We start from the raw sequence: 230,686 nt of genomic DNA on the forward strand, positions 1-230,686 counted from the left end.
AACTATCTACGTCCAATTCTTTTGATTGAAGTAATGTGTTGGTTGTTTTATCCCATCCCTCAGCTAAAAAATTCCGAAGATCTTCTTTTACAATTGGGTTTTGTCCTAACATCAGGTAAACTTGATCTGCTGTAAAATAATCTCTTGTATTGGGAACATTTCTTACCCGATAACTTTCAAGATGGATAGGTCTTAACGAAGATATTTTTTCTTTTTCAGAATTCCCACGGTTTACCATATTGACAAGATTGGTACGTAACCAAAGCTCTACCGCTTCGGGATTTTCTTTAAAACCTTCCAATTCATTACTTTCTTCCAGTTTTTGGAAAATGTTTTTTAGTTTATCAAGTTCAATAAAAACACTGTCACCCCTTCTTGTTCGTTGTTTAGGACGAATGCCTTCATGCTTTAAAAGCATAAAAAGATTGACCAAGGTATTATCTATTCTAATCGTTTTGGCATCAGCCGTAAAAAGGAGTTCATTTCTAAATGTACTTTCCTGTTTGTTTAGTTTGATTGCCATAGTTAATAGGTTAATTTTTTAATAGCGATTTTGTTATGATTCTTTTTGATCGAATAAAATAGAAGATTATCTGGTGTTACTACAATCTCATCGTAATTCAGATTCTCTAATAGGTTTTTAAACACAATCAATTCAATGAATTTACCTCGCAAATCATTCAACGAAGGGCTAAAACCTTTCTTAATAAAGTAAAGCATTTCATACAAATCTAATGAAATAGCTAACTCAATATGTTTATTTATTTTATGCCTAAAAATTAAGCTATCCGGTTCGTATTCCAGATATTTAATCAAATGGTCTGTGCGATTTACTATCAGTTCAAAATCGCCTAAGGGAAACATTTTAAAAGATTTTCCTCGAACATCTTTTACATCGGTCGAAGCAAGAATTAGATTTTCTTTATCCAACGAATCATTATCACATCCCTCGTTTAAAGAGACCGCTCTTGAAATTACCTGTTTTGTTGTTTCTTCGATTGTAGATTGGGACAATATAGAAACGAAGTCAAAAATAGATTTGTAAGGTAAACGTAATAAATACGAAGGCTTTAAACCTTTATTAGTCAGTTTTTCAGTAGTTTCTTCTGTAGAGATATCTTCCTTAAACCAACTTGTTTTTCCTTCAAAATAATGATGCCTAACAAACGCTTTATGCTTTTCCCTTATCGTTTGAATCAATTCTGGAGTCTGCTCATGTGCTGGAATAAAGTTTTTTTGTTCGTTAAAACTATCTAATAAATTAGATTCTCTTTCCGCAAATACAACATAGTCTTTTGGATTATGATTACTAAAAAACAACTCTCTGTCCAAATGTGGAATCGCAACTTCGCCAACCTCTGTTTCTCTTAAAAGCTTTATTAGGCGATCCTTATTTCCATTATCTTCCAAAATAGGATTGGTGATATTGAAATAATAATATTGCCAATATTTTTCAGGGTTTGAACCTTTTAACAATTCTATCTGCGATATTTCTTCACAAGAAACATCACGAGTAAGCATAAAGGCTATAAAAGAGCGTATATCACGCATTGTGATATGCAATTCGCGTTTTAAACTAACGGTTCTGATCAACCATTCTAAACGATTGATGACTGTTTCTCCAGAAGCCGAATCGTTTAAGGTATCAACATTGTACTTAATAAAACAATCTTTTGCTAATTCACAAGTTTCACATTTTGCCCACAGTGATTTTTGTGTCAATGCTTTTACTTGATTTTTAAATAAACTACCTTCCCCCGAATCATCCGCAACCACAGAACGAAGATTCAAATTGACAATCATTATACCTTCTGGAAGTTCTGTATGACCTTCTTCGTAAAAGTAATCTTCGATTAACTTAGCCAATTTATGATGCTTATTAGAAGTCTTTAAAAACTCGACTAAGCGTCCCTCATTTATCGCAATGATACGCCCTTCTGCTACTTGAGTGTACTGCTTAATATCTTCAAAAGGTTGAAAGAATTTTTCTAAAACGTCATTATTTATTTTGTTTTCTTCATCTTGAGAACCGTCATAGTTACTTTCATAACTTATGCCATTTATTTTAAATCTCGCTCCATTATGATGCGCAAAATGTTCAACATCTTTTACGGAAGGGTGTTGTTCGATCTTCTTAATAAATGCAGTCTTACCGTCTCCTGCATTTCCCGTAATAATAAGCAGTTTGTACTGTCCATCTACAATAGCCGGAATAAGACTTTTATCCAGCTTGGTAGGTGTGTACGTCTGTTCATCCAATTGATGCGCATTGCTGTTTACTCTTGTTCCAAAATTTCCATATTTCGATTGGCTATACAATGAGTTGATATATTGAATAATATCAACATCGGTTGTTATAGTCGTCGTATCTTTTGATTTCGTTTCCGGTGCAATATCTTCTAAAATCTGATCTTCAATGGCAATCAATGCATCGAACATTTCCCGTGCACTTTGAAAGCGTTGTGAAGCATCGGTAGCAATAGCTTTCAATAAAAAGGAAGCAAACTTATCCGATATTCGATGTTCAATTTCTTTAGGATTATTCGGCTGCCTACTTGCCATAGGTGTTTTTGAAGGATGCCACGGATATTGTTTACAAAGCAACTCATACAAAGTTACGCCGAGTGCAAAAGTATCTGTAGATAAATCCCAATTTACCTTATAGTTATCAATGATTTGATCGGGCGCTAAATAGGGAATTGTTCCAACAAATTCACTATTTTTCAAAGTAGAAGAAGCTACATTAAAATCTACTAAGACAAAGCGTTCTCCCTTATCCCAAATGATATTTTGCGGTTTGATATCTCGGTGTATAACAGGTTTTTCTTTAGATTGCATATCTACCAAAGCAGAAAGAATCTCTTTACCCACTTGATATATCTTATGAATAGGAAGTTTGGCATCTGTACGAGCATAATCACTTAGATTCTCCCCATCCAAATATTCCATTACAGTAAAAAACTGCCCCGAAGCGGCTTCATCATTCCATTTGAATTTTACTATATTGGGATGATTCAATTTCACCAATGCCTCGTATTCATCTTTTACAGAACTGAAGTTTACACTTTCATTAAAGAGTTTCAAAGCATAATAAACGTCTTGAATACGATGTTTAACTTTAAATACTTTAGAATAACCTCCTTTACCCAATACTTTGTGAATTGAATAACTGCCAATAGAATCACCTTCTTTTAACTCCTCAAAAGTTGATGGTTTTACAACAGTAGCAATCACAGGTGATGCATCTGCAATAGATTTGCTTTCTATGGCATTGGCGATAATATCTTGTAAGGTTTCTACACTTTCAATTCGTTTTAAGTCATCTGTTAAAATGGTTTGTGAGCAGATTTCATCAATCCATTTAGGCAAGTTGGGATTGATGTATGTTGGGAGTAAATCTGCTTTCAGTTTACCACCCATTTTATCCAAATCGTAAGGCGTTTTGAATGGTTCTTTGTCCGTAAACAACCAATAGATCAAAACCCCTAATGAATAAATATCCGAAACCGCACTGGCATCATTCACAGTCAGTTCCAAAGGATGATAAGCTGTTGCGTTATTTTGATTGATGGTTGGCATAACGGTATATCCTTCTTCACTGTGATCAATGAAATAAGATTTACCAAAATTACCCAGATAAGCATAACCACTACTCAAATAAATATTATCCGGATTGATATCTCTATGAAAAATACTCTCTTTATGGGCTTCTTTTAATGCCACAATTACATTGTTAATGATATCAATCTTTTCTTTGAATGTAAAGGTTTTGACACGAGCTTCTGAACGTAAGGAGTTTTCTTCCAAAAAATCAGAAATTTCATAGAAGAGATGATTGACCTCGTCGATGCGAAACTCTACATTCAGGATAAATGGTTTCGCTTTTAACTTATTGAGTGCGTGATATTGGTTCTTGATTTTATCTTCCCGTTTCTTCAGTTCTTCGGCAGATAAACCGCTTACCTGCAAAGCATATTCTTTAATTCTACGACGTACCGAAGTAACACCTTTTGGTTTTACCAAATATTCCGTAAAATTTGGTTCCTGCTGAATGATTTCCAACACTTCATAACCTTCAATTTCTCTTTTTTGTTCTGGAGATTTCTTGGATTGCTGACCGATTAAGAATTGCATTATTTCTTGTTGAATGTCAGCAATATCATCTTCTGATTTGCCAATGCTGTACGGATCGGTAATAAAATGAGTCAATTTCTTGTTTAATCCAAAGGTAAGCTTTTGTGCTTCGTGGGAAATAATAGGAGGATAAGTATTGTCAAAAGAAAAGGTAAGCATATTTTGAATCCACGCTTTTCCCCAAGCAAAGTTGGCTTCTTTAAGTTTGGATGCTAATATCGCTGTTTTTTGCCTACCTGTTTTTAGCGGATTAGGCATTTGTCTATCATTCAGATACCAATAATGGTCATCTCCTTCAATACGCCCTTTCCAATCTTTGTTTTCAATATTGTAAATACCATGCGGAGCTACCACAAGTAAATCGTATTCCCAGTATTGGATACGATTATTTTTGGGATTGGTAGAAGCAATCTCCACATTTGGGATTAAATAGTAATTATCCGGAAGATGTATCTCCAGATAATCTAGCAATCTCTTTTCCCCGGCATTAACGACCGATTCGAAATAAGGCGGTTTTATGATACTTGCCATAGGTCAATTTCTTTTTCTATTAAAGCAATGGCTTGGTTTTCTTTGACAATAGCTTCGTAAAAGTCTGTGTGAGCTTTACGAACATTCTTGTCTATATAATTCATTTGATCTATATCCATTAGCGGGACAGGTATTTTTGCCAATAGGTTTGGGATTGGTCTGCAAAGTTTTGTGCCAGTTTGCGTTGATCTAATCAATCGGAAGCCGTAATCAGAATTAAGCCAAGCAAACAAGTATCCTGAAGGAATTTCTTCATTAGTTTTCATTCTTATAAATTCTCCTGAAATTAATTGGCTCTCTAATTCTTCGTTTGCAAAAATTGCTCTACAAAAAGTCTCTCCTTCTCCCAAAGTTCCAACTCCTGCTATTAGAACTTCTCCATATTCAACCAACTTGACATTTCCCACAAAATGGCGAGATAATACTTTCCCTTTCTTGTGAATATCAAAAATATCAGACTGATTAAGTAGTTTGATCCCATTTATGGAGTTTGTTTCTAAACGCCTAAATGAACCTGTGGAAAAGAATTTATTTTGATTTAAGCAATTCTCTAAATTCAAATATTTCTTTTTTTGAATTGTATTAATAATTTTCTCAATTCTCTTTGAATAGTTAAATGCATTGATAGAAATAGAAGTAATTTCTTTGGCCTTTCTAACAAAAGTTGAAACATCTCTTCCAATAGCATGATTACCGAAATACTCGTAATCCTCTTTTTCTAAATTCGGCAAATCAAGGCTTTTCTTTAAAAAGGCTTCAACTTTATTCAACAATCTATTCGCTTCAACTCTTAATTCAGATGCCTCCACTATAAGCTGATGAATTTGCTGTTGTTTTTCTTCTGATAAGATAGGAATAGGTAACCTAGATAATGTATTAGGCTCAATTCGGGGAACAACGGAACCGTAAATATATGATTGCATATAATTGTAGGCTGTTTTTGAAGCTAAATAAGCATATAGATAGCCATAAGGTAATTTTGTATCATCTGGATTTACTCGAATAATATCTTGAGAACCTATTACGCCTTCTAAATCTTTTGTTATAAGTCTCACATTACCTACTGTTCCAGCACAACTCACCAAAATCTGACCTTCTTTCAGACTCATTTCTTCCTGTCTTGGTGTATATTTCTTAGAAATTATCTTCGCTACATCAAGAGGGTTTGTATTCATCATATGTTGCGCAGAAATATATGGATATCCATATTTTGTATCATCAACAAACATTCTTTTGAATATACCTCCCGTAAAAACAGAAGCAGACACATTTCCTAAACTATCAAAAGGAAATTCATTATAGATTGCTTTCTCTATTCTTATCTTACCATAATTCATATGATAGCTTGGTTTAAGAATATGAGAGTTACCTATAATTATTCTGGATTTTACCTGACTTACTTCCATTTTATCTATTTTAAAAATTCTAAATATGCTTTTGAAATTTTAGGCAAATCATCATCCAACAGCCGTTGTTTTTCAACACGAGTTTTTACAATTGGCTTCCCATCTTCCGGTCGATAGGCTACATATTTATTCTCCACCGGGAAAATAATTTCAGCTCCATCTTCATCTCGTAAATAGATTGGATTACCTCTTCGGTCTTTTCCTAACTTTTCGGCTATTGCCATAAATACGTCATAATCTTCTTCTCCTTCGTGGGCAATATTTCTTTCATTGGCAGATTTCTTTTGTAAGAACAAAAGAGAGGCTTGTACGCCAACTTGTGGGAGAAATGCCTCCACAGCTAAATCTACCGAAGCTAATATTTTGAACTTATCTAATATCCATTCTCTAACAGGCAAGGTATTGGGATTACCTAAAATACCATCTGGCAATACGATAGCCATTTTTCCGTCTTCTTTCAAAAAATTGTAACAGGCTTCTATAAACAACACTTCTGGGGCATTAGAATATTTGGATAATTCATAATGAATCGCAATATCTTCATCGACCTTTACTTTTGCTCCAAATGGAGGATTGGTAAATATGATGTCAAATTTCCCTCTGGCACTATTACCGTAAATACCCTCATTATCTTTCATTGCCTTTAAACTCCGATTGATTGCTTTTTCAATTTTCTCAATTTCTGTAGGATGCTCCCAGTTAGGATAAGCCAAAGAATTGACGTGAAAAATATTAGCGTGTCCGTCACCTGCCATTACCATATTCATTCGAGCCGCTTTCTTTAAATCCGGATCAAAATCAAAACCGAATATGCTGTTTTCTGCATATTCGCGAACTCTTTCGTTTACTTCGTAGGTGTTATATTTTGCAGCAAGTAATACTTCATCCGTAATTTCTGGATATAGTTTTTCTGCTATTTGTTTGCGAACATGATCCAATACCATGACCAAAAAACCTCCCGAACCGCAGGCAGGATCCAACACTCGTGTATTTTCATTTGGATTCATCATTTCTACCATCGCTTTGATGATGTTGCGAGGTGTGAAAAACTGACCAGCTTCTTGTTTCAGGGTATTACTTACAATGGTTTCATAAGCTAAACCTTTTACATCTACAGAAGCATCAAGGAAGGAGTATTTTGCCAATTCCCCTGCAATAAATGCAATTCCTTTGTCGGTTAATTCTATTGCTTCATTCCCATCAAATACATCCGAAAAAGTGCCTTCTGTTTTTAATTCTTCAAAAATTTTCTTAATTCTTTCTGCAACGGCTTTTCTACCTTCAACAGTATTTTGTTCTTTTACACCCACCCAAAAATAACGACGATAAGAAATACCGTCTGGCTGAGGCATAAAACGTCTTTTCTCATCATACAATTTACAGAAAATAAGATAGAGCAATTGCCAAAACGCATCTTTCTTCCGACCTTCATTTCCATAAATATAATCGTGCGAACGCTTAAAAACTTTGATTAACGAATCGTTTGCAGGCTTACGGCTATGCGAACGGTCTCCACGGTTTAAATCATCTAGGGTTTCGCCCAATCCCGGGAAATCAGATAAATCGGTAAAAGTATAATCAAAACCTATCTCGTCATCTTCTTTTTGTAAATACTTGATATCCGTGCCGTTTGTCCATAATCCGAATTCACAATTATCAGCGGCAGCCAAAGCATTCTCCAACGTAATAGTTACGCCTTTTTTCTTGTCGTTTTCCTTTATCTTTTCGTCCTGTACAATAGCAATTCGGATAATTTGATCTTGTTCGTGTGATTTCCCTTTTTCAAAAATAACGAGTTCAATCTTTTGTTTTTTATTTTTTCCGGTATCCGGATCGGTATAAATAATATTAAAATCCCGTTCCATATCGGTCAGATCAAAACCATACTCTTCGTTAAGCATACGGATTATGGACTGTAGGTTATTTTCCTGTGATGTTGCTTTTCTCGGTTTTTCCGTAAGAATACACATCACTTGATTGTCTTCTAATATTTGTTCTATTGTATTATTGATTCCCATTATTTTATTTTCTGGTTAAGAATTTGAAAGCAACATAGTATGTCTTCAAATTTGATATGATTTGTTTCTAGTATTTGATTGAATAAAATACTGTCTTCTTTTGCATTTATTTCTTTCTCCATAATCGCTTTTAATTTTGCTTTGTTATCTTCATTGTCAGATAAGAGCATATTGATATCTATACCTAATAGAGCTGCTCCAGCTTTTGTTATAGTAAAATTTTTTATATCATACACTTCTTCGTAATACTCCGCTGCGGCTCTTTCTTCGTGAATATTGAGATAGTTCAATAGAATAAATCCCATATCATCCGCGTCTTTATTACCTTTATGATGCCTGTCTTTCCAAGCAACCAATTTCAAAATAAAAATTCCTGCCAATGAAACAATATCAATCTCCAATGTGTCATCTATCTTAACCCTGACCAAATCCTTTTCTGCTTCTTCAAAACCCAATACGGTCATTGCAAAAGACTGGTCAGGCGGCCAGAATATTTTGTCTTCAGCAGTTGTAATCCCACCATACGGAACTATATCTAATTGAAAATCATTTAGATATAAAAACCGTTGTTGCTGTTTTGGATCTTTTTTAAAATCAGGCAGTTGCGTTATTTCGTATTCAATAGTTTTGAATTCCTCCCATTTATCCACAGCTATGGCAATATCTATGTCTTGAGTTCTTCTACCAGATCTTTCTCCGTGAAGTTCCATAATGATATCCCTTGCAGTTGCTCCGATGACGAAAAATTTGATTTCCAATTTTTGAAATACAGGGATTAATTCTGTCAACAATTTTTTTAATAATGGATGCTCCAGTTTTTCACTTGATATGTTATAATCCATTCTCTAGAATAATTTTAGCCGTTTCTATATTTCTATTATTACCGGTTCCTAATAAATCTGCATATACAACCAAAGGAGGAGCAGCATTTTCATTTTTTAAATAAAGACTATCTGTCCAGAATCTGCTATACAATTCAATGTTTCCTGCTTCGTCCGGAACAAGTTTCAAATCTTTTGCAACTTTGCTTATCTCTTCGTCTGTATATATAATATAATCCTTTGGTTTTAAATGTCCGGTTAAAAGTTCACCACCAGGCTCGCCTCCGCAATAGAGTTTCATATTATTATTTATAATATTATTTGTATTAAACTCATTTCCTAAAGCCCGCATTTTTCTTTTAAAAGTGCGAGGCTTTAAAAGCTCATTATATGCTATTACCCATCGCTCAATTATTTCATCCTGATTTTTTAGAACTCTTTTGTTTCTTGTTTTTAACAAGTAGTGGCTTTCTTCTAATTCTTTTAAAATATTACTTACAGATCCTAAAGCAATCCCTGTTTTTTCTGCCAATTCTCTATAGGAAAATTGTAGTGTTTCAGGATTAGAGACAAGTAGTAGTAGTAGTTTTAATCCCGCTTCTTGAAATGCTCGGGTTTGATTAGTTTTTTTATTTATTTTTCCTTTCTTACCTTCTATATATATAAAGAAGTTGTTAGCTTTTAAAAAAGCATTTCCGGAAGCATCTAAGTAATTGATGTTATTTTCTTTAAGCTCTAATGCTGTTTTTTTAGTTAAGTAGTCAGCAATGACTACATTGCTTTTTGCATGATTAATTTCTTTCAAACTAGACATAATGATTCCATAATTTGCATTTTTTGCATTTTTCTTTGCAATACAATAAAATGTTTGTTCATTGATTTGAAGCACTACATCATAGCCTTCCCTAAAACTTTCAATGGCAATAGGAAGGCCTGTTATTTCTTCTAATGAAGCAACAGCTTCATAAACAAAATCATTATCTCTATACATTTTCTTGTTCAATAAAATTAAGCGTTCAGCAGGAATGAACATTCAAAAATAGTGAACAAAAATAGATTAAACAAACTTTTAGAGAGAAAAGTACTTTAAATTTTTCTACCGCCTTTCTTCTTTTTTTTCATCCAATTAGCAAACAACTATTCCTCCTAATTCACACCTGTGCCTCGGGTAAAAAGCTGAATAAACTAATATCAGAATTAGAAATGCTATTGTGAAAGAAACTCCAAAAGGTCGTTAGCTGGTAAATTGTTTTATATTGATTTTGGAAACAAGGAAACTTAATTACCTGAAAAAAGATGAAGTGAAAGAATCTCTACATATTTAACACTATCTTTTTCTTCCCACAGTCGATACATTTTCCAGATTTATGCTTTCTCTCGGTAATAGTATTACGTCGACAGAATTTTTAATCGCCATATAATCAGCAGTATTTACTTTCAGTAAAGCATTATGCAGAATTAAATTTTCATCTGCTCTTTCTTTTACATAATTTATAAGCTCATTCATTTTGAGTTGCTTTGCTTTTTCCTCCGTATATTGAGTAATTAAATTATCTTTTATCTCCGGAAGCTCTTCCAGTTTTTTATCCAGCTCCGCTATTTTATCCTCTGTAGCCCTTGTTTGCTTCTCAATTTCTGTAACATTCACTCCTTTTTCAGCTAAATTCTGGATTGCTTTTTGAACCTCATCTTTTGCGAGATCAATCGTTTTTTGATACGACGGAAGCTGGTTTTTCCAATATTCTGAGTCCTCTCCTTCTTCTTTAGAATACCCTAAAATCCTGTTATAACTATACTCTGCTTTGGTCACTCCCTCCTGAACTTTGATAAAATCCTCGTATTTCCTTAATACAAAGGCACTATCCGCAAGGTGTTTGTTTTTCTCACTTTCAATCCGTTTTTTCATCAGTTCAATCTCAATATTAGTCCTTGTTTCCGGATTGGTAATGATTGATGTCTTGAGCTCCTGGGTACTGATATCCGAAACATCCAATACATCCGCCCCTTTTTTCATGGCTTCTAAATATCGTGCCTGTTTAGCCTGCAATTTTTGAAGCATAAAGACATCAATACTGTCATTGGTTAGCATAAAATTGACTCGCACATTTTCATTTTTATTCCCTTGTCTCCATATTCTTCCTTCCACCTGTCGTAAAGAAGTAAAATTATACGGTAAAGAAAGCAGATAAAGATCGGTTGTGTTTTCCTGAAGGTTCATTCCTTCCTGAATGGCTTCGCTGCCTATAATAATTTTAATCTTCCCAGAATTAAAATCATCCTGGATTTTTAACCTGTTAGGTTTACTTGTTGCTCCGGTAATGATTCCAATCTCTTCAGGTTTATAACCAATTTTCTGTACAAGATATTCTTTCAATTTAGGAAATTCTGCAACTGCTAGTTCTGAATAAATAATCTGTCCTGAATCCGGAATGTCTTTTTTATTCTGCCGGATCAGCTCCATCATCTGCCTTAGCTTCGGAGAGTTCTCTATAAATTCCTGCAGAGAAGGCTCTTCTCCATCATAATAAGGTGACAAATACGGAGAAATGGCAATCAACCTTGCATTAAGGATATGGGTAAGAATCGCTCCTTTCTCCGTTTCACTAAAGCTTTCATTAAGCAAATCATATTGCTCTTTCGTCAGGTCATTCTGTTCAATCTTGTATTCTTTATTGATTTTGTTGGGACGCTTCAATTCTGGGTTGTCTTCTTCTCCTTTGATGTCAATGAATTCAGAAAGCAGCTGCTGAAACAAAGAATTATTCTTAAACCTACGGACATTCGCTTTGAATTTCACATCACCTTTAGCATCAATTTCCATATCATTATCTGCCTCCATAAAGGTTTCAAAAAATGTATTGACATTGAAGTAACCGGACTCTTCCAAGCGTTTATTAGCGATCAGGGATAAAATGGAATAATACTCCAAAGGCTTGTTTGTAAAAGGGGTAGCAGAAAGCAGTGTAACATTCCTGCCATCATTCTTATCCTGAATGTATTGCGCCGCCATCCAGGTATTGATTCCCAGTTTTGAGGTCTGCTGGTTTTGGCTCCTGAAATCCGAAGCAAATCTACGGTCTTCTACTCTAACCTTCCCTACGATATGATTGGCATTATGGACTTCATCATAAGTAAGATGGTCAAAGCCAAAATCTTCCCAATCATAGATTTTACCACGTTTCATTTTTCCCTCCAGTTCTTTTTCTTTCTCCAGTTCTTTCTGAAAATCCCTTTCGCTAATGGAATTAACACTTTTTAGTTCACTTTCTGAAATGTAAGAAAATCGGGAAGCCAGCTCCTGGGTAATATTTTCAGAAAAACCGATATTATTAAAGCCTTCATAGGTAACTATGGTAATCTCTCCGTCCTTATTATCAAACTTTGAGAGATCATAGTCTTTACCCAGGTTTCCCAGTATATTCACTTTCGCATGAGGAATGGTTTCAAAAATTGTTTCCACCCATTGTTTGAGAATACTCTCGTTGGGAATAACAATTAAAGGTCTTTTTGCATTTCCACGCTCCATAGCTTCGTGCATAGATAAGATTCCGGATAAAGTTTTCCCAAAACCAACCTCGTGAGCTAATAATCCAACTCCTTTTGTGGTTTGTCTTCCGATTCCAGCTTTCTGAACTTCCGTTAGTTTTAGTTCTCTTCCTTTGAAATTAAGATGAATTTTAGAGAACAGCGGAAACTTGGAATAATCAGGAACATGGATATTATTATAGTTTCTGTTAAAGTCATTTACGAAACGCTGTCTTAGTTCATCCGATAACTCTTCTCTCAAAAATTTATAAAACAAATCGTTAGCAGCAGCTTTTCTCCTTTCACGGACGAGAGCATTTCTTTCTTTATCGCTTCCCGTAACGGTTTCATTATCCACAAAGCCTCGGACTTCCCATGACGATGACCCCGCAAAGGCATCGCTGGGTAAACTGCTTACAAAATCCTTAAATTTCTCTGCTAGTGTATAATTTTCAATGACCGGCTCTGTGCTTTTTGTAATTGAATTATATCGTAACCTTTCAATAGTCCCTAAATTAAACTGATGAATGAATTCATGGTTAGGGCTGATATAAATTTCATCAAGGGATTTAGGCTTGGGTAAAACGCTTTCTAATAAGAATTTTTGCTTTTCGTATTGATTTTCCGTTCCCCCAATAGCATATTTATCTGCAAAGTCTCTTTCCAATTGTTCCAACTTTGCACAAATATTCCCTTCGGCATAGTAAAAATCATGTACCCATTTTCCGTCTATATAGTTGGCAAATTGATAGTGCTTTCCTCGATTATGTAAAGTTCCGTCATATGAGGTCTCCCTGAAAGCTTCGACCTGTTCGTTTGAAAGCTCAGAGCTGTTTTGAAGTGATGTATTTACAATATCATCGGATTTGAGGAATTGATACTTTAGAACTCCTTTTTTAAGCTCCGGTTTGGTCTGAATTCTATACTCTGTAGTTTTTTCATTTTGAGACTGAATAATTTTCTTCGCTTTTTGGAGGATTTCATCAATTAGGCTTTGATCGAATTTCTTTGGCTCGCTGGCAATTTGGGATTGAATCTTAGCATACTTCTCAATCTCCTTTATAACGGCCGGAGATTTGAATTTTACAGAATTAAGTGATGAAAGTACCTGTTCAACCTTTTCCTGGACTTCAGTAAGATTTATCTCACCAGGCTCAGAATCTACAATACCCTCCTGGTGGGTCTCCGTTTCATTATTTTTTAAGATGATTTTAGGTTCTTCTTCAGCTTCCAGGAATAAATCTTCAAAAAGATTCCCGATTCTTTCGGTTTCTTTTTTGCCTCTCAGCTGGTCAATTCTTATTAAAGCATCCTCTAAATTTCCGTGAATATAGTTTTCCTGACGTCCAAACCGATTGGTTTTCTGCCGGGTTTCACCCAGAATTTTTTCCGGATTAATTTCAAAATAGCTGGAAATATCTGTGGAAATTTTCTGAGGGTCTTTTCTTAGAATAATAATATCCGTACCAATGGCAGTTCCGGCAAAAGCACCGCTGGGCAAGCGGTATCCCTTCATTAATTCGGCATTGTTCAATTGGTTTTGACGGTTGAGCCAGCCCGAAGGCAGTACCATCGCCAAAATGCCACCGGGTTTTAAGGAATCTAAAGAACGTTTGACAAAATAATCTTCATATTTTGAGATTTTCGGCTCTTCACCCAAACCTTTATATAATCCCCGATGTTCTCCGTAAGGTGGGTTACCAATAACCAGATCATATTTTTCGGAAAATCCTTTTTTGCCACCTTTCTCATCAATAAATTCCGTTTCAAAGGAACGAAGATGGATATCAGCTTCGGGATGAAGGATTTTTGCTATTCTGGCTGTGGTTTCGTTGATTTCAAAAGCCGTAATACTGGTTTTTATACCCAAATCTTTTGCAGCATGGAGAAAGTTTCCTGTTCCTACACTGGGTTCCAATATTGAAATTTCCTGACGGCTTTTAAATCGGTCTTTGATTAAATTGCGGACGGCATCCACAATCCTTGAATCGGTGTAGTATTCATCTAAAATCCCTCTGCCTTCTTTCGCTGTTCCACCGCTTTTGAACTGCCTACAAATATCTTTCAGTTCATCAGTAGGGCTAAGATTTTCATTTAGAGAAATTTTGTGATTCCCCGAAACAAAGCAAGCTGCGGAAACCACTTCTGCAACTTGCTCGTTGGTCAGCTTCTGACCTCTATACTTTGAAATGAGAATATCTAAATCCTCATTATTTTTATTGGATAAATCTAATCCTGATCTATTGGATAAAGTTCTCCCGGATACGATTCCGCCCACGGAATGTTTTCTTCCTTCATTTTCTTCATCATTCTGCGGTTGTGCTCTGTCATTGGATCTTTCTCTTGTTCCTCTGTTTCCAGAATCGCTCCGCTTTGTGCCTTCAAATCCATTTCCAGCATGGTGGCTGCCCATAGCTTGTCCTCCCGGGTGATTTCCGTTTTGCTCGGATTGGCTGCTTTGGAGAGGCTTTCCAGAATTTCGTTCAGAAAGTTCGGATCCCACGTACTGAGTGTTGGGAATTCCGTTTCGTTTATTATTAAGGTTTGCATCTTCTGAATTTTTTGGTTCGACTAAAATAGTATTTTTATTTTGAAGATCTAGTTTGTTTTCTAAATACTCACTTAGGCTTTGATTACCGTTTTCTGAGATTCCATATAAGGGACGAATGTCCTTTATATTTTTCCCGTTTAATTCATTAAGGATTTTCAGGGTCATCATATTTCCTGTCCGATCTCCATCCAGGCAAAGGAATATTTTCCCCTCATAGTTCTGATACCTGTTAATAAACTTTTTGGTATTTGCACCGGAATGAATGGCAACAAGGGTTCTGTTATTATTCTGATTATTTAATTTCAGCAGTTCCAGGAATGAATGCCTGTCCTTACTGCTGTTAAAAACAATCAGTTCATTTTTATTCCCTTCTATTACGGAAATATCATCGATATTATATGCTAGCTGATTTTCATTCACTTTCCCGTTTTTTTTCAAAATGATTAAATTCAAAAAGTTCTTTCGCAGTATCATCCCAGTTTTTTCTGGGCAGTAATTGAAGCGTTACAAAAACGTCCTCTTTTTTATTGTAAGAATCAATACGTTCCAACCGTCCATGATAATCCTTTTCGGCATGTCTGTACAGCGAATAAGGTAAAATAGTGTCTGTCGGATAGATATAAAATCTTGTGTACGTCCAGGGAGAATTAATCTCAAAACGTTTGTATTTCTTATGGAATAAAACCGTGTCTGGCAGATTTCTTCTGTTCCTGTAGTTGGGAATCCATTCTTTTGAAAACACAGCTCCTTCTTTCTTTTTCCAAACCAGAAAAGGCTGTTGTTTCCTGGAAAGATCAGAAAAGATGAGATTACGCTCCATGAGGTCAATGGGATAACAGAGTGAATCCCTGATATAATACACCTGTCTGTTAATTTCAGGAAATGAAAGGTCAGGAACATATTCTATAAGCTGATCCTGAGAATAATTTATTTTCGATACATGAAAACTCTGCATGTTGTCCAGCCCCTTGGACGCATTAAAATAGACATTGGAAATCAAATCAATTCCGCCTTTCTCGGATTTGATTTCTTTGTGACAGGAACTGATAGTGAAAAGAAAAAGCAAGTATGGCAGTATTAAACTTATTTTCATATGGGTAGATTTTAAAAAAGCGGCAAATCATCATCAGACTTACCGCTTTCAGATAATAGGTAGGAAATTTTATCGTTTGATGCTTTGCTCTCTTACATTGGCTTTATCATGTTCTCTCTCATCTTCCAAACCCTGTAAAGGCTTGTTGGTATTGATCCTGTTCATATCCTGATCATACAGGTTCAGATTTTTGTACTGGGGATTAAGAACCGCTTTTCCCTCTATAACCCCTTCATCCAATTCAAACTTCACCTTAACCACGTTGCCTTTTTCCAAAGATTTTATCGTATTCTCCTTATATTCAGGCTTATCAAAGACCAGATTGGACTTTTCTACAATTTCAGCGGTATCAATACCATAGTTTTTATAAAAATTCTGGAAATTATAATTTCCTTTTTCTGTTTTAGGCTCTTTAAAGTCGAGCTTGACAAAAGCAGGCTCCAACTGGTCTGTTTTCGGATTGTGAAATTCTATTTTCACAGAACGTCCTTCCAGAAGATTAACAGCCTCTTTAGCAGTAAAGGTGCTTTCTTTACTCACATAAAAATTGTGGGAAAAGCTTTCATTTTTTTCATTTTTCAACGTTGCCTGGTAGGAATTAAAGAAAACACCTCCTTTTTCGCTTTTGTTGAATTTTAAAATAAAATCTACGGTATTTCCGGGCAATGCTTTGTCGGAGTATGTCTTGATTTCAAACTGCTGTTTGCTAGACTCAATACCTTTTTCCAGGTCTTTGTGAAGTTCTTCTGCTTCTCCAAAACCAAGGTATTTTAACTGGTCTTTTAGGTATTGAACCTGATCGAATTCTTTTGTTGTTTCCATAATGTTGGGATTTTGATTGTTATTAATTGATTTATGATGAATCAGGGCCAGAAGTCTTTTTATTTCACTATCAATAAAAGACATAGCAATGATATCATCGTTCACTTGTTCTATTTTATACTGGTCTTTCTTTAGCTTTAATAGATTTTCTAATTCGCCATCTGACAGATTCATTAATTCACTGCTGCTATACCCTTCGATGGTAGTTTCCACATGGGGATTATTTTTTTCCATTTGAAGGGACGATGTTATTTCATACATTTTCCTATCATTATTAGCATGAATTACTGACTGATCTGTATTAATGGCTTTAATTGTTGCTTTAGTTTCAGCAGAAAACCGATTAGAAAGGTCATACAGTAAGGCTTTGAATGCATCCGGTCTTCTTTCGACATTGGAATCATGGATCATATGAATATCAAAATTGTACCTGTCAAAAACTAAATATGCATTTTCTAAAAAAAGATTATATTTTTCTATCTTTAGCTTATAGGATTCCTTTGCTTTCTCATAAGAAGATTCTCCCCTATCATAAGACTCATCTCTGAAGTCGTAAAAATCAGGCTGTAGTGGTGGTTCTGTAAAAATGTATGTCAGAACTTCCTTTCTTAACTGTTCATCTGCATTTTGAAGAAATAATGCCAGCTCCAACGTCTTAATAGATTTCGGATGGGTAAAATCAAACATACTTTCCTGCTCATTTTCATAATATTGAGTAAGCATATCCTTGAGTTCATCAAGCTTCGATTCTCTGTTCTCTACACTACCTAAATTCTCTTGTATAACATTTCGAGTACCGGGATAAAAACTCAGATTATCTTTAACAAGTTCATTCCTGATATTTTTTATTTTTTCTTCACTGGGTACTGATTCTCTACTTTCAGGATAAGAAACATTCATGTCATTTTTAGAATTTTTATACCCAAGAATCTCTAAAAACTTGATTTCTCTCACCGTAAAGACTCTCTCACCATCCTGAAAAAAATGTTCAGGTGATGTATTTTCTTTTTCTTTTACAAAATCTTTATAAGCCCGGGTTAGAGGAGTAATATTCTTATCATACCAGCTTAGATCATTTGTTGTTCGCATAATGCCTGGATTTTGATTGTTCGTAATATGGTCTTGTAATTGTTGCCCTAAATTGATGGGTCGCAAATCAAATGGTTCTGCATCCAGTCCGTAATCAAACGTATAGCCAATAGCTTCGCATTCTTTCTGAAAAATCTCACAATCATTATAATCAAGCCCCCAGTATGCTGATTTTTGCTGCCATTTATCACAGACTGCTTTCAATTCTTCCGGAAGAAGCTCATAATCTTCAAATAAATCCATTTTAAAATTTTATTTTGAGATTTTATATATTCTGAAATAGTTTATCAGAGGCATCCATAGGACTATCTTCTAAACCTTCGCTTTTCTTCTTGCTCCTGCTCCTCTTCTTCTCTCATCTGGTTGACATCTTGATAAAGATCCGGGTCGTTTACATTCAACCTGATATCAGATTTCTCTTGTTTTTGAGAATCATTATGCTGCCTGGCAAGAACTCCATCAACTGTACTTATCTCTTTGGAGATAATATTCAGATCATTGGTAATTTCTTTAGCGATCTCGGGATATTGGTCAATTTTATCCTGAAGGAAATTTTTCAGTTTTTGCAATTCTATTTTATATCGCCCGGTTTCAGTTGCATCTCTTAGATCAGCAATAATAGCAGTCAACTCCGTGGTATGCCTGATGAAATCAAACTCGGCTACTTTGCCGGTGTCCTGATCGAAAATAAAAGCTTTCTTTTCTATCGCCGAAACCTCCGGTGGCAATTTATTTGAGAATTTCTTTATATCGGAGTATTCGATTCTCGTTTCACTGTTTTTAAGAATTTCCGAGATGCTTTTGTCTCTTTCCAGGAAGATAACCTTCAGCCTGGTATTATTATCCGTGAGCTGAAAGGTTGCCCTGTTCTTATCGTTGTCAGCGACAATGGTGTATCCCTGTAGGAATCTCTGAATATCTTCTGCGCTTAGTTTTTTGGAAAATGTATGGTCTTCACCAATAATTCCATATTTTTTCAGTTCGTCTGTGGGTAAATTGCTGTTTTTCATTGTTAATGTATTTAGTAGGGGTTGTATGTTGCTGTCTCAGTATTATGATAGGTTGCCATGAGATGAGTGGCTTTTATTAAATCATTTAAAAAATGAGTAGGGTTAATGCTTTGTCCGAATTCTTTCACCGAAAAATGCAGGTGAGGCCCTGTAGAATTCCCGGTATTCCCGCTTCTTCCCAAGATAAATCCGGCTTTCACGAACTCTCCGGTCCGATAATAAATCTCTGAAAGATGCAGGTAGCTTGTCTCAAATCGGCCATAGTGGAGGATCTTGATATAATTGCCTCCGGTCGCTGACCGCCCCACTGCCGTTACGACTCCGTCCATGACTGCATATACATTTTCATAATATGCTTTCAGGTCAATACCATTGTGCATTTTCCGGTTTCCGGAAATGGGATGAACCCGTGTCCCGTAAGAAGAAGTGATCGCCATCTTACCCGCCAAAGGCATTACAACTTTTGATAAAGATTCTTTAGGCTCCTCCACAAAGTCATATAAAGCCGGGGAACTTTGATTTTCTAAAAGATCCATTTGTTGTTCGGCTCTACGCTTGGTGGCCAATAGCAAAGAATCTTTAATTTTTTGAAAGCTCTCTTTTCCAGAATTATTGGTATGCTTGTACTTTTTTAACAGTATTTTTAAAGAATCCAATTCATTTTTTAAATCCGACCTTGTTGTCGTATTGAATATTTTTTTCCAGAAATTTTTCCCATTTTTGGGATCAATAGGTTTCTCTTCTTTTGTAAATTCAACATGGGATTGACTTTGGGGCTTTTGAGGCTGTGCAGGCATTATGGTATTGAATTGGGCAAACGTAAAACTGTTTACCAACAGAAGCATGAAGACCACCATCTTGTAAATTCGGTTGCTAATTATTTTACTCTTCATATGATTATGCTTTTACTGATTCTCTGACAATTAATTCAACTTCCTTATTGATTTTCCTGAAGTTGGTCATTAGGACTTCTTCTTTGCGGTTAACTCCTGCCCTATCCACAAAGGAGTAATAGGAAGGCATGGACGGAAGTTCTGCTTCCTCTTTTTTAATACTTTTCATATCCAGGTTTATTTTACCGTTCACAGCAGAGGTTTTGTATTCTTCGGTATCATTTTCTTCTCCCTGGGCGATCATCCCCACCATTTCTCCGGTTTTAAGTGCTGCAATTTTTCCGGCTGGAATCATATGGTCCATTTTCTCATTGATACTGGTGGTCGTACCTTGCTGGGAGATGGATTGGGAATACGACTTCTGCTTTATTTTTCCAAATAATTTTTCGAGCCAATCCAAGGTATTCTTATCCCTTGCAGAGCCGGACAGGATATTTCCGACAATGGCAGAAATGGTATCTGCAACTTCTTTCTTATAAAACTGGCGAAGCTGTGGAAGCTCCTGAAGCCCTAGCATTACAGCAACCCTGTTGCTTCTTGCCGTAGCAACGACATTATCAATTTTATGGATGTAAATCGTAGGAAATTCATCAGCAATAATACCTCCCGGAAGATTACCTTTGGAGTTGATCAGTCTTAAAGTCCTGTTAAGCACCGAAGAATACAAAGCAGAGTTGATGTCCTGAGTTCCCGGGTCTGACGCTAAAATAACAATGGAAGGATTGTTCCTGTCTGTTATTTTGAGTTCCACTTCATCTCCCGAAAACACCCAAAAGCTTTCTTTGGTAGCCAGTCTGGAAAGGAATATTTTCAATGTTCCTACCTGCCCTTCCAATTGGTCAAAAGCTTTGTTATCATAGGCGGATTTAAAAGGCGATAATAAAGAATACAATTCTTCGTGTCCAAAAAGGGTATCAAAAATTTCCTTGTAGCTTCGGTTCATAAAGGAAAGGATGTGAGGCAGATCCGAGTACTTTCCGTTTTCGTGGGTTGCAAAAAAATAAATGCAGGATGAAAGGAAATTGATCGCTGATTGGGTGAAGAACTGGTCAGCCCCACCTCCGGAACTGGTACTGCCTTTTTGTAAAGAAGACACCATAGCCTCAGCCATTTCCTGTGCTTCTGCTAATGTCTGCACATATTTTTTGGCGAACGGGTTCACCCTTTTGGATTTCTCAACTTCATTGAGGTTAATAACATAAAAATTGTAATTATAACCTGATTCCTTACTTTTTTTGAATAAATAGTGGTAATAAGCGATCTGCGCCAGGTCGGGAAACTTAAAATCGTAAATTATCAGACAAAATCCTTTAGCTATCATCTGCCTGATCGCGGGATTGATCACTCCAAAAGATTTACCGGAACCTGGCACACCAATCACCATCGTCCCCCGGAAAGGATTAATATTCATCCAGCCTTTATTGCTTTTCCCTTTATACCGGAATAAATAAGGAATATTAATCATCATGTCGGATTCTACTAATTCCTGGTTCTGGTCAAAAGATTCTTCCTCGACATTCCATCGGTCTTTTCCCATTTTCTGCTGCATCAGCTTAGAGATGCTGTCAGCTCCCATTTGAAGAACAACCGCTCCCAAAAACGATAAAAAAGCATACACCACCTGGTAAAGACTCATTCCGGGAAATATTTTAGGAAGTGAAGGATTTCCGGCTTCACGCTCCCAAACCAGAGAGGAAAACATCATCAGGAGTCCCAATACCATAGGAACTACTATTTCCATAGCGATATGAAGGTCTTTCTTTTTCTTAGCTTTTGTTCCTACAGCCACTAATCCTATCAATAGTAGTGTCGCCAGTTTAGCATTGACAGGAGGATAAATGAAGCTCATTCTGGAAAAATTCTTCAATAAGTTGGAAACCACCGGAATATTGGCATGCAGATAAAATAGTGAAGCACAATCCAACGCCACAACGGCATATACCGCCTTCTGAAGGAAGCCGTAAATCCTGATCTGATGTTGTTGTTCTTGCATTAGGAATAGTGTTCAAAAAAATTGTCCAGTGATGGCTCCTTCTCAGCCTGGTTATCATGCTGCTTCTGCCGTTGCAATTTTTCATGATGTTCCAGTATTTTAACAAGATCAGCCTTCAACACATTCAATTGGTCAATAACTTCATATCCTCTTTTTTTAACCCTATCGATCATACAGGAGTAACTTTCCTCTTCAGACATTTTCTCAAACTCATTTTTAAGGATTAATAATTGCTCATAATCCTTTGCATATTGGTTCCATTTTTTTCCAAAAATGATGAGACCAACACAGCAGTATACAGTTGCAATTAGCATTAGTCCATATACTATAATTGCGATAGTTATAAAATTGTCCATAGTATCAATTATTTAAAATGTATCGGCTTTAAGGATATCAGAGTAGTTGATCTTCATTTCGATGGTTCTTCCTGAGAGCTGTTCTTCGATCAGGCGGATCATCATCACCTTAGAATTCGGGAAAGTGAATTTTTTGAACACATAAATATTCCTGAAATTCTTCCTGAAATGCTTTTGAGGGTTCAGCTGAAACACTGGAGTTATTTCAACACTCTGATTGTTGGTCGCCTTATGGATCTTTTTATCTTCTACGGAGAATTTCAAAGCTTCTATATCATAACTTAAGTTGGAATTGTTTTTAAAGGTCATATCCAGGAATATATAGTCACTGATGACATAGACATTATTGAGCTGAACACTGAGCCCCAGGTTTTTCTCTTCCCGAATCGGATTTTTTTCTGATTTTTTCTGAATAATGTCCATCGCAAATTTTCTCAGCTCAAGATTGGAGAAAGCCATTTTATCAAATTCTATGGGCTGCATTTCCTCCGGCTGAATATGAATATTAGTAATGGTATTCAGGTTTTCAGAATTTCTGTAAACAGCTTTGTACTGTGCAATAAAAGACTGCCCCACCACCGTGATAATGCCGAGGTTCGGCTTCCATTTTTCTTGGGGTCCATATCCTGATTCTTGTGTCTTGGTTACCGAATCTCTTTCTACAATTTTAATCCGTGCAATCTGGCTTGAAGGTAAGTCTCCCGTGAGTTGCTTAGTGGACAGATCCACATACTGGATAGGTTCCGGAGAAATAATATGAAGGCTGATTCCTTCAGTAATTTCTAGTTCCGGTAAATCCGAAATGAGCTGTTCTTTGGTTGCTGTTTGCGCCGTAAAAAGCTGTGTTATGAAAATCAGTAATGTGTACAATATGGCTTTCATTTTTTTATTTTTTTTGTTGGTTTTGTGAATCTTTCAGTTGTTTTTCGTCAATCAGAAATACATAAGAGTTGTATTTCAATTTGGCTTTGTTGGTTTTAATCAGGTTAGCAATGGACTTGGAAGTGGATGTAAACAGTTTAGAGCCAATACTGGTAAAAAATCCCTGTCCGCCCATATCCATCTGTGTTCCCTGTACGGAATTGCTTCCCATTTCCCGGATCATATCCCGGAAAATACTCTCCGGAACATAGAGCCCTTTGCTTCCATCGACATCGTAAACCGATAAGTTGACCGGATAAATTTCTCCTTTAGTGAATACGGATACGATACTGAGATTAACCCTTTGCATCGCAAATCCTGAAATCTGCCCATAGAGTAAAGACCCTTTACTGAGCTTTTTGTTCCCCACATATATGTCTTCCAGTAACCTGAACCGAATCCGGCTTCCCAAATACCCTTTGTTGTTTTCATCAATGACCGCTTTGATAAAGCTGTTTTCCTTTTCTTTGTAGAAAGCATTGAACTCGCTATTGATACCGGATTTACTGACATTGAAGGTAGAATTCAGAAATTCTTCCATTTTTTCCTTACTCATTTTCAGCTTTTCCTCAGCTGCCAGTTTACTTTGGTATTCCGGGTCTCTTGCTTTTTCCAAAGAATCCATCACCAGCATCTGCTGTTTCAGGTATTTGACCGGATCAGGGTTTTGTTGAGGAGTGTGAGGAGTTGCTTTTGAAGGCTCTGAAGCATAGTCACTTTCCGGTTTGCCATAAGATTTATCGTTCAGCATCCGGATAATTTCTGAAGACCGTTTGTAATCCCGGTCGTCATTTTGTTGTTGTTTCGGATTATAGTAAGAAGATAAATTTCCTTTCGACTGATACCCGTTTTGTCTTCCGGACACCGCTTTGAGCGAATCTATTTTTCTTTTCTGCGCTAATGACAGCTGGTCTTCGTAGCTGAGCAGGCTGTCCTTTTCTTTGCCCAGCCCCTCGAGCATCGTTCTGTTATCTTCTTTTTTGAAAAATGCGTCATAGGCATCATTCTTACTCATAATCGAATCCTGCGACTCACCAAGGGAAATGGAGAGTTCTTTGGGCTTCTCTTTGGGCTGTTTTTCTTTGGCGAACTGGGTTCCTACATAGATAAAAAGCAGCAGAAACGGCAGTGCCAAAAGGGGCAGGATGTATTTCTTCTGTTTGAAATCGAGTTTTTTCATTGAGTTTTTAATTTTTGAAATTGGTTAAACAAATATTCAATCCTCAGGCTGTCCCCTTTCTGTAATTGTTTTCGGTCTCTTTTCACTTTTAAAATTTTAAGCTCTTCCACAATCTTTTTCATCTCTTTTTCGTTGTTTACAGTAGGGGTCTGTTCCTTCTGGCTTTTGGAATAAAGGACAGGTGGTTTAATGGTAAATACTGTCTCGCTGGGAAAGAAAATTCCCTGGATCAGAGAACCTATGAATGACACTGACAAAAAAATCATCGAATAGGCAAAAAACTTTTTAGGGTGATGGACAATCCATTGCAGGCATTTCTGTCCGACTTGTTTGAATGAAGTATTCATTGTTAGTACGAATTTTTGGTTTGGTTTGAAATTTCTTCATTATCAAGGATGCGCCAGTTTTTAAGGATCACTCCATGCGGGTTATTGGGACTTCGGATAATATCCTCAAAGAAACCTTCAGTGATAAGCTTTCTGGTAATTACGGATGATTTTCTTGTAATCATCTGTTTTCCGAAAAAGGCGAATTTCTTTTGTTCCATATCAAGCTTAACCGAATCGGTATGAATGCTTACCATCGAACTTGAAGCAATGATCTGGTTATAAAAGCCTTTTTCCCTAAGGTTGGTATATTCTTTCTTTCCGCTGTCATCGATGAGATACAATGATTTCTGGATATTATCCTTGATATAGGTATCGTCAGGCGCCAATGTGAAAAATAACCGATGAAAGAGTTCAATCTGGGCTTTGTATTCAACGGGCCTGTTGAGTAAAACATCCATCTGCTTGGCCAAAACCGGGACACCATTATCCAGGATATAAATGGATTTTCTGGAATCTTCAATCATTTTATAGGCGAAGAAAAATCCCGCAATGACAATAAAAACGGCAAAGGCAATGGCTGAAAGTGAAACTATCTTATTCACCTTGATTCTTTGTTCTATATTTTTGATAAGCATTTTTATTAAGATTTTGAATTAAAATGGCAGGAAATCCTATTTCCCGTTTTTCATTGCCTGCTGAACTCTCCCCGATGCAGAACCTGCCGCAGCAGACTTGGCAGCTGTTGCAGCCACAGAAGCACCTCCGGTTTTAACAGCCAGAACAGCAGTTTTAGCACTGCCCGCCATTTTGCCTATGGCACTTTTCATTTTGGTCATGGCTCCGGCTCCTCCTGCTGACACAATGGTATCTGCAATCGTAGGGGTCATCAAAACCCCGATTCCGGTGACGATATAAGCTACGCACGTAAAAAGTTGGTTATAAATCATTCCCGAATTACTGACATAGACCAGTAGGGCATCCAAATTGGTAACTGTTCCATTCGTTAAAAGGGTATCATATCTTTCTATTTCCATCATATAGCCGGAAGCGATCAGCTGCTGCCCAATGTTGATGATGGTATAAGCCACAAAGGTGTAGAGATTGATGTTAATAAATTTGGAAACCCAGTTGTACAGGGAACTTTCAAATCCCGGAACAAGAGCCATACCCACCGCAATCGGGCCTAATATAATAAGGATGTACGCCCAGATCTTCTGAATAAAGAAAATCAGGTAGACACAAATTCTCAAAATGGAAAGGCAGATAAACTCAATCACTTCAGCCACTAATTTTTGCATCTGGAACTGCATCCTGATCTGCCACTCCTTGATGGGCTGGATGAGTTTATCCAGTCCCTCGCTGATATCAAACCACGAATCATCGGCATCTTTTCCGGTATTCTCAATGACCTCCTGCTTGGCATCTTCATCTGCTTTGAGCTTGATGATGGCATCGAGCAATTGCTGTTGTTTTTTAAAGCGCTGCACCCGAAGATCATTTACCTCAGACTCTATATCACTGAAAATGCTGATTCCCGGCTCTGCGATAGCTTCAAAGGGAGCCTGTATCAGATTGACAAATCCCGTCCAGTAGATCAGCGTGAATCCGATCAGAATTGGTTTCAACATCGGGGTAATCTCCCACTCCCGGTCTCCGGCAGCCATCTGCCATCCCATGTATCCGAGGTACATCAAAGCCCCTAATCCGCCAATGGCTTTTCCCACCAATGCGGCATCACTGGCATTATCCTGAATACTGGTGTCCAGCTTGGTAAATACCTCCATGAACCATTTCTCAAAAGCTCCGTCGCCTTTCAGGAACTGAAGTAAATTGCTGTAATCACCATCGGTCTGGGCAAAGCCCATTACCGGCAATAAAAGAGCCAGAAGGCAACAGCATAAGGTTACTGCTTTATTCATTTTAATATCGGTGTTTGTATTGATTCATAATATTTTGAACGACCTGCCCGTCCGACGACGGACTCCAGGCTGTAGGCAAAGCATATGAAGAATGATTTTTCAGGATATTTTTATAATCCAGAAGAAGGGTCGTTTTGTTATTATGTTTCCTTAATTCCTGAGCAAATTTTCTCCAACGCAAAAGGGTTTCATGGTACATCAGAAAGCGCTTTCCCCTTGGCATATCCATAGACCGGGACATCGAATATTTTTCCTTGATCATATCCAGCTCCTGCTGAAGCCTTTTTAGGGTCCCTATACTATTAAGTGTTTCATAGGTCTCCTGGTCTTTGAGCCTCCATTCCATAAAATTCTGCGGGGTATCAGGAAATTCAGTAATGGGTTTGAGCATCCGTTTGTAATACAAAAGCCAAAGCGGATCGGCATCTACGGTAGCAGAAGTCCAATGGGCGAAGTCCTGGACACTCCTTTTATAGATGGTATCGGAAGCAGCCTTTATTTTTTCGGCTTCTTCCTCTTCATATTTCACTTCTGCAAATCGCTGGTTCTGTACTCCTGTAGGTTTCAGGGGCCTAATGTCGTCTCCGTCTTTATAATCCCTATTGATTTTGGGTGCCCACATTCCCCATACCGTGGCATAGGCGAAATTGGTCTGAACGCCCAGAAAATATTTGGGGTAAGGTCGCCAGTCTCCCCAGCTTTCAAAAACCATCCGCTTGTGCTGCGCGACAATAGCAGGGTCATTGAGCCGTTTTACACTTAATTGTGCGGATACGGCGGTGACTACAAGCAATAAGTGCAGCCTGATTAATTTTATAAGTAAATTTTCCATTGTTTTAATTAAAAATGTATTTGTATTTCTGAATAATGTCACTGACAATGGCTCTGTCGATATTGATGTAATTCCTAAGTACAGGGACCTGATAGAGATAGGGGATCTTCTTGGCGTTCTGTAGCCGTAAAATGATATAGAGAATATTGCCGTTGATATTCCTGACCCTTGTCAGTACCTTTTCAATGAGCATTTCCCGATCCATAGCATCCATCAGAAAATCTTTGTTTTCATTCAGGATATCCTGCGTGACCTCCTGTTGGAGCTTTATTGCCTGCTGTCCTATGGCCGTATAATACTTTGAAACCAGTACGGCATATTCCGGATGTTGCATGGATAAATCCAGCATGGTTTGGGAGTTGCTTACGATTTTTCCTAAATACTGATAGAGGTAGATAAGCTTTTTACCTTGCGTAAGGGCCGAATTAACATTTTTAAGCTGCTGGTAGATATATTCCTGAATGGCAATCACCTGGGCCGTTTTATTTTTGATCTCGTTATACAGCTCATTTTGCTTTTCATAAGAGTCTAAAAAAGCCTGCTCACTCCCTAATCGAACGCCATGATTAACGGTAATCTGGGACAGCAGCTTGTCATTGATCACGATCTGCTGGCTTTTTATGCAAATCGTAGAAAGCAGTACAATTCCGAGGGTTAGTATTTTTTTGTTCATATCCTTATTTTTTTTATTATGGTATATGTGAAATGTATTGGCTATGCAGAATCTTCGATTTCATTTTTAAAATGATTTAATGTTCTTCATAATATTCTCCACCACTTGTTTATCCCTGTTGACGTAATACTGGAAAGCTCTTTTATTACGCAGTACTTTGGCTTTAATGTCCCGTATCTTGAGCAGCATATGGGTTGAATTCCTGCTCAGGGTTTTGACTTCACCCAGTGCATAGTCCAATAAAATCTTGCGTTCCGATTTTTCCATTTGATTGATCGCTCCGTAAGAGAGGATAATTCCGGTGATTAAGCGGAGTACCATTTGTAAATCATCTACATACTGTACTCCGGAAGGCAGGACCGCTGCAATGGAGTAAGGTGCGGTGCTGATTTCATCAATAATGGCAGCCTGGTTTTGAGTGATCTTACCAATCTCCCTGCTCATCGCCACTCCTGTTGGAACCGCCTGCAAGGCAAATGAAACAATCCTTAATCTGTCCTGTATTTTAACAACCTTATCCTTAAAGCTGTTCCATTCGTTTTTATTGACCGTTTCAATACCGGCATTCAGCGTCTGGTTTTGCCGCATTTCCTTTTGCCTGTCATGTTCTTTCATCGTAGCATTTATTTCCAGGTCCATCATCGGAAAGGAAACATTTTCTTTCTGCCAGGCGGGCGTAGAGCTGCCTCCGGAAGAAGTGATTATGATGTAAACCATCGGAATGAATACGCTTAAAAAAAATTTCTTTTTCATTATTTGATTTTAAAAATTCCGTTTGTACCGGTTCATAATGTCTTCAACAATGGCTTTGTCGGTATTGATGTAGCCCGCAAAGGGATTAATAGAGTTCCAGAATCCCAGTCTGTTGGCTTTTTCCAATCGCAGCTTAATAGCCAACAGCCACAGCTTTAGATTTTTTACGTTTCCCGAGATATTATGCAGTATCTTATAGCGGTCTCCTGCCGTAGCGAGGTTCAGCTCTCCTGAGGCCAGGATATCTGATAGATCCGTTACGATTTTCAGGCTTTGCTCATAGGTTTTTTGCGAGGCTTTAACCCCGAAAATGGCATATTGGGGATGAGCAGAAGCTAACTGAGCGACATCAGAAGAATACCCGTAGCATTTATTGAGTTCCGTATAAATTTCCTTTACCTGAATTCCGTTTTGCAGGGTTCCTGAAACTTCTTTCAAACCTTTGAGTATTTTATTCTGGATATCATTGGCGGCTACCATCTGGGTTCCTACCCAGGTCTGCGCATCTTTCAGCTTGGAAGTTTCATCGATGACTTCATTCTGCTTGGCTTTCAGGTTTTCCGAATACAGGATCATTGCTGCCGTTACGGTAGGGTCTATGTAGGTATTTTGGGCATATACTAAACTTCCAAATCCTAAAAAAAATAAACTAAACGTTTTCATATGCATGGGTTTGTCTGTTAATTAATTCCGAAAGGCTGATGTTATAATCTTCCAATTCCTGGGTAATGATTTTGAAAATATTTTTACCCTGGTTTGCCTTCCGGTTCTTAAATCCGTGGTAGAATGCAAGGACTTTTGAATCCAAAGGCTTCTGATAGAGGTTCACTAAGGAAACCATGCTTCCCATATCATCCCCGAAGCTTTTCACCTGTTCTACAAAAATTTCTAAGGCTTTATCGTAGTTTCCGTACTGCTCAACGTAGTATTCAATGGCCGACTTTTCAGGCTTTTCTGTGGTATAGGTCAGATATTGCTCAAGGGCCACTTCGTTGCCGTATACTTCTCCTTTAGAACCTCGTTTGAGATAAAACTCCTTAAAGCGGCTTCGCCCGAATTTATTGTTGAGATTGTTGATCGTGAAAATCTTGTTCTGTTCTACTTTATTCAGAGATAATAGAGACGCTATCCGATCAAAATTGTCTTTGAATTTGGTCTGATCCAGCAGAATAAACGTATCGGAATTGTTAATGATGCTGTCTTTTACGACGGCATTTCCGATGATATCATCCAGTTCCTGGGTAACTACCACCGCCTCGCCCCAGAATTTCCGTACCGTTTTGTACAGATACAATAGGTATCCACCCATCAGCTTACTCGCAATCGCCTTCCACGCCTCTTCCACAATTAGGGCTTTTCGACGATCTTTCCTCAGTCTCATCTTCTGGATGAACGTATCCATAATGATAAGTGTTACAATGGGGAAAAGTTTTGGATTATCTTTCACATTATCAATCTCGAAGACGATAAAAGGTTCGCTAAACAGCGTATTGTCTGCACTTTCATTGAGGGTGGTCCCGTATCTTCCGCCTTTGTAAAAATCCTTCAGTACGAACAGGAATGTTCTTAGGTTAAATTCCCTTTCCGTGATTTTATGCTTTTTATTACCCAGATAAATAGGGAGGAATTTGTCACAGTACTCATAGAACCCGTTGAAGGAAAGTTCTTTTATAACAAGCTTTTCTTCCAGCTCCTTAATTTTTTTGATGATGACTTTCCTGAACGACTCATTCCATTCTTCAGCATTTTTGGGCTGCTGCATGATTTCATTAGCCTGAATGAGAATCAGCTGAGTCTCATTATAGGCTTTGCGTTTTTCCTGATCACTCAGGGTTTCATAAGCCTCATAGATTGTATAGAATTTCTCGCTGTCATAATCAGGATTATTCAGATTTTTATCCGGATGGTATTCAATAGCGAGTTTTCTAAAGGCTTCTTTCACTTCATCAAAGCCGGCATCGAAAGCAATTCCCAGAATATCATAATAGGTATGTTGTCCTCTGGACTGTTCTTCGTATGCTGCATAGACGTCTTCTTCATGAATATTATATTTGCTTAAATAAAGAATGAGCTCTTCCGAGGTTTTATTTTCGTACCACTTCGTTCCAGAATTAAAATACCCGTGATAATACGACATCAGGACATTATCCAATATGGATTTTTGTGCTGAGGACATCGTCGCATCAGGACCTTGCCAGATCAAAAAGATCAGGTTGGTCAAAAACTCTATTTTTTCAATATTAAATTCTTTTTTATCCATCAGGAAAGGATTCATCGTAATGGGTTTTTCTTCCGTATACTGGATGTATCTTCCACCTTTATACTGGCAGGTTCCCGAGTAGGAATCTCCGGTATCCACGATAACCACGTCGTAATTGTAGGTGAGGTACTGTTCCACGATATTATTCATTAAAAAGCTCTTGCCTGAACCGCTGGGACCCAGCACAAACTTGTTACGGTTATTAATTCTTCCGGTTTTCATCGGTAAATCCGAGGGGTCAACTTTTAGGGGAACGCCCTGCCGGTCGGTAAATCTGAGGTAGAAACTACTTTCTTCATTCACGGGGTAGCTTTCTTTAAAAAAAAAACAAAGCGCCGCTTCGCTTGTGGTCATAAATAAATCATACTCCCTGAGTTCCGTGGCATTGCCCGGTAAAGCAGCCCGGAAAAGCTCCAGCTGGTTGTAGGCATTCCTGGAGACAATAATCCCCTTGGTAAACAGCTTATTTTCAATCAGGGACTGTGTCCCTTCCATTTCTTCCAGCGTATTTGTTGAAAATAGTAGGGAAAAATGGGCATTAACAATAAGCTGGCCTTCTATGGCAATATGATGGAGAAGGCTCTGGATTTCTTCGGCAATAATGGCATTGGAAGGCGAATTGTTCGCTGCTCCTTCGTGCTTTTTCTTCTTTTTATCCAGTTCCCTTTGCTGCTGTGCCTGATGGGGAATGGTAATGACCTGGTTGTAGATAATGGTTTCATAATCTTCCAGTTCATTAATAAAGGTAAAATTATCCACTGCCGTTTCTGCGGCAGCTCCGTTTCCTCCCAGTATGGAATAAGGTTCTATTTCAGAGGGCAGGTCAATGTTTTCCACATCGACATAGGAAATATTTTTAACGAATCGGTTTCCGATTTGCAGGTATTCATTGGTACTTCTGATATTGTCAAAAACCGGGGTACCCGAAAACTGCATGGATAATGCTCCGGAAATATAATACTCAAAATCTTTCTCAAATAAGAACTCCGGTTCACAGTCACTTTGCCTCAACAGCATAAACACCTTCTGGCATTTGTCCCGGAGTTCTTTATAACTTTTTTCTGTTATATTGCCACCGGTCGCTGACCGGCCTGTTTTTTTATTTTTATCATGAATAATATCCGTAAACAGCAAGACGGTTTCAATGGTCTTAAAAAGCCTGCCGTCAAAATGCTCGGAATATTTCTGTTGGAGGAACTCCTTGGAAGGTTCGGCTGAATATTTCTTTTTTGAGAAAATATCAAGCTTCTGAACAACTCTCCCTTCTCCGATGATAGATACGACCTGGTTCAACACCGTATGGAAGTTCAGATAATTGTCCGGATCTGCCGAATATTGTTCCACCATATTCCTGATTCTGATGCCAATGATGGGGTTTCCATACTGCCCGAAAAGAACATCAAAATCCCAATGGTGATCTTTTCCATAATCATACCCGATGAAAGGAATGTTAAATGCTTGTTTTTTTGTTGTTGCCATGCTGTAAAAATTTTTTATTGTCCAACCTTTTAGGAAATATGAAAATCTGACCGAAGTTTTTAGTCTTATCATAAAGGCCACGGGTATCCTGTCTTTTGAAAATGAGGTAAACACCGCCTCCGGTGGCTACAAGGCCCAGTAAGGAACCCAGTAATCCGAACCTGGATAAGATGAGTGCGGCTACGACTCCGGCTCCGATAACACCCACTGCATAGAAAATATATTTTCCCTTGAGTCCGAAGAATACAAGGGGTTTTTTGAGCCCCTTGTAGAGGTAGAATCCCATAGCTTACGCAAAGAATGAGGTTACGAATTCCGGAACGACAATCAGAAAGATCATGGCTCCTCCATAGCCCAGGATTTCTTTGTTAACATCCTGATCTCCATTAGTCCATTTGTTATACACTCGAAGACCTCCGATAAAGCCGACCAATCCGCCCACGGCTTTCAGAATCAGCTTGATGGGATCCCAGTAGTCCTTAATGTCATTGGCTGCATTAGAGATGGCTGTTGCTCCGCCCTGGGCAAATATGGGAGTGACAGCAAGGAGAATCATACAGGCAGTCAATATCTTTTTTACTGCCACATGGCGTTTTACATTGTTGTTCATAATGATTAATTATTGGTTTAGAATTAAATTTTGTGCTTAGAAATTGGCATAAGGGGTATGCTATCCGTATCAGTTGATAGGATGATATTTGGTCAATTTGAAGGGTTTCTTACTGCTTAGATGACGGAGTGGTAGACCTTTTGGCCATCGTAGTTAGCCACCATCTGCACGGTGGTCTCCGATAAATTCAGGAGTTCTTTCCAATGGGATTTTTTAGGCTTAGTCTTTTCCCATTTGGAATGCTCTTCTGCTTTGTTGGGCATATCCTGAAGATGACTTGTGTTATCGGATGGGCTCTTTTCTGCTGGTGCTGTTTTGGTATCGTTCACTGGTGCGGGCATATCGTCAATATCCTGCTCCGCTTCAAATCGCTTTCTCATCTCTTCCAGATCCGGCTGCTGGTCGGTAGAAGATGGTTTTTGGAATTCAAGATCCTTTTTTAAAAAGGATTTGGGGGTACTGAGGTTTTCAACATCTTCAATACCAATCCGGCTTGGAGGTTCAGCATCAGTTTGTGCAAAACCGCCTATTGAAAATTCTTCAGTCAGATCGACGTGAGTGATCTTTTCTTTTTTTAAAAAAAGGTCGTACAGGATATTTCCGGCATAATACAGGAAATAAGCTGCTAACAGGATGAGTGAATACTTTATCATATTTTTTATTTTGTTTTTTCTTTGGAATCAGCCTTACAGGGTGATTTGTAATGCTTCACTGATTTGTTCAATGATTTCATTGAATGGCTTTTTTATAGCGTATCGCTGCTCGTAGGTAAGCTTCCTCGTATTAATGCTTTGTAAACAATTCCTTTTGTATACAGGGCTTACAATCAGGGTTCCGTATTTTGAGATCTCGATATCCATCTCCCTTTGATTGAGATATTTATAGCCTTTGTCATATTTGGAACGGATGAAGATCCGCTCTGCTTCACTTTCGAGTAGGCCCAGCAGGTTTTTGAATACCAGGGTCGATTTTACCGATACATCGGAGTATTCGAAAGGGATGATGATAAAATCACTGTAAATGAGTAGGTCACTGTATTTTTGGTCCAGCGTGCCTGCCAAATCAAACAGGTATATATCTTCGCTTTCCTTAAGGCCTATAATTTTTTCCAGATCGGCAAAAGGCTGTTCTTCTTCATCGTCTCCAATGAGCTCCACTTCATAAAGCCTAGGCAGCTCTGAATTTTCGTCCTCTTTCCATTTGTTGAAAAAAGATTTCTGAAAGTCAAAATCATACGCCTTGATTTTCCTCTCGGAAACCTCACAAAGGTAATTGGCAAAGGCAATGGCAAGAGTGGTCTTTCCCGCTCCGCCCTTCTGGGTGGCAAAAGTGATAATCATAGTTTGATTGTTAGCTGTTGGTTAATGCTTATCGGTTTTAAAGGTGTTGGTTGATTTTTATGGGCGATCAACTGATAACCACTGCCTCTATTTTCTCTTTTTTCTTCTTTTCTTACGCTCCTCTTCTCCGGGGTCTTTTCCTGATCCTCCTGAGGATCTGCTGAATTGAAAAATCAAATCATTGATGCTTCTGTTCAGCTCTTTTGAAAGCTTTTCACTCTGGTTTACTGAAACCTGCTGTTGGTTGTCACCCGGATTCAGGAATCTTTGATAATCTTTTTCGCCGATCAGCTGCTCAAGTTCCCCTACGTAGTGTAATTTTGAGTGGATCACATAAAATTTACCGTCTTCGGGCTTTATAATGTGAACATCTTTTGCGTTATGTGTTCTGAGATATTGCTTTACCTCATTCCTCACTAAGCCAAATATTTCTTTATTCTTCCTTTTTTTAGTTTCAAAAAGCATAAAATCTTTTGGCACATGGTCAGGATTCTGGCGTTTCAAATGATCTTGTAAAACCTGCTTAGCAGCCTCATCTGCTATGTTATAATCTTTTAAGCTTTCAAAAAGCCTTTTGTCTATGGTATCGTAAGTGAACTCAAACAATTCATTCATTTTCATAATCTCACTTCCTTTATACACTGATCCTGTCTTATGGTCAATCAAGGTATATCCGAAAGGTTTGAGTTCTACAGCAGTTTTTACTTTGTCAGAAGTATGGAATACAACATCAATCCCGAAAACATCCCTCAATTTTTTCTGAAGCTCACTCTCAAATTCAATTTTCGGCTTCCAGTTCTCGTTGTGCTTTTCTTCAGGTAATACACCTTCCTGAGCCCTGTGGTCTTCGATCCTGAATACCTTGCAAGAGTGCAGTTCTTTGTATTTTAAGAGAATCGCCCTTAACTGCCATGCCCTGGAATCTTTTTTTTGACTGCTGAAGTTGAGCTCGGCGGCGTTAATGGTTTTTTCCCAGACTCCGTTTTTTAGTATATCTAAAGCACCCTCATCATTCCTATTGGGAGAAAGCCGGAATCCGTCTCTTTCTAAAAGCAGTTCAAGTTGTTTAATAGAATTGTATCGGTAACCCAGTAATTTTTCTATTTGCTCCTGTATACTTAGTCCATACAGCTTTTCCATGGTACGGCTTAATGCCTGCTGTGCCTTAAGCTTTTCATAACTGTCATTAATTTTCTTTCCGGTCTGTTTACTGACACGGGTTGAAACAATGTGTGTATGGTTATTTTCCGTATCATTATGGAACACCACAATAAAAGGCTGCTTTCCGTACCCCAGCTCATCCATAAAATTTTCTGCGATATTGGTAAGCTCTTCTTTGGTATGTTCCCGGAACTTCGTGGAAATCGCGGCGTGGAACTGCGGCTTTTTTACCCTTTCAATATTTGAGATGGATCTTAAATATTCCCGGACCTCCTGCTGACTGCTGTTTTCATTAACGATGGAAGGAAAATTTTTCATCAGCATCAGTTCTCCACTCCCCTTCTCTACCTTTTTATCATTATACTGTACTCCGGGAAAGCCGGAACCCGCAGGTTCCATAATTTTTACGATCAATTTTATGGTTATATTAGCCGCCTACTTACGGATTATACTTTAAGGTTTCTTCCACTTATTTTATATGCCTAAAATTTGCTTGATCTGTATTTTTTGTGCCGGGGTTGCTGTCTCGAGAATGGATATGAAGGCAGCCACATTGTCGTTAATTAATCCCAGTTTTCCGTCCGGTTTTGCAACGACTTTCAGGATATAAGAAGTATCTGATTGCGGTACCATATGATAGGTGGGATTAAGATTCAGTGTCCCATTGAATTTTAGCCATCGTTCGGCAAAGTCCCCGATGATCAAGCCATTGGTCCAGGAAGCGCTCAGGTCAACGGCGTTCTCTGTTCCGATAGCTTCGGACGGAACCAGGCTTGCATTGCTGTGTATGACCAGCCTGTTGTTTACTGTTTCTACACTATTTACCGTATTGCTGTGCCCGGCTCCTGTTCCGATAAATACATTGTTTTCTCCCCGGACATAGCCTCCGGCCTGCGCCCCGAGCATTACATTTTTGCTTTCCGTCGTAATAAACTGCCCCGAAGACTGACCTATAATGGTATTATAGCTTCCGGTATTCAAACTGTTCAGGGCCGACTGGCCTATTGCTATATTCTTATATCCGGAAGTCAGTTTTGCCAGGGTTGCATTTCCAAGTCCTACGTTCACATTTCCCGTAATAATTTTTCCGGCATTGGAAAGATCATATCCTGAAATATGGCCGACAAAGGTATTGTATGCTCCGGTTGTTACTCCATTCAAACTGTAGCTTCCAAAGGCGACATTCCCTGAAGCAGTGGAGAGCTTCTGCAGGGCTCCGTATCCGTAAGAAAGATTATACGTTCCCGTGTGCATCTGGTTCATATTTCCAAAATACATCGAATAGGTCTGCGGATTCATTCCTAAGGCAGCATCTGTTGTACCTTGCTTTGTGATGGAGCTTCCAGTAAACGAAATATATCTCGGGGCAAAGTTTCCTCTTTCAACTACATCATATAAGCTCCCATAAAGCGGCTCCCATGCCGAACCGTCGAAATAGTAATAGGTATTAGGACTTTTGATATGGGCAACCTGACCAGAAAGTACCGGTGCTGCTTCGGTCACATAGACCAATGCCCCTTTTTGCAAAGCTGTGTACGTATAGGAAGCCAACTCACTTCCTTTCACTCTTGGAGCAATAATGCCATCCAACGCTTTGCTTTTATCCGTATTGCCGATAACATCAAGGGTTGCTGCGGGGCTGGTGGTATTAACACCGACCTGACCCTGAATATTTCCAGCTGCAAGAAGGAAAAATAATCCTGCGAGACTGCATATTAATTTCTGCATATCATTAAATTTGCTGTTTGTTTTATTTTCCAATCATGGAATAGATCTTTTTAAAAATGCTATTCTGTTCTTTTTTTAACTCAATAATTTGACTTAACTGCCTGTTGAAATAGCCTACTTCCGAAGAGGTTATGGCTTTCATTGTATTGACATACCGGGCTACCTGATTGATGTTCGTTTCTATCTTTACAAAAATGTTGTCCTGCTCTTCAATGAAATTCAAAACTTTCCGCCTCTCATCATCCAAAATCCTGTTTTCTACCGAATGGATAATTAGACTCGTCAGGGAGATTTGCTTTTCTGAGCAGATTTTCTTCCAGTTGTCTTTTCTGGATTTTTGAATTCTTATAATAATCAAGTCTTCTTTTCCTCTTTCCATTTTCAATTTATCCTATGGTAAAATAACTTTAGTGAAGCTTTATCCGATTTAAACAGCTCTGCGCTTCTTGGCAAGTAAGGGTTAATATTTCCTCTCTGATAAATAACAGAAAAATAAATCTGTGTTTTCATTTTGCTTTCTGATTAAAATTTCTTCTGCAAAATTGGGGCATAAAAATCGTGAAAACAATAGTATTCATAGGGCGTGGGCTAAATAAGAACGTGCTGGGCTTATCTGGAATATGTGAGGATTAAAAAAGAATATACTGGGCTATTTTGGAATATTGCTCCTGATTTTCCCCAAAACAAAAAAACAAGTTCCGCTGTTTTTTCTCCTTTTTGCAAAAAAAGGCAAGATCGTCTTTGGAGATACAACTTGAAAAGTTTGTATATACAAAGACACATCTTGCTCTATTAAGTCGCTCACTTTTTTCAGAACTCTGAAAAGCATCCACACAAAATCATAAAACATTAGTAATCAAATATTGATCTCATTTATATGTTTTTTGCTGTTGAAAGAAAAAAATATTGCAAATATTGAAATAGGGAGAATACACTGACCTGTATCCATTTTACTCAGGATAATAATATAACCTGATACATTTTTACACAGGTTCTGTAATAGGGTGGGTAAAATTTACTCAGGTTAGAATAAAACATGGGTAATTTTTTCGCAGGTTGCAGCTTTGACAATTAATATTCAAGATCAGAATATACCTGATACTTTTTTATGCAGGTCTTATAATAAGGTGGGTAAAATTTACTCAGGTTAGGAAAAAACATGGGTAATTTTTACGCAGGTTGTAGCTTTGACAAATTAATATTCAAGATCAGAATATACCTGATACTTTTTTATGCAGGTCTTATAATAAGGTGGGTGAAAATTACTCAGGTTAGAATAAAACATGGGTAATTTTTACGCAGGTTCAGCTTTAACCTGTTACTATTTTACTCCTTTAAGGAATGATATCATATGATTTGTGCAAGCAGTACTTGCACTATTGGAAAACTTCGGATGTCAAAAATTTTTCATAAAGTCTAAAAAAGTCCATTAATTAATATGGAATTGAAAAAACAAGTTTTGTATCTTTGAAAAATGGCAGAAAAACCTCAAAACTCCGGTACTTTATACAATTCGATTGCACAAATTATTATTGATGCAAAGTCTGCGGTTTACAGAAATACTAATGCAATAGTATTAAAAATGTACTGGGAAATAGGTAAGCTTATTATTGAAGAGGAACAAAATGGACAAAGCCGTGCCCAATATGGAAAATCTACACTGAAAAACCTTGCCAATCAGCTGACTTTGGAATTTGGAAAAGGATTTAACGATCGAAACCTTAATAATATGAGGGCTTTTTTCAATTCATTCCCAATTTGGAACGCAGTGCGTACCGAATTGAGCTGGACTCATTACAGAATAATCAGCCGGATTGAAAGCCCTGAACACAGATTACAGTATATGCTCCATTCTATCGAAGGGAACTGGAATACACGCACTCTGCAACGAAATATTGATAGTCAATATCTGGGAAGATTGCTAAAATTTCCGGAAAATGACAGTAGAGAAACCTCACACTTTATTAAAGATCCCTACATTTTTGAGTTTTTAGGACTGCCGTCTGATACCTCTCAAACGGAAACCCAAATAGAATCTGCCCTTATTACCCATCTCCAGCAATTTTTAATGGAGCTTGGAAAAGGATTTGCTTTTGTAGCAAGACAGCAGCATATTGTAACGGATACTTCTGATTTTTTCATCGATCTTGTATTTTATAATTATTATCTCAAATGCTTTATTCTTGTGGATCTGAAAACACACAAACTTACGCATGAAGCTATTGGTCAGATGGATATGTATGTAAGAATGTACAATGACCTGAAAAAGAATGCTGATGATAATCCTACTATCGGAATAATTCTGTGTACCGAAAAAGATGAAACGGTTGTAAAATATTCAGTACTGTCAGAAAATAAAAAGCTTTTTGCAAGTAAATACAGGACATACCTGCCCGATGAAAATGAGCTAAAACAGCTTATTGAGGCAGATAGAGTAAAACTTGAACTGGATAATATTGATTAATTATTGACATCCTTACTTTGCCACCATGCATCTTCCAACTTCCATGTATGGCTTCTTATTTCGTGGACTAAATCAGCCAAATCTTCTGAGTAATCTGTTATTCCAAGCTTCATTTCAACTTCAGTTTGGATTGCCCATAAACTTCTGCTTAAATAATTGATTTGTTTTCTTAATTCCTGGATTCTGTCTTCTGAAAAGCCTATGGTCTTTTGAAAATCAGTATTATAGGTTGAATATCCTTCTTTTGACAGAAAATATTCAGTATCGTTTTTTGGCGAGAAACCAAGGTTTAATGCCACTTTCTCTGAAGCATTAAAATTAAAATCGATCTGTCCTGCATCAATAGTAATTCGCTGTTCTTGTCTGCTTAAAAATAGGTGCGGGAGAATTGTATCTTTCATTGCATTTGTAAGATGTCCCTTTCCTCTGTATTCCGGTAATACAAACCAGTGCAGATCTTTCTTCATATCATAAACAGCAGCTACATATGAATTTTCATTATTCTTTATAAAATAAAATGTATCCGGTCCGTCAGAAGATGTTATGCTATCAGTAGGTTTGGGCCTATTTCCCCAGACTTTAGCAAGGTCTACAGTAGTGCTTAAGGATTTTCGATAAATGAGACTTTCTGATTCATCATTTTTATTCAAATTCTCTATTAACGATTGTAAAGATATATTAGTCATAGTTATTTTGGGTGTTAATATTGGGAAATGAATGCCTTACCATTCAATCTCATATATAGCATCATCATCACTTAATTCCAATTCTTCAATAGCACAATTATGTTTTTTAGCTTCAGACTTCAGAAAGTTCAGAAAATTTTCATACTCTTTTGATAAAAAAGTGGATGTTTTCATCAATTCAGCTAATCTTCTGAATGAAATTTTTCCCCCTTTCATTTCAAAAAAGCTGGCATTTATATGCCTCATATATAAATAAAGGTATTCGTTTCCTGCATAAATTCCATCTTCAAGAAAAGGGAGCAGTTTTTTTGCTCCAACCGGATCATAACTGTTCATTGAATGCTCAATCCAATATTCAAGATGTAGAAACATGGAAACATCCTGTTTTGTTGTGTCAACCATTTTCATATTGTACCTGAGAGCAGATATACAAAATAAAATATGTGCCCAGGAAATTTCAAAGCCTAAATATGGAATTTCTTCAAAAGTGAAATGTCCATGAGTTCTTTGCAGCCTGCTCCCATAAGAAGCCTTTCGGATTTCATAGGAAAAACTACTTATAAGCTTATTTTTATCTTCATAGCCTTTAAAATGAAAAAAAGATTCATTTCCCCAAAATTTTGAAATAATATCATATAAATATTCGAGGTCATCACGGGTCCCCCATATTTCAATGCCTAAGCCTTTTTTGGTTGGTACACTGTAAATCATATGTAGTGCTATTATCAGTTACCGGCAAATCTACTAAAATTGTAAAACAACAATGAGCATTGGGATTAATTCTTTAAATAAATTTTTTATGTCCAATTCTCAAATATTCAGCTCGCAACCTTTTTTCAAAAACATACTCTGCTAAAATGCGGCAATGTTTTAGAAATGAGGTTGCCCGCCCGAATTTTCTCAGGCGGCAGAGATTATGCGGGTTTTATCGGTTGAGAATGAAAATTTTTCAAATTCAGAAAAAATCCCCTGTTTTCTGTCAATCCTTTACGAAATAAGCTCCATAGCAAAGAGCTTCCCATATATGCCAATGTTGAATTAATAAACAAATCCTGCTTTTCCAGTGCTTCTGCCAGTGAACAACTAGGCGTATCATCGGACTCTTGGATTCCCTTTAGCAACTTTCCAAATTAATTGGTGATAAAAGGTAAATGATCCGCCATGTCATTTTTTTAAGATTTTTTTTAATTGTAATATATTTTCTTTAACCAAAAACTAGCTCTTACCAATAGTATCAATACTGGAACTTCCACCAGTGGCCCGATAACACCAACGAACGCCTGCGGGGAGTGAATGCCAAAAACTGCTATGGCTACCGCGATTGCCAGTTCAAAATTGTTTCCTGTGGCTGTAAATGCGATAGATGCGTTTTTGTCGTATGGAACCTTCATTGATTTGTTTACAAAGAAGCTCACGAAAAACATCAGTACAAAGTACACGATCAGTGGTATTGCTACTTTCACCACATCCATTGGCAGTTCCACGATTTTTTCACCTTTAAGACTAAACATTAAAATAATCGTGAATAATAAAGCGTACAGTGTTATCGGCGATATTCTAGGGACAAATTTTCTATTATACCATTCTATACTTTTTGATTTAACTAAGATATATCGGCTCAGGAATCCGGCCAGAAAAGGAATACCCAAATAGATGAGTACACTTTCGGTGACGTCCTTCATCGAAACACTGACGTTGAAATTAGCAAGACCTAATTTACCGGGCAATATGTTAATGAATAACCAAACCAAGAAGCTGTAAGTAAACACCTGAAAAATACTGTTCAATGCGACTAATAATGCAGCATATTCCCTGTTTCCTTTAGCGAGATCATTCCAAACAACCACCATGGCAATACATCGGGCCAAACCAATAAGTATTAAGCCAATCATATAATCAGGCTCATTCCTTAAAAAAAGAATAGCCAGTATAAACATCAATATGGGACCGATGATCCAGTTCTGCAGTAGTGATATGCCAATTACCTTTTTATCCCTGAGTGATATTGGGAGCAAAGAATAATCAACCTTAGCTAATGGAGGATACATCATTAAAATTAAACCTATTGCCAATGGAATATTGGTCGTACCCACGGATAAAGCATTGGTAACTTTTGAAATATTCGGAAAAAAATATCCCAGTCCTATACCGAGTCCCATAGCAAGAAATATCCACAGGGTAAGGTATCTGTCAAGAAATTTTAATTTTGGCTGCATACTATTTTAATTTATTCCTATTGTTTTACTTCTTCTTTCCATAATAATCGTGTCGCGCCAGATGTCTCCCAGTTTTCCTATTTTCTCACGGAAACCGACTATTCTAAAACCCAAGCGTTGATGAAGCACTATCGTTGCTTCATTCTCCGGGAACATCCCACTTTGCAGTGTCCATATCCCATTCACTTCACTTTCTTCGACCAGTTTTGACATTAACGCTCTTCCGATACCTTTTCCCTTATGATCGTTGGAAATATAGATACTCACTTCTGCAACACCACCATAAACACATCTGTCACTTACCGCAGAAAGTGCTACCCAGCCAACAACAACGCCATCAATGACAGCAGCTAGGCGGCTGTGCTTTAATTTTCCCTTATCCCATTTTTCCCATAAAGGAACCGAGGTTTCAAAAGTCGCATTGCCTGTTTCAAGCCCCTGTCTGTATATTTCTGCTATTTCAGGAAAATGCTCTTTTTTTATTTCTTTTATTTCCATTCTATTTAATATATCTGTGAAAAAACATAAAACATTTCTGTGCCGATCTGCAAGCTTCTTTCAGTATACACCTGTGCCTGTTGTGGAGTATTATCCGAAACTTTAGGATCAGTATATTTAACGGGGAATCTTGCTTCTGCTCCGATGACCAGCGGGCAGCCTTCATCGGCATTGTCACAGGTCATAATCGCAGCAAATCTGTTTTTGGGATTAAATTTATGGTTGTATTCTTTAGAAAAGCAGATAACAGGGGCTTCGTTGGGTGCATATTTTACTGCATAAACAGGGTTTTCGGTTTCGCTCAGTTTCTGGATATCAAAACCCTGACTACTCAATATCTCTGCCACTTTCGGAAACATAGCAGTGGCTTCTGTTCCGCCTGAATAGCAAAACACGTTTTTTATGCCAAAATGATAGGCCATAGCCTGTGCCCAAATCTGGGATAGATGGCTTCTTCGGCTGTTATGGGTGCAGATGAAGTTTAAATAAATCGCTTGATCAGCTTCTATTTTGCTTTTTATGAAATCTGCCAACGGCTGTAAAAATGTTTTTCTTTCTTCAGAAATGTTATCTGTTGAGAACAACTGAATTGTCTTTAAAATATTTTCATTCATATCTGATGCCTATAATTAATATCCTCTTCTTAAATTTTCTCCGTACTCATTGGGCAAGGGGCTTTCTTCCACACCTTTTGCCGCTTTTTCAATATCATAATCGAAACGGATAAATTCTACCTTAATGCTGTCTTTGTCTAGGACGGAACTTTTTTCATTGATGGTAAGCATTACATAACCGCCTCTGACATCATTGTCTTTTGGCTTACCTACCGAACCTATATTAACGGCATGGCGGAAATGGTCTTTCCCATCAGTTCCCGAATTTAAAATACGGTGATAGGGTTTATGCGTATGCCCAAAGCATAAAATGTCCGCATCGGCCTGTTCCATAATTCGGAGCATACTCTTCTCTTCACGATCCTCAAAAAGATATTCGTTAATCTTTCGTGGGCTTCCGTGTACCAGAAGCAGATTGAGCTTATCTTCATTGAGCTGGAACTCTACTTTGATATGGGCAGGAAGTGTACGCAGGTAAGCCCTTTCCTCATCATTCATTATGGAATTAGTAAAAGAAATAGAAATACTTCCATTGTCTTTCTCGCTATCGGTCTTATAGGCACATCCGCAATCATTGCTCATCCGCCCGATACCAAAATCATAGTTTCCGGCAATGGTAGGGATTTTCCTTTTGCGGATTTCGCTCACCACTTCGTTTGGCCAAATGTTATAGCCGACCAAATCTCCAAGACAATACATACTGTCGGGATTTCTTTTCTCTACATCTCCAAAGAAGGCTTCCAGAGCAGGAAGGTTGGCATGAATATCACTGAATAATGCAATTCTCATTGTATATTATTTTTTCCAGTTTTTTGCTTTTTTCGGTTCCTAGCAGCAGCCACTTCCCGGAGTGCATGATGTATTTTGGTTTACTGCAAGTTCCGAAAGATTTTTCTTCTGTTTTTCGGACGGTATGCCGCAGGCATCTTGAGCAAGGCAGGCCGTAGTCTTACTTTTCAACACGAATGTTTTCCCATTAAACTCCAGATTATATTTACCTATAGTATCACTTTGATATTCTACTTCAATTTCGGTATCCTCTATTCCTAATTTGTCTTCAGAAAGCCTGATGATGTTCAACAGTTTTCCTGGTTTCAAACGATGTTCATAATCATCAGCATTCCATAGCTGAAAGTTCACGGTCTTTTCATTACGGATCACACCTCCACAGTCAATAAACTTTTTATTGATCTGCCCTACCTCTGTAACATGGAAATGTTCAGGCACAAATGTTCCGTTCTCTAATTGAAATTCAACATTTTCTAATGTTGGCAGAATTTCTTTGATTTCTGATAGTTTCATTGTTTTAAATTTTATAGTTATAATGCAATATTGCGATATTATTGAGTAAAAAAACGCCTTAACAGCATTTCTGATTTGTCACTGTAAAAATGATTTTTGAAAAATATTCTTTTAGGATATCAAAAGTATTTTCATCAATGCAATAACATACTGAGTTACCTTCTATAGTACCTTTAATGAGACCCGCGTTTTTCAATTCTTTTAAATGCTGTGAAACTGTAGGCTGTGCCAATGGTAGTTCATTGACTATATCTCCAGTAATACAGGTGTTAACTTTTAATAAATACTCTATGATGGCAATTCTTGCGGGATGTCCTAATGCTTTTGCAATTACTGCAATTTGATTTTGATGATCTGTAAAGTGATCTGTTTTGGTTGCACCCATAATAAATTATTATATTGCAATATTACGATTTTATTTTTGAATACAATATAAAATTTAAATTACCTTTAAATAAATGGAAAAAACACCCTTATTCCTGATCCCGATATTCACCAGATAAAGAAAAGTCTTTCGAAATCTACAACAATATCCGTATGACATTGCGCAAACTTTATCACTCTTACGTTCAACTTTATTATAATGATTGCATATATTTGAATTTATGAACAAAGATCTATCCGCAATTTTAGAATTCTACCATCTGTATGAAAGCAGAAACATTGATGAAATTAAAAAAGATTATTCAATATATCTGATGTTTTAATATACCTGCACGAAATTTTAGCTGAACAAGACATAAAGCTCGATGAAAAAGATGTCTATTCTGAGCAGCTGGTTATCAAATTTCATCTTCAGAATTTAAGTCTCCTTGATTTAGCCAAAGGACACTCGGTTCATTCAAGCTTTTATGATAATAAAGCTCCTCATATCAAATTTCTGGATATTTCATCTATTATGACCATTGTCCGATCTCAATATGAGTCTTTATTAATGTATCAGCATTTATATGTAAATCCAGAATCTGATGAGGAACAAAAATTAAGGTTTGAGGCATGGATTATGTCATCCTTGATGCAACGGTCAACCGTATTTTCCAACTCAGAACCGCTTGATAAGGAAAAAATTGAAAATGAACAAAAATCCATTAATGAATTCAAGAAAAGTATCCAAGACAATAAGTATTTTAAAAATTTAACAGAAAAGGAACAAAAAGGCTTGTTAAATAAGGGTACCGGGAAGCTATTTAAAAGCTGGGATACTATTTTCAAGGAATCAAAATTTAGTGAAGAAGGAGCGTTTACAAATCTTTATTTTATGGCATCTGTTTACGCTCATTCCGAAGGAATTTTAGCACTTCAATTAAAAGAGACCAAACATCTTATGGATCATGAGCATATGAAAGAAACCCTTTATTTAATGTTATTTTATTCTTATTTGATGACCAGCATCATGATTAAAAACATTACCAATAAATTCCCACTGATAAAAAAAAGATATGATAATTTGGATGAAAAAACAAAACTTGAAATTGACTTCAATTATCAGCTTTCATTTAAATAAAATTAACGGCTCGCAAACTTTTTCGAAAACAACCGATGGAAAAGAACAAGATGTTTTTGAATGGGGTTGCTCCATTTTCTCACAAAAATGCGTTTCCGACCAAAAGAAGGAATTGCGTTTTTGCTACATGATTTTTCCTTAACTAAATTTTAGGTAATCTTCAATAGTTTTTCATTATTTTTCACTAAATTGGGATAGTCTTATTTTAAGAAAAGCTTTGACCATGAAAGACTTACTTACTGATTTTAAAACTTCAGCCGAATCTGTGAATTATGAAGCCAGAGTTCACTGGATTTCTTATGTTATTCCTGTTTTCTTTATAGTAATCGGTTCTGTGGGAGTTCTCTATTTTCTATTGCTCGGATACAAATTTATGTTGGGATTTATCGGCATGATTTCCCTGTTTCTTATTTTTCTTTTTATCAAAGGGATCATCGCTGTTATTCGGAATAAGAATACCAAAATCTACGTTACGGATAATCATCTTTCGTTTACCACGGGGATATTAGGAAAAACACGTTCCGATCTTTCGTTAAATAAGCTTGAAGGAATGCAATTACACCAAAGCTTTTTAGGTAAAACATTAAATTTTGGAAGCTTAATTGTTACTACTGGGGGAATGACTCACTCATATTTCATTGCAAATCCGATGGTGCTAAGGAATGTTTTGCTTCATTCTCAAAAACTGTCCGATTAAAAAATAATTTATTAATTTGAAATTAATTGCTATAAATCAATCTCGCAACCTTTTTTCAAAAACATACTCTGCTAAAATGCGGCAATGTTTTAGAAATAGGGTTGCACCGCTTTCCGCAAAAATGCGTTTCCGACCAAAGGGAGGAAATGCATTTTTGCCGCCCAAATTTTGATTTGACTGGTGAATAAAAAGAAGACGTATCACAACTAAATGATATAGGTTGAGAATCGTTTAAACGAAAACCCTTCTCGTATAGGGATACAGGAAAATTTCATAAAAAAGGCCGTTTTCACGAGTTGTAAGACGGCCCCCAAAACAGATTTTATAAATGTATGTTACAAATCCTGTCTGAGTAATCTCTCAAGGTTTTTCGATTTTCTGACATGGATATACTTTTTAAACTCGGGTGTTATCGAAAATTCTTGCAGGGCTTTGATTGTTTCTATATCCTTTTCGGATATACAGGAGATTTTAATACAGGCTGTTCCTATATCTCCGAAACAATTTTTAGGCCCGAATAGAAGCGAATAATAAGTTTCTCTGCTAATCGGGCGCTGATAATGTGGAAGATTAGCCCTGCCTTCCTGATCTTCATTCATAAACCTAAGATCTTCGTCAAACATTTCCTGCGAGTAGAAAATCCCGTAATCTACTCAGTTGTAATGTTCGTATGTTAGATTATATTTTTCTTTCAAAAGTATATTGACTTCTTTTGCCATTTCAGCTTTTTTCAAATAGGTGATTGTGTAGGTTCCCATAGTTGAATATTTTAAAGGTCTTATGATGAAAACTGCTTGTCTTATTATAAATTCAGAAACTATTTTTATAGTCTAATTGGCTGTGAATGAAAATTTTTCAAATTCAGAAAAAATCCCCTGTTTTCGGTTAATCCGTTACGGAACAGATTCCAAAGCAGAGAGCTTCCCATCTGTGCCAGTGTTGAATTGATAAATAAGTCCTGCTTTTCCAGTGCTTCTGCCAGTGAACAGCTTGGTGTATCGTCCGACTCTTCGGACTGCTTTAACAAGTCCCCGAACTCATCGGTGATAAAAGGTAAATGATCCACTGTTTCATATTTCTGTGAATTAGGCTGTTTGATTGTTCCAATGGTTGTCAATATTGTTTGACCTGTATTTTTGCTGTTTCCAAAATCTAAGGAATATAACGGACGGTTAGCATAATACCTGCCATTATTCAAACTTTTTAATATATCCGCAATTTCAAACCTTGCACTCACATTGTCAACACAGGAAATATAAATATTTGAAAGAATATTTTCAGAAAATTTTTCTGATTCACTCTTTTTAAATTTTTGTGTTTCTGCTTTCCAGTTTGTTCCCATCCAGCGGTTAGCACGGTTGATTAAGGCAACGGACTTGTATAATCCTGCTTCCGATTCTGCAAAACGCTGTCTCCCTAAATTAGCATCGGTAATAAGATCATCATCCCAAAGTCGCACTTGTAACCCTGCATGTCCCAATTGAATCAGGCTGTGATTCATTTCCATTAATGCTGTCAATACTTTTGAGCCTGTTCCCCCTGCACCGATCAGGTTAATGGTTACAGGGTTGGTCGGATTAATCAGGTAATTGTCTGTAAAATGAACTTTTGTTTTTTCGCTTGTCATGGTAGTATGTTTTTAAGGGTTTTATTGGTCTTTTTTAATATTTCTTTCGGGAAGGTTTTATCAGTATCAATAAGATCTTTCCAAATGCTTACACAGTTGCCATTGGTAGGATTATGGTTTAAATGGCTGAATCTGCTGTTAAAAAAATAGCTTTCCCAAGCCTTAATAAATTCTTCAACCGAAGCCGAGTTTTTAATATCCACATTGACTGTTCCCATACAGACACTTCCGTTTTCATAGACATTGAAAAAAGGAGCATGGTGTAAAACTGTTTTTTCTGTGGGTCTTCTGTCGGAAGTAAGGGCAAATACGGTAAGATTTTGCTTTGATGCCACCCACAGCATAGCAGGAATATTTGCTGTACCATTGGGAATTCCAAGTGATTCTGTGAAAAAGAGCTTTGTTTTTTTGGCTTTGGTGTACCATATTACCGAGCCTTTTTCAGTCGGGTTGATGTATAAAACATTGGTGGGCAGAATACTTTCAGGTTTCAGGAATGCTTTGCTTTTTTCTTTTTCCGCAGTAAGGGACTTTGCCAATATTTTAGCTTCCCTTTCGCTTAAAGGATGAGCATTAATGGGATTTCCGTCTTTATCCATATCAAAATGCTCCACGTAGGTGTCACCGTTATGATCGTCATTAGTCTGATAAATGACCAGTGCTGAAACAGGATGATACAGTGTTCCGAAGTGATCGGTTATATCTTTCATAATATATTTTTTTTAAATACTGTTTAATAGGTCAATTAATTGTTCAATTAAGGGGAAAATGCTGTTTTCAAAATCAAGGTTATCATTACTGATATTTGTTCCGTCAAATCTTTTTTGGGTGGATGGTTCTTCTATTTCAGCACATTCCTGAAATTCTGCATTAACGGAATCAAATAAAGCCTGAAACAATATTCCTTTATCCTCTGCACAGAATGAAATATATTTTTCCATTGTGATGGTTCTTTCATGATAGTCCTCGTTATCTGTATTTCTTTTGTCCTGTTGAATATTTCCGTAAATAGTGGCATTAGGAAACATTTCATAGAGGGCAAGGGTATCACAGGCTAAAAGGAGGCAATCGGTTTCAAAGGAATCTTTGTTCTCAAAACGATTAATCCGTTCTTTAAATCGGGCTAAATTCTCATGATTGAATATTTTTTGCTCCATATAGTTACCAATCCATTCACTTTGTTTTATTTCACGTAAATATTCAGGAGTATCTTCATTATCATCATAAATAATCCACTCCGAGATCATTTCATACATCCAGCACAGGTAGCTTTCCTGCTGTCTATAATAAGGGACATTTGCGATGTGATACAGGTATGAGCAAACGGACTGCAAAAGTTGCGTAGCCTGTTTATAATTGGGATTTTTAGATAATCGGTACAATGGAACGATTGGAATGTAGTATAATGTAGCTCCGGTATTATATCTTTCCTCACTCAACAAATACGTTTTCTTTTTGTCCTGCACTAAACGGATTTTCTCCCAATTCTTTATTTTAATTTTTAACTGCTTCTTGATATCCTCTAAAGCAAAAGCAATATTGTAAGGAAAACCTAAGTGTTTTGACGGTGCAGGTATGATTCCGTAATGTTCAGCCAATTGGGAAAGGGAATGATAAAAGTCCCTTTCCATTTTGGCTGTTTTCTTTTCATCCAGTATGGATGGTGTGTCTTTCAGCTTAGGCAGAAATGAACATTTTAGAAAAGCATGGGTAGCATGACTATCGGTACTGCTTTCATTTTGTCTTTCTCTATTTCTCCTGCATCCTTTGGTCTTTGCATCCAGTGGGCAAACTCGCCCAACTGTTTGTGCAGTTGCTTTTGTTTTTGTTGTTCGGGAAGCTGTATTTTTCCCGATATGATTTTTTGTTGCATTCATCATAATTTAGTGATTGATATTTAGTAAATAGTGGTTGGGTTTACAACTGATTTACTGAAAACCCAACCATAATAATGTATCAGCCTTTCGTTCCCATTACACTTTCAAAACGGTATTCTACCGTATCATTCCTGATTTGTGGTGCAGATATTTTTGCAGTCGTTAAAATCGGATACGTATTGGCGTAAAAATTCATGACCGCTTCTACGCTCCATTTAGGTTCTGGGTCTGTCAATCGGATTTCCTGTCCGTTATCTTTCAGTATAAAAACTCTTTCTAATTGGGTGGCGAGTAACATAATTGTTGATTTTTAAGGTTGAAAATTTTGTTCCTGTTCTTGTTCCTCTTCATGCTCTTGTTCCTGCTTTTGTTCGATATTTTCTACACTTTCGGTATTAAACAGGCTTGGGGCAAAGTGTCTTTCATATTCATCCTGTTTTTTGCGGATAGTTTCTGCATAGTCGGGATATTCCGAAGCCTTTGGAAGTGCTGACCATGCCCCTTTGTAGTTTCCTTCCTTTTCGAGTTCTTCGGCTTTCTCAAAAGCATCTTTGTACTTTTTCTCTTTGGCTTCTTTCTCTTTTTTCTCTTTGTCGGATTTTTCCTTTTCCATTGCCGACTGTTTTTTGGCTTCCTCTAATTGCTTCATAAAGCTTTCCATACCGACCATCAGTCCCGAAGCGGTTTTTAATGGTGCTTTAATGTGTTCAAAAAATTCGGCATCAAGTTCGTCTGCCGTTCCTTTGAGGTTAAGAGGAGGAATGATATTTTTTGCTTTATCTCCACATCCATCATTTTGTACTAATATGGAAGCCACTATTTGGCTTTCGTTTGCTTTGGCAATGGTTAGTATCAATTTACTATTAATATCCATTTTGGCTATCTGATTGAAAAAATTGGTTTGCATAATTTGTTGGGTTATGGATTAATTACTAAATGAGTATTGAAGCCTATAAGTTCCCATAATGAAAACTCCACCGTCCTAAATTCTTCTTCCGTATGCTTTCCATAGGCTTTATAAATGGCATTTCCATCCTTAGATATCTGCATCTGGTAATGACACAGACTATTTTTAGGCTGTTTCAGTTCTTTTAAATCCTCTTTCTCCAATTCAATGAAAACTCTGTTTCTCTCAGAGAGCCACTCTTCAACCACAGGATAATATACTTTCGAAAATCTAAAGAATTCCACATGGGTATCGAAATAGTTTAGCGACTTTATATCTTCATCATTTTCAATGACTTTTATAACTTCAAGGCGCTTCTTTTGGGTTTGTTTCCACTCCCCTGTAATATTGATAATAGCAAAGTCGCAAGCATCCCATTCACTATTCGTACTCGATTTTATGAGTAAATATGAAGTTGGTTTATCTGATTGTTTCATTTTTTTTATATTAAATTGTTACGAATTGTTACGAATTATTTTTTTTCGGAGGTAAAAACTCCATTGATATAGTAGCCGATAAGTCTTTCCCAAGACCGTATTAAGCTGTTCGTTTCTACATAATATTTTTCTGTTCGGCTACAATAAATAACATATACAGGTACATCTGCGTAATCTTTGTTGTAGCTATATGCTTTTGCCAGTTTTTTGGCTTCGCTTTTTGATTTTGTTTTCATAGTCAGGGATTTTCATAAATATATGTTCCACTTGTTTTCAAGGGGTCTGCACCCTGTGTCAATCGGATTTCCTTGCAAAATTTCAATGACAAGCTTCTTGCATAGTGTATTGCTGTTGTCCTGTCACAATGGATTTTGAAGTATATTGCTACCTGCTCCCATTCTGTTCGGTCATTTCGGGACTTCATCTGAAAATTATATTGTGATTCCATACGTTTTTTTAAGATAATCTTGGTTTAATTATTAAAATGGTAAATCATCATCCGTATCCCCTGCAAAAGGATTGTTTGATTCTTGCGTTGCATTTTGCTTCGGTTCACTTTCAACATTTCTTCCACCTCCATAAACCTGAATGTATGAAGTATGAAAATTCAATCCTGAACGGATTTCACCATCTTTACCTATCCATGCGCTTGAGCTTGCCCTGCCTGTTAGTTCTACCACCGTTCCTTTGGTAAGAATTTTGGCAACATTCGGGCTTATCCAGTACGAACAATTGTAATAGGTGGTCAGCTCCCTGCGCTCCCCCTGCTTGGTCTTGTAGCTGTCATTAATGGCTACTGAAAAGTTCACGACCTGTCTGTCGTTTTTCAATGTGTTGATTTCTGCGTTTCTGGTAATTCTACCGATAATTGTGTTCATAATATTTTGTTTTAATTGTTAATCATTACTTTTTTCAGTTGTAAATTTTCGAGTGATTTGATTCGGTATCGAGGACACTCGGCTTCTTTCTTTTCACCTTTTCCAATGGGAAAAGCATTATTTATTTTTTTTTGTTTGATTATTCTTATGTTAAAGAGCGACTGTTTGATTCGTATAACTGAGGTTCCGACTTTTTCTTTGCTAAATGACCATAGTACAGGATCAGGCACTTAAAACCGAAATGGAACAAAGTGAAATGAAGGCTCCGAAATCTTTTTGTCCGAAGGATTCAGGAGTGTCTGGAAAAATTGTTGGAGCGAAGCGGAGAGAATTTTTGTAGAAACCCAAAAAGATTTTTTTGAGTGAATGACCTGTACTACATTTGCTACAGTAAAAAGTGAAAAACCACAGTTATATATATGAATTGAATAGGTGATATTTAACCCGATAATGATCTAAAACAACAATGAATAATTGGATTTTTCCTTGTGTTGATGTGATTTTGAAGTTTATTTTCTTAAGACCATCATCAACATTCAAGACTGGAATTTTAAAAATTAACAGGTTTTATTGAAGGTTTTATATTTTTGTTAGTTGAAGAAGCTGAAAAATCAGGTATATAAATCTGAATAATAAAGAACTTGTGGTATCCAATAAAATGAGGTTACATAAATTATTTGACACTAAAAACATCTTTATAACCTTCACAATCAGCAAAAAAGCCTCCTCGTAAAGGAGACTTAAAAAATGATGATTGTTGGAAAAGTTTTCATTTCAAATATAGTGATTCTAAATAAACTCACTTACAAAAATGACCATTCAGAGAACCTGTCACTCAATATATCCTTGGCAAAACCACTCATTAAGATCCTTAAAATCTCGATAAATTAGAGAACAATCCTCTACATGTTTATATTTCGATAATATTTTGTTTTTAGTGATATTTCCATTAGAATCATTATCAAGAAAAAGGTAAATTTTATCATATTCATTAAGCCTTTTCATTGCTTTGAAAAGCATTACCGTAGAATTAAGGATCAGATAATCAGAATTTTTAGTTTTTTCTATATTTTTGAAAGTCAGGTAATCTAAAAACCCCTCAAATACCGTGATTTCTTTATTATTTTGTTCGCCCTGAATCAAAGTCACATCTTTTTTACCTAAACAGATTTTAGAATACGGATTGCGGATTTCAAAACCACCTGAATTATTTTCAAAAGCAATTCCGAAATAATTTTCCCGTTTAATTCGTAATGCAGTTCTCTAACCATATCTATCTGCTGATAAACTTTCCTTAATTTCAGGTATTGAATTAACACAGGATGCCCAATTCTTTTTACTTCCAATATCCTGTAATGAGGCCCTGTTGTAATCTCTTCCTTTTGTTGTTGATCCTGTATTGAAAAATCAAATTTTCTAAGGTATTTCAAAGCTTCCGAAACAGAACATTTGTTCACCTGCTGAACAATAGAAATGATATCATAACTCTTTCCTGTTCCAAAATCAAATGCTTTATTTTTAATAAAATCGACAGAAAGACTGGGAATCTTTTCGTCCCTGTCCAGCGCAAAATAAAAGGCTGTTTTCCCGTTTTCTTTCACAGGAAAAAGATTGAAGGATTCTAAAACCGTCCGGATTCCGACTTTTTGCTTGATTTTTTCGCAATTCATTTTTTTTCTTTTTAAAGCAATTTTTTACCCTGGATTTTCCTTTTAATAAAAAAAAGACTTTTATTATCTTTTAAATAAACTTTTAATAGTTCGTGGTATCTGCCTGTCGCAAAGCGTTTGCAATGATTTTCAAATGAGCGCAATTCCGAATTTAGAATGAGTGCAATTCCGAAATACAGATGAGTGCAATTCCGAAAAGATGCCCTTTACCGCATGAGTGCAATTCCGAATTAAACTTTGTTCTCACCACTTATTTTTACTGTATCTACCATTTTCATCGGCTTTGCCATCCCTCAATGAGTGCAATTCCGAAATCAGCATCATAAAAATCTAAATTTTAACATTTTCTTAACTTCAGCGAGTGCAATTCCGAATTCCGAATGAGTACAAATCCGAAATACGAATGAGCGCAATTCCGAAATCAGAGAATCACAGGATAACCATTGGGCAGTATTTCCCCCATTTTTGTTTCCCTGTAGAATTGTATAATAAGCGCCTGCATTTTGTTTAAAAAAGCCGTTCCCTGATAATTCGTGGATTTCATTCCTTCCAGCCTGTTCATCCTTATAAATTCGCCAAAAGCCTTTTCTATAAGTTGACGAGTTTGCGGAATAGTTTTGTATTGGTAGGAAAACTGGAGTATTTCGCGTTGTCCCAGACCATACCTTTTCTGAAAATAATAGAGTCTCTTTGCAATTCTTGATTTCTCCGCTGTGTGCTCCGACATATTGGTACCGCTTACCATTTTATTGTAAAAAGGATGAATGAAAATAGAATCGCCTTTGTAATGATAATTGAATGAAAGGGTATTGTACTTGTTGAAATTTATTTTTGCAGTTTTGAGGAACTTGAAACAAAAATCATTCGCGGTTTTATAGTTCAGTCCAAACTTTTTGTTCAGTGACGAAAGTTTTATCATGGTTCCATCTTCAGGAAGTTTTGAAAGCCAGATGGCAAAAATAATGTGCTTGTTGTTTCTGATATTATACACCAGATTGTAAAGGATGTAGTTATATTCAGGTATAATCATCAGCTTTTTCAGCCAGTAGCTGCTGATAAGAAAGGAAGTATATCCCCTTTGGTCATAACTTGGTGTGGAAATAAGCCCACCGAATGTTCTAATCTCTTTTCCTTTTGAGTTTACGGATTTATACCAGCCCATTTTGAACCGGGCAAGAAACTCATAGGCTTCTACAACCTGTTTGGTTGAGCCACTCGGAGAGATTTTGCTGTTCCGGATTTTAATAGAGGCAAAAATATTATTTTCAGTTTCAAATTCTTCATCAAATAAAGAGAGCTGCTTTGGACGGTCTTCAGGGCGGAACTGCTCACTACTGATAATCGAGATAATATTAAAAATAACACGAAGCGCATTGATGGGAATATCAGCCGCCTCCTGATCTTCAAAAATAAAATCGTCCACAAAATGATTGCCCAAGCGTATTCTTTCGGGAATTCTCTCATCTTTATCTTCAAATATTCTCCTGACAAGCCTTACATCTTTTTCCGGAATAGCCATACTTTATATTTTAAGTGCTTTTAACTTTGTTATTCTAACAGAACTCTATTCTTTGCAAGACCTACAGCAATTTAATTTTCTCACTTTTTAATGTTTTTGAACCATCGATAAGATTATAATACAGGTAATCTCCTGTTTCATCAGCTCTGAAAACTCTTTTCTCCACTTTCCCGAAATTGGGTATTCTAACTTTTTGAATTCCTTGATACTCGGCGATAATGCCATTGAGGCTTACTTTTTGTCCTGGCTTTATATCTGATAGTTTCATTTTTTATCGTTTTAAAATTTTAAATAGATAAACATCAATACTTATGTTCATTAAAGGATCATTTTGGAGGTTTAATAACAGGGATTGAATCTAAAGACAATTGTCCGTTATCATTCCTGTTTTTTATATAGGGCAAAAGATTTTTCAGTGAGGATTTCCAGTTGGTTATCGGTTTTCCTAAATTATTGCACCAGTTACTATTTGCCCATAAAGCGTACCTCTCCTTAATAGCGGAATGCATAGATTCTTCATAGCCGCTCAGCGTTTTAGCATAGTCTATAAATTCTTCCAAAGAAGGGATGTTGGCTATTATTTTAAAAGGATGCCTATTATCAAAGGATGCCTTCTCTTTCTGTTCTGTAGTTTCGGGAGTATTGATGACGGGTAAACCATCCAATGGCAAATTTTCATTTTTTTCTATTACCGGAATCCGAAGGTTATTTTTTCTTTTTGCCTTTTGGTCTTTTTCATCCTTTTGGATTGATAAAGAATAATCTGGCACTATTCTGTAAGAACAGGAGTACCCATTTTTACTTTCGTACCGGACCAGCCCTGAGTTGAGCAGCGCTTCTTTTGCAGATTTTACCGTTTTTCTTGTTAGTCCTAGTGTATTACCAATCGCTACGTCGGAAACAGTAACATCATATCTGTTATTATCGTTCGCTAATTTCAGCAAATACAGGTATATTGCAATAGCAGTGGTACCCAGTTGCGCTTTTGGGCCAGATTCCCAAAACTTTTGTATAAGTTCCTGATAATACATCGCTACTTCCGGGCAAAAAGCTCTAATACTTTTTGCTTATCAATGATGATAATTTTGCCCTTTTGTATAATGGCTTCATCCAACATTCCGGAGGATTTGATTTCCGAAGCTTTTGAAACAGAACAGCCCAGAACTTTGGCTAATCCTTTCAGTCCGTATTCATGCCTGTTTTCCGAACCAAAGTTTTTGATAATTTCCAAAAATTCCTCAACCGTCAGTTTCCAAAGGGGTGTTTGCGGATCTATCTTTTTCATTTTCTTTCTCTTATTAATTTTAGCTACCTTTTTTTTCCTTAGAAATCCAATTCCTTGCAGCAGCCTGCCAGCAGTTCATTAATTTCCCGTCACTTAATTTCCAACCCTGAGAATCATAAAAGGAATAAAACCCATATGCCTGAGCAGAAGGTAGATCACGTTCATTAAAATATAATTCTACTTCATGAAATTCAGGTGCAGAAAAGTTGTTTTCTTTTGGTAGTAATAATTCTTGCTCCGGGAATGCTTTATGTACAGAAATTCCAGATTCCTCAAAGTCAACAATATCAACCAGGCTTCCAATATAAGGGTCGTAACTGGGGGAATACATAATGAATCCTGCCAGATGTAGTTCTTTAATACACTTATGATAGGTTCCAAGGGATTTTACCTTACCCAATCTCATGACCTCACCACGATAAATACGAAAGGGGCTTTGAAACCGGTTCATGCTCCAGCACTGAAAAAGCGCAACATAAATACTGATATGGGATGGATGTAACCGGTTATCTTTAATCACATGCGCAAAAAAATTGATGATATCTTTGGTCTGATTCATGATTTCCTGTTTTCTGTGATTATTTAGAATCTGTAAGCAACTTCTCAATGTCTTTGTAATTATAATACAAGATCCCCCCTATCTTCGTATAAGAAAGGGTTCCGTTGATTCTAAGATTCTGTAAGGTCCCGGAAGAAATATTCAGAAGTTTTTTGACCTCCGAAGTACGAAGCCATAATTTTTGTTCTGTCGTTCTTACCTGAAGCAGGGCTTTAATATCATCCAGCAGCTCAATCTTAAATTGCTGGAGGTCTTCTTTTGTGATAATGGATACTGTCATGATTTCAAAAATTATTTTATTTGACAAATTTTGGGAATCATGCGGGATTTCTTTCGGTAGGTCTTCGGTACTACCGAAAGATTTTTATATACCCCTTATCAATAAAGAAATTGTGGGAAAAGTACTAATAATATGATTTATTGTGTACAAACAGGGAAAAATGGCTATTGATCACCATCTTGGAATGATTGATTCAAATGATCACTAAGCAGCTGAAGGAATTTAGTAGGGTTGGTTTTTCTGCTTTTTATCTCATGAAGTGTCTTATAAAAGTTTCCCAGGTTAATATTGAGTGACTTTTCAGTAAATTTAATAATCTCACTAAACTCAATATTGCCACCATTAAATGAACGGGTATTGTGGAGCGCATATAGAAGTTCCACCAAAGCAGATTTTGACGCAGACCATTGCAGCGGGGATTTATCGGTTATCTTTTCGTATACATACACATTAATTTCTGCAATGGATTTCAAAAGATATTTTTCCAATCGATCATTAGCCATAATTTGGGAAATAAGGTGGTCATGTGAGGTGGCAAATTTTTCATCATAATCATAAAGACCGGCTTCTATTTTCGTTTTCAGATCAAACTGATTCCGGACGAAATATTTTTGATCAAGATAGGTGGCTCTACGTCTATAGTACTCATAAAAATCGATGTGGTTTTCATAAAAATTTTTCAACACTTCCAATTCGCATTCAAAATATTCTTTCAGGCTTAATTCTCCTGCATTTGGTTTGGCCGCCTCAATTGATAAAAGCTTTGAAAAATAAATAAACTGCGAGATGAAAACGGGCTTGATGTCCTTGAAGAAATAAACTTCGTCGGCAACCGTTGAAAACTGATATAAGCTTACCTCCTGTTTAATGATTCTTATTACAGAATCAATTTCCATCAATGATCTCTCATATAAATCAATAGGATTATTTTTTTGAGCAAAACTAATCTGTTCAAGCTTTTTCCCTAAACTAGTCTCTAATCGCTTACACTTTTTAAAAAACGAATTGGCATGCATATTTTAAATAATAAGTATGAATTTTAAAGAATTATAACAAATGTTTAATGATAAATTACACAGCATGAAACCCAATAAAATTATGAATCACCAAACTCATCATTGATTTTTTGAATATATTCTGAAGGCGTTAAAGCTGTTAATTCAATAAAAAATGTAGAAAATTTGGGTCTTGTGGAAAATCCGCATTCATCGGCTATCGTATCAATGGAATACTTCCTCCATTGCACATTGGTTCTTAGCATTTCTTTAGCATAGTCGATCCGTAACCTATTGATGTACGTATTAAAATTAGCTCCTTTATATTCATTTATAACCGCCGATAAATAAGCAGTATTCGTTTTTAGCCTTTTCGCGAGCTGATTTTGAGTAAGCCTTTTTTCTAAATAAAATTTGTTTCGCTCCATAATTTCGAGCTTTTCCAATATTTCGTTTGTCAGATTCTCAGGCAACTTGGAATGTTTTATTGAAACTGTGTCTTCATGGACTTCTTTTTCTAAAATCGGGTCGTTAACAATTTGGTACTTTTTAGCACCTTTTCTTACCTTATAATACCTTGCGGATATTACGAGCAAAGCACCGAAAGAAATTCCTGCAATAACATATCCGTAAAAAGCTGAAGATTCCAGTCTTTTTTTGGATGTAAGCAAGTCATTGGTATCATATTCTTTAATGATTTTTCCTGAAAGGTATTTAAAATCATTATGCATCATCCGGTCAAACCGCAGTAATTGTTTGGTATAATACAATTCTTTCTTGTTATCATTTTTATCTTTGTAATGTGTGATAAGCAGCTCAAACGCTTCCCTTACTGAAGGATGTGCAAAATTTCGTCCCAGAAATATACTATCTACTTTTTCTAAATAATTAATACCTTCATTTTCATTGTGATTTCTTAATAGAATTTTACCTTTTAAAAAATAGATCAGCGATGCATTGGTAAAATCACTTTTCTTTTCAATGCCTGCCAAAGCAATATTAAAATTCGACAATGCCTCTCGGTCATTTTCTCTTAGGTAGTCTAGAATCCCACTCAGCTTATAAAAATAGCTTCTTTCTATATAAAAATTTTTATCCTCGGCCGAAGCCTCCAATCCTTCATTAATAAGATCGGAAACCTCATTTATTTTTGATTGATAAAACAGACAGATACCCATCTGATGAAGGCTGTTCAAATATCCCTTCTTCATATTGTATCGAAGATTGGGAAAATCTGTGGGAACGCTTGTATCTCTATAATAAGATCGGCACTTTGAAAAAAGTGTAAAGGCTTCTTCATAATATCCTAGATAACTTTTGACAACTCCTATATGGTACATATTCTTATGATACAAATAGGGATCTTTACTTTTGTCTAAATATTGCCAAGCCTGCAGATACTGATCAAGAGCCTTCTGATATTTTCTGTAGGTAAAGTAGTAAACACTTCCTTTTGTTAGATAGGAATTTCCGATAAGATCGGGGTCATTTGTTTGGGAAGCAGCCCATACAGCACTATCTGCATATTCTATTTTTTTATTTCTCGAAAAGCTCACGGCGTCCCGATATGCCTGGGTCAGTTCCTTATAATTTTTAAATGCTTTCGCCTCTTTAATATAGATATTGACAAACTCAAGAGCACGTTCATCGTTTTCTTCAAAATTATCATAACGTACCCTGTAATCAGAATATCTCTGACCATTAACCAAAAAGCAAAATAAAACACAAAAACAGAATATTATTTTCAAAATAAAAATAATTTAACAGAATAATGTTAATTATATTATAAATATGATTCAAAATTAAGCAAAATGAATCAAGCAAAAAATTATTTCTACACTTTAGGAATCATGCATTACGAATACAATCAAACTATCTGACTTACAATCAATTAACTCGTTAATAAACGAGGATCCGATTTATAAATCGGATCCTGAAAATTTATAAATCGAATCCATCACCCTTTTTTTTCGAAAAATTCATGCTCTAAATTCGCTTTCAGAATTCTAAAAAACTACCGGCCGGGATTGTTAATTATTTAATCCCAAAATCATGAAAACCAAAATATTAATACTGCATATTGTTGCAGGAATTTTACTTTCATTTGTTATTTCATCCTGTCGTGAAGAAAGCCTTCCGCAGATTCCTTATCCGGAGATGCCTGTTCTTACGACTGAAAGAATGGTCTTAAAAGCAGACAGTACTCAACTTGAAAATGAATTGGAAACCAGTGAAAAAGATCCGCCAAAGGACCGGGACAACTGGAAAACCAGTAAGTAACCAAATTTTGAACCAACATGGAGACTCAGGTGCAACTCATCATTGAATCGGGAATGGCCTGTCCCGTTAGTGGAATATGGAAAACCATAGGACCTCTTACTACTACCATCCCGGTAAATGAAAAATCTGCTATGCCTACCTATTGTGGCGTAAAAGTATTCTGGATATTATTATACCATTGTTAAAATCTTATTATGAAAAAGAAACTAACACAATTTCCGATATGGATTGCTTATTTTTTTATCCTGTTGTTTTGCTACGCAGCCATCAGCAAAATATTTGATTTTGAAAATTTTCAGGTGCAGATTGCCCAGTCTCCATTGTTAAGTGCTTACGCTATAATAATTACCTATGGAATACTTTTCCTTGAACTATTGGTCTGTTTCTTTTTGATATTTGATAAAACGAGATTTATTGGATTGTACAGTTCCTACATACTGATGGTTCTCTTTAGTATCTATATTTATCTTATCCTCAATTATAGTGAGTTTATTCCCTGTTCCTGCGGTGGGATTCTTGAAAAAATGGATTGGCAAACACATCTCATTTTTAACATAATATGCGTTGTGGTTGTCATAGTTGCTCTTAGTATAGACACCTATGTAAACCACAAAAAACAGGGGAAGCTCTTCTTCAGCCTTCTGATCACAGCAGGGCTCTGTATTACCGGAATGCTCATCATGTATCAAAAGTCAGAATATATTCTTAAGAAAGATAATGGTTTTCAAAGAAGATTTTTACAGCATCCTATCCTTAAAAATGGGACTTATGATTTAAAACTGAACTCCTATTATTTTGCCGGCTTTTCAGGCGACACCCTATATCTTGGGAATTACACAGCGCCGTTCTCACTCACAAAGATTACCAATTTTACGGGAATGGAACGAAGAAATCTGCAACTCGGCCGCACAGACATTAATTTCAGGTCTCCCCTGCTTGAAGTTACAGACAGTCTTATCACATTGTATGACGGAACAATCCCGATCATTTTTGAAGGAACAACCGGGAGCAATAAGCTCACTGAACAAAATATTGGAAAAACTTATTTCAGGAAAATCGAACGAATTGATTATAATCACTTTCTCATAGGTGCTTTCCACCGCAAAAAGCAGATTCAGAGTCTGGGGATTATCAGTAAAGGGAGCAAGGATTCTGTAAGGTTTAATCCACAGCTTTTGGAAAAGCATAAAGAAGGTTTTTTTGAGCCCGATGGACAATTAAATTATGATCCTTTTACAGGTAAGGTTGTTTATGTTTACCATTATAAAAACATGTTTGTAGTTACTGATCGAAATATTAAATCAAAACATGTATTCAGGACTATTGATACCGTCAGCATTCCACGGCTAGGTCTTTCCCACTTAGCCGATGGCAGCAGAAAACTTAACAATCCTTTGGTGGTTAACAAAAGGTCAATTGCCTATAAAGGGGTTCTGTTTGTGGAGTCGGACCGCAAAGGAAAGCTGGAAAAAGACAGGGGTAATAAAGCAATTATACTTGATCTTTATTCTATTCAAGAGCAAAAATACCTTGGCAGTATCAGTATTCCCAACAGAAATAAGGAGCAACGTGTACAATTTACTATACAGGGAAACCAATTGTATGTAATGATAGAAAATGAACTGATCAGATATCGTTTTGCGCAAAACATCACTCAACATTTCATTTCAGGGGAAGCCGAAAACCTGTACAAAGAGTAGGCACCAATAATAAATTTATAACAATGAAAAAAATGAGAAAAATCGCATTGCCATTGGCTATCCTGTTAATCGGAGCAGGCAGTGCGTATGCTACCAATGTAGCATCAGAGACTAAAAAAGCTGATATTCCTGGATGGAAAATTGATCTTGAAAATCCGGAACAGCCTTGTGTCATGACAAGTCAGCTTTGTACGACAGATAATACTGGTATTGTCTGTACAGTAAGTGACGCTTCTGGTGTCCATGACCTGTATGAATCCAGTTGCGAAACAGAATTATTCAGAATTCCTTAACTGTTAGTTATTACTAACTACTAAAAGAAGGGTGCGCTTTATTGAGCACCCTTTGTGTATTTCTGTATCCAGGGGATATTTTTTTCATTCTTCAAATGATAATTAAACCAATCCAGAATTTTCAGGGTCAGGTCTTTCTGTCCTTCTGCCCTGCTTAAACTGTGGCCTTCTTTATCATAAAACAAGGCAATAACCGGCTTCCGGTATTTTCTCAAGGCAATAAACATGGATTTGGTTCCTTCAGGGCTGACATTTCCATCATCTGTTCCTGTCCAGAGCAGCATGGGTGCGCTGACATTCTGGGCAGACATTATCGGGTTATTTTTAATGTATTTTTCCGGATTTTCCGCAAGGGTAGCTTTAAACCAGTATTGGCGCCCTTCATACCTGTAATAGTCGGGAGCATTAAAATGATAATTATACGCATAGTAGGTTCTTACCACATCAGAAACTGCTGATCCGGAGACATACGCTGCAAAACGGTTCGAATGCCCTGCAATAAAGTTGGTTTCATACCCGCCAAAAGACTGCCCCATAAGTCCAATCCTAGCCATATCCACATTCCTGATTTTCTGTAATTCGTCTAAGGCATTATTAATGCTTTCCAGTGCTGAAATTCCTGCTCCTTTGTCAGATTGCGAGATATCTGCAAGCAGTACGGCGAAGCCTTCCTCCATCAACAGTGGGATATTCAGCCCTGTGGGATTCGAGAAGGAAGGTCGCAGAAATCTTTTGGTCATATAATCCTGCTTCTCATACACATGGATAACAATGGGGTATTTTTTTGAGTGGTCATAACCGAGCGGCATATACAAAGCACCGCTTATGGTTTCTCCATCCGAGCCTTTGTAAGAAATTTGAATCAACTCTGCCTGTTCAAATTTCTGATTATTCTGATCTGAAACATAGAGAGCTTTGGGACTTTCCTTCTCTTTCTTTACTACAAGCCTTGGCCGTTTATTATAGTTTTCTTCGATCCAGTAGTAATTTTCACCCTGATTCATTCTTTTAAATTGCGTGATCTCATCAGAAGTTTGTGGTTGGATCATATGCAGCCTTCTGTTTCTTAAACCGGCATAGGCAGTATGGTTGGTCTTCGGATTGCTGATTTTTAACAGCAAGCTCTTTTTGATATCTGTTGTCCTGAAGTCTCTACCGTATCCTAATTCCGTACTGATTCTTGTAAAATCCACCAGCTCGATTTTTGAATCATCACTTGCAGTAAATCCTTCTTTCACTTTCTTAGTGACCAGATTATATTCAGAGATCCTGTTTCCTCCTACCCATAGAACTTCTTTCTCCGAAGTAAAGTAAGGAATCATGGCAGCGGGAATCTTAACATCTTCCATCCTCAAAGTTACCGTATTATACAGCTGCCAGTTGTTTTCCTTCTGAATTAACAGGTACTGACCGGATGGTGAGATTACCATCTGTTTCCGCAGGTCCGTAATCAGGGTATATGTATCGGTTATCGCATTCCAGAGATACAGTCTGTCAAAGCTATTTCCGCCAGCTTTATCCATTTTATCAACCTGCTGTTTATCGGTTTCATACATCAGGTAACGTGAATTGCCGATAGCAGTTTCTCCGAAATACCCGGGGCGAGTCATTAGAGCCTGCTTTCCGCTCACCGGCTCCCAGTTCACCTGGATGTATTCAGTTACCGCTTTTGCATGTTTCTTAAGGTCGAAGTCCGCTGCGTACCAGATATCAACCATTCCTTTTGAAGGGGGGATTTTCTTTCCTAATTTAAGGACAATACTATTATCAGAACGGGAAGGATTCAACATCATCTGATCATAGCCATCATACCCGCTTCCATCAAACATATATTGTTTTTTATCCTGAGAAATATAGCATAATTTGGTTTTTCCTTTCTTTCCGGCTTGAATAATGAAGCCTTTCTGTTTCATGCCGGAAGGCAAAATATTGCTCAGCTCATCATGGGTTGAAAAGATCCCTTCAAAGATCCCTTTATTCAAAATCAAAGCTTCATTCAGATCACCTGTTCTCTTTTTAGCGATGGTCTCATCACCTTCGGAATAGATATGCTGAATACCGGAAATGGTTTGCCTCAGGTTCGTATCAAGATCATAAACTTCCAGCTTGTTTCCTTCTTTTTCGGTATACAGTACCATAAGAGTATTCTGCTGTTTATTGTAGATGCATTTTTTTACATGATAAAAAAAACGGAATTTTCCTGTTTCGGGATTAAGATACTCTAGAGTATCTTTTGCCTGTATCGCGAGATGACTCTCCACAAACATAATAAAATCAATATTTTTTCTTTCTTGTCTATAGTCTTTATCCACTGTACTTCGCAGCATCATTTTCTTTGTCCCGTCAGAAGCGAAAATGTACCATGCCAGCCATTTGCCGTTATCAGAAGCCTGAGGAAATTTCATTTCTTCGGTATCCTTAACCAGCTTTTCCAAATGCTCATACCGCTGGGCTGAAAGGTTTTGCGGCATGATAATAAGAAGAAATATCCATAATATCCATAATATCCATAAGACCGCATAGGAATTTCGTCTTCGGAAAGATTTGAAAGTGATACAATCAATATGTGACGCCTTAATATCCATCATTTTGCGGTGTTAAGTGATTGTTTAAAAGCATTTCTTTTTGTGGGAGTGGTAAATATTGATTGGTCGTTTTCCAGTTAGGCTTTACCGTTTGTAAAAGATCCAGCTGTCCCCATCTTTTAAGGTCAATAAACCGGCTTCCGTGTTCTGCAAAAAATTCTTTTCTTCTTTCATTTTTTATTTCTTCCATCGCCTGAACCTGTGAAATAGAGGTATTGAGAGGTGTTAGCCCCGCCCTTTGTCTTGTCTGATTGATCAAAGGAACTGCCTCTGCTGTTTTGTTCTGCATGGTTAAAGTTTCTGCCAGCATCAGGTACACATCCTCCAGCCTGTAGATGATAGAATATTCTGTTGTATTGGTAGCAGTAGTCACCTTATATTTGGTCTGCTTATAATTAGTTTGTGAGCCAAATACCACCGGGGTGAAATAGTTTTGTCTTCGAAGATCGGTACTTGAAAAAGAAGCGATTAGGTCAGGGTTCAAAACAAATGAGGTGGGCGCACCCACAAAGTTATACAGTACGGCTTCGCTTGTCGGATCAGTATTGTTCTTGGGCTTTAGCTGCCAGATAATATGCTTTCCTGCTTTCTGAAATACTTTGGAAAGGTCATTTTGAAAAACATAGTCAGTATTCTGGATGACCGTTTGGCAAATGGCTTCTGTTTCCTGCCATTTCCCCAGCATCATTTTCATTTTAGCCTGTAAAACCAAGCCTGTCGCTTTGTTCACATAAATCCTTTCTGCATTTCGGTATGCTAGAGGCAAAAGGTTCACCGCTTCCGAAATATCGGCCTCCAGCCTTGACAGGAATTCAGCCTTAGGCATCCTGCTTAAAGTTGAGTTATACACATAATCTGTCGTAGCAGTATATGGAATCTCCCCGTACATCTGGTACAGGTAATAGTAGATAAGGGAGCGGATGAGCATTGCTTCTCCCTTTATCCTGCTTTTTGCTGCTAAGGAAAGGCTTTTGGATTTTTCCACGCCTTCTATGATGCTGTTGGCCATATACACCTGCTGATAAGCCGTCGTCCATACCTGGCTCACGGTAGCATTGGTAGCCAGCGGCTGATTATGGTAGATATCCAGGATTCCGTTTCCGGCACTGGTAAAAACACAGGTAATATCATCGGTATAATTTCCCAGTAAAGCACCGGAGCCGTCTGTGGTGCCACTGATCACGGAACCTGTCCATAGTCCTGCGTACAGTCCCGCAAGCGCGGCATCTGCGGTTTTTTCATCTTCAAATACCTGTTCTGTGGCCAGTTGGTTATTCGGAAAATCTGTTTCTATAAATTTCTCACACGATACTGCGCTTAAAGCGGCATAAAGCATCAAAAGAAACGCTATTATAGGGTTTATAAAATTTTTCATTGTTGTTAGTTGCTAGGAGTTATTACACATAAAATCATCAATCTTATCGCTAAAAAGTCACCTGGAATCCTAATGAGTAGGTCTTGAGGGGTGGCAGGTAACCTACCAGATAAAACTCGGGATCCATTCCAAAATAATTGGTGATGGTTAGAAGGTTTTGTCCCTGCACATAGATCATAGCTTCTTTGATGCCCATCTTTTGCATGGGAATGCGGTAGTTCAGCTGTACATTCTTCAGCCTGATATAGGAAGCATCACTGACTGCTGCCGTGGAGTTCTGGAAGAACCCGTGCAGGGAAAGCTTCTGGGGGTTGTACCCTGCTGAATATTCCATATAGCTGCCTCCCGGGTTAGATGGAGACCATGCGTCCAATACTTCTACAGGCTGATTACTGAGTGCTCCGGGCAGAAGCATCTGGCGGTTGTAATTCCAGTTTCTCTGTTTTACAAACTGCCATAAAAAAGAAGCAGACCAATTGCCGAACCTCAGATTATTCGACCATCCGCCAAAAAAGCGGACACCCAGCTTTTCCACTGCTTTATTATCATCAGGGGAGGTAATCTTTCCGTCACCATTGAAATCTGTAAACTTGTAGAGTCCGGTTGCAGGGTCTATGCCTTCATACTGGTAGACTTTGGCAATAGTCGTAGGGTATCCGATCATATACTGATTGGAATAGGTAGAACCTTCGAGATTCGGAAATTCTACAAGCGTATTCTTCGGAATGCTCAGGTTAAAAGAGGTCTCGTACCTGAATTTTCCTTTTCTTAAAACCTGAACCGAGGTATCAAATTCCCAGCCTGTATTCCTGATCTTTGCCGGAAGATTGGATTGTACGGAAGGAAAGCCCGTGGTGGCTGGAAGGGGAATTCCTACCAGCTGATTGGAAGAGGTGTTTTCATAGTAGGCACCTGAAAAATTAAAGCGTCCGTTCCAGAGTCCTACTTCCAGGGTCAATTCTTTTTTCAGAGTCTTCTCCCAGCTGAAATCAGGGTTATACAGCCGCGCCGGATTTAAACCGGTCTGCCCGTTATAGATACCCGATGAAATAATATAGGTATTGAGATATTGGTAATCTCCTATCTTATCGTTTCCTGTAGTTCCCATGCTTCCTCTGAGTTTACCCATGCTCAGCCATTTTACCTCTTTCAGAAAGGGCTCTTCCGAGAAAAGCCATGCCGCGCCTATTGCTCCAAAGTTCCCGAAACGGTTATTGGCACCAAATCGGCTAGAACCGTCACGCCTTCCGGTAAGGTTCACAATATATCTTTTCTTCAGTTGATAATTAAAACGGGCAAAAACTGCCGTATAGTTATACTGGCTCCGAACCTGATCAGAAATGGTCTTTACGCTGGCGGCTCCAATATTATCAATCAAAGCATTGCTCTCAAAGCCTTTTCCCTGAATAGCTCCCTGCTCTGATTGTGTTTTTTGCAGAGTTGCTCCCAGCAAGAATTCAAACTGGTGATTTCCGGTTTTGTAAGCGCCCACCAGTTGGGGTTCGAGGATATAGGAAAAGTTCACCTGGTTATTCCGGGAAGAGGTGGAATTCATGCTGGTCTGTCCAAAAGAAGGATTATTAATCGTATGGGGCTTTATCGAACGTTCTTCGAAATTCTGATAGCTGATTCCGGCGTTCATTTTTAATGAAAGGAAAGGAAACAGCTTATAGGACACATTAAGGCCGTTATTAAAAAAGGCGGTCTTATTGGAGTACTCGCTCAGAAGCGAAGCCACCGGATTGTTAAATGTTCCGTTCTCCCAGTTGATGCTCCCATCTGCAGTATAAAGTGCCGGAGCATTGGGACTCAGCATAATGCTTTTCAAGGTAAGGTCATCATTCTGCACATTGTTCTGCTGAAAAGAAAAGGTATTTACCATGCTAAATTCCATTCTCCTGTCGGGAGTAAGATAACTGAAATTGGCATTGATGTTATTGGTTTTATATTTGAAGTCAGCCGGCAAAACAGTGGTCTGCTCATTATGGCCATAGCTGATCTGGTAAGAAAAGTTTTCAGAGCCGCCACTCATGGACAACTGAACGCCGTAGGCATCTGCCATGCTTCCGATCAGTTCTTTCTGCCAGTCGGTGTATCGGGATTGATCCCAGGTTCCATTGATGTCATACATGGTAGCAGGATAGGCTACATTATCATTCTGGAATGCCTGACGACGCATACTGATGTACTGCTCCGTGTTCATCATTTCCATAGGCCTAGTAATCCTGCTTAAGGAATACGAGGTATTAAGCTTGAGCTCAGATCGTCCTTTCTTTCCTCTTTTAGTGGTTACAATGATCACCCCGTTGGCTCCTCTTGATCCGTAAATGGCTGTTGCATCAGCATCTTTTAAAATCTCAAAGCTCTCAATATCATTCGGATTGATGGCATTCAGGGGATTGATAGAGGACCACGGAAGGATTTTAGTGGAATACAGCGAAGGGGTCTCGGAAGCCTGGGGAACTCCGTCGATAATATATAAGGGTTCATTCCCTTCACGGCGGATACTGTTCTTTCCCCTGATCTGGATATCGAATCCGCCTCCCGGGGTTCCGGTATTCTGGGTAATGCTTACTCCTGACATTCTTCCCTGAGCTGCGGATAGCACATTGGTGACAGGCTGGTTTTCGATATCCTTAGCTGAAACTTTGGCAATGCTTCCCGTGCGTTCCTTATCTTTGACCTTATAATACCCTGCATTCAGTACCACTTCTTCAATATGGCTCACTTTTTCTGATGCGGGCTTACCTGAAGGGGATAAGGTATCGGTCTTTTTCCTGAGTACGGAAGCTTCAGGGGTATTCTTTCGGGAAATAGTATCAGAATTGCTCTGTACCTGTGCATGAAAAGAGACGCCTGCTACCGTCAGCATAAGGACACATGAAACGTGCCCTATGCTGGTATAGGATTTTTTCATAAATTTGAAAAGTTTAATTCGTTAAACGACAGCTCTTTCTCTACGGTCTGCAAACTTTAAAGGAAAGGGCTTTTTTATTTCTTATTGTTCTGTAACAAAAAGATAACTAAGTATCATTATAATAGGTGCTGCTTATTTTCATTTGATGGTCTTTTATGGTTTCATTGTGTTTTTAAATATTGTCTAGGAGGAGGTTTTGGGAGATTACAAAACCTCCAACCTAAACACATCATAAAGAATTAATATGAATGAAATTAACCTCGAGTGTGAACTGTAAAGCTCCAATGGATGCACTGCCATTGTATCCTATCTAATCTTTATAGTAAAAGCAGCTTAGAGAAATGTAGAGAAGGCGGACATCATTGAAAAAAACAGCGTGGAACTCTACCTACCGTATCAGAGGTACTGGCATACCCTTTACCACGAATAAGAGAGCCCACGCTTAGAACGTGAGCAATCTGCTTATTGTCTTGTGGTAAAATGAAAAGTGCCAGTTTTCTGATACAAGATTCTAAGCGAATAGCTTCTAATATTTTTTGAAGTTTCGCAAAATTACAATTAAGTAACTTCTTTCACAAAGATAAGAAAAAATATCTTGGTATACAAAACTATACCAAAATATTTTTCATTATGTGCTTAATTGCATTTATGATTAAAGAAAGTGAAAAAATTATAATTATAAAAACTGCAATTACTTTGCGTAAAATGCTAAGTAACAATAAGAGTTCCTCAGCGAAATCGAATGGTAGTGTGGACATAGTCAATAGTTATGATAAAATAGCTGCAAACTCTAATTCAGAACTGACCAAAGCTACAGTAAATGGTGCTTTTAGCGGAAAGAAAAGGTCAACGATGGCAACTATTGTTCTTATTGTTGAGTCAATGGGTTATACAATGATTGATTTTGCTGAAATTTATGATAAGCTTTCGGAAAGAGATGTTAGTAAATTCAGAGAAGAAATGCTTAAAAAAAGTTAGTAAATTCCATAATTACATTTCAACCATTTTGTTATTTGTTAATAGACTGCAAGCATTTTATGGGAATAATGATAAAAGAATTAGAGAGTAAATTGCTCTCTAATTCTTCTAAAATATAAAATTGTACAATCTGTTAAAATTGACCAGTGTTCAGTTGATTTTGGATGAATATAAATCGCCTTTTTCAATACCCTTTCTTAAAGGTCAGCTAAATCTTGCTGATAATACTGCATGTATCGCCATCGTAAAAAATCCACTCTTGGCCGTTATCATCGGTAAAATGAATTTCTTTATTATCAGGATAATAAATCCCTACAAACCTTTCACCTATTTGTATTGTAGAGCCTTGTTCTAATTCCCGTTCAATTTTTAGAACTTCAAAAATAACATGATATTCAGTCATTATATGTTTAATAAATTTTCATCGAACCATACATCTTCATAGCCTTTATTATCTATCAGAAAACGATTTCCTGCCGGAAGTCCTAAATATGATATAACAAAAGAAGCATTTTCCAATAAATGATGTGCGTGTGAAGGCTGAAAAAAATCAAATGCATCTGAATATTCTCCTGACCAAATATACCAACCATTTAATGTTTCTGTTCGAGGATGTCTTAATCCATTTATTTGAATGTTGGGATTAAAATTTCTGCCCAATGCAATTAGCGTATCTAATTCAACCAAATCTGATATTTGAGAATATTTCATGCAAATTTTTAGTTGTTTTTCTAAATAGTCTTTATTCATCATTCAAAAAGATTTAATACTTTCCAATCCCCGTCTTTAGATCGCCATACCCATAATTTATTGAATGTAAAGTTTCCGTTTTGATAGATAACTTTTTCTTCAATTAATCGCTGATTCTGTTTTTCTTCCACAAGAGTAAAACACCTTTCTATATTTTCGAAATTTGGAAATTCGTTTGATTGAAAAGTTTCAACCAAAGATGATTTTAGAGCTTCTGCTATTTTATTTTTTGTCTCTGCGGTAATTATTGCGCCTTTTTCCTTCAATAAATTTTCTGCTTCCATTTGAAAATCTTTACAAGAAATGACACCTTTTAAATCTTTATTTGAGTAATAATTTTCAATTTTAATTATAGCTCCTTCAGGTGTAGTCAAATCCAGTTTAAAAAAGTCATTTCCATCATCAATTTTTACTCCAAAATCAATATCAAAGTTCATTTTTGATTCATCATCAAGAGTATCTCTATAATGTCTTATGGTATAACCTCCTATTAGTCTTCCCTTTTCAATAATCATCCAATCTATTACATCATTTATTAAAATCTTCTGAGAATTTCCATTTTCAGCCAAGTTACCCGAATAATAGTTACCTTCAATTTTAACATTTTCTAACCATACATAAACATCTTCATTATTTTTAAACTTAACAGAATTATATCCTGAAAACCCAATTTTAATAAGTTCGTTAAAATACCATAAAGTATATTTTGCCTTATATAAATTGTATTGATAAGCCCAATTTTCTTCGATTTTTGCACTATTATTCATTACAAAATATCTTTTATCCACTGTGCAGATTTTAAAAATCGTTTTGCTGTATCATCACCCCATTGCGCTCCATAATCAAATTCATAAATTCTACAGTTTCCATTTTTCAAAACGGCATGTACAATTTCTAAAGACTTTTTTTTATCAATAATTGCGGATAGTTCTTGAAATTTATTATTCCAACTGGAGGTAGGATTAGCACCTCTGGCAGTATCGAAAAAACTAATTAACTGAATTTTTATCTCAAAGTCATTCCAATTATTTTTAAACAAATCCAAATTCAAAATATCGTTAATAATCTTATAGCAACCTTGTTTATTTTCTACTTGGAAGTTCTTTAAATAGCCAATTAATTCGGAATCGGTTTCTGATACTAATTTCAAAATCTTTTTAAAACAGATAATATCATGATGATAGGTTTTCTGGTATATAATGTGTAATATATTTTTTAAAGTTTCAAACTTAACTTTGGTAGTAGCTTGTTTAAAAATACCACGAACATTTTCTATTTTCAGTATATCTTCTAAAAAGTTGCTGTTGGGAGAAACAAAATAATTATCTTTGAGATAAATGGTAACATTGAAAAAATCTTCTGGTGAATAAACTAATTTCTTATCATTAACAAGTTTGGGTATCAAATTCTCTCTAAGTAAAAATCCCAACCTTGCAACATAAAGTGATCTTAAAAAAGCACCGTTGAATTCATTATTGTAATTCAATAATTTTGGAAGAATATATTTATAACTTTTCCTTTCGATTTCTGATGAAATAAGCTCGTTAAATTTGGCTTCTAATTCTTTTTCTGTCATTAATTGCTCTTCATGGTTGCTCGTTGCTTCTTCATGTTTCAATAGTAATAAGTCAAACCAAAATTGTATATTAATAAAATCAGTTTCAGAAATATTTAGTTCTTTGGCTAAAATTTTTGATTTTGCCAGTTCATCATTTTTAAAAGTCAAATAAGGATTATTGGTCATAGTTTTTTCGCATTATTGGGGACTTTACCTGCTAAAAATTCTTTTCTCTGTATTTCATCGCCTAAATCCATTGTAAAGTTAGTCCATCCTCCAAAAAAGTTTTTAACTGCCATATTCCATTCTCCTGTGACATCTTCTGAGAATTGCCAAAGAATATGATAACCATTCTCATTTGAAAATCCTTCATTATCTGCCTGAAAAATTCCACCAACTTTACTCCAAATAACAGATTTGATAGTTTCAACAATAGAAAAATTTTCTTCTTTCATTGATGCATTAAGAAGCTGAAAAGCATAAATAACTTTTACTTTGTCTAAATATTTGTAGAGCCATTTAGAGGCGGAAACTGGCTTATATTCTAAAATCTCTTCTCTAAATTCTTCAATTTCTTCTTTGCCAACCCCTTCATTAGTGTATTACGCTCAATTTGCATTAGATACTCGTCATTCAAATTCGATACGTCAATAACAGTCCAATTATCTGGAGTCTCATTTTTATAAATACTAAATTTAGCGGATAAACCATGATCTTTCAATAGACTAATAATTTCATCAAGATGAATTTTATGGTCTGATTTACCTAATATTCTAATGTAATATGGCATACTTTATACTCAAGTAATATTTTTAATTCCAAAAGTGTTCAAATAATTGAGGACAAAGTTTTTTCATACTTTCAGGGTTTTCTTCTTTCCAATCAAATTCAAACTGAGGATAATTTTCTTCGGTTGTTTTAAAATTTTCATAGTCAATAAAATCATATAAGTTTTTCCCTGTCTTTTTATTAAATGCTTCTAATGCAACATACCAAAAACTTTCAAAGTCAAACATTTCATCCTCACCATTTTCTTTTTGACTTATAAGGGTGTCTGGATTTTCTTTCGCTTTATAATAGACATCTTTTCCTCTTGAAATAACCCAATTTCTAAAATATTCAAATCCATCATCCGAACATCCACCATTCATAATATATCCTGCACACCACATTTTTGAATTATAAGTGTCATACAGCAATTTGTCTGTTCTTAAACGAAAGCCAATAATTTCTTTAGGGGTTAATTTCTCAATTTCCTTTATTAAAAAAGCCTCTTGATTTTTTTGACCATTGCTTTTTTTTAATGAATTATCAACTATACTCCAAAAAATATTTTCATCTAACATTTCAGCCGTCTTTTCAATATTGCTAAAATTAGATTGACTGGATATTTCTTTGTCTGATTGTGATTTTCCAAAAAATTTCCGAATATTCCCATAGAATTATTGTTTTCAGTATTTGAACAACTCAAAAGTATTATTGAAATTATGGCTAATAATAGTTTTTTTTGCATTTTTTAATTAGATTTTCTCATAGGCGGTGGAGGTAATTGTTTTTGTGGCAGATAATTATCTATTTCATTTTGCTTTAGAATATCATTTTTTATTGCTTCAAAATCAATTTTAAATCCTGATGTTATTGCTGTTTCGTCTTGTTTGTATATTTTTTCAGTCAGTAAATCCATAATTTCGCTAAATTCAGAACTCATGAAAGGCTGAATAAAACATAGTCTTTCATCCTTATTTTTAATTTTGAAATTGATGAAATTTCTGCTTCCGGCATAATAACTACTATTTTCTAACTGCTTTTGGTTTACGAAATTTTGCAATTTGCTGGAAGATAACTTATTTACTTTTTCAATCTCCTCTTTAGTGAGCTGGTATTTATAAAAAATAGTGTCATTATATTTTTTTAAGTATACCCTAAGTATTCCGTTTTTATCTAATGTTGAATATGAAGATATTGAGATAGTTTTGTTTTCAATATCATAAACAACAAATTTAAAATTAGATAATTTGATTTTTTGAGAATTTATTGTAACACTCAATATAAATAAAATGCTTAGGATTAAAGCACCAATAAATAATAATTTCTTCATTTTAATAAATTTATTCTGTGTTTGATGATTTTAATTTCAGTTTTCATTTCTCCACTCACTTAATACCATTTGAGCAGTAAAGGATTTATACAATTATTTTAAAATGATTTTTTACAGATGACGGAATCATATTAAGTTGTGCCTGGGCAAAATTCTCTATCATTTTTTTTAAATCATCTTCTGAACTTATACTATTCATCTTATCAACAAGTTTAATTTTGAGAATATTATTTAGTTCCTCAATTCTTACTGAATCAGAAATATCAATATCCAAATTAAGTAATTGCACAATTCTATTTTTCTCTTTTTCTTCCAATGATGAAACTTGCTGAAAAACGTGCATGGTCAAACCATCCAATGGAATAGAATTAATAATATAACCATAATTTATATAAAATGAATTGCTAAATTGAGACTTTTGCAAATGAACAACCTTTGTTAATTCATTTCCATCAATAACCCAATAATTGCCTTTTTTCTTAAATCCATTAAGTATTAATAATTCGGATAAAATGTTTGCTAAAATTTTAATTTTCATAAACATGTATATTCTCAGCTTTTTTTATCACACTATATGGATCATGAATAAGTTCATAAACTATTCCTTTTTTATCTACAGCCAAATAGTTTCCATCCTTTAAATTTTTTATTGTATAAAAATCTCCTTCAGGCAGTTCTATTTTGAAAGTATCTTCAATATCAAATTTTGCTTCTTTCTGTTTGTCTAGTTTTCCTATAATCTCCAAAAGTTCTACCTTATCATTATCATTTTTAAAGTGCTTTTCTCTTAAATTAGATGTATCATATTCATTTAATATATAATTCTCAAATTTTATATCTTCAAGGAAAAAACCAATAAATAGCCCTTCAAGAAAAGAAAGCACAATTTTCTCTTTCTTTCCACTTTTCTTATTGAATATTAAAATATTCTGTAACTGAAAATATCCTAACTTAGATTTATTATATTCTTTTTCTAAATTAGCATTTAGCTGGACACTGTACCAATCTTTAAAATTTAAATCATTAGGCTTAAAACTTATTAGAAATTCTGTATTGATTTGCTTAAGAATATAATGATATCTGATTGGTAGAAATTTAATAATTTCTCTAAAAAAGAATACCTCTTTTTCTGTAAAGAAATTAATCTTATTATTTTTTTTAAATAATCCAAACATATTATTTCCATTTTAAGTTGTATGTTTCTTTTACCCATTTAGGCGCAAATCTAGCTCTATAAGGGTCTGCTATAGCATGTTCTAAACTATTTACTGGCTGGAGGTTAACTTTATTGTTTAAAAGCCAATTAGGAGCCCATTTTGCCCTTTGCGGGATAAACCTATGGTGTAATTCCATTGTTTGTTTCCAAGTCTGTCCAGTCAATGGATTTTCAAGTGCCTCTAAAACTGGTTTAGTGTTATTTGCCCAATAGGCTGCTCTATATTCTGCAAAAGTAGGGCCTCCTTTAGTTAAATAATTAAATGCCTGTCCAATTTTTGCAACTGCAATTTCTCCTCCGATAGCTAATGGAGCTTCTTGCATGGCTGTTAACATTGTGGATGCTAACTGAGCTGAAGGATTTGCAAATGCCCCTTCTTGCGTATTTAATGAAGGGGTTTCTCTTATATAAGAACCATCACTAGGAAGTCCAAAAGCTGCTACGCTCATCATAGGTGCAAGATCCCCTCCATGAATTAAAGGATCTAAATTAGGCGCAATTCCCAAACTTCCAATTAAAGAGTTATTAGTGTAACCATAACTATCACCATTAGAGTATAGATATGTAGTACTACCATTCTCTGTTGTATAAGTTCCTGACTTCCCTAAATAAGTTTCATTAGCTCCAGCAGAAGCCTGACTTGTAGCATTAGGATTCCAATAGACACTATTTGTTTCTCGATTATGTACCCAATCAAATGCTGCTCTTCCATCAGGATCAATATTTTTAATGGGATTATTAAAAGCAAAATTGTAAGGTGTCCAGCTTGAAAACTCTTCACTCAGAGGATCAGGTGAAAACCAACGCCCTGCGGTATCGAGATACGGCTGAGCATCCGGATCGCTCAGGTCAATTTCCTTAAACTCAATAATATCTCTCGTTTTTCGGTTAAAGCGTACAGAACCGATACTAATAATGCTATCAATATCGTGTACCTCTAAATATTTTCCTTTGCTTAAAGTCGCAATTTTAGGATAAAAACCGTACTTTTTAAAAGGGTTAGCCAGCTCAATATTTTTTCTTCTTCTTTCGGCTTCCTGTGGAGTGAGTGAATCTCTGGACTTCAGAACCTCGCTCATATATGGGCGTGACCTCTCTTCCTTAGTGAGCTTTACAGGATTTACATAAGGCTTTTCGGGCTTTTGAGTAGTCTTACTTTTTACCTGAGCATGGGAAAATCCTATCAGCAGGAAAAAGATAAAGTAAAATAATTTTTTCATGATTGTGATTATTTGCTAAAGTTATTTAATAATTTTTTATTCTCATATTTATTTCTCTCTGTTTTTAACGATACAAGCCATTCCAGATACATTTCTTCGGGCATTTGCCTGTAACCAAGATCATAAATGTGACCGTATTCTTTTTTCATGAGTTCCATCAGCTCCAAAGCTTTTGGATCTTTCTGAGCAATTTTAATGTTTTCTGGAACATCTTTGCTCAGGTTCATTTTAAACATAATATTTTCAAATTGTTTTTTATGGGTTTCGGCTCTTAAAATTAGAGCCTTAGCAAAATTGGGATAAACTTCTACCGCTCTGTTTACCGCCTTTAAAACAAACTCTCCATCGTTTTGGGGATAGCTTCTGTTATATGCCTGAGCGAGATCAAAAAGACATAAGGCAAGGCTTTCCTTGTTATTAAGAGCTTTCATAAACACCCCATTTTTAATGGCATCCAAATGAATATACCCAGAGGCCATTAGCCAACCGTCTTCTGGAAAAATACCGCTTGTAAGCTCGGTATTAAACCATCCGATAGATTTAATTTGATGTTTGATATACACATGATTGGGAGCTAATGCTAAATTGGCATCTACGCCCAATTCTTCTGCTAAAATTTTGTATAGATACGGCATAGAATTACAATTACCTTTATGTGTAGCCAATAATTTAGATACAAACAGGTTAGGGAGGTCGTTATGCCCGAAAACATCTGTAAAATCATATTCAAAAGGCTTGTACTGAATAACTGTATCTTTTACCGCTACCGGAAGAGAACGGCACATAATAAAGTAAACCGCAGAATACTTGCTAACCTTTTCCTTGTCAACTTCTTTATATTCCAAATCCCTGCTTTTTAAAATACTCTGTGCAAAACTCTTTAAAAATTTAATTTCTTTATTGAGTGCCGTAGTATCAAGTTTCCCCTGATAATAGGCTTCTTCCACGCTGAAAACAGCATCTTTAAAGCTGTATTTCTGCCTGTCTTCGAGCATATTGTCAATGGTCTGGTAGGCATCATTATAAAATTGGTTGCTTTGAGCTTTGGTTGTTCCAGAACAGAGCAACCAAATAAATATTGTGAATGGTAATAAATTTTTCATAGATATTAATTCATTATGTTTTAAGATAAAATAGTCTTCGTCTTTCTTCCTCTTCTTTCTTTTTCTTCTCTTCAATCCGTCTTTTTTCTTCCTGTGCTTTTTTCAGTTCCTCTTGTTTTTTTCTCTGCTTTTCAGCATTCATTTGCTTTATTTTTTCCGCAATTTCTTCGCTCTGCTGTCTGTTGGCTTCCCTTCCCATATTGCCGAGCCATTCCGAATAAGCAGAGCTTGACATGAATTTGAATCCTAAATTATCAATCCTGTCGAATTGTGCTTTAGTTTCCTGAAGAAGTTCCACCGCTTTAGGGAAATAACGTATGCTTTGGAGTTCTTCCGGATTTTCTGCGTTTTTAATCCCTAAATTATCGGTAACGTGCTTAAATCTTGCTTGTTGATACATGGATTTAAGCAGATTGGCGTACATATTATTCGGGGAGTATTCCAGAGATTTATCTAATGTTTTGCCTACAAATTCATCCATTCCGTATTTATGAATGTAGCCGTTCGCCAGATCAGCATAAAATTGTGACATGAGTTCCTTTTTACTCAGACTGTTCATGTACAAGTTATTTTGCAAGGCTTCTGAGCCGATATATCCGGACTCCAAAATCATGGAATTTGTTGTAAAAATTCCGTTCGTCAGCTCGATGTTCTGCCACTGATCCTCACTATCTAAAAATTTAATATAGGTGTGGTTCGGGGCAGTAGCGAGAGAAGCCTGTGCGCCCATTTGCTCAGCGATCATCAGATACAATAAGGGCATTGAGTGGCATTGCCCCTTTCCTGTTTTCATGAGCTTTGTAGTAAACATTTTAGTCCAGTCTTTCGCTCCGAAATAATCGTCAAAATCATATTTATAATTTTTAGAAAAGTGCTTAAACAGGGCAATGTTTTTCATGGTGTTGTCTTCAGTATCGAGCTTGTCAGCTCTCATTTTCTGAAGTACCTGCTTTGCAGTCTGTTCTATTCCGGCTTTAAACTGCTTAAAATTTTGTTTACCCCCATAAAAAGCATTCTCTACGATAAAATTAGCTTCAGTTGTTGAATAGTTCTCAGAATCAAGAGCTGAAAGTTTATCAAAGGCATCATAATAGGCATTTGTTCCTGCCTTTCCTGAAAGTGAGGGCAGATTATATCCGGAATCTTCCAACGCCTTTACCCTGCTGTAAAATACAGCTCTTTCGGCTTCTGCCTGTTCCTGTTCAAACCGCCTGATATCTTCCTGCGCCCTTTTTACATCCTGTTGATATGCTTGGGGAGTTCTTATATTATTATTGTAGTTCTGGGGAACTACGGGAGTTGTACTGTTCCTTTTGGGATTTATAAAGCTCTGGTCAGAATAATTCTGAAATGTAGAGGGATTGGGATTTTCCATAGTTGGTAACTTAGGAATCTGAGCGAATCCTAAGGAGCTTAAACAGAGGAAAAAGGATTTTAAATAAAAATTTTTCATTGTATATTGTGATAACTGCAAAAATAAGTCTTTTTAAAATCACCCAATAGTGATCACTCAATATTCTACTTTACAAAACTAAATCAGATTAACGTCAAAACTTGACGTAAAATCTTTTATTTTCATTATTTGTAATTCTAAGAAAATTAGAAGAAATACATATAGGTATTTACACTCTTTTTCTTCCCGTATTTTTACGGATATTTTTCTTAACAATAAAAAGAGCGTGAATTGACATCACCCTCCGTTCAGGCTACTGGAATAGCCTACTAAAGAAATGAGCAAAACACGCCCCGAGAGGGCGCATCTTACAGTCATAATTCTTTAGTGATAATATTTCCAGTATTTGAACGAAGAAAATGAACTGCTTAACGCAATATTTTTATATGTATTTTCAGGCTACTCTTATAATTTTCTAATTTTAGATTTAAAACAAATATATTAAGAAAAGGTGGATCAAAAAAAATAAATGTAATTTCTAATAATATCTCTTTAAAATTGTTTAACTTAGAAGATGTGTAATAACATAGAAAAAATAGTATTTGATGCACTGTTTTAAGTAGACTTTATATATAAATGAATCGGAACTAATTCCAAAGAGACATTTAACAATTCTCATTGGGAAAACTAGGCAAACCACAGATAACAATAAAACCCTTTTGTAATTTTCGATTTTTTCACGATACTTACCATATTAGTGCTTGAAGATATTTCAAATCTTCCATAAAACTTTAATATATATGCATTAAAATACAATGGAAGTTATTATATTTGACATACAAAACGAATCAAAAACCTACATTTTCAAAGTGAGTAATTCGGTGAGTAGCAGAAGCCTCATCTTTTAAAAAGGTTGATAAATAAAGAGATTTAAAGAGATAGTTCGGAACCCTCCAACTCCACAAAACAAAACCTTAAATTATTCAACATAAATAATTTAAGGTTTTTTTGTTTTCACTTACTGTATAAAAAGTTTTTAACGGCGCTAATCGTCTACTTCCCCTACTCGTCAAATAGTCTGAAATAGATTGATTTTTTGACAATATAATGAGGATAAGCAATGACTTACTATCTGATTTTATGAAAGAATCTTTCAATTAATCTGACATCTTTTGTTATAATTTCAGCATCTCCCTTCAGTTCCTGATCAAAGTGAAAGTTTTTGTCATTAGAAATTGTTAAGCCTTTAGGTAGCATAACATTTACATAATACTTTCCAGTTTTACCAGAAGCCTCAGTTATCTTTTGCACCTTTCCCTCTACTACTCCATATTCCTGCTGGGGATAATTGTCAAATTTTATCAAAACTTTTTGACCCGATGTAACCTTAAGAGAATCTTCTATTGGGATATCCATCTTCCCTACAAACCTCTCTTCTTTTGGTAAAGTAGGTACTGCAGTGTCTCCTTCCATTATTTTTTCAGGACGATTTTGTGAGGTAACAATAATAGGCGCCCGGATATATTCCGGATATTTGATAAAATAACTCATCAATATAATAAGGAGTAAAACAATAAAAACTATAGTATTTCCCCATCGAATCATCCAATGAGGCGATGTAGAAAGTATCTTTTGTACACTTTCTGAATGAAGTTTAAGCTTGTCTGATATATTTTTTTTAGCTTCCAAGTTCTAATTGGTTTTTTACAAGTCTATAATATTCGCCTCTCTTAGCAACTAATTCAGCATGATTCCCTTCTTCTACCACACATCCTTTATCCAAAACAATAATTTTGTCAGCATTTTTTACTGTAGAAAGCCGATGTGCAATAACGATTGCTGTCCTACCCTTGAAAAACTGTTCCAGATTTCTCATTATTATCCTTTCATTATTGGCATCCAGTGCTGAAGTAGCTTCATCAAAGAAAATATATTCGGGAGATTTATAAATAGCTCTTGCAATAAAGAGTCTTTGCTTTTGCCCCCCGCTTATTCCTATTCCTTCATTGCCTATTCGAGTATTATAGCCGAGAGGTAGTTCATCAATAAAATCTTTAATATTAGCAATCTCTACTGCTTTCAACAATTTTTTCTGATCTATATTTTCTTCTCCTACAGCAATATTTTCTTCAATTGAATCGTTAAAAACATATCCATCTTGCATAACAACTCCACAATGCTCCCGCCAAAATCTGGGCGAAATGTTTTTCAAATCGGTATTATCAATTTTTATTTCTCCTGTTTCTGGTTCATAAAATTTCATAATCAGTTTCAAAAGAGTAGTTTTCCCGCTCCCACTAGCCCCAACGATTGCAGTTGTTTTTTGATAAGGGATAACCAGATTTAAATTTTTGAAAACATATTGTTTCGTGCCAACATATCTAAAAGATATGTCTTTAATTTCAATGTCCTTTTTCGGAATTTCTGTGACATATTTCTCGTCGGCAACTTCCTCATCTTCTTTTTCATGTATTTCCCCTAATCTCTCTAAAGAAATCTTAGCATCCTGACTTTGTTTAATAAAATCGATTAGCTGCAATAACGGACTATTTAACTGTCCTACAATATACTGTACTGACAGCATCATACCCAAAGTAAGACTGCCATCCAAAACCAATTTTGCAGATAAAAAACTTACTAAAATATCTTTCATTTGATTGATGAAATTCCCACCAACAGATTGCCATTGTTCCAATGAAAGAGACTCAATTCTTATATCGAATAATTTGGCCTGCAAACCTTCCCAATCCCAACGCTTTTTCTTTTCGGCATTGTGCATTTTTATTTCCTGCATGCCATTAATGAGTTCAATTACTTTGCTTTGTTCATGAGAAATCTGGGAAAATCTTTTATAATCCAGCTTTTCTCTTTTATTAAGGAAAAAAGTGATCCAGGTAACATATAAGATGGCACCTATCAGATACACGATAAAAAGTCTGTAATCGTAATACAGTAAAACAATACTGAAAATTATCAGATTGACTAATGAAAACAATGTATTTAATGAAGAAGTTGTGAGAAGCTGTTCTATTCTGTGGTGATCATTAATCCTCTGCATAATATCTCCTGTCATCCTTGTATCAAAGAAACTGATAGGCAGCTTCATCAGCTTAATGAAGAATTCGGAAATTATAGAAATATTGATTCGTGTAGAAAGATGGAGGAGAATCCAACTGCGGGTAATTTCTATTCCCGTTTTCCCTAAAAAAAGCATAATCTGCGCAAGCAAAACGATATAAATAAAGTTTAAATCGCGGTTTTGTATCCCCACATCTACAATGCTTTGGGTAAGAAACGGAAAAATAAGTGAAAGCAAACTTCCTGCTAAAAGTCCTATAACTAATTGCCCTACCAGCAGTTTGTATTCAAACAGATATTGAGACAGAAACTTAAGACTGGCTTTATTTTCTTGTTTATCGAGATGTTTTTTTAAAAAATCAGGCGTGGTTTCTAAAAATAAGACAACCCCTTCCTCAGTTTTTTCAGTGGCGTCTTCATCAATCCAACGCTTGAGAAATTCTGCTTGTTCATATTTAAGAATGCCAAATCCCGGGTCCGAGATATGGAAATAATATTTTTTATTCTTTTCTTCTATTTTGTATAAAACAACAAAATGATTTTTATCCCAATGGAGAATGCATGGTAATGGAGGATCATCAACCAACATATCGCAGCTGATTTTCACTGCCATAGTTTTAAAACCAATCTGTTCTGCAGCTGTACTTATTCCCTTGAGGCTGCTTCCTTCCCGGGTCGTCTCTGAAAGAAGACGTATCTGTTCTATGGAGAGTGTTTTGCCGAAGTATTTGGCTATTATCCGCAAACAAGTAGGGCCACAGTCTTTTGCATCAGGCTGCCTGTAGAAGGGAAAGGTAGTTTTAAACATTTTTCTAATCTACTTTTTCATTTCCAGCAAATGTTTTTTAATAAAATTTACCAGAAGATTGTTATTACTAATTTTCTTTTCATCCTTAATTAACTCAAGAAGTTTAATTATTTTTTTTTCTCTATCAGCATTGTTTGCAATAGTAATATAAATATCTAAAAATTTATCATAATATACTATCATTGGATATGTATAGTTATACTCATCAGTTTCTTTAGTTATATATTTTTTTGCCAGAGTTATATTTTCTTTGGCTTTTGAGATATCTTCAATTTCAAAATAATATAAAGCTCTGTTCTAATAAATCTTATAATAATCAGAATCTTTTGGCGAGGTACCAGCCAGAGCCTCATCAGTCACCGATATAGCTTTACTAAAATCTTCGATACCATAATACAGATTGGCTATATACACATATTCATTGGGAGATATTTCGTGGCTTACATTTGTGATATGTTCTAATATATGATACTTTGTTTTTAAATTTTTTAAAATATCGTACTTATTATTTACCATAAACTCAGTTTCCAAACTGCTTATAATCCACGGATCAAAAGCGTAATTTATTGAATTATAAATAGACATAGGAATTATTGTATTATGATTTGCCGTTGGAAAATAATCATATTTCAACTTAAACTTAGAGCTATTGATGCTATCAATCTTCCCTTTATAGGCAACAGTTTCCTCTTTAAACGAATTTTCATATTGTCCGATACCACCATGTGATAAATATAAGTTTACATCTTGTGATGGGATATTTAATTTATCAACAGTTTTAGATGGAGAATACGCAATATACACCTGAAACAACTTGCTCAAATTGATATCGTTTGCAAGGTCTAAAACAAATGATGCGGAATTAGAATGACCTAGAATTACATTATAATTCAATGCATTATATTTGTTAAGATGAATAATCGTTTTTTGGAGCATCTCTGCTAGCTCGTTTACCCCTTCACCAAAATACAACTTAGACCGATCATATATCTCCACTCTTACGAATATGACTTCAGGTATTTCTTTACCAAAGTTCTGCAAATAAGATATATTTGATTTCACTATATCAACAATGTTCTTTTCCTGAGAATCTAAAATGAAAAACACCGGATATTTTTTATTCTTTGCCGAAGAATTTTTAGGAACAGGCAGATCAACAATTATTTTAGCATTCTTTGTATTTACTAAAGTATCACTTAACACAGATCCATTTTGCGAAGACAAAAGATTAGACATCATAGCCGTAATAATTAAAAAGCATTTAAAAAAAATTTCATTTAGTATTTATTACAAATTAATAATTTGGCTAACAATAAATCATGGAAATGAAATGCGGACTGCTTGATCAGCATGACTTATTGGGTCCAATTTGTCTATTATATTTTGAAAAATTAATTTCACATTGAAGAATGGCTTTACTGCCCAATAAATCTTTATTGCATTGTCTGGAATTTTACTGAAATAAAGTAAATAGCTAGTAACACAATTCCCTTTAGACAGGACATAAATTCTTTATGCCTGAATTATTTTTTAGAGTAATGAATGACTTTGTTAACTTCAATAGGGTTATTTTCTTTCATCATTGTTTCTTGCGCTTGCTTCTCAAATGTTTTCAACTGGTCTTTACTTGTAATTTGTGTACCTCTGTAAAAATACTGTGCATCGGGCTGCTTATCAAACTGTAACATAAAATCCTTGAAAGGCTCATTAAATCTTTCTAATTTTTTTTTCTGAACCATTTCCTCACTTACTTCTAAAGGTTTAGTACCTGCATAGCCCTCTATAAACCCTGTTGTATCATAGGTCACATCTAATGACTTCGACTGCAGCATGTTATACTTGAACTGACTTTTTGAATCATAAATTTGAAATATTAATCCTGGCAATCCTCTAAATTTATAAGGTCCTTCATTGTAAGGAATCTCTTTACAAAACCATGCCGTCCACAGTCTTCCTCCAAAAAATGTCGTGGCTTTTTGTAGAAGATATTTATCCGCCATTTTGGTTTCATTGCTTAAATTCCACTTCATTGAATCATCTGTTTGATACACAAACAAGTCATCCAGATTTTCGAAATTTTTGTTTTTGAAGGAATTTCGTTCCCTCGTAATAATATTTTGAAAACCCCAGGTTCGAAAGCGGTAGTTCTGATTAGCCTTATTGATGGAATCCATTCTAAGAAATTTATATTCATAGAATTTGACGTCCTTAGGGTTAATATCCAATACCATATTGGTTTTAATATAATCAGTAGAGGTTGAGTCTATTTTGAATTGTAATTCATAAATAAAACGATGAGTTTGTGCTGAAGTAAAAAAGCAGCTCATCAGGAGAAGAAAAAATATTCGGTTTAACATAATGATTTGGTGGTTTTTAAGAAATAATTTTAAAGTAGGAGAAATCGTTTTCACATTTTATGTATCATAATACAAATCAAAACCTTATATCTCGCTACCGTATAATAAATCTGTGGAATTTCATTTATAATCTAAATATAATACAAACTGGAATAAATTGATTTTTAAAATAGATGCCAGCACTCTTTTATGGGGTTTGACGTAACATCGGCAGCACTAAAAATGCGTGAGAAATTGATTAACTTCTCTGATATCGTTAAGGTCTTCCGAATTAAACCATTCCGGACTTTCATCTACCAGATTATTGAGCTCTTCAACAGTAATCTTTGCTTCATCTATGTGGTTTATTTTTACACAAATTTTCAAATGCTTGTACAACAATTTCCAATTATATAATTCGAGTTCAACAAATAATAACCTTTGAGGAAATGGATTTTTACCATGATACAGTTTTAAAGACTTTTTCGAATATTCATAAGCTGAAGTATAATTATCGTTGTCATAATAATGACAAATGATTTTGTAAGTAGTCTCAGCTCTTATCGGATCAATATCATCGGCTTTTGTATATTCGTTTAGAACAACATCCCAATCCTTCTCTAATAAGTATGAAATGCGTCCTATGATATATTGAGAATAAAATATTTCTTCACTGTACCCATCGGCTGTCATTGCAACCCTTTCTCTATATACTTTTAACGCCTTGTTTAATTTGCAGATACGGTCGTCATTATTAAATGTAAACAAAGCTGAAAAATAGTAGCTTTGCGCCAGATAAAAAAGCCATCTGGCAGCATCTGTTATATCATTTTTTTGCAGATGCTTTTCTAAAATATTGGCGTGATTTAAGTATTTTTCTGTTAAATTATTTTGCCACGAGTTACCATCGTTATAAACATTGATTTCAAAGTTTTCAATCACGGCACACGTAAACTTCGAGTCACACTTTAAATATTCGTGTACAGGTCCATACCAAAAGAAGGGTAAATCTAACCTGAAAAAGGTTAACCTTGAAAATATGTCCCCATTCAGATGTACTTTACACAGATACGAATCTTCTGTCAGCGTATTTTTATCAAAGCCATTATCCGTTACAACTTCATCACAATCCAGCCAATATCCATAAGTTCTTGTTTCATCCCAACCCAGTGTACTAACAACCTCTTTTAATTTATTTAAAGCAAAATTCCGGCTATTATCAAAATAATCAAAAGTTCTATAAAATATAAATAATTGTTTTTTATTGATTTCTGCCCATTTCTTAATAACATCTACTGTATTATCTGTGGACCCTGTATCGACACACACTATCAAATCAGCGAAGTGTAAGTTGCTGTTTAACATCCGTTCGATAACATGCTCTTCATCTTTAAAAATAAAATTAAGTACAACTCTTTTCATTATTCCTGCCAGACATTATTGTAAGGATCATAACCACATAAAACCGGCTTTGCATTATGAATCTGGCTTTCATCTAAAAAGCCTCTGCAATCGCTGCATACGTTTCTATATTCACAATCTTTACAAACGCTCAGTTGATTTTTATTAATATTCCAAATGTCAGTAAATGATTCTTTAATTACAATTTCAGTTAATCTGTCTTGCTTTATATTACCAAAAGAAGAGGCTAATGTTGGACAGTTTTTAATATTTCCATTCGTATCAACACCAATTTTCTTATACAGGCACGAATTGTATTTTAATGATTCATTAAACATTCTAAAGTTTGTGGTAAAATATTCCGGAGAGATTTTCCCGCAATGAGTCTCATCTTTAATTTCCTGCATAATAAAAACCACATTCCCCATGTAAGAAAAATATTCAGCGTTAATAATTTCTATCCTGCTAAAGGGTGTGGAATGAACAAAAACACTTTTAATTCTTAAATTTTGCTTGGTTAATTCTATTAAAAAATCAACATTATATGATTCATCATACTTGATTATAAAATCTAAAGAAGTAATCCTTGAGTTGCCAAGAAGGGTTACAATTTTAATTATTTCTGCTTTTGAAGGAGAATGAAAAAATCTGAATTGACAATTTTTACATCCCAGCAATTCCAGATCAGAAAAGATTTCCTCAAGATGCTGTAAATTTTGTGATGTACTATCAAAATCAATAATAGCACTTTCAATGATTGAAGGACTTTCAATATAATCACCCAACGGCGGAAAACAGTCAGCTGACTCAGCATAAAATATCAGATCATTTTCATATAAAAAATCCAAGTACTCCATTAAAATCTCTTCTTCCCCTTTGAAATCTCCGAACAGCTTTTCTAATTTTTGATTATTATAGTTGAGAAGAATTGTATGTAAAGAATTTGGGATATGATACCATTCTTCTCTTTGAGTGTCTACTATCACGGATCTTTTCACTCCTTTTGTCATAAGACATACTGAATACAGTTGTAAAAATTTATCCTTTAAAATTGTATAATCCATCATTTAGTTTTCTGGTTTATGTCTTCATTTAATTTTTTTAAATCAATAATTTTACTGATCGGTTTGTTGGCACCTCCCTCAGGCACACAATATGTGCTGTCATAAGCATCCACGGGAAATGCCTCCTGTCTTTTCTTGTCAATATTTAATTTTATTTTAGTTAAATATTTATATATGTATGGTAGTTTTGTCATTTTCAAATTAGTTAGATAGATATTCTGCTATTTTTGATTCAAGATTGTATGAACACGCTTGGGAAACCGCTCCAAACTGCCCCACAGGATTTACTTCTAAAAAATAATACTGTCCTTTTGTATATATTAAATCCAATGAACCACAATTCAAATTAATCTTATGCATGAATGAAACTATTTTTTCTTCTACATCAACAGGTAATTTGTAGGGAACATTCCGGTTAGGTCTATCGAAATTATATTTTCGGAAATCAGTTTGAGTCTTAGCATCTGCCTGACTAAAAATAGCCATGCTATAACAAGTTCCATGGAGATAAAAAATTCTAATTTCATATTCTTTTTCAATCTTATGCTGGAATAAACTAGGATAAAATTGAATAGAATCATTGATATCATCTGCAGGAACATCTTCAGTAAAATACATATATCTGTTTATGTCATCCTGAGCATGAAGAATATCTTGGATACTTTTTGTGATAAGTGTAGCTTTGGAAGTATTTTTAAAATTTGTTAAAATCTTAGTTTCAGGTATGGGCAGCCCGCAGCTATTCGCAACGGTAAGCTGTTTCAGTTTATTGATATGGGCACTTGACTGGCTTCCAATAGTCTTCTCAATATGGGTCTCCAGATACCAATGGATATATTCGTGTAATTCACGGGACTCTGCGTACAAATGTTCTCTTGATTTAAGCGATATCTTTTCACTTTTAAACAGCTCGTATATATCTTTCATTTCCGGTAAAGGAAACATGGGAATGCCTCCTCTCCTATACCAGCATGAATAAACATCATTTAAATCCAGAGGTGCTTTGTTTTCAAAATAAAGTATGAATTTTGTAACCTCTCCTTCTTCAAAATCTAAGCGCACATCAACAAGCCTGTCAGAATCTACATTTACCCTATAAAAATCTTTTTGGGAAGCGATCAGATAATCAATTACTCTATTGGTAGAGATATCAGATTTCTGACTTAATATTAAAATAGTTTTTTTCAACTTGAATTTTTTTACTATTAGAAATAAAAAGCCTTAAATACTAACTGTATTAAATAAGTTAAATATTTAAGGCTGGATAATTTAAAAATTATTTTGCTGATCTACCAAGACCAAAGCCTGGCTCTAAGCCAACACTTGTTCCTCCATTTGGATCTTTTTCACAATCTGGACATGCGCTATCAGTATCAAAAGTACTTTCGTTTGTCACAGAACTTGATGTGCTTGTATTACCAGCTAGACCTCCTTTAATTAATTCAGTGATTTCCAAAGTGTTTTTTGAATATTTACCAAATTTCTCGCTTTTTAAACTTTCTAATTTCATAGTGTAAAAAATTAATATTTTGTAATGTTTGTTTAGTTTCCTTTAACTCCCATTTCTAATTTAAACTGCGTGCACTCAATCATGGTTAAAAATTTGTCTAAAGCAAAACTTTTTTAAAAGTATTAAAAAAAAATCAAACTTATCAACGCTTTGTGAGTTTTTTTTTAATAAAAAACACAATAATATGAATATATAATAAACGTACTCTCATTTATGTGAATTAAAATTTAATCCCATGATGGATCAGTGAAGGTATCGGGAATAGTATGCTTAACTGAAAATTATTTTTAATAAAAAAAAATTACAGAAACATAAAATAATTATATCAATGCTCATAGAAATAATTTATAAAATCAGGGGTAAAAACGAGTAAAAACAAAAGTAAAATGGCAACTACGGAACATTGCACATGAACATTAAAGGCAGAAGCCCACAAGATTAAAGTAAAGACTTAGGTAAAATAAAAACGGACTCACTCATTTAAAATCCGAACCCTGGCAGAATAGCTGTTATAATAAATATCGATTTTGGTTTGAAAACAAGTTTATCTGCAAAAGATGGAAAACACTTATCAAATGTGTTACTAGACAAAATTTTTAACATTATTAATTCTATAGTAAATTGTTCTTTCTAGTAACAATCTCAATATTTCAAACTTATTGATCAGAAGTCATCTATCCTCAAATCTAAATTAAAATATCTAATCAACAAATTAATATATTTACACTACACAGTCCTGATAAAGAGAATAGTATTTTATCAACAAACTAATACTACCATCTTATCAAAACTAAAAAGCACATTTTATTAATCCTCTTTTAGCATTGTCATTTTAACAATAGCAACGAATATATTGGACTCAATGAGTTTAGCGTACAAAAAAAGAATGACAGGGTAATGGTAAGAGTTCCCGATTTTTCTGTACCTGTTTACTATACTAAAGAAAAGGATTAATCAAACTCAAGAAGGTTAGGCTTCTATTCATTTCTCATCAAAAAGATTGGAAAGTAGGGATCAGACTATAAAAAATTCTCAATCAAAAGCCAATTTTAAAGTTCATACATTAGTTTTATTGATAAGAAAGGAGAATTCTGCTTGATCTCAAACTTTCTAAATTTGAAGCACTTTATCCTTTTACCGTTTCATCAAAATATAACCCACTGAAAACTAAAAGACTAAAGCTAAACAATCTAAAATGAAAGCTTCCGGTCCACAAAAAAGACTAAAAAAATGTTTTATCGTAAAGAATTTTATATATTTGCACCATCTAACAATTAAAAAAATAATTTACTATGTCAGACATTGCATCAAGAGTAAAAGCTATCATCGCTGATAAGCTTGACGTTGAAGAAACAGAAGTAACTCCTGAAGCTAGCTTCACTAACGATTTAGGAGCTGATTCACTAGATACAGTTGAGTTAATCATGGAATTTGAAAAAGAATTTAACATTCAGATCCCTGATGACCAAGCTGAAAAAATTACTACTGTAGGACACGCTATCGCTTACATCGAAGAAGTAGTAAATAAATAATATTCTTCAACAAAAAAGAAATTAAACAAAGTTTATGGAATTAAAAAGAGTAGTTGTAACCGGATTTGGAGCAATAACGCCAATAGGAAATAATGCAAAAGAATACTGGGAAAATCTTGTGAAAGGTGAGAGCGGTGCCGCTCCGATTACTCTTTTTGATGCCACAAACTTTAAAACAAAGTTCGCTTGCGAGGTGAAAAATTTCGATCCGTTACAGCATTTCGATAAGAAAGAGGCTAAAAAAATGGACCGAAACACTCAATTGGGACTTGTTGCTGCAAGAGAAGCAGTAGCGCATTCCGGAATTATTGAAGGCAATGTAGATAAAAACAGAGTTGGTGTAATCTGGGGATCCGGAATCGGAGGATTAGAGACTTTTGAAACTGAAGTGTTAGGATGGGCCAATACGGAAATTCCGAGATTTAACCCTTTCTTTATCCCAAAAATGATTGCGGATATCACTCCTGGACATATCTCAATTGAATACGGTTTCCACGGACCTAACTACACGACTGTATCTGCATGTGCATCTTCAGCAAATGCTATAATTGATTCCAAAATGCTGATCCAATTAGGAAAAGCAGACGTTATTGTGTGCGGAGGCTCTGAAGCTGCCGTTACAGCAAGTGGTGTCGGTGGATTCAACGCAATGATGGCACTTTCTACAAGAAATGATGACCCTAAAACTGCTTCAAGACCTTTTGATAAAAACAGAGATGGATTTGTATTGGGTGAAGGAGCCGGCTGTATCATTCTTGAAGAATATGAGCACGCTGTAAAACGTGGTGCTACAATTTATGCAGAATTATTAGGAGGTGGTTTAAGTGCTGATGCACATCACATGACCGCTCCGCATCCTGAAGGCCTTGGTGCTTATCTGGTAATGAAGAGCTGCCTGGAAGATGCAGGTTTAACTGCTGATGAAGTAGATCATATCAACATGCATGGTACTTCTACTCCATTAGGAGACATCGCAGAATCCAATGCTATCTCAAGATTATTAGGCGAGCACGCTTATGACATTCAGATTAATTCTACAAAATCAATGACAGGACACCTTTTAGGGGCTGCCGGAGTTATTGAAGCTATCGCTGCATTGGGAACTATTATTCATGGTACTGTTCCTCCTACCATCAACCATTTTACTGATGATGAAAATATTGACAGCAGACTAAACTTTACGTTTAATACAGCTGTGAAGAAAGATGTAAAAGTAGCCATGAGCAATACTTTTGGATTTGGCGGGCATAACGCTTGCGTTCTATTTAAGAAAATCTAAATTCAATGAATGGAGTTACAGAAATACTTTTCTAAATTCCTTCTCAAAAAAAGAAAAAGACAATTAACGGAGAGAGAATATTTTCTCAGTACCGAGCTTAGTAAAGTATTGGGTACCGAGGTTCAAAATATAGCTCTTTACCGCGAAGCTTTTTCTTTAAAAAATTCTTCTAAAAATCAAGACAGCAATTACGAAAGGCTTGAATTTTTGGGAGATTCTGTTTTGGGTACAATTATTTCTTGTCATTTGTTCCAGACGTATCCTCAGGCTAATGAGGGATATCTGACACAAATGAAATCTAAGATTGTTAATAGGAAAAATCTCAATAAATTAGGAGAAGATCTCAAGCTTACCAACCTTTTGCAAAAGCAAAACAGTTCTTCCGCTTTGGGAGAGAATATCTCCGGAAATTTATTCGAGGCCTTAATCGGTGCCGTTTATTTAGACTTCCATTATGATGCCTGCAAAAGGATCATCTTGGAAAAATTGCTGACCCCTTCTGAGATCAATAAGCTTGAAAACAAAATTGTAAGCTACAAAGGTCTCCTTCTTGAATGGAGCCAAAAGAAGAAGGTTAACATAAAGTACGAAACCTGCGAGGAAATACAGGCAAATAAATCTGTCGTATTCAGATGTCATGTGTGGCTGGGAGATGAAAAGATTGCGAATGCAACTGAGACTTCTAAGAAGAAAGCAGAGGAAAAAGCAGCACATAGGGCATTTTATATTTTAAATAAAAAAGAAAATATACTTGGAAATTCAAAAACTTTATGATCTTGATGATATAGAATTTGAAGATATTGCCATAGGATTGGTAAGATTAGCCAAAGATGTACCTGCTCACGAGTTTTTCTATAAAATAAATCAAACAAACGACCTCAATTTTTCAAGAAAGAAAGATCTTGTCTTTCATGGGGGATATTATGATTATCTTTTTCCAAGATTTGAAGCCTACCACAAGTTTTCAAAGACCTGTTTTACCTTCATTTCAAATAAATCTTCTGAAAGTAAGCAAAAAAAAATTCAGACAGAACTCTTTACAGAAGAAGAAAACATTAAATTTTTATTAAATAATCAGGTAGATGTGGAATATATTCTGCATAGTTCGGAACAGTTTCCTGATTTTTCCGTAATTTTGCTCCCTGAAAATCTTGTGTTTCCAATTCAAGATTATACACTGAGTTCTGATGAAGAACTTTATCAAATTATCCAGTATTATGAATAAGTATTTAAAGAAGACAAAAATTATCGCAACACTAGGGCCTGCTTCATCGTCGAAGGAGGTAATGTTAGATTTAATGAAAGCGGGTGTTGATATTTTCAGAATAAATTTTTCCCATGCAGATTACGACTTAGTTCGAAAAAATATTGAAATAATTAGAGAGCTAAACAGCGAGTATGGTTATTCAGTGGGAATCTTGGGAGATCTTCAGGGTCCTAAGCTGAGAGTAGGAGTTGTAAAGGAAGGATCTTATCTGAATCCAGGTGATATTCTTACCTTCACCAATGAAAAGATGGAGGGAGATTCCACGAAAGTGTACATGACTTACCAACAGTTTCCACAAGACGTAAAAGTAGGAGAAAGAATCCTAATTGACGATGGAAAACTTATGTTGGAGGTTACTGAAACCAATGAAATAGATACGGTAAAAGCAAAAACCATTCAAGGGGGACCGTTAAGCTCTAAAAAAGGAGTTAATTTACCTAATACAAATGTTTCTCTTCCTGCATTGACAGAAAAGGATATTCAGGATGCTAATTTCATGCTTGACATGGAAGTTGACTGGATTGCCTTATCATTTGTTCGTCATGCTCAGGATATTATCGACTTGAAGGAGCTTATTAAAGCGCATCCAAATGGTAAATTCAAGACTCCGATTATTGCAAAGATTGAAAAGCCTGAAGGGGTTAAAAATATTGAAGAAATTCTTCTTGAATGTGATGGATTAATGGTAGCTCGTGGAGACCTTGGAGTAGAAGTTCCAATGGAAGAAGTTCCTGCGATCCAGAAAAACCTGGTAGAAAAAGCAAGATTCTATTCTAAGCCGGTGATTATCGCTACCCAGATGATGGAAACGATGATCAACAGCTTAACACCAACCAGAGCGGAAGTAAATGACGTTGCCAACTCTGTATTGGATGGTGCAGATGCCGTAATGCTTTCGGGAGAAACTTCTGTAGGGAGATATCCGGTACAGGTTGTGGAAAACATGGCCAAAATTGTAAAGAATATCGAAACCACTCATTTTTACCAACATAAAAATGAGCCTATCGAAAAAGATTATAACTGTATTGATGAGAGATTCATTACCAACAGGGTTTGCCTTGCAGCGGTAAGAATTGCTAAAACAACAAACGTTTCTGCTATTGTAACGCTTACTCACTCTGGATACACTGCTTTCCAGCTTGCAGCCCACAGACCAAACTCTCACATCATTGTATATAGTGGTAACAAAAGGGTTATTACCATGCTGAACCTTCTTTGGGGTGTTCACGCATACTATTATGATATGAAGAAATCTACTGATGAAACGATTATCCAGGTAAATATGCTGACTCATAACTACGGTTATATTGAAACCGGAGACTTTGTAATCAATATCAACGCTACTCCATCATACGAAGGTGGAAAAACGAATACGCTGAGATTGACGACAGTATAAGCAAAATTACTTTTTGTCAAAACATAAAAAACTCCTGGAAATTGATTTCCGGGAGTTTTTTTATATTATAAAATTGGCTCATGAATACATTGTACTTTTTACATTGTACAATATACTACGGCACAATCTAATTACCTACAATAGTCTTAGCTGTTACAAATTCTTTTAAAGCCAACAGGGACAATTCTGTTCCATATCCTGAAGCTTTTGTTCCTCCAAATGGAAAACGCGGATCAGAACTCGTCATACGATTGATATTGACAGTTCCTGACTCAAGGTTTTCAATGAAGAATAACTGACGTTCTTTATTTTTCGTCCAAACAGAATTAGAAAGTCCGAAAGGAATATCATTCGCCATCTGCAAAGCTTCTTCCTGATTTTTTGCTATCATAATCATTCCAAGAGGTCCGAAAAGCTCTTCCTTCAAAATTGGATTTCCCTCCTGAACTCTGATTAAACCAGGTTTAAACTCATTTTCAGAAACTCTTTCCAAAGGAATGATAATTTCGGCACCATTTTCCAGCGCTCTGTTGAACTGCGCTTCCAACTCATCAGCAAGATCAGGTCTAGCCATTCCTGCTAATTTCGTTTCTTTATTTAAAGGATCTCCAATTTCATATTTTTTATATTCTTCAATAAATATTGGTAAAAACTGATCCTCGATCTTTTCATCAATGATAAATCTTTTGGCTGCAGTACAGGTTTGTCCACAGTTTTGAAGTCTTGATTTCACTCCCGCTTTTGCTGCATCTTCCAGGTCTGCATCATCAAAAATGATAAAAGAATCACTACCACCCAGTTCAAGCAAAGATTTTTTGATATTTAATCCGGCTATTGAAGCCACTTCTCCACCTGCTTTTCCACTTCCTGTTAAGCTCACTCCCCTTACAGCATCGTGTTCAAGGATTTCCTTTACAGCTTTGTGTCCTACTTCAAGGTTTTGAAAAATACCTTCAGGAAAACCTGCTTCCAGAAGAACATCAACAATGGCATTTCCACTTCCGAAACAAATTGATGCATGCTTTAAAACCACTGTATTTCCAGCCAAAATTGCAGGAGTAGCAAATCTTAATACCTGCCAAAAAGGAAAATTCCAGGGCATTACGCCTAAAATTACTCCTTTGGGAGCATAGTGAACTTCAGAATAAGCAAATTCTGATTCTACTTTCTCAGGTTTTAAAATATTCTCAGCGTTTGCATAATAATTCATCATTAAAGCACACTTTTCTACTTCAGCAATAGATTCTGAAATAGGTTTGTTCATTTCTGTTGTAATTATTCTCCCAAATTTCTCCGAATTATTCTTTAAAATTTCCGCTGCTTTTGCAATTAACTTCTGCCTTTCCTCAAACGGCACTTTTCTCCACACTGAAAACGCTTTATCTGCTTTAATAAGCTTGCTTTCAATTAATTGTTCCATAATATAAATTTCTGTTTTAAATTCAGCTAATGAATTTATGAGCGCTTTTATTTTAAAAGCACGGTGAAATCAGCAAATTCCATTCCTTAAGGGTCAATAAAATAATGATTTTCTCTATCGGAAGAATATAGCTTTATCTTAAATCATTAGCCATTCATTCACAAGACATGCTGCAAGTCTTGCTGTTCTGTCCTGAATATCGAAAGAAGGATTCACTTCTGCTACATCCAGTGCCAGCAATTTTTTATTTTTTAAGATATGTCTGTAAAAATGCATAAAAGCAGTATCCGCAAAGATACCATTATATGCTGCTGCCGATACTCCGGGAGCAATGGATGCATTAAAGACGTCCATACAAATGGTAAGATAGGCATAATCTACACTGTCCAGCAATTCATCGATACGCTGATAGATGGATGTAAGATTTTCAAAAAATAATTCGTCAGCAAGAATATATTTCATCCCATACTGATGAGCCGTATCAAAAAGCTTTAATGTATTGGAGTTTCTCTGAATTCCAATATGCAAAGAATTGATGGGTCCTTCCTGGGCAATCTGCCAGAATCCGGTGCCAGAACTCGGTCCTACTCCTTTTTCCGGCTGCCTGTTATCAAAATGGGCATCAATATTAATAATACCAATTTTTTGTTCAGGAAAAGCTGTTTTAACCCCTAAATAATGGGCATATGTCACTTCATGGCCTCCACCCAGCACAAGGGATTTTCCTCCTTTTAAAAGTACTTTTGAAACATTTTTGGCAAGATTATTCTGAGTATTTTCCAGATTTCCGTCTTCACAGGTAACGTTTCCAAAATCCAGCATTGAAAAGTCAGGAAGGATCACCGGAAAATTAGACATATTTTTTCGGATCACATCAGGAGCATCTTTCGCTCCCTGACGGCCTTTATTTCTTCTTACTCCTTCATCTACAGCAAAACCATGCAACGCAAAGTCACCTGTAGAGATGTTGTCGTAATTATGTTCTTCTTTTACTCTTTGAAATAATCTGTGATAGAGAAGTTCTTCTCCGTCCAATCTGCCTTGCCAAATATTACTCATTATTCAGTCATTTGCCTATTGTCTGCCCTTCCATCAACTCATATGGGAAACATGCTGATGGAAGAACAAATATGGTTAATTTATAATTTTACATCAGATTTCCGTCAATGTACACATTTTCTGCTTTTAAGCTTCCCTGATTATACAGTACATTCTGGAAATTATTGGTTTTGAAAGTCACAAAATCAGCTTTTTTTCCGGCTTCCAACTGCCCTCTATCTTCAAGATTCAATGCATAAGCAGCACGGAAAGTCATCCCTGCCAATACTTCAGCTGTAGTCAGTTTCTGGAAAGTGGCTAAAATAGACGCCTGGGTAATTAAATTTCCCATAGGGGCTGATCCCGGATTCCAGTCACTTGCAATGGCTACAATAGCTCCTGCATCCAGTAATTTTCTTGCCGGAGTAAATTTCTCACCCAAACCCAGGCTCGCTCCCGGAAGAGCTGTTGCCACAGTATCAGATTCAGCCAGAAATTGAATATCTTCATCAATGGTTGCTTCTAAATGGTCTGCAGACTTCGCTCCCACTTCTACTGCAATTTTTGAACTTCCAGGGGTAAACTGATCGGCATGAACGGTAATTTCAAAACCTAGTGCTTTTGCTTTAAGTAAGAAATCCTTACTTTCCTCAGGCTGAAAAGCAGACTTTTCAATAAAAATATCTACTCTGTTTGCCAATCCTTCTTCTTTTACTTTTGGTAAAATTTCGGTGATGATATATTCCAGATATTCAGGATTGCTCCCTTCAAAATCTCTTGGTTTTAAGTGGGCTGAAAGACAGGTAGGAACTAGGGTTGCTTTAGTTTCGTTCTGGGCTTTTTTAATAATTCTAAGCATTTTCAGTTCATTTTCCACATCCAGTCCGTAACCACTTTTCACCTCAATTGTCGTAATTCCCAGCTCAACCAAGAAGTTGATTCTTTCCACTAAAGTTTTCAGCAATTCTTCTTCTGAAGCATTTCTTGTGTGCTGTACAGAACTCCAGATTCCACCACCACTCTCGGCGATTTCCAGATAAGTTTTCCCTGCATTACGCATGGCAAAATCATTCGCACGGTTTCCTCCGAAACAAATATGGGTATGTGAATCTACAAAAGCAGGAAGAGCAATCTGTTCTCCCTCTATCTGTTCAATTTCTATGGTAGGATTTTCTGTTTTTAATGTTTCGAAATTTCCAACTTTCCGGATGGTATTCTGATCTACTACAATTCCTCCGTCTACAATAATTTCCAGCTGCTCATCGGAAAGTTTTCCTCTTAAGGGTAAGTTAGCAAGTGTCACCACCTGCTTAAATGGTCCTATTAATTTCATTAGTCTAAAGTTAATTCGATGTTTAGATTCAGGCTGATTAGTTCTTCAATCAACACCTGTCTGCTAAACAGTCAAAATTTTATTAATTTTTATTAATAATTTCTCCTCTCAAAAATACTTAAAATATCCCAAATATTTAAATCTTAGGTGTTCTCATTTTCAACCCTGGCTAAAACCTCTGTATCAATCTTAACGTTTTCTCAATCTGCCCTTCAACCTTAGTCGAAATTTGCTATCTTTGAAGTAAATGAAATGAATTAATGCCAGATTTTTTACATCCAGATAAGGAAAACTACTCACGAGAGGAGCTGATGCAGGAAGAACAGATCCGTCCCCAGAGCTTTAAAGATTTTGCGGGACAGAGAAAAACGCTGGAGAACCTTGAAGTTTTTGTTACCGCTGCAAAAAGACGTGGCGGAGCACTAGATCATGTTTTATTACACGGTCCGCCAGGGCTTGGTAAAACTACGTTGGCCAATATTATCGCTAATGAGCTTGGAGTAAACTGTAAGATTACTTCTGGTCCTGTATTGGACAAACCAGGTAGCTTGGCTGGTTTATTGACTAATCTGGAAGAAAATGATGTTCTTTTCATTGATGAAATTCACCGTCTTTCTCCTGTTGTAGAGGAATATTTGTATTCTGCAATGGAAGATTACAAGATTGACATCATGCTGGAAACAGGTCCCAATGCCAGAAGTGTACAGATCGGACTGAATCCGTTTACCCTGGTGGGAGCCACTACAAGAAGTGGTATGCTTACCAAACCAATGCTTGCCCGATTCGGGATTCAAAGCAGGCTGGAGTATTACTCTGTTGAGCTTTTATCAATGATTATTCAGAGAAGTGCAAGGGTTTTGGGAGTTGTTATTTATGAAGATGCCGCCATAGAAATTGCAAGAAGAAGCCGTGGAACGCCAAGGATTGCCAATGCATTATTGAGAAGGGTACGTGATTTTGCTGAGATCAAAGGAAATGGTGAAATTGAGATTAAGATCACAAAATATGCACTGGATTCTTTGAATGTGGATGAATTTGGTCTGGATGAAATGGACAATAAGATCATGCGTGTCATGATTGAAAATTTTAAGGGAAAACCGGTAGGTATTTCTGCGCTTGCCACATCCATTGCTGAAAATCCGGAAACACTGGAAGAAGTGTATGAGCCGTTTTTGATTCAGGAAGGATTTATTATCAGAACCCCGAGAGGAAGAGAAGTTACAGATAAGGCTTACAAGCATTTGAATATTACAAGACCTAAAAATCCGGGAGAACTATTCTAATTCAAAGTTTTGAGTTTAAAGTTCAGGGATTTTAGTGTAAGGTTAACAAGAATTTTTAGTTTATGTTTATTCCCAAATTATATAAAAGCGAAGATTACCATTTGATGAGAGAGATCATCAAAGAAAATTCTTTTGCTTTACTGATCTCTTCTGTTGATAAGATAAGAGCGACCCATTCTATGATGATGCTTAATGAGGATGATCCGGAAAATGCTTATATTGAAACTCATATTTCGAGAGCTAACCCACAGGCAAAAACCTTACAAAACGGGGATGAAGTTCTTTGTGATTTTCTAGGTGCCCACACGTACATATCCAGCAGCTGGTATGATCATATTAATGTTTCCACCTGGAATTATGAGGCAGTACAGATTCACGGAAAAGTTGAAGTAATGGATCATGATGAGCTGTATGCCCATTTGGATAAATTGACATCCAAATATGAAAGCTTCCAGCAATGTCCAATGATGGTGAAAGATATGGGCAATGCCTTTGTGGAAAAGGAAATGAAGGGAGCTTTTGGGATTAAAGTTATTCCAACCGAAATATTTATCAAACAAAAGCTTTCTCAGAACAGAAAAGAGACGGATTTCAACAACATTGTCAGCCAACTTGAACAAGCTGATGATAACGCAAGAAAGATTGCGGAGAAAATGAAACAAATAAAAAAATAATCAAAATATACATATGAAGTTATATCCAATACAATGTGGAAAATTTAAACTGGACGGCGGTGCTATGTTCGGAGTCGTCCCGAAGAGTCTGTGGGAAAAAACTAACCCGGCAGACGAAAAAAACCTGATCGAATTGGGAACCCGCTCCCTGCTTATTGAAGACGGGAAAAAACTGATCCTGGTAGACTGTGGCCTTGGTAACAAACAGGATGATAAATTTTTCGGACACTACTCTCTTTGGGGAGACGATACTCTAGATAAAAATCTTAAAAAATACGGCTTTGTAAAGGAGGATATTACGGATGTATTCCTTACGCATCTTCACTTCGACCACTGTGGCGGTGCTATAGAATGGAATGATGACAGAACCGGATACAGACCAGCCTTCAAAAATGCCCATTTCTGGACTAATGAAAATCACTGGCAGTGGGCAACAGAACCTAATGCAAGAGAAAAAGCAAGCTTCCTGAAGGAAAATATTATGCCGATGCAGGAAAGCGGACAACTTAACTTTTTGCCTCTTCCTACCACCGGAAATTACGGCTTTGCTCCGGACCTGAAAATGGATGTCATCTTTGTAGACGGACATACCGAAAAACAGATGCTACCGGTCATTCAATACCAGGAAAAAACAGTTGTCTTTGCCGCCGACCTTATTCCTACTGCAGGACATATCAACCCGGTGTATGTGATGGGATATGATACCAGACCTCTTTTAACAATGGAAGAAAAAGGCAAATTCCTTAAGCAATGTGTAGACAACGAATATTTACTGTTCTTTGAGCATGATGCGCATAACGAGCTTGCAAGTCTTAAAATGACAGACAAAGGAGTAAGGCTTGATGAAACGTTTAGCTTTAATGATGTTTTTGGATATTAATTTTGAATCATGGAAGAATTACATTCAGAAACACAACAGACAGAACCGGAACCAGCACCCAAGATCATTGGTTTAACCGGAGGAATAGGCTCAGGAAAAACCACAGTAGCACGCTTTATAGAGGAATTCGGTTTTCCGGTCTATTATTCCGATGACAGAGCTAAAGCTATCGTTAATGAAAGCGAAGATCTGAAAATAAAAATCAAAGAACTTCTTGGTGAAGAATCTTATGATGAAAATGGATTGTATGACAGAAAATTTGTTGCTGATAAAGTTTTTAATAACAGAGATCTCCTTCAGCAATTAAACGAAATCATACACCCTGCCGTAAGGGTTGATTTTGAAGACTGGGTAAAGAAACAAAGCAAATATTTAGTTTTCAAAGAAACAGCACTATTGTTTGAGCTGAAGCTCAACAGACAATGTTACAAATCTCTTTTGGTAACAGCTGAGGATAACATCAGGATCAAAAGGGTAATGGATAGAGATCAGAAAACCTACCGCGAGGTAGAAACTGTCATGGAAAAACAAATGCCTGAAAGGGATAAAATTAAAATGGCAGATTGTATCATCTACAACAATACCAATCTGGAAGAATTAAAAGAACAGACTGAGAAAGTGATCTTCAGTATTGAATAAATAAAACTCGTTAGAAGCTTTTCTAACGAGTTTTTTTCTGCTAAAAATTATTTCTTAGGTAAGAATTCAACCAAGATTCTTTTGCAAAAAATAAGCCTCCATTTCTGGAGGCTTATTCTATCTGAAATTTAAATGATTTATTCTTTGATAAATTTCTTTTGGGCAGTATTACCGTTATCATCGATATCAATCACATAAACACCGTTAATCAATCTGCTTACGTTGATCTGGTTGTTTAATAAGATACCGTCAGCGATTACCTGTCCTGCAGCATTGTAGATCTTATATTTAGCTCTCTTGCTAACATTTTTCACAAACAATACTGAGCTTACCGGGTTAGGATAAATCATAACACTTGTCTGATCAATCGGATTAGCAACGATCGGTTTAGAGATTCTTACCGTGTAATCCTCTACTTCTCCGTTTTTGAAGTCAGTACAGTTTACAGGGATACCATCTCTTGACATGGCTACTCTCATCACTACATACTTATAGTCTGTCATACTTACAAAAGCATCTGCAGGGACATTGAATTTACCAGATACAGGGCTGTTTGAATTCGGTGAAGAAGTGAATACTCTTTCGTTGATATCAAACTCTCCATTTCTGTTGAAGTCAATCCATACTGCGATTCCTTCGTTGTAAGTAGTTCCTGTCCATTTCTTCTCGATGATGATCTCATTGTCAGTTGATCCCTGAATCATCTCGATGAATGTCTTAGGTACTCCTGTATAATCTGTATAGGTAGAAGCTCCGGATTCATTCTCCATTGTTTTCTTACCTGTAGGCTTCACAGTAACTTTAGAAATATGCTCTCCTGTAGAACTTTCTGCTTTCATTTTACAGTAAATTACTGTAGGTGTTGTAAAGTAATATGGAGGAGTATAGTTTCCTGGTGTACCGTTACAGATATTGACTACCTGCATCTCATATTTCGTTAATTCTGTAAGTCCTGTTAATACAAGATTATTAACTAATGAAGGTACTTCTGTCCAGCTTGGAATTCCTACTTTTCTGTATCTAAGAACGTATGTCGCTCCTGGGAAAGGATCCCACTGAATCGCTGCCGATGTTGGAAGCAATTGAGTAATTGTTAATCCTGGAGGAGGAATTTCACATATTCTTTCTGTAGTAAATACTTTAGGGTTAGAATATGGATTCAATGTTGTTTCTCCGTTACACTGGTTTGCAATCTGAACTTCATATGTAGTATATGGATCTAAAGGAGTTGCACTTCCTAATACATAAGTATTTGCAGGAGCTGCTGGTAAACTCACAATATTCCAAGTAGTAGTCCCTACTTTTCTCCATCTCATCGTATACGTAGAGCTTGCTGCTAGCGGAGCCCATGTAATCAATGCTGTTGTTGGAGTAATGTTACTTACCGTTACATTTGGAGGAGTAGGATCACATCTCGTAGTAAATGTTTTGATAGGAGTTGCCGTTCCCACGATATCTCCACAAATTGCTGCTACCTCTACTTCATAAGTAGTAGCTGGTGTCAATCCATTAATAACTAACGGAAGGTTACCCAATTGTGCTGAAGCATATACTTCTGTCCAGGCTGTTGTTCCCTGAACTCTGTATCTTACTACATAGCTCACTCCTGCTCCTGTGATGGTAACAGTAGCTGTTGTATGCGTTGTAGTAAATGTTGGTGCGTTAGGAGTTGCATTGCTACAAGGTCTGATTCTAACTCTGTAATCTTCAACTTCTCCATCCACTGCATTCTGGCACATTGTAGGAGCACTTGTACGCTTCAGTACAACTCTCATTGTAGTTGTCAATGGTCCTGTATAAGCAGTTGAAGGAACAGCAAAAGTAGCTGTAACCGGAGTAGTTGTGTTAGCCGGAGAAATTAAGATTCTCTCAGCATCTGTAAACTGTCCGTTTCTGTCAAAGTCAATCCAAGCTGTTACAGCGTCATTACCTGTTGCGCCTGTCCATCCTTTTGCTACAGAGATTTTATTATTTTGAGAATTTACATCTAAAGTAATAAGAGTCTCCGGAGTAGTATAGCTGATATAATTTGTCTGTACTGAAGTATTATTCATTGGTGGAACTCCAAGATTCGAAGAGGTAACTGTTACATTCGAAATATGGTCATTCGTTCCTGTACCAGTCATTTGACAGTAAGACAATGGTGGTGTTGTAAATGTTACTGATCCTGAATAAGCTCCTGTAGAACCGTTACAAGTTGTTGAAACCTGAACTTCATAATTCGTCTGCTCATTAAGACCAGTAATTCCATAGTAGTTCTGACCTGCAGGAACAGTTGCTGTTTGCCAAACACCTCCAGGAGTTGTTCTCCATCTAATGTTATAAGTAGCTCCAGCAGTAGCAACCCATGATACTGTTGCCGTAGTTGCCCCAATATTGTTTACGGTAATATTTGTCGGAGCAGCCGTTGTACAGTTTTGAGGATCTACAAATTTTACTGCATAATCTTCTACTTCTCCCTGAGTGAATGTACCACAAGGATTAGCATTATCAAAATATCTCATTACTACACGCATACGGGTAGGAAGAGTTCCTGTATATACATTACCACTTGCAACGGTAGGCACTGCAAAAGTAGCCGTTACCGGAGTAGTTGTGTTATAGGTAGTATTAAGAATTCTCTCACTGGTTTCAAATGTTCCGTTTCTGTTAAAGTCTACCCAAGCTGAAACTCCGTATGAAGTAGGAGAACCTGGCCAGTATTTGTTGACAGAAATTTTATTATTGGCTGAACCTCTTTCAAAGATAACTACTCTTGTAGCATCTGTTGTATAATCTTTATAATTGTCAGATCCGGAATTACTCAACATGATAGGAGTATTCGTAGGAGTAACAGTTACATTATTAATATATCCACTTGTTGCAGTATTACCTGTAGGACCTGCTGTACAATAAGTAAGAGCTGGCGTTGTAAAAGTAACACTTGATGAGAATGCTCCAGTTGTTCCTCCACAAACAGTAGCTACCTGTACTTCATATGTAGTCTGCTCCAATAATCCTGAAAGTATTTGATTACTGATTAATGGGGTATTGACTGCAATCTGCTGCCATGCTCCGGAAGGAGAAACTCTGTATCTTACGATATAAGTAGCTCCTGTAGCTGATGTCCAAGTAACATTAGCAGAAGAAGGAGTTACGTTATTTACCATAATATTAGAAGGCGGCGCTGTAGAACAAGGTGATAAGTCTATAAACTTAACAGCATAGTCTTCAGTTTCACCATAAGAGTATGTTCCACAAGCATTAATAGGGCTGTATTCGTTTAATACAACACGCATTTTTGTAGTCAGGTTTCCAGTGTAAACACCACCAGCAACACCTGGTACTGTAAATGTAGCGGTAACCGGAGTTGTTGTATTACTTGGAGAAGTAAGTACTCTTTCATTTGTTTCAAAAACACCATTACGGTTAAAATCAATCCAAACTCCTGTTAAGAAGCTATATTGATAACCTGGCCAGGTCTTTGAAACAGAAACAGTAGCACTACCTCCTCTTACCAAAGTAACGACTCTTGTAGGATCTGTACTGTAATCTGTATAACCACTCTGATCAGAGTTGCTAGTCATGGACGGAGCACCTTGTGCATTAACAGAAACCTGGTTGATATATCCATCAATAAAAGTACTCGTAGCACCGGACGCACAATAAGTAAGTGCCGGAGTTGTAAAGTTTACACTGGAAGAGAATGCTCCCTGAGTACCACCGCAAATCGTAGCTACCTGAACTTCATACTGAGTTTGTTCGGTTAATCCCGTAATAAGCTGGTTTCCAACCAAAGGAGTTGTAACATTGATTGTTGTCCAGGCGCCTCCTGATACAGGTCTGTACCTTACCACATACGTAGCTCCTGCAGAAAGATACCAACCTACATTAGCTGAAGTTGTTGTCAGGTTTGAAACCGTGATATTAGTAGGTGGAGCTGTTGAACAAGCCGGTAGCGGATGGCTTTCCAATTGTATTCTAGGAATATCTGCAAGTCTGTCTTTTGCAGAAGGGGGTGCAGCAGGATCCGGGTTTGTAGTATCTTCATAATAGATGATACCTCGGTTTGCCCCTGCATTATAAGATCCCCAAGCCGTACCTGGCGAAGATGAATAGCCTGGAGTTTTTTCATTTACAGCAACTACCAGGTTGTCTGTTCCGTTCCATAAAAACGGTGTAGCCAATTGAAGAGTTACCCAGTTTCCGTTTGTTAAGTTAGGTAAAGTTCCGGCAAACACCTGAGTTAAAGAACCTAACGGAACCCAGTTTGTATTGGACGTAAAGGCATTCTGGGTTGTATTACCCATATATACCACCCAATCCTTATACACATCCTGAGAAGTTGAAACGGTAGTGGAATAAAACTTTATGGCCGTGATATAGTTCGACGTACCTATGGCCGTCGTAAGCTCCGCAGCAGTATAAATCTGCTGAGAATAACTATACCCATAATAGGAACGTATGGGGAGATACACAGAGGTACCCGTTCCTGTCCCGATCTGCCCTGCCTGAGCCGAGACTTTGGATACAAAGCCTGTACAAATCAAACAGAGAAACAGAATTAAAGAGGTAAAGAGTTTCTTCATAATGTTTTCATTATAATATTAATCACACAAATCTAATCATTTTTTATTATTAATTTATAAGTGCATTTGGGTTTTTTCTGAAAAAAAACAATATTTTTTCCACTTATGCTCTAAATAAAGAAATCCCCGGGACTTCCCGGGGATTTACTAATATTTAAAGGTTATCTTTATTTCTTGATAAATTTAGATTTGAATTGTTCAATTCCTTTATCATCTATTGTAATTACGTATCCACCTTTAACTAAAGTTGAAACATTTACCTTTCCACTATTGATATTTCCTCTATCTACTAATTGTCCGGCAGCACTATAAATTTTATAAGTTGCTTTATCTGAAACTTTAGTAACGTTTAGAACATCCGTTGCAGGATTTGGATAAATCTGAATACCATTATTTTTAACAGCATTTTCAGAAGTAGCAAGGTTACCTGTAATAACTACGTTATAGTCTTCAACTTCTCCGTAATCGAAAAGATCTCCACATACATAATCTGAAGGTAATGATAAACCAACATTTCCGTTTCCAGTACCAGCTCCAACATAGAATGCTACCACTCTCATTCTTAATGGCTGTCCTTCTACAGCATTACTTGGAATTGCAACATTTGCATTGATCACCGTTGATGGCTGCGTTAATGTTACAGGATAATTCAATACTCTTTCTGAATCACTGAAAATACCATCCTTGTTAAAGTCAATAAATGCTGCTACAGCATCATAATCTGCAATATCAGGGTTACCAACAGTAACAGACATAGGATAAGTATTTCCTTTTGTTAAGTTAATCTGAAGAGCTGAATTCGTAGTATAGTTTGTATATGTACTGTTTGCAGAAGTATTATTTACATTGGCAAGAGTTACATTGGCAATATACTCATAGTTTGCACTTCCTGTAGAAGCTGTACAATAAGTAAGTGCAGGTGTACTGAAGTTTACAGAAGTTGAATATGTTCCTACCGTAGTACCACAAACTAAAGCTACCTGAACTTCATAAGTTGTACCATCAATTAAGTTACTTAAGTTGATTGAAGGAACTGTTGTATCCGCCTCAGTCCATACAGTTGAACCTACTTTTCTGTAACGTACTTTATAAGTAGCTCCAGTATAAGACATCCATGATACACTTCCTGAAGATACAGTAATGTTGCTCACCACTACGTTAGTTGGCGCCGCACTGCTACATGCAGATAGAGGAGCGATACTAACAGGACCTACAGCATAGAAAACATTTCCTATTGAAGAAATTCTTACTTTAATAGTCTGACCGTTCAATGAAGAAGGGAAAGTAAAGTTTTCAGATCCGTCGTTAGGAGTTGAAGCTGATAATACAGTCCAGGTTGTTCCGTTATCTGTAGTATAGTCAATCTTTACGTTAGCAACATTATAAGGAGCTGCGTTAGTATTTGCAACAATCCACTGAACCGGAGTTGGAGTATTCACATCAGCATATTGGTTAGCTAATCTGAAAGGACCATTATCTCCTACAACAATTGTCTGAACTTTAAAAGCTGACTGCTGTTGAGCTACGTTAGAATTGTTATCTCTTACAGTTAATGCAAAATTTGTAGTTCTTGCTGTAGTAGATACAGCCTCCCAAGTATTATTTGCATTATTTAGTACTCCACTCATTACAGAAGCAAATTTCGGGAAGTATCTTGTTGGGCTTGCGTTTGGAGCAGCAGATCTGAAAGAAGCTCCAGACATTGTATTTCCTAAGTTATACTTATCAATAGAAACTGAAGCGTCATCCACCTCTTCCCAAGAATAAGTCATTGGATCATTTTCAGGATCTGTAGCACTACCTGTTAAAGCAAAAGCAGTCCCTTTTGGTATTGTATATGTTGGAAGATCAGCAATTACCGGAGGGTTATTGGTAATTGTAGTTTCTACGTCACAAGTTTTTGCAATTAAGTTAGCTTGTACCTGACCGATACTTGCTTTATGGAAATAAGGATCAGAATTAGCCTGAACATCTGTATCAGGACCTGTAATACCTGCGTATCCCATAATGGTAGTTCCTGAACCTGGTTCCATATTCACACCACTTCCTTCAAGATTGTGAGAGAAAGTATGGTTAGCTCCTAACTGGTGACCCATCTCATGGGCAACGTAGTCAATATCAAAGCTATCTCCTGATGGAATTCCGTTTGCTGGAGAAGTAAATCCTGAACCTTTTCCTTTAGGAACCGAAGTGGTAGGATTAATACATACACACCCGATACATCCGGCGTTTCCTCCACCTCCTGATTTACCGAATAAGTGTCCGATATCATAGTTTTCATTTCCTACATTGGCTGTCAAAGCACCCTGTAGCTGTGTATTCCATGCACCTCCAGCACCTGTTGATGCAGCAGCATATGGATCGGTAGCCGGATCAATATAAATTACATTAGGAAAATTCTGCAAATTCAAATGCAATGCAAAATCTTTTTCAAAAACTCCATTTACTCTGGTTAAAGTATTGTTGATGGCAACAAGTGCAGGAGCTCTTTTTTGGTCATCTGTAGCTGTAGCAGGTACACCAGCAAGTCCCATAAAGTATTGGGTATACTCACCAGTAACAGACATTGCCAATCTCATTGTTCTGTATTTCTTATCAGAACTTTTGTTAAAAGTTGTTGCCTGATTAGAGAATGACTGCCCATTTTTTAATAAAGCATCTATTTCCTTTTTAGCAGCAGGAGATTCTTCTGTAGAACATAAGAAACCATTCTTTTCCTTTTTTGTTTTAGGATGAACAGCATACACTGTTTTATCTGCAGAGGCAGGGTCAATAAATTCATACTTATCTCCATGAATGATCATCGACTGAAAATCATTAGGAGCAATACTGAATCTTAAAAATTTGGTAGGGTCATCGACACTTGATCCAACATAAGATCCCAATTCATACTTGTCCGCCAGTTCTTTTACAACTACTGGAAAACTGTACACATTAAACCTTTCAATCTTCCCGCTCATCGTAGGAAGAGAAATTACTACAGGAGTGGAATTAGATCCCATTTCCTGTGCATTCTTCAGCTGAGATCTCAGTAAGTTCAGGTCTAACTTATAGTACCCGTTACCTCTTACATTGGATTGATCTACTCTAAATCCTGTACTTCTTTTGTTATCGTCTCCTTTTTTAAGAGAAGTGGGTGTCCATTGGCCGAACACTGCGCCTCCTATAAAAGTAAACATTAAAGCAGTAAATACTCTTTTCATAAATTAAAACACAATTATAATTTCCGCCAAATATAGCTATTTTATAACTCACACAGATAAAATAAGTTAATATTTTTTAATATTATACATCTAATAAGCACATCTATTAAAAAAAATACAAACTTTAGAACATTCTAAAGTTTGTATTTTATATATTTTAAAGATAAAGGATTTATATTTCTAGAACTTATAAGCAATATTCCATGCAAATCCCATATTGAATTTTGAAGAACTTCTTCCAAAACCGGGAACAATCATCGGAGAGATATCATCCTGCTTAGAAGTATATACCATGTATCTTGGCTGAAGATTCACATCTATATAGAAGTTGGAACTGAATAACTGCACCCTGCCTCCTATTGTTCCTTCCAGCCAAAAAGAAGTTTGTGAGGATGAAGGAAACGCTTCAGAGGAATTACTTCCCCCAAATCCGCGAACGGGGACAGCCATATATTCCTGATTATAGAATGATCCGGCAGCTTTTCCACCAGCATAAAATCCGTTGAATTCATTTTCGGAATCTTTTGCCAGCATATAAAATGCACCCAACTTAACGAAAGGGCCGCTTGCCTTAGCATCATACCCATTCTTCTGATATATGTTTTTTTCAAAACCGGCTTCTGCAATAGCATGAATATTTCCTCTGATTTTTGAGGAAATAAATCCCTGGTACAATTTTCTGTCCGAAAAAAATCCGGCTCCTGTATTCAATACATCAAGGCCAACCATAAAATTGGGTTCATATTTTTCGTGAACCTTCTTCTCTGCTTCCTTTTTTTTATCCTGTGCCCAGCTTATTATTCCAAATAAACTAAAAAGAAAGGTAAAGATTAGTCTTGTCTTCATTCTCTATCTGATTTTGTCCGGCTTCCAGCTTCAGAACTGGATTAGGAGTTAATAATTCTGAACTTAAATTCTCATAAGTTTTTTTGATCCCACATCCTGGAGACACATACGTTGACTTCGTAGTATAATTAATCCTTACTTTAGACTCTACCCCTTTATTGGTAAGTTTAAAATAAACATCTGTATAGGGCGAATTGTCTACCCGTAGAGGAATCAACCTTGAATCAATCTTTGCAAGTCCTCCCAGATCTACTTTTCCTGCACCATAATCTACCGCAACATAGAGTGAATCCAGAGTTCTATCTTTTCCAGAATCCAGTGATCTGAAAGCTACCTTCATTCTTGGAGTTCCTTCTCCGCTTTCGCAAATATCATCATCTCCTCCACAGGAAAAAAGCATTCCTAAAAGACAGATTGCTATGAGAAATTTAAAATATTTCATATTAAGATTTGAAATTCAAATTTAAATAAATTTATTTTTTAATCAACAACGCAATGTTCTCAACATGGTGTGTCTGCGGGAACATATCTACTGGCAAGATCTTTACTAAATTATAGTGATCTTTCATCAAAGCAAGGTCTCTTGCCTGAGTAGCAGAATTACAGCTTACGTAAACTACTTTTTCAGGTGAAAGTTTTAAGATTTGCTCTACTACCTTCTGGTGCATTCCGTCTCTTGGTGGATCTGTGATCAATACATCTGCTTTAGGATGGTTTGCCATGAATTCATCATTGAAAATATCTTTCATATCTCCACAATAGAACGTTGTATTTGTTAAACCGTTCAATGCAGCATGTTCTATCGCCGCATCTATTGCTTCCTGTACAGATTCTATTCCAATAACCTGTTTTGCATTTCTTGCTACATATTGTGCAATTGTTCCTGTTCCTGTATAAAGGTCATATACCACTTCATCTCCTTTCAGATCAGCAAACTCAAGTGTTTTTCTGTATAATTCCAATGCCTGCTTGTAGTTGGTCTGGAAGAATGATTTCGGTCCTATCTTAAACTTCAGTCCGTCCATTTCTTCCATAAGGTAACCTTCTCCGAAATACACATTAATATTTAAATCATAAATAGAATCATTCTGCTTAGGATTAATGGCATATACCAATGTTTTAATCTGCGGAAATTTTTCCAATAAGAATTCAAAAAGCTTCTCTCTGTTTTCTTTTTCTTCTCTGTAAAGCTGGAAAAGAACCATCCATTCTCCTTTAGAGTTCTGTCTCATCATCAAGGTTCTTAAAAACCCTTCCTGATTTCTTACATCAAAGAAGTCCAGACCATTATTTACTCCATATTCTTTTACAGCAAGTCTTATTGCATTGGAAGGATCTTCCTGAAGAAAGCACTCTTTCAGATCAAGAATCTTACTCCACATTCCCGGGATATGGAATCCCAGGGCATCTCTACTTCCGAAATTCTCTTCGGAACTGATTTCATACTGAGTAAGCCATCTTGCATTGGAGAAGGAAAACTCCATTTTGTTTCTATAAAAATACTGTTCTTCAGATCCTAGAATTGACACGGTTTCAAAGTCATCAATTCCTCCGATTCTTTTGATATTATTATATACTTCTTCCTGTTTAAAATCGAGCTGTTTTTCATAGCTCATATTCTGCCATTTGCATCCTCCGCAGGTTCCGAAATGGACGCATTTAGGATCAACCCTGTAGGGCGATTTTTCAAGTACTTCAATAGCTTCGCCTTCATAATATTTTGACTTCGCTTTCTTCACTTTTACGTTCACAATATCACCTGGTATTGCTCCTGAAACCATCACAGCTTTTCCTTCTTCTGTTCTTCCGATTGCCACGCCTTTTGCTCCGGCAGTCAATAGCTTTATATTTTCAAGAATTAAATCTCTTTTTTTCTTCCTACTCATTCTAAAATTTTCTATTTTCCTAATTGAAACTTTTACGTTCCAGTTTGCAAAAATACAATAAAAAAAACCTTATCCGAAGATAAGGTTTCTATACTGTGTTAAAGTTTATTATTTTGTTGGAGCCGGCTGTGGATTTGCGGGCTGTGGAGCTTGCTGCATTGCAGAAGGATCAAGCTGTAATTGCGGCTGCGTTTGCATATTCGGCTCTACTTTTGGAGCTGAAAGACCTGTTTGTTTATCAAGAATCGTTACTAATTCCTGCTCACCCAGGTTTACAAAAGATCTGCTGGCAATTTTACCATCTTTATCAATGATTACAAAGCAAGGTAACTTGAATCCGTATACACCATATTTCTTAGCGATATCTGAGTTCAAACCTCCTTCTCCATAAACATTTACTCCCTGAATTCCTTTTAATAAGGAGTTACTTGTTTTAATGAACTGGTCTTTTGTATCATCAACGTTTACAAATACAAAATTCATTTTAGACTTGTAGAAGTTTACTACTTCCTTTAGTACAGGTACCGTAGCTTCGCTGATGTAAGGATTCCATGAAGCATAGAAGAATAACATATAAGGTTTTCCTTTGTTTTCAGAAAGTTTATAAGCTTTTCCGTCTTGTTTTGCTAAAGCTGCTTCAGGAGCTGCATCTCCGATTTTAAGACCTGTAATCGCTACCTGCATTTTTAAAAGATCACTTTTAATCGTAGCATCTTTAATATCTGAATCGATAATCTTTTTAATCTTGTCGATATTGGCAACCGGAGTTGTTGGATGAATATCAGCCTGAGCCATTACAAAAGCAAGAAGATAATCTTTTGCAGTCTGAGATAAGTCTTTCTTTGTTTTTAAATACTGAGCAAACATCTCAGAAGTTGTAATTCCTGTTTTTCCTTTGCTGTTTGCTTCAGCATACTTCTGGAAATCAGGAGTCATTTTTACAAGAAGATATTGTCTGTAAAGAGGAATCGTTTTCACCATTGCATCTTTATCTGTCTCTAACTGAGTTTCATAATCTTTAAAAGCCTTGGAAGCTTTGTAAGAAGGGTTTCCAGACATTGGACCGTGCCCCATTTCATAATTGGCAAGTAAGTTAAGAATAGTTACTTTCACGTCGTTTTTCTTCCACTCTAATAATCCTTTGCTAGGGTTATTTTTCTTGGCAAGATCATCTACATTTTTATTAATATCTGCTTCAATTTTATGCATTCCTTTCAAAAATGCAGCTTCATCTCCACCCATTAATACAGGTAAATTAACTTTGCTGCCATAGTCTGCTAAAAACTTCATACTTGCCGTAAGGAAATCATTATTCTTTTTAGCATCTCCGGTAATTACATATTCATTTGGGAAAGTAGTTCCGTTTCCAGAAATATTCACAGTTTGTCCTCCTTCAAGATAGATCAGGCTTTGTCTGCCTGCATAGTTAATTACGTACATTCCATCTTTAGGAGCATCAAAATTTCCTGAAAAGTTTCCGTCTTTATCCAGACCTATATTAATTAAAGGCAGGGTTCCTACTCCTGAAGCTTCTACAAATTCAATTCTTTCTAATGGTGAGCTTCCTGTAATTTTCCCTTTTACTTCTACTTTTTTTGAACAAGACATCACAAAGAATGTGATGATAAACAATAAAAGATATTTTTTCATTTCAATTTTTAATATTACACAAAAATACGCTTTTTAGGGCTTGCTAATTCACACTAATTATTTTTTTTAAAAATTTTATTATTACCGTTCAAAAGGGAGATTCTAATTATTGAATCCTATCTTTTTACAGGTAAAAAGTATTGGAAAGTTTTTAAAAAAACCATTCTATTACCCTTCAAATATATACTTAATAAATAAAGAATGACGAAGATCTATCAATAAGTTAACAAACTTTAACAGGGTCATCCCTTTCATAAAAAAATCGCCTCCAAAAATGAAGGCGATTTTTTATGTATTTGAATCAATTCTATCCTCGATCTGCAAGAGCAGCCATGTATTCTCTGTTCATTCTTGCAATGTTTTCAAGAGAAATACCTTTTGGACATTCTACTTCACATGCTCCGGTGTTTGAACAGTTTCCGAATCCTTCTTCGTCCATAGCTTTCACCATGTTCAGAACTCTTCTCTTAGCTTCTACTCTACCTTGTGGAAGTAATGCATACTGAGAAACCTTAGCTCCTACGAATAGCATTGCAGATCCGTTTTTACATGTTGCCACACAAGCTCCACATCCGATACAAGCTGCAGCATCCATTGCTTTATCTGCATCTTCTTTAGGAACCGGAATAGCATTAGCATCCAAGGTATTACCTGAAGTATTCACAGAAATGAAACCTCCGGCTGCCATTACTCTGTCGAATGCGCTTCTGTCTACCATCAAGTCTTTGATAACAGGGAAAGCAGCACTTCTCCAAGGTTCAATAACGATCGTTTCACCGTCTTTGAACATTCTCATGTGAAGCTGACAAGTGGTAATACCAGTATCAGGCCCGTGAGCTCTACCATTGATATAAAGAGAACACATACCGCAAATTCCTTCACGACAGTCGTGGTCGAAAGCGATAGGCTCTTTACCTTCGTTAATTAAGTTTTCGTTCAGAATATCCAGCATCTCCAAAAATGAAGAATCCGTAGATACATCTGATATTTTATAGGTCTCAAACTGACCTTTAGTTTTACTATTTTTTTGTCTCCAAATTTTCAGCGTAAGATGTAAGCCTTTTTTTGCACTCATAATGTTATATTTATAGGTTGGAGATTATTTATAACTTCTAGTTTTAACCTCGATGTTGTCGTATATCAATTCTTCTTTATGCAACACTTCCGCGTTGATATCGTTTCCTTGATATTCCCAAGCTCCGACGTATTTGTAGTTTACGTCATCTCTTTCCGCTTCTCCGTCCGTAGTTGAATGGTCTTCACGGAAATGTCCACCACAAGATTCATTTCTATGTAGTGCATCGATAGCCATTAATTGTCCAAGTTCAAGGAAGTCTGCTACTCTGAATGCTTTTTCAAGCTCAGTGTTCATTCCTTCTCCTTCTCCTGGTACTTTTACATTTTTCCAGAAATCGTTTCTTACTTCTTCAATTTCCTTGATTGCTTCTCTCAATCCTTCAGGCGTTCTTCCCATTCCAACTTTGTTCCACATAATGTTTCCTAATTGCTTATGGAAGTGGTCTACAGAATGAGTTCCTTTGTTATTCAAGAAGAAGTCAATTTTTTCTTTAATTCCTTTTTCAGCTTCGTCAAACGCTCCTGAATTGGTAGGAATAGCTCCCGTTCTGATGTCTGCAGAAAGGTAATCTGCAATCGTGTAAGGAAGTACGAAATATCCGTCAGCAAGACCCTGCATCAATGCAGAAGCTCCAAGTCTGTTAGCTCCGTGGTCAGAGAAGTTAGCTTCACCGATTACGAAACATCCAGGAATGGTAGACTGAAGGTTATAATCCACCCATACACCACCCATTGTATAGTGAACTGCAGGATAAATCTTCATTGGAGTTTTGTAAGGATCATCAGCAGTAATTTTTTCGTACATAACGAATAAGTTACCGTATTTCTCCTCTACCCAGCTCTTACCTAAATCATAGATCTGCTGATCTGTAGGATTATGAATATGTTTTTCGATAGCGGATTCTTTACCTTTCTTCATGATCTCTGTAGAGAAATCCAGGTAAACACCTTCCTGAGTATCATTATTTTCAATACCGAATCCAGCATCACATCTTTCCTTAGCAGCTCTGGAAGCAACGTCTCTAGGTACAAGGTTACCGAATGCAGGATATCTTCTTTCTAAATAATAATCTCTATCTTCTTCTTTAATATTTTCCGGTCTTAATTTACCTTCTCTGATGGCTATTGAATCTTCAATTTTCTTAGGAACCCAGATTCTTCCTGAGTTTCTTAATGATTCAGACATCAAAGTCAGTTTAGACTGTTGTGTTCCGTGAACAGGAATACAAGTCGGGTGAATCTGTACGTAGCAAGGGTTTGCAAAGTACGCTCCTTTCTTATGAATCTTCCAAGCTGCAGAAACGTTTGATCCCATTGCGTTGGTAGAAAGGAAATATACGTTTCCGTATCCTCCTGAAGCAATTACTACAGCGTGAGCAGAGTGTCTTTCGATCTCACCTGTTACAAGGTTTCTTGCGATGATTCCTCTTGCTTTTCCATCTACAATTACAAGGTCAAGCATTTCATGACGGTTGTACATTTTGATTCTTCCTTTACCGATCTGGCGGCTCATTGAAGAGTATGCACCTAATAATAACTGCTGTCCTGTTTGTCCTTTTGCATAGAAAGTTCTTTTTACCTGAACTCCACCAAATGAACGGTTATCTAGCTGACCGCCGTAATCTCTCCCGAAAGGAACCCCTTGGGAAACACACTGGTCAATAATATTTGCAGAAACTTCAGCAAGTCTGTAAACGTTAGCCTCTCTTGCTCTATAGTCACCACCTTTGATGGTATCATAGAATAATCTGTAAGTAGAGTCACCGTCTCCCTGATAGTTTTTAGCAGCGTTGATCCCTCCCTGAGCTGCAATAGAGTGTGCTCTTCTTGGAGAATCCTGGTAGCAGAATGCTTTTACATTATATCCTTGCTCAGCCAGTGTAGCTGCTGCAGAACCTCCTGCCAAACCTGTACCTACAACAATAATATCAATCTTATCTCTGTTGTTTGGTGCAACAAGGTTCATATGGTCTTTATGATTTTTCCACTTGTCTTTAAGAGGACCCGCTGGAATTCTTGAATCTAATTTACTCATACTAGTATATTGATATTATTGAGTTATAAAATGGAAAACTGCTACGATGATGAATCCTGCTGGGATAAGGACTGAATACCATGTCCCGAAAGCTTTGATCACCGGCGTGTATTTTGGATGTCTTGCTCCAATAGACTGGAATGAAGACTGGAATCCGTGAGCTAAGTGTAATCCTAGTAGAACAAAAGAAATTACATATAGAGCCACTCTCCAAAGATCAGCAAACTTCTCATGAAGTTCAGGCCAGAAACGTTCTGCATCAGGAGTTAATCCTTCTACATACTTGTAATTAATTTCATGCAACCAGAAATCATATAAGTGAAGCGCTAAGAAAGCTAAGATAACAGCTCCGGAAATAATCATATTTCTGGACATCCATGAAGAATTCACTGATGCGTTGTTTGCTGCGTACTTTACCGGACGCGCTTTATTATTCTTGATTTCAAGCACAAATCCCATTACGAAATGGAAAATTACTGCAAAACCAAGAATAGGCTGCATTAAGAACTGCACAAAAGGATTATAGCCCATAAAGTCAGATGCTGTATTGAATGCATCTTTGTTCAGAACTGATAACAAATTGGTCGTCAAATGCAGTATAAGAAAAATCAGCAAAAATAGAGCTGATAATGCCATAGCATATTTTCTACCTATCGTAGAACTCGTTAAACCTGCCATATAAGTTTAAATTTGAATTTCTACAAAATTAAGAAAGTTTAACAATATCGAAAAGTGAGAAATCTCACAATTAGGCAGTTTGTAATGTTTCTAAATAAGAATTCCACCCTTTATAAATACAGGAAAACGCCTAAATTAAGAACCATCATTTCAGATCGTAAATCTTATCTCTGAAAACTACTTTTTGAACGGAGGATGACAAGGTTTTTACCTCAAAATGATCTACTCTCCTGGAGGCACAATAGGGATTTATTATATACTGTAAAATCTCTGCCATATTTTCCATATCCGAAATCCAGAAACATACTCTATCCCCATTTTTTACTGAAAAAATTTTGTTTTTATTAAAATGATGAACCAATATCTCTTCTTTCTGATGTTCAAAAGCTGTGCTTCCCGTTCTTATTATCAAAAAAATGATGGCCGCCATTATCAGCCTCATAAGATTTTTAAAATTAAACTTTAAGATAACCGGTCTTAATAAATAAACTACAGCAGACACCGAAAGAACTTCCAGGATATTCATTGGAATATTTTCAAAGAATAAAAGGTCAATCTCAGCAAAACTGTGGATTATTTTCAATAGAATCAGGATAATATAATCATATATCTCATTCAGAAATTCAAAATCAATTCCAAAAGAAACAAGGGCAGTCATTATAAAGGAGAAAACAATAATGAGTTCGGAAAAAGGAACAACAACAAAATTGGCAATGATTGATATGAATGAAAACTGATGAAAATAATACAAGACCAAAGGAAGGGTTGCCAATTGTGCTGATAAAGATATTGTAATGGTATTAAACAGGAGTTTTTTAATATAGTTATCCTGTTTTGGAAAATGTTTCAACAGAGGCTGATTCAACCAATAAATCCCCAAAACAGCCATAAAGCTAAGCTGAAAACCCACGTCAAAAAGTTGCTGGGTATCACCAATTAAAATAAAGAAAGCAGATAAAGCCAATGAATGAAGCAAATCCGGTTTCCGCTGAAGCAATACAAAAACAAAATAAACACTGAGCATGATGCAGGATCGCAACACTGAATTTCCAAATCCAATAAAAGCAGCAAACAGCCAGATAAAAACCAAGCTTGCAATCACCGTATATTTTCTGAATGGTAAGGGAGTAAAACGGATCAGCAAAAAATAAAATATCCCGAAGATAACCACAATATGGGTTCCGGAAATAGCCAAAAAATGAACCAGCCCGGATTTATTGAAATCTTTTACAGTATCTGCATCAATCTCTGTACGGTCTGCCAGAATAATCCCTTTTAAAAACTCTTTGGTCTTACCTGACATTCCGGTTGTATCAATTTTATGAAGAACCATAAGTCTATATTGCCGCATTTTATCCGCCAGCGTTACCTCATTCCGTTCTGCAGATACAATTTCTTTTGAAATATAAATTTGATAATCAATATGTTTTCGCTTCAGATATCTGGCATAATCAAACTGAAAATCATATTGGGCCGTCTTTGCTTGTGTTACATACGCTTCAGCTTTATAATAGTGGATAAAATCCAGCTCTTTTCTGTCTTTTGGAACATAAAAAATGGAATTGAAACGTGTATTTCCCACCTGTGCCGCACCTTCGTATTTTCTATATTTTCCAGAAGAATTTAATTTCTGAGCGATCTTAAAAGTAACCGTTTCTTTTTTCCCTACCAGAACCCTATCATCCGCAGAATAAGCATTATAAAAATGAAGGATAATCCCAGCACCAAAGAACAAAAGCACAAGCCCGATAAATTTGGTTTTGTGCAGAAAGTAAGAATGAAAACAGATTGAAACAAACAGAACTAAACAGATTGCAGCAATCCCATAAACGAAAGATTTCGTCAACACTATTTTATCCTGAAAAAGAATCCCAAGAATAAAACATACGGCCAGAATAAGAAGAGGCTGCTTGTGCAATTTCCATTAATTATCAGGGTAAAGTAGATAATTAATTCATGAGATATGATCTCTAAACTGACTAAAAAAAGCCCCGTTATGCATCAAAAAACATCAACGGGGCACTTAATTTTTTATGGTAAAATTCAGGATTGAAAGTATACTATTTCTTTTTCAAAAATTTATCCGTCAAACGCTTAGTTTCTTTGATATAAAACAACGGATCTTTCCCATAATCTTCATATTTAAAATCTCCCGCTTTTTTAGGAACAGCAGGTTCTATCTGGGTTCCTTCATGCCATTCATTGAATGAGGTGATCCCGATGAAATCAGGGTTTACTTTTATGGCAGCATCAAACATGTTTTCATAATACTTCCCATTGTTTCGGCTTTTGAAATTTGCTTCGTTCCATGGACGGATTCTTGTATCTGAATACCCAGGACCTACACAAGGAATAAAAATCAGATGATGATCTTTAGCATATTTGGCCATAAAATTCCAATTGGCGGTTGTGCTTCCGTATACAAAACCTTCGCTGGCAAAATAGGTATAGAAACCGTCAAATCCGGACGATTCAAAAAATTTCGCATCATCTTTTTCAACCCACAGTCCGATATAAAGAGCATCTAATTCTGTATTTCGGATTGTTTTCTCGCCATTTTCAGACAGCATTTTTGCCCATTCTTCTTTAGGGATTTTATAGCTGTCGTATACATACAACAGAGGTTTTCCGTCTTTTTTATAGAAAGCATGGTGATTGGAATATGTTTTTATAAGGTAGGAAAGCTGCTCCTTTAATTCTGATGTATTTTTATAAAACGGTTCAATGTGAAACGCTATTTTCAAATCAAAACGATCTGCAATATCCAGATAATTGATAAGACTTTTATCCGTGTATGAATCTTTTCCCAGCCAGCTTACCACCACTACGCCTGCTCCGGACTCTTTGATCATTTTCATATGTTTTTCAATGATCTTCGTGTCGTTGGAACTATAATTTCCAAGTGCCGGATAAAAATTAGCCCCGATATCATCTCCTCCCTGGTGATGTCCCATATTGTTCCACTTCGGATTGCTCCAGTGAGGAAGAATTTCATGATTCCAGTGTTGATAACTTCCGTCTGTTGATGGATTTCCATACCAGCCGTAATAAAATATCTGAGCTTTATCTCTGTTGTTCTGCTGGGCAAAACTATGGGAGAAAAATAAGGTAAATGTCAGTAATAACAGGAAACGGGTACAATAATTCATAGGTAAAAGGTAGATTAATTTTTCAAAAGATTTGGGATGAGGCTATACGTTTAATATTACCTCAGCGGCATGGTCGCTGGCTCCTTTTCCGCCAAGCTTTTCTCTCAGAAGATCATAGTCATTCAGAACCTGTTCTCTTTTTTCTCCTGTTAAAATCTTGTTGAGTTCTTCTACCAGGTTTTTAGTATTCAGATCATTTTGAATCAATTCTTTTACCACTTCTCTATCCATAATCAGATTAACCAGCGAAATATAATTGATGTTTTTCACTAATCTTTTAGCAATAGCATAAGAAATTTTACTTCCGCGATAACAGACTACTTCAGGGATATTCAATAATGCCGTTTCCAGAGTGGCTGTTCCTGATGTAACAAGAGCTGCTTTTGAGCATCTGAGCAGGTCATAGGTTTTATTGGAAACAAAATGAACATTATCATCCACATATTTCTCGTAAAATTCTTTTGGAAGACTGGGTGCTCCGGCAATTACAAACTGATAATTTTTAAAGTGTGGTCTTACAGAAAGCATTATTTCAAGCATTTTTTCCACCTCCTGTTCTCTGGAACCCGGTAATAATGCAATGATTTCTTTTTCGTTCAGTCCATGCTTAGATTTGAATTTTTCAATACTGATTTCCTGTAAATCCGAAATAGCATCCAGCAAAGGATGACCTACAAAATGGGAATGAACTCCATGTTTTATGTAAAAATCTTCTTCGAAAGGAAGAATGACCATCATTTCATCCACATATTTTTTGATAATTTCTACGCGGCCTTCTTTCCAGGCCCAAAGCTGTGGTGAAATATAATACACCACCTTGATTCCAAGCTCTTTGGCAAATCTGGCAATTCTCAGGTTGAAACCCGGATAATCTACCAAAATCAAAACGTCAGGTCTGTTCTTTTGAATATCCTCTTTACAGAATTTAATATTATTCAGAATGGTACGGAGATTCATCACCACTTCCAGGAATCCCATAAAGGCAAGGTCACGGTAATGTTTTACCAATGTTCCGCCCTGAGCTTTCATGAGGTCGCCACCCCAAAATCTGAATTCTGCATTGGAATCCTTTTGTTTTAAGGCTTTCATCAGGTTACTTCCATGTAAGTCACCAGAAGCTTCACCTGCAATAATATAATACTTCATTTCTATAGTAAGGATAGAGAACAAATTAAGATTGATATGATCTTAATTCGTAAATTTGTTCAAAGATAATGATAAAAAATGTCAGAAGAATTTGAAATCCGGAATAAAGTTGCAGAAAGCGGCCTTATCAATTTTGACCTTACCACTTTACTTCCAAAAGGGGAAAGAAAAGGTATTGACCTTAAAGATTTTCTTTTTCAGGAAATGATCCTTAAAGAAAAAGATTTCCGTGAAAAGGTTGACGCCATCGATACGGAACAATATAGAGACACCTATATATACATTTACAATTCTGTAGATACTATTATTCCGCTTTGGGCTTATTTTGTTTTAACAGCGAAGCTTACAGAAGTTGCAAAGAAAATCGTTTTTGGAAACCGCGAAGACCTGGAAGTTATTTTAATGCACAATGCCATCCAGACTCATGATTTTGAGGAAATGAGAGGAAAAAGAGTGCTTGTAAAAGGCTGTTCCGATAAAGAAATCCCTGAAAATGCCTATATTGAATTGGTAGAACAATTAAAACCCATTGTAAAATCTCTGATGTTCGGAGAAGCTTGTTCGAATGTTCCTATCATAAAGAACTAATATGAACAAATATTTATCAGCAGTATTTTTGTTTATTATTTTTCTTGGAATCTATTATTTCGGAAGTTTTTCAAAAATTCCTTTTGCCGATTGTGTAGGTTTTGTGTTCAGCGCAGAAAAAGGTATATGGGAAACAACGGCTACGGCAACAAGCCACTTTCTCTACATCAACACCGTTATTTTTATCAAAAACCTGGCAGGCATTAATGCTATTGAAGCAAGCAGGTTTTTGGTTGTTTCTTCAGGTGCCGCTACGGTTTCTGTAATTTATCTCACGGTAAAAAGCATTTCAAAGACAGAATGGGCATCTCTTACAGCTGCTTTTGTTTTTGGTTTTAGCTTTACCTTCTGGAGAAATGCAGAGATCGTAGAAGTATATACTTATAATTCTCTTTGGGTAAGTCTTTTCTTTTTTTCAATGATCAAAAGTTTTACTGAAAAGAAAAGAATCTACATCCTGTTGAGCAGCCTCTTTTTAGGAATCAGTTTATGGGTGCATATTCAGAATATTCTTCTGATCCCTGCTTTGGCTGTCTTCTTATTTTACTTCAGAAATGAAAAAAAATACGCAGTGGTTTCGCTATTGATTTTTGCTGCATTATTCAGTTCTTTATTCGTTCTGAATATTTCCCAGGGACTTCCTTTTAAATCGCCTTATAGTTCTGATCAGGGAACCTGGGTAGAAGATTCTTTGAAAAAAGACACCCTTCAATATGTAAAAGATTTTTTTCAATCTTTGGGATACCTTTTATATAATTTCAACCTGTTTACCTATTTTGGAATAGCAGGAATTCTCTTATTGTATAAGACAAATAGAAAAATGTTTTTTGTTTTTACAGTAGGAGCAGTATGCGTATACGGGTTTTCAACCTTTTATGCTGTATCAGATAATTACGTATTTTTCCTACCGTTCAATATAATTTTTGCCTTATCCATCGGGTACGGCCTTTCCTCAACAAAGTATACCAGTCTACGAAAATTTTCATGGGTATGCCTGTTGATTCCTGTTGGATACCTTCTAGTGTATAAAGTCATATTATTGACGGAAAAAGGAAAAGAATTTCACACGTTTAAGGAGTATAAAGGAGGACTGAATTATTATGCACTTCCATGGATGAATAACAATGTCGGTATTTTGGAGTTCACCATTGATAAGAAGCAGGCACCTGAACCTATTGAATGGATGACCATCAGTGCGATAGAATATATAAAGCTTTTAAAGAGCAAAGGTTACACGGAAGAACAGATCAGAAAACTTTAACAATAATTATGAAAGGCGGTCATTTTATGAGGCATATTTTTTGATAACTTTGGTTTACTTAATACTAACAAACACAAAAAATGAGTTTAATTGACCTACTTACAGGGAACACGGGCAACCAGGTTGCAGAACAGGCTGAAAACAAATTCGGAATCAGCAAAAACCAGGTAATTGCCCTATTAGCAGTAGCTACTCCTCTTATCATTTCTTATCTTAGAAATAAATCTCAGGATGCTAAAGAAGCAGAAGCTTTAAATAGTGCTTTAGATAAAGACCATAACGGAAGTATTTTAGATGATGCCTCACAAATTGAAGCAAGACAGGCTGAAGGAGGATCTATTCTTGATCATATTTTCGGCGGACAAAAAAGTACTGTTGAAAACCAGCTGTCACAAAACACAGGAATTTCAATAGACAAAATAGGTCCTATTCTTGCGATGCTTGCCCCTGTTGTAATGGGTTATATCGGCCAGCAAAAGCAACAAAATAATGTAGGCGCAGGCGGTTTGGGTGATCTTTTAGGAGGAATTCTTGGAAATGCTTCTAATCAGGCTCAGGCTCAGCAGTCTAATCCTTTAAATGACATTCTTGGAAGTGTTTTGGGAGGTGGCGGACAAGCCCAATCATCAGGAAATCCTCTGAACGATATACTGGGAAGTGTATTGAGTGGTGGTGGAAACCAACAACAAGGCGGTGGCGGCTTAGGCAGCATCCTTGGTAATATTCTTGGAGGTAAATAATTAATTTAATTTTCATAAAAAAAGACCGGAGACATGATCTTCGGTCTTTTTTATTTTGATTACTTCTTAGATTTTTCTTCAGAAGCTGCAAAAGATTTTGAAGCCTTTTTAGGTCTTCTTTTTCCATAACTTCCGGAATTAATTTTTCCTCTTCTTGATTTTTTGTCTCCTTTTCCCATAGTATTATGTATTTGTTGTACTACGAATTTATAAAACCCAACGCTAAAATCCAATTAATAAAGCTGTTAAAGTTTTATTAATAGCTGGGAGCTGGGAGAAGGAGGCTGGAAGTTACATCAGGTTGCTGTTTTCAATTTCTCTGCTATCATATCAAAATCTACACTATAATGATTACCGTTAAACACCGTTTTTAATATCTCAGACCTTCATTACTTCCATCATCCAGCTTCCAGCTCCCAGCCTTTTAAACCTTTATCGTTTTCCTTTAAAAAAAATCTACACTCCAATGTTTGCTAATAAAAACCGTTTTAGATATTTCAGACCATCATCACTTCCATCATCCAGCTTCCAGCTCCCAGCCTTTTAAACCTTTATCGTTTTCCATTTCCCTTTTTTAAACAAGATAAAAGCAACAATGGTAATTAAAGTTTCTGCCGCCGGAATTGAAATAAAAACGCCTTTCGGCCCCATGTCAAAATATTTGGATAAAAAATAGGCTAAAGGAATCTGAAACAGCCAGAATCCAAAAAGATTAACCCAAGTAGGAGTCCAGGTATCTCCTGCCCCATTGAATGCATTGATCATTACCATACCGATTCCATAAAAGATAAATCCAGTGCTCATAATCTGAAGAGCATTTTTAGCAAAATCTTTAATGGCCATTTCCTGCGTGAAGAAGCCCACTAAAAAATTCCCCATAAAAAGGAAGATCAGACTGACCACCAGCATAAAGATGACATTATATTTCACGGTTTTCATTACAGACTGTTCTGCTCTCAACATTTCATTGGCTCCCATATTTTGTCCTACCAACGTAGAAGCAGCATTACTCAGTCCCCATGCAGGAAGCATAAAAAACATCATAAGCCTTAAAGCGGTCTGATAACCTGCTGATGCATTCTCACCACCAGTTGTTGCCACGAGTTCTGCAAGAAAAATCCAGCTGCATGATGCAATAACAAACTGAAAAATTCCGGGAGTTGCAATTTTTATTACGGATTGGATGAGTTCATAATTCGGTTTAAAATAAGGAATCTTTATGCGAATCTGCGTATCGGCTACTAAGAGATGATACAACTGATAAATCACCCCTATGCTACGGCCTATCGTTGTGGCCAAAGCAGCACCTGTTAATCCCAAAGCCTGAACTGGTCCTAAGCCTTTTATCAGAATCGGGCAGAGAATAATATTAGCAATATTGGCTATCCATAAACTTTTCATCGCAATCATCGCATTTCCTGCTCCTCTGAAAATACCATTGATTAAAAATAAAAGCATAATAATGGTACTGCTTCCCATCATAATTCTGGTGAAATTCTTTCCATAAGCTGCCGCTTCAGGTTTTGAGCCCATCAGAATCAAAATTTCTTCAGCATAGATCACTCCAAGTAAGCTTAAAACAAAAGTAATAGCGAAGGAAACGAGCAATACCTGCGCTGCACTTCTGGAAGCCTGTTCCGGGTTTTTCTCCCCGATTCTTCTTGCCACTAAAGCCGTTGCCGCCATACTCATACCGATCGCAATAGAATACATCACAGAAAGTACAGATTCGGTAAGGCCTACCGTCTGAATGGCAAAACCACTTTCTTTCAGGTGACCAACAAAATAGAGATCAACAAGAGCAAATACAGATTCCATAGCCATCTCCAACATCATGGGAATTGCTAAAAGCAGCACAGCGCTTCTGATATTCACTTTTGTAAAATCTGTTTCTTCGCCGCTGAATGCTTTTTTCAAAAACTGAATATATTTTGTCATGACTCTCCTGGTTTATTAGCAAAAGTATTCATTCAAAAGCAATTAAAAGTTGGCATATGAAAAGTTTTAATCATTTTTTGAATCATGACCGTTGCTATCAAAATTCAGTTAAAAATATTGTAAAATTAATTTTGCAATAAAAGTTTATCGTAATACGATAAATTTTTATACATTTACAACAACTAAAAATAATATCGCATGAAATTAATTGGTGAAAAATCTGTTTCTACTCTGCTAAGTAAAATTTTATTGGCAGGCTCCGTCGCTCAGCTTCTATACCTCGGATATATCATTTTGGGATTTGTCATTGTTTACAGTAATTTACATCAGGGAACACCGTTTTTCTCAGAAACTTTTAAAACCGGAAATTTCGATAATGAAATAAGAAAAACTGCAACTGATTCTTTAACGTTCCAATTCGAAATGCCATTAACGGGTGCTGTAATCAAAGGTAGTTATACCCTGTATACCTTTGTTTCCATTATCTTTTTTGTGGGATTTTACAGTGTTTTTACTTTTTATTTGTTCAGAATATTCAAAGGGATGAGTACTGATCTTATTTTTAATATAAAAGTCATCCATGATTTAAAGATATTCGCTACACTTAACATCGTCTTTATCCCTATCTATAGTATCGTTTTATATTGTATGGATCAATCTATCTATAGCATAGATCCTCTATTCATCGTGCTTCACTTCACATTGGGAATCATTATATTTTTTATTATAGAATTTTTCAAAAAGGGATATGAATTACAAACAGAAAACGAATTAACTATATAATCATGCCGATCATTATCAACATTGATGTAATGCTTGCCAAACGGAAAATGCAGTCCCAGGAATTGGCCGAAAAAATAGGAATTACCCAAGCAAATCTCTCCATTTTAAAAAACGGAAAAGCCAAGGCTTTAAAAATTTCCACCTTAGAAGCAATCTGCACTGCACTGGATTGCCAACCCGGAGATATCTTAGAATTTAAACCATAAAAACTACAATATGCAATTACACCAAACCCTTAAAACTATCTTTCTAGCATTAGGAATGTTATCCGTGACCTCTGTAACCGCTCAGGAATTAACTAATGAGCATAAGCAAATGCTAAAATATGACAACACTGCCTACTTTGCAGGTTTAATCAATAAGGAAAACATCAATGCGTGTTATCAAATCGAAAATAACGCTTATACTTTATTAGCACTGGCCATTAAAATGAACAGCAAGGAGATTTTCCAAAAACTGATTGATGAAAAAGCTGATCTAAACAAAATCTGTGATGGAAAAACACCATTAATGTTTGCGGCAAAATATGGCAATACAGAATTAGCAAAAAAACTTCTGGACAACGGGGCAAAAAAAGACATAAAAACCTCAGCAGGCTACACTGCTTTAGATTATGCCCGAAAGTATGAAAAACCTGAAATGATTAAGCTTTTAGAATAAGTTCCCCTTATTTCCCAAAACCAGTTTTACGATTTTACAATAATTAAAAGAATAGACCGCTTAATCAAATAACATTTATTGCCAAAACTTATCAATTGGTAATAAAATTTAATTTAGATTTGTATATTCTTAAAAATTATTCTTATGAAAAAAATAATCTCTACTACCTTTCTATTTGGAATGTTACTGTCTGGCAGTATGTTATCTGCTCAGAAAATGACTCAGGAAAAGATGAAAGCCATTTATTCTGATGATATAGCAACATTTAAAAAACAGTTTGCCCCGGGAGATTACAACAAATGTTTCCTTGTAGGAGATATACTTTATTCACCTCTTGGTTTCAGTGTTATGTCTGATAGAAAGAACATTATCAACTTCCTTTTGGACAACAAAGCCAACGTCAACAAAAAATGTCAGAACAAAACACCTCTTGAAGTAGCTGATGAAACAAAAGGTACTGAAGAAATAAAGAGAATTCTGATCGCAAAAGGTGGTAATAGAAATTAAAAAATCTAAAAACAATATATGAAACTTCCGAAAGGAAGTTTTTTTTATTTATAAAACCTGCAAAAATCTTATCTTTGCCAACGAAAAATTCAAGGTTCAAAAATGAACCTTAAACATTGAACTTTAAACAAATAATTATGTTTCGATCACACACCAACGGAGAGCTATCTCTGAAAAATCTGAATGAAGAAGTTACACTATCAGGATGGGTACAGACTATCCGTGATAAAGGATTTATGATTTGGGTAGATCTACGAGATCGTTACGGAATTACCCAGCTGGTTTTTGACCAGGAGCGTTCTTCTGCACAATTGATGGAAGAAGCTAAAAAACTGGGCCGTGAATTTGTGATTCAGGCTACCGGAAGAGTTATTGAAAGAGTAAGTAAAAACCCTAATATTCCAACCGGGGAAATTGAAATTCTGGTAGAAAAACTGACTATTCTGAACGACTCTCAGCTTCCTCCTTTCACTATTGAGGATGAAACAGACGGTGGTGAAGAATTAAGAATGAAATACCGTTACCTGGATATCAGAAGAAATCCAGTAAAAGATAAACTGATCTTCCGCCATAAAATGGCACAGAAAGTAAGAAATTATTTATCTGAAGAAGGTTTCATTGAAGTGGAAACCCCTGTTTTGATCAAGTCCACTCCGGAAGGCGCAAGAGACTTCGTGGTACCAAGCAGAATGAATCCGGGGCAGTTTTATGCATTACCACAGTCTCCACAGACTTTCAAGCAGCTTTTGATGGTAGGTGGAATGGATAAATACTTCCAGATTGTAAAATGTTTCCGTGATGAGGATTTGAGAGCTGACAGACAGCCGGAATTTACACAGATCGACTGTGAAATGGCTTTTGTAGAGCAGGAAGATGTGATGAACGTATTCGAAGGAATGACTAAAACTCTTTTAAAAGATATTACAGGCCAGGAATTCGGAAACTTCCCAAGAATGACTTTCGCGGATGCAATGAGAAAATACGGAAATGACAAACCGGATATTCGTTTCGGGATGGAGTTCGTAGAACTGAATGAGCTGGTAAAAGGGAAAGACTTTAAAATATTTGATGACGCAGAACTGGTTGTCGGAATCAATGTAGAAGGTTGTGCAGAATATACAAGAAAGCAAATTGACGAACTTGTTGATTGGGTAAAACGTCCTCAGATTGGAGCTTCAGGAATGGTTTGGGCAAAATTCCAGAATGATGGAGTGAAAACCTCATCGGTGAACAAATTCTACAACGAAGAAGATTTAGCAAAAATCATCGAAAAATTCGGAGCTAAAGAAGGAGACTTAATGTTGATTCTTTCCGGAAATGAGAATAAAGTAAGAGCTCAGCTTTCTGCATTAAGAATGGAGCTTGGAAACCGTTTGGGATTAAGAAAAGGAAATGAGTTTGCTCCACTTTGGGTAGTTGACTTCCCTCTATTGGAATGGGATGAAGATACTGAAAGATACCATGCAATGCACCACCCTTTCACCTCTCCAAAACCAGAAGATATTCACTTATTGGAAACGGATCCTGGAAAAGCAAGAGCCAATGCTTATGATATGGTTCTTAACGGAAATGAAATCGGAGGAGGATCTATCAGAATTTTTGACAGAGATCTTCAGTCTAAAATGTTTGATTTATTAGGATTCACCAGAGAAGAAGCAGAAGCTCAGTTTGGATTCCTAATGAATGCGTTCAAATATGGAGCGCCGCCACATGGTGGTTTAGCATTCGGATTTGACCGTTTGGTAGCCATTCTTGATGGAAATGAAGTAATCAGAGATTATATCGCATTCCCTAAGAACAATTCAGGACGAGATGTAATGATTGATGCACCGGCTTCGATTGCTGATGCACAACTCGACGAATTAGAATTACAATTGAATTTAAAAGCATAAATATAAAGCGGGGTTTTGCCCCGCTTTTTTTATATCATCATTTACAGAGATCTTCCATTTACCCTACAATTCCCATGCTCTATATCGACAATATTACTTAAAAAAAGAAAATCATACTTTGACTGCCATGACTGTATAAATTCAACCATGTCTTATTAATTTGTTAATAGAATAAACTTTACGTGAGTGTAATGTGGAGTTTTAATCACTATATCAAATATTCGTGAAATAATTAGATTTGAAAATAAGTAGTAAAAATTAAATCAAAATAAATTATTTAACGAAACAAATACATTTTTCAAATAAAAACACAACAAAACAATCAATATATTATGTTATATTTAAATAATAACTTTTATTGATATATTTACCACACACAGCTGAATTATAATGAAGACTTAATCAAACTTAGGGATTGATGTGTTTTAACATCTTTTGCGCATGATGATAATATAGCTGTTCATATTTAAAACTTAATCACCAAACCAATATTAAATAATATGAAAAGTAAACTATTACTATTATCAGGATGCCTTGTTTTGGCACTGAATTCATGTAGGTCGGATATTGAAAATGCACAGGCAGATTCAATGGATCAAACCACAACAAAGCTAGACAATGCAAAGATTCACAAATTCTTAATCAACGGAAATTACACGTATGTCAATGAAGTAAACGGTGAATATTTTTACGCCGATGATATTACGATTAGCCCTGAGCAGTTTGACAAATTAAAGATGCAGGCCAATTCTGAAATGTCAACCGTTGAAAAAAGTACCATTGTAAGTTCCTTTATTAAGACATGGCCGAATGCAACCGTTTATTATACATTACCCAGCCAGGGAAGTCTGAGTACTCAGAATTACAATACTTTCCTGACCAATATCAACAAAGCGTTTGATATGATTTCTTCTCAAACCAGTGTACAGTTTGTTGAACGCACTAATCAAACAGAATATATCACTTTTACTTATACAACAACCAACAGTTCTCCCCTTGGATGGCAAAAAAACAGGGTTAATGGCATTAAAATTTATAATATTACTTATCCCGCCATTATCGCTCACGAAATAATGCACTCAATGGGAATCATGCATGAGCAGTGCCGCCCAGATAGAGATCAGTACATCATTGTAGATGTTAACAAAGCTGTGGAAGGAAGCCGTCATAATTTCAATCTTTATAATGATTATGCAGGACATGGGGCGTTTGATTTCGGGTCAGTCATGATGTATCAGTCTACAGACTTTGCTATAGATGCAAGCCAGCCTGTAATGACCAAGCTGGACGGATCTACATTTACCAAGCAAAGGACAGGATTATCTGCAGGTGACTATGCTGGAATAAACCATTTGTATGGACCTGTTAATGCCTCTTCTGCAATCAACGGAACTTATACCATGACAACGGCTTTAGCGAGTGATAAAAATTTAGACATTTCCGGAAGTTCCACTACAGACGGCACCAGCATCATTCTGTATTCAGCTTCTACAGGGAATAACCAGAGATTTACTTTCAGCAAATCAGATCATGGGTATTATATCATCAAATCTATATTGGATCCTGCAAAAGTATTAACCGTAAAAAGTAACGGAACAACGAATGGAACAGCTGTTGAATTAAGAACCAATTCTAATGCAGATTCTCAGAAATGGTTATTATTCAATCTGGGAAATAATGGTTTTGGATTTGCTCCTAAGAATGCGCCAGCACTGAGATTAGAAGTAAAGAATGGAGCAACAACTAATCTTACTCCTATTGTAATCGGTACTACGGATCAAACGGTTCAGCCTTCTACAAAACAACGCTTTATTCTTACAAAAGTTAACTAAACCTCTCTATACAAATAAAAAAGAGGTTAGGAAATACACTTCCTAACCTCTTTCTCTATTTGATAACTATTTATTAGATTAATTTCAACATCTCATTTCTTCCCGGACCTGTTGAAAGATAAGCCACAGGAATCCCCAATTCAGCTTCCAAAAATGATAAAAATTCAATTAACTCCTGTGGTAATTCTGAAGAGCTTTTCATTGTAGAAAAATCAGCATTCCAGCCGTTCATCCATTTCAGTACAGGCTGTCCATTTTCCGGAAGTATCCCTGAAGCCGTTACTGTTTTTCCATCTTCCAGTTCATAGTGGGTACAAACAGCTACAGATTTCAATCCGCTTAAAACATCTGCCTTCGTCAGAACCAGCTGCGTCACTCCGTTGATCATTACGGCGTATTTTAAAGCAGGCAAATCCAGCCAGCCAGTTCTTCTCGGACGTCCTGTATTGGAACCAAACTCATTCCCTTTAGTTCTGATCTCTTCTCCTAATTCATCAAACAACTCTGTTGGGAAAACTCCGTTCCCTACTCTCGTACAATATGCTTTAGCAATTCCAAATATTTCACCGATCTTTTTCGGTGAAACACCTAACCCACTGCTTGCTCCTGAAGCTGTTGTGGAAGAAGAAGTTACATAAGGATAGGTTCCGTGGTCAATATCAAGCATGGCTGCCTGAGATCCTTCAGCCAATATTGTTTTTCCTTCAGCCAAAGCATTGTTTAAATATATTTCGGTTTCTGTACACTTAAATCTCTTCAGAAAATCGACTGCTTCAAAAAACTCATTACTGATATCCTCTAAAGAAGGTAACTCTATATTTCCCTCAGCAAGCATTTTGTAATCTCTTGCTAAAATATGTTTTACCCTGCTTTCAAAGTCCGGAGCAAACATATCTCCTATTCTTACATTCTGTCTTAAAATTTTATTTGCATAGGCCTGAGCAATCCCGTTTTTAGTTGTTCCAATGGTAGTATAATCAGAACTCTCCTCCATAAAAATATCCAGAAGCTTATGGGTAGGAAGTACAAAGTGAGCTTTCAATGAAATAACGATATTATTTTCCGGCTGAACAGTCTCATCAAATGCCTGAAGGTTTATAATCTCTTTTTTAAAGCTCACCGGATCCAGAACCGTTCCCGTACCGATAACGTTCTGCACTCCTTTCATAAAGATTCCCGAAGGGATCATTTTAAGCGTAATTCTGCGGCCATTTCTTTCTATGCTGTGCCCAGCGTTAGATCCGCCGTTAAAACGCGCTGTAATGTCATAACTTTCACTGATAAGATCAATAAACTTTCCTTTTCCTTCATCACCCCATTGTAATCCTAATACAATATCCATATTCGTACTTTAATTTTTATAGGGCAAAGCTATGACAGTCAAATAGAAAGACCATTGCCATTTGACAAAAAAGGTTTAATTAGAAGTTAGATGTTAGATGCTAGATGCTAGATGCTAGATGTTAGATGTTAGATGTTAGATGTTAGCCAAATTTACAAAGTCTGTTGTTCCTGCGCACTCATTAGTATCATCTATCAATGATCATTCATCATTCATTATTGATAGTTCTAGACTATATTTCTTCTGATCCGGCTTAATGAAGAAGGAGTAACCCCAAGATAGGAAGCCAGCATAGACTGTGGAACTCTGTTGGCAAGTCCGGGATAATGGTTTAAAAAATGAATGTACCGTGATTTCGCATCCTGATTCAGCATGATACTGGCTACCTTTAACTTGTTTTCCACCACAAAGGCATGAATTCTGGCAAATAAAACCGGCCACACCGCAATTTTCTGTTCCAGGATTTTAAAATACTGAAGATCCATCACCAAAAGTACAGCATCGGTAATAGCTTCAATATCTTCATGCGCAGGCAGCTGATCTGTAAAGCCCTGAAAATCTCCGATAAATCTTCCTTCATAGATGAAATACCTGGTAAAATCATCACCCTGTTTATTATAATACAAAGACCGGAATACTCCTTTTTTCACAAAAGCAATTCTTTGGCTCACCTTTCCTGCTTCTACAAAAGGTTCTCCTTTTTTTACAGTGACTTCCTGAATGCCTTCAGCAATTAAAAGCTCATCCTGAGGATTCAGTGACCCGAATTTTTTGATATAATTAAAAAGTTCTTCCATGTTGTATTGTATCCACAGATTGCGGAAAGATAAAGATATAAAAGTCAGCGCTAAAAACAATTGTCATTTGGCAACAAAGCCATCTAAAGGTACCACACAGGTGTTCAACGGCATGTTAATTGCTTGATTTTTAAAAACGTAAGACAATGAAAGCAATTTGGAATGGCGCCATTGGCTTCGGTTTAGTGAACATTCCTGTTAAAATTTATTCGGCAACGGAAACCACAAAATTGGATCTCGATATGCTCGACAAATCTGATTTTTCCAATATACGGTTTAAAAGAGTGAATGAAAACACAGGAAAAGAAGTTAAATGGGAAAACATCGTCAAAGGTTATCTCATGGACGACAAATATATCGTTCTTGATGAGGAAGATTACGAAGCTGCAAGCCCTGAAAAGTCAAAAATACTCTCTATTGACCAGTTTGTAAAAGAGGTGGAAGTAGACAGTGTGTATTTTGAAAACCCCTACTATCTGGAGCCTCAGAAAAATGGAGAAAATGCCTACAGGCTTTTACTGAAAGCTCTTGAAAAAACAGCTATGGTGGGAATCGGAACATTTGTACTCCGTGAAACGGAAGCCATTGGAATGATCCGTCCGTACAAAGATGACATCCTCGTTCTCAACCGTTTGAGGTTTGATCAGGAAATAAGGGATTATAAAGATTTAAAAATTCCCGCTCAAAAAGCCCCGAAACCTGCAGAACTTAAAATGGCGGTTAACCTCATCGAGCAACTTTCTCAGGAATTTGATCCTGCGATGTACAAAGACACCTATTCTGATGAACTGATGAAGATCATTAAGCAGAAAGCGAAAGGCAAAAATATAAAAGCTAAAAAAGCACAGCCTGCAAAAGAAGGTAAAGTGATTGACCTGATGGCACAGTTAAAAGCCAGCCTGAATACATCTAAATCCAAATCCGCATCATAATGGCTCTTAAAGATTATAATAGTAAAAGGAAGTTCGATGAAACCAGCGAACCAAAAGGAAAAACCAAGAAAAGTAAAGACAAACTTATTTTTGTGATTCAGAGACACGCTGCTTCCAGACTTCATTATGACTTCCGGCTTGAAATGGAAGGTGTCCTGAAAAGCTGGGCAGTTCCAAAAGGTCCGTCATTAGATCCAAAAGACAAACGTCTGGCCATGATGGTGGAAGATCATCCTTACGATTATAAAGATTTTGAAGGAAATATTCCTGAAGGAAATTACGGAGCCGGACAAGTGGAAATCTGGGACAGCGGAACTTATGAACCTCTGGAAGAAAATTCTAAACTTACAGATGAAAAAGAACTTCTGAAGGAGTTACATGCAGGTTCTTTAAAGTTTATTTTACATGGCAAAAAATTAAAAGGTGAATTTGCTTTGGTTAAAATGAAAAATACAGAGGATCATTCATGGCTGCTCATCAAACATAAAGATGAATTTGCAGAAGCCCCTTACGATGCTGAAGAAAATACTTCCAAAAAATCTCTGGTCACAAAATTTTTAGAGGAAAAAAAAAGCCTAAAAATAAAAGAAAAAAAGAAGTCATAACATCTGACATACCTTTCAGAAGTTTTAATTCTTTAACCAACGAAAAAAAACTGAAGTCTTTCATCAAACCTATGCTGGCTAAGCTTTCAGAGGAAGCCTTCAATGATAAAGACTGGATCTTTGAAATAAAATGGGACGGCTACAGAGCTATTGCAGATCTCAGTAAAGATACTCCACTCTTCTATTCCCGCAACGGAATTTCATTTTTATCCAAATTCGAAAAAATAGCATCGGAGCTCGAAAAACAGAAACATCATATGATTCTGGACGGCGAAGTTGTAGCCTATGACGAACAGGGAAAGCCTAATTTCCAGCTTTTACAACAAATCGGGGATAATCCCAGCACAGCTCTTGTTTATCAGGTTTTTGATCTTCTTTGGCTTAATGGCCATTCTACAGAAGATCTTCCTCTTATTCAGCGGAAAGAACTCTTAAAGGAAGCTCTGACAGAAACTGGCAGTATTACATATTGTGATCATATTCCGGAAAAGGGTATTGAATTTTTTGCTCAGATGAAAAAAATGCAGCTGGAAGGTATGATTGCGAAACGAGCAGACAGCACCTACAGTGAAAATCACAGAACCGCTGACTGGCTTAAAATAAAATTCTCCAATACTGATGAGGTTATTATTTGCGGTTTTACTGAGCCCAGAGGCACACGGGAAAGTTTCGGAGCATTGATTTTAGGAAAATATATCAATTCCCAACTTACTTACTGTGGCCATACAGGAACAGGATTTAATAATAATTCCCTGAAAGAGCTCTATAAAAGGTTTCAGAAATTAATTGTAAAATCTTCACCTTTCGAAACAGTTCCCAAAACCAACATGCCGGTAACATGGATAAAACCTGAACTGGTTTGTGAAATAAAATATTCTGAAATTACCCGCGACGGAATCTTCAGACATCCTGTTTTCATGCAAATCAGAGAAGACAAAAGTCCGGAAGATCTTAAAGAATCATCCTTCACCGAAAAACCCAAAGAAATGAAATCAAAAACTGCATCAAAAAAAACGGAGGTTACTGAGAAAGAAAAAGAGATCACTTTAGATAAGCATCTTGTAAAACTTACGAATCAGGATAAAGTTTATTTTCCTGAAGAAAATATTACGAAAGGAGATGTCATAGACTTTTATCAATCTATAGCACGTTATATTCTGCCTTATTTAAAAAACCGTCCCCTTTCTCTCAATCGATTTCCCAATGGAATTGAGGAACAAAGTTTTTATCAGAAAGATGCAGGAGATCATATTCCTGAATGGATAAAAACCACACAGGTATATTCTGAATCGAATGATAAATACATTGATTATATTTATTGTAATGACAAAGCAACATTAGCATATCTCAATAATTTAGGCTGTATTGACCTCAATCCATGGAACAGTTCTTTACCCGATCTTGAACATCCTGATTATCTGGTTTTAGACCTGGATCCTTCCTCAAAGAATACATTTGATGAAGTAATCGAAACGGCTCTTCAGGTGAATGAAGTTTTAAAATCAATTAAAATAAAAGGCTACTGCAAAACTTCAGGGAGTACGGGAATTCACATTTATATCCCGATGGGTGGCAAATATGATTTTGACCAGGTAAAAGATTTTGCTCATATTCTCATGAAGCAGGTGAATGATAAGCTGCCTAAGATTACAACGTTAGAAAGAAGCCTTCAAAAAAGGGATAACAAAAAAATTTATCTCGATTACCTTCAGAACAGAACGGGCCAGACTTTGGCAAGTGCTTACAGTCTGAGGCCTAAAAAAGGTGCCTCCGTTTCTATGCCTTTGGATTGGGATGAATTAAAGTTTGGGCTGAAACCAACAGATTTTACGATTAACAATGCTCTTGACAGAATAAAAGAGAAAGGAGACCTGTTCAAACCGGTTTTGGGTAAGGGAATTGATATGATAAAGGCTTTGGAACTGCTGCAGAATATTGATTAATTTCTCTATTTTTGCCCGCAAAACTTTTAATCATGGAGGAAGCAGTCAAATTACCATTATATTTCAATGAAGATACTGAAAGGGAAAATCAAAAATTTTTCTTTCGGTATATATGGAAAAAGCAGTTCGTTGAACTAAAAAAAGCGGTCATATATGCTCTGCTATTTCTTGCACTGGGATTTCTCCCCTTAAAATCTCTTAATCTAGGTTCTGTTTCCATCATTTTTAAATATGGAAGTTTTTTATTTATAGGATATATTTTCTTCCTGTTATATCAATATTTCACTACTAAAAATAAAACCTTCAACTTAATAGAAGAACAAATTGAAAACCTAAGAAGAAAAGATGATGAAATCAGTTTTGTAACACTTAATAAGGAGAGTATCACTGTTAAAAACCCATTCCATACCATCAACTGTGTCTGGGACAAAACTCATTACAAAATTATAGATCAATATCTTATTTTAAATATGGTTAATAATAAGATCAATTTCATTTTTACAGAACCAGAGTTTAAGGAAAATGAATATAAAATTCTCTTAGATTTTCTTCATCAATATTCTAAAAAAGAGAAGTAAAAACCTGTAGAGCCATTTTAAAACAAAAGCTCCTACATTAGTACAATGCAGGAGCTTTAAAAAAAATTAAATATAATTATTGATTGTAAACGTGAATATCTCGTTGTGGAAAAGGAATTCCTATTCCCGCTTTATCGAGAGCTTCTTTACAACCGATGATTAATTCTTCATTCATTGCCCAGAAGTTTTCAGTGGAAGCGCTCACTCTTATGGATAAATTGACAGCGCTATCTCCCAGCTGAGTCACCACTACTTGCGGCGCAGGTGTTTCAAGCGCATATTGATTACTTTTAATAACATTCATTAAAATATCTTTGGTTTGTCTTAGATCTGCATCATAGGCAACCCCTATATCCAATGATGTTCTTCTTGTTCCTAATTGCGTAAAATTGGTAATACTATTATTTGAAACTACTCCGTTTGGAATAACGATGAGTTGGTTTTGTGGAGTGATTAGTTTTGTATGAAAAATATCTATTGCATCTACCGTCCCTGAAACTCCGGAATTGGTAGAAATAAAATCCCCGATTTTAAAAGGTTTTAATAGTAAAATTAATATTCCACCTGCAAAATTTGTCAGAGATCCCTGCAAAGCTAAACCTATAGCCAAACCTGCAGCACCAATCATTGCGACAAATGCAGAAGTCTGTACTCCCAACTGTGTTACGACAACAATAAACAAAAGAATATTAAGCCCCCAGTTGATAATATTTAAAAGAAAATGCTGTAGAGAAGCTTCCATATTTCTTTTTTTGAAAGCTTTCTCCACCAGTTTCTTAATCATTCTGATCATCCATGACCCAATAAGATAAATTAATAATGCAGAAATAATTGCAGTAAAAATTCTCGGTGCCCATGAAATGGCTGAAGAAATTAAGGTATCCCAGTGTTGTTGAATGTTGTTCAATTCTAAATCGTCCATTTTTGTACGTATGTATGTGTTTTATTATTTTTATGTCAATAGATATTAACATCTTCTGCAAGACTTAAAATGAAATTGAACAAAAGTATATTCCGGTTCAAAAAGAAATTCACCTTACACCAGCCTAGTGAAAGTAAAAATATTATAGATTAAAATAGATTGACAGCAGAACAGATTGTTTCTGCTTTACTCAATAATCATTCAGAAATTGAATCTTGCAGGAAGAAATAATTTTCAGGTCATAGAATTACAAAAACGATACCGAAGTGTGGTATTCATCAAAGAAAAATAATGTTAATGAACATTACTTAAGGTAATTTTGCGGCCAGGCTTTCCGGTAAAAGTCTAAGAATATGGTAGATAATCTTCCATTTAAAATTTGGAACAATGGTAAAGGAGTTTCCTGCATTAACAATAAATTTGGCCACATAATCCGGTTCCATAATCAAGGATTCATTCAATTCCAATCCTTCATTAATCTTTGTTCTGATATAACCAATAACCAAAGCATTGACAATGATGTTACGGGAAGCTAACTCCTGTCTTAATCCGGCCAAAAACTGGGTAAATGCGGCTTTTGTACTTCCATACACAAAATTACTTTTTCTTCCTCTTACTCCGGACAGTGAAGAGAGCCCAATGATTCTTTCCAGGTTTGAATTGGTTTTATCCATTGCCATAATGCTCAGGATTGACACCCCACCCATATAATTGACTTCCATCATTTGTTTGGCACCTTTAAAATCAGTCAAAGCTTTTTGATTGTCTATTAAAAAGCCTGCAGCATATACTACAATATGAGGTTTTACAGAAAGGCTGGAATAAAAATCATGATGAGAGTCAAAATCTGCAGCATCAAAGTATAAAACAGAAATTAGTGAGCGGTTCAGATTGTTTGAATCAATAAAATCGTCCAAAGATGTTGTATTTCGGGAAGCAGCAATAACTGAAAATCCTTTTTCAGTATATTGTATCATACATTGTTTTGCTACATCTGAATTAGCGCCAAGAATAAGAACGGTTTTATTTGTGTTTTGATTCATTGGACAAAGATAAATTTTATTAGCCACTAATTCCATCAATCTATAAAAACCCTATAAAAAAGCTGCGGCGGGTGGCCATCATTTACCCCACCCCGCCAAAAATTTTACAATGGATTATTTTTTTTTTTTTTCTGCGGGTTTTTTTTTTGCAGCAAATATTTTCAGACTGAATTATTTTTTTCTTCAGTTGCTGTTTCTTTTTTGTCTTCTGTTTTATCAGTAGATTTTGCTTTATCTCCAAAACGAGCTTCTGTCATTTCTCTTGAAACTGCTGCTTTTTCGAATTTCAGTTTTCCGGATAATGTTTCGATAACAAAACCGTCATCCTGAACCTGAGCAATTCTTCCGTGAAGACCTGATGTAAGAACTACTCTTGTTCCTACTTTAAGGTTTTCCTGAAAATTTTTCTCCTGCTTCTGTTTTCTCATCTGAGGTCTGATCATCAGGAAATAAAATCCTACAAACATTACCCCCATCATGATCAGCATCATTGGTGATGATCCACCTGCTGCCTGTAAAAATAGTGTCAACATATTGTAAATATTATGGTTGAATGTTTGCTGTGAAAGTTAATCTGATTGGAGCTTTTTCTACGTTTGCAAAAACATCTGCATACTTCTGAACGTTTCCGTCAAAGCTTGAAGAATCAAAATGCAAAGTAACTTTTCCTTTTTTACCCGGCATAATCGGTTCTTTTGTAAAGTCTGGCGCTGTACATCCGCATCCTGGCTTCACTTCAGAAATGATCAATGGGTTTTTCCCTGTGTTGGTAATTTCATATACGTGCTCTACTTTATCTCCTTTTTTGATTTTTCCAAAATCGAAGCTGTTTTCAGATAAAGCTACAGAAGTAGATGGCTCATTAGAAACCGGAGCAGCTGCTTCACCCGCTACAGGCGCTGCCGCAGAATCAGTGGTTACCGGAGCCGCAACAGCTGCAGAATCAGTAGTTGCAGTTTCAGTGCTTTGAGTTTCTTTGTTTTCCTTTTTACATGAAACTAACCCAAAGCCTATAATAGACAAGGCGATAATTGATAACGTCTTTTTCATTTTATATTCTATTTTGATCTTTACAATATTTATCTAAAATACCATTGATGAAGATATTGGAACGGTCTGTAGCAAATACTTTTGCAATTTCAATATATTCATTAATGATCACTCTTGAAGGGGTAAAAGCAAAGTTATCAAGCTCTGCAATGGCTGTAGACAAAATTACTTTATCCATTAAAGAAACTCTTTCCAGATCCCAGTTTTCCAATCTTTCTTCCAGCTTCTTTTCGTTGTTTTCCCAGTTGTTCAGAGTATCTCTCAACAATTTTGCAGCGAATGTTTTATCTTCTTCATCTTTAATCATTTTGATCAAAGTTCTGCTTTCTTCATCTTCTCTCAGAAAACCGATCGTTTTTTGTACCATGGAGTTGGCAATGTGGATATCATCATACCATGAAAGTTCTTTATCTCCAAGATAATCATGAAAATCTTCATTTTCAGCAATATATCTTAAAAATAATTTTCCGATAAACTTCTGATCTTCTTCAAAAGAGTATCCATCTTCTTTCATGAAATCCTGATAACGCTTTCCAGCAGTAATTCTTTGGAAAGTTTTTACCAATAGATCATCATGCATATCCCATTTCAACTGCTTATGCTGACCTGTAAAAAACAATCTTTCAGGATTTTCTTCCAGTTTAAGCAATACCTGGTTGTTGATGAATTTTTGGTTAGGATTAATGTCAGAATCAGTTTTAAGATATTTGTTCTTCCCAATTTCGATCTGGTGTTCTGCCAATTCTTTAAGAGCCACCAAAAAATTGAGCTGGTAAATGTATAGATAATAGATTTTCTCTATACCAGCAAACATGTTTTTCTCTAAAACATCAAACTTTACAGGATTTTGGTAGTATGAATACACTGTCTGTACTACTTTTTCACGGATTTGTCGTCTTCCTAACATTCAAAGAGCTTTTTTATGGGTGCAAAGATACAAAATTTAAAATTGATGAAATTCGTAGTGTGATGACATTTTTGTAATTTTGCCAAACTATATGAAAGCGCTTAAAACCTTAAACCCCTATTTTTGGAAACACAAAATACTATTGTTTTGGGGGGTACTATTTATTATTGCCAGTAATTTCTTCAATATATATAAAGTACAGTTTGTAGGAAAATCTGTGGATGAGCTTACAAAAAACGGAAACCTTGGCTTTAACAATCAGGTTTTGATCTATGTTGGAATTATTGTAGGCTGTTCACTTCTGACCGGATTCTTCACTTTCATGATGAGGCAGACCATTATTGTAGCTTCCAGAAGAATAGAATATGAACTTAAAAATAAAATCTACAGACATTATCAGGATTTATCTTTAACGGATTATAAGCAGACCACCATCGGAGATCTGATGAACAGATTGAGTGAAGATGTTGTGGCAGTAAGAATGTACCTTGGTCCCGGAGTGATGTATGTAGCTAATTTGATCGTCCTGGTATTGATTACAGCTATTTACATGGTAAAAACAGATGCTTCTATGACGATGTGGACTTTACTTCCGCTTCCGATTTTATCTTATGCCATTTATAAAGTAAGTTCGATCATTAATAAAAAGTCGAAGATCATGCAGAAAAGCCAGTCTGCAATTTCCACTTTTGTACAGGATAGTTTTTCCGGAATTCGGGTGGTGAAATTTTTCGCGAGAGAAAAATACATTGAGAAAAACTACGGGATAAAAGTCACAGATTATCAAAATAAAGCATTAGATCTTGCCAAAACAGAAGCGTATTTCTTTACTATTATTCTTTTTGTCATCGGATTATTAAACGTAGCGGTCATCTGGATTGGAGGATCCAAATATATTGCAGGGGAATTGAGTATCGGTAAGATTGCAGATTTCTTCATGTATATCAACACCCTGATTTTCCCTTTCTCCATGGTAGGATGGGTAACTTCTGTCAATCAGAGAGCTGAAGCATCGATGCAGAGGATCAATGAATTTATGGATAAAAAGTCTGAGATTGTTAATACCAATTTTGAAAATTATCCTATCAAAGGAGATATAGAATTCAGAAACGTTTCTTATGTATATCCTAATACAGGAATCAAAGCGCTAGATAATTTAAGTTTTATTGTAAAAGCCGGAGAATCATTAGCTATTATGGGTAAAACCGGAAGCGGAAAATCAACGATTGCCTTGCTTTTATGCAGACTGATTGATCCTAGTGAAGGAGAGATCCTGATTGATGGCAAAAATCTGAAAGATCATAATCTGTACAACTACAGAAACTTTATCGGATATATTCCTCAGGAGAGCTATCTATTCTCTGATTCTATCGAAAATAATATTGGTTTTGCGATTGATAATCCTTCTCATGAGAAAGTGGTAGAGTACGCAAATATTGCCGATGTTCACAAAAATATTGTGGAGTTTAAAGATGAATATAAAACACTTGTAGGTGAACGGGGAGTTATGCTTTCCGGGGGACAAAAGCAAAGAATTTGTATCGCAAGAGCCTTAATTAAGGATCCTAATATCATTATTTTTGATGATTCCTTGTCTGCATTAGACACTGAAACGGAGCAGAATATTCTGGAAAATATTGATAAAAAAATCAGTAATGCGACTTCCATAATTATCACACACAGAGAGTCTAGCGCTCAAAAAGCCCATCAAATTATCAACCTTACCGAAATTGCCAATTCTGTAACTGCTTAGCCATTTCGTTCTCAATTGTTAAATAAATCATAAAAAAAATTTTGTGATTAAAAGAATTCTTTTATATTTGTTCTTAACAAGATTAAAAAATATCTAACAATGAGTGAATACAAGGAACGCCATGAAAATGAGATTTTCACGAAGGTGTTAAAAGCAGGGAGAAGAACTTATTTCTTTGATGTGCGCGAGACGAAAGCAGGAGATTATTATCTTACAATTACTGAGAGTAAGAAGAATTTCGGAGAGAATGGGGAAGCTACATTCGAGAAGCATAAAATTTACCTTTACAAGGAAGATTTTAAGAGTTTCCAGGAGATGTTTAATGAGTCCACAGATTTCATCATTAATGAAAAGGGTGAGGATGTAATTTCAGAAAAACATGATAAAGACTTCAAAAGCAAATCATTCACAATTGATTCTGACGACGAAGTTTAAAAAAAGAATATCTAAAAACACAAGCATCTGAAAAAGATGCTTTTTTTATGCGCTAAAACAGGATCTTTTATTAACACTTTTTATAGTTTGGCAGTGATTTTATTTTTTTTGTAAGCCTGTTGAATTATTAGTATTCCGGATGATTTTTGCAGCAGAAAATAAAACAACCCCTCCATCATTTCGCAGGGTAATTAATTCATCATTTTTAAATTGAGAATTAAAATTACCCAAACACATGATATTATCTTTAGTCTGTAATATCGGAAAGCTTTCAGAGCCAATAGTAGACAGACCATTTTTAGTCAACTTATAAACTAAATATTCTCCATCAGAATTCTTATGGGCAATAATTTCATTAATCCCGTCTCCATTAATATCTCCAACAGCTAATCCTTTCCATTCAACACGAGCGTTGCCTAGTGATTGTGCAATTTTTGTTACGATTCCTTTATCATCTATACTGTAAACATATATCCCATTGTGCACAGCATCCGGTGAATCTATTGCAAGGACAATCTCATCCTTTAAATCATTATTCAGATTACCCGCGGCCACTGCTGTAATTTTGGAATTTTTGGGAAGATTGAGAGTATTAATATGAACAATCTGAAGATTCGTTCCATTGAATTTATACACTAATACTTCTTTATTAGAATTTCCTACGACTATACACTCATCTTTACCTCCGCTAATAAAGTTCCCAGCAACTACTCCTACCCAATCCGCTTTAGGACTTAATCCTGTAAATTTTACTTTTTCAATAATATCCTTGTTTTCAACTTTTAAAACATAAAGTCCATTATATTTGATATCAGCATGATCACTTAATGCTATAATTTCACTTTTATTATCATCAAAAAAATCACCGGCAGCTATCCCTTTCCAATTATATTGTCCATTGTAATATTTATTATTTGTCACTGAACGAAATTCTTTATTATAAGGTTCTCTAACACCTATCATACCATCAGAATTTCTAATAACAACAAACTCATCTTCGTTATCATCGTCAAAATTACCACTCGCTATTCCCTGCCAATCAGAAGTTTTATTCCAACTATGGTCTGTATTTACGGGTACTATCAGATTTTCAAAATTAGCTAAGAGTGCCACTGTTAAAAAAGAACCTTCTACCTGTATTTTCTCATAGTAGTTCTTAGCAGCCAGCAAATCAGCAATTATTTGATAAAGCCTTTTATCATATTCCGAAAGATAAAGCCACATATAGTTAATATAATTACCATAAGGTGAGTCTCCGATTTTACTATTAGACTTAATATTCCAAGATTCTTTATTGTAATTTACGCCCATATTTACAGATAAAGGAAACTGGTATATATCTTTCATAAACGTATTGATATAGTATTGAATATCTGAAAGTGAGTATATAGGTTTTCCTTTGTACAAAATATTATACTTATAGCATTCATAGGGAAAACTTACAGTTAAACCAGCATGGGGAATATCTTCATACAAGTCTGTATTTCCCCAATATTTCCAAATATTAGATTGTAAATTCTTATTGAAAAAAGTATTTGATTTTAAAAAATTTGACAATCCAATCAATTTTGTGAGATATTTATCTTGAGATGTCGCTCTATACATCTGGACAAACACCCTTCCAATCGAACTTTGCATATTAAAAGGTAAGATTTTGCCTGCATATTTTATAGGAGGGTTATTATCTCTTTCTCTATAATAACCTATACCACCAGATTCTGTTTGCCACTGATCTTCATGAAAGTTAAGTGTTTCGTTAATTTTTTGTATGATATCATCAGCAATACGTTTATATGTTTGTTTACCATAGCGTCCCTGTGGATCTGAAATCAAATTTTGGACATCAGAACCTTTCGTTTTAACTATTGCCACAAATTTAGCCATGGGATACAGTATATTAGCACTATGTACCAAATGGGCATAAGGAGATCCCGAGTCAGCTATTTCGTTATAATGATTGGTAGACCAAACAGCACCCGATACCCCCCTATAATCGGAAACTTTTCTCAATCCCTGTAACTGTCCTCTGAGATCGTCTCTTCGGTCAATTACGTTTCCTATACACTTGATTAATGTTTCTGCATATTTTTTTTCACCTGTCTTTTCGTACATTAATACCAACGCTTCCATTTGAGCGGGCAATCCCCATGAGAACTCAAGCCTGTTTTCATCCGTTGAATACCGTATTGATTTATCATACCCTTTGTCATCAAATAACGTTTGATAATAAGATTGAGGTTTTGATTGAGAATAAGATTTTAATGCAGCTAGTACAATAATTATAGTAAAAAGATTCTTCATATTAGGTACTTTTTGATTCAGGATGATTCAAAGATTCTTTTTCATGATTTTAGTAGAAACAAATATAAAGGTTTTCTTTCCCTGTTACTAATTTTATTACCCGATTAACAAGTTGTATAAAAATTAATAAGAACACTTTTTCAAGTGTACTTATGAACCATAATAGGAATTTTAGAACCCTAAAAACTTTATGTTATTTATATTTTTAATATTTACCTTACTGTCTGCTCATCAAAGGTGACAGGCTTGAGAAAACTAAATAACTCATTGGGAAGCTCATTCTGACAAGGATCATTTGAATTCTTATTGCTATTAGAGCTACCTCTGATAACTTTTGTGGCAGAAAACATAACGATACCTCCATCTTTTCTGAGAGTAACCAGTTCCTCATTTTGTGAACTGGTATCAAAATTGCCGAAACACATTATATTATTTTTGGTTTGGAGCATAGGAAATTTTTCAACATCTCCACTAGCCAAAGTATTCCCATTTAATTTATAGACTGCATATTCTCCATCAAAATTTCTGTGAGCAATAATTTCATCCGCTCCATTACCATCAAGATTTCCTACAGCTAATCCTCTCCATTCTAAAGCTAAGCCCCCTCCTGTAGATTGGGTTATTTTTGTCATTACACCATTATCGCCCACACTGTAAACATGTATTCCATTATAAGCAGCATCTTCAGCATCAACAAGCAAAACAATCTCATCCTTACCAACACCGTCAAGATTACCTGATGCTACTGCTGTAATTTTAGAATTTACCGGTAGATTCAGAGTGTTAGTATGAACCAATTGAGGAGTAGTTCCGTTAAAATTAAAAACAAGTACTTCTTTATTTAAATTTTTGACAGCAATAAAATCATCCTTCCCGCCGGTAATAAAATTTCCAGCAGCTGCTCCTACCCAATCAGATTGTGCATTCCACCCTATAGATTTTGTATGTTCAACAATAGTATTATTTTCAATTTTTAAAATATAAACACCATTATTAACAGGATCAGAATGATTGCTTAGTGTTATAATTTCACTTTTATTATCCCCAAAAAAATCTCCGGCTGCTATACCTTTCCAATCATATTGATTATTATAATATTTGTCATTTGTAACGGAATGAAATTTTTTCTCAAAAGGTTCCATAGTACCTATCATTCCATCATAATTTCTGATGACAACAAATTCATTAGCATCATCTCCATCAAAATTACCGCTTGCAACTCCTCTCCAGTCTGAACCCTCTCCCCATCCATGTTCCGTATTTACAGGTACAATCAAATTTTCATAATAAGCTAGATAGGCAACTACTAAAGGGAAGTTTTCAGGTTGTAAAGGCATATAATATTTTTCTGCAGTCTGTATTTCAGCAAGTAGCTGATATATTTTTTTATCGTATTCAGATAAACCTGCCCATTGGAAACAAGTATAAGTACTTAGATCTACACCACTAGGAGTTCCATATTTTAAATTCCAGGGTATCAGAGAATAGTTCACTCCATTATTTATATACAAAGGAGCCTTATAAATATCTTTCGTTAGGGTATTAGCATACGCTTGCATATCTGAATCTGTATAAATAAGTGCTCCCCCGTTAGAAATATTATATTTACGGCACTCATAGGGAAAAGATACAGTTAAACCACCATGAGAAATATCTTCCCGCAAAGTACTTACTTTCCAATATGTCCAGCTATTGGACCCCAGATTAGTATTAAAAGAGGTATTTGCTTTTAAAAAATTAGCAATTTGGGTAAGTTGTGTAAGGTAATCCTGGTTATCTGTTGCCCTATACATCTGTACCAATACTCTTCCCATTGCACTTTGCATATTAAAAGGTAAAATTTCACCATCGTTATCTATTGGCGGATTATCATTCCGTTCTTTATAATAGCCTATATTACCAGATTCAGTAAACCATTGACCTTCATGATAATGAAGCGTTTCGATTACTTTTTGTATAAGGTCATCAGCAATAGCGATAAAAGTCATATTATTATAACGCCCTGCTGATTGATACAGAATATTTTGAAGTAAGCTATTCTCTTTAATAATCGCTGCAAACTTGGCCATTGGATAAGTTATATTAGCACTATGTACCACATGAGCATAAGTTTTTCCATCACCTTGGTTTGTATTATAATGATCAGTCGACCATGCAGCACCAGAAACTCCTCGGTAATCAGATATATTACTTACACCTGCTTGTGGTGGTTGCAGCTGATCTCTAAGATCATCTCTTCTATCAATCACATTACCCATACTTCCTATTAAAGCATTAGCATATTTAGGATCATGTGTTTTTTCATACATCATTACCAATGCTTCCATATGAGCAGACACGATCCACGAAAATTCTAGTTGGTCTGGGCTCGTTGAATTACTAGGTACGACAGCATATCCCTTACTATCAAATAGATTTTTATAGTAAGATTGGGCATAAGATTGTAGAACCAATAATAAAGTGAGAATTGTAAAGATTTTTTTCATAGTAATAGTTTTGATTTTGAAATCATTTAAAGGGAGTTATTTCCCGTGATTCTGGCAAAACAAATATAAAAGTTTCAATACTAATCTTTAAATTTATTTTAAAGAACTTAATAAGAACCATTTTTGTACACTGGCTTAAGAATTATATACGTATGACGGAGAAAAAATTTTGGAAAGAGATGAAAAAAGAAGTGTCTGTATTTTTTGAAACAGACATAAAATAAAAAAGTACACTGTAAAAAGTGTACTTTCTTTGGGTGAATGAGGGGTCTCGAACCCCCGACCTTCGGAACCACAATCCGACGCTCTAACCAACTGAGCTACAATCACCGTTTTGTGAGTGCAAATATAGAACATTTTCCTCAACTACCAAACAATTCCATCAAAATTTTTCAAAGAAATTAATTTCTCAGACGTAAAGCCCTCAGCATAAGTAACTCCCGATAATCGGCCTAAATCCTGTGCTCGGTATGTTAAGCTCTCATAAAAGTCTTTTGTGGTAATCGGAGTCTCAGGTTCTTTAGAAGTAGGGTCATAAAACTGAGTTTTGTAGGCCATGCAAGCTTCTAGTTTTGTATTAAGATGTTCTGAAATGTCAATTACAAATTCCGGTTTGATATCTTTCCATTGGATATAGTGAAAAACATGTTTAGGTCTCCATACTTCCTGATTCTCTCCATCTAATACCGTTTCAATTTTTCTCAGTCCGGACAAAAAGCACGCATCCGACACTAATTTCGCTCCTTTTGCATGGTCTGGATGTCTATCATCAATTGCGTTGGCTAACACGATTTCCGGACGGTATTTGCGAATCATTTTTACGATCCTCATTTGGTACTCTTCAGAATTTACCAAGAAACCATCTTTCATTCCCAGATTCTCTCTGGCGGAAAGTCCTAAAATTTTGGCAGCATCAGCTGCTTCTGCCTTTCTGGTTTCATCAGTTCCTCTTGTTCCCAGTTCTCCTCTTGTAAGATCTACAACCACACATTTTTTTCCTTCAGAAACCATTTTAGCAATAGTTCCTCCGCATCCCAGCTCTACATCATCAGGATGGGCTCCAAAAGCAAGTATATCAGTTTTCATAAATTCAAAGATAGGATTTAAAATAAAAACTTCCCAAACATTACGAATGGGAAGTTTTAATATCTATAATTTAAAATTTAAATTACTTATTGATTTCTGCATTTAATTTTACAGCATCCTGATAAGTAGGATCTAGCTGTAAAGATTTAGCTACATAATCTTTTGCTTTTGCCACATCAGAATCTTTACTCATATAAGCTACCGCGAAGTAAGCGTAAGCAAGTGTCTGCTTGTTAGCCTCCTGATCAGCTGGTTTTACTGTACTGATGAATTTTTCATAAGCCAATTTTGCCGCATCATTGTTTCCAGCTTGCTGGTAAGAATACCCCTGGCTGTAATATGCAGGAGCCCAGTCAGGAAGAAGAGCTGACATTTTTTGCCATGTAAGAATTGCTCCGTTCCAGTTTTTAATATCCTGGTAAGCTGTTGCTAATTTAAATAGAGCATCAGAATCCTGGTTGTTTGCCGCTACCTGCTTTTTCAATGCTTCAATTGCAGGGTTAGTAGGTCCTTTATCAACTTCTGATTGAGATACACCACCGCCACCTGCGATGTTAGCTAATTCAAGATCCCATTTCATGGTCTCATCTTTAGCAGCTTTTGCAATAGCAACTTTCTGTTGAGCTTCCGTCATTAAAGCTGTTTTCTTAGCAGCATCTTTTTCATCTTTTGCTAAACCTGCAGCGATAAGTCCTTGTAGACCTTGGTCAGCAGGCTGTACTCTTGTTTTTTCAGCCTGAGAAACGAAAGTATCCATATTCTGCTTGGCATCAGTATAGTTTTTATCTGCATACGCCTGATAAGCTCTTAATTTGAACTTAATAGGATCATCTATTTTATCAAAGATTTTATCCAATACCATTTTAGAGTTTGCATAATCTTCATTCGTGAAGTATAACTTAGCAATTTCTAATTGAGTATATGGATCTTCGTCAGCATATTTTGTATAGTTGATAAGATCCTGAGTTGCTTTTGCATTTTGTTGGTATCTGATATCATAACCAGCCAACGCTTTATATGCAGGAGCATAAGTAGCATCTACCCCAATAGCTTTATCAATGTTTTGTTTAGCTTGCTGCCATTGTTGTGCTGCCATCCATAAAGTTGCCATTCTTGTATAAACGGAAGCTTTATTTTTAGCACTAGGTAATGCTTTATCATAAGCAGACATAGCCTCTCCCGGCATTCTCTTTAATCTGTAAGCATCTCCTAATGTATAGTAATAGTGTGCAGGAACACCTTTTTTCTGAGCTTTCTCAATCGCTTTAGTCAAAAACTGAATAGCTAGATCTGGTGAACTGTTTTTCTCAAATAAAGTTAAAGCTTCTGCTGCTCTGAACAGAACTTCAGCATCTTTTTCTCTTGAATCAGTAACTACTTTTTGAATTTCAGCAATGGCATTTTTATCTCCTTTACCTAATTTAACAGCAGCTAAACCAATTTTGTTTAGATAGCTTTTACTGTCAGCAGCTAAACCTTTGTTGAAATTTTCAGTTGCTTTAGCATAGTCTGGCTCTCCTTGTCTTAAGAAAGTATTTCCTAAATAGAAGTAGTTATCAGCTGTAGGCTCTTTAGCGATCATTTCAGTGAAATTTGTTTTTGCCTGCGCAAATTTATCACTGTCTATACTGTTAATACCATCCTGCAATGTCTGTGCAGAGGCAAAACCGGTAAAAAATACCACGGCTGCTCCAAAAGCAATCTTCTTTACATTCATATTCATTATATCTTTCATTTTATATTTTCTAATAATTGAGTTATATTCTACACAATTTTCAGACCAAATCAATATTTTATTAGGGATAAATTGTGAATTTAATTTTTTTAACGCATTTGTACCTCTCTCTTATATATATTATAAGGCTGCAGACCTTCTTTCTGTACAATCTTTTGGCCTAAATGGGTACATGAAAACCTTATAAATCCATTGGCAATATTAAAATTACCCTCGTTAATAAGGAAATAAAGTACTCTTGTAAACGGATATTCCATGGTACGAAGTCCATCGAAATCTGCTGTGTAAGATTTTCCTTTCTCAACCACAGGAAGAACTTTCACCATATCTCTCAACCTTTCTGAAGTTTTATCATAAGGACGGCTAAAAGTATTAAGTCCAACAACGCCAATTTTATTCGGATATTTTCCTAATTCCTCGATAATCTGTTGATTTCCCGGAATAATGGAAAATTTAAGGTCTTTTGGTTGTTTTTTAAGTTTTTCAGCAACAAAATTCAAATTACTTGAATTGGTTCCGTCGAAGATAAATTCTTTTTTATCAGACATCAGCCCACTGTTAATTTCCTCCATAGAAATACTTTCTTTTGGAGAATCTTTAGGAACAACAAATACGACCGCATCTGCAGCAAATTTGGAAGGAAGAAACTTTAAGTCTGTTCTTTCCTCATATGTTTTTATTTCTTCTGGGTTAAGATTTCTGGACATTACCACTGCTTTAGCACTTCCTTTAAGAAGATCAAGAAGTCCTAAATCTTCTTTCTTGGTTTCTACTTTGATGTGAGTGTCCGGATAGTTGATCATATAGCCTTCAGCTAATGCCTCTGTAACGCTTTGAAAAGATTCGTCAGTGAAAATTGTTAGATCACCTTTGTGATAGGAAGGAGCGTTTTTCTCCTTTTTGCAGCCTGCAAGCATTATGCTCAAAGCAAAAACTACTGCAAGCTTAAAACTATTCTTCATTTCTCGATTTTTTAATTCTTGAGATCGCCCTGTAAATTCTGAAAATACCATAAATAACCAGCACTACTCCCAATGGATAAGCAATAGCAGGTTCTAAATTAGTAAAGAAGAATTTGTAGACAATCACTACAATTCCTAAAACGATATAAAACAATCCCGTAACCAGGGATAACCAATTGAACATCATGTAACAAAAATACCAAAAAAAATAAAAAGAGAAGCATATGCTTCTCTTTTTATTTATATTTTGAATAAATAAGTCTTATTCAAAGTTCATAGTAAATGGTACGCTATAGTAAGATCTAACGCTCTCCCCGTTTCTCTTCGCAGGAGTCCATTTTTTAAGTTTCTTAACTACACGCATAGCTTCACTGTTGAAGTCGCCATTTGGAGATTTCTCTTCAATAGTAACATTTGAAACAGTTCCGTCTTTTTCTACAACGAACTTAAGCTTAGTTTTAAGCGTTCCTTCACCTCCTTCCATTAGAGAAGTATCAAAGTTATCTCCTAAGAATTTTCTTAATGCTCCCATACCTCCAGGATATTCTGCAGACTGGTCAACATCTTTATAGATCTCGTTAGGGTTATTTGCTTTTACCTCTGCTGTACTAGCTTTAGTACCTGTAGATGGTGGTGGCGGCGGTGGCGTATAAGCTGGAGCCTTTACCCCCTCCTGATTGTTCAAACCAGTTGTAGTTTCCAACTGCTTAGAAATTGGTGGAGGTGGAGTTTCAATTTTCGGAGCTTTTACAGGCTCAGGAACTACGTTCTGAATCACCTCAATTTTCTCTTCTTCTTTTGGAGGAGGAGGTGGTGGTGGTTCTTCGTCTTTAGGCTGCTCGATAATTGGTTCTTCTTCGATAATATCTACAAGGTCTGCCTTTACTTCTTGTTTAGGCGGAGCTGTAAGATTTTTAATCGTAAGATAGATGAACGGAGACAAAGCTGCCAAAAGGAATAAAGCTGTTCCGATGATAAAAGACTTTGTTAAAAGTCTCGGATACTGATGTCTAATATCATAGGCACCATATTCCTTGTTTCTATTTTCAAATACGATCTCGTCTAAAGTAAGATTCTGACCGTATACATTTTCATCTGCCATAGATTAGATATACAATTTTATGGTTAAATTACTTTGTAGCAGCTGGTGCAGCAGCACCTCCTACTTTCTTATCATAAATAGCTTTTTCCCAAGGCTTCACATCAGTAACACCGTACTGCTCACTTTTGGTAATTGCCATTTCGTCAAGAATATCAACAAAGTTCTTATATATAGCATCATCAGTTGGCTTAATGATCACGGTAAATTTCGTTTGATCTGCAGCTCTAGATTTTGCCTGCTGAATTACTTTTCTAATTCCTTCTCTATCAAGAGTAGTTTCCATAAGAGTCTGATCATTCAATGAAGTAGCATCCTGTTGGTGCCAAAAAACTCTGTTATTTTTCCCTAATAAAATAGAAATTGAGTTAGAAAGTTTAATTTCTGTTGGAGGTGGTTTTTGTTTTTCATCTTTCGGTTTAGCCGGAAGACCCAAATCCATCACATTCGGTTTACTGAATGTAGTTGTGAACATAAAGAAGGTAATCAATAGAAAACCCAAGTCCACCATAGGAGTCATATCGACTCTGGTATTTTGCTTCTTGGAGCGAACTTTGCCGCCCTTTCCGCCTTTTTCTTGTACTTGTACTTCTGCCATTTCTAATGATATTATTATGGTTTACCTTCTTGTGATGTAATCAACCAAAATTTAAGAAAATCAATATCTCTTAAACCCTCAAATAGACTTTTAACTTTAGGGTATTGAGTTGTAACGTCACCTTTAATAGCTAACTTGTAGTCAGGGTTAACGCTCAAACTTTCTTTTACCCAATCAATTAATTGTTTATTTGTACTGTCCATAGGAATACCTGATGGACTCTTATAATTTTTCTGCTCATCTGCAGGCATATCCAAGTACCCTTTAAGCTGGTTCATTGGAACTCCAATTGCCTGAACTTTCTGGAAAGCTGCTTTTTGATTGTTGTCAAAAGTAATACCATACTTTTGTCCCATTTTATCCAAAAGAGCAAGTCTTTCTGATGCATTGTCTACTGGTTGGAAATAGAATTTCCCATCCGGAGTAGCGTTGATAGTCATTAAACTAGCATCAGGAAGCAATTTTTCCGAAATTGAAGATGGCGGTTTGATCTGCTCCACGTCAGGTTTTTTAAACTGAGTGGTCAAGATAAAGAACGTAAGAAGTAGGAACGCAACGTCACACATTGCGGTCATGTCCGTTACGACTCCATGTCTTTTAGGTTTGACTCTCGCCATTATTATAAAATATTTTTAATTAAACTTCTTTTAATTGCTAATGCAAATATCCTGCTAATTCTTAGTTGAATTCAGCAAAAGATTGTTGGATACTCATAGAGATCTCGTCGATCTTGTAAGTTAATCCATCAATTTTAGATGTAAAGAAGTTATAAAGGATAATAGCGATTGCTGAAGTACCAATACCTAATGCCGTGTTGATCAAGGCTTCAGAGATACCTGTAGATAGAGCAGCAGCATCTGGAGTACCACCTCCTGAACCTAATGCAAAGAATGCTTTGATCATCCCGATTACAGTACCAAGAAGTGCGATTAGCGTTGCAACAGTACCTAAAGTAGAAAGGATCATCATGTTTTTCTCAAGCATTGGCATCTCAAGAGTAGTAGCTTCTTCGATAGCTTTGTTAAGAGCTACCATTTTCTGCTCTTTATTTAATGTAGTATCGTGAGAAAGTGCTTTGTAAGTAGTAAGACCTTCTTTTACTACGTTACCAACAGAACCTTGTTGTCTGTCACACTCTTCGATAGCTTCGTCAATTTTGTTTTGGTTTAGTAAGCTTCTTACTTGAACAACGAAGTTGTCTAAGTTTCCTTTTCCAGCTGCTTTACCAAGAACGAAATATCTTTCAAAAGAGAAAACGATTACAGTAATCATGAAAGTAATCAAGATTGGTACGATAACCCCTCCTTTGTAGATAATACCTAAAAACGATTCTGGGTGAATGTCTTTTCCTTCAACACTTGAAAAAGCTACAGAACCACTTCCTAGTTTATCTGCATCTTTAAAGTTTCCTGGGCTACCAAGAACGAATAAATAAATACATACTCCTATAGCAAATAGAATAGGAATAATAACAGCTGGATTTAAACCTCCTGCCTTTCTAGCAACTACTTGCTCATCATTTTTTGAAACATTCATTTCCATATTTAACTAAATTATATTGTTTTAAAATTTTACAGGGTGTAAATTAAAGGCAAAATTAATTAAAATGCAAGAGTCTTAATTAAACATTTTGCTTTTTTTTGATAAAGAAAATTTAATACGATTTCGAAATAGTAATTATTTTAAATTATTTTATTTATTTTTTCCAAATTTAACATTTGAATTAAAAAATCAAAAAAATAAGACACCCATTTTTTTTAATTTCCCAATGTTAATTTTTTTTTAAATTACGATATTCACAATACGGTGAGGGACTACAATGATTTTTTTAGGGGTTTTACCCTCCAAAATCTGTTGCATTTTCTCGTTCGAAATCACCAAATCTTCCACTTCCTTAGCAGATAATTGAGCTGAAAGTGAAATTTTGAACTTCATTTTACCATTTACGCTTACCGGATACTCAATTTCGTCTTCAACCAGATAATCTTCATTTAATGCAGGGAATCCTTCAAATTCTATCGATGTATCGTGTCCTAATAAACTCCATAGTTCTTCACAGATGTGAGGAGCATACGGAGAAATGATAACGGCCAGTGGTTCTAAAATATTGCGCTTGTTGCATTTTATTTTCTGAAGCTCGTTCACCGCAATCATAAATGAAGATACAGAGGTATTGAAAGAGAAATTTTCAATATCATATACGACCTTCTTTATTAAGGTATGTAAAACTTTGTATTCTGCTTTTGAAGGTTCTTCGTCTGAAACTTCAAATACTTCTCCATTGAAATACAGGTTCCAGAATTTTTTAAGGAAACCGTACACTCCGCTTAGCCCTTGTGTATTCCAAGGCTTGGATTGCTCCAATGGTCCTAAGAACATTTCATATAATCTTAGCCCATCCGCTCCGTACTCTTCACAGATATCATCAGGATTTACTACGTTATATTTTGACTTGGACATTTTTTCTACTTCACGGTCTGTGATGTATTTTCCATCTTCAAGAATAAATTCTGCATTAGCATAATCCGGTCTCCATGCTTTGAAAGCTTCAGTATCCAATTCGTCTGAGGTACCTTTTAATAAGGATACGTCTACGTGAATCTGCTGAGTCTGGTAATCTTTAGCTAAATTTTTAGATACATATTGATTAGTTCCGTCAATTCTGTATACAAATGCACTCATTCCTAAGATCATCCCCTGGTTGATCAATTTCTGGAATGGCTCATCATGATTGATATATCCTCTGTCTTTTAAGAACATGTTCCAGAAACGGGAATATAACAAGTGTCCGGTTGCGTGTTCGCTTCCTCCTATATATAGGTCTACCTGTCCCCAATAATCTGAAAGATTCTTTGCACAGAATTCTCCGTCATTTTGCGGATCCATATATCTCAGGAAATACCACGAGCTTCCTGCCCAACCTGGCATGGTAGATAATTCTAACGGGAAAATTGTTTTATCATCCACCAGTTCTGTAGCAACTACCTTCTGGTTAGCTTCATCCCATGCAAATTCTTTTGCATTTCCTAATGGCGGATCTCCGTCTTCTGTAGGTAAATATTTTTCAACTTCAGGAAGTTCCAATGGTAAAGCAGAAGTAGGCAATGTGTAAGGCATCCCATCCTTATAATATATAGGAACAGGTTCTCCCCAATAACGCTGTCTTGAGAAAATAGCATCACGCTGTCTGTAATTTGTAGTTCCATGACCGATTCCTTTCGTTTCGATCTCTGAAATTATTTTTGACTTTGCCTCATTATAATTCAATCCGTTTAAGAAATCAGAGTTTACACAAACGGAGTCTTTGGAATCAAAAGATTTTTCCTGAACGTCTTCTTCAGTTTCTACAACTTTTTTAATTTCAAGGTTGAATTTCTTTGCAAATCTATGATCACGTTCGTCATGTGCCGGAACTGCCATCACAGCACCTGTTCCATATCCCATCAATACATAGTCTGAAATATAGATCGGCATTTTTTCGTTGCTGAACGGATTGATTGCATAACTTCCTGTGAAAGCACCGCTCACGTTTTTCACGTCAGACATTCTGTCTCTCTCTGTTTTTTTGGAAGTTTCTTCAATATAAGTATCTACTTCTACTTTTTGAGCATCCGTAGTAATGGTTTCTACCAAAGGATTTTCCGGAGCCAATACCATGAAAGTAGCTCCAAAGATGGTATCAGGTCTTGTAGTAAACACCTCAACAATTTCGTCATGACCTTCTACCTGAAACTGAACCTGTGCTCCCTGAGATTTTCCAATCCAGTATTCCTGAGAGTCTTTCAATGGCTGTGGCCAGTCTAATGTACTTAATCCTTGTAATAATCTTTCAGAGTATGCAGAGATTCTCATGCTCCACTGCATCATTTTCTTTTGGAAAACTGGGAATCCTCCTCTTTCGGACTTACCGTCTTTCACTTCATCATTGGCCAATACTGTTCCTAATGCAGGACACCAGTTTACAGTGGTTTCAGCTCTGTAAGAAAGACGATAGTTTAACAGGATATCTTCTTTATCAAGATCAGAAGCAATTTTCCATTCTTCTGCTGTGAAATTTAATTCGTCATTCTGATTAGCATGTAATCCTTCTGTTCCTTTTTCTTCAAAATGCTTAATCAAAGAATCAATAGCTTCTGCCTTGTCTGTATTTTTATTATACCATGAGTGATACAACTGGATAAAAATCCATTGTGTCCATTTATAATAAGAAGCATCTGAAGTTCTTACTTCTCTGCTCCAGTCGAATGAGAAACCGATTTTTCTCAGCTGCTCTTCGTATCTGTTGATATTCTGTTCTGTAGTAATAGCTGGATGCTGTCCTGTCTGGATAGCATACTGTTCAGCAGGAAGTCCAAAGCTGTCATATCCTACCGGGTGAAGAACATTAAATCCCTGATGTCTTTTATATCTCGCATAGATATCCGAGGCAATATATCCCAGCGGGTGACCTACGTGAAGTCCTGCTCCGGATGGATACGGAAACATATCGAGTACATAAAACTTGGGTTTATCTGTATTATTAGAGGTTTTATAGGTTTGATTTTCCTCCCAGTATTTCTGCCACTTTTTTTCTATCTGCTGATGATCGTAAAACACTTTATATATATGTTATATGTTAGACTGAATTATTTTTCTTTTTAATAAGATTCACAAAATTAATGATTTTAAAGTAAATAGAAATTGAATTTATGATGAATTACCATTTACCCTCAACAAAAAAATCTCATCCTGGGATGAGATCTATTTTTATGTCCTGAAGTATATTATTATTGAGGAACTCTTTTAAATGTATAAGTTCTAGTTTGGAATATAGTAGGATCCTGAGTCTCTTCTCTTACTGCAAGATTGAGCGTATTGGCATCCAAAGTAATAACTTTTGCATTTTGCGGTTCTACTATTCCCTGAATTTTCATCTGAACGTCTTTTCCTTCCTTGTTATAGGTATAATTAAATTTTATATCTGAAAGAATAGCACACTGACCAGGGGTAGCAGTATCTCCCCAGTTCGTTTTCCCACCTTTGGAATCAGGGCTGAACCACCATCTTGTCTGTTTCTGACAGTCAGTATAAGTAATCGTGTTAGAAACCGGGTCTTCACCAACTTCTACAGTGGTAACTACTTCTTTTAACGGTTGCCATGTCCCAACAAGAGGAGCTTCCAGAACAGTATCATTGTTATCGCTACAGCCAGTAGCTGCAACAAACAAAGACAAACCTGCAAATAGTAATGCTAATTTCTTCATAGATCAATTTTTTCAAGCGCTAAAATTATAATTTTTTTGATTTATATTACTATTTTTTATGAAAAATTATTTCATTGACGTTTATTTATATATATTTTAAAACAGCCAGACCTCATTTCCCCTCTATTTAACAAATAATGAATACATGAGCACCATTCATTTTATTAAAAAAGTTATTTTTGCAAGAAAGAAAATACAAATGCAGGATATTACGAAAAACAATTTTGATTTTATACGCGTTCTCCTTGCCTTTATTGTCTTTCTCGGACATCTTGGCACCCTCAGTAATTCTCCTGATCTTAAAATTTTTGAGTACAGCCCTATAGAAATTGCTGTTTTCGGCTTCTTTGCAGTCAGCGGATTTCTAATAGCAAGGAGTTATGAAAGGTCTTCAAGCCTGAAAAGTTATTTAAAAAAGAGAATCAAAAGAATTGTTCCCGCTTACTTATTGGTTATTTTTTTATGTGCTATTTTACTAAGTTTGGTAAGTACTTATTCTTTCACTGAATATTTTAGCAATACACAAGTTTACAAATACCTTTTCTGGAATTCATTATTTTTAAATTTCAAAGCACCCTGGCTTCCCGGAGTTTTTGGAAATCAAGCTGTAAATGGCGCTCTTTGGACATTAAAAATAGAAATGTGCTACTATTTCGCTGTCCCTTTGTTGTTTTTACTTTTCGGAAAGAAGAATAAATACAGAAATATAAGTTTGGTTATTTTATACTTTTTGTCCCTTGTTTATTTAAATTATTTTGAGTCATTAAATAAAATTTCACTGGCCAAGCAGCTTCCCGGAACATTATCCTATTTTATCCCAGGAATGCTGATTTACTTTAATTTCGATCAATTTATCAAACATAAAAATCTCATTTTCATCATCGCTCTTGCTACCGTTTGGATTGATTTATACTTAAAAATTCAGCTTTTTTCTCCAATGATGATTGGTGTTATCGTTATGTATATCGCCTATTCATTCAAATTCTTAAATAATTTCGGAAAATATGGTGATTTCACCTACGGAATTTACATTTTTCACTTCCCAATTATCAGAACTTTCCAGACCTTAGGATTGTTTGAGGATTACAATCCGTTTGTAATGGCTCTGGTATGCATGTTGGTAGTTATTGCTGTAGGGGTAAGCTCGTGGCACCTTTATGAAAAAAGATTTTTATAATTTTACAATTCAAAAAGCATAAATGAAAGATCTTGTCTCCATTATCACTCCCTGTTATAATTCTGCAGAATTTATTGAGGAAACCATACAGTCTGTTCTTAACCAAAGCTACGAAAACTGGGAATGGCTGATTACTGATGACCTTTCTAAAGATAATACAGTTGAGATCATTAGAAAATATAATGATCCCAGAATAAAACTACAGATATTGGAGCAAAATGGAGGAGCCGGAAATGCCCGAAATAAAAGTCTTGAAAGAGCTAATGGAAGATATATTGCATTTCTCGACTCCGATGATTTGTGGTATCCCGAATACCTGGAAAGCATGATTACTTTTCTTCAGGAAAATAATGCAGAACTGGCATATTGCAACTACTCAAGATGCGATGAATATACAATGGAACCGATTTTAAAAGATTTCGAAGCCGACAAAATTGTTACTTTTTCGAATTTACTTAAAACCTGCAGACTGGCGCCGGTTTCCACCATTTATGACACCAAAAGAGTCGGAAAATTTTTCTTTCCAGTGAAAAGTAAGCGTGAAGATCATGTCATGTGGCTGAATTTGTTGAAAGTAATTCCTAAAGGCTACCCGGTAAAAAAGACGATGGCCAAATACAGAATGCGTGAAAACAGTGTTTCCAGAAATAAAAAAAACATCATCAAAGATCAATATCTTGTCTATAAAGATTTCATGGGATTCTCAACAGTAAAATCATTGTATTATACGGCTAACTGGGCGTTAAACGGATTCCTGAAATATTCGAAAATTTTCAATTAATGGAATATTCAAAAGAGTTCAAAGCCGCTCTGAGTGCTTTTTCCGGTCCCGAAAAGGACAAACTTATTTTCAGACTCCTGAGAAAGGATAAATTATTATCTAAAAAACTCTACTTCGAACTTATTGATCCGGAAACTACGGATGATAAGAGAAATTCCATGGAAGATCATGTGGAAGAACAGGTTCTTTTAGCATCAAAATATGTGGGAAATGCCAAATATTTTCTGACGATCGTTCGAAAAATAAGTGCTGAAATTACAGAACATGTAAAAATTACTACGGATAAATTCGGGGAGGTTTCTTTGAATCTTCTTCTCATCAATAAGGTATTGGAAAACAACAGTGACCTCAGCAGACAAAGATTCGACAATGTTTACAAGCTTTATATTTATATCATCAATAAAGTATTTAAATCTCTGATTCTGATAAAGAAACTGGATGAAGATTACTGGATGGAAATTGATGAATACCTTCGTGATACTCAGAATAAACTTTTAGAAAATCACTATCTTCAGAAACTTTGTATTAACAATGGTCTTGACTTCAATTGGCTGGAATGCGACAGGATTCCAGATAACATCGACCAGATGATGAAAGACATTAAAAGCCAGGGATTCTTAAGATAAAATTTTCTGAAGAATCATCTTGGTAGAATCAGGTTTCTCATCAACAAATTTTCCGGCATTTTGAGACATCGAGATAAGTTCTTCTCTGTTCTCTTCATTGATAAGAAATAAAACAAATTCTGCGGCTGTATATTCGTCAGGAAAGGCCTTTCCACCATTGGCTGAGATAAGGTCGTCAGCCTCCGGATTCTTTTTGTAATGATTCCCAAAAATTACAGGAACGTTAAAGGTTGCGGCCTCCAGAATATTATGAAGTCCGGCATCATGAAATCCTCCTCCTACAACCGCTACATCTGCATAAGAGTATAGTTTTGACAATAGACCAATGCTGTCAATAATCATAATCTGAGCATTGAACATTGAAGGTTGGGAGCGTTGTATTTCGCTGTACAGTAAAGCATCCGGAAATATATTTTTCAAATGCTCTACTCTTTTCAGATCGTGAGGTGCTATAATAAGTTTCGCCGTGTTATTTTTCCGGGAAAGGACTTCTGCTATTTTCTCTTCTGCCTGCCATGAACTGCCAAAAACAACTACTTTACGCTCCCCTTTAAAGTCTGCAATGAAATCTACGTGATTATCTCTTTCGCGAAGCTGTTTCACTCTGTCAAACCTTGTATCTCCCGTTACAGAAGATTTTATCAACCCTACACTTTTCGCCAAAGCCAATGAAAACTGAGTCTGATGAAAAAACCAGTCTACATTTTTCTGAAGCTGCTTTACAAACCATTTCCCATAGGAGGTAAAGAAAGATTGTCTTTCATAAAACAATGCAGAAATCACATAAATCTTCACTCCTTGATTTTTCAGTTCGGCAAGGAGATTGTACCAATAATCATACTTAACCGTAAAAAATAGTTCAGTATTAAACTGACCTATAAATTCTCTTACCGTGCTTTTTTTATCGAATGGTAAATAACAGATAACATCTGCAATATGTTTCTTTTTAACAACATTCTCATATCCTGAGGGTGAAAAGAAAGTCACCAGAACTTTGTGTTGGGGGAAATTTTCTTTAAGCTTCTCCAGCACAGGTAATCCCTGTTCATATTCGCCCAGACTTGCAGCATGCATCCAAATCACTTTATCGGTCTTTGAAAATGCAGATTTCACTTTACTTAAAGATTCTCCTCTTCCTTCAACGCCTTTTTTAGTTTTATCATTAATCAATGCAAAACACTTCATTCCGAAAGTAAGGAAACTGATAAATATATTGTAGAGAAAAGCCATTTTATTATTCTTTAATTTCAATTCTGTCATGATCCGTAGGAGGATTGGATATGACTAAAAACTCAATTTCTTCAGTGGATTCATTGGAGATAAAATGTTTTGATCCTGCTTCAATGGATATAGATTCTCCCTGACCAATCAAGAATTTTTCTTCATTAATGTAAAATACCGCTTCTCCTTTCAGAATATAAAAAAACTGTTCTGCCACTTTATGAAAGTGCAATTTTTCTGAAGTTCCTGCAGGCATCTTCTCCTGCTTTACGGACAAGCTTTGTGTATTTTTAAGGATCCAGCTGTCACATCGGTTTCCCCAGGTGTAATGTTCTGAATTATCTTTAGAGTGTATCATTTGAATAGATGGGCGATAAAAAGTAATGCAGGAGTAAATAAAACAACAGATAAAAAGATGGTGGCAAATGTAATTCTCGGTTTAGCCTGATCATCAACAGCAGATCTGAACATATAGTCCTGAATATTCATAAAAATAACTGCCAGCAGCAAAAAAAGAATTCTCAATCCAATTTTCATAACTAAAAACTGAGCATTCATATTCTGAGCTGTAATCTCTACTGGGAAATTAGTGTCTTCGGGATGTCTCATACCATAGACAAACAGAGCATATAATCCCAGAACCAATACAGGCATCAGAAAGGCATATATTCTTCCTCCAAATCCATCCGCTTTCCCTTCCATATCAAAATGTACAGGAATTCTCTCCGGCAAAGTATTATAATTTTTCAGGGTAAACCACCACAGAAAAACGACTAATCCAAAATTAAAAATATCAAAAATTGTAAAAAGAATATTTTCCATTTCAGATAAGATTGAATTAGGATTAGATTACACTTTTCAGCACTCTCAGTTTATGAGTATGCTTATTCATTTCTTTATTGAAAATCCCTGTGGAATCCAGTGTATCAATTCTTACTTTCCCGGAAGCATGGATGATCTTTTGATTATCCAGCATAATTCCTACGTGAATAATTTTTCCTTCTGCATTTTCAAAGAAAGCAAGATCTCCCGGCTGTGTTTCTTCTATGAAAGTAAGCGGTTCTCCCACCTCAGCCTGCTGTGATGCATCTCTCGGTATTTTAATATTATGGATTTTATAAACCAGTTGGGTAAATCCGGAGCAGTCTACTGCAAAAAAGCTTTTGCCACCCCACAGATAAGGTACATTAAGGAATTCTTTCGCCGTCAATGCAATACTTTCACGCACATCATGACTTCTTCTGGAAGCAACCACCGGAAACTCTACTTCTGATCCCATAGAAAGTAAAGTTTTTCCATCGTTCATCAGTACAGAAGAAAAATCTTCGGTAACAACAGTCACTTTTCTATTAGCTAGCTCTTCATCTGTCACTGGTTTCAGCTGTTTGGTATCCATCCATCCTTCATAGCCATCATAATGCATTTTTATTTTGGTCCAGTTTTTATCTACTTCCAAAATATCTGCACTTTCACCAAACAATATTTCCGTAACAATTTCAGCTCTGTCAGAATTTTCTGCACGAACGGGTGCTACTGTAACAATACAAATTCCTTTATTCATTAACTCTCAATTTAAAGATTGAATAATTTAAAGATTAAAAATACCATCTGTACTTTCTTTAAATGTCGTAATCTTTGGATATTTTAATTACTTTCTGCGAAGAAAATTAACTCCATCACGCAAAGGTAAAATAAGATTTTCAAAATCTTCGTCTTTTGCCGCTAAATCATTTAATTCCTGAATAGACTGCGTAGATTTCAGCTTTGGGTTTTCCTCCAAAACTTTTCCATACCATAGCACATTATCAAAAAGGATTACTGTTCCGGATTTTGTATGGGGTTTAATCAGTCTGAAATATTCGGCGTAGTTTTCCTTATCGGCATCTACAAAAATCAGATCAAAAAATTCATCTGTTTCTTTTAAATATTCTTTGGCATCCTGAAGTTTAAAATCAATCTGACCGGCATATTCACTAGACTCGAAATATTTTCTGGGAAGATAGGCCAGGTCTTCGTTAACGTCCAGCGTAGTAATTTTTCCGTCTTTTGCTAATCCTGATGCCAGACATAAGGTAGCATATCCCGTGAATGTTCCTATTTCAAGAATACTTTTCGGCTGCAGCATCTGGGAAATAATAGTCAGTAATCTTCCCTGCTGATACCCGGAAATCATATGAGGCTGTGTCGTTTTCTGATAAGTCTCTCTTCTCAGCTTTTTCAGAATTTCGGATTCTGAAGAAGCGTGTGCTTCCAAATATCTATCCATTTCAGGATTCTTTTCTTCAAAAAAACTCATACCATTTTAATTTAAACAAATTTAAGGATTTTAAAGCTAGTTTTTAAATTCAACAAGAAGATACAAAAAAAGAGAGAAATTAATCCCTCTCTTTTTCTTAGCCATATCTAAATTTTATGTAAAAAATCATTATACTGCTATACAATATTGTCTTATACCAGCACAAACCCATCCCGGGCAACACTCTGTTTGTGGGCTGGTACAAAAGATCTGTGGATTACATCCTCTAATAGCACCTTGTACAGTTTTCATTTCTTCTCTTGAAAGTTTTTTTGAATTTTTCATAATTATTTTGTTTAGTATTAATTTCCTACTCTTTAAGATTTTCGGACACCTCTTTTTTATTTCCTTTTAAAGGGATTTAAATATACACATTCTTTTGTTAACCAACTAATTATACGCTAATAATTGGTTAGAAATAAAAAAAAATACATCATACCGGGAAAACCCCATATGAAATACCGGGAAAATACGGATGGTGTTTTTGTGGTATCCGTTGTAAGTTTGCAATAAGAATAAGGGGTAAAAACACTAAGAGAAAACAAGATGATTGCAGGAGAGACACAAACTAACCATGAGAATCACAAAAAAGTTGTACTGAAAAGTAGAACTGATTCTTCTGCAGCAAAAACTAAGAAAGAAATATCCACTTCATTTTTGCAACGAATTATTTCGCTCTTGAAAAAAGAAGAATTAATTTGATTAAAAAATAAATCCCGGCCACCTTCGGGATTTATTTTTGCTTTACATCAAGATTGTTTCTTCTTCCCATTACACCAATCATTCTGCCCGAGCTCCGGATTAACCTTCTTAATTTCCTTACGGGAGCCTATTTCACTACAGTTTATTCAACAGAACTTTGCTAAGTTCTATCTACACGTCTTCAGAATTTATGTTTTAAGTAATATCTCATTGCCTGAAATGCTCATGAATAGACATTATTTCTGAAAAATAATCTTCTTCAGATTCACTTCAAAAGTCAAAATCCTTATAAAAAACAGGAAAAACACCTGTGTATTACTACTGCTATGCCTCTACCTTTGATAGAAGTTTTCCAACCATGAAACATTCAAATAAAGGAGGAACCCGAAAATCCTAAAACAGAGTAGGGATATTTTAAAAACAACCACATGAAAACAAAGACTTTATTTTTAATTGGAGCAATAGTGGGACTTGTTATTATATTTTCCCAGCTAAAACCTCAGGAAATGTCTTTTTACAAAGAGAAAGGCAATTACATTGTAGACAATAATTACATTCTGAAAGATGTCAAAAAAATTTCTGATGAAGACATGAAGAGTTTATTAAGCCTGCAAAAACTTCATCAGAATAGTTTGGGAACTAATTTTATTATTTACAAAATCAACAGACAGTATGTGATCCGTGGATGCTTAATGAAAGCCAATATCGACTGGAAAAAATATGGTGATTTAAGAGCTAAAGTAGAAGGAATTCTGAAAAAATATGGAGCTAAAGAACTTGGAGCAGATTATTATGCTATTCAAAACAATCAGGTTGCTACCAACGCTGCATTATTAAGTCAGAAGGACATTTCATCTTTAAGTAAATTAACGGTAAGAGGTGCCGAAGAATACACCATTTGCCCGCCAACAATGGGAAGAAAGAACCTAACCAATGTGATCATGAAATCTTACAAAGTCAATACAGCTATTGATCCCAGAATCAATGTAAAACTTAATAATGTATTGCTCAATTACAAATAACCTCAAAAGGCTGTTTTTAGCCTAAAGACAGCCTTTTCTAAATCTTTTACCATGAAAAGAAAACTTCAGTTATCCGGAATTTTTATTATTCTGCTGGTGGTCTTTGTTATTGGTCTGAAAGGAACATTTGATGGCTATTACGGTTTTTATTATGAAAACAAAAACTATGAAAAACCGCTGGCTTATAGTATTTCGGAAAACATTGCCCAGTCGAAACCCGTTAATATATTTACTTCTTATACTGGTTTTGATACAGGATATGGTTTCTACGCTCCTAATGTTGCCAGTGATTTTGTAATGAGCTTTGAATTGAAAGATCAGCAGGGAAATATCCTTGAACAAAAAAATCTGCCTCATTTTAAAAACAAAGAAAGCAGAGTAAGATATACCACTGTTTTCAATATGTTTCTTGATAAAATCTCTGACAAAAAAAACTATGACAGCAAATATTATCAGTATCTGGATATTATTATCAGACAGATCGCAGCACATGTCATGAAGGAAAATCCAAAAGCAGCAAGCGTCACAACGCGCCTCTACCTGTACGACTATCCTACTATTGCAGATTTCAAACAGGGAAAAACGAATGAAAATCTGATTCTTATTGATGAATTCAAACATTAGAGCCATGAAAAAACTGAATATACTCTATGCGAAAGTTGAAAACTTCTTTTTCAGACAGGATAATAAAACGGAATTCTTAAGCTTCTTCCGGGTTGCCATAGGAGCTGTTATCCTTTTACAATTTATTGCAGTGCTGCCGGATTTTGATACATTATTTTCAAGCAGCAGTATCATTCCACAAGATATCATGGGTGTTTTCACTCCAGACTGGCTGATTACCTTCCCTAAAATGGTCAGCTTTTTACAAAACTATGGTATTGAAGAAAGCACAACAATTGTGATCACCAAAATATCATTCATCACATTATGTATCTTTATCATCACCGGGTTTTATTCCAGAATTTCTGCCTTTTTATTACTTATACTGCAGATAGCACTATTGAAAGGAAGTTCTTTCTTTGCGTATGGTGCAGATTTTTTCACAAGCATGTCTTTATTTTACCTGATTCTTTTTCCTGCTGACCAGCATTTCTCCCTTAGGAATCTTGTGTTCAGCAGAACAACTGGAGATATCAACATTATGCCGGTTAAAAGATTATTTCAGATTCATATTTCTATGGCCTATTTTTTTTCAGGATTGGACAAAGCTTTAGGTTTTAACTGGTGGAATGGAGAGTCTATCTGGAAAGCTATTCATCTTCCCTACTCTAACAGGGATCTGAATATTGATTTCAGCTGGCTTACAGAACATTCTTATATTTTAAGCTTCATCGGATGGAGTACGATTATCATTGAAATGTGCTATCCATTTTTCATCTGGTATAAACCAACACAAAAGACATGGCTTTTCCTTACAGTCTCCATGCATATAGGAATTGCACTTGTTCTCAATTTATATTATTTTTCAGCTATTATGATCGTCTGGAATATCACCAATTTTTATTTTGAACAGTATGCAAAAAAGGAAGTCTCTTCTTCAAAGAAAAAAATTTCTGTGGAGTATATCCCAAAACAGGTTAGCTCATAAAAAAACAAATCCCGAATTGCTTCGGGATTTATTTTGATATATGGTTTAATCATTATTTCTTAGGAGCGATATCCATCAGTTTCATAAACTCATCAAGCTTAGGCATAATGATGATTTCTGTTCTTCTGTTTTCCGATCTTCCTGAAACGCTCATATTAGTAGCTTTCGGATTGTATTCAGAACGTCCTCCAGCCGTAATTCTTGCCGGATCTACTCCAAACTGAGTCTGAAGAACTTTAGCCACAGAAGTACCTCTCAATGCAGAAAGATCCCAGTTGTCTCTTGGAAGATTTGGAGAGTTCAACGGAGCGTTATCGGTGTTACCTTCAATTAATACGGAGTATTTATCGTAATCGTTGATTACTTTTGCTACTTTACCTAACACTTCCTGAGCTGCAGGTAAAATATTGTAGTCTCCTGTTTTGTATAGCATTTTGTCTGAAAGAGAGATCATTACTACTCCTTTCAATACTTTTACCTGTACATCTTCATCTGATACATTATCCAAAGATCTTTTCAGTTTGTTAGACAATGCAAGGTTCAAGCTGTCATTCTTAGCATTGCTTGAGATTAATTGCTTGATATAAGAATTGGAAGCATTGATTTCACCTACCAGTTTATCAATGTTAGCAGAACTTTTTCCTGTATTGGATAAACATGCATCAAGAGATGATTTTAAAGCATCATGCTGACTTTTCAACAAGTTGTTTTCACCTGACAATGCAGAGTTCTGAGATTTCAAATCCTGAATTTCTCTTTGTCTTTCTCCAATATTTTCAATACACTGCTTATAGTTTGTGCTCAAAGCATCATACTGCTTTTTGCTGACACAAGATGTCATCCCCAGCGCCATTGCAGAAACTGCTAAAACTTTTAAAATCTTCATAAATAATCATTTTTAGACTACTCAAAGTTAGGAAAATTCAATTGAATTATATCGGTTATCTTTGCATAAAAGAAATTCTCAACATATATGTTGAAAAAATTAACCTTTATCAACCAATTAAAAAATCTCGTATACGAACCGGAAAACCACACGTTTCTTCTGGCGGTAAGCGGAGGTGCGGACTCTATGGTTTTAGCCTCTTTGTTCAGGGATTTCGGGCAGGAAATTCAGGGTTCAAAATTCCGGTTTCAGGTAGCTCATATCAATTATAAACTACGTGGTCATGATTCAGACCTGGATCAGAAAACAGTGCAGGATTTTTGTGAGAAAAATCATATAAAATTTCATTTGTATGAAGTTTCAGCAAAAGATCAGAAACCGGAAAATTCTATCCAGCTTTGGGCAAGAGAGCTCCGGTATACCTTTTTTAAAGAAATCCAGAGAAAAGAAAACCTGGAATTTCTTGTTACAGCCCATCACCTCAATGATCAGCTGGAAACTTTCATCATTAATCTTTCCAAAGCCGCAGGAATCAATGGACTAAGCGGAATTCCATCGAATGATAATGCCATACTTCGCCCTCTTTTAGACTTTTCCAAAAAAGAAATTTATCAGTTTGCTGAAGAGAATAGCATCGAATTCCGGGAAGATCTTTCTAACAAAAAGGATGATTATCTGAGAAATAAGATCAGGAATAAGATTGTTCCGATGCTTATGGAAACCAACGACCACTTTCTGGAAAACTTCAGGAAAAGTTCTTTGTATCTCAATCAGACTAAAAATTTTGTCCATAAACAGATTCAGGAGATAGAAAATCAACTCACGATATTTAACCAAAACTATAAAATCCTATCAAAGGAAAAGCTGGATCAGGAAAGTGATTTCGTAAAATTTGAAATCTTAAAAAAATACGGATTCAGTCAGGAGGAAGAAATCCCCAAAATTTTTACAGCAGAAAACAACAGTTCTTTCTTTTCAAAAGAATACCAGTTGATTGTCAACCGTGATGAACTTATTTTCATTGATAAAAGCGAAGAACAGGAAACTCCGGAAGAAATAGTACTGATCAAAAATTTTGATTTTTCCAAAAACCAAATCTGCATTGACCTCGTAAATGCTATTGAAAACATTGACGGGATCGGTAAAAGATTTGAATGGGACTTTGATGCTGAAAAACTTCAATTCCCTCTCCTTCTGAGAAAACAACAGGATGGAGATGAATTTTATCCGGCAGGGTTTTCAGGGAAAAAGAAAGTTTCTAAATTTTTTAGGGACGAAAAATTATCTGCATTGATCAAGGAAAAGATCTGGTTACTCTGTGATTCAGGAAACCATATTTTGGGAGTCATCCCCCTTAGACAGGATCGCAGATATCAGGCAGACAGAACTACGCAAAAAAAGATAACTGTAAAGTGGACAGAAAAACAACTAATTCGTTAGCTGTTGATGATTTTAAGAAAGACAGCAATATAGCTTTTGGAATTTTATACCAACAGTATTTCGGTTATACTAAAAATTTTATTCTCAAGAATAAAGGTAATCTGGAAGATGCAGAAGATATTTTCCAGGATGCATTACTGATTCTTTACGAAAAGCTCAATGCTGATGACTTCAAAGTTCAAACCTGTCTGGGAAATTATATTATCGGAATTGTAAAAAATCTTTGGTTTAAAAAACTAAAAAACAAAAATTTCTATGTGGAGTCTCCGGAAAGCTATTTTATGGAACATCAGGAGGAAATAAGTACTGCCATTGAAAATGAAAGGTATTACTGGGAAAAACTGGTTGGTTATATTAAGTCTATTTCTTCACATTGTCAGAATCTGATTCATGACATTTTTATTGAAAACAAAAGTATTGAAGAAATCCAGGATAAATATCAATATTCCAGCAAACATAATGCTCAGAATCAAAAGTATAAATGTGTAGAGCAAATTAAAAAGGTTAAAAACAAAAGTATTTTTTCCATCTGATAATCAAATACTTACATAAAAATTTAGAGTTTGTGGGTGATTTTTTTTTTTTCAAGGAACATTATAAGAAAAGAATATATGTTCAAAAAAATTGTATTGAGCCTTCTTATAATAGTAGGAATTTCATTGAGAGCACAAAGTGCAGGCATCAATTTTCAAAAAATTGATTTGGAGGCTGCGAAAAAAATCGCAGCAAAAGAGAATAAACTGATCTTCATTGATCTGTTCACCACATGGTGCGGACCTTGTAAGCTCATGGCAAAAAACACCTTTACCGATCCCAGAATCGGAGAAATGTTCAACAAAAATTTTGTTAATATTGCCCTGGATGCAGAAAAAGAAGGGATAAATCTGGCCAAAGAGTTTAAAGTCGTAAACTATCCTTCTTTTTTATTCCTGGATCCAAAAGGAAAACTGGTTCAATATGATTTCGGATATTATAATGCTGAACAGTTTTTAGGAGTGGGAACTTCAGTGCTGGGGAAAAAGATGTCTCAATCCGGCAAAACTTTAGATCAGGTAAAAGGAAAAATGGTTGGAGATAAAATTGATAATTTCAATGCAAAAGACCATGTGGGAAATACATTTTCTTCATCCAAAGAAAATCAAAAACTGGTGATCGTTTTTATCCGCGGGCAATGGTGCCCTTATTGTAACAAATACATTGAAACATTACAAAAGCTGTCTCCTGAACTGAAATCGAAAAATGCAAGACTTGTTATTATCTCTCCTGAAAAACCTGAATTTATAGAAAAGACCATTAACAAAACAAAGACAGACTATACCGTTCTATATGATGAGGGATATAAAATTGCAGAAGCATTCGATGTTCTTTACACTCCTGACAGTGAAACGCTTAACCTATACAACTCAAAATTAAAGGAGGATTTTGCTGACAGCAGGTCAGATCATTCCGGAAGACTTCCTGTTTCGGCAACCTTCATCCTTAATGAAAGTAAAGAAATTACATGGAGGCATTTTGATACAGACTATAAAAAGAGAGCGTCTGTAGAAGATATTTTAAAGAACCTGAATTGATTTTAACAGAAAGTTTTTGTATTGGCAAAAGATGCTAATCATAATCCTCAATCAACAAAATTGATAAAATTGACAAAATCAATAATCATTTTGAAGGATAAAATAAGTGACACGTCTCTTGCCATCAAGGCGGAAGACAGAATATTTCAGACATCAGGCTTAAAAAAAGAAAGTTTCTAAGTTTTTTAGGGACGAAAAATTATCTATTTTAGCGAGGCAAAAAATCTGGATACTGACTGACAGCAATGATTCTCCATTGGGGATCATCATTTCAGACAGAATAGAAGATATACAAAGAATGAGAAGACAAAGTGGAGTCTCAAAATTTTTAATGAAAGGAACAATGAAATTTAGAAATTGGTTTTTATTAATTCTACTCTTTTTAGCGACAGGAATTAATGCGCAGATAAAAAATCCCGTAAAGTTTAAATTTACCATCAACGATCTTGGAAACAATCAGTACGAAGCGGTATTGAATGCTACCATGGAAAGCGGATGGCATATTTACTCCAAAGATTTACCGGAAGATACAGGTATTCCTACCGAATATAAAGTTACCGGAAAAAACATTGAGCTGATTGGAAAATTTACCGAGGTCGGGAAAAAACATGAAGAATTTTCTGAAGCGTTTGGAGGAACAATTGTTTTCTACTCCAATTCTGCTGGATTTAAGCAAAAATTTAAATTAAAAGATCCGACAAAACCTGCGGATGTCACTTCTGAGATTACGTATCAGACCTGTGACGACAGAGTTTGTCTGGCTCCCAACACCTTAGAATTCAATCAAAAAGTTACTCCCAAAGGGGCAACGGAAGAGACCGCAACTGAGGAAGCGGTTCCTGCAAAAGATTCTGTAAAAACAGTTGAGACAATAACTGAAAATCCTGCAAAAACAGAAGCTACGATCATAGAAACTTCTAAACTGGATCCTAAACAACTGAAAATTGAAAGTATTGATTTCAAAAAACCATTGACGGATTGTGGTACAGCTTCTACCAAAGTGGATGAAAACTACTGGACGTATTTATTCCTTGGGTTTATCGGGGGATTAATCGCTTTGCTTACTCCATGCGTTTTCCCAATGATTCCACTGACTGTTTCATTCTTTACCAAAGGAAGCAAGAATAAAGCAAAAGGAAAAAGAGATGCTCTTATTTATGGGTTTTTCATCCTTCTTATTTTCGTTTTACTGAGTATTCCTTTCCACATTATTGATGGGATTGCCGGAAATGTCTTCAACGAGATTTCCACCAGTGTATGGCTGAATATTGCTTTCTTTATCATATTCATCTTCTTTGCCGGAAGTTTCTTCGGGTATTATGATATCACACTACCGAGTTCTATTGCCAACAAATCTTCTAAAGCGGAAGAGGCAGGAGGAATTATCGGTATTTTCTTCATGGCATTAACGCTGGTGATTGTTTCTTTCTCATGTACAGGACCTATTTTAGGAAGTTTACTGGGAAGTGCAGTAACAGGTTCCACAAATGTTCCTATGCTGCTAACCTTTGCTTTGGCAGGATTCGGGCTGGCATGGGCAATTATTTTTGGTTTACTGGCTTTATTCCCGCAGGCATTGCAAAGTCTTCCGAAATCAGGAGGATGGATGAATACCGTAAAAGTGGTGTTAGGGTTCGTAGAACTGGCATTAGCATTGAAGTTTTTATCTAAAGCAGATCTTGTTTCTAAAACCTTCTTCTTAAAAAGAGAGCTTTTCATTGCAATCTGGATCATTATTGCCTTAGGATTAGCATTATATTTATTAGGATTGATCAGATTCCCACATGATGATAAAAAGCCTAAAATCTCAATCACAAGAAAGGTATTGGGTGTATTGGGAATCGGTTTTGTCATCTACCTGGTACAAGGTTTAATCCCGTCTGATCGTCCGAAGCTTCAGTTATTAAGCGGAATTTTACCTCCTCTGAATGTAAGTTATTTCCATGATGAAAAAGACGGAATTTTAGGAATGCATCCGGAACACGACTTCTTCAAAGCAATAGAACTGGCTAAAAAAGAAGATAAACCGATCTTAATTGACTTCACCGGGTACGGATGTGAAAACTGTAGAAAAATGGAGGAGTTTGTTTGGAGTGAACCGGACATCTTGCCTATCCTACAGAATGACGTAGTACTGGCTTCTCTCTATGTAGATGATAAAGAAGAGCTTCCTGAGGATCAGAAAACCAAAATTGACCTTGGGGACGGACAGATCAAAAAGGTAAAAACAATTGGGGACAGATGGAGTTTATTCCAACAGGTGAACTTTAACAATAATTCCCAGCCTCACTATGTTTTAATCACTCCTGACGGAAAAGTAATTAATACTCCTGTTTCAGGATACATGCCGAAAGAGGATTTCAAAAAATTCCTGGAATGCGGAGTGAACTTCTATAAAAAGAATAAATAATTTATTTACATATCATTAAAAAACTCACACTTTACCGTGTGAGTTTTTTATTTTCATGAATTAAATAAACAATAAAACACCAAACGTAGTCTAAAATTAATTATATTTGAATAACTATCACCAATTCAAATACATATGAGATATTTAACATCTACTTTTTTATTTCTTATCTATTCCGTATTAGCAGCCCAGTCTGCCCCTTCCATAGAATGGCAAAAAGCGTTGGGAGGCACCCATGGTGAATCTGCCAATGCCGTTCAGCAAACCTCCGACGGAGGATACATTGTAGCCGGACATTCTATGTCCAATGATGGCGATGTAAGTGGAAATCATGGAGGAGGTGATTACTGGATCGTAAAATTGAATTCTGCGGGAGGTATACAATGGCAAAAATCGTTAGGAGGAAGCAATGTTGATGCTGCACAATCTATCCGTCAGACTACCGATGGAGGGTATATTATTGCCGGATCATCCAATTCCGGTGATGGAGATGTCACAGGAAATCATGGAAATTATGATTACTGGATTGTAAAACTTGATGCCAACGGGGATATGCAATGGCAGAAATCACTCGGGGGAAGTGGTATGGATATGGCACAATCTATTCAGCAGACTTCTGAAGGAGGATATATTGTAGCCGGATCATCAGGTTCTGATGACGGTGATGTGAGCGGAAATCACGGAGGAGGAGATTACTGGATTGTAAAATTAGATAATAACGGAAATATACAATGGCAGAAATCGCTGGGCGGAAGCAGCAGTGAGCAGGTTAATTCTGTGCAGCAGACTTTTGATGGCGGATATATTATTGCAGGAACCACCGTGTCTACGGATGGTGATATTACTGTAAGCTATGGAAGCAATGATTTTTGGGTAGTAAAACTTGATTCCGGAGGAAATATGCAATGGCAAAAAACGTTGGGCAATATTGGCGATAATATAGGGTATTATGCGCAACAGACTTTTGATGGCGGATATATTGCCGTGGGCACTTCTTTTAATCCTTCAAATCTTGAAAGCGGACTTCCCGATTATTGGGTCATAAAACTAAGCAATAACGGAACCATCGAGTGGGATAAATATTTTGGAGGAAGTTTTCATGACAATGCAATAACTATTCGGCAGACTCCCGAATGGGATTATATTGTTGCAGGCTGGACAGCTTCCAACAACGGTCAGGTAACCAATCATCACGGTAATCTGGACTACTGGATCATAAAACTGGACAGCAGCGGAAATCTGAAGTGGGAGAAAACACTGGGAGGTCCGGATGTCGAGTACTTAACTGCGGTTGAACTGACCGCTGATAACGGGTATATTGTTTCAGGAAGTACAGGGTCTACAAGTGGAGACGTTACCGGACATCATGGCCTGATCGATGCATGGGTAGTAAAATTAAGTCCGGAACAGCTGGGCATTTCAGAAAACCAACAGCATAAACCTAACCTCTACCCCAATCCGGCAAAAGACTTTTTCTACTTGGATCATCTGCCCAAGGAAAGCACTATTACCATTACAGATATGTCGGGAAGAAAAATATTCTCTCAAAAGTATAATGAGAAAAAAATAAAAATCAATACCAATACATTCTCTGAAGGAATTTACATGGTACAGATAAAAAATAGAAACGGAATTATTCTTTCAAAGAAAATAACAGTAAACAGGTAAGCCGTTTGTGAATATTTCAGCCATTCAAACTCAATATCATAAATGTAGTAAAAGAAATAGTATTTTTTTTCAAATTCAGCACAAAACAATCAATAAATTCATGAATCTATTGATTACTTCACAAACAAGGCATGTGTTTTGTAAGAATTATTCAAAAAAATACCGTTTAACATTTAAAAACATTAATCATGGCAGAAGTAATTGCACAAGAAAAACAAGGCAGCAAACAAAAGAAAAAAATGATCAGAGTAGATATGACTCCTATGGTAGATCTGGGATTCCTGCTCATCACATTCTTTATGTTCACCACCAATTTTACAAAACCCAACGTAATGGATCTGGGATTACCGGCAAAAGATCCTAACCCTCATCCTAAGAATATTCCGGTAATAGGAGATAAAAATCAGATTACCTTTATCCTTGGAAAAGACAACCGTGTATTTTATCATCAAAGCAATGCTAAAGATTTAAATACAGGAACCCTTAATGAAACTGATTTCAGTGGAATAAAAATTTCAAAAATCATTGCTGAAGCCTATAAAAATGCTCCGGTTCCGAACAACTTCACTGTTATTGTAAAACCAACAGATGAAGCCAATTATAAGAATTTTGTAGACATGCTGGACAATCTTGCTATTTCCAAAAAGGAACGATATGGCGTAACAGATATCAAGCCTTGGGAAACAAAGATTTACAAGGAATTAACTCAATAAAAGACGAAGAGCATTGTAAAAATGCTCTTTTTTTGACTAAATTTGAAAGGAGAAACAGATCCGCAGCACGCAACCTGCTGTATTATTTTTAACCTTCTAAATTTTAGAATCATGCTGAACTTTGAAAGAAAAGGAAACGGAAAAGAAACTTTAGTACTTCTGCACGGATTTATGGAAAACCTGACCATCTGGAGCGATATGGAGTCTCATCTTTCTAAAGATTTTTCACTGCTCAAAATTGACCTTCCCGGCCACGGACAGTCTGAAATTCTGGCTGAAGTTCACACCATGGAATTGATGGCTGAGGAAGTAAAAAAAGTTTTAGACCATCAGAATTTAGAAAAAGTTCACCTTCTGGGACATTCCATGGGAGGCTATACTTCACTTGCCTTTGCTGAAAAATATCCCAGTTCTTTAAAAACTTTAACGTTATTTTTCTCTACTTACTTTCCGGATGATGAAGAGAAAAAACAACAGCGTATCAAAAGCTACAGAATTATAAAGGATGCATTTGCCCACTATGCCAGAGCCGGAATTCCCAACTTATTCAATCCGAATGAAAGAGATATCCTGGAAGGCAAAATTGAAACCGCTCTTGAAACTGCACTTTCCACCAACAATATGGGAGCACTTGCCTGTGTAAAAGGCATGGTAGAAAGAACAGACAAAAAACATATTCTGGAAAATCTGGAAGCAAAAATTCTAGTATTGGCAGGGAAACATGACAATGCTGTAAAAACCGATCTCATGATTAAGCATCTTCCGGACAGAACAAATATAAAATCTTACATCCTGGACTGCGGACACAACGGGCATTGGGAAAAACCTGGTATCTGTGCTGAAATCATCAATACAGAACTTCTTCATAACCTCCCTAAGAAGCTGGTCTTATAACATTGTTTTCATCATATATTAAAGCCGTGTTTAATAAAAAATCCTGTATATTAGTAGAGGATAATTTTTGTAATGGCTTTATTCTCATTCAAAAAAAAGAAACCACCGGCACCACCGGTTATCGGACTTACACTTTCAGGCGGAGGAATGCGTGGAATTGCCCATATTGCTGTACTGAAAGCGCTGGAAGAATACAACCTGAAGCCGCACATTATCTCCGGAACAAGTGCAGGATCTATCATTGGTGCTTTTTATTCTTTTGGAAAAACCCCGGATGAGATGATGGAAATTGTGAGACAAACCTCTTTTTTCTCCAGATCAGCTTTAAAATTATCAAAAAATGGAATTTTCAGTTCTAATTTTATTTTAAAACTTTTCAAAGATTATTTCCCGGAAGACAATTTCAGTATTTTGGAAATCCCTATGTATGTTGCAGCCACAGAGATGACTCATGGTATTGTTGACTTTTTTTCTGAAGGAGAACTTTTCGGTCCGTTGCTGGCTTCTTCCAGTGTTCCTTTTATCCTTCCTCCGGTAAGAATTGGTGAGAAAATTTATGTGGATGGCGGCGTTCTTGACAATCTTCCCATTGAGCCTATTATGGACAAATGCAACTTCCTGATTGCATCCCATGTGAACTCGATCAGCTATGATGAACTCAATAAAATGAGTCTTATGAAAGAATTTGACAGGATTCTCCATTTGGCCATCGCAAAATCCGTGTATTCTAAAGCGAAATACTGCAATATATTTTTAGATCCGCCTAAAATGACGAAGTACAGTCTTTTCAACAAAAGGTATATGGATGAAATGTTTCAGCAGGTCTACGAATATACCTGTCTGGAACTTGAAGAAAAAGGGTTTCGCAAAAGTTAATAAGTTTAAGAAACCGGGAATGGATAAGCTATTTCAGCTTTTCATCCCATTATAACCCTTCCTCTTTTACTTTAGCTTTAAAGTTCACGATAGTTCCGGCTAAAGAATCCAAAGATTTCCCTCCGGCAGCATTGATGTGCCCTCCACCATTAAAATATTTTCTTGAGAATTGGTTCACATCCACATCATCTTTACTTCTGAATGAAATTTTAACAAAATCCTCATACAGATCTTCCATAAAGAATGCAGACATTTTCACTCCGGCAATGCTTAAACCATAATTAACAAATCCTTCCGTATCTCCCTTCTGGAATCCAAATTCTTTAAGCTCGTTTCTTGTAAGGCTTAATACAGCTACTGTTCCCTCATTCACTACCTCAATTCTTCCCAGAACCAAAGCAAGTAAATGCAGTCGGGAAACGGTGTTGGTATCCCATGTATTAGAGGTGATCATGGCAGGATCTGCTCCATGTTCAATAAGATTGGCAATAATTCTGTGCGTGGCAGCACTTGTAGAACGAAAACGGAAACCTCCGGTATCCGTCATAATTCCGGTATAAAGACATTCCGCCATATCCTGATTCACTAGTTTTTCATCATTCATTGCCTCAATAAAATGATAGATCATCTGTGAAGTGGCAGGAATTACCGTATCGGAATAAACGAAATCAAATTTTTCCGGCTGCTGATGGTGGTCAATAAGAATTTTCTTTCCCGGAGCTTTTACCAACCAGTCTCCCAACAATCCGATTCTTGAAGGAGAATTAAAATCCAGGCAGAAAATTACATCTGCTCCTGCAATCATATCAGAAGCCAGTTTTCTTTTGTACTCAGCAATGATAACTTTTTTAGATTCCGGCATCCATTTCAGAAACTTAGGAAAATCATTAGGGACGATAACCTCTGCATGAATTCCTTTTGCTTTCAGATAATGTTTCAATCCCAAGCTTGACCCAATAGCATCTCCATCCGGATTGTAATGGGTAAGGATAACTATTTTGCTCTCCTGGGTAAGTAATGTATTGATATCTAAAAGTTCTGCTGGTGTAAACATCCGGTGTTTATTTTTCGTTAAAATTAAAGTTTTCAAAGATAGAGCTTTTATATAAATCATTTAAATATTATTTTTGTACCGGAAAATGGTTTTTCCATGAGGGTTTGCCAATACCCGACTGAAAAACGCAACATTTAATTTTAAAAAAAGATATATAAAATTTGTAACTTATAAAAATTTATATATCTTTGCAACCTGAAAATTAATAGATTAATTACGATTTAAACATATAGTAATGAGTAAAAGAACATTCCAGCCATCAGAAAGAAAGAAAAGAAACAAACACGGTTTCAGAGAAAGAATGTCTACGCCAAATGGAAGAAGAGTTTTGGCTGCGAGAAGAGCTAAAGGCAGAAAGAGTTTAACTGTAAGTGCATCACGCGCTAAGAGATAATTCTACATTATCATATACAAAACATGCTTGAGAAGTTCCTTTTCAGGCATTTTTTGTTGTTAAAATTTACTAAAATTTAGGCTGTATCAACATCTTTTTCTATTTTTAAAAGTTGAAATATTTTTGTTAGAAATAGTCTTTAAAATTAAATTATGCCACATACAAATATCTCCGGAGAAAACATCATAAGTTTACAAAACGCAAAGATTGCCCAAAAAAACTTCACTGTCCTTTCTGATGTAAATCTTAACATTAAAAAAGGTAGATTCTGTTATCTTATTGGAAAAACAGGTTCCGGAAAAAGTTCTCTTCTGAAAACGCTTTACGGACATATTCCATTGGCATCAGGACACGGAGCTGTGGTAGGATTTGACCTGGCAAAACTAAAACCATCTGATATTCCCAACCTTAGAAGAAAGCTAGGAATCGTATTCCAGGATTTCCAGTTACTTTCTGACAGAACAGTTGAAAAGAACCTGAAGTTTGTTCTTGAAGCTACTGGATGGAATGACAAAGTAAAAATAGAAGACCGTATCAATGAGGTTTTAGGAAGCGTGAACATGAAAAGCAAAAAGCACAAAATGCCTCACGAACTTTCCGGAGGAGAGCAGCAACGTATTGCCATCGCAAGAGCTCTTCTTAACCACCCTGATCTTATCTTAGCCGATGAGCCTACAGGAAACCTTGACCCAGAAACTTCCAACGAAATTATGACCCTGTTAAAGCAGGTAGCTCTTGAAAATGGCGCTGCAGTGGTAATGGCAACACATGATTATCATATGATTCAAAACTTCCCTGGTGAAGCCATCAGATGTGAAGACGGAAAAGTTTCTGTATTGGATACATCTGAGTTATTCGAATAAGAATAAAAAAATAAAGAGTTCAGAAATAACTAACTTCTAAAGTCTAATTTCTAACTTCTTCACTTAAAAACATGAAACTCTTTGGTGAGTTCAAGATATGGGTCCGAGTATTGTCTCGGACTTTTTTCTATAATAAAGTCCGATTCGTCAATGTCTTTTTCTTCTGATGAAAACTCCAGAATCAGCCTTTTTGCTTTTGAATTTTCAATTCCTTTGATATGCACTCTTCGGATCAGAAACAGATTATTTTCTTTCCCAATTGAAACAAAAAGTTCTCCCGCTTCAACAGGAATAATGACAGAAAAAATCCCACCTTTTGATAAAAGCTGAGATGCTTTGGATATCAGCTGCATGAAGTTTAACTCAACCGTCTGACGGGCAATTTTATCTTTTTCAGATCCTGATTCTTCGAAATATGGAGGATTGGAAACAATAAGATCAAACTGTTCTTTCGTTTCAAAAGTTTTAAAATCCTGATGTCTGTTTTGCAACCTTGTATGAAAAGGAGAGCTTTCAAAATTAAGTCTGGTAAGCCTTGCTGCATCTTCATTAATATCAAGTCCCAAAAATTCAGCATGAGGATTTCTCTGGGCCAGCATAAGAGAAATTAAGCCTGTACCCGTTCCCACTTCCAAAACACTGGAAGCACTTTCAACACTAGCTAAAGCTCCAAGCAAAACCCCGTCTGTTCCTACACGGAAGACGTCTTTAGACTGCTCAATTTTAAATTGCTTAAATATAAAAGGTTTCACTATAAATTGGTAGGCAGTGTAATAATGAAGGTAGACCCCTTTCCTATTTCAGATTTCACAGAGATCTCTCCTTTATAATCTTCAATCATTTTTCTCACCATAGACAACCCCAGCCCCATTCCACTGCTTTTAGAAGTAAAATTCGGTTCAAAGATTCTTTCGTACATATTTTCCGGAATTCCTATTCCGTTATCCTGAACAGAAATAATCACTCGCCTCTGGTGCTGTTCCACATCTACATTAATGATCAGTTTTCTTTCATCACTTTCTGCCTGTTTCGCATTGGTAACAAGGTTGGTTATAATCCTGGAAAGATAAATTCTGTCCATATTGATCATAATATTCGTCTTGTTCGCATGCATGAAAATACTGTCATCATTAAATACACGGAGAATGTCTTCAACTTCAGTATTCAGATTAATAACTTCATTATTTTTTTCAGGAAGTTTTGCAAATTCTGAGAATGCCGAGGCTACCGTAGCAATCAGATCAATCTGATCTACGATCGTTTTACTCATCTGTTTTACTCTCTCTCTGATATTTGGATCTTCAGGATCAAATTTTCTTTCAAAATTTTGAATGGTCAGCTTCATTGGAGTCAATGGGTTTTTCACCTCATGAGCCACCTGCTTAGCCATCTCTCTCCACGCTTCTTCAGATGCTTTGAATCTAAGTCTTTCTTTCTGATCCTGAATCTGCAGAATCATCCTGTTATAGGCTCTTGCCAAAGCATTAAGTTCATCATTTTTATAGTACCTGATAGGACGCATTTCATTTTCAAACAATGTAATACGGGTAATCATATCAGAAAATTTCGTAATGGTTTTCGCAAGGCTGTTAGAGGTAACCCAACTGATCCATATACTAAAAAGAATAAGGAATATATCGACTAAAAGAATATATTTTACATACTGATGAAGAACTTCAAGATAAGCAGATTCATTGTGGTATAAAGGGATATAAACAATTCCGATGGGTTCAAGCTCATTGTTTTTCAACAAAAGATAGGAAGAAGTAAGCTTAGCATCTTTAGCGGCATCATAATTAATCATATCTACTCTTGCATCAGTAGACAGGATTTTATTGATAATCTCTATAGGAATTGTTTTCTGCTCAACTAAACCTTCATCTTTATTGGAAAGCAAATAGTGTCCTTTCAGATCATAAATAAAAATATCATGCTGGTTGATATCCGCTATTTCAAAGATTTTATTCCCTAAAACTTCCGGAAGATCTTTTGTTTCTATAAGTGTCTGACTTACCGCATAATCCAGATACCGCATTACCGCATTGGTCTTGTCCTGCATATCGATATTACTCTGCTGCAAAGAATGATTTCTCAGCACAAAGTAAGGAACAAGAGATGTAGCAACGACACTTAAAAAACATACCAGTAAGAAACCGAAGAATACCCGATTCCTTAAGCTATATCCTTTATACTTGTTTATTGACATTCTACTTTTTAATTAACCTAGCAATATACTTACCAATAATATCAAATTCCAGGTTTACTGTATCACCAATTTTCAAATGTTTCATATTCGTAAATTCCCAGGTATAAGGAATAATGGCTACGGAAAACTGATCGTCTTCGCTTTTAGCAACCGTAAGACTGATCCCGTTTACTGTAATTGACCCCTGAGGTACCGTCACAAAACTTCCGTCATTTTCATATTTCATGGTAATAAAATAACTTCCGTCTTTATTTTCAATACTCACCACTTCACCGGTTTTATCAACATGTCCCTGAACAATATGACCATCCAGTCTTCCATCCATCTTCATACAACGCTCAAGATTCACAACGGTTCCCAATTCCCATTTTCCAAGATTGGTCTTTTCCAGTGTTTCATTAATCGCTGTAACCACATAATGATGGTCTTTTATCTCCACAACTGTAAGGCAACAGCCGTTGTGTGCAAGGCTCTGATCAATTTTAAGTTCGTTTGTAAAGGGGCATGTCAGCGTGAAATCTATATTGCTTCCTTTTTCTTCAATCTTCTCAATAACACCAACTGCTTCAATAATTCCTGTGAACATATTATTTTTTGCTAAATTTGTAAATTATAATCTTCAAAGATAATCAAAATGAGCCCAAAAAACCATAAAGTACGAGTAGGAATTTCAATCGGTGATTTCAATGGCATCGGCCCGGAGATCATCATGAAGTCTCTGAAAGACAAAACTATTACAGATTTTTTCACTCCTGTAATTTTTGGTTCGGGAAAATTATTCACTTATCAGAAAAATATTTTTAAGCTGAATCTTAACTTCAACTATGTTAACGAGGCCTCACAGGCACAGGTAGGAAAACTCAATATGGTTAACCTTACCAAAGAAAACGTGAATGTAGAATTGGGAGTTCCTACTGAAGAATCCACAAAAATGGCGATTGATTCTTTAGAAGCAGCTACTGAAGCTTTGATGAAAGGAGATATTGATGTACTGGTAACTGCTCCTATCAACAAAGATGAGATGGTAAAAATGGGCTTTAAACACGCCGGACACACTGGATATTTTGAAGAGAAATTCAGCAAAAAGGGATTGATGTTCCTTGTTACTGAAGATCTTAAAGTAGCTGTTTCCACCCATCATATTCCTATTGCTCAGGTAGCTGAAAATATTTCCAAGGAAAAAATAAAGAAACAGATCAGGGTATTAAATCAGACTCTTATAGAGGATTTCTGTATTCAAAAGCCTAAAATTGCAGTATTGGGGTTAAATCCTCACGCAGGAGACGGCGGTGTTATCGGAAATGAAGAAATTGAAATTATCAGCCCGACTATTAAAGAACTTTCTGACAACGGAATATTGGCATTCGGACCTTTCCCTGCAGACAGCTTTTTCCAACCGAACAAATACAAAAATTTCGATGCCGTACTCGCAATGTATCATGATCAGGGGCTGGCTCCTTTCAAAACATTAGCGTACGAAGAAGGAGTAAATTATACCGCAGGACTTCCTTTTATCAGAACATCTCCCGATCACGGAGTTGCTTATGATATCGCAGGAAAAAACATCGCTGATGAACAAAGTTTCACAGAAGCGATCTTCACGGCTATCAAAGTTTTCAAAAACAGAAGTGAATACAGAGAACTGATGAGCGACCGCCTGCAGCCTAGAAAAATAACTGTAGACAACGGAATAGACGAAGATCTACCAGAGGAAACTGAAGCATAAATCTTTAAAACAAATTTTAAATTAATTTGTTTCAGATTTTATTTGTTATTATAAAAAAAATGCATATTTTTGCACACTCATTTTATGGACAAGTTAAGAAACTATGACGTAAGCTTTTCCGGACTTAAAAACGGAAGACACGAGTTCAAGTTTGAGATAGATAATACGTTCTTTCAATTATTTGACACTGAGCAGGAATTTACAAATCCTAGAATAGAAGTGAAGGTATCACTTGATAAACACACTACTTTTCTGGAATTTGAGATTAAAATTAATGGATGGGTTGAGTTAGTTTGTGATATCACAAATGAAGATTTTGACTATCCTATTGAAAATGAAATCAAAATTTTGGTGAATTTCGGGGAAGAATATGATGACAGCAATGAAGATGTTATTACTATTCCTACCGCAGAGCATGCTTTCAATGTAGCACATTTGATTTATGAAAATGTAATGCTTTCTATCCCGATGAAAAAGATTTCACCCAATGTAAGTGATGAAGATCTTAAAATTCTTGACCAGTTCAGTCCTAAAGATATTGAGGTAACTGAAGAAGAAGAACATGAAAGTGACCCTAGATGGGATGCTTTAAGAAAATTAAAAGACAATAATTAAATAGAATAATTTAAATATGATGAGATGATGAATCTCATCGCTCATCAATTAAAAAAGTTATTAGAAAATGGCACATCCAAAGAGAAGACAATCGTCCACAAGAAGAGATAAGAGAAGAACTCACTACAAAGCTGTAGTTCCTCAATTAGCTAAAGATGCAACAACAGGAGAGCTTCACCTATACCACAGAGCTCACTGGCATGAAGGAAAACTTTACTACAGAGGTAAAGTAGTATTGGAAAAAGAAGTAGCTGCTACTGAAGAAAACTAAGAGTCGCTTTTCATTGAAAAAGCCTCATTTTAATACAAAAACCGCTCAATTTTGATAAAATTTGGCGGTTTTTTGTTGTTTTTTACGTTTTTTTGGTATCTTTGACCCAAAATCAAATATCAAATTTATGGACATTAAAGACATACAAAATCTTATCAAGTTTGTATCTAAAGCTGAAGTTTCAGAAGTGAAATACAAGACTAAAGATTTCGAAATCACTATTAAAACTCCATTAGCTGGAAGCGATACTGTTTATGCACAACCTGCAGTATACCACACTGCTCCACAAGCAGTAGCTGCTCCGGCACCTGTTGCAACTCAGGCTGCTGCACCTGCTGCTGAGAAAGCTGAAGCTGCATCTGATGACAGCAAATATGTAACGATCAAGTCTCCAATGATTGGTACTTTCTATAGAAAACCATCTCCTGATAAAGATGTATTTGTAAATGTAGGTGATGATGTTTCTGTTGGTAAAGTAGTTTGTGTTATTGAGGCAATGAAACTATTCAACCAGATTGAATCTGAAATCAGCGGAAAAATTGTTAAAATTTTAGTTGACGATGCTACTCCTGTAGAGTATGACCAACCTTTATTCTTAGTAGATCCATCTTAAGGAATTTTAGATTAAAGATTATAAATTTTAGATGAATCTTTTTTCATTTAAAATAATTTAAAATTCAAAATTTATAATTTAAAATTTCGGAGAGATGTTCAAAAAAATATTAATAGCCAATCGTGGCGAAATTGCAATGCGTATTTTACGTACTTGTAAAGAAATGGGGATCAAAACTGTTGCGGTATACTCTACTGCTGATAAAGACAGTCTTCACGTAAGATTTGCTGATGAAGCGGTATGTATTGGCCCTGCAATGAGTAAAGACTCCTATCTTAAAATCCCTAACATTATTGCTGCAGCAGAGATTACCAATGCTGACGCTATTCACCCAGGTTACGGATTCTTATCTGAAAACGCTAACTTCTCAAGAATCTGCCAGAAAAACGGTATCAAATTTATCGGTGCTTCTCCTGAGCAGATTGAAAAAATGGGTGATAAAGCTAATGCTAAAGCAACCATGAAAGCAGCAGGTGTACCATGTGTACCTGGTTCTGACGGATTGATCGAATCTTACGAACATGCTGTAAAAGTAGCGGAAGAAACAGGATATCCGGTAATGATCAAAGCAACTGCCGGTGGTGGTGGAAAAGGGATGAGAGCGGTTTGGAAAGCTGAAGACCTTAAAGATCACTGGGAATCTGCTATTCAGGAAGCTGTAGCTGCCTTTGGAAACGGAGGTATGTATATGGAGAAACTGATTGAAGAGCCTAGACACATTGAAATTCAGGTTGCGGGTGACCAATTCGGTAAAGCTTGCCACCTTTCTGAAAGAGACTGTTCTGTACAGAGAAGAAATCAGAAATTAACTGAAGAAACGCCTTCTCCTTTCATGACAGATGAGCTTCGTGAGAAAATGGGTGACGCTGCTGTAAAAGCTGCTGAATTCATTGGATATGAAGGTGTGGGAACTATTGAATTCCTTGTAGACAAGCACAGAAATTTCTATTTCATGGAAATGAATACAAGAATCCAGGTAGAGCACCCTATTACTGAACAGGTAATTGATTATGACCTGATCAGAGAACAAATTCTTCTTGCTGCAGGAACTCCTATTTCAGGAATCAATTATTACCCTAAATTACATTCAATCGAATGTAGAATCAACGCAGAAGATCCTTATGCAGACTTCAGACCATCTCCAGGAAAAATCACAGGATTAAATATCCCTGGCGGACACGGAATCAGAGTAGACACTCATGTATATTCCGGATACAGTATTCCTTCTAACTACGATTCAATGATTGCTAAGCTTATCACTACGGCTCAGACCCGTGAAGAAGCCATTGCAAAAATGAGACGTGCTCTTGAGGAATTCTATATTGAGGGAGTAAAAACAACCATTCCTTTCCACAGACAACTGATGGATAATGAAGATTATCTTGCAGGAAACTATACTACAAAATTCATGGAGGATTTTGTAATGGACAGAAAATATGATAATCACTAAGATTATTTTAAAATAAAAATGAAACTGCCTCTTTTTGAGGCAGTTTTTGTTTTTAGCTGATCAGTTTAAAATTTCCGTTAAAAATCTCAGAGAAGCCACTCCTGTATCTATTCCTGTTCATTCATAAAAATTGATACTCATACAGAAAATAAAATTTCATCACGATAAAGATATAATACCTATAACCGTCTGCGAACAGAGAAAATATTTTCCAATACCACATTATTCCGCCCTAAAATATCCTTCAATTATACCCCAAAACGTCACTAGGCATTTGTTTATGCATATCATTAATATTGCGTAAATTTGTTGAAAACCAAAATATATGTCAACAGCAGAACAAACAAAAAACTCGCAGTATTTTATTGACCTTGAAGACAAACATGGAGCGCATAATTACCACCCACTTCCAGTAGTTCTGGATCGCGGAGAAGGTGTTTTCGTTTGGGATGTGGAAGGTAAAAGGTACTATGATTTTCTTTCAGCATATTCTGCTGTGAACCAAGGACATTCTCACCCTAAGATTATAGGAGCATTGGTAGAACAGGCACAAAAACTGGCTCTAACTTCAAGAGCATTCTACAACTCTAAATTAGGAGAATATGAACAGAAAATAACAACTCTTTTTGGATTTGATAAGGTTTTACCTATGAACTCCGGAGCTGAAGCAGTAGAAACAGCTGTAAAACTAGCCCGAAAATGGAGTTATGAAGTAAAAGGAATTTCAGAAAATGCAGCGAAAATTATCGTTTGCGAAAACAATTTCCACGGAAGAACAACAACCATTGTTTCTTTCTCTAACGATCCGGATGCCAACCAAAATTATGGCCCTTTTACACCAGGATTTATCAAAATTCCTTACAACGATATTGCAGCGCTGGAAGAAGTTCTTAGCAGAGAAGCAGCAAATATTGCAGCATTCCTTGTAGAACCCATTCAAGGGGAAGCCGGAGTATATGTTCCGGATGAAAACTTCCTTAAAAATGCTGCTGAACTATGTAAAAAGTACAACGTTTTATTCATTGCTGATGAAGTTCAGACTGGTATTGCAAGAACAGGAAAGCTTATTGCATGTCACCATGAAGATGTACAACCGGATATTTTAATTTTAGGAAAAGCCCTTTCCGGAGGAATGTATCCAGTATCTGCTGTTTTAGCGAATGACAACATCATGAATGTGATCAAACCTGGACAACACGGTTCTACATTTGGAGGAAACCCTATTGCATGTGCAGTTGCAGTAGCAGCACTAGATGTTGTGGCTGAAGAAAAATTATCTGAAAGAGCTGAAGAATTAGGAAAACTTTTCAGATCTGAAATTGAAAAACTGATTGAAAAGTCAGACCTTATTACCAAAGTAAGAGGAAAAGGACTTTTAAATGCTATTCTGATCAACGATACTCCCGAAAGTTCTACTGCATGGAATCTTTGCCTGAAATTAAAAGAAAACGGATTGCTGGCAAAACCTACCCACGGTAACATCATCAGACTGGCACCACCATTGGTAATTACTGAAGAGCAGTTACTGGATTGCGTGAAGATTATTGAAAAGACTATTCTTGAGTATAAATAAATGGCTCTCTCCCTTGCAATCATCACTTATAATGAAGAAGAAAATATCGTAAGACTTCTAGATTCATTAATAGATATAGCTGATGAAATTATCATTGTTGATAGCTTTTCAACAGACAGGACAAAAGAAATCTGCACTCAAAAATATCCGCAGGTACAATTCTTTGAGAAAAAATTTAACGGGTATGGTGAACAAAAAAACCATGCCCTTAATTTATGTTCCCATGAATGGATCCTGTTTCTGGATGCTGACGAAGTTCCTGATGAAAATCTGAAAAGATCTATACAGAAGATCGTTTCTTCAGCAAGTACAGAATTCAATGTGTACAAGGCTGCATTCAACAATCATTTAGGGACTCACCTGATCAAACATGGAGGTTGGGGAAATGTATGCCGTGAAAGGCTGTTCAGAAAAGAATATGCAGCATATTCTCATGATAAAGTTCATGAATTTTTGATGACCTATGAAAAAGTAGGCCTTCTCGAGGGAAAACTGAATCATTATACTTACAAAAGCATTCACCATCATGTCTCGAAAATCAATAAATATTCCGATATGATGGCTGAAAAAATGTTTGAAAGAGGAAAAAAAATCAATAGATTTAAAATCATTGTAAGCCCAATGTTTGAATTTATCAAGGTTTTTATTTTCAAACTGGGTTTTCTGGATGGATTTCCAGGGTATTATATTGCTAAAACGATGTCCTATTACACTTTTTTGAAATATATTAAATTGCGTGAAAAAATAAGACTCCAGGAACTTGAAAAAAATACGGTAAAATAGTATGATCCTGTATATTATTCCTGTTTTATTGGCGGTATTTATCGTCGTATATTTCCGTCTCTATCTGTTTGCTTTTCCGCATAACAGACTTGTCATTCTTATGTACCATCAGGTTGAAAAAGAAAGCCATGAAGATCTTACAGTCAGTGTAAAGAACCTTGAACAGCAGTTTTCCTATCTAAGCCGTAAAAAATATACTCCACGTTTTTTTTCTGAGCTTACCATTTCATCAAAGAAAAATATTATCATTACTTTTGATGATGGGTACAAAAATAATCTTGAATATCTGCCGTCCTTACTGGAAAAGTATGATCTGAAAGCTACTATTTTTATTCCAACCGGATTTATTGAAAAGGGATATAACAATTATTCCATGATGACCTTTGACGAAATCAGAAGTCTGGATAAAAAATATTTTGAGATTGCCCTTCACAGTCATGCCCATGAAAACTTAAAAAACGTTTCTATTGATTTTATAGAAAAAGATCTAAAAAAAAATATGGAAATCCTCGATGCCCACAACATCAAGTATTCAAAGGTTTTGGCGTATCCTTATGGAAAATATCCACAAAAAAAAGAAGATAAATTAACTTTTTTTTCCATTTTAAAAAAAATAGGAATTGAATTTGCAGTAAGAATTGGAAATAAAGTAAATTATTACCCTACCCAGCGCCCATACGAGCTGTGTAGAATTGATATAAAAGGCAAAGATTCGATTATAAAATTCAAATTAAAACTTATCTTTGGCAGATTAAAACTATTTTAAAAAACAATTATAAGGAAGTATTCACATACTCCTCTATCAAACAAATCGTTGTGATGAATATAAGTGGTTTAATCATAACATATAATGAAGAAAAAAATATACAGGATATCCTTGAGTCTTTTGATTTTTGTGATGAAATAATAGTAGTAGACTCTTTTAGTACGGATAAAACTGTAGAAATTGCGAAGAAATTCTCTAATGTAAAGGTGATTCAAAATAAATTTGAAGACTTTACAAAGCAAAGAAATCTGGCTCTGAAAGCTGCAACAAACGACTGGGTTTTATTTTTAGATGGTGATGAAAGAATTACACCGGCCCTGAAGCAGGAAATTATCGATGAGCTAAATAAACCCGAGCAAAAGGATGCCTATTATTTTTACAGGAAATTCTTTTTTGCCCAGAAACCGATTCATTTTTCAGGAACTCAGTCTGATAAAAATTTCAGACTCTTCAGAAAATCGAAGGCCATCTATATGGCAGGAAAAAAGGTACATGAAACTCTGGAGGTTAATGGAACCATTGGAATTTTAAAAAATAAATTACTCCATTACTCCGTTTCAGATTATGAATCTTACAAAAAGAAAATGATTCATTACGGAGTTTTAAAGGGGAAAGAAATGGCTGCTAAAGGAAAAAAGTACAATGTTTTAGTTCAATATCTTAAAACAGCTTTTAAATTCTTTAAAGCCTATATAATGAGACTTGGTATTTTAGACGGAAAAGAAGGCTATCAGTTATCTTATCTGCAGTCTTTAAGCGTCTACGAAACCTATGAATCATTAAAAAAAGAGCAAAATTAGTTGAATGAAGATTTGTATCATTAGTTATGATTTTTGGGATTATGATAAGTATATTGTTGAGACATTATGCAAACGTGGTATTGACGCTCATCATATAAAGATCAGTACCGTTACTCATTCCAACTTCAATGAAAGAGCTGTAAATGCTTTAAGCAAAACTTTTTTAAACAAGAATCTTAAGACTGAAAAAAGACAGAAATATGTACTGGATTCTCTTGAAAAACTAGGGCATCAGGATCAAATATTAGTGATGAATCCTGATACATTTGATCTTTCTACCCTTAAAAAAATCCGCAAGTATACAGACCGTCTGGTTACCTATCTTTATGATAATCTTGAAAGAGTTCCTGTAGAAGATAAACTGTATCTTTTTGACAAGGTATTTTCCTTTGACTATATTGATGTTAAAAAACACGGTTTTGAAAAATTAACGAATTACATTTACCTTCCGCACTGTTCAAAAGAAACTCAAAAGCCTGAAATGGACCTTTTTTATATCACATCTTATGATAACAGAAGGGTTTCACTAATAAAATTACTAGCTAAGAAACTGATTGAACAGGGATTAAAATTCCAGATTATGATCATCGGAAAAAAATCCTGGAAGCATCAGCTGACCAATATTTTCATGACAGTACCTAAGAATCTTTTCCTGATTTTCAGTATTAAAAAGATTCCGCACAATGATCTTCCAAAATATTATAAAAACTCAAAAGTTTTACTGGATCTCATGCGGGAAGGACAATATGGACTCAGCTTCAGAGTTTTTGAAGCCATGTCTCTGGAAAAGAAAATCATTACTGATAATGAAGCCATTAAAACCTATGATTTTTACAATCCCAATAATATTTTGATTTTAAACAAAAATATTAGTAATCTTGACAAATCTTTTTTTGAAAGACCTTACGAAAAAATTCCGGAAGAAATCTACTACAGATACACTTTGGATAGTTGGGTGAATAAAGTTTTTGAACTGGATACTAAAAACTGACAAATGGGAATCTTAAAAAAAATAAAAAAGCACATCGAAAGAAAAGAAAAACTCAAAAACCTTCAGTCTAAGGATATAGTCAACATTAACCAGTATGACGCTTCCCAAAAAACAATCCTGTTTGCATCCAGAGATTTCCCGGCCCATGATAAAGAATCCGGAGCCAACAGACTGAAAGAACTTATATTTATTTACCAAGAATTAGGATATAACTGCATATTATTTGCGCCCCATATTTTTGAAGATAATTCTTATGTAAAATTTTACCAGCAGCACAATGTTATCGTTTATATAGAAAATAATAAGTATAAGAATATTTATGACTTCCTGTCTTCTTTTAAAAGGTAGATTATGTTTGGTTCAATGGGCCTCTGGCTCTGAATCTTTTTTATAAAAAAATGAAATCCGTTTTACCTTCTGCCAAATTCATTTATGACATGGTAGATATTCATTTTTTAAGGTTTAAAAGAGCCATCGAACTGGAGCCAACCCGTATTTCTTTGAAGAAAAATTACAAACACTTTTTCCGTCTGGAAACTGTTGTTGCCCCACAGCTGGATTATATTATTGCCATCTCTGATAAGGAAAAAGAGATTATGAGCCAGTATGCGGATAAAAATAAGATCATTACCATATCTAATATTCATTATCCTAAAATTGATATTTCTGAAAGAAAAAATTTCAATGAAAGTAAAGGAATTACCTTTATCGGATCTATCCATGAACCGAATATTGATGCAGTAAAGTTTTTATACGAAAAAATAATGCCCATTGTCTGGAAAACCAATCCTGAGCTGGAAGTAATCATCATCGGAAATGTTGCAGAAAAGCTGGATCTTAAACTATATCCTAAGTTTAAATTTTTAGGCTTTGTGGAAAGTATTGAGGAGCATTTTATGAATTCGAAAATTATGGTAGCCCCTTTAAGATTTGGGGCTGGTGTTAAAGGAAAAATCGGACAGGCTTTTGAATACTTTTTCCCAGTGGTTACTACGGATATTGGTGCCGAAGGAATGAAGCTTACCGATAAAAAAAATGTTCTCATTGCCAACGATGAAAATAGTTTTGCGGAAGCAATTATTCAGCTGAATAATAATGAAGAGCTTTGGAATATTTTAAGTAAAAATTCCGTAGACAGTCTGAGAGCATTTTCACCCGAAGAAGTAAAAGAAAAACTTAAAACATTATAAAACATGTCATTAAGCGTAAACTATCACGGTTTTTTTGATGGAAATTTTGGCATTGCAGAGGCCACAAGGCTTAATGCTGCTGCTATGGAAAATGCAGGGATTAAAGTAAACCGCATCAGCTATTCAAGTGATACTCTTGAAAAATCTAAAAGCGACACCCCATCAGATGCCTTAATTAATATTTTTCACATTAACAGTAATGTGACTCACGAGTTTTTCTCAAAAAATCAGGATATCAATCTTGCAGGTCATTACAACATTGTATATTGGGCCTGGGAATTTCCCGAAGTTTCGGATAAAACGGTTGAGTTTCTGAATATTTTTGACGAGTTATGGGTTCCTAGTGATTTTTGTGTCAATATTTTCACAAAATATACGGGAATTCCTGTGATGAGATTTTCTCATCCTATTCAAAAGCTGGCTCCTTCTGATGAATTTAATTTTGAAGAATATAATATTAAGCCTGGCTCAAAGGTATATATTACTATTTTTGATTCCTTAAGTACAACGATCAGAAAAAACCCTGAAGCGACTATTGAAGCGTTTATTAATGTCTTTAAAGATGATCCTGAAAGTGTTTTAATTGTCAAGACCCATAATCTCGAAAGAAGTAAGGATGCACAAAAAGTAGTGGAAAAATATGCAGGCATTTCGAATATTATCATTATTAATGAACATTTCTCGAAAGAAAAGCTGCATTCCCTTATTCAGAAATCTGATGTTCTGATCTCGCTGCATGGCTCCGAAGGATTCGGACTGACAATGGCTGAAGCGATGTCTTACGGGAAAATTGTTGTAGGAACAGGATACTCCGGGAATCTGGATTTTATGAATGTGAACAACAGCTTCCTTGTTCAGTATAGTTTTATTAAAACTTCCAATACAAAAGGATTAATTGCTGAAGGGCTCACTTTGGCAAAACCTGATTTGCAGGATGCCACCCAAAAGCTTTTGTATATAAAGAATAATTTCGGGTCTTTACACGCTGTTAAAGAAAGTGCAGAGGCTCAGATCAGAGATCATTTTTCTCTTGAATCTATAGGAAATCTGCTTCAAATACGACTGTCTTTTATCGACCAGATGGATAAAAAAGAAAGCAGCACAGAAAATAGTGCAGGAAATGTGTTTTATCTTGCCGAAATAGACCGATTGAGTGGCAGAGTGAATTACCTGGAAAAAACACTCTACAATAAAATCAGGAAAAAAGTAAATATCTTTTTAAAGAAAGTAAAAGGTAAAAAATAAAAAGAGCGATGGATTTATCTGAATCCATCGCTCTTTCATTGTATCGTAAATTATTTCTTTTGTTTTCTGTTTCTTAAATACATTTTGACTCCATATATCCACTGAATGGGTTTGCTTTTTTTATAAATTCTAAGGTCTTTTCTCAGAAATAAACTATCGGCATATAATTTTATTAATGCTGATCTGCTTTGCTGAATTTTACCTCCAGAAATAAGCTCTTCTGATCTTTCTCTGATCAATTTTCCTACTCCTTCAAGAGAGAAATCATGAGTAATTGTTTTGCGTGCATTCTCAGATTTCACTTTCACATCTTCCCCGCCCTGATATATTTTTTTCAGATATTCAGAAGCTTTATCCAGTGAAGGTTCAGACCAGATGGTATTAGAATCATAATTAAGGTCGTCTGAACCGTAAGAAACTTTTTCTGCACTTACGAGAAAACTGTTTTCAGAATTCATAAACTCCAGATTTCCAGAATACGCGGTAGCAATAACAGGTTTCCCAAAATACATGGCCTCTGCCATAGTAAGTCCAAAACCTTCAGATCTGTGAAGAGAAATATAGCTGTCACAGTTACTGATCACATAGTTCAGTGCATTTTTATCAAAAATCTTTTCTACTACTTTAATCTTCGCCGAGTCACCGATTGCCTCGTTTATCTGTTGTTTTTCTAAAGAAAACTTATCTGATTTAGAGGTTTTAACGGTTAAAAAAGCATTATTGTCTTTTCCGTCAAATGTGTCTCTGAAAACCTTAATCAGGTTGAGAACATTCTTCCGCTGTATGGAACTGTTATAATCAAAGATGAATAAAAAATTAAAGTAATCTTCGTTATAAAAATTCAAAGCATCAGGATCTTGCGTCTCTTTCAGATGAATATCAATCGGATGTGGAATTACTTTTACAGGAGATGCTATATATTTTTCAATACATTTTTTACAATACTCTGAAGGCGTCCATACCTCATCGAAAAGATTAATATTCAGAAGGTAATCCTCAGGAATAGTCTCTGATTCCCAGGCCATATAAAGAATATTATATTTTCTTTCAAAAAAAGAATAGTCAAAATATTCGAAGAAATTTGAAATTTCCGAAACAGAGGGTGAAACCTGAATTAAATTAATAGGATATTCTGCTTTATGGGAAAACTGAGTAAACGTCTGGTCATTATTGTTATGATTGGTTCTCACATCATAGTTGATCAGGCTGATAGGCATGCCTGCGCTCTGTATGGCTTTACAATTGAGCCTTGTGGCTTCCGCAATACCAAATTCACCATTAATAAATCCAAAAACGTTAATTCCTAAATCTGCCATTTTTATTTTCTAATAATTCAAATAATTAATCTTCCAATGTTTCATAAAAACTATTCTGTTTTTTTTGCTTCTCGAAATTCTTTTTATGAATCAATGACAGTTCATATTTTGCAGGAATTTCCGTAAAGTTTTTATTTCCAAATAAAACTTCATGCACTTTATTTTTCCAGAAGATCTTTTTATTATTCTTTACAATTCTCGCCTGATAATCAGGGAAATTGATATAGCCTTCTTTATTCATATTCCAGCCCATTTGCTGTACATATTCTTCTGTAATTCCCTCTACAGTATTGATTCGGGGAACGTAGAATACCTCAACACTTCTTTCCTTTTTAAGATAGGGCTTCAATGTTTTGATAAAATGCTCAGTAGGATATTCATCTGCATCAATCTGGAAGAGATACTGGCCGTTTGCCTTTTCAATTAATCTGTTTTTGAAGGTTGCAAAATCTCCATCCAGTCTTGCCTCAAGTTTTACAATATTATCATAATGAGCAAGCAGCGCTGTCACTTCTTTATTTTTATTGGTAATATCCTGAAGAACAATGATCTCATCATTCTGACCGATCAAAGGAATAAGAATATCTAATAATTTTTTAAGTTCCTGAGCTTCATCATTGACGGTGATTCCGTAAGAAACAGATATAAATTTACTGGAAAAGCGTGAAAGTAAGCTCATAATTTAATTGTAGATTATAGGATAGTTGCCAGAAAAATGGGTAAAGTAATTTTCGGCAATGATTTGTTTTACGTAATTTTTATACTTCCTTGTAGGATAAAAACAGCTTCCTGTTTTTTTATAATAATATTTCCTGAAAAATTGCGGAAGTTTTTTTTCATCATATTCAACTTCCTTCCCTTTCTCTGTTCCTTTTATTTTATATAAAACCTGAACATTGAATGCAGGTGGTAAAGCCTCAAACCAATTATTAATCTGTGAAAAATACGCAAATGGTGTTTCTTCAAAGCTGTTCAGCTCCCCTTGGTTATGGTCTGAAAAATAGTATTCTTTAAAGATATCTGCTACTTTCTTCGGTCTGAAAATAAATACTCCTCCATTGATACTTCCCTGCAATAAAGGATTGGGCTCAAAATGTCGGTCAGTAAAATACATTTCACTGGTCTCTTCCAGTATTCTTGGAATATGGCCCCAGGTTTTGTTGAATTCTTCAGTTCCTCTCGGATCCAGAATTGCCCCGAAATATTTGTCTTCCGGAAGATAATCAAAAATAGAAGGTGCTTTATCGGAAATAATAATATCAAGGTCCATAAAAAGAACCATATCATAATCTCTTGTTTCTGCAGGAATCAGCAGTTTTTGAGCCAGAAGCGGACGATGAAAAGTTTCATCTATAGTTTTATCAATAATCTTTAAATCTGCCCCACATTTTTTAGCATAGTTTTCAAAACTTGCTCTATTTTTATTGTACATTTTCCAGTACTTATCTCCTACAATAAAAAGACATATTGCTTTCTTCATTGATAAACTCAATTTATAATCTACAAAAATACATTTTTAATAATAAGCCTGCCCGAAATATTCTTTCAGTGTTTCTCCTATCAACGGAAATATTTCCCGAATACTCATTTTTGCTCCTGGGTATATAAAAAACCGCCTCATATCTGAGACGGCTTTGCTGTAAAAATATCAATATTTATTAGTAATAAGCATAGAAAGGAATACCCTCTGCAACATACTTATTAGGCGTTCCCGGATAGGTACTGTAGTAATGATCTCTTTCACTTCCGCTATAGAACTGATAAATAGGTCTCTGTGTACTATCCATTGTTGCATAGAACGCAATTCCTTCATATACATAATTCCAAGGTGTACCCTGATAAGTAGAATAGTAATGATCCTTGTCATTTGCACTATAAAACTGATATACAGGGACTGTATTCGGTGCTTTATAGCTATATGCTTTAAACTGCTCTCCCTCCGCCTGATAGGTATTAGGAGTTCCAGACCATGTAGAAAGAAGATGATCTCTTTCTGAACCACTATAGAATCCATAAATCGGCACCGGGATATAATCCAACATTACTTTATTATCAATCAGGTACTGAATTACGTATGATTTAAGTTCTGCTTTTTTAACAGGGTCTTTTACAAGATCAAAAATAAATACCAATCCATTATTTCCAAAATCTACTAATACTGAATTATTTGGTGTAGAACTGTTTTGCCAGTTTGCGATATTGATCTTCGGAGTGTTTTGGTCAAGATTCAGCTCTCCAATAAGACCTTTGGAAGGATCTCCCCCTCTTGTTCTGTATGATAGTTTTTTAGAAAAGTTCATGGATGATTCTGAAGTATTGACATCATTCTGAACTTCAACATCAAAAATTTTAGACATTCCTAATTTTATCCCCACTCTTGCAGCACGGTCACGGCTTTCATTTCTTGTTTCTGACTGGAATATGATATCCATTTTTGCGCCCGTATAGATGTCAACCATTACGTGAGTTCCGTAGTCCTGTACAATTTGTTGTGATGATTTTGTTTGTAAATCCTGGGCAAACTCCGGGGTAATATAATCCGCTAACATATCTGTTGTGGCATTAAATCTTAATCTTTTCTGCTTGATTAAAAGATTGTAGCTGCCATAGATATATTTTGCATCAAATTTATGATTGGTGGTAATTGCAGAATTAAATCCTACTGAAAGCGTTTTTTTGAATAAAGGAATTCCTGCAGTAACATCTACTTTGGTAGATACCATTTTGGAATAAGTTTCCGCATTCTCTCCATATTCTTCAACGTACTCCTGAGTGTTGGTATTTTCAGAAACCAGCCTGGCCGTCTGCTCAGCTTTGAAACGATCAATATCAACAACTTTAAATCCTGCAGAATTGGCATTCGCATATTCGCCTGCAGCATTGTAGCCGTGTCCAAGCACATCATAAATTCCGTCTCCTGCAAATTTTGCTGCTGATAATCGGTTGTTTTTAGCAGAACTTCCAGGAGCTCCTTCGCTATTCAGTTCTTCCGTAGAACATGAACTCATACAAAGCATCAGTAAACTACTGAAGCAAAATAACATTTGTTTTTTCATGGGTTATTTAAAAGTTTTTGCAAAGATAATATTCAACAATGAGTGAAAAAATAGTTACACAATGATATATATCATTATAAAGTGAAGTTAATATATGCTTAAAAGTCCATTAATAAACAACCCAATCATCACAAGTCAGAGAATTAAATATTCATAAACAAATATCAATACCAACTTTACAACATTTACATCTACTGTATTTAATTTCAAATAAAAAGCGAAGCCAGAATATCTGACTTCACTTCAATGTATAACCAAATTGATTTATATAAATCCAAAATTAATTAGCTGGAATATAGAAAGCGATACCTTCTCTGGTATTCCAATAGCTCACAGGACCTAAATTAGGAGATACTGAAAGATAATGATCTGATCCGTTTTTAGCTTTATAGCTGTATACAGGAATCCTTCCGGCTCCAGGATCTTTATAAGCATAGAATGCTACCCCCATATAAATATTCCAATATGAAGATGGCTGTAATGTGCTTGCCTGCGTAAAGTAATGATCTGCTCCTGAAGTACTTTTATAGCAGTAAATAGGAACTGTATTTGGTGCCTTATACTGAAACACTTTAAATGTAGGTCCTTCATTTGTCCAGTAAGAAGATGGCTGAAGGTTTGTATTAAACGTAAAGTAATGATTACTGTCTGGTTGGTTTTGGTAACCATATAACATTGTTGTATTATACTCCAGTGAAATCTGGTTATCAATTAAATACTGATCTACGTAGGCCTTAAGCTGTGCTTTTTTTGCAGCATCTTTTACAAGGTTGTAGATAAGAACAAGGCCATTGTTTCCAAATTCTACCAACACTGAATTGTTAGGGGTAGAACTATTTTGCCAGTTTGCAATATTAACTTTTGAAGTAGTCTGATCAAGATTTACTTCTCCTACCAAACCTTTTGAAGGATCTCCTCCTCTTGTTCTGTAGGATAATTTTCTAGAGTAATTCATTGATGATTCTGATGTATTGACATCATTCTGTACATCAACATCAAAAATTTTAAGCATTCCGATTTTTACCCCGATTCTTGCAGCACGGTCACGGCTTTCGTTAGTGGTTTCAGACTGGAACATAATATCCATTTTAGCTCCTGTATAAATATCAACCATTACGTGAGTTCCGTAGTCCTGTACAATCTGCTGTGGAGTTTTTGTCTGCAAGTCCTGTGCAAATTCCGGAGTTACATAATCTGCCAGCATATCTGTTGTAGCATTGAATCTTAATCTTTTCTGCTTGATTAAAAGGTTGTAGCTACCATAAATATATTTTGCATCAAATTTATGATTGGTCGTAACTGCTGAATTAAAACCTACTGACAATGTTTTTTTGAATAAAGGAATTCCTGCAGTAGCATCTACTTTGGTAGAAACCATTTTAGAATATGTTTCCGCATTCTCTCCATATTCTTCAATATATTGTTGGGTATTTGCATTTTCAGAGACTAATCTTGCTGCCTGCTCAGTCTTGAAACGATCGATATCAATCACTTTAAATCCTGCAGAATTAGCATTGGCATATTCCCCTGCTGCATCAAACCCATGCCCTAAGACATCGTAGATGCCATCTCCTGCAAATTTTGCTGCTGACAAACGACTAGCTTTTGCCTGACCATCAGGACTCGCTTCATTATTCAGGTCTTCCGAAGAGCATGACCCCATGAAAAGCATCAGCGCTGTACTGAAGCAAAATACAATTTGTTTTTTCATAGTATTGTTTTAAAATTCTCAACAAATATAAACTTCAATACTATGTGAAATATGAAACAACAACTGACATATATCATTTATTAGTGAAATTAACAGTCGATTAAAACACTTTTAATAAAAGCCCACATGATCACTAATTAGTGATTTAACAAGCAAAATAAATTACACAAACAAACTTAGCCACACTACAAACAGAATACTGAAATCAATTTAATAATTCCCCTTTATGAACCCAATTTCCATAACAAGAATATTTACAGATTATAATTCTTTGATTAAAAATATTATTTGAAAATATAATACGAGGGAGTTGAAAGCGGTATTTGAAGAATATTTAAAGAAATAAATAAAAAAGTTAGACTCAAAAAACCAATACCAGGTCATAAATCATCTCTTAAACGCATAATTTTAAGTAAATTTGCAAAAATTAAAATTGAAATGGAGAAAGTAAGAGTACGTTTTGCTCCAAGTCCTACAGGACCATTACATTTGGGAGGCGTAAGAACCGCATTATATGATTATCTTTTTGCTAAAAATAAAGGTGGAGAATTTGTATTAAGAATTGAAGATACAGATACTGCCAGATATGTAGAGGGTGCTGAAGAATATATTGAGGAAGCATTGGAATGGTGCGGAATTATCCCTGATGAGAGTCCTAAAAAAGGAGGAAAATTTGCTCCTTACAGACAGTCTGAAAGAAGAGATATCTACGACCGATATACTGAACAGATTCTAAAGACCGATTATGCTTATATTGCTTTTGATACGGCAGAAGAACTGGATGTAATTCGTGCAGAGTACGAAGCAAAAGGTGATGTTTTTTCATATGACAATAAAACCAGAAACCGTTTAAAAAACAGTCTTGCTCTTTCTGAAGAGGAAGTTCAAAAATTATTGGATGAAAAGACTCCTTATGTGGTAAGATTTAAAATGCCTGTTGACAGAGTCTTGAATCTTGAAGACATCATCCGTGGAAAGTTTTCAGTAAACACCAATACTTTAGATGATAAAGTACTGGTAAAGAATGACGGAATGCCAACCTATCATTTTGCCAATATTATTGATGATCATGAAATGGAAATCTCTCACGTAATCCGTGGAGAAGAATGGCTGCCTTCCTTAGGACTTCACACATTACTGTATGAAGCAATGCAATGGGAAGCACCACAGTTTGCCCACCTTTCTTTAATTTTAAAACCTGAAGGAAAAGGAAAACTGAGCAAAAGAGACGGAGATAAATTCGGTTTCCCGGTATTCCCGCTTGACTTCAAGGATCCAGCTACAGGAGTAGTTTCCAAAGGATATAGAGAAAACGGCTATCTTCCTGATGCCTTTATCAATATGGTTGCATTATTAGGATGGTCTCCTGCTGATGATAAAGAAATTCTTCCATTGGAAGAGATGATTAAAGAATTTGATCTTCATAAAGTACATAAGGCAGGCGCAAGATTCAGTAAAGAGAAGTCTGAGTGGTTCAACCATCAGTATATCCAGATGAAATCTGACCAGGAGCTACTTCATATCCTTAAAAATACAGATCTTGATCTTTCAGGCGCTTCTGATGAAAAACTTTTAAAGGTAATTCACCTTATGAAAGAAAGAGCAACTTTTCCGAAAGACATCTATGAAAACGGAAAATTTTTCTTCGAAGCTCCGGTTTCCTATGACGAAAAAGCTTCAAAAAAAGCCTGGAATGAAGAAACATCTGCAATTTTAGCAGAACTGGCAGCTGCATTTGAATCTACAGACTTTGTTGCTGAAACATTGAAACAAACAATGCATGATTTCGCTGAAAACAAAGGATTAGGTATGGGGAAGGTGATGATGCCGTTGCGATTATCTTTAGTAGGAGAATTGAAAGGTCCGGATGTACCAGACATTCTGGAAACCCTTGGCAAAGAGGAAAGTACCTCCAGAATAAACAATGCTATAAATAATTTTAAATAGAATAACCATAATTTTTCATACATTTGAAAGATTTAATTTACTTCAAGAAATGGAATATTTAAGTTTCGAACTTCCTATCAAAGAATTGATGGACCAATACCAGACGTGTTCTTTAGTAGGAGAAGAAAGTGGTGTTGATGTAAAATTAGCATGCAGCCAGATTGAGGATAAGATTTTAGAAAAGAAAAAAGAAATCTATGGAAATCTTACACCTTGGCAAAGAGTACAACTGTCCCGTCACCCAGATCGTCCGTATACATTGGACTACATCAACGGAATGGCAGACAAAGGTAGTTTCTTAGAACTTCATGGAGACAGAAATTTCGCTGATGATCCGGCAATGATTGGAGGATTGATTACCCTTGATGGTCAAAAAGTAATGATCATTGGTACTCAAAAAGGAAGAACGACAAAAGAAAGACAGCATAGAAGATTTGGAATGCCAAATCCGGAAGGATACAGAAAAGCTTTAAGACTAATGAAGCTTGCTGAAAAATTCAATATCCCTGTGGTAACTTTAGTAGATACACCGGGAGCTTATCCGGGACTGGAAGCTGAAGAAAGAGGGCAAGGAGAGGCAATTGCAAGAAATATTTTTGAAATGGTTCAGCTGAAAACCCCAATCTTCACTTACATTATCGGAGAAGGTGCCAGTGGTGGAGCCTTAGGAATAGGTGTTGGAAATAAAGTATATATGCTGGAAAACACATGGTATACAGTAATTGCACCTGAAAGCTGTTCTTCTATCTTATGGAGAAACTGGGATCATAAAGAAGATGCAGCCAATGCATTAAATCTTACTCCCGCAGATGCCTTAAGAGAAAAGTTCATCGACGGAATCATTGAGGAACCCCTTGGTGGAGCTCAATATGACCAGGAAACCACCTATTTGAATTTGAAAAATTCAATTTTACAAAATATCAAAGCTTTCTCCAAATTTACAGGACAGGAGCTTGAAACCCAGAGACAGGATAAATTCATTGCGATGGGTCAGTTTAAAGGATAAAAAATAAAAAGGTTAAGAATTTCTTCTTAACCTTCTTTCTTTAGTTTTCTTCTATTGTATTCTATTCTGCAACATTCAGTGCAATTTCAATATCCTGGGTAATCTTTTTCAAAGAAGAATATTTTGCATCACACACGGATGTTGTCATTACATATTCCCCTTTATCAACCAGAATAAAGTTCTCCCCTTTTGCCGGAACCGTCAAATTATAATATTTTTTGCCACTTATTTTTACGATAAGATTACATGCTGATCTGTTTTTAATATTAACATATGCTTCACTCTTGTTGATATCATTATTAAACAGATGGGTAAGCATGGCGGCTCTTCTTTTACCTTCCTCACTTGGTTCAGATTTAGACGCTGTGGATGTACCTGCACTTTTTGCCGCAGAACCTACCGAGGCAAAGGTGGTTCTTCTTTCTTCTTTTAACGCTTCAATAGCAGCCGCTGTATTATTAGAAACAGGCTTACCATTAGCAGTATAAGTTTTATTTGTGGCAACCGTTTTACCACTGTTCAGTTCATTATTTTTTACAATATTTTCAATTTTCTCTTTACTGATAGGTTTAATGGTAGGTTTTGCTTCTGGTGAATTATCTGCCATAATAATATCAATAAGTTTTCTTTTGAAATAGTCCGTTTTAGCATGTCCAGGATTCTGTTTCAAAAATCCGGCAATCACTCTGGCTTCTTTTGAAATCTCAGCTTCCTGTTCTGTATAGATAATTACGGTTTCTTTTTCAACAACAGCTTTAGATTTTGTTTTTTTCTTTTTTTGGGAAAAACCAAGTGAGAAAATGCATATAAATAGGAGAAAGAAGATTTTTTTCATTAATCAAATCTTTAAAATAGTATTAAATATATTAATAACGTGAAAAGTCATTTTTTAGTTTATCATTAAAATCATTATCTTTGCACTGCTCTAAATTTAAGCTAAAAATTAATACTAATCTTAAATAAAAAAATAATAGATATTATGTCTTATACACCAGCTGCTGCAGACGTAGCAAAATTGAGAAACCAAACAGGTGCAGGTATGATGGACTGCAAGAAAGCTCTAGTTGAAGCTGAAGGAGACTTCGAAAAAGCGGTAGATATCCTTAGAAAAAAAGGACAAAAAGTTGCTGCTAACAGAGCTGACAGAGAATCTGCTGAAGGTGCAGTAATCGCAAGAGTAAATGAAGACAACACTTTAGGTGTAGTAATCTCTCTAAACTGCGAAACTGACTTCGTTGCTAAAAACGAAGCTTTCATCGAGCTAGCTTACGAATTAGCTGAGATGGCAATCTTCGCTGCTACTAAAGAGGAGCTTTTAGCTACTGACTTCCACGGAATGACTGTTGCTGAGAAATTAGTAGAGCAAACAGGAGTTATCGGTGAGAAAATCGAAATCGGATCTTTCGAAAGAATCCAGGGAGATTTCTTAGGAGCTTACATCCACGCTGGAAACAAAATCGCTGCAATCTCTTCTCTTTCTGCTAAAGTAGATGGAGCTGATGAAGCTGCTAAAGCTGTTTCTATGCAGGTTGCTGCTATGAACCCAATCGCTTTGGACGAAACAAGAGTTTCTCAGGAGACTATTGATAAAGAATTAGAGATCGAAAGACACAAACTTACTGAAGAAGGTAAGCCTGCAAACATTATCGATAATATCCTTAAAGGTAAAATGCAGAGATTCTACAAAGACAACACTTTGGTACACCAGGACTTCATTAAAGACGGAAGTATCTCAGTTGCTGATTACGTAAAATCTGTAAATGCAGACCTAAAAGTAACAGGATTTGTAAGAGTAAGCCTATAAGCTGACTTTTTCAAAAGATATAGAATCCCGGTGAATTTCACCGGGATTTTTTATTAACATAAACCCGTAACCATCAACACTATTCACCAACAAGAGATTAAACAAGTGAAAATATTAACAATTCAAGCGGGCTAAATTTTCATGGCAAATATTGACAAATAACCATCCTGGCCGAGCACAACATTAATTACCAGTTTCATACCCAGAATCGCTTTTAATTAAAAATTGAAAACACTTTTTTAACATTTATTTAAATTTTATTAAAAGTATTTCATTTTTTATTTTATTTTTGTAGAAATCCTAATTCCATACACATGAAAAGATTTCTACTCAGTCTGGTATTAATTTTTTTGACAATTAATACACTCTTTGCACAAAGGGATACAGAGCATTGGATTGCTCCTTACTATGATAGTTATGGCGGTAACAGTTATACCAACATGATCTATCTGTCTACTGATTCAGACACCCCATTTGATGTAACCATTTACAATAACAATGCTGTAATAACTACGGTTACCATTAGTAAAGGTAATCCGCAAACCTATAAGGTTACCAATAGCCTTATTAGTGGAACGACCACTACAGAAGCATTCACTGTTGGTAATAAAGGACTGTATTTAAAAGCAGTAAAACCTTTTTACTGTAGTTTAAGACTTGCCCAAAGTGTTCACGGGGAAGTAATTACCAGTAAAGGAAAAGCTGGAATCGGAAAAACATTCTTCGTAGCAACTGCTCCCAATACCAATACCACCAGTATTCAGAACTTTACCGCAGGTATTATGGCAACTGAGGACAATACTACTGTAACAGCATCATGGAACCCTACTTCCGGAGTTGTTTTCATTAATGGTACTCCTACAGGTAATTCCCAGACCTTTACATTACAAAAAGGACAATCTGTAATTCTTGCCGGAGCAGGCACAGAATCTGCAAATAAAACAGGATTTATCGGTGCAAAAATAGTTTCTGATAAACCCGTAACCCTTACCAACGGAAGCTGCAATGGTAACTTCTCTACTTCTCCATCAGGAAGTGACCCGGTTCTGGATCAATCAGTACCGGTTGAAAGACTTGGAAATACATTTGCTATCGTTAAAACAAGATCTACAATTCCTAGCCAGAACATGGAAGGAGGTCTTATCATTGCTACAGAAGATAATACTGATGTTTATCTAAATGGTGTCGGAACTTCTGTTGCAACACTAGCTGCCGGAGAATGGTATAGAATTAATGAAACCAGTTATGTAGCACAAGGTACTAACGGGCATTCTAACATGTTTATTTCAACAACTAAAAACGTATACCTTTATCAGTTTGTAGGGGTAGGGAATAGTGAGGCAACTAATGGATTCAACTATATACCGCCATTGAACTGCTTCCTTCCAAGAAAGATTGATGAAATCGGAAAGATTAATGAAATGCCAATCGGTTCAGGGGGAGCCAGTGCAGTTCAGGATATCATCGTAAAATTAAATATCTTAACAGAGACCGGGGCTACTGTAATGGTAAATGATAACCCTGTAGCACCTACAGACGGTCCCTATCCATTGGCAGGAAATGCTAACTGGGTAACCTATGGAATCACCGGAGTTGTTGGAAACATTAAAATAACCTCTACAAAAGCTGTAACAGCTGGTATCAACGGAGGATTTAGTTCTGCAGGATATGGAGGTTACTTTGCCGGATTCTCATCAATTCCAGTAATTGCAAAAAAAACAGGTGAGTGTGTTCCGGGAATTATTCTTGAAGTAGATGACGGATATGAAACATACCAATGGTACCGTGACGGAGTTGCCATTCCAGGTGCTACAAGTTATACTTACACTCCTACACAATCAGGAAATTATACGGTAAGAGTAACCATGGGAACATGTCCTCCAGTGACTACTCCAATCTATAAAGTACAAAACTGTTTAAAAGAAACGACTCAAGCTCTTAATGCTTGTTCTACTAAAATAATTACGCCTACGTTTACTTCTTCCACTCAAACAGTGGTTCCAAGTACAGTAGTAATTTTAACGCCTCCTACAAAAGGAACTGCTGTAGTGAATCCAAACGGAACAATCACTTATACACCAAATCCTGGATATTTAGGACCAGACAAAATCGTTTATAAATTCTGTGGAAATTCAGTTGAATTTACAGATTGTGAGCAGGTGACCTTAAACCTTACTGTAGTACCATTCATCGTAACAGATGCTTCTATTAAGGCTTGTTGGTATGATGTGGATCCTTACGCTTACTTTGACCTTACAAAAGCTAAGGTAACAGACTATAATGCTGTTACAAAAAAATACTACCGTACACTGAATGATCTTACCGCAGGAATCAATGAAATCACACAACCAGAAAACTTCCCTTCCACCGGAGGATTTGTATATGTGAAAGTAACGACTGCTGAAGGATGTACAGCAAATGCTAAAATTGAATTAATTGTACTTCCAATCAAAAAGTCACCTATCCTTGTAGATCAGTACATCTGTATGGATGCAAAAACGAACCTGGACGCTGGCCCTGGATATGATTCCTACCTATGGAGCACAGGAGCTACCACTTCAGGTATCAGAGATGTAGGTGTTGGAGAATATACTGTAGTTCTTGGTAAGAATGGATGTTTCCTTACACAGACTGTTAAAGTTAAAAAAGTTGAAGATCCGGTAATCCAAACCATTGAAATCAATAATAATACAGCAACAGTAATTGTAAGCGGTGGTAAAGCACCTTATAAATATGCTGTAGACGGAACTGCAAACTGGCAGGATTCAAGTACTTTTACAGGTTTAACAAGAGGGCAACACACTTTCTACGTAAAAGATGCCTATAACTGTACTCCTATTGCAGTAGAAGTTACTATTCCTAATCTATTAAATGCCATCACCCCTAATGGAGATAATGTAAATGATTATATCGATTACAGTGAACTGGCATATAAAGAAAACCTAAGCTTTGTAGTGTATGACAGATATGGAAATATGGTATTCACCGGAAACAGATTCAACAGCTACAGATGGGACGGAAAACACTTTGATAAAAAACTTGGAACAGGAACATACTGGTATCATATCAGCTGGAATGAGTCCAACAAAGAAAAGACTCCAATAAAATATACAGGTTGGATTCTTGTTAAAAACAGAGAGTAATAATTAGTTTAAAACTATATTTAATAAGCCACGATCAAATGATCGTGGCTTATTTTTTTAAGCTTTCTGATTAAATTTATTTACTAGATTATGTTAACTACAGAAAAAAATAATACAAACTTAATTTTTTTTTAACCACGATTCCGAAATCATAATTTTTTATTATGTTTTCAACCATACAATACTTTTTATCACTAAATTTGTGATAAAGACCACCGCTGAATGAAAAAAATTTTATGTTTTCTGTTTATGCTTTGTATTTTCACCTCTGCTTTTTCCCAGTTGGATCGAGAGCATTGGTTTGCTCCAATGATAGACAGAACAGGCGCTCCCAATCCTTATCAGAAACTTTATTTATCTACTAACAGAACAACTCCTTTTCCTGTAAGCATTTACAATAATAATGTTCTGATTGGAACAGTAAATATCAGCAAAAATAACCCTCAGAAATTTGATGTCTTAAGGACTTATATTATTACCAAACTGCAGGCGGATTTATTTACCCCTACAACAAAAGGATTATACCTTAAGGCAGAATTCCCTTTTTACGCCAATTTAAGATTCTCAGTGTTCAACCATGGAGAAATTATTACTTCCAAAGGAATTTCTTCCACAGGACTGAAGTTTTACGCAGCTGTCACTCCTATTACAGTGAGCAATTCCATTCTGAATTTCATGACCAGTGTACTGGCAACTGAAGATAATACCAGTGTTACTATTTCCGGGTACAGTCCTAACGTTCAGTTTTCAAATGGAACCACCGGGGCAACCAATCCTACAATGACTTTCACTTTAAATAAAGGACAATCCTACATTATTGATGGAATTGGAAACATAACAGCAAACTTTGATGGTTTTATTGGGGCTAAAATTACTTCAACCAAACCCATCAATATCACCAATGGAAATTTTAATGGTCAATATGCAGGAAATCATCCAGCTGGTTCAGATATTTTAATGGATCAGGCAGTACCTGTCAACAGGCTTGGAAATGAATTTGCCCTTGTAAAAGGTAACGGTTCTATTGGCTCCCATATGGAAGGGGCTATTGTAATTGCTACTGAAGATAATACTCAAATTTTTGTAAACGATGAAATTCCACCTATAGTAACCCTTAATGCAGGAAAATATTTTGTCATTCCTGACTCAAAATATATCCTTCAGGGCAACGGACATTATAACTTATATCTCAAAACATCAAAAAATGCTTATGTCTACCAAACTTTAGCAGGAGTTTCAAATCCAGGAAATGAAACGGCCACCGGTGGATTTAATTATATTCCTGCTTTGAACTGTTACCTGCCAAAGCAAATTAATGAACTTGGACTTATTGATGAAAATTTTGTTCATTCCATTGGTAATCCCGGAGGAGTACTGAATATACCTACAAAACTTAACATCATTACAGAACGTGGCGCTATTATTACAGTAAATGGAGCTAATCCTCCTGCAATAACCGGCCCTTACAATATGACAGGTACAACGAATTGGGTTACCTATGGTATTCCCAATGTAACAGGCACGATTACTATAGCTTCAAATAGAGCCATTATGGCTGGTATCACTGCCGGCAGTGATGCTGTAGGATATGGAGGCTTTTTTGCCGGCTTTCCTACACAACCTGTTATTTTACAATCCGGAGGCGGCTGTATTCCAGGAATGAGTCTTACTGTAGATCCTTTTATTTATGATACCTATCAATGGTATAGAAACGGCGTTATTGTTCCGGGAGCCACCACTTCATCAATCACCCCTACATTATCAGGATATTACACATGCTCTGTAACAATGGGAAGTTGCGCACCTCTGGTTACTGAACAATTTAAAGTTCTGAACTGTACAAAACTTACCAATGCATCATATAACGTATGTAATGTTAAAACTATAATTCCTGCATTCAGCAGTTCATCACAGACTCCCAGCCCCAGCACTGTAGCTGTTACCACAGCACCTTCATTGGGTACAGCTGTTGTAAACCCTACAACCGGTATTATTACTTATACTGTAAATACTCTGGGTACAACGGGAACAGATACATTCACTTATACATTCTGCGGAGACGACCCTGACTTCCCGGATTGTGAAACAGTAACTGTTACCCTGAATATTCAGGCTCTAACGGTTATGAATGCAACATTATCTGCCTGTGATATCAATGGGCAGGGAACCTTCAACCTGACGACAGCAAATGTTACCAGCAACTCTCCTGTTACCATTACTTATTATCCTACCCTATTGGATGCTCAGAATGAAAATGCAGCAGCATTGATTACTAACCCAACTGCCTATACTGCAACTAACGGAACAATCATATATGCGGTTGTTAATGACCATATTGGCTGTAAAAATATTGCACAAATAACGTTATCACTTTTTAACAAAGCAATTGTACTGGACAACTACAATGGTGTTTTCTGTGATGATAATCTGGATGGAACGGTTACCGTCCTACTCTCCAATATCACCCCTATTGTACTTAATAATCCAAATTATTTTCCGAGTGTAAGATATTACGCAAACCTGGCTGATGCTAACGCCGGAAATAACAATAATCTCCCTAACAACTGGAGCTATACAGCAGCCACAACAATTTACATCAGAGTAGATTCTCCGGATGGCTGCCCTTCTGTAATCAAACCTTTACAATTCAGTATCGGAGCCAAAATAACATTAATTACAAAAACCGTTACAGAAACTACTTGTGACGATGACCTGGATGGAATAAAAAGTGTCAACCTGGCCCAGTTTATTCCTCAGTTTACATTAGATCCAAATGTTACTTTTACTTTTCATGCAACTTTAGCAGATGCTCAGAACAATGTAAATATCGTTGCCTCACCTGTTAACATTACAGGTTCTCAGACTTATTATATCCGTTTTGAAAAAAATGGAGTTTGTCCGGAAGTAGGTACTCTTAAAATCAATATTAAAGTTCCTAAAAAATCTGACCTATTAAAAGATAAAGCTATCTGTCCGAAAACCACTACCACACTGAATGCAGGGCCTGGTTTTGAAAAGTACTTATGGAGTACAGGAGCTACAACGCCTTCCATCACAAATGTTGGCCCAGGAAGCTATTGGGTGGAACTAACCTTCAATGGTTGTGTTTACAAACAATATGTAAACGTAACAGAATTGCCTCTTCCTATCATTACGTCTATTGAAATTGATGGAACAACAGTAAAAATTGGGGCAAGCGGCGGTACACCTCCTTATGAATATTCTTTAGATGGCGTGGTATGGCAGAGTTCCAATATTTTCTACAATGTACCTAGAGGTGCACACAACATATTTGTAAGAGACTCTAAAATGTGTGAGGATGTTAAAAAGCCATTTGCTATTATTAATCTGATCAACACCATTACTCCAAATGGAGACGGTCATAATGAAGTGATAGACTATTCTGCTTTAATGAAAAATGAGAATCTTATATTCAGGATCTTTGACAGATATGGTGCAGAAGTCTTCAGAGGTACTCCTGAAAACAGATACACCTGGGATGGAAGAGTCGGTGGAAGATATGTTCCTACAGCTAATTATTGGTATTTCATCACGTGGACCGAATATGGTTCCAGCCTCGTGGTAAAATATACAAGCTGGTTGCTGGTAAAACACAGATAACAACAGAAAACCGGAAGAAAGAACTCTACTCTTTCTTCCGATTTTTTATTTAAATTTTCGATTTTTTAAATGAATGGCAAGTTTCTAACACTCCTTAACAATTAAATCCCAAAGTTTAATATAACTTTAACCACTATTCTTCATCTAATTACACAAAATTGCTTTATTTCTATGTAATTTTGCGCATTATATGAAGAAACTGTTTACTCTGCTGCTATTGGTTTTTCTGGCAAAAATTAATGCACAAATATATTCCGGAGAGGTATTTCTGAGAGACAACTCAATTTTATATCTCAATCAGGTTTATGTCACTAACCTGAATACACAAAAAACCGTTCTTACGGACTACAATGGTAATTTTAATATTCCTGCCAATGTCGGGGATGTGATCCGTTTTACCTCTATCGTTACAGAAAGAAAAGATATTAAGCTGACTCCTCAATCCATGGAACAAAAAAATCTGGTTGAGCTGAAAATAGCATATTACGAAATCCAGGAAATTGTTCTTAGCAGATTCAAGCCTACCGGAAATCTTCGGTATGACGTGAACTCTTTAAGAAAGGAAGATAAAGCACATGCTCTTAAAAAAGTAATTGGTCTTCCTGAGCCAAAAGGTGACGGAACACCTCCGGAGCTTCCTGTTGCCGGACTGCGGGATGGAGGACTTACCTTTAGCCTTGAAAGTATCTATGATATTCTCTCCGGAGAACGAAAGAAAAAACAACGTTATCAGGCCTATGAAAGGATGAACAGTTCTGTAGCTCAGATTAAAAATTATCTGGGTAAAGATTATTTTACAAAATTTAAGATCCCTGAAAATTTAATTGATAACTTCCTTCAGTTTGTTTATACTTCAGAAAATATCCAGGCTTATGTATTGGCGGGCAACTTTGAAGCGATAAAAATTCCTATTGAAAAATATCTTCCTATTTATCAGAAAAGGCTTAGAAGCTCGCATCTTCAGGAAGTTGTAAGCAGTAATTAGAAATTTCGAAAAGAAATAACTTAAAATATTGAATAACTCGTGTACTTTACACGGGTTATTTTTTTGTTAAATGACCGAAAAACACCCGCTATAGTTTACCAAAGCATCTGCAATACGAATTATTCAACTTTTACAACATATTCTTCTTCAATATTCAAAAATATGTTTAATTTTATCTCACAAACAAGTGTTTAAAATAAAAACACGAGATATTCGTTATCAAATAAAAACTAAGCAACCTGAACGCAAATTAAGAGTGAAACACCAATTTCTAACTTAATATGAATTAATGAAAAAAGTACTTTTACTTCTTGGATGTATGTTATTTTTTATGGTCTCTGCCCAAAAACAAGGTAAAGACTACAGTAATATTCTGAAAAGTAAGAATATCTACGAGATCAATGCCTTTTTGCGAGATGCCCATCCTGATGACCCCCGAAGATCCGTTCTGAAACCAAGGGTAATGGAAATGATGAAAGAATACATCAAAAATGCACACCCTGCCGATCAGAAGGTAAAAGATATGCAGGAAATGCTTGCCATGCTGAGAAGAAGACCTTCTACCAAGATTACTTTTGATGAAATGAATGCTATCATCAAACAAAAACAGATTGCAAAATATAAGGCTGAACTTGCTGCCAAACAATCTACCACAGTATATACCCCAAGCAGTGCCCAAAATACATATGTTGTAAATGCCGCTGCTAATACCGCAGTTCCCAACGCTGAAGCAGAAGAATTCAACATGCTGATGGCAGTTTCTCCTGTAGAACATAAAAACAGGACCGTAAAAATCTTAAATTCCCTATTTGATAATGATCCTAATGCTAAAGAATGCATTGTCATGATTCAAAATAAATCAGACTGTAATATCATTGTCAGAATGGAAGGTGTGGGAATCACCAAATACAGACTCGCAGTTCCGGCTCAGGGAGAAGGTTCTATTGTGGTGGAAAAAGGTCAGTATCTTTTCTCGAGTTTAGTTTGCGGAGCACAGTATGCATCACAAAAAACAATAGAAAGACCCATTATGGTGGCCTTAGGAAGTCACTAAGCTCAATCAGAAACGAATTATCACTCTGTCTTTTACCTCCAAAAGACAGAGATTCTCCATAAATTTTTAGTATTTTTGCACTCATTTTATAATTCAATGGGCAAGAATAAATTAGCAAGATTTGCAGAAAACAAAATATTACCAAATGTAATCCAACCTACAAGAGAAGACGCTTTAAAAGGCTTTGAACTTAAAGGAAAATGGAGAGATAATTTCTTTAAAAATGACAATCCGGTTGTATTGGAATTAGGGTGTGGAAAGGGAGAATATTCTGTAGGACTCGCAAAAACATTTCCTGAAAAAAACTTTATCGGAGTAGATATTAAAGGGGCAAGATTCTGGTTTGGAGCGAAAGAAGCGGTAGAAAACAACATGAATAATGTAGCTTTTTTAAGAACTCAGATCGAACTTGTTGATTATTTCTTTGCTGAAAATGAAGTAGACGAAATATGGATTACATTCCCGGATCCCCAAATAAAATATAAAAGAACAAAACACAGATTAACACATCCGGACTTTTTAGACCGCTATAAAAAATTCCTGAAGCCAGGAGGCATCATTCACCTGAAAACAGATTCAGAGTTCCTGCATGGGTATACACTGGGATATTTACAGGGTGCAGGGTATGAAATCATTTCTGCTCACCATGATATCTATGGGGCACCAGAATACGATCCTAATACGGAACATTTGAGAGATATCAAAACGTATTATGAAGAGCTATTCTCAGCGAAAGGAAAAACTATTACTTACATCAAATTCCGGATAAGCTGATGAATTAAACCAACTTGATGAAAAAAAAATTTTTAACGATTTTATTCTTCACATTTCTTATCCCCAGCTTTACACAAGCTCAAAAAAGCAGTAAAGACATTTTAAAAAGCACAAACATCAAAGAAATTGAAGAATACCTGAAGAACGCACACCCTGACGATCCTAAAAAGAGCGTGCTGAAACCTAAGCTCATTGCTTTAAAAAACTCCGAATGGACAAAAGGAGCCCGTACTGCCAAACCTATGGAAACCAGACCTGTCATTACAGATATTCCTAAAGGGGCTATGAGAAATCCTAATTCGGATGATGCTGAAGAATTTAGGAAACTTATCACTGAAACAGCTGCTGAACATAAACAAAAAACAGTGAATGTACTGAATGCAATGTTTAATGAGGATATCAGCCGCAAGGAAGCAATTCTCTTGTTCAAAAATAATTCTGACTGTAATATTGTATTACGGATTGAAGGAAAAGAATTTTACAACCTTGCTGTTCCTGCTCATGCAGAAAATTTCATTGTTCTCAATAAGGATTCCTATACCCTTAACAGCAATATCTGTGATGTGAAATATTCGTCTAGGAAAGACATTAAAAAAAGTATATTTGTAACGATAGACAATCCAAAACCGGGCGACGCTGAGCTGAAATCAGCCCAAAAGGAACCGATAAAGGAAAAGTCGCTGAAAAAACAAAAGTCAAAAAATAAAATAGGATGAAAAAACTATTCGTTTTTATCGGAACTTCTTTGATTATTGCCAGCTGTAATGTAAACTACGGAGGCTATCCGGGAAGAACCTCCTACCCTTATCCTGCTAACAATACAGGGAACAGAGCGAATACAGAAAGAGAATACAATGAGCTTATAAAGACGTATAAGCCTGAAACAGCTGATGTACTCAATGATCTTCTTAACAGTGATGATCCTAAAAATCCCAAAACCTCTGTTTCCGTAGAAAACAAATCTCCATGCAATATGGTGCTTACAGTGAGCGGGAATAATTTTTTCAAGAAAATTCCCATTGGTGCCGGAAAAATAGGGTATACAATGGTACCGAAAAATCAAAATTACAGATTATCGGGTATGCTTTGTAATTCTACTTATCAGTCTACAAAGTTTGTCACAACTTCTTATTCTATAAAGCTTTCAAACTAAAATATAACCCGCAGATTTCTGTGGGTTTTTATCTTTAATAAAACTTACCAAATGACTTGCAGGCAACTGTATAAACCATAAAAAAACGCTGGATCGAAATCCAGCGTTTTTCCTATATTAAAGAAAATCTTTAATTATTCTGCATCGAAATCAGCATCTGTATCAGCAGATACTTTTTCTCCTTCTTCTTTAGATTTTTCTTTATCAGCTTTTCTTTGAGACTGACCTTCTTTGATAGATTCAGAAACTACGCTAAGGATCATATCAATAGACTTAGAAGCATCATCGTTTCCTGGGATAACGAAATCAACTTTTCTAGGGTCAGAGTTTGTATCAACGATACCGAAAACTGGAATACCTAGTTTCTTAGCTTCAGTTACCGCGATGTGTTCTCTTAATATATCAACTACAAATACAGCAGATGGAAGTCTCACCATGTCAGCGATAGAACCTAAGTTCTTCTCTAGGTTAGCTCTTTGTCTGTCAACTTGTAATCTTTCTTTTTTAGATAAAGTTTCGAATGTACCGTCTTTTTTCATTTTATCGATAGCATTCATCTTCTTTACAGCCTTTCTGATTGTAACGAAGTTCGTTAACATACCTCCTGGCCATCTTTCTGTAATATAAGGCATATTAAGTTCAGAAGCGTGTTTTGCAACTACTTCTTTCGCTTGCTTCTTAGTAGCTACGAAAAGAACTTTTTTACCTGCAGAAGTTAATTTCTCTAAAGCGCTGCAAGCTTCATCTAATTTAACTGCTGTTTTATGTAAGTCTACAATGTGAATACCGTTCTTCTCCATAAAAATGTATGGAGCCATATTTGGATTCCACTTTCTAGTCATGTGACCGAAGTGTACGCCAGCCTCTAAAAGGTCTTTTACATTTGCTTTTGCCATGTTTTCTGTTTTTGTTAGTTTACTTTCCGTCTTTTAAACAATCAACAACTTCTTTAGATGGGAGAAGCGTTTGGATGCTAAACGTAACGGGCAATTTTTTTGTTTAGATAAAATAGAACCAAGAACCAGGAGCCAAGATCTGAGAGCAAAGTCTTGCATCTTGTGTCTGATATCTTGAATCTTGATATTAACGTTTTGAGAATTGGAATCTCTTTCTTGCTTTTTTCTGACCTGGCTTCTTTCTTTCCACCATTCTTGCGTCTCTTGTAAGTAAACCAGCTGGCTTCAATGCTAACCTGAACTCAGCGTTGATTTCGCATAAAGCTCTTGAAATACCTAATCTGATAGCTTCTGCCTGACCTGTATTACCACCACCGAATACGTTCACGGTAACGTCATACTGACCAACAGTCTCAGAAAGGATAAACGGTTGGTTTAATTTGTAAACCATCACGTCTGTAGAGAAATATTCTTTAGCATCTTTACCGTTTACTGTAATAACACCAGAACCTGGTTTTACATAAACTCTCGCTACAGAAGTCTTTCTTCTTCCGATTTTGTGAACTATAGACATAATTAATTATTTAAATTCGTTAACATTAATTGTTTTTGGCTGTTGAGCTTCATGTTTGTGCTCAGTTCCTTCATATAAATAAAGGTTCTTAAGGATAGCAGATCCTAATCTGTTTTTAGGTAACATACCTTTTACAGATTTCTCTAATACCTTTAAAGAATCTTTCTTTTGAAGTTCAGCCGCAGTCATAGACTTCTGTCCACCAGGATATCCTGTATGCCAGATATAAGTCTTATCAGCCCACTTGTTTCCGGAAAGTGTAATTTTCCCAGCATTCAAAACGATTACGTTATCACCACAATCTACGTGAGGTGTGTAGTTCGTTTTGTGCTTACCTCTCAAAATCTTTGCAACCGTAGAAGCTAATCTACCTAACGGCTGTCCTTCAGCGTCTACCACAACCCATTCTTTATTAGCAGTAGCTTTGTTCGCTGAAACAGTTTTGTAACTTAATGTATTCACACGTTTTAGTTAAAGATTAAACATAATTTACCCCTAAAAGGGTGTGCAAAGGTACAAATTATTTTCGTAACCCAAAAACATATTTTATTTAATCTATATAATCTGGGTTGTACGGCCCTGTATCAATAGATTTTAACACTAATTACAATTTTGGCATAAATCTTGCGAACTCATGAGCCGATGAAAAAAACACTTCGAAGATTCTAAAAACACCAATGAAACAGCAAAGAGTTTATTCCCTCGACTCTTTCTTTTATTAAATTTACTTTAAAGATTTCCGTAAAACACGTTAATATAATTATAATTTCATTGAAATAATTATATTTGCGTTAATCATATTCCATAATCCATGAGCCACGGAAAACTAAGAGAAGATAAGACCTGCCTGAACTGCGGGCACCAGGTTGAAGAAAGGTTCTGCCCACACTGTGGACAGGAAAATATTGAAAGCCGACAACCTTTTCATTTTCTCTTCACTCATTTCATTGAGGATTTCACCCATTATGACGGACAGTTCTGGAGAACTATACAGTATTTATTTACCCGCCCCGGATTACTTACCAAAGAATATCTGGCTGGTAAAAGACAATTGTATGTGGCTCCTGTAAAACTGTATATATTTATAAGTTTCCTTACATTTTTCCTTCCCAATATTTTGCCTCACGCCAAAGAAGAAGCCGAAAGGCCCAGCCACATTAAAAAGGAAACAAAAGCAAAAAATCCGAAAGAAATTTCAAAAGATATTGTAAAAGATTTACAAAAAGAAGGTGTTCTGTCGCACGAAGCGGCAACAAACACCCAAAAGGCATTGGATACTTTAAAGGCGTTGGATACGACAAAAATTAAAGCCACTCAAGAAAAGACTGAAATTTTTGACAATACATTCGATGCTAAAGATGCATCCATTATGAATGCTAATACCATAAAACAGTATGATTCTATACTCGCAAAAGATAAAACAGGGATCTATTCATTAATGAGACCTCTGGCAAAAAAAGCGTTTTCACTAAAGGAAGAAGGATATAGCAAACATCAGATCTGGGAAAAATATAAAGAGAACTTCATTCATACCATTCCCAAAGCACTCTTCGTTTATCTGCCCATATTCGCATTCTTTTTATGGCTGTTCCATAACAAGAAGAAATGGTGGTACTTTGACCATGGAATTTTTACCCTTCACTATTTTTCATTCCTTTTATTAGCAATACTTGTATTTATAGTAGGTGAAAGGATTACAAGCTTTCTGCCGGGCAACAATTTACTTACCTTATTATATGTTCTAGCCTGTATGGGACTGGGCCTCTATATGACAATCTATTTTTTTGTCGCCCATCACAGGGTGTATGAAACAAAAAAAAGAATAAGTATTCTGAAAGGATCTTTATTATTTATTATAAATTATATCGGATTGATTCTGATGTTTATGATACTGATGTATCTCAGTTTTATTATGCTTCACTAATTTCTCAAGGATTTATTTCCTCTGAAGCTTGCAAATAAGTAATAGGCAACAAAAACTGTTGAAAATTTTAAGATAGATGGAATTGCCAGTTCAAGGTTAAAAATCAAAGCCCCAATAAGAACCAGAATGGCCATGGCTACAAATGAAAGACCCATTTTTTTAGGTAGTGTAAAATCAGGAGTATCCAGATAATAAGCAATTCCCCAGGCAGAACCAAAGGCAAAGGCATAGTAAATATCCAGTCCGATATTTTGTGAACTTAAAAAGAAATAATTAATCAGGAAGCTTACTACAGTTCCTAAAGCGAAATACATCAGAGCTTTTTGCATGTCTGTAAAAATATTCTGCAAAAATAGAGAATTTAATTGGGTGCAGAATCCTTACAAAGATTTAATTATTGAATTAAAGGTTGCTTTTCATGAGTGGATAAAGATTGGGTCCCGGAAAAATCCAGACAGCACCACTGAAACAATATCACCTAAAAAGGTAATTGACAACAAACATTGCAAATGATAAATTTGAAATAAAATCAAAAGCTGGAATTCCCTCATACCGTTTTACAGACATCCAACATGAGAGACCTGATTTTGAAGAAAAAAAATACACAAACCAAAATTAATAGACATGAAAAAGATTTCCCAAAAAACAGTAAAGCTTACTGACCTTCAAGAAAGTACTATTGAAGTAAATGTCATAATCAGCGCCAGTACACAATTTGGAGACCCCCATTTTATCATCAATGGAATGAGGATCGATGACAACAATTTAAGTGACGGTAAATTTTCTTTTACCATTCCAAAATCAGCTTTAACCTCTGATAATTTACTTTTCGCGACCTCTTTTAATATCAATATGCAGGTGAATCATCTGCAGATTTTAATCAATACCTGCAGAATAAAATTTGAATTTCCTCAAATTCCCGGCAAGAACTTTCATTTTAATCCTTTCGAAGGTAAAACGACTGAAGATTTAGCTGACAGATTTATCTATGGGGTTTATAAATACATAAAAATTGAGCTATGAAAAAGATATTATTAGCAGCTCTGACCGCTGGATCTACCCTACTATTTTCTCAAAACAAAGAAATTAGTGCAGAGTTAAACAAACTGGAGCTTTCCAATGCGCCCAGTGTGATGCTTCTTGGTTTAGCAAGTTCTGATTTGGAAACCCCAAAATCAAAAAAGGCTTTCATGACCAGTATTGTTAATTCATTTAGTGAAAATGAAGGTCTTCCCAATGCCTATGCAGTAGAACTTACTCCTACTCATTTATTTCCTCTGACGGAGATGGATGCATTGAAGTATGCCGGCATTAAAAGCATTAAAAAATCAGATAATACCTATGAGTATAAGAATAACATTTTCAGTGAAGCAAAAAACGTTTCTGTCTCATTTGCCTTTCTGAGAAATTATAAAATTGAAGACCTCGATACGGAAAATCCTTCGGTATCTTTTTCTTTACGAACCACCGTATTTAAAGTAAGAAATAAAAAAAATATAGAGGCTATCACAACCTCAAACACGAATATCTCAAAGGAATTAACCGATATCCAAAGGGAATTTGAAAAGTCAGAAAAATACAACAGCATCATTGCATCCAATGCCAAACCAGATGAAATACAAGAAAAACTTGCAAAAGCATTAGAGGAGTTTGCCACGGATTATTACAAAACCGAAACTGAAAAATATAAAAAATACCTTGACGAAAAACCAGCTTTTCAATTAGATGTGGCATCAGCCTACAGTACTTTCTTTTTAGATAACCAGTTCAAAAATAATCAATTTGGGAAATTGGGATTCTGGATGACCATGAGTTCCGGAATCAACCTTGAAAGAACAAGAGATTCTAAGAAAGATGAAGGTCAAAATAATGATCAATCAAAAGTAACCATTAAAGAAACCTCCGCCACAGACGTTTCAAAAATTGAAAAAAGATTGAATTTCTATGCTGTTGCCAGATATATGCAGGATAAAACAGTTTATGATGTTGCTAACGGATTCAGCCAAACCAACAATTATGATTTTGGTGGAAAAATAGAACTCGTATACAATAAATTCTCTATTGGCTATGAATTCATTTACAGAAGCAGTGATCTGGACAATACCTACCGCTCCAATGGAATCATCAACTATAAAGTGTCTGACAGTGTGTACATCAATGCTGCATTTGGAAAAAATTACGGGGATAAGAACAACCTCATTTCATTTCTAGGATTAAACTGGGGACTGGACAGCAAGAGAAAAACACTTTTTTCAGAAAAAAAATAAAACAGAACGCTTTATTGAAATAAAAACCAAACTTCAGTGTAAAAACAATAAAAAAATGTCAGCAGATCAAAATCTGCTGACATTTACATTTTTACAGAATAGCGTAATAATCTGTAAAATACAGACCTGACCTCCAACAAAGTCTATCAGGCCAAAAAAATAATTATTATAAAACACTGTAAATCAAAACACTAATACACCATTCAGGGTTTTCATTTTATTACTATATTTGAGAACTTAGAAACTTTCTAGAATTTTTATGGAAACCCAAAAATATACTCCAACCAACAAGGTAAGAATCGTAACTGCTGCCTCATTATTTGATGGGCATGATGCTGCGATCAATATTATGCGTCGTGTTATTCAGGGAACAGGATGCGAAGTGATCCATTTAGGACACGATAAATCGGCAGAGGAAGTTGTAAATACAGCGATCCAGGAAGATGCGAATGCTATTGCATTAACTTCATATCAGGGAGGTCACAACGAATATTTCAAATATATCTATGACCTTTTGAGAGAAAAAAACTCACCGCAGATCAAAATTTTTGGTGGCGGTGGCGGGGTAATCCTTCCGGAAGAAATCAAAGACCTTATGTCTTACGGAATCGATAGAATTTATTCTCCGGATGACGGCCGTGAACTGGGGCTTCAGGGAATGATTGACGATTTGGTACACAGATCGGATTTTGCAACAGGAAAAGATGTTACGGCTAAAGATCTTGACGATATCAGTTTTGAAAACCCGTCCAGCATTGCACAAATCATCTCAGCCGTTGAAAACTTTTCAGAAGAAAAACCTGAGCTTGTAAAAGCTATTGACGAAAAATCTCAAGATTTAACAATTCCAATCATTGGTATTACAGGTACGGGAGGAGCTGGTAAATCTTCGTTAACAGACGAATTGGTAAGACGTTTCTTACGTTCAAATACGGATAAAAAAATCGCCATTATTTCCATTGACCCTTCGAAAAAGAAAACCGGAGGTGCTTTATTGGGAGACAGAATCCGTATGAACGCGATTAATGATCCTAGAGTTTATATGCGTTCTATGGCAACCAGAGAAAACAACGTTTCTGTTTCGCCATTTATTCATTCTGCATTGAATGTACTGAAACTGGCACATCCGGACGTAATTATCCTTGAAACTTCAGGAATTGGACAGTCTGGTTCAGAAGTTTCAGATTTTGCAGACGTTTCTATGTATGTAATGACTCCTGAATATGGAGCTTCTACCCAGTTAGAAAAAATTGACATGCTAGATTATGCAGATCTTGTAGCATTAAATAAATCTGACAAACGTGGTGCATTGGATGCTCTTCAGGCGGTAAGAAAACAGTTCCAGAGAAACCATTTATTATGGGAAAGCCCATTAGATGATATGCCTGTGTATGCAACGAAAGCATCTCAGTTTAATGATCATGGAACCACTGAATTATACAACAGACTCGTTTCAAAAGTAAATGATAAATTCTCTGAACTGAATCTAAAGACTTTTGTAGAACAGGAAATTACAGAAGAAGTAACCATTATTCCTCCGAAAAGAGTTCGTTACCTTTCTGAAATTGTTGAAAACAACAAGCAATACGATATCAATATTGAAAAGCAGGCTGAACTGGCCAGAAAAATGTATCATATTGAAGGCGTAAAAAATATCATTTCCAATGAAGTTTTAGAAGCTGAGTATCAAAAGGCTGAAAAAGAACTTCAACAGGATAATATTGATTTTCTGAAAACATGGGATGACACGAAAAAAGCTTTCCATGCAGAGTTTTATTCTTATTATGTAAGAGGAAAAGAAATTAAAGTTGAAACTTCCACAGAATCTTTATCTCACTTAAGAATTCCAAAAATTGCATTACCAAAGTACAATGACTGGGGAGATCTGATCCAATGGAAAGGACAGGAAAATCTACCGGGAAGTTTCCCTTATACAGCAGGTATTTATCCGTTTAAAAGAACCGGTGAAGATCCTACAAGGATGTTTGCAGGAGAAGGAGGTCCTGAAAGAACCAACAGGAGATTTCACTATGTTTCTGCAGAAATGCCTGCAAAACGTTTATCTACAGCATTTGACTCTGTAACATTATACGGTCAGGATCCTGCTTTACCACCAGATATTTATGGTAAAATTGGAAATGCAGGAGTTTCTATTGCTACACTTGATGATGCTAAAAAGCTATATTCAGGATTTGATCTTGTGAATGCTTTAACTTCAGTTTCAATGACTATCAACGGCCCTGCGCCGATGCTGCTGGCTTTCTTTATGAATGCAGCCATCGACCAGAATGTTGAAAAATATATCAAAGAAAATGGTTTAGAGGCTAAAGTAGAAGCTAAACTGAAAGAGAAATTTGACAACAAAGGTTTAGAAAGACCAAAATATAATGGTGCACTTCCTCCATCCAACAATGGCTTAGGGCTACAGCTTTTAGGATTAACAGGTGATGAAGTAATTCCGGCAGAGGTATATGCGGAAATCAAAGCTAAAACGATTGCTACTGTTCGTGGTACTGTTCAGGCTGATATCTTAAAAGAAGACCAGGCTCAGAATACATGTATTTTCTCTACAGAATTTGCATTGAGACTGATGGGTGATGTTCAGGAATATTTCATCAGAGAAAAAGTAAGAAACTTCTACTCTGTTTCCATTTCAGGATATCATATTGCTGAAGCAGGAGCTAATCCGGTTTCCCAATTGGCATTCACATTGGCCAATGGTTTCACTTATGTGGAATATTACTTAAGCCGTGGAATGGATATCAATGACTTTGCACCGAACTTATCTTTCTTCTTCTCCAATGGTATTGACCCTGAATATTCAGTAATCGGGCGTGTGGCACGAAGAATCTGGGCAAAAGCCATGAAATTAAAATACGGAGCTGACGAAAGAAGCCAGATGCTGAAATACCACATCCAGACTTCAGGACGTTCTCTTCACGCTCAGGAAATTGATTTCAACGATATCAGAACTACTCTTCAGGCGCTTTATGCAATCTATGATAACTGTAATTCACTTCACACCAATGCGTATGATGAAGCAATTACAACGCCTACTGAGCAATCTGTAAGAAGAGCAATGGCTATCCAGCTGATCATCAATAAAGAATTAGGATTGGCTAAAAACGAGAATCCGCTTCAGGGATCATTCATCATTGAAGAATTAACGGATCTTGTAGAAGAAGCTGTTTATACTGAATTCGACAGAATCACGGAAAGAGGCGGTGTTCTTGGAGCGATGGAAACCATGTACCAGCGTTCAAAAATCCAGGAAGAATCTATGCATTACGAATGGCTGAAACATACAGGTGAATATCCGATCATTGGAGTGAATACTTTCTTAGGAAAAGATGGTTCACCAACCGTTTTACCAGGAGAAGTTATCCGTTCTACAGAAGAGGAAAAACAGGCACAGATTGAATCTCTTCATAATTTCCAGCAGGCCAATGAAAATAAGTCTGAAGAAGCTTTAAGAGAACTTCAGCATGCAGCCATTAACCAGCAAAACTTATTTGAAGTGATGATGGATGCCGTAAAATACTGCTCTCTGGGACAGATCACCAATGCTTTATTTGAAGTGGGTGGTAAATACAGAAGAAATATGTAATCCTTAATTGGACCTACATTTTTTATAAATTAAACCTCAAAGGATTTCTTTGAGGTTTTTATTTTAATTGTCAATAAAACATGAAATACTATTTTCATGATTCAATTTAATTTTTAACCGTCCTTAAATTCTTATTTTTGATGGATTTATTTTTACAATGAAACCAAAAGCTTTATTCAACTGGAGCAGCGGAAAAGATTCTGCCCTCGCTCTTTATAAAATATTACAAGAGGATCAATACGAGGTCACCACTCTGCTTACCAGTATCAATCAGGAGTTTCAGAGGATTTCCATGCATGGAGTTCACGTTTCCCTTTTAGAAAAGCAGGCAGAAAGTCTGGGAATCCCATTACTTACAATGGAACTTCCCAAAGAGCCCTCCATGGAAGAATACCAGCAAATTATGAGTAAAACAATGGCTGAGATTAAAGCTCAGGGGATCGCTCATTCAATTTTTGGTGACATCTTCCTGGAAGATCTGCGAAAATACAGAGAAGAACAATTAAACGCTATTGGTATGAAAGCCGTATTTCCCCTATGGAAACAAAACACATCCCACCTCATCCATGAATTTTTAGAGCTTGGCTTTAAAACTATTGTTACCTGCGTTAATGGAACTTATCTGGATAAAAGCTTTGCAGGACGAATTATTGATCAGAAATTCATTGATGATCTTCCTGAAAATGTAGATCCATGCGGAGAAAACGGAGAGTTTCATACTTTTACTTTTGATGGCCCGATTTTCAAAAATCCCGTTCATTTTGAAATTGGGGAAACAGTCAAAAAAACTTATCCTAAACCTAAAACAACTCCTGAAGAAGAAGATGGGGAATATATTTTCTGGTTCAGTGATCTGGTAGTAAAATAAGCCTGTGAATTTCTTCCACAGGCTTTTTCAATGTAATATTCTTTCGGCAATACTTTCAGCTATAACTATAAAATGTTATACAAAGGTTGAGTAAATCCACATTAACTTGATCTGCCAACCTATCTTAGCACGCAATTTGCTTCCCTTAATGCTCTTCAGGATATTTTAGTATCTTTAAGAATATCAATCATCATTAAAAAAATACAACACCTGTGATCAAAAATTTAGTATTCCTAACCCTATTCTGCTTTTTATTTTCCTGTACAACAACTGAGGTTCCAAAAGCTGTCCCTGTTGATAAAAAAGCAATTGTTGATTCTACCATTGCTGCATTTCAGAAGACCCTTTTAGAACAACAGATTGATTCCGCTTTCAAGAAGTATCATTTCAATGGAAGTATTGCCGTTTTTAAAGATTCCCTTCCT

The 230,686-nt window shown here is 35.9% G+C and carries 215 protein-coding genes, 1 tRNA gene and 1 pseudogene (2 of these 217 cut by a window edge); 77 read left to right on the forward strand and 140 right to left on the reverse strand.

Translation table 11 applies throughout. The annotated features are described in order from the left end of the window. The 30 genes from mads7 to ACWPWS_RS18555 all read right to left on the reverse strand — a co-directional run. Nucleotides 1-523, reverse strand: the start of a protein-coding gene (gene mads7 / locus ACWPWS_RS18410; protein WP_454047500.1) for a methylation-associated defense system protein MAD7. The gene continues 1,034 nt to the left of window position 1, outside the view; the window shows 523 of its 1,557 coding nt (coding positions 1-523); its start codon is at nt 521-523; its stop codon lies off the left edge, out of view. A gap of 2 nt (nt 524-525) precedes the next feature. Further along, complete coding sequence (gene mads6 / locus ACWPWS_RS18415; RefSeq protein ID WP_098972123.1) at nt 526-4,665, reverse strand: methylation-associated defense system protein kinase MAD6; 4,140 nt, start codon at nt 4,663-4,665, stop codon at nt 526-528. Beyond that, entirely contained in the window at nt 4,650-6,071 is a 1,422-nt protein-coding gene (mads5, locus tag ACWPWS_RS18420) for a methylation-associated defense system restriction endonuclease subunit S MAD5 (protein WP_098972125.1), read from the reverse strand. The genes mads6 and mads5 overlap by 16 nt, the downstream gene beginning before the upstream one ends. Nucleotides 6,072-6,076: 5 nt before the next feature. Next, nucleotides 6,077-8,089, reverse strand: coding sequence for a methylation-associated defense system DNA methyltransferase MAD2 (gene mads2, locus ACWPWS_RS18425; protein WP_098972127.1), 2,013 nt, complete (start codon nt 8,087-8,089; stop codon nt 6,077-6,079). After that, on the reverse strand, nt 8,089-8,931 hold the full coding sequence (locus tag ACWPWS_RS18430; protein ID WP_098972129.1) for a nucleotidyl transferase AbiEii/AbiGii toxin family protein: 843 nt from the start codon (nt 8,929-8,931) through the stop codon (nt 8,089-8,091). The genes mads2 and ACWPWS_RS18430 overlap by 1 nt, the downstream gene beginning before the upstream one ends. Continuing rightward, a complete protein-coding gene (locus ACWPWS_RS18435; RefSeq protein WP_098972130.1) occupies nt 8,921-9,943 on the reverse strand; it encodes a type IV toxin-antitoxin system AbiEi family antitoxin in 1,023 nt (340 codons plus the stop codon). Before ACWPWS_RS18435 ends, ACWPWS_RS18430 begins: the two co-directional genes overlap by 11 nt. Before the next feature lie 294 nt (nt 9,944-10,237). After that, the gene (locus tag ACWPWS_RS18440; protein WP_454047501.1) at nt 10,238-15,424 is read right to left on the reverse strand and encodes an Eco57I restriction-modification methylase domain-containing protein; all 5,187 of its coding nucleotides are present in this window, start codon (nt 15,422-15,424) and stop codon (nt 10,238-10,240) included. Next, nucleotides 15,399-16,079, reverse strand: a complete 681-nt coding sequence (locus ACWPWS_RS18445; protein ID WP_098972134.1) for a hypothetical protein — start codon at nt 16,077-16,079, stop codon at nt 15,399-15,401. Before ACWPWS_RS18445 ends, ACWPWS_RS18440 begins: the two co-directional genes overlap by 26 nt. A 69-nt stretch (nt 16,080-16,148) precedes the next feature. Then, entirely contained in the window at nt 16,149-18,233 is a 2,085-nt protein-coding gene (locus ACWPWS_RS18450; protein WP_185117691.1) for a hypothetical protein, read from the reverse strand. Nucleotides 18,234-18,295: 62 nt separating this feature from the next. Next, nucleotides 18,296-19,000, reverse strand: coding sequence for a hypothetical protein (locus tag ACWPWS_RS18455; RefSeq protein ID WP_098972136.1), 705 nt, complete (start codon nt 18,998-19,000; stop codon nt 18,296-18,298). A gap of 11 nt (nt 19,001-19,011) precedes the next feature. Next, a complete protein-coding gene (locus tag ACWPWS_RS18460) occupies nt 19,012-19,893 on the reverse strand; it encodes a M23 family metallopeptidase (protein WP_098972138.1) in 882 nt (293 codons plus the stop codon). A gap of 4 nt (nt 19,894-19,897) precedes the next feature. Continuing rightward, nucleotides 19,898-21,886, reverse strand: coding sequence for a type IV secretory system conjugative DNA transfer family protein (locus ACWPWS_RS18465; RefSeq protein WP_098972140.1), 1,989 nt, complete (start codon nt 21,884-21,886; stop codon nt 19,898-19,900). Further along, the gene (locus tag ACWPWS_RS18470; RefSeq protein WP_098972142.1) at nt 21,886-22,242 is read right to left on the reverse strand and encodes a hypothetical protein; all 357 of its coding nucleotides are present in this window, start codon (nt 22,240-22,242) and stop codon (nt 21,886-21,888) included. The genes ACWPWS_RS18465 and ACWPWS_RS18470 overlap by 1 nt, the downstream gene beginning before the upstream one ends. A 12-nt stretch (nt 22,243-22,254) precedes the next feature. Next, entirely contained in the window at nt 22,255-23,124 is an 870-nt protein-coding gene (gene traN / locus ACWPWS_RS18475) for a conjugative transposon protein TraN (RefSeq protein WP_098972144.1), read from the reverse strand. A gap of 4 nt (nt 23,125-23,128) precedes the next feature. Further along, nucleotides 23,129-24,343, reverse strand: coding sequence for a conjugative transposon protein TraM (traM, locus tag ACWPWS_RS18480; RefSeq protein ID WP_098972146.1), 1,215 nt, complete (start codon nt 24,341-24,343; stop codon nt 23,129-23,131). Then, nucleotides 24,340-24,690 (reverse strand): hypothetical protein, encoded by a 351-nt coding sequence (locus ACWPWS_RS18485; RefSeq protein ID WP_098972148.1) that lies wholly within the window; start codon nt 24,688-24,690, stop codon nt 24,340-24,342. The genes traM and ACWPWS_RS18485 overlap by 4 nt, the downstream gene beginning before the upstream one ends. Before the next feature lie 2 nt (nt 24,691-24,692). Continuing rightward, entirely contained in the window at nt 24,693-25,307 is a 615-nt protein-coding gene (gene traK, locus ACWPWS_RS18490; protein WP_098972149.1) for a conjugative transposon protein TraK, read from the reverse strand. A gap of 36 nt (nt 25,308-25,343) precedes the next feature. Further along, nucleotides 25,344-26,591 carry a hypothetical protein gene (locus ACWPWS_RS18495; protein WP_123840837.1) on the reverse strand — a complete coding sequence of 416 codons (1,248 nt, stop codon included), beginning with the start codon at nt 26,589-26,591 and terminating at the stop codon, nt 25,344-25,346. Between the two features lies 1 nt (nt 26,592). Further along, nucleotides 26,593-27,423 (reverse strand): hypothetical protein, encoded by an 831-nt coding sequence (locus ACWPWS_RS18500; protein WP_454047502.1) that lies wholly within the window; start codon nt 27,421-27,423, stop codon nt 26,593-26,595. Between the two features lie 4 nt (nt 27,424-27,427). After that, nucleotides 27,428-28,096, reverse strand: a complete 669-nt coding sequence (locus ACWPWS_RS18505; protein ID WP_098972152.1) for a hypothetical protein — start codon at nt 28,094-28,096, stop codon at nt 27,428-27,430. Nucleotides 28,097-28,162: 66 nt separating this feature from the next. Beyond that, nucleotides 28,163-28,849, reverse strand: a complete 687-nt coding sequence (locus ACWPWS_RS18510; RefSeq protein ID WP_098972154.1) for a hypothetical protein — start codon at nt 28,847-28,849, stop codon at nt 28,163-28,165. Between the two features lie 9 nt (nt 28,850-28,858). Further along, nucleotides 28,859-29,512: a hypothetical protein gene (locus tag ACWPWS_RS18515; protein ID WP_098972156.1), complete on the reverse strand. Its 654-nt coding sequence runs from the start codon at nt 29,510-29,512 to the stop codon at nt 28,859-28,861. After that, a complete protein-coding gene (locus tag ACWPWS_RS18520) occupies nt 29,499-32,588 on the reverse strand; it encodes a TraG family conjugative transposon ATPase (protein ID WP_454047503.1) in 3,090 nt (1,029 codons plus the stop codon). Before ACWPWS_RS18520 ends, ACWPWS_RS18515 begins: the two co-directional genes overlap by 14 nt. Next, nucleotides 32,560-32,874, reverse strand: a complete 315-nt coding sequence (locus tag ACWPWS_RS18525; RefSeq protein ID WP_098972160.1) for a DUF4133 domain-containing protein — start codon at nt 32,872-32,874, stop codon at nt 32,560-32,562. Before ACWPWS_RS18525 ends, ACWPWS_RS18520 begins: the two co-directional genes overlap by 29 nt. 3 nt (nt 32,875-32,877) lie before the next feature. Beyond that, nucleotides 32,878-33,198 carry a DUF4134 domain-containing protein gene (locus ACWPWS_RS18530; protein WP_098972162.1) on the reverse strand — a complete coding sequence of 107 codons (321 nt, stop codon included), beginning with the start codon at nt 33,196-33,198 and terminating at the stop codon, nt 32,878-32,880. 116 nt (nt 33,199-33,314) lie between these two features. Next, nucleotides 33,315-33,851: a hypothetical protein gene (locus ACWPWS_RS18535; RefSeq protein WP_098972164.1), complete on the reverse strand. Its 537-nt coding sequence runs from the start codon at nt 33,849-33,851 to the stop codon at nt 33,315-33,317. 33 nt (nt 33,852-33,884) lie between these two features. Next, the gene (locus ACWPWS_RS18540) at nt 33,885-34,538 is read right to left on the reverse strand and encodes a ParA family protein (protein WP_098972166.1); all 654 of its coding nucleotides are present in this window, start codon (nt 34,536-34,538) and stop codon (nt 33,885-33,887) included. An 87-nt stretch (nt 34,539-34,625) separates the two neighbouring features. Then, nucleotides 34,626-36,098, reverse strand: coding sequence for a relaxase/mobilization nuclease domain-containing protein (locus ACWPWS_RS18545; RefSeq protein ID WP_317169758.1), 1,473 nt, complete (start codon nt 36,096-36,098; stop codon nt 34,626-34,628). Nucleotides 36,099-36,173: 75 nt separating this feature from the next. Beyond that, on the reverse strand, nt 36,174-37,427 hold the full coding sequence (locus tag ACWPWS_RS18550; protein ID WP_123840834.1) for a hypothetical protein: 1,254 nt from the start codon (nt 37,425-37,427) through the stop codon (nt 36,174-36,176). 22 nt (nt 37,428-37,449) lie between these two features. Next, nucleotides 37,450-37,806, reverse strand: coding sequence for a hypothetical protein (locus tag ACWPWS_RS18555; protein ID WP_098972171.1), 357 nt, complete (start codon nt 37,804-37,806; stop codon nt 37,450-37,452). 1,095 nt (nt 37,807-38,901) lie between these two features. On the opposite strand from ACWPWS_RS18555, the gene ACWPWS_RS18560 reads away from it, so the two are divergent. After that, nucleotides 38,902-39,891 carry a PDDEXK nuclease domain-containing protein gene (locus ACWPWS_RS18560; RefSeq protein ID WP_454047504.1) on the forward strand — a complete coding sequence of 330 codons (990 nt, stop codon included), beginning with the start codon at nt 38,902-38,904 and terminating at the stop codon, nt 39,889-39,891. Here the strand turns inward: ACWPWS_RS18560 and ACWPWS_RS18565 are convergent. From ACWPWS_RS18565 to ACWPWS_RS18605, 9 genes and pseudogenes are all read right to left on the reverse strand, one after another. Beyond that, nucleotides 39,888-40,577 carry a hypothetical protein gene (locus tag ACWPWS_RS18565; protein WP_454047505.1) on the reverse strand — a complete coding sequence of 230 codons (690 nt, stop codon included), beginning with the start codon at nt 40,575-40,577 and terminating at the stop codon, nt 39,888-39,890. The genes ACWPWS_RS18560 and ACWPWS_RS18565 overlap by 4 nt on opposite strands. Nucleotides 40,578-40,613: 36 nt before the next feature. After that, complete coding sequence (locus ACWPWS_RS18570) at nt 40,614-41,288, reverse strand: DUF6904 family protein (RefSeq protein WP_454047506.1); 675 nt, start codon at nt 41,286-41,288, stop codon at nt 40,614-40,616. 203 nt (nt 41,289-41,491) lie between these two features. Beyond that, nucleotides 41,492-41,728: pseudogene (locus ACWPWS_RS18575) on the reverse strand (PRTRC system ThiF family protein); the annotation flags it as partial. 33 nt (nt 41,729-41,761) lie between these two features. Further along, entirely contained in the window at nt 41,762-42,793 is a 1,032-nt protein-coding gene (arsB, locus tag ACWPWS_RS18580) for an ACR3 family arsenite efflux transporter (RefSeq protein WP_454047507.1), read from the reverse strand. A 6-nt stretch (nt 42,794-42,799) separates the two neighbouring features. After that, entirely contained in the window at nt 42,800-43,291 is a 492-nt protein-coding gene (locus tag ACWPWS_RS18585) for an N-acetyltransferase family protein (protein WP_454047508.1), read from the reverse strand. Between the two features lie 5 nt (nt 43,292-43,296). Then, complete coding sequence (locus ACWPWS_RS18590; RefSeq protein ID WP_454047509.1) at nt 43,297-43,905, reverse strand: protein-tyrosine-phosphatase; 609 nt, start codon at nt 43,903-43,905, stop codon at nt 43,297-43,299. A gap of 15 nt (nt 43,906-43,920) precedes the next feature. Continuing rightward, entirely contained in the window at nt 43,921-44,694 is a 774-nt protein-coding gene (locus ACWPWS_RS18595) for a metallophosphoesterase family protein (protein WP_454047510.1), read from the reverse strand. 39 nt (nt 44,695-44,733) lie between these two features. Continuing rightward, nucleotides 44,734-45,207 carry a DUF6428 family protein gene (locus tag ACWPWS_RS18600; RefSeq protein ID WP_454047511.1) on the reverse strand — a complete coding sequence of 158 codons (474 nt, stop codon included), beginning with the start codon at nt 45,205-45,207 and terminating at the stop codon, nt 44,734-44,736. 58 nt (nt 45,208-45,265) lie between these two features. Then, nucleotides 45,266-45,592: an ArsR/SmtB family transcription factor gene (locus tag ACWPWS_RS18605; RefSeq protein WP_454047512.1), complete on the reverse strand. Its 327-nt coding sequence runs from the start codon at nt 45,590-45,592 to the stop codon at nt 45,266-45,268. A gap of 549 nt (nt 45,593-46,141) precedes the next feature. On the opposite strand from ACWPWS_RS18605, the gene ACWPWS_RS18610 reads away from it, so the two are divergent. Further along, on the forward strand, nt 46,142-46,711 hold the full coding sequence (locus ACWPWS_RS18610; protein WP_454047513.1) for a hypothetical protein: 570 nt from the start codon (nt 46,142-46,144) through the stop codon (nt 46,709-46,711). A 223-nt stretch (nt 46,712-46,934) separates the two neighbouring features. Beyond that, nucleotides 46,935-47,408, forward strand: coding sequence for a PH domain-containing protein (locus ACWPWS_RS18615; protein ID WP_454047514.1), 474 nt, complete (start codon nt 46,935-46,937; stop codon nt 47,406-47,408). 335 nt (nt 47,409-47,743) lie between these two features. On the opposite strand, the gene ACWPWS_RS18620 is transcribed toward ACWPWS_RS18615, so the two are convergent. The 19 genes from ACWPWS_RS18620 to ACWPWS_RS18710 all read right to left on the reverse strand — a co-directional run bounded on the left by ACWPWS_RS18620 (nt 47,744) and on the right by ACWPWS_RS18710 (nt 61,229). Then, nucleotides 47,744-48,031, reverse strand: coding sequence for a hypothetical protein (locus ACWPWS_RS18620; RefSeq protein ID WP_454047515.1), 288 nt, complete (start codon nt 48,029-48,031; stop codon nt 47,744-47,746). 200 nt (nt 48,032-48,231) lie between these two features. After that, nucleotides 48,232-49,035 (reverse strand): PRTRC system ThiF family protein, encoded by an 804-nt coding sequence (locus tag ACWPWS_RS18625; RefSeq protein ID WP_454047516.1) that lies wholly within the window; start codon nt 49,033-49,035, stop codon nt 48,232-48,234. After that, entirely contained in the window at nt 49,032-49,745 is a 714-nt protein-coding gene (locus ACWPWS_RS18630) for a PRTRC system protein B (RefSeq protein ID WP_454047517.1), read from the reverse strand. Before ACWPWS_RS18630 ends, ACWPWS_RS18625 begins: the two co-directional genes overlap by 4 nt. A 12-nt stretch (nt 49,746-49,757) precedes the next feature. Then, complete coding sequence (locus ACWPWS_RS18635; protein WP_454047518.1) at nt 49,758-50,915, reverse strand: hypothetical protein; 1,158 nt, start codon at nt 50,913-50,915, stop codon at nt 49,758-49,760. Between the two features lie 76 nt (nt 50,916-50,991). Then, a complete protein-coding gene (locus ACWPWS_RS18640; RefSeq protein ID WP_454047519.1) occupies nt 50,992-51,210 on the reverse strand; it encodes a PRTRC system protein C in 219 nt (72 codons plus the stop codon). A 12-nt stretch (nt 51,211-51,222) separates the two neighbouring features. Then, nucleotides 51,223-51,819, reverse strand: coding sequence for a PRTRC system protein E (locus ACWPWS_RS18645; RefSeq protein WP_454047520.1), 597 nt, complete (start codon nt 51,817-51,819; stop codon nt 51,223-51,225). Between the two features lie 11 nt (nt 51,820-51,830). Continuing rightward, a complete protein-coding gene (locus tag ACWPWS_RS18650; RefSeq protein ID WP_454047521.1) occupies nt 51,831-52,295 on the reverse strand; it encodes a hypothetical protein in 465 nt (154 codons plus the stop codon). Between the two features lie 35 nt (nt 52,296-52,330). Then, nucleotides 52,331-52,531: a DNA-binding protein gene (locus tag ACWPWS_RS18655; protein ID WP_454047522.1), complete on the reverse strand. Its 201-nt coding sequence runs from the start codon at nt 52,529-52,531 to the stop codon at nt 52,331-52,333. A 243-nt stretch (nt 52,532-52,774) separates the two neighbouring features. Then, nucleotides 52,775-53,173 (reverse strand): single-stranded DNA-binding protein, encoded by a 399-nt coding sequence (locus tag ACWPWS_RS18660; RefSeq protein WP_268053470.1) that lies wholly within the window; start codon nt 53,171-53,173, stop codon nt 52,775-52,777. Nucleotides 53,174-54,004: 831 nt separating this feature from the next. After that, nucleotides 54,005-54,322, reverse strand: coding sequence for a toprim domain-containing protein (locus ACWPWS_RS18665; RefSeq protein ID WP_454047523.1), 318 nt, complete (start codon nt 54,320-54,322; stop codon nt 54,005-54,007). A gap of 11 nt (nt 54,323-54,333) precedes the next feature. Next, on the reverse strand, nt 54,334-54,843 hold the full coding sequence (locus ACWPWS_RS18670) for a hypothetical protein (protein ID WP_454047524.1): 510 nt from the start codon (nt 54,841-54,843) through the stop codon (nt 54,334-54,336). A 421-nt stretch (nt 54,844-55,264) separates the two neighbouring features. Beyond that, nucleotides 55,265-56,362 carry a hypothetical protein gene (locus tag ACWPWS_RS18675; RefSeq protein WP_454047525.1) on the reverse strand — a complete coding sequence of 366 codons (1,098 nt, stop codon included), beginning with the start codon at nt 56,360-56,362 and terminating at the stop codon, nt 55,265-55,267. 61 nt (nt 56,363-56,423) lie between these two features. Next, nucleotides 56,424-56,630 (reverse strand): hypothetical protein, encoded by a 207-nt coding sequence (locus ACWPWS_RS18680; RefSeq protein WP_098972202.1) that lies wholly within the window; start codon nt 56,628-56,630, stop codon nt 56,424-56,426. A 58-nt stretch (nt 56,631-56,688) separates the two neighbouring features. Further along, nucleotides 56,689-57,306, reverse strand: coding sequence for a hypothetical protein (locus tag ACWPWS_RS18685; protein WP_123840829.1), 618 nt, complete (start codon nt 57,304-57,306; stop codon nt 56,689-56,691). Nucleotides 57,307-57,395: 89 nt separating this feature from the next. Beyond that, nucleotides 57,396-57,647 carry a DUF3853 family protein gene (locus tag ACWPWS_RS18690; protein ID WP_098972205.1) on the reverse strand — a complete coding sequence of 84 codons (252 nt, stop codon included), beginning with the start codon at nt 57,645-57,647 and terminating at the stop codon, nt 57,396-57,398. A gap of 19 nt (nt 57,648-57,666) precedes the next feature. Beyond that, entirely contained in the window at nt 57,667-58,206 is a 540-nt protein-coding gene (locus ACWPWS_RS18695) for a hypothetical protein (protein ID WP_454047526.1), read from the reverse strand. Between the two features lie 19 nt (nt 58,207-58,225). Next, nucleotides 58,226-58,486, reverse strand: coding sequence for a helix-turn-helix domain-containing protein (locus tag ACWPWS_RS18700; RefSeq protein WP_098972243.1), 261 nt, complete (start codon nt 58,484-58,486; stop codon nt 58,226-58,228). A gap of 164 nt (nt 58,487-58,650) precedes the next feature. Continuing rightward, nucleotides 58,651-59,382 carry an RteC domain-containing protein gene (locus ACWPWS_RS18705; protein ID WP_228426248.1) on the reverse strand — a complete coding sequence of 244 codons (732 nt, stop codon included), beginning with the start codon at nt 59,380-59,382 and terminating at the stop codon, nt 58,651-58,653. 200 nt (nt 59,383-59,582) lie between these two features. Continuing rightward, a complete protein-coding gene (locus tag ACWPWS_RS18710; protein ID WP_123840828.1) occupies nt 59,583-61,229 on the reverse strand; it encodes a helix-turn-helix domain-containing protein in 1,647 nt (548 codons plus the stop codon). A 304-nt stretch (nt 61,230-61,533) separates the two neighbouring features. On the opposite strand from ACWPWS_RS18710, the gene ACWPWS_RS18715 reads away from it, so the two are divergent. The 4 genes from ACWPWS_RS18715 to ACWPWS_RS18730 are packed head-to-tail and all read left to right on the forward strand — an operon-like array spanning nt 61,534 to nt 63,754. Next, the gene (locus ACWPWS_RS18715; RefSeq protein WP_454047527.1) at nt 61,534-61,761 is read left to right on the forward strand and encodes a hypothetical protein; all 228 of its coding nucleotides are present in this window, start codon (nt 61,534-61,536) and stop codon (nt 61,759-61,761) included. A 17-nt stretch (nt 61,762-61,778) separates the two neighbouring features. Beyond that, complete coding sequence (locus ACWPWS_RS18720) at nt 61,779-61,946, forward strand: hypothetical protein (protein WP_454047528.1); 168 nt, start codon at nt 61,779-61,781, stop codon at nt 61,944-61,946. A 9-nt stretch (nt 61,947-61,955) separates the two neighbouring features. Continuing rightward, nucleotides 61,956-63,461, forward strand: a complete 1,506-nt coding sequence (locus tag ACWPWS_RS18725) for a MauE/DoxX family redox-associated membrane protein (RefSeq protein ID WP_098972250.1) — start codon at nt 61,956-61,958, stop codon at nt 63,459-63,461. A gap of 23 nt (nt 63,462-63,484) precedes the next feature. Beyond that, nucleotides 63,485-63,754, forward strand: a complete 270-nt coding sequence (locus ACWPWS_RS18730) for a DUF6520 family protein (protein ID WP_050022320.1) — start codon at nt 63,485-63,487, stop codon at nt 63,752-63,754. Nucleotides 63,755-63,792: 38 nt separating this feature from the next. Here the strand turns inward: ACWPWS_RS18730 and ACWPWS_RS18735 are convergent, their stop codons facing one another. From ACWPWS_RS18735 to ACWPWS_RS18745, 3 genes are read right to left on the reverse strand one after another with little or no spacing between them, the layout of a single operon-like run. Beyond that, entirely contained in the window at nt 63,793-66,342 is a 2,550-nt protein-coding gene (locus ACWPWS_RS18735) for an alpha/beta hydrolase family protein (protein WP_454047529.1), read from the reverse strand. Continuing rightward, nucleotides 66,329-67,714 (reverse strand): RagB/SusD family nutrient uptake outer membrane protein, encoded by a 1,386-nt coding sequence (locus ACWPWS_RS18740; protein ID WP_454047530.1) that lies wholly within the window; start codon nt 67,712-67,714, stop codon nt 66,329-66,331. Before ACWPWS_RS18740 ends, ACWPWS_RS18735 begins: the two co-directional genes overlap by 14 nt. Nucleotides 67,715-67,763: 49 nt before the next feature. After that, nucleotides 67,764-70,631, reverse strand: a complete 2,868-nt coding sequence (locus ACWPWS_RS18745; RefSeq protein WP_454047531.1) for a SusC/RagA family TonB-linked outer membrane protein — start codon at nt 70,629-70,631, stop codon at nt 67,764-67,766. A gap of 648 nt (nt 70,632-71,279) precedes the next feature. Between ACWPWS_RS18745 and ACWPWS_RS18750 the strand changes: the two genes are divergently transcribed. Then, nucleotides 71,280-71,609: a hypothetical protein gene (locus tag ACWPWS_RS18750; RefSeq protein WP_454047532.1), complete on the forward strand. Its 330-nt coding sequence runs from the start codon at nt 71,280-71,282 to the stop codon at nt 71,607-71,609. A 208-nt stretch (nt 71,610-71,817) separates the two neighbouring features. Here the strand turns inward: ACWPWS_RS18750 and ACWPWS_RS18755 are convergent, their stop codons facing one another. The 21 genes from ACWPWS_RS18755 to ACWPWS_RS18855 form a co-directional block, all read right to left on the reverse strand. Further along, nucleotides 71,818-72,012 carry a hypothetical protein gene (locus ACWPWS_RS18755; RefSeq protein WP_454047533.1) on the reverse strand — a complete coding sequence of 65 codons (195 nt, stop codon included), beginning with the start codon at nt 72,010-72,012 and terminating at the stop codon, nt 71,818-71,820. Beyond that, nucleotides 72,012-72,362, reverse strand: a complete 351-nt coding sequence (locus tag ACWPWS_RS18760) for an immunity protein Imm33 domain-containing protein (RefSeq protein ID WP_454047534.1) — start codon at nt 72,360-72,362, stop codon at nt 72,012-72,014. The genes ACWPWS_RS18755 and ACWPWS_RS18760 overlap by 1 nt, the downstream gene beginning before the upstream one ends. After that, nucleotides 72,359-73,126 (reverse strand): DUF2314 domain-containing protein, encoded by a 768-nt coding sequence (locus tag ACWPWS_RS18765; protein WP_454047535.1) that lies wholly within the window; start codon nt 73,124-73,126, stop codon nt 72,359-72,361. The genes ACWPWS_RS18760 and ACWPWS_RS18765 overlap by 4 nt, the downstream gene beginning before the upstream one ends. Further along, a complete protein-coding gene (locus ACWPWS_RS18770) occupies nt 73,126-74,103 on the reverse strand; it encodes a hypothetical protein (protein ID WP_454047536.1) in 978 nt (325 codons plus the stop codon). Before ACWPWS_RS18770 ends, ACWPWS_RS18765 begins: the two co-directional genes overlap by 1 nt. Beyond that, nucleotides 74,100-74,372, reverse strand: coding sequence for a hypothetical protein (locus ACWPWS_RS18775; protein WP_454047537.1), 273 nt, complete (start codon nt 74,370-74,372; stop codon nt 74,100-74,102). Before ACWPWS_RS18775 ends, ACWPWS_RS18770 begins: the two co-directional genes overlap by 4 nt. Nucleotides 74,373-74,729: 357 nt before the next feature. After that, nucleotides 74,730-75,263, reverse strand: a complete 534-nt coding sequence (locus ACWPWS_RS18780) for a DUF4240 domain-containing protein (RefSeq protein ID WP_454047538.1) — start codon at nt 75,261-75,263, stop codon at nt 74,730-74,732. A gap of 170 nt (nt 75,264-75,433) precedes the next feature. Next, nucleotides 75,434-76,015, reverse strand: a complete 582-nt coding sequence (locus ACWPWS_RS18785) for a hypothetical protein (protein WP_454047539.1) — start codon at nt 76,013-76,015, stop codon at nt 75,434-75,436. An 85-nt stretch (nt 76,016-76,100) separates the two neighbouring features. Next, entirely contained in the window at nt 76,101-76,553 is a 453-nt protein-coding gene (locus ACWPWS_RS18790; protein ID WP_454047540.1) for a DUF4304 domain-containing protein, read from the reverse strand. Beyond that, complete coding sequence (locus ACWPWS_RS18795; RefSeq protein ID WP_454047541.1) at nt 76,543-77,190, reverse strand: hypothetical protein; 648 nt, start codon at nt 77,188-77,190, stop codon at nt 76,543-76,545. Before ACWPWS_RS18795 ends, ACWPWS_RS18790 begins: the two co-directional genes overlap by 11 nt. A gap of 1 nt (nt 77,191) precedes the next feature. Beyond that, complete coding sequence (locus ACWPWS_RS18800) at nt 77,192-78,451, reverse strand: hypothetical protein (RefSeq protein WP_454047542.1); 1,260 nt, start codon at nt 78,449-78,451, stop codon at nt 77,192-77,194. 8 nt (nt 78,452-78,459) lie between these two features. After that, nucleotides 78,460-79,554: a hypothetical protein gene (locus tag ACWPWS_RS18805; RefSeq protein WP_454047543.1), complete on the reverse strand. Its 1,095-nt coding sequence runs from the start codon at nt 79,552-79,554 to the stop codon at nt 78,460-78,462. A gap of 13 nt (nt 79,555-79,567) precedes the next feature. Continuing rightward, nucleotides 79,568-80,929 carry a hypothetical protein gene (locus ACWPWS_RS18810; protein WP_454047544.1) on the reverse strand — a complete coding sequence of 454 codons (1,362 nt, stop codon included), beginning with the start codon at nt 80,927-80,929 and terminating at the stop codon, nt 79,568-79,570. Nucleotides 80,930-82,075: 1,146 nt separating this feature from the next. Beyond that, nucleotides 82,076-82,636, reverse strand: coding sequence for an HlyD family efflux transporter periplasmic adaptor subunit (locus ACWPWS_RS18815; protein ID WP_209786940.1), 561 nt, complete (start codon nt 82,634-82,636; stop codon nt 82,076-82,078). Beyond that, a complete protein-coding gene (locus ACWPWS_RS18820; RefSeq protein WP_454047545.1) occupies nt 82,626-84,833 on the reverse strand; it encodes a peptidase domain-containing ABC transporter in 2,208 nt (735 codons plus the stop codon). Before ACWPWS_RS18820 ends, ACWPWS_RS18815 begins: the two co-directional genes overlap by 11 nt. 297 nt (nt 84,834-85,130) lie before the next feature. After that, nucleotides 85,131-86,072: a hypothetical protein gene (locus ACWPWS_RS18825; RefSeq protein WP_454047546.1), complete on the reverse strand. Its 942-nt coding sequence runs from the start codon at nt 86,070-86,072 to the stop codon at nt 85,131-85,133. A 284-nt stretch (nt 86,073-86,356) separates the two neighbouring features. Then, nucleotides 86,357-87,190 carry a GLPGLI family protein gene (locus ACWPWS_RS18830; RefSeq protein WP_454047547.1) on the reverse strand — a complete coding sequence of 278 codons (834 nt, stop codon included), beginning with the start codon at nt 87,188-87,190 and terminating at the stop codon, nt 86,357-86,359. Between the two features lie 216 nt (nt 87,191-87,406). Next, on the reverse strand, nt 87,407-88,591 hold the full coding sequence (locus ACWPWS_RS18835; protein WP_454047548.1) for a glycosyltransferase: 1,185 nt from the start codon (nt 88,589-88,591) through the stop codon (nt 87,407-87,409). After that, nucleotides 88,591-89,637 carry a grasp-with-spasm system SPASM domain peptide maturase gene (gwsS, locus tag ACWPWS_RS18840; RefSeq protein ID WP_454047549.1) on the reverse strand — a complete coding sequence of 349 codons (1,047 nt, stop codon included), beginning with the start codon at nt 89,635-89,637 and terminating at the stop codon, nt 88,591-88,593. The genes ACWPWS_RS18835 and gwsS overlap by 1 nt, the downstream gene beginning before the upstream one ends. Continuing rightward, nucleotides 89,634-89,828, reverse strand: coding sequence for a hypothetical protein (locus ACWPWS_RS18845; RefSeq protein WP_105681630.1), 195 nt, complete (start codon nt 89,826-89,828; stop codon nt 89,634-89,636). Before ACWPWS_RS18845 ends, gwsS begins: the two co-directional genes overlap by 4 nt. A gap of 7 nt (nt 89,829-89,835) precedes the next feature. Continuing rightward, nucleotides 89,836-90,822 carry a grasp-with-spasm system ATP-grasp peptide maturase gene (gwsG, locus tag ACWPWS_RS18850; RefSeq protein WP_309512916.1) on the reverse strand — a complete coding sequence of 329 codons (987 nt, stop codon included), beginning with the start codon at nt 90,820-90,822 and terminating at the stop codon, nt 89,836-89,838. An 88-nt stretch (nt 90,823-90,910) separates the two neighbouring features. Beyond that, nucleotides 90,911-91,144 (reverse strand): hypothetical protein, encoded by a 234-nt coding sequence (locus ACWPWS_RS18855; protein ID WP_105681632.1) that lies wholly within the window; start codon nt 91,142-91,144, stop codon nt 90,911-90,913. Nucleotides 91,145-92,436: 1,292 nt separating this feature from the next. Here ACWPWS_RS18855 and ACWPWS_RS18860 point away from each other — a divergent pair. Genes ACWPWS_RS18860 through pyk form a run of 5 tightly spaced genes read left to right on the forward strand, consistent with a single transcriptional unit; the run spans nt 92,437 to nt 96,618 of the window. Further along, complete coding sequence (locus tag ACWPWS_RS18860) at nt 92,437-92,676, forward strand: acyl carrier protein (protein WP_002976354.1); 240 nt, start codon at nt 92,437-92,439, stop codon at nt 92,674-92,676. A gap of 34 nt (nt 92,677-92,710) precedes the next feature. Then, nucleotides 92,711-93,955 carry a beta-ketoacyl-ACP synthase II gene (gene fabF, locus ACWPWS_RS18865; RefSeq protein WP_454047550.1) on the forward strand — a complete coding sequence of 415 codons (1,245 nt, stop codon included), beginning with the start codon at nt 92,711-92,713 and terminating at the stop codon, nt 93,953-93,955. A 9-nt stretch (nt 93,956-93,964) separates the two neighbouring features. Beyond that, nucleotides 93,965-94,729, forward strand: a complete 765-nt coding sequence (gene rnc, locus ACWPWS_RS18870; RefSeq protein ID WP_105681635.1) for a ribonuclease III — start codon at nt 93,965-93,967, stop codon at nt 94,727-94,729. Further along, a complete protein-coding gene (locus tag ACWPWS_RS18875; protein WP_209786931.1) occupies nt 94,707-95,180 on the forward strand; it encodes an IPExxxVDY family protein in 474 nt (157 codons plus the stop codon). Before rnc ends, ACWPWS_RS18875 begins: the two co-directional genes overlap by 23 nt. Further along, nucleotides 95,173-96,618: a pyruvate kinase gene (gene pyk, locus ACWPWS_RS18880; protein ID WP_105681637.1), complete on the forward strand. Its 1,446-nt coding sequence runs from the start codon at nt 95,173-95,175 to the stop codon at nt 96,616-96,618. The genes ACWPWS_RS18875 and pyk overlap by 8 nt, the downstream gene beginning before the upstream one ends. A gap of 127 nt (nt 96,619-96,745) precedes the next feature. Here pyk and ACWPWS_RS18885 read toward each other — a convergent pair whose 3' ends face one another. The 3 genes from ACWPWS_RS18885 to hutI form a co-directional block, all read right to left on the reverse strand. Beyond that, the gene (locus tag ACWPWS_RS18885) at nt 96,746-98,038 is read right to left on the reverse strand and encodes an aldehyde dehydrogenase family protein (RefSeq protein ID WP_309512917.1); all 1,293 of its coding nucleotides are present in this window, start codon (nt 98,036-98,038) and stop codon (nt 96,746-96,748) included. 138 nt (nt 98,039-98,176) lie between these two features. Beyond that, nucleotides 98,177-99,097, reverse strand: a complete 921-nt coding sequence (gene hutG / locus ACWPWS_RS18890) for a formimidoylglutamase (RefSeq protein ID WP_454047551.1) — start codon at nt 99,095-99,097, stop codon at nt 98,177-98,179. 88 nt (nt 99,098-99,185) lie between these two features. After that, on the reverse strand, nt 99,186-100,409 hold the full coding sequence (hutI, locus tag ACWPWS_RS18895; protein ID WP_454047552.1) for an imidazolonepropionase: 1,224 nt from the start codon (nt 100,407-100,409) through the stop codon (nt 99,186-99,188). Between the two features lie 260 nt (nt 100,410-100,669). Between hutI and ruvB the strand changes: the two genes are divergently transcribed. The 4 genes from ruvB (at nt 100,670) to coaE (ending at nt 103,885) form a co-directional block, all read left to right on the forward strand. Continuing rightward, a complete protein-coding gene (gene ruvB / locus ACWPWS_RS18900; protein ID WP_105681642.1) occupies nt 100,670-101,692 on the forward strand; it encodes a Holliday junction branch migration DNA helicase RuvB in 1,023 nt (340 codons plus the stop codon). A 62-nt stretch (nt 101,693-101,754) separates the two neighbouring features. Then, a complete protein-coding gene (locus tag ACWPWS_RS18905) occupies nt 101,755-102,366 on the forward strand; it encodes an FMN-binding negative transcriptional regulator (RefSeq protein WP_454047553.1) in 612 nt (203 codons plus the stop codon). A gap of 13 nt (nt 102,367-102,379) precedes the next feature. Beyond that, on the forward strand, nt 102,380-103,246 hold the full coding sequence (locus ACWPWS_RS18910) for an MBL fold metallo-hydrolase (protein WP_209786926.1): 867 nt from the start codon (nt 102,380-102,382) through the stop codon (nt 103,244-103,246). 9 nt (nt 103,247-103,255) lie between these two features. Then, nucleotides 103,256-103,885 carry a dephospho-CoA kinase gene (coaE, locus tag ACWPWS_RS18915; protein ID WP_209786925.1) on the forward strand — a complete coding sequence of 210 codons (630 nt, stop codon included), beginning with the start codon at nt 103,256-103,258 and terminating at the stop codon, nt 103,883-103,885. A gap of 137 nt (nt 103,886-104,022) precedes the next feature. On the opposite strand, the gene ACWPWS_RS18920 is transcribed toward coaE, so the two are convergent. From ACWPWS_RS18920 to lpxB, 12 genes are all read right to left on the reverse strand, one after another. Beyond that, nucleotides 104,023-108,453: a GEVED domain-containing protein gene (locus tag ACWPWS_RS18920; protein WP_454047554.1), complete on the reverse strand. Its 4,431-nt coding sequence runs from the start codon at nt 108,451-108,453 to the stop codon at nt 104,023-104,025. A gap of 167 nt (nt 108,454-108,620) precedes the next feature. Next, nucleotides 108,621-111,656 carry a reprolysin-like metallopeptidase gene (locus ACWPWS_RS18925; RefSeq protein ID WP_454047555.1) on the reverse strand — a complete coding sequence of 1,012 codons (3,036 nt, stop codon included), beginning with the start codon at nt 111,654-111,656 and terminating at the stop codon, nt 108,621-108,623. Between the two features lie 180 nt (nt 111,657-111,836). Next, a complete protein-coding gene (locus ACWPWS_RS18930) occupies nt 111,837-112,502 on the reverse strand; it encodes a DUF6048 family protein (protein ID WP_105681648.1) in 666 nt (221 codons plus the stop codon). Then, nucleotides 112,468-112,944, reverse strand: a complete 477-nt coding sequence (locus ACWPWS_RS18935; RefSeq protein WP_309512920.1) for a DUF6452 family protein — start codon at nt 112,942-112,944, stop codon at nt 112,468-112,470. The genes ACWPWS_RS18930 and ACWPWS_RS18935 overlap by 35 nt, the downstream gene beginning before the upstream one ends. Nucleotides 112,945-112,975: 31 nt before the next feature. After that, nucleotides 112,976-114,388: a 23S rRNA (uracil(1939)-C(5))-methyltransferase RlmD gene (gene rlmD, locus ACWPWS_RS18940; RefSeq protein WP_454047556.1), complete on the reverse strand. Its 1,413-nt coding sequence runs from the start codon at nt 114,386-114,388 to the stop codon at nt 112,976-112,978. A gap of 108 nt (nt 114,389-114,496) precedes the next feature. Continuing rightward, nucleotides 114,497-116,038, reverse strand: a complete 1,542-nt coding sequence (locus ACWPWS_RS18945) for a TlpA family protein disulfide reductase (protein WP_105681651.1) — start codon at nt 116,036-116,038, stop codon at nt 114,497-114,499. Between the two features lie 307 nt (nt 116,039-116,345). After that, nucleotides 116,346-117,113: a succinate dehydrogenase/fumarate reductase iron-sulfur subunit gene (locus ACWPWS_RS18950; RefSeq protein ID WP_209786921.1), complete on the reverse strand. Its 768-nt coding sequence runs from the start codon at nt 117,111-117,113 to the stop codon at nt 116,346-116,348. Nucleotides 117,114-117,137: 24 nt separating this feature from the next. After that, nucleotides 117,138-119,150 (reverse strand): fumarate reductase/succinate dehydrogenase flavoprotein subunit, encoded by a 2,013-nt coding sequence (locus tag ACWPWS_RS18955; RefSeq protein ID WP_454047557.1) that lies wholly within the window; start codon nt 119,148-119,150, stop codon nt 117,138-117,140. Between the two features lie 15 nt (nt 119,151-119,165). Beyond that, a complete protein-coding gene (locus tag ACWPWS_RS18960) occupies nt 119,166-119,828 on the reverse strand; it encodes a succinate dehydrogenase cytochrome b subunit (RefSeq protein ID WP_454047558.1) in 663 nt (220 codons plus the stop codon). Nucleotides 119,829-119,973: 145 nt separating this feature from the next. After that, on the reverse strand, nt 119,974-121,746 hold the full coding sequence (locus ACWPWS_RS18965) for a ComEC/Rec2 family competence protein (RefSeq protein ID WP_454047559.1): 1,773 nt from the start codon (nt 121,744-121,746) through the stop codon (nt 119,974-119,976). Nucleotides 121,747-121,888: 142 nt separating this feature from the next. Continuing rightward, nucleotides 121,889-122,977: a glycoside hydrolase family 99 protein gene (locus tag ACWPWS_RS18970; RefSeq protein ID WP_454047560.1), complete on the reverse strand. Its 1,089-nt coding sequence runs from the start codon at nt 122,975-122,977 to the stop codon at nt 121,889-121,891. Nucleotides 122,978-123,019: 42 nt separating this feature from the next. After that, entirely contained in the window at nt 123,020-124,123 is a 1,104-nt protein-coding gene (gene lpxB, locus ACWPWS_RS18975) for a lipid-A-disaccharide synthase (RefSeq protein WP_454047561.1), read from the reverse strand. Nucleotides 124,124-124,201: 78 nt separating this feature from the next. On the opposite strand from lpxB, the gene ACWPWS_RS18980 reads away from it, so the two are divergent. The 3 genes from ACWPWS_RS18980 (at nt 124,202) to ACWPWS_RS18990 (ending at nt 126,712) form a co-directional block, all read left to right on the forward strand. Beyond that, a complete protein-coding gene (locus tag ACWPWS_RS18980) occupies nt 124,202-124,711 on the forward strand; it encodes a DUF2480 family protein (RefSeq protein ID WP_454047562.1) in 510 nt (169 codons plus the stop codon). Nucleotide 124,712: 1 nt separating this feature from the next. Beyond that, a complete protein-coding gene (locus ACWPWS_RS18985; RefSeq protein WP_454047563.1) occupies nt 124,713-125,972 on the forward strand; it encodes a protein O-mannosyl-transferase family in 1,260 nt (419 codons plus the stop codon). Nucleotides 125,973-126,052: 80 nt separating this feature from the next. Further along, nucleotides 126,053-126,712, forward strand: coding sequence for a DUF937 domain-containing protein (locus tag ACWPWS_RS18990; protein WP_454047564.1), 660 nt, complete (start codon nt 126,053-126,055; stop codon nt 126,710-126,712). Between the two features lie 59 nt (nt 126,713-126,771). Here the strand turns inward: ACWPWS_RS18990 and ACWPWS_RS18995 are convergent, their stop codons facing one another. After that, entirely contained in the window at nt 126,772-126,891 is a 120-nt protein-coding gene (locus tag ACWPWS_RS18995; protein ID WP_065119703.1) for a 30S ribosomal protein THX, read from the reverse strand. Nucleotides 126,892-127,255: 364 nt separating this feature from the next. Then, nucleotides 127,256-128,650 (reverse strand): MATE family efflux transporter, encoded by a 1,395-nt coding sequence (locus tag ACWPWS_RS19000; protein ID WP_454047565.1) that lies wholly within the window; start codon nt 128,648-128,650, stop codon nt 127,256-127,258. 198 nt (nt 128,651-128,848) lie between these two features. On the opposite strand from ACWPWS_RS19000, the gene ACWPWS_RS19005 reads away from it, so the two are divergent. The 6 genes from ACWPWS_RS19005 (at nt 128,849) to ACWPWS_RS19030 (ending at nt 134,324) form a co-directional block, all read left to right on the forward strand. Next, nucleotides 128,849-129,433 (forward strand): hypothetical protein, encoded by a 585-nt coding sequence (locus ACWPWS_RS19005; protein ID WP_454047566.1) that lies wholly within the window; start codon nt 128,849-128,851, stop codon nt 129,431-129,433. A gap of 2 nt (nt 129,434-129,435) precedes the next feature. Continuing rightward, nucleotides 129,436-129,639 (forward strand): helix-turn-helix domain-containing protein, encoded by a 204-nt coding sequence (locus ACWPWS_RS19010; protein ID WP_077418859.1) that lies wholly within the window; start codon nt 129,436-129,438, stop codon nt 129,637-129,639. A gap of 10 nt (nt 129,640-129,649) precedes the next feature. Beyond that, nucleotides 129,650-130,093: an ankyrin repeat domain-containing protein gene (locus ACWPWS_RS19015; protein ID WP_454047567.1), complete on the forward strand. Its 444-nt coding sequence runs from the start codon at nt 129,650-129,652 to the stop codon at nt 130,091-130,093. A gap of 144 nt (nt 130,094-130,237) precedes the next feature. Continuing rightward, nucleotides 130,238-130,600, forward strand: coding sequence for an ankyrin repeat domain-containing protein (locus tag ACWPWS_RS19020; protein ID WP_123864430.1), 363 nt, complete (start codon nt 130,238-130,240; stop codon nt 130,598-130,600). Nucleotides 130,601-130,737: 137 nt separating this feature from the next. Continuing rightward, a complete protein-coding gene (gene aspS / locus ACWPWS_RS19025) occupies nt 130,738-132,492 on the forward strand; it encodes an aspartate--tRNA ligase (RefSeq protein WP_209786910.1) in 1,755 nt (584 codons plus the stop codon). A 500-nt stretch (nt 132,493-132,992) separates the two neighbouring features. Then, the gene (locus ACWPWS_RS19030; RefSeq protein ID WP_454047568.1) at nt 132,993-134,324 is read left to right on the forward strand and encodes a M12 family metallopeptidase; all 1,332 of its coding nucleotides are present in this window, start codon (nt 132,993-132,995) and stop codon (nt 134,322-134,324) included. 73 nt (nt 134,325-134,397) lie between these two features. Here the strand turns inward: ACWPWS_RS19030 and ACWPWS_RS19035 are convergent, their stop codons facing one another. Together ACWPWS_RS19035 and ACWPWS_RS19040 are read right to left on the reverse strand one after the other, a co-directional pair. Beyond that, nucleotides 134,398-135,666, reverse strand: a complete 1,269-nt coding sequence (locus tag ACWPWS_RS19035) for an adenylosuccinate synthase (protein ID WP_454047569.1) — start codon at nt 135,664-135,666, stop codon at nt 134,398-134,400. Nucleotides 135,667-135,893: 227 nt separating this feature from the next. Beyond that, nucleotides 135,894-136,463, reverse strand: a complete 570-nt coding sequence (locus ACWPWS_RS19040; protein WP_105681668.1) for a Crp/Fnr family transcriptional regulator — start codon at nt 136,461-136,463, stop codon at nt 135,894-135,896. A 146-nt stretch (nt 136,464-136,609) separates the two neighbouring features. Between ACWPWS_RS19040 and ku the strand changes: the two genes are divergently transcribed. The 4 genes from ku to ACWPWS_RS19060 all read left to right on the forward strand — a co-directional run bounded on the left by ku (nt 136,610) and on the right by ACWPWS_RS19060 (nt 140,521). Next, entirely contained in the window at nt 136,610-137,395 is a 786-nt protein-coding gene (ku, locus tag ACWPWS_RS19045; protein WP_209786906.1) for a non-homologous end joining protein Ku, read from the forward strand. Beyond that, nucleotides 137,395-138,000 carry a DNA polymerase ligase N-terminal domain-containing protein gene (locus ACWPWS_RS19050; RefSeq protein WP_454047570.1) on the forward strand — a complete coding sequence of 202 codons (606 nt, stop codon included), beginning with the start codon at nt 137,395-137,397 and terminating at the stop codon, nt 137,998-138,000. Before ku ends, ACWPWS_RS19050 begins: the two co-directional genes overlap by 1 nt. A 71-nt stretch (nt 138,001-138,071) precedes the next feature. Beyond that, nucleotides 138,072-139,943, forward strand: coding sequence for a DNA ligase D (gene ligD, locus ACWPWS_RS19055; RefSeq protein ID WP_454047571.1), 1,872 nt, complete (start codon nt 138,072-138,074; stop codon nt 139,941-139,943). Nucleotides 139,944-139,975: 32 nt separating this feature from the next. Continuing rightward, nucleotides 139,976-140,521 carry a hypothetical protein gene (locus ACWPWS_RS19060; RefSeq protein WP_454047572.1) on the forward strand — a complete coding sequence of 182 codons (546 nt, stop codon included), beginning with the start codon at nt 139,976-139,978 and terminating at the stop codon, nt 140,519-140,521. A 76-nt stretch (nt 140,522-140,597) separates the two neighbouring features. Here ACWPWS_RS19060 and ACWPWS_RS19065 read toward each other — a convergent pair whose 3' ends face one another. The 5 genes from ACWPWS_RS19065 to ACWPWS_RS19085 all read right to left on the reverse strand — a co-directional run bounded on the left by ACWPWS_RS19065 (nt 140,598) and on the right by ACWPWS_RS19085 (nt 144,443). Continuing rightward, entirely contained in the window at nt 140,598-141,443 is an 846-nt protein-coding gene (locus tag ACWPWS_RS19065; RefSeq protein WP_209786902.1) for a mechanosensitive ion channel family protein, read from the reverse strand. 308 nt (nt 141,444-141,751) lie between these two features. After that, nucleotides 141,752-142,486 (reverse strand): SDR family NAD(P)-dependent oxidoreductase, encoded by a 735-nt coding sequence (locus tag ACWPWS_RS19070; RefSeq protein ID WP_454047573.1) that lies wholly within the window; start codon nt 142,484-142,486, stop codon nt 141,752-141,754. A gap of 161 nt (nt 142,487-142,647) precedes the next feature. Further along, entirely contained in the window at nt 142,648-143,019 is a 372-nt protein-coding gene (gene yajC, locus ACWPWS_RS19075; protein WP_454047574.1) for a preprotein translocase subunit YajC, read from the reverse strand. A gap of 10 nt (nt 143,020-143,029) precedes the next feature. Continuing rightward, entirely contained in the window at nt 143,030-143,536 is a 507-nt protein-coding gene (locus ACWPWS_RS19080; RefSeq protein ID WP_105681676.1) for a DUF1573 domain-containing protein, read from the reverse strand. A gap of 1 nt (nt 143,537) precedes the next feature. Beyond that, nucleotides 143,538-144,443: a transcription antitermination protein NusB gene (locus tag ACWPWS_RS19085; protein WP_209786898.1), complete on the reverse strand. Its 906-nt coding sequence runs from the start codon at nt 144,441-144,443 to the stop codon at nt 143,538-143,540. Nucleotides 144,444-144,534: 91 nt separating this feature from the next. On the opposite strand from ACWPWS_RS19085, the gene ACWPWS_RS19090 reads away from it, so the two are divergent. Together ACWPWS_RS19090 and ACWPWS_RS19095 are read left to right on the forward strand one after the other, a co-directional pair. After that, on the forward strand, nt 144,535-146,196 hold the full coding sequence (locus tag ACWPWS_RS19090) for an ABC transporter ATP-binding protein (protein WP_454047575.1): 1,662 nt from the start codon (nt 144,535-144,537) through the stop codon (nt 146,194-146,196). Between the two features lie 99 nt (nt 146,197-146,295). Next, on the forward strand, nt 146,296-146,631 hold the full coding sequence (locus ACWPWS_RS19095) for a DUF3276 family protein (protein WP_034701927.1): 336 nt from the start codon (nt 146,296-146,298) through the stop codon (nt 146,629-146,631). Nucleotides 146,632-146,730: 99 nt separating this feature from the next. Here ACWPWS_RS19095 and ACWPWS_RS19100 read toward each other — a convergent pair whose 3' ends face one another. The 13 genes from ACWPWS_RS19100 to ACWPWS_RS19160 form a co-directional block, all read right to left on the reverse strand. Continuing rightward, a complete protein-coding gene (locus ACWPWS_RS19100; RefSeq protein WP_454047576.1) occupies nt 146,731-148,932 on the reverse strand; it encodes an FG-GAP repeat domain-containing protein in 2,202 nt (733 codons plus the stop codon). A 212-nt stretch (nt 148,933-149,144) separates the two neighbouring features. Continuing rightward, a complete protein-coding gene (locus ACWPWS_RS19105) occupies nt 149,145-151,418 on the reverse strand; it encodes a hypothetical protein (protein ID WP_454047577.1) in 2,274 nt (757 codons plus the stop codon). 255 nt (nt 151,419-151,673) lie between these two features. Beyond that, a tRNA-His gene (locus tag ACWPWS_RS19110) sits at nt 151,674-151,749 on the reverse strand. A 35-nt stretch (nt 151,750-151,784) separates the two neighbouring features. Then, nucleotides 151,785-152,504, reverse strand: a complete 720-nt coding sequence (bshB1, locus tag ACWPWS_RS19115; RefSeq protein WP_454047578.1) for a bacillithiol biosynthesis deacetylase BshB1 — start codon at nt 152,502-152,504, stop codon at nt 151,785-151,787. Nucleotides 152,505-152,586: 82 nt separating this feature from the next. Beyond that, the gene (locus ACWPWS_RS19120) at nt 152,587-154,239 is read right to left on the reverse strand and encodes a tetratricopeptide repeat protein (RefSeq protein WP_454047579.1); all 1,653 of its coding nucleotides are present in this window, start codon (nt 154,237-154,239) and stop codon (nt 152,587-152,589) included. A gap of 89 nt (nt 154,240-154,328) precedes the next feature. Further along, entirely contained in the window at nt 154,329-155,201 is an 873-nt protein-coding gene (locus ACWPWS_RS19125; RefSeq protein WP_454047580.1) for a PstS family phosphate ABC transporter substrate-binding protein, read from the reverse strand. Next, nucleotides 155,191-155,388, reverse strand: a complete 198-nt coding sequence (locus ACWPWS_RS19130; RefSeq protein WP_209786892.1) for a DUF308 domain-containing protein — start codon at nt 155,386-155,388, stop codon at nt 155,191-155,193. Before ACWPWS_RS19130 ends, ACWPWS_RS19125 begins: the two co-directional genes overlap by 11 nt. Nucleotides 155,389-155,463: 75 nt before the next feature. Further along, the gene (locus ACWPWS_RS19135; RefSeq protein ID WP_105681685.1) at nt 155,464-156,303 is read right to left on the reverse strand and encodes an energy transducer TonB; all 840 of its coding nucleotides are present in this window, start codon (nt 156,301-156,303) and stop codon (nt 155,464-155,466) included. Between the two features lie 28 nt (nt 156,304-156,331). After that, the gene (locus tag ACWPWS_RS19140) at nt 156,332-156,898 is read right to left on the reverse strand and encodes an ExbD/TolR family protein (RefSeq protein WP_209786891.1); all 567 of its coding nucleotides are present in this window, start codon (nt 156,896-156,898) and stop codon (nt 156,332-156,334) included. A 14-nt stretch (nt 156,899-156,912) separates the two neighbouring features. Beyond that, nucleotides 156,913-157,515 (reverse strand): ExbD/TolR family protein, encoded by a 603-nt coding sequence (locus tag ACWPWS_RS19145; RefSeq protein WP_209786890.1) that lies wholly within the window; start codon nt 157,513-157,515, stop codon nt 156,913-156,915. Between the two features lie 61 nt (nt 157,516-157,576). Next, nucleotides 157,577-158,440: a MotA/TolQ/ExbB proton channel family protein gene (locus ACWPWS_RS19150; protein ID WP_105681686.1), complete on the reverse strand. Its 864-nt coding sequence runs from the start codon at nt 158,438-158,440 to the stop codon at nt 157,577-157,579. A gap of 240 nt (nt 158,441-158,680) precedes the next feature. Beyond that, on the reverse strand, nt 158,681-161,494 hold the full coding sequence (gene leuS, locus ACWPWS_RS19155) for a leucine--tRNA ligase (protein WP_454047581.1): 2,814 nt from the start codon (nt 161,492-161,494) through the stop codon (nt 158,681-158,683). A 170-nt stretch (nt 161,495-161,664) separates the two neighbouring features. Beyond that, the gene (locus ACWPWS_RS19160; protein WP_209786887.1) at nt 161,665-162,141 is read right to left on the reverse strand and encodes a lipocalin-like domain-containing protein; all 477 of its coding nucleotides are present in this window, start codon (nt 162,139-162,141) and stop codon (nt 161,665-161,667) included. Between the two features lie 145 nt (nt 162,142-162,286). Here ACWPWS_RS19160 and ACWPWS_RS19165 point away from each other — a divergent pair, with 145 nt between their 5' ends. The 3 genes from ACWPWS_RS19165 to ACWPWS_RS19175 are packed head-to-tail and all read left to right on the forward strand — an operon-like array spanning nt 162,287 to nt 164,725. Beyond that, nucleotides 162,287-163,318 (forward strand): acyltransferase family protein, encoded by a 1,032-nt coding sequence (locus ACWPWS_RS19165; protein WP_309513531.1) that lies wholly within the window; start codon nt 162,287-162,289, stop codon nt 163,316-163,318. A gap of 22 nt (nt 163,319-163,340) precedes the next feature. Further along, nucleotides 163,341-164,099, forward strand: coding sequence for a glycosyltransferase family 2 protein (locus tag ACWPWS_RS19170; RefSeq protein WP_454047582.1), 759 nt, complete (start codon nt 163,341-163,343; stop codon nt 164,097-164,099). Next, entirely contained in the window at nt 164,099-164,725 is a 627-nt protein-coding gene (locus ACWPWS_RS19175; RefSeq protein ID WP_105681691.1) for a calponin homology domain-containing protein, read from the forward strand. Before ACWPWS_RS19170 ends, ACWPWS_RS19175 begins: the two co-directional genes overlap by 1 nt. Here ACWPWS_RS19175 and ACWPWS_RS19180 read toward each other — a convergent pair. The 6 genes from ACWPWS_RS19180 to ACWPWS_RS19205 form a co-directional block, all read right to left on the reverse strand. Then, nucleotides 164,717-165,955 (reverse strand): 3-deoxy-D-manno-octulosonic acid transferase, encoded by a 1,239-nt coding sequence (locus ACWPWS_RS19180; protein ID WP_454047583.1) that lies wholly within the window; start codon nt 165,953-165,955, stop codon nt 164,717-164,719. The two genes, ACWPWS_RS19175 and ACWPWS_RS19180, sit on opposite strands and share 9 nt — an antisense overlap. A gap of 4 nt (nt 165,956-165,959) precedes the next feature. Beyond that, nucleotides 165,960-166,304 carry a cupin domain-containing protein gene (locus tag ACWPWS_RS19185; protein ID WP_454047584.1) on the reverse strand — a complete coding sequence of 115 codons (345 nt, stop codon included), beginning with the start codon at nt 166,302-166,304 and terminating at the stop codon, nt 165,960-165,962. Beyond that, nucleotides 166,301-166,768 (reverse strand): DUF1648 domain-containing protein, encoded by a 468-nt coding sequence (locus ACWPWS_RS19190; RefSeq protein ID WP_454047585.1) that lies wholly within the window; start codon nt 166,766-166,768, stop codon nt 166,301-166,303. The genes ACWPWS_RS19185 and ACWPWS_RS19190 overlap by 4 nt, the downstream gene beginning before the upstream one ends. A gap of 22 nt (nt 166,769-166,790) precedes the next feature. Next, nucleotides 166,791-167,507, reverse strand: a complete 717-nt coding sequence (locus ACWPWS_RS19195) for a C40 family peptidase (protein WP_454047586.1) — start codon at nt 167,505-167,507, stop codon at nt 166,791-166,793. 87 nt (nt 167,508-167,594) lie between these two features. Next, entirely contained in the window at nt 167,595-168,242 is a 648-nt protein-coding gene (locus ACWPWS_RS19200; protein ID WP_105681695.1) for an O-methyltransferase, read from the reverse strand. Between the two features lie 129 nt (nt 168,243-168,371). After that, nucleotides 168,372-168,527: a CCPGW family putative bacteriocin gene (locus ACWPWS_RS19205; RefSeq protein WP_454047587.1), complete on the reverse strand. Its 156-nt coding sequence runs from the start codon at nt 168,525-168,527 to the stop codon at nt 168,372-168,374. Between the two features lie 845 nt (nt 168,528-169,372). Between ACWPWS_RS19205 and ACWPWS_RS19210 the strand changes: the two genes are divergently transcribed. Genes ACWPWS_RS19210 through ACWPWS_RS19220 form a run of 3 tightly spaced genes read left to right on the forward strand, consistent with a single transcriptional unit; the run spans nt 169,373 to nt 171,557 of the window. Then, a complete protein-coding gene (locus ACWPWS_RS19210; protein WP_209786879.1) occupies nt 169,373-169,966 on the forward strand; it encodes a hypothetical protein in 594 nt (197 codons plus the stop codon). A 51-nt stretch (nt 169,967-170,017) separates the two neighbouring features. Next, nucleotides 170,018-170,590, forward strand: a complete 573-nt coding sequence (locus tag ACWPWS_RS19215) for a hypothetical protein (RefSeq protein WP_454047588.1) — start codon at nt 170,018-170,020, stop codon at nt 170,588-170,590. A gap of 4 nt (nt 170,591-170,594) precedes the next feature. Beyond that, nucleotides 170,595-171,557, forward strand: coding sequence for a hypothetical protein (locus ACWPWS_RS19220; RefSeq protein ID WP_454047589.1), 963 nt, complete (start codon nt 170,595-170,597; stop codon nt 171,555-171,557). A gap of 52 nt (nt 171,558-171,609) precedes the next feature. On the opposite strand, the gene ACWPWS_RS19225 is transcribed toward ACWPWS_RS19220, so the two are convergent. Next, the gene (locus ACWPWS_RS19225; protein WP_105681698.1) at nt 171,610-172,443 is read right to left on the reverse strand and encodes an OmpA family protein; all 834 of its coding nucleotides are present in this window, start codon (nt 172,441-172,443) and stop codon (nt 171,610-171,612) included. An 87-nt stretch (nt 172,444-172,530) separates the two neighbouring features. Here ACWPWS_RS19225 and tilS point away from each other — a divergent pair, with 87 nt between their 5' ends. The 8 genes from tilS (at nt 172,531) to ACWPWS_RS19265 (ending at nt 182,015) form a co-directional block, all read left to right on the forward strand. Then, the gene (tilS, locus tag ACWPWS_RS19230) at nt 172,531-173,883 is read left to right on the forward strand and encodes a tRNA lysidine(34) synthetase TilS (RefSeq protein WP_454047590.1); all 1,353 of its coding nucleotides are present in this window, start codon (nt 172,531-172,533) and stop codon (nt 173,881-173,883) included. After that, a complete protein-coding gene (locus ACWPWS_RS19235; RefSeq protein WP_454047591.1) occupies nt 173,856-174,416 on the forward strand; it encodes an RNA polymerase sigma factor in 561 nt (186 codons plus the stop codon). Before tilS ends, ACWPWS_RS19235 begins: the two co-directional genes overlap by 28 nt. A gap of 78 nt (nt 174,417-174,494) precedes the next feature. Next, nucleotides 174,495-175,454, forward strand: a complete 960-nt coding sequence (locus ACWPWS_RS19240; RefSeq protein WP_454047592.1) for a redoxin domain-containing protein — start codon at nt 174,495-174,497, stop codon at nt 175,452-175,454. A 343-nt stretch (nt 175,455-175,797) separates the two neighbouring features. Further along, the gene (locus ACWPWS_RS19245; RefSeq protein ID WP_454047593.1) at nt 175,798-177,864 is read left to right on the forward strand and encodes a cytochrome c biogenesis protein CcdA; all 2,067 of its coding nucleotides are present in this window, start codon (nt 175,798-175,800) and stop codon (nt 177,862-177,864) included. A gap of 135 nt (nt 177,865-177,999) precedes the next feature. After that, on the forward strand, nt 178,000-179,532 hold the full coding sequence (locus ACWPWS_RS19250) for a T9SS type A sorting domain-containing protein (protein WP_454047594.1): 1,533 nt from the start codon (nt 178,000-178,002) through the stop codon (nt 179,530-179,532). A gap of 188 nt (nt 179,533-179,720) precedes the next feature. Then, the gene (locus ACWPWS_RS19255; RefSeq protein WP_454047595.1) at nt 179,721-180,245 is read left to right on the forward strand and encodes a biopolymer transporter ExbD; all 525 of its coding nucleotides are present in this window, start codon (nt 179,721-179,723) and stop codon (nt 180,243-180,245) included. Nucleotides 180,246-180,356: 111 nt separating this feature from the next. After that, nucleotides 180,357-181,139 (forward strand): alpha/beta fold hydrolase, encoded by a 783-nt coding sequence (locus tag ACWPWS_RS19260; protein ID WP_454047596.1) that lies wholly within the window; start codon nt 180,357-180,359, stop codon nt 181,137-181,139. A 72-nt stretch (nt 181,140-181,211) separates the two neighbouring features. After that, complete coding sequence (locus ACWPWS_RS19265; RefSeq protein ID WP_209786870.1) at nt 181,212-182,015, forward strand: patatin-like phospholipase family protein; 804 nt, start codon at nt 181,212-181,214, stop codon at nt 182,013-182,015. A gap of 49 nt (nt 182,016-182,064) precedes the next feature. On the opposite strand, the gene ACWPWS_RS19270 is transcribed toward ACWPWS_RS19265, so the two are convergent. Continuing rightward, complete coding sequence (locus tag ACWPWS_RS19270; protein WP_454047597.1) at nt 182,065-183,069, reverse strand: DHH family phosphoesterase; 1,005 nt, start codon at nt 183,067-183,069, stop codon at nt 182,065-182,067. A 235-nt stretch (nt 183,070-183,304) separates the two neighbouring features. On the opposite strand from ACWPWS_RS19270, the gene rpmH reads away from it, so the two are divergent. Further along, nucleotides 183,305-183,463 (forward strand): 50S ribosomal protein L34, encoded by a 159-nt coding sequence (rpmH, locus tag ACWPWS_RS19275; protein WP_040997588.1) that lies wholly within the window; start codon nt 183,305-183,307, stop codon nt 183,461-183,463. A 152-nt stretch (nt 183,464-183,615) separates the two neighbouring features. After that, the gene (locus ACWPWS_RS19280) at nt 183,616-184,326 is read left to right on the forward strand and encodes a cell division ATP-binding protein FtsE (protein ID WP_105681706.1); all 711 of its coding nucleotides are present in this window, start codon (nt 183,616-183,618) and stop codon (nt 184,324-184,326) included. Between the two features lie 59 nt (nt 184,327-184,385). Here the strand turns inward: ACWPWS_RS19280 and ACWPWS_RS19285 are convergent, their stop codons facing one another. Genes ACWPWS_RS19285 through ACWPWS_RS19295 form a run of 3 tightly spaced genes read right to left on the reverse strand, consistent with a single transcriptional unit; the run spans nt 184,386 to nt 187,118 of the window. After that, nucleotides 184,386-185,078, reverse strand: a complete 693-nt coding sequence (locus ACWPWS_RS19285; RefSeq protein WP_454047598.1) for a tRNA1(Val) (adenine(37)-N6)-methyltransferase — start codon at nt 185,076-185,078, stop codon at nt 184,386-184,388. After that, nucleotides 185,078-186,532, reverse strand: a complete 1,455-nt coding sequence (locus tag ACWPWS_RS19290; RefSeq protein ID WP_209786867.1) for a sensor histidine kinase — start codon at nt 186,530-186,532, stop codon at nt 185,078-185,080. The genes ACWPWS_RS19285 and ACWPWS_RS19290 overlap by 1 nt, the downstream gene beginning before the upstream one ends. Before the next feature lies 1 nt (nt 186,533). Next, the gene (locus tag ACWPWS_RS19295) at nt 186,534-187,118 is read right to left on the reverse strand and encodes a riboflavin synthase (RefSeq protein WP_209786866.1); all 585 of its coding nucleotides are present in this window, start codon (nt 187,116-187,118) and stop codon (nt 186,534-186,536) included. Nucleotides 187,119-187,166: 48 nt separating this feature from the next. Here ACWPWS_RS19295 and pdxA point away from each other — a divergent pair, with 48 nt between their 5' ends. From pdxA to ACWPWS_RS19360, 13 genes are all read left to right on the forward strand, one after another. Beyond that, a complete protein-coding gene (gene pdxA, locus ACWPWS_RS19300; protein ID WP_209786865.1) occupies nt 187,167-188,258 on the forward strand; it encodes a 4-hydroxythreonine-4-phosphate dehydrogenase PdxA in 1,092 nt (363 codons plus the stop codon). An 84-nt stretch (nt 188,259-188,342) separates the two neighbouring features. Beyond that, the gene (locus tag ACWPWS_RS19305) at nt 188,343-188,873 is read left to right on the forward strand and encodes a YceD family protein (RefSeq protein WP_209786864.1); all 531 of its coding nucleotides are present in this window, start codon (nt 188,343-188,345) and stop codon (nt 188,871-188,873) included. Nucleotides 188,874-188,940: 67 nt separating this feature from the next. Beyond that, a complete protein-coding gene (rpmF, locus tag ACWPWS_RS19310; RefSeq protein WP_002976251.1) occupies nt 188,941-189,144 on the forward strand; it encodes a 50S ribosomal protein L32 in 204 nt (67 codons plus the stop codon). 127 nt (nt 189,145-189,271) lie between these two features. After that, on the forward strand, nt 189,272-189,757 hold the full coding sequence (gene accB / locus ACWPWS_RS19315) for an acetyl-CoA carboxylase biotin carboxyl carrier protein (RefSeq protein WP_209786863.1): 486 nt from the start codon (nt 189,272-189,274) through the stop codon (nt 189,755-189,757). Nucleotides 189,758-189,851: 94 nt separating this feature from the next. Then, nucleotides 189,852-191,207 (forward strand): acetyl-CoA carboxylase biotin carboxylase subunit, encoded by a 1,356-nt coding sequence (accC, locus tag ACWPWS_RS19320; RefSeq protein ID WP_047385963.1) that lies wholly within the window; start codon nt 189,852-189,854, stop codon nt 191,205-191,207. A gap of 325 nt (nt 191,208-191,532) precedes the next feature. Further along, the gene (rocD, locus tag ACWPWS_RS19325) at nt 191,533-192,780 is read left to right on the forward strand and encodes an ornithine--oxo-acid transaminase (RefSeq protein WP_454047599.1); all 1,248 of its coding nucleotides are present in this window, start codon (nt 191,533-191,535) and stop codon (nt 192,778-192,780) included. Next, on the forward strand, nt 192,781-193,563 hold the full coding sequence (locus ACWPWS_RS19330; RefSeq protein WP_454047600.1) for a glycosyltransferase family 2 protein: 783 nt from the start codon (nt 192,781-192,783) through the stop codon (nt 193,561-193,563). Between the two features lies 1 nt (nt 193,564). Further along, a complete protein-coding gene (locus ACWPWS_RS19335; RefSeq protein ID WP_454047601.1) occupies nt 193,565-194,329 on the forward strand; it encodes a polysaccharide deacetylase family protein in 765 nt (254 codons plus the stop codon). A 53-nt stretch (nt 194,330-194,382) separates the two neighbouring features. Further along, nucleotides 194,383-195,129, forward strand: a complete 747-nt coding sequence (locus ACWPWS_RS19340; RefSeq protein ID WP_105681716.1) for a glycosyltransferase family 2 protein — start codon at nt 194,383-194,385, stop codon at nt 195,127-195,129. Nucleotides 195,130-195,133: 4 nt separating this feature from the next. Further along, entirely contained in the window at nt 195,134-196,120 is a 987-nt protein-coding gene (locus tag ACWPWS_RS19345) for a glycosyltransferase family protein (RefSeq protein WP_454047602.1), read from the forward strand. 3 nt (nt 196,121-196,123) lie between these two features. After that, on the forward strand, nt 196,124-196,468 hold the full coding sequence (locus tag ACWPWS_RS19350) for a hypothetical protein (RefSeq protein ID WP_454047603.1): 345 nt from the start codon (nt 196,124-196,126) through the stop codon (nt 196,466-196,468). A gap of 50 nt (nt 196,469-196,518) precedes the next feature. Beyond that, nucleotides 196,519-197,310 (forward strand): glycosyltransferase family 4 protein, encoded by a 792-nt coding sequence (locus ACWPWS_RS19355; protein WP_454047604.1) that lies wholly within the window; start codon nt 196,519-196,521, stop codon nt 197,308-197,310. Between the two features lie 3 nt (nt 197,311-197,313). Next, nucleotides 197,314-198,555, forward strand: a complete 1,242-nt coding sequence (locus ACWPWS_RS19360; protein WP_209786857.1) for a glycosyltransferase — start codon at nt 197,314-197,316, stop codon at nt 198,553-198,555. A 50-nt stretch (nt 198,556-198,605) separates the two neighbouring features. Here ACWPWS_RS19360 and ACWPWS_RS19365 read toward each other — a convergent pair whose 3' ends face one another. The 5 genes from ACWPWS_RS19365 to ACWPWS_RS19385 all read right to left on the reverse strand — a co-directional run bounded on the left by ACWPWS_RS19365 (nt 198,606) and on the right by ACWPWS_RS19385 (nt 204,638). After that, nucleotides 198,606-199,871 carry a glycosyltransferase gene (locus tag ACWPWS_RS19365; protein ID WP_454047605.1) on the reverse strand — a complete coding sequence of 422 codons (1,266 nt, stop codon included), beginning with the start codon at nt 199,869-199,871 and terminating at the stop codon, nt 198,606-198,608. 25 nt (nt 199,872-199,896) lie between these two features. Next, nucleotides 199,897-200,550, reverse strand: coding sequence for a glycosyltransferase (locus ACWPWS_RS19370; RefSeq protein WP_454047606.1), 654 nt, complete (start codon nt 200,548-200,550; stop codon nt 199,897-199,899). 3 nt (nt 200,551-200,553) lie between these two features. Continuing rightward, nucleotides 200,554-201,351, reverse strand: a complete 798-nt coding sequence (locus ACWPWS_RS19375) for a hypothetical protein (RefSeq protein WP_454047607.1) — start codon at nt 201,349-201,351, stop codon at nt 200,554-200,556. A gap of 178 nt (nt 201,352-201,529) precedes the next feature. Then, nucleotides 201,530-202,927, reverse strand: a complete 1,398-nt coding sequence (locus ACWPWS_RS19380; protein WP_454047608.1) for an MAC/perforin domain-containing protein — start codon at nt 202,925-202,927, stop codon at nt 201,530-201,532. Between the two features lie 280 nt (nt 202,928-203,207). Then, nucleotides 203,208-204,638: an MAC/perforin domain-containing protein gene (locus tag ACWPWS_RS19385; RefSeq protein ID WP_454047609.1), complete on the reverse strand. Its 1,431-nt coding sequence runs from the start codon at nt 204,636-204,638 to the stop codon at nt 203,208-203,210. 438 nt (nt 204,639-205,076) lie between these two features. On the opposite strand from ACWPWS_RS19385, the gene gltX reads away from it, so the two are divergent. Then, nucleotides 205,077-206,585, forward strand: a complete 1,509-nt coding sequence (gene gltX, locus ACWPWS_RS19390; protein WP_454047610.1) for a glutamate--tRNA ligase — start codon at nt 205,077-205,079, stop codon at nt 206,583-206,585. Between the two features lie 49 nt (nt 206,586-206,634). Then, nucleotides 206,635-207,591: an acetyl-CoA carboxylase carboxyltransferase subunit alpha gene (locus tag ACWPWS_RS19395; RefSeq protein WP_105681726.1), complete on the forward strand. Its 957-nt coding sequence runs from the start codon at nt 206,635-206,637 to the stop codon at nt 207,589-207,591. Nucleotides 207,592-207,652: 61 nt separating this feature from the next. Here the strand turns inward: ACWPWS_RS19395 and ACWPWS_RS19400 are convergent, their stop codons facing one another. Continuing rightward, nucleotides 207,653-208,426 (reverse strand): DUF6759 domain-containing protein, encoded by a 774-nt coding sequence (locus ACWPWS_RS19400; RefSeq protein WP_454047611.1) that lies wholly within the window; start codon nt 208,424-208,426, stop codon nt 207,653-207,655. A gap of 144 nt (nt 208,427-208,570) precedes the next feature. Between ACWPWS_RS19400 and tsf the strand changes: the two genes are divergently transcribed. The 8 genes from tsf to ACWPWS_RS19440 all read left to right on the forward strand — a co-directional run bounded on the left by tsf (nt 208,571) and on the right by ACWPWS_RS19440 (nt 220,125). Further along, entirely contained in the window at nt 208,571-209,395 is an 825-nt protein-coding gene (gene tsf / locus ACWPWS_RS19405) for a translation elongation factor Ts (RefSeq protein WP_047385945.1), read from the forward strand. A gap of 314 nt (nt 209,396-209,709) precedes the next feature. Continuing rightward, entirely contained in the window at nt 209,710-212,538 is a 2,829-nt protein-coding gene (locus ACWPWS_RS19410; RefSeq protein WP_309513551.1) for a T9SS type B sorting domain-containing protein, read from the forward strand. Between the two features lie 222 nt (nt 212,539-212,760). Beyond that, nucleotides 212,761-216,159 (forward strand): T9SS type B sorting domain-containing protein, encoded by a 3,399-nt coding sequence (locus ACWPWS_RS19415; protein WP_454047612.1) that lies wholly within the window; start codon nt 212,761-212,763, stop codon nt 216,157-216,159. A 190-nt stretch (nt 216,160-216,349) separates the two neighbouring features. Continuing rightward, complete coding sequence (locus tag ACWPWS_RS19420) at nt 216,350-217,144, forward strand: hypothetical protein (protein ID WP_454047613.1); 795 nt, start codon at nt 216,350-216,352, stop codon at nt 217,142-217,144. A gap of 289 nt (nt 217,145-217,433) precedes the next feature. After that, a complete protein-coding gene (locus ACWPWS_RS19425) occupies nt 217,434-218,198 on the forward strand; it encodes a DUF6759 domain-containing protein (RefSeq protein WP_454047614.1) in 765 nt (254 codons plus the stop codon). Between the two features lie 96 nt (nt 218,199-218,294). Beyond that, on the forward strand, nt 218,295-218,972 hold the full coding sequence (gene trmB / locus ACWPWS_RS19430; protein ID WP_209786845.1) for a tRNA (guanosine(46)-N7)-methyltransferase TrmB: 678 nt from the start codon (nt 218,295-218,297) through the stop codon (nt 218,970-218,972). 17 nt (nt 218,973-218,989) lie between these two features. Further along, the gene (locus ACWPWS_RS19435) at nt 218,990-219,688 is read left to right on the forward strand and encodes a DUF6759 domain-containing protein (protein ID WP_454047615.1); all 699 of its coding nucleotides are present in this window, start codon (nt 218,990-218,992) and stop codon (nt 219,686-219,688) included. Next, on the forward strand, nt 219,685-220,125 hold the full coding sequence (locus ACWPWS_RS19440; RefSeq protein WP_209786844.1) for a DUF6759 domain-containing protein: 441 nt from the start codon (nt 219,685-219,687) through the stop codon (nt 220,123-220,125). The genes ACWPWS_RS19435 and ACWPWS_RS19440 overlap by 4 nt, the downstream gene beginning before the upstream one ends. 134 nt (nt 220,126-220,259) lie before the next feature. On the opposite strand, the gene rpsB is transcribed toward ACWPWS_RS19440, so the two are convergent. The 3 genes from rpsB to rplM form a co-directional block, all read right to left on the reverse strand. After that, nucleotides 220,260-221,021: a 30S ribosomal protein S2 gene (gene rpsB, locus ACWPWS_RS19445; RefSeq protein ID WP_062675707.1), complete on the reverse strand. Its 762-nt coding sequence runs from the start codon at nt 221,019-221,021 to the stop codon at nt 220,260-220,262. Nucleotides 221,022-221,208: 187 nt separating this feature from the next. Then, nucleotides 221,209-221,595, reverse strand: a complete 387-nt coding sequence (rpsI, locus tag ACWPWS_RS19450; RefSeq protein ID WP_002976218.1) for a 30S ribosomal protein S9 — start codon at nt 221,593-221,595, stop codon at nt 221,209-221,211. A 6-nt stretch (nt 221,596-221,601) separates the two neighbouring features. After that, the gene (gene rplM, locus ACWPWS_RS19455; protein ID WP_105681733.1) at nt 221,602-222,057 is read right to left on the reverse strand and encodes a 50S ribosomal protein L13; all 456 of its coding nucleotides are present in this window, start codon (nt 222,055-222,057) and stop codon (nt 221,602-221,604) included. Between the two features lie 349 nt (nt 222,058-222,406). Between rplM and ACWPWS_RS19460 the strand changes: the two genes are divergently transcribed. Further along, nucleotides 222,407-223,519, forward strand: a complete 1,113-nt coding sequence (locus tag ACWPWS_RS19460; RefSeq protein WP_454047616.1) for a DUF3667 domain-containing protein — start codon at nt 222,407-222,409, stop codon at nt 223,517-223,519. Here ACWPWS_RS19460 and ACWPWS_RS19465 read toward each other — a convergent pair. Continuing rightward, nucleotides 223,516-223,848, reverse strand: a complete 333-nt coding sequence (locus tag ACWPWS_RS19465; RefSeq protein WP_454048203.1) for a hypothetical protein — start codon at nt 223,846-223,848, stop codon at nt 223,516-223,518. The genes ACWPWS_RS19460 and ACWPWS_RS19465 overlap by 4 nt on opposite strands. A gap of 295 nt (nt 223,849-224,143) precedes the next feature. Between ACWPWS_RS19465 and ACWPWS_RS19470 the strand changes: the two genes are divergently transcribed. The 5 genes from ACWPWS_RS19470 to ACWPWS_RS19490 form a co-directional block, all read left to right on the forward strand. Next, the gene (locus tag ACWPWS_RS19470; protein WP_454047617.1) at nt 224,144-224,542 is read left to right on the forward strand and encodes a hypothetical protein; all 399 of its coding nucleotides are present in this window, start codon (nt 224,144-224,146) and stop codon (nt 224,540-224,542) included. Continuing rightward, the gene (locus ACWPWS_RS19475; protein ID WP_454047618.1) at nt 224,539-225,786 is read left to right on the forward strand and encodes a hypothetical protein; all 1,248 of its coding nucleotides are present in this window, start codon (nt 224,539-224,541) and stop codon (nt 225,784-225,786) included. Before ACWPWS_RS19470 ends, ACWPWS_RS19475 begins: the two co-directional genes overlap by 4 nt. 259 nt (nt 225,787-226,045) lie before the next feature. Continuing rightward, nucleotides 226,046-229,393 (forward strand): methylmalonyl-CoA mutase family protein, encoded by a 3,348-nt coding sequence (locus tag ACWPWS_RS19480; protein ID WP_454047619.1) that lies wholly within the window; start codon nt 226,046-226,048, stop codon nt 229,391-229,393. 157 nt (nt 229,394-229,550) lie between these two features. Next, the gene (locus ACWPWS_RS19485) at nt 229,551-230,261 is read left to right on the forward strand and encodes a Dph6-related ATP pyrophosphatase (RefSeq protein WP_454047620.1); all 711 of its coding nucleotides are present in this window, start codon (nt 229,551-229,553) and stop codon (nt 230,259-230,261) included. A 212-nt stretch (nt 230,262-230,473) separates the two neighbouring features. Continuing rightward, nucleotides 230,474-230,686, forward strand: partial view of a serine hydrolase domain-containing protein gene (locus ACWPWS_RS19490; RefSeq protein ID WP_454047621.1) — the 5' portion only. The gene runs 900 nt beyond the window's last position; only the first 213 of its 1,113 coding nucleotides appear in the window; the start codon lies at nt 230,474-230,476; its stop codon lies off the right edge, out of view.

Source organism: Chryseobacterium sp. Marseille-Q8038 (assembly GCF_965111995.1).

Coding starts and splice junctions, on each gene's coding strand:
- ACWPWS_RS18780 (WP_454047538.1), bottom strand. CDS start 75,263: ATGTTAGATGAAAATATTTTTTGGAGTATAGTTGATAATTCATTAAAA.
- ACWPWS_RS18435 (WP_098972130.1), bottom strand. CDS start 9,943: ATGTTCATTCCTGCTGAACGCTTAATTTTATTGAACAAGAAAATGTAT.
- ACWPWS_RS19395 (WP_105681726.1), top strand. CDS start 206,635: ATGGAATATTTAAGTTTCGAACTTCCTATCAAAGAATTGATGGACCAA.
- ACWPWS_RS18515 (WP_098972156.1), bottom strand. CDS start 29,512: ATGAAAACGTTTAGTTTATTTTTTTTAGGATTTGGAAGTTTAGTATAT.
- ACWPWS_RS18925 (WP_454047555.1), bottom strand. CDS start 111,656: ATGAAAAGAGTATTTACTGCTTTAATGTTTACTTTTATAGGAGGCGCA.
- ACWPWS_RS19090 (WP_454047575.1), top strand. CDS start 144,535: ATGAAAGCGCTTAAAACCTTAAACCCCTATTTTTGGAAACACAAAATA.
- ACWPWS_RS18905 (WP_454047553.1), top strand. CDS start 101,755: ATGTTTATTCCCAAATTATATAAAAGCGAAGATTACCATTTGATGAGA.
- ACWPWS_RS19260 (WP_454047596.1), top strand. CDS start 180,357: ATGCTGAACTTTGAAAGAAAAGGAAACGGAAAAGAAACTTTAGTACTT.
- ACWPWS_RS19240 (WP_454047592.1), top strand. CDS start 174,495: ATGTTCAAAAAAATTGTATTGAGCCTTCTTATAATAGTAGGAATTTCA.
- ACWPWS_RS18860 (WP_002976354.1), top strand. CDS start 92,437: ATGTCAGACATTGCATCAAGAGTAAAAGCTATCATCGCTGATAAGCTT.
- ACWPWS_RS19370 (WP_454047606.1), bottom strand. CDS start 200,550: ATGAGCTTACTTTCACGCTTTTCCAGTAAATTTATATCTGTTTCTTAC.
- ACWPWS_RS18545 (WP_317169758.1), bottom strand. CDS start 36,098: ATGGAACCTGCGGGTTCCGGCTTTCCCGGAGTACAGTATAATGATAAA.
- ACWPWS_RS19340 (WP_105681716.1), top strand. CDS start 194,383: ATGAATATAAGTGGTTTAATCATAACATATAATGAAGAAAAAAATATA.
- ACWPWS_RS18510 (WP_098972154.1), bottom strand. CDS start 28,849: ATGAAAAAGAAATTTTTTTTAAGCGTATTCATTCCGATGGTTTACATC.
- ACWPWS_RS18530 (WP_098972162.1), bottom strand. CDS start 33,198: ATGAACAACAATGTAAAACGCCATGTGGCAGTAAAAAAGATATTGACT.
- ACWPWS_RS19010 (WP_077418859.1), top strand. CDS start 129,436: ATGCCGATCATTATCAACATTGATGTAATGCTTGCCAAACGGAAAATG.
- ACWPWS_RS19050 (WP_454047570.1), top strand. CDS start 137,395: ATGGCTCTTAAAGATTATAATAGTAAAAGGAAGTTCGATGAAACCAGC.
- ACWPWS_RS19415 (WP_454047612.1), top strand. CDS start 212,761: ATGAAAAAAATTTTATGTTTTCTGTTTATGCTTTGTATTTTCACCTCT.
- rpsB (WP_062675707.1), bottom strand. CDS start 221,021: ATGGCAAAAGCAAATGTAAAAGACCTTTTAGAGGCTGGCGTACACTTC.
- ACWPWS_RS18635 (WP_454047518.1), bottom strand. CDS start 50,915: ATGATGAATGCAACAAAAAATCATATCGGGAAAAATACAGCTTCCCGA.
- ACWPWS_RS18795 (WP_454047541.1), bottom strand. CDS start 77,190: ATGTTTGGATTATTTAAAAAAAATAATAAGATTAATTTCTTTACAGAA.
- ACWPWS_RS18560 (WP_454047504.1), top strand. CDS start 38,902: ATGGCAGAAAAACCTCAAAACTCCGGTACTTTATACAATTCGATTGCA.
- ACWPWS_RS18625 (WP_454047516.1), bottom strand. CDS start 49,035: ATGACAAGCGAAAAAACAAAAGTTCATTTTACAGACAATTACCTGATT.
- ACWPWS_RS19180 (WP_454047583.1), bottom strand. CDS start 165,955: ATGGCTTTTCTCTACAATATATTTATCAGTTTCCTTACTTTCGGAATG.
- ACWPWS_RS18590 (WP_454047509.1), bottom strand. CDS start 43,905: ATGAATGAAAATATTTTAAAGACAATTCAGTTGTTCTCAACAGATAAC.
- ACWPWS_RS18695 (WP_454047526.1), bottom strand. CDS start 58,206: ATGAATCAGACCAAAGATATCATCAATTTTTTTGCGCATGTGATTAAA.
- ACWPWS_RS19290 (WP_209786867.1), bottom strand. CDS start 186,532: ATGTCAATAAACAAGTATAAAGGATATAGCTTAAGGAATCGGGTATTC.
- ACWPWS_RS19265 (WP_209786870.1), top strand. CDS start 181,212: ATGGCTTTATTCTCATTCAAAAAAAAGAAACCACCGGCACCACCGGTT.
- ACWPWS_RS19410 (WP_309513551.1), top strand. CDS start 209,710: ATGAAAAGATTTCTACTCAGTCTGGTATTAATTTTTTTGACAATTAAT.
- ligD (WP_454047571.1), top strand. CDS start 138,072: ATGCTGGCTAAGCTTTCAGAGGAAGCCTTCAATGATAAAGACTGGATC.
- ACWPWS_RS18660 (WP_268053470.1), bottom strand. CDS start 53,173: ATGAACACAATTATCGGTAGAATTACCAGAAACGCAGAAATCAACACA.
- ACWPWS_RS18720 (WP_454047528.1), top strand. CDS start 61,779: ATGGAGACTCAGGTGCAACTCATCATTGAATCGGGAATGGCCTGTCCC.
- ACWPWS_RS18605 (WP_454047512.1), bottom strand. CDS start 45,592: ATGGGTGCAACCAAAACAGATCACTTTACAGATCATCAAAATCAAATT.
- tilS (WP_454047590.1), top strand. CDS start 172,531: ATGTTGAAAAAATTAACCTTTATCAACCAATTAAAAAATCTCGTATAC.
- ACWPWS_RS19195 (WP_454047586.1), bottom strand. CDS start 167,507: ATGAATAAAGGAATTTGTATTGTTACAGTAGCACCCGTTCGTGCAGAA.
- ACWPWS_RS18800 (WP_454047542.1), bottom strand. CDS start 78,451: ATGAAAAAATTATTTTACTTTATCTTTTTCCTGCTGATAGGATTTTCC.
- ACWPWS_RS18555 (WP_098972171.1), bottom strand. CDS start 37,806: ATGGAAAGAGGAAAAGAAGACTTGATTATTATAAGAATTCAAAAATCC.
- ACWPWS_RS19035 (WP_454047569.1), bottom strand. CDS start 135,666: ATGGATATTGTATTAGGATTACAATGGGGTGATGAAGGAAAAGGAAAG.
- ACWPWS_RS18485 (WP_098972148.1), bottom strand. CDS start 24,690: ATGAATACTTCATTCAAACAAGTCGGACAGAAATGCCTGCAATGGATT.
- ACWPWS_RS19210 (WP_209786879.1), top strand. CDS start 169,373: ATGAAAACAAAGACTTTATTTTTAATTGGAGCAATAGTGGGACTTGTT.
- accC (WP_047385963.1), top strand. CDS start 189,852: ATGTTCAAAAAAATATTAATAGCCAATCGTGGCGAAATTGCAATGCGT.
- ACWPWS_RS18595 (WP_454047510.1), bottom strand. CDS start 44,694: ATGAGAATTGCATTATTCAGTGATATTCATGCCAACCTTCCTGCTCTG.
- ACWPWS_RS19255 (WP_454047595.1), top strand. CDS start 179,721: ATGGCAGAAGTAATTGCACAAGAAAAACAAGGCAGCAAACAAAAGAAA.
- ACWPWS_RS19365 (WP_454047605.1), bottom strand. CDS start 199,871: ATGGCAGATTTAGGAATTAACGTTTTTGGATTTATTAATGGTGAATTT.
- rpmF (WP_002976251.1), top strand. CDS start 188,941: ATGGCACATCCAAAGAGAAGACAATCGTCCACAAGAAGAGATAAGAGA.
- rnc (WP_105681635.1), top strand. CDS start 93,965: ATGGAGTTACAGAAATACTTTTCTAAATTCCTTCTCAAAAAAAGAAAA.
- ACWPWS_RS19335 (WP_454047601.1), top strand. CDS start 193,565: ATGATCCTGTATATTATTCCTGTTTTATTGGCGGTATTTATCGTCGTA.
- ACWPWS_RS19040 (WP_105681668.1), bottom strand. CDS start 136,463: ATGGAAGAACTTTTTAATTATATCAAAAAATTCGGGTCACTGAATCCT.
- ruvB (WP_105681642.1), top strand. CDS start 100,670: ATGCCAGATTTTTTACATCCAGATAAGGAAAACTACTCACGAGAGGAG.
- ACWPWS_RS18995 (WP_065119703.1), bottom strand. CDS start 126,891: ATGGGAAAAGGAGACAAAAAATCAAGAAGAGGAAAAATTAATTCCGGA.
- ACWPWS_RS19120 (WP_454047579.1), bottom strand. CDS start 154,239: ATGAAAGATATAATGAATATGAATGTAAAGAAGATTGCTTTTGGAGCA.
- ACWPWS_RS19065 (WP_209786902.1), bottom strand. CDS start 141,443: ATGGACGATTTAGAATTGAACAACATTCAACAACACTGGGATACCTTA.
- ACWPWS_RS18430 (WP_098972129.1), bottom strand. CDS start 8,931: ATGGATTATAACATATCAAGTGAAAAACTGGAGCATCCATTATTAAAA.
- ACWPWS_RS19030 (WP_454047568.1), top strand. CDS start 132,993: ATGAAAAGTAAACTATTACTATTATCAGGATGCCTTGTTTTGGCACTG.
- fabF (WP_454047550.1), top strand. CDS start 92,711: ATGGAATTAAAAAGAGTAGTTGTAACCGGATTTGGAGCAATAACGCCA.
- ACWPWS_RS18740 (WP_454047530.1), bottom strand. CDS start 67,714: ATGAAAAATTTTATAAACCCTATAATAGCGTTTCTTTTGATGCTTTAT.
- ACWPWS_RS19060 (WP_454047572.1), top strand. CDS start 139,976: ATGGAGGAAGCAGTCAAATTACCATTATATTTCAATGAAGATACTGAA.
- accB (WP_209786863.1), top strand. CDS start 189,272: ATGGACATTAAAGACATACAAAATCTTATCAAGTTTGTATCTAAAGCT.
- ACWPWS_RS18955 (WP_454047557.1), bottom strand. CDS start 119,150: ATGAGTAAATTAGATTCAAGAATTCCAGCGGGTCCTCTTAAAGACAAG.
- ACWPWS_RS19100 (WP_454047576.1), bottom strand. CDS start 148,932: ATGAAGAATCTTTTTACTATAATTATTGTACTAGCTGCATTAAAATCT.
- ACWPWS_RS18790 (WP_454047540.1), bottom strand. CDS start 76,553: ATGAAAATTAAAATTTTAGCAAACATTTTATCCGAATTATTAATACTT.
- ACWPWS_RS19130 (WP_209786892.1), bottom strand. CDS start 155,388: ATGATGTTCAATTGGTTATCCCTGGTTACGGGATTGTTTTATATCGTT.
- ACWPWS_RS19245 (WP_454047593.1), top strand. CDS start 175,798: ATGAAATTTAGAAATTGGTTTTTATTAATTCTACTCTTTTTAGCGACA.
- yajC (WP_454047574.1), bottom strand. CDS start 143,019: ATGTTGACACTATTTTTACAGGCAGCAGGTGGATCATCACCAATGATG.
- ACWPWS_RS19080 (WP_105681676.1), bottom strand. CDS start 143,536: ATGAAAAAGACGTTATCAATTATCGCCTTGTCTATTATAGGCTTTGGG.
- ACWPWS_RS18805 (WP_454047543.1), bottom strand. CDS start 79,554: ATGAAAAATTTATTACCATTCACAATATTTATTTGGTTGCTCTGTTCT.
- ACWPWS_RS19005 (WP_454047566.1), top strand. CDS start 128,849: ATGAAATTAATTGGTGAAAAATCTGTTTCTACTCTGCTAAGTAAAATT.
- ACWPWS_RS19400 (WP_454047611.1), bottom strand. CDS start 208,426: ATGAAAAAAATCTTCTTTCTCCTATTTATATGCATTTTCTCACTTGGT.
- ACWPWS_RS18700 (WP_098972243.1), bottom strand. CDS start 58,486: ATGACAGTATCCATTATCACAAAAGAAGACCTCCAGCAATTTAAGATT.
- ACWPWS_RS18460 (WP_098972138.1), bottom strand. CDS start 19,893: ATGAAGAGTAAAATAATTAGCAACCGAATTTACAAGATGGTGGTCTTC.
- mads6 (WP_098972123.1), bottom strand. CDS start 4,665: ATGGCAAGTATCATAAAACCGCCTTATTTCGAATCGGTCGTTAATGCC.
- ACWPWS_RS18750 (WP_454047532.1), top strand. CDS start 71,280: ATGATTAAAGAAAGTGAAAAAATTATAATTATAAAAACTGCAATTACT.
- ACWPWS_RS18980 (WP_454047562.1), top strand. CDS start 124,202: ATGTCAGAAGAATTTGAAATCCGGAATAAAGTTGCAGAAAGCGGCCTT.
- aspS (WP_209786910.1), top strand. CDS start 130,738: ATGTTTCGATCACACACCAACGGAGAGCTATCTCTGAAAAATCTGAAT.
- ACWPWS_RS19380 (WP_454047608.1), bottom strand. CDS start 202,927: ATGAAAAAACAAATGTTATTTTGCTTCAGTAGTTTACTGATGCTTTGT.
- ACWPWS_RS19270 (WP_454047597.1), bottom strand. CDS start 183,069: ATGTTTACACCAGCAGAACTTTTAGATATCAATACATTACTTACCCAG.
- ACWPWS_RS19385 (WP_454047609.1), bottom strand. CDS start 204,638: ATGAAAAAACAAATTGTATTTTGCTTCAGTACAGCGCTGATGCTTTTC.
- ACWPWS_RS18910 (WP_209786926.1), top strand. CDS start 102,380: ATGAAGTTATATCCAATACAATGTGGAAAATTTAAACTGGACGGCGGT.
- ACWPWS_RS18960 (WP_454047558.1), bottom strand. CDS start 119,828: ATGGCAGGTTTAACGAGTTCTACGATAGGTAGAAAATATGCTATGGCA.
- ACWPWS_RS19250 (WP_454047594.1), top strand. CDS start 178,000: ATGAGATATTTAACATCTACTTTTTTATTTCTTATCTATTCCGTATTA.
- ACWPWS_RS18885 (WP_309512917.1), bottom strand. CDS start 98,038: ATGGAACAATTAATTGAAAGCAAGCTTATTAAAGCAGATAAAGCGTTT.
- ACWPWS_RS19280 (WP_105681706.1), top strand. CDS start 183,616: ATGCCACATACAAATATCTCCGGAGAAAACATCATAAGTTTACAAAAC.
- pdxA (WP_209786865.1), top strand. CDS start 187,167: ATGAGCCCAAAAAACCATAAAGTACGAGTAGGAATTTCAATCGGTGAT.
- ACWPWS_RS18630 (WP_454047517.1), bottom strand. CDS start 49,745: ATGAAAGATATAACCGATCACTTCGGAACACTGTATCATCCTGTTTCA.
- bshB1 (WP_454047578.1), bottom strand. CDS start 152,504: ATGAAAACTGATATACTTGCTTTTGGAGCCCATCCTGATGATGTAGAG.
- mads5 (WP_098972125.1), bottom strand. CDS start 6,071: ATGGAAGTAAGTCAGGTAAAATCCAGAATAATTATAGGTAACTCTCAT.
- ACWPWS_RS19105 (WP_454047577.1), bottom strand. CDS start 151,418: ATGAAAAAAATCTTTACAATTCTCACTTTATTATTGGTTCTACAATCT.
- ACWPWS_RS18500 (WP_454047502.1), bottom strand. CDS start 27,423: ATGGAAAATTTACTTATAAAATTAATCAGGCTGCACTTATTGCTTGTA.
- ACWPWS_RS19215 (WP_454047588.1), top strand. CDS start 170,018: ATGAAAAGAAAACTTCAGTTATCCGGAATTTTTATTATTCTGCTGGTG.
- ku (WP_209786906.1), top strand. CDS start 136,610: ATGAAAGCAATTTGGAATGGCGCCATTGGCTTCGGTTTAGTGAACATT.
- ACWPWS_RS19470 (WP_454047617.1), top strand. CDS start 224,144: ATGAAAAAGATTTCCCAAAAAACAGTAAAGCTTACTGACCTTCAAGAA.
- ACWPWS_RS19480 (WP_454047619.1), top strand. CDS start 226,046: ATGGAAACCCAAAAATATACTCCAACCAACAAGGTAAGAATCGTAACT.
- ACWPWS_RS18535 (WP_098972164.1), bottom strand. CDS start 33,851: ATGATAAAGTATTCACTCATCCTGTTAGCAGCTTATTTCCTGTATTAT.
- ACWPWS_RS19150 (WP_105681686.1), bottom strand. CDS start 158,440: ATGGAAATGAATGTTTCAAAAAATGATGAGCAAGTAGTTGCTAGAAAG.
- ACWPWS_RS18735 (WP_454047529.1), bottom strand. CDS start 66,342: ATGATGGATATTAAGGCGTCACATATTGATTGTATCACTTTCAAATCT.
- ACWPWS_RS18455 (WP_098972136.1), bottom strand. CDS start 19,000: ATGAAAAACAGCAATTTACCCACAGACGAACTGAAAAAATATGGAATT.
- ACWPWS_RS18770 (WP_454047536.1), bottom strand. CDS start 74,103: ATGACCAATAATCCTTATTTGACTTTTAAAAATGATGAACTGGCAAAA.
- ACWPWS_RS18945 (WP_105681651.1), bottom strand. CDS start 116,038: ATGAAAAAATATCTTTTATTGTTTATCATCACATTCTTTGTGATGTCT.
- ACWPWS_RS19475 (WP_454047618.1), top strand. CDS start 224,539: ATGAAAAAGATATTATTAGCAGCTCTGACCGCTGGATCTACCCTACTA.
- ACWPWS_RS18655 (WP_454047522.1), bottom strand. CDS start 52,531: ATGAAAACAAAATCAAAAAGCGAAGCCAAAAAACTGGCAAAAGCATAT.
- ACWPWS_RS19070 (WP_454047573.1), bottom strand. CDS start 142,486: ATGAATCAAAACACAAATAAAACCGTTCTTATTCTTGGCGCTAATTCA.
- ACWPWS_RS19135 (WP_105681685.1), bottom strand. CDS start 156,303: ATGGCAGATGAAAATGTATACGGTCAGAATCTTACTTTAGACGAGATC.
- ACWPWS_RS18755 (WP_454047533.1), bottom strand. CDS start 72,012: ATGACTGAATATCATGTTATTTTTGAAGTTCTAAAAATTGAACGGGAA.
- hutI (WP_454047552.1), bottom strand. CDS start 100,409: ATGAAATTAATAGGACCATTTAAGCAGGTGGTGACACTTGCTAACTTA.
- ACWPWS_RS19125 (WP_454047580.1), bottom strand. CDS start 155,201: ATGAAGAATAGTTTTAAGCTTGCAGTAGTTTTTGCTTTGAGCATAATG.
- gltX (WP_454047610.1), top strand. CDS start 205,077: ATGGAGAAAGTAAGAGTACGTTTTGCTCCAAGTCCTACAGGACCATTA.
- ACWPWS_RS18775 (WP_454047537.1), bottom strand. CDS start 74,372: ATGAAAGAAGAAAATTTTTCTATTGTTGAAACTATCAAATCTGTTATT.
- ACWPWS_RS18985 (WP_454047563.1), top strand. CDS start 124,713: ATGAACAAATATTTATCAGCAGTATTTTTGTTTATTATTTTTCTTGGA.
- ACWPWS_RS18785 (WP_454047539.1), bottom strand. CDS start 76,015: ATGAAGAAATTATTATTTATTGGTGCTTTAATCCTAAGCATTTTATTT.
- ACWPWS_RS19360 (WP_209786857.1), top strand. CDS start 197,314: ATGTCATTAAGCGTAAACTATCACGGTTTTTTTGATGGAAATTTTGGC.
- mads2 (WP_098972127.1), bottom strand. CDS start 8,089: ATGGGAATCAATAATACAATAGAACAAATATTAGAAGACAATCAAGTG.
- trmB (WP_209786845.1), top strand. CDS start 218,295: ATGGGCAAGAATAAATTAGCAAGATTTGCAGAAAACAAAATATTACCA.
- hutG (WP_454047551.1), bottom strand. CDS start 99,097: ATGAGTAATATTTGGCAAGGCAGATTGGACGGAGAAGAACTTCTCTAT.
- ACWPWS_RS18495 (WP_123840837.1), bottom strand. CDS start 26,591: ATGAATAAAGCAGTAACCTTATGCTGTTGCCTTCTGGCTCTTTTATTG.
- ACWPWS_RS19295 (WP_209786866.1), bottom strand. CDS start 187,118: ATGTTCACAGGAATTATTGAAGCAGTTGGTGTTATTGAGAAGATTGAA.
- ACWPWS_RS19465 (WP_454048203.1), bottom strand. CDS start 223,848: ATGCAAAAAGCTCTGATGTATTTCGCTTTAGGAACTGTAGTAAGCTTC.
- ACWPWS_RS18615 (WP_454047514.1), top strand. CDS start 46,935: ATGAAAGACTTACTTACTGATTTTAAAACTTCAGCCGAATCTGTGAAT.
- ACWPWS_RS19425 (WP_454047614.1), top strand. CDS start 217,434: ATGAAAAAAGTACTTTTACTTCTTGGATGTATGTTATTTTTTATGGTC.
- ACWPWS_RS19165 (WP_309513531.1), top strand. CDS start 162,287: ATGAGCACCATTCATTTTATTAAAAAAGTTATTTTTGCAAGAAAGAAA.
- ACWPWS_RS19200 (WP_105681695.1), bottom strand. CDS start 168,242: ATGAGTTTTTTTGAAGAAAAGAATCCTGAAATGGATAGATATTTGGAA.
- lpxB (WP_454047561.1), bottom strand. CDS start 124,123: ATGAAGTATTATATTATTGCAGGTGAAGCTTCTGGTGACTTACATGGA.
- ACWPWS_RS19190 (WP_454047585.1), bottom strand. CDS start 166,768: ATGGAAAATATTCTTTTTACAATTTTTGATATTTTTAATTTTGGATTA.
- ACWPWS_RS18675 (WP_454047525.1), bottom strand. CDS start 56,362: ATGGCTATTCCGGAAAAAGATGTAAGGCTTGTCAGGAGAATATTTGAA.
- ACWPWS_RS18705 (WP_228426248.1), bottom strand. CDS start 59,382: ATGGAAATTGATTCTGTAATAAGAATCATTAAACAGGAGGTAAGCTTA.
- ACWPWS_RS19095 (WP_034701927.1), top strand. CDS start 146,296: ATGAGTGAATACAAGGAACGCCATGAAAATGAGATTTTCACGAAGGTG.
- ACWPWS_RS19225 (WP_105681698.1), bottom strand. CDS start 172,443: ATGAAGATTTTAAAAGTTTTAGCAGTTTCTGCAATGGCGCTGGGGATG.
- ACWPWS_RS19420 (WP_454047613.1), top strand. CDS start 216,350: ATGAAGAAACTGTTTACTCTGCTGCTATTGGTTTTTCTGGCAAAAATT.
- ACWPWS_RS18520 (WP_454047503.1), bottom strand. CDS start 32,588: ATGGCAACAACAAAAAAACAAGCATTTAACATTCCTTTCATCGGGTAT.
- ACWPWS_RS18825 (WP_454047546.1), bottom strand. CDS start 86,072: ATGATGTCTAATCTTTTGTCTTCGCAAAATGGATCTGTGTTAAGTGAT.
- ACWPWS_RS19435 (WP_454047615.1), top strand. CDS start 218,990: ATGAAAAAAAAATTTTTAACGATTTTATTCTTCACATTTCTTATCCCC.
- ACWPWS_RS18645 (WP_454047520.1), bottom strand. CDS start 51,819: ATGCAAACCAATTTTTTCAATCAGATAGCCAAAATGGATATTAATAGT.
- ACWPWS_RS18970 (WP_454047560.1), bottom strand. CDS start 122,977: ATGAATTATTGTACCCGTTTCCTGTTATTACTGACATTTACCTTATTT.
- ACWPWS_RS19345 (WP_454047602.1), top strand. CDS start 195,134: ATGAAGATTTGTATCATTAGTTATGATTTTTGGGATTATGATAAGTAT.
- tsf (WP_047385945.1), top strand. CDS start 208,571: ATGTCTTATACACCAGCTGCTGCAGACGTAGCAAAATTGAGAAACCAA.
- ACWPWS_RS18680 (WP_098972202.1), bottom strand. CDS start 56,630: ATGAAACTATCAGATATAAAGCCAGGACAAAAAGTAAGCCTCAATGGC.
- rpsI (WP_002976218.1), bottom strand. CDS start 221,595: ATGTCTATAGTTCACAAAATCGGAAGAAGAAAGACTTCTGTAGCGAGA.
- ACWPWS_RS19375 (WP_454047607.1), bottom strand. CDS start 201,351: ATGAAGAAAGCAATATGTCTTTTTATTGTAGGAGATAAGTACTGGAAA.
- ACWPWS_RS18470 (WP_098972142.1), bottom strand. CDS start 22,242: ATGGACAATTTTATAACTATCGCAATTATAGTATATGGACTAATGCTA.
- ACWPWS_RS19460 (WP_454047616.1), top strand. CDS start 222,407: ATGAGCCACGGAAAACTAAGAGAAGATAAGACCTGCCTGAACTGCGGG.
- ACWPWS_RS19145 (WP_209786890.1), bottom strand. CDS start 157,515: ATGGCGAGAGTCAAACCTAAAAGACATGGAGTCGTAACGGACATGACC.
- ACWPWS_RS19355 (WP_454047604.1), top strand. CDS start 196,519: ATGAAATCCGTTTTACCTTCTGCCAAATTCATTTATGACATGGTAGAT.
- ACWPWS_RS18745 (WP_454047531.1), bottom strand. CDS start 70,631: ATGAAAAAATCCTATACCAGCATAGGGCACGTTTCATGTGTCCTTATG.
- ACWPWS_RS18730 (WP_050022320.1), top strand. CDS start 63,485: ATGAAAAAAATGAGAAAAATCGCATTGCCATTGGCTATCCTGTTAATC.
- ACWPWS_RS19440 (WP_209786844.1), top strand. CDS start 219,685: ATGAAAAAACTATTCGTTTTTATCGGAACTTCTTTGATTATTGCCAGC.
- traN (WP_098972144.1), bottom strand. CDS start 23,124: ATGAAAGCCATATTGTACACATTACTGATTTTCATAACACAGCTTTTT.
- ACWPWS_RS18920 (WP_454047554.1), bottom strand. CDS start 108,453: ATGAAGAAACTCTTTACCTCTTTAATTCTGTTTCTCTGTTTGATTTGT.
- rlmD (WP_454047556.1), bottom strand. CDS start 114,388: ATGAGTAGGAAGAAAAAAAGAGATTTAATTCTTGAAAATATAAAGCTA.
- ACWPWS_RS18465 (WP_098972140.1), bottom strand. CDS start 21,886: ATGCAAGAACAACAACATCAGATCAGGATTTACGGCTTCCTTCAGAAG.
- ACWPWS_RS18830 (WP_454047547.1), bottom strand. CDS start 87,190: ATGTTAAACCGAATATTTTTTCTTCTCCTGATGAGCTGCTTTTTTACT.
- ACWPWS_RS18820 (WP_454047545.1), bottom strand. CDS start 84,833: ATGTTTAAAACTACCTTTCCCTTCTACAGGCAGCCTGATGCAAAAGAC.
- ACWPWS_RS19015 (WP_454047567.1), top strand. CDS start 129,650: ATGCAATTACACCAAACCCTTAAAACTATCTTTCTAGCATTAGGAATG.
- gwsS (WP_454047549.1), bottom strand. CDS start 89,637: ATGATGGATTATACAATTTTAAAGGATAAATTTTTACAACTGTATTCA.
- ACWPWS_RS19485 (WP_454047620.1), top strand. CDS start 229,551: ATGAAACCAAAAGCTTTATTCAACTGGAGCAGCGGAAAAGATTCTGCC.
- ACWPWS_RS18765 (WP_454047535.1), bottom strand. CDS start 73,126: ATGAATAATAGTGCAAAAATCGAAGAAAATTGGGCTTATCAATACAAT.
- ACWPWS_RS19220 (WP_454047589.1), top strand. CDS start 170,595: ATGAAAAAACTGAATATACTCTATGCGAAAGTTGAAAACTTCTTTTTC.
- ACWPWS_RS18565 (WP_454047505.1), bottom strand. CDS start 40,577: ATGACTAATATATCTTTACAATCGTTAATAGAGAATTTGAATAAAAAT.
- ACWPWS_RS19350 (WP_454047603.1), top strand. CDS start 196,124: ATGGGAATCTTAAAAAAAATAAAAAAGCACATCGAAAGAAAAGAAAAA.
- ACWPWS_RS18670 (WP_454047524.1), bottom strand. CDS start 54,843: ATGAATTGCGAAAAAATCAAGCAAAAAGTCGGAATCCGGACGGTTTTA.
- ACWPWS_RS19330 (WP_454047600.1), top strand. CDS start 192,781: ATGGCTCTCTCCCTTGCAATCATCACTTATAATGAAGAAGAAAATATC.
- ACWPWS_RS19140 (WP_209786891.1), bottom strand. CDS start 156,898: ATGGCAGAAGTACAAGTACAAGAAAAAGGCGGAAAGGGCGGCAAAGTT.
- traM (WP_098972146.1), bottom strand. CDS start 24,343: ATGAAAAAACTCGATTTCAAACAGAAGAAATACATCCTGCCCCTTTTG.
- pyk (WP_105681637.1), top strand. CDS start 95,173: ATGAATAAGTATTTAAAGAAGACAAAAATTATCGCAACACTAGGGCCT.
- rocD (WP_454047599.1), top strand. CDS start 191,533: ATGTCAACAGCAGAACAAACAAAAAACTCGCAGTATTTTATTGACCTT.
- ACWPWS_RS18855 (WP_105681632.1), bottom strand. CDS start 91,144: ATGAAATTAGAAAGTTTAAAAAGCGAGAAATTTGGTAAATATTCAAAA.
- ACWPWS_RS18725 (WP_098972250.1), top strand. CDS start 61,956: ATGAAAAAGAAACTAACACAATTTCCGATATGGATTGCTTATTTTTTT.
- ACWPWS_RS18715 (WP_454047527.1), top strand. CDS start 61,534: ATGAAAACCAAAATATTAATACTGCATATTGTTGCAGGAATTTTACTT.
- ACWPWS_RS18620 (WP_454047515.1), bottom strand. CDS start 48,031: ATGTTTGACGAAGATCTTAGGTTTATGAATGAAGATCAGGAAGGCAGG.
- ACWPWS_RS18690 (WP_098972205.1), bottom strand. CDS start 57,647: ATGAAAAAGATAGATCCGCAAACACCCCTTTGGAAACTGACGGTTGAG.
- ACWPWS_RS19185 (WP_454047584.1), bottom strand. CDS start 166,304: ATGATACACTCTAAAGATAATTCAGAACATTACACCTGGGGAAACCGA.
- ACWPWS_RS19305 (WP_209786864.1), top strand. CDS start 188,343: ATGGACAAGTTAAGAAACTATGACGTAAGCTTTTCCGGACTTAAAAAC.
- ACWPWS_RS18610 (WP_454047513.1), top strand. CDS start 46,142: ATGTATCAGCATTTATATGTAAATCCAGAATCTGATGAGGAACAAAAA.
- ACWPWS_RS18640 (WP_454047519.1), bottom strand. CDS start 51,210: ATGTTACTCGCCACCCAATTAGAAAGAGTTTTTATACTGAAAGATAAC.
- ACWPWS_RS19020 (WP_123864430.1), top strand. CDS start 130,238: ATGAAAAAAATAATCTCTACTACCTTTCTATTTGGAATGTTACTGTCT.
- ACWPWS_RS18950 (WP_209786921.1), bottom strand. CDS start 117,113: ATGAGTGCAAAAAAAGGCTTACATCTTACGCTGAAAATTTGGAGACAA.
- ACWPWS_RS19170 (WP_454047582.1), top strand. CDS start 163,341: ATGAAAGATCTTGTCTCCATTATCACTCCCTGTTATAATTCTGCAGAA.
- ACWPWS_RS18760 (WP_454047534.1), bottom strand. CDS start 72,362: ATGATGAATAAAGACTATTTAGAAAAACAACTAAAAATTTGCATGAAA.
- ACWPWS_RS18935 (WP_309512920.1), bottom strand. CDS start 112,944: ATGAAATATTTTAAATTTCTCATAGCAATCTGTCTTTTAGGAATGCTT.
- ACWPWS_RS18845 (WP_105681630.1), bottom strand. CDS start 89,828: ATGACAAAACTACCATACATATATAAATATTTAACTAAAATAAAATTA.
- ACWPWS_RS19085 (WP_209786898.1), bottom strand. CDS start 144,443: ATGTTAGGAAGACGACAAATCCGTGAAAAAGTAGTACAGACAGTGTAT.
- ACWPWS_RS18550 (WP_123840834.1), bottom strand. CDS start 37,427: ATGCAGAAATTAATATGCAGTCTCGCAGGATTATTTTTCCTTCTTGCA.
- ACWPWS_RS18600 (WP_454047511.1), bottom strand. CDS start 45,207: ATGAAACTATCAGAAATCAAAGAAATTCTGCCAACATTAGAAAATGTT.
- ACWPWS_RS18445 (WP_098972134.1), bottom strand. CDS start 16,079: ATGAAAATAAGTTTAATACTGCCATACTTGCTTTTTCTTTTCACTATC.
- ACWPWS_RS19000 (WP_454047565.1), bottom strand. CDS start 128,650: ATGACAAAATATATTCAGTTTTTGAAAAAAGCATTCAGCGGCGAAGAA.
- ACWPWS_RS19160 (WP_209786887.1), bottom strand. CDS start 162,141: ATGAAGAAATTAGCATTACTATTTGCAGGTTTGTCTTTGTTTGTTGCA.
- ACWPWS_RS18810 (WP_454047544.1), bottom strand. CDS start 80,929: ATGGAAAATCCCAATCCCTCTACATTTCAGAATTATTCTGACCAGAGC.
- ACWPWS_RS18835 (WP_454047548.1), bottom strand. CDS start 88,591: ATGAAAAGAGTTGTACTTAATTTTATTTTTAAAGATGAAGAGCATGTT.
- ACWPWS_RS18505 (WP_098972152.1), bottom strand. CDS start 28,096: ATGAACAAAAAAATACTAACCCTCGGAATTGTACTGCTTTCTACGATT.
- ACWPWS_RS18525 (WP_098972160.1), bottom strand. CDS start 32,874: ATGGGATTCTACCTCTACAAGGGGCTCAAAAAACCCCTTGTATTCTTC.
- arsB (WP_454047507.1), bottom strand. CDS start 42,793: ATGCAGCCAAAATTAAAATTTCTTGACAGATACCTTACCCTGTGGATA.
- ACWPWS_RS19205 (WP_454047587.1), bottom strand. CDS start 168,527: ATGAAAAATTCAAAAAAACTTTCAAGAGAAGAAATGAAAACTGTACAA.
- ACWPWS_RS18450 (WP_185117691.1), bottom strand. CDS start 18,233: ATGGATTTATTTGAAGATTATGAGCTTCTTCCGGAAGAATTGAAAGCA.
- traK (WP_098972149.1), bottom strand. CDS start 25,307: ATGCTTATCAAAAATATAGAACAAAGAATCAAGGTGAATAAGATAGTT.
- ACWPWS_RS18990 (WP_454047564.1), top strand. CDS start 126,053: ATGAGTTTAATTGACCTACTTACAGGGAACACGGGCAACCAGGTTGCA.
- ACWPWS_RS18585 (WP_454047508.1), bottom strand. CDS start 43,291: ATGGAAATAAAAGAAATAAAAAAAGAGCATTTTCCTGAAATAGCAGAA.
- ACWPWS_RS18930 (WP_105681648.1), bottom strand. CDS start 112,502: ATGAAGACAAGACTAATCTTTACCTTTCTTTTTAGTTTATTTGGAATA.
- ACWPWS_RS18650 (WP_454047521.1), bottom strand. CDS start 52,295: ATGAAACAATCAGATAAACCAACTTCATATTTACTCATAAAATCGAGT.
- ACWPWS_RS18540 (WP_098972166.1), bottom strand. CDS start 34,538: ATGATTATCACTTTTGCCACCCAGAAGGGCGGAGCGGGAAAGACCACT.
- rpmH (WP_040997588.1), top strand. CDS start 183,305: ATGAGTAAAAGAACATTCCAGCCATCAGAAAGAAAGAAAAGAAACAAA.
- ACWPWS_RS18570 (WP_454047506.1), bottom strand. CDS start 41,288: ATGATTTACAGTGTACCAACCAAAAAAGGCTTAGGCATTGAAATATGG.
- ACWPWS_RS19175 (WP_105681691.1), top strand. CDS start 164,099: ATGGAATATTCAAAAGAGTTCAAAGCCGCTCTGAGTGCTTTTTCCGGT.
- coaE (WP_209786925.1), top strand. CDS start 103,256: ATGGAAGAATTACATTCAGAAACACAACAGACAGAACCGGAACCAGCA.